At 64.8% G+C, this 230686-nt stretch carries 198 protein-coding genes, 1 tRNA gene, 5 pseudogenes and 1 riboswitch (2 of these 205 only partly in view); of the genes and pseudogenes, 89 read left to right on the top strand and 115 right to left on the bottom strand.

Going from position 1 to position 230686, the window contains the following annotated elements; all coding sequences use genetic code 11:
• From tilS to ACVJ19_RS15800, 5 genes are all read right to left on the bottom strand, one after another.
• Nucleotides 1-166, bottom strand: the 5' portion of a protein-coding gene (gene tilS / locus ACVJ19_RS15820; RefSeq protein ID WP_453949997.1) for a tRNA lysidine(34) synthetase TilS. 899 nt of this gene lie to the left of the window's left edge; the window shows 166 of its 1065 coding nt (coding positions 1-166); its start codon is at nucleotides 164-166; the stop codon falls past the left edge of the window.
• A gap of 144 nt (nucleotides 167-310) precedes the next feature.
• On the bottom strand, nucleotides 311-1375 hold the full coding sequence (ybgF, locus tag ACVJ19_RS15815) for a tol-pal system protein YbgF (RefSeq protein WP_453949996.1): 1065 nt from the start codon (nucleotides 1373-1375) through the stop codon (nucleotides 311-313).
• A 189-nt stretch (nucleotides 1376-1564) separates the two neighbouring features.
• Nucleotides 1565-2053 (bottom strand): peptidoglycan-associated lipoprotein Pal, encoded by a 489-nt coding sequence (pal, locus tag ACVJ19_RS15810; RefSeq protein WP_024337630.1) that lies wholly within the window; start codon nucleotides 2051-2053, stop codon nucleotides 1565-1567.
• 267 nt (nucleotides 2054-2320) lie between these two features.
• Nucleotides 2321-3046 carry an N-acyl amino acid synthase FeeM domain-containing protein gene (locus ACVJ19_RS15805; protein ID WP_453949995.1) on the bottom strand — a complete coding sequence of 242 codons (726 nt, stop codon included), beginning with the start codon at nucleotides 3044-3046 and terminating at the stop codon, nucleotides 2321-2323.
• A 179-nt stretch (nucleotides 3047-3225) separates the two neighbouring features.
• Complete coding sequence (locus ACVJ19_RS15800) at nucleotides 3226-6084, bottom strand: EAL domain-containing protein (RefSeq protein ID WP_456739394.1); 2859 nt, start codon at nucleotides 6082-6084, stop codon at nucleotides 3226-3228.
• Between the two features lie 59 nt (nucleotides 6085-6143).
• On the opposite strand from ACVJ19_RS15800, the gene ACVJ19_RS15795 reads away from it, so the two are divergent.
• The 5 genes from ACVJ19_RS15795 to ACVJ19_RS15775 all read left to right on the top strand — a co-directional run bounded on the left by ACVJ19_RS15795 (nucleotide 6144) and on the right by ACVJ19_RS15775 (nucleotide 11589).
• A complete protein-coding gene (locus ACVJ19_RS15795; RefSeq protein WP_453955077.1) occupies nucleotides 6144-7181 on the top strand; it encodes a ligase-associated DNA damage response exonuclease in 1038 nt (345 codons plus the stop codon).
• The gene (locus ACVJ19_RS15790; RefSeq protein WP_453948266.1) at nucleotides 7178-8839 is read left to right on the top strand and encodes an ATP-dependent DNA ligase; all 1662 of its coding nucleotides are present in this window, start codon (nucleotides 7178-7180) and stop codon (nucleotides 8837-8839) included. Before ACVJ19_RS15795 ends, ACVJ19_RS15790 begins: the two co-directional genes overlap by 4 nt.
• Nucleotides 8840-9193: 354 nt before the next feature.
• Nucleotides 9194-9499: a DUF6460 domain-containing protein gene (locus ACVJ19_RS15785; RefSeq protein ID WP_018644944.1), complete on the top strand. Its 306-nt coding sequence runs from the start codon at nucleotides 9194-9196 to the stop codon at nucleotides 9497-9499.
• 28 nt (nucleotides 9500-9527) lie between these two features.
• Complete coding sequence (locus tag ACVJ19_RS15780; RefSeq protein WP_453948267.1) at nucleotides 9528-10262, top strand: MBL fold metallo-hydrolase; 735 nt, start codon at nucleotides 9528-9530, stop codon at nucleotides 10260-10262.
• Between the two features lies 1 nt (nucleotide 10263).
• The gene (locus ACVJ19_RS15775; RefSeq protein ID WP_453948268.1) at nucleotides 10264-11589 is read left to right on the top strand and encodes an MATE family efflux transporter; all 1326 of its coding nucleotides are present in this window, start codon (nucleotides 10264-10266) and stop codon (nucleotides 11587-11589) included.
• Between the two features lie 239 nt (nucleotides 11590-11828).
• Here ACVJ19_RS15775 and ACVJ19_RS15770 read toward each other — a convergent pair whose 3' ends face one another.
• Nucleotides 11829-12926, bottom strand: coding sequence for a quinone-dependent dihydroorotate dehydrogenase (locus tag ACVJ19_RS15770; RefSeq protein ID WP_453948269.1), 1098 nt, complete (start codon nucleotides 12924-12926; stop codon nucleotides 11829-11831).
• The gene (locus ACVJ19_RS15765; RefSeq protein ID WP_453948270.1) at nucleotides 12923-13267 is read right to left on the bottom strand and encodes a DUF952 domain-containing protein; all 345 of its coding nucleotides are present in this window, start codon (nucleotides 13265-13267) and stop codon (nucleotides 12923-12925) included. Before ACVJ19_RS15765 ends, ACVJ19_RS15770 begins: the two co-directional genes overlap by 4 nt.
• Nucleotides 13268-13574: 307 nt before the next feature.
• On the opposite strand from ACVJ19_RS15765, the gene ACVJ19_RS15760 reads away from it, so the two are divergent.
• Together ACVJ19_RS15760 and ACVJ19_RS15755 are read left to right on the top strand one after the other, a co-directional pair.
• Entirely contained in the window at nucleotides 13575-14228 is a 654-nt protein-coding gene (locus tag ACVJ19_RS15760; protein ID WP_453948271.1) for a S24 family peptidase, read from the top strand.
• Nucleotides 14229-14319: 91 nt separating this feature from the next.
• On the top strand, nucleotides 14320-15072 hold the full coding sequence (locus ACVJ19_RS15755; protein ID WP_453948272.1) for a carbonic anhydrase: 753 nt from the start codon (nucleotides 14320-14322) through the stop codon (nucleotides 15070-15072).
• 178 nt (nucleotides 15073-15250) lie between these two features.
• Here ACVJ19_RS15755 and ACVJ19_RS15750 read toward each other — a convergent pair whose 3' ends face one another.
• The 5 genes from ACVJ19_RS15750 to ACVJ19_RS15730 all read right to left on the bottom strand — a co-directional run bounded on the left by ACVJ19_RS15750 (nucleotide 15251) and on the right by ACVJ19_RS15730 (nucleotide 19621).
• The gene (locus tag ACVJ19_RS15750) at nucleotides 15251-16894 is read right to left on the bottom strand and encodes a lysine--tRNA ligase (RefSeq protein ID WP_453948273.1); all 1644 of its coding nucleotides are present in this window, start codon (nucleotides 16892-16894) and stop codon (nucleotides 15251-15253) included.
• Between the two features lie 194 nt (nucleotides 16895-17088).
• Nucleotides 17089-18024 carry a transporter substrate-binding domain-containing protein gene (locus tag ACVJ19_RS15745; protein WP_453948274.1) on the bottom strand — a complete coding sequence of 312 codons (936 nt, stop codon included), beginning with the start codon at nucleotides 18022-18024 and terminating at the stop codon, nucleotides 17089-17091.
• A gap of 90 nt (nucleotides 18025-18114) precedes the next feature.
• A complete protein-coding gene (locus ACVJ19_RS15740) occupies nucleotides 18115-18705 on the bottom strand; it encodes an SCO family protein (protein WP_453948275.1) in 591 nt (196 codons plus the stop codon).
• 18 nt (nucleotides 18706-18723) lie between these two features.
• A complete protein-coding gene (locus tag ACVJ19_RS15735) occupies nucleotides 18724-18918 on the bottom strand; it encodes a hypothetical protein (RefSeq protein WP_453948277.1) in 195 nt (64 codons plus the stop codon).
• Nucleotides 18919-19099: 181 nt separating this feature from the next.
• Nucleotides 19100-19621, bottom strand: a complete 522-nt coding sequence (locus ACVJ19_RS15730) for a hypothetical protein (RefSeq protein WP_453948279.1) — start codon at nucleotides 19619-19621, stop codon at nucleotides 19100-19102.
• Nucleotides 19622-19886: 265 nt separating this feature from the next.
• On the opposite strand from ACVJ19_RS15730, the gene ACVJ19_RS15725 reads away from it, so the two are divergent.
• From ACVJ19_RS15725 to ACVJ19_RS15710, 4 genes are all read left to right on the top strand, one after another.
• Nucleotides 19887-21545 carry an FAD-binding dehydrogenase gene (locus ACVJ19_RS15725; RefSeq protein ID WP_453948280.1) on the top strand — a complete coding sequence of 553 codons (1659 nt, stop codon included), beginning with the start codon at nucleotides 19887-19889 and terminating at the stop codon, nucleotides 21543-21545.
• Between the two features lie 3 nt (nucleotides 21546-21548).
• Nucleotides 21549-22466 (top strand): alpha/beta hydrolase family esterase, encoded by a 918-nt coding sequence (locus ACVJ19_RS15720; protein ID WP_453948281.1) that lies wholly within the window; start codon nucleotides 21549-21551, stop codon nucleotides 22464-22466.
• 97 nt (nucleotides 22467-22563) lie between these two features.
• Nucleotides 22564-22914, top strand: coding sequence for a RidA family protein (locus ACVJ19_RS15715; RefSeq protein WP_260386860.1), 351 nt, complete (start codon nucleotides 22564-22566; stop codon nucleotides 22912-22914).
• 109 nt (nucleotides 22915-23023) lie between these two features.
• Nucleotides 23024-23389 (top strand): nuclear transport factor 2 family protein, encoded by a 366-nt coding sequence (locus ACVJ19_RS15710; protein ID WP_453948282.1) that lies wholly within the window; start codon nucleotides 23024-23026, stop codon nucleotides 23387-23389.
• 224 nt (nucleotides 23390-23613) lie between these two features.
• On the opposite strand, the gene ACVJ19_RS15705 is transcribed toward ACVJ19_RS15710, so the two are convergent.
• The 14 genes from ACVJ19_RS15705 to ACVJ19_RS15640 form a co-directional block, all read right to left on the bottom strand.
• Complete coding sequence (locus ACVJ19_RS15705) at nucleotides 23614-24717, bottom strand: IS4 family transposase (RefSeq protein WP_453947895.1); 1104 nt, start codon at nucleotides 24715-24717, stop codon at nucleotides 23614-23616.
• Nucleotides 24718-25051: 334 nt separating this feature from the next.
• Complete coding sequence (locus tag ACVJ19_RS15700) at nucleotides 25052-26092, bottom strand: IS110 family RNA-guided transposase (protein WP_453948226.1); 1041 nt, start codon at nucleotides 26090-26092, stop codon at nucleotides 25052-25054.
• A gap of 203 nt (nucleotides 26093-26295) precedes the next feature.
• Nucleotides 26296-27144: an amidohydrolase family protein gene (locus ACVJ19_RS15695; RefSeq protein WP_453948283.1), complete on the bottom strand. Its 849-nt coding sequence runs from the start codon at nucleotides 27142-27144 to the stop codon at nucleotides 26296-26298.
• Between the two features lie 3 nt (nucleotides 27145-27147).
• A complete protein-coding gene (locus ACVJ19_RS15690; RefSeq protein WP_453948285.1) occupies nucleotides 27148-28125 on the bottom strand; it encodes an aldo/keto reductase in 978 nt (325 codons plus the stop codon).
• A gap of 105 nt (nucleotides 28126-28230) precedes the next feature.
• A complete protein-coding gene (locus ACVJ19_RS15685) occupies nucleotides 28231-29166 on the bottom strand; it encodes a sugar-binding protein (RefSeq protein WP_456739393.1) in 936 nt (311 codons plus the stop codon).
• A gap of 94 nt (nucleotides 29167-29260) precedes the next feature.
• Complete coding sequence (locus tag ACVJ19_RS15680) at nucleotides 29261-30343, bottom strand: ABC transporter permease (protein WP_453948288.1); 1083 nt, start codon at nucleotides 30341-30343, stop codon at nucleotides 29261-29263.
• Nucleotides 30343-31101 carry an ATP-binding cassette domain-containing protein gene (locus ACVJ19_RS15675; RefSeq protein ID WP_453948289.1) on the bottom strand — a complete coding sequence of 253 codons (759 nt, stop codon included), beginning with the start codon at nucleotides 31099-31101 and terminating at the stop codon, nucleotides 30343-30345. Before ACVJ19_RS15675 ends, ACVJ19_RS15680 begins: the two co-directional genes overlap by 1 nt.
• 12 nt (nucleotides 31102-31113) lie before the next feature.
• On the bottom strand, nucleotides 31114-32436 hold the full coding sequence (gene xylA / locus ACVJ19_RS15670) for a xylose isomerase (protein WP_453948290.1): 1323 nt from the start codon (nucleotides 32434-32436) through the stop codon (nucleotides 31114-31116).
• Nucleotides 32437-33891 carry a xylulokinase gene (gene xylB / locus ACVJ19_RS15665; protein ID WP_453955078.1) on the bottom strand — a complete coding sequence of 485 codons (1455 nt, stop codon included), beginning with the start codon at nucleotides 33889-33891 and terminating at the stop codon, nucleotides 32437-32439. It lies immediately after the preceding gene.
• 82 nt (nucleotides 33892-33973) lie between these two features.
• Nucleotides 33974-35014: a LacI family DNA-binding transcriptional regulator gene (locus tag ACVJ19_RS15660; RefSeq protein ID WP_453948291.1), complete on the bottom strand. Its 1041-nt coding sequence runs from the start codon at nucleotides 35012-35014 to the stop codon at nucleotides 33974-33976.
• Nucleotides 35015-35102: 88 nt separating this feature from the next.
• The gene (locus ACVJ19_RS15655) at nucleotides 35103-35567 is read right to left on the bottom strand and encodes a GNAT family N-acetyltransferase (RefSeq protein ID WP_453948292.1); all 465 of its coding nucleotides are present in this window, start codon (nucleotides 35565-35567) and stop codon (nucleotides 35103-35105) included.
• Between the two features lie 41 nt (nucleotides 35568-35608).
• Nucleotides 35609-36190 (bottom strand): helix-turn-helix domain-containing protein, encoded by a 582-nt coding sequence (locus ACVJ19_RS15650; RefSeq protein ID WP_183250497.1) that lies wholly within the window; start codon nucleotides 36188-36190, stop codon nucleotides 35609-35611.
• Between the two features lie 194 nt (nucleotides 36191-36384).
• Complete coding sequence (locus tag ACVJ19_RS15645; RefSeq protein WP_453948293.1) at nucleotides 36385-39543, bottom strand: VCBS domain-containing protein; 3159 nt, start codon at nucleotides 39541-39543, stop codon at nucleotides 36385-36387.
• On the bottom strand, nucleotides 39534-39986 hold the full coding sequence (locus tag ACVJ19_RS15640) for a hypothetical protein (protein WP_453948294.1): 453 nt from the start codon (nucleotides 39984-39986) through the stop codon (nucleotides 39534-39536). The genes ACVJ19_RS15645 and ACVJ19_RS15640 overlap by 10 nt, the downstream gene beginning before the upstream one ends.
• On the opposite strand from ACVJ19_RS15640, the gene ACVJ19_RS15635 reads away from it, so the two are divergent.
• Nucleotides 39978-40829 carry a hypothetical protein gene (locus ACVJ19_RS15635; protein ID WP_453948295.1) on the top strand — a complete coding sequence of 284 codons (852 nt, stop codon included), beginning with the start codon at nucleotides 39978-39980 and terminating at the stop codon, nucleotides 40827-40829. The genes ACVJ19_RS15640 and ACVJ19_RS15635 overlap by 9 nt on opposite strands.
• Nucleotides 40830-40893: 64 nt before the next feature.
• On the opposite strand, the gene ACVJ19_RS15630 is transcribed toward ACVJ19_RS15635, so the two are convergent.
• Nucleotides 40894-41334, bottom strand: a complete 441-nt coding sequence (locus ACVJ19_RS15630) for a hypothetical protein (RefSeq protein WP_453948296.1) — start codon at nucleotides 41332-41334, stop codon at nucleotides 40894-40896.
• Between the two features lie 167 nt (nucleotides 41335-41501).
• Nucleotides 41502-41575: transfer RNA gene (locus ACVJ19_RS15625), tRNA-Gly, on the bottom strand.
• A gap of 171 nt (nucleotides 41576-41746) precedes the next feature.
• Between ACVJ19_RS15625 and ACVJ19_RS15620 the strand changes: the two genes are divergently transcribed.
• The 5 genes from ACVJ19_RS15620 (at nucleotide 41747) to ACVJ19_RS15600 (ending at nucleotide 44782) form a co-directional block, all read left to right on the top strand.
• Nucleotides 41747-42325 (top strand): methylated-DNA--[protein]-cysteine S-methyltransferase, encoded by a 579-nt coding sequence (locus ACVJ19_RS15620; protein ID WP_453948297.1) that lies wholly within the window; start codon nucleotides 41747-41749, stop codon nucleotides 42323-42325.
• 10 nt (nucleotides 42326-42335) lie between these two features.
• Nucleotides 42336-43175, top strand: a complete 840-nt coding sequence (locus ACVJ19_RS15615) for a helix-turn-helix transcriptional regulator (protein WP_453948299.1) — start codon at nucleotides 42336-42338, stop codon at nucleotides 43173-43175.
• Nucleotides 43176-43230: 55 nt separating this feature from the next.
• Nucleotides 43231-43590 carry a VOC family protein gene (locus ACVJ19_RS15610; protein WP_260387013.1) on the top strand — a complete coding sequence of 120 codons (360 nt, stop codon included), beginning with the start codon at nucleotides 43231-43233 and terminating at the stop codon, nucleotides 43588-43590.
• A 147-nt stretch (nucleotides 43591-43737) separates the two neighbouring features.
• Nucleotides 43738-44133, top strand: a complete 396-nt coding sequence (locus tag ACVJ19_RS15605) for an SRPBCC family protein (protein WP_453948300.1) — start codon at nucleotides 43738-43740, stop codon at nucleotides 44131-44133.
• 169 nt (nucleotides 44134-44302) lie between these two features.
• Nucleotides 44303-44782 (top strand): hypothetical protein, encoded by a 480-nt coding sequence (locus tag ACVJ19_RS15600; protein WP_453948302.1) that lies wholly within the window; start codon nucleotides 44303-44305, stop codon nucleotides 44780-44782.
• A gap of 87 nt (nucleotides 44783-44869) precedes the next feature.
• On the opposite strand, the gene ACVJ19_RS15595 is transcribed toward ACVJ19_RS15600, so the two are convergent.
• The 4 genes from ACVJ19_RS15595 to ACVJ19_RS15580 all read right to left on the bottom strand — a co-directional run bounded on the left by ACVJ19_RS15595 (nucleotide 44870) and on the right by ACVJ19_RS15580 (nucleotide 49825).
• Nucleotides 44870-45544: a hypothetical protein gene (locus tag ACVJ19_RS15595; RefSeq protein WP_453948303.1), complete on the bottom strand. Its 675-nt coding sequence runs from the start codon at nucleotides 45542-45544 to the stop codon at nucleotides 44870-44872.
• Between the two features lie 143 nt (nucleotides 45545-45687).
• Nucleotides 45688-47130, bottom strand: coding sequence for an MATE family efflux transporter (locus ACVJ19_RS15590; protein WP_456739392.1), 1443 nt, complete (start codon nucleotides 47128-47130; stop codon nucleotides 45688-45690).
• Nucleotides 47131-47496: 366 nt separating this feature from the next.
• Nucleotides 47497-48549, bottom strand: coding sequence for a hypothetical protein (locus ACVJ19_RS15585; protein WP_453948305.1), 1053 nt, complete (start codon nucleotides 48547-48549; stop codon nucleotides 47497-47499).
• A 139-nt stretch (nucleotides 48550-48688) separates the two neighbouring features.
• On the bottom strand, nucleotides 48689-49825 hold the full coding sequence (locus tag ACVJ19_RS15580) for a 2'-deoxycytidine 5'-triphosphate deaminase (RefSeq protein WP_453948307.1): 1137 nt from the start codon (nucleotides 49823-49825) through the stop codon (nucleotides 48689-48691).
• An 80-nt stretch (nucleotides 49826-49905) separates the two neighbouring features.
• Nucleotides 49906-49985, top strand: a riboswitch (SAM riboswitch).
• 74 nt (nucleotides 49986-50059) lie between these two features.
• On the opposite strand from ACVJ19_RS15580, the gene ACVJ19_RS15575 reads away from it, so the two are divergent.
• Entirely contained in the window at nucleotides 50060-51247 is a 1188-nt protein-coding gene (locus tag ACVJ19_RS15575; RefSeq protein ID WP_453955079.1) for an O-succinylhomoserine sulfhydrylase, read from the top strand.
• Nucleotides 51248-51403: 156 nt separating this feature from the next.
• Here ACVJ19_RS15575 and ACVJ19_RS15570 read toward each other — a convergent pair whose 3' ends face one another.
• Genes ACVJ19_RS15570 through ACVJ19_RS15560 form a run of 3 tightly spaced genes read right to left on the bottom strand, consistent with a single transcriptional unit; the run spans nucleotide 51404 to nucleotide 54432 of the window.
• Entirely contained in the window at nucleotides 51404-52396 is a 993-nt protein-coding gene (locus tag ACVJ19_RS15570) for an SGNH/GDSL hydrolase family protein (RefSeq protein ID WP_453948309.1), read from the bottom strand.
• 12 nt (nucleotides 52397-52408) lie between these two features.
• Nucleotides 52409-53188: an SGNH/GDSL hydrolase family protein gene (locus ACVJ19_RS15565; protein ID WP_453948310.1), complete on the bottom strand. Its 780-nt coding sequence runs from the start codon at nucleotides 53186-53188 to the stop codon at nucleotides 52409-52411.
• A complete protein-coding gene (locus tag ACVJ19_RS15560) occupies nucleotides 53188-54432 on the bottom strand; it encodes an OpgC domain-containing protein (RefSeq protein WP_453948311.1) in 1245 nt (414 codons plus the stop codon). The genes ACVJ19_RS15565 and ACVJ19_RS15560 overlap by 1 nt, the downstream gene beginning before the upstream one ends.
• 226 nt (nucleotides 54433-54658) lie before the next feature.
• Between ACVJ19_RS15560 and apaG the strand changes: the two genes are divergently transcribed.
• Nucleotides 54659-55051, top strand: a complete 393-nt coding sequence (apaG, locus tag ACVJ19_RS15555; protein WP_453948312.1) for a Co2+/Mg2+ efflux protein ApaG — start codon at nucleotides 54659-54661, stop codon at nucleotides 55049-55051.
• Between the two features lie 131 nt (nucleotides 55052-55182).
• Here the strand turns inward: apaG and ACVJ19_RS15550 are convergent, their stop codons facing one another.
• The 3 genes from ACVJ19_RS15550 to ACVJ19_RS15540 all read right to left on the bottom strand — a co-directional run bounded on the left by ACVJ19_RS15550 (nucleotide 55183) and on the right by ACVJ19_RS15540 (nucleotide 58564).
• A complete protein-coding gene (locus tag ACVJ19_RS15550; protein WP_453948314.1) occupies nucleotides 55183-56190 on the bottom strand; it encodes an Hsp33 family molecular chaperone in 1008 nt (335 codons plus the stop codon).
• Nucleotides 56191-56432: 242 nt separating this feature from the next.
• Nucleotides 56433-57356: an ornithine carbamoyltransferase gene (argF, locus tag ACVJ19_RS15545; protein WP_453948316.1), complete on the bottom strand. Its 924-nt coding sequence runs from the start codon at nucleotides 57354-57356 to the stop codon at nucleotides 56433-56435.
• Nucleotides 57356-58564, bottom strand: coding sequence for an acetylornithine transaminase (locus ACVJ19_RS15540; RefSeq protein ID WP_453948317.1), 1209 nt, complete (start codon nucleotides 58562-58564; stop codon nucleotides 57356-57358). The genes argF and ACVJ19_RS15540 overlap by 1 nt, the downstream gene beginning before the upstream one ends.
• Nucleotides 58565-59018: 454 nt before the next feature.
• On the opposite strand from ACVJ19_RS15540, the gene ACVJ19_RS15535 reads away from it, so the two are divergent.
• A complete protein-coding gene (locus tag ACVJ19_RS15535) occupies nucleotides 59019-59531 on the top strand; it encodes a GcrA family cell cycle regulator (protein WP_018644522.1) in 513 nt (170 codons plus the stop codon).
• Nucleotides 59532-59894: 363 nt separating this feature from the next.
• Here ACVJ19_RS15535 and ACVJ19_RS15530 read toward each other — a convergent pair whose 3' ends face one another.
• The 11 genes and pseudogenes from ACVJ19_RS15530 to ACVJ19_RS15480 all read right to left on the bottom strand — a co-directional run.
• Nucleotides 59895-60935 carry an IS110 family RNA-guided transposase gene (locus ACVJ19_RS15530; RefSeq protein WP_453948319.1) on the bottom strand — a complete coding sequence of 347 codons (1041 nt, stop codon included), beginning with the start codon at nucleotides 60933-60935 and terminating at the stop codon, nucleotides 59895-59897.
• Between the two features lie 229 nt (nucleotides 60936-61164).
• Nucleotides 61165-61872, bottom strand: a complete 708-nt coding sequence (phoB, locus tag ACVJ19_RS15525) for a phosphate regulon transcriptional regulator PhoB (RefSeq protein WP_074122952.1) — start codon at nucleotides 61870-61872, stop codon at nucleotides 61165-61167.
• Between the two features lie 22 nt (nucleotides 61873-61894).
• The gene (phoU, locus tag ACVJ19_RS15520) at nucleotides 61895-62611 is read right to left on the bottom strand and encodes a phosphate signaling complex protein PhoU (RefSeq protein ID WP_453948321.1); all 717 of its coding nucleotides are present in this window, start codon (nucleotides 62609-62611) and stop codon (nucleotides 61895-61897) included.
• A gap of 11 nt (nucleotides 62612-62622) precedes the next feature.
• Nucleotides 62623-63444, bottom strand: coding sequence for a phosphate ABC transporter ATP-binding protein PstB (gene pstB / locus ACVJ19_RS15515; RefSeq protein WP_080133537.1), 822 nt, complete (start codon nucleotides 63442-63444; stop codon nucleotides 62623-62625).
• The gene (gene pstA, locus ACVJ19_RS15510) at nucleotides 63441-64286 is read right to left on the bottom strand and encodes a phosphate ABC transporter permease PstA (RefSeq protein WP_453948322.1); all 846 of its coding nucleotides are present in this window, start codon (nucleotides 64284-64286) and stop codon (nucleotides 63441-63443) included. The genes pstB and pstA overlap by 4 nt, the downstream gene beginning before the upstream one ends.
• Before the next feature lies 1 nt (nucleotide 64287).
• Complete coding sequence (gene pstC / locus ACVJ19_RS15505) at nucleotides 64288-65277, bottom strand: phosphate ABC transporter permease subunit PstC (RefSeq protein WP_453955081.1); 990 nt, start codon at nucleotides 65275-65277, stop codon at nucleotides 64288-64290.
• Between the two features lie 136 nt (nucleotides 65278-65413).
• On the bottom strand, nucleotides 65414-66427 hold the full coding sequence (pstS, locus tag ACVJ19_RS15500) for a phosphate ABC transporter substrate-binding protein PstS (RefSeq protein ID WP_211402583.1): 1014 nt from the start codon (nucleotides 66425-66427) through the stop codon (nucleotides 65414-65416).
• A gap of 151 nt (nucleotides 66428-66578) precedes the next feature.
• The gene (locus ACVJ19_RS15495) at nucleotides 66579-67871 is read right to left on the bottom strand and encodes an ATP-binding protein (RefSeq protein WP_453948324.1); all 1293 of its coding nucleotides are present in this window, start codon (nucleotides 67869-67871) and stop codon (nucleotides 66579-66581) included.
• A 59-nt stretch (nucleotides 67872-67930) separates the two neighbouring features.
• Complete coding sequence (locus tag ACVJ19_RS15490) at nucleotides 67931-68983, bottom strand: lysylphosphatidylglycerol synthase domain-containing protein (protein ID WP_453948325.1); 1053 nt, start codon at nucleotides 68981-68983, stop codon at nucleotides 67931-67933.
• Nucleotides 68984-69418: 435 nt separating this feature from the next.
• Nucleotides 69419-69646: a SelT/SelW/SelH family protein gene (locus tag ACVJ19_RS15485; protein ID WP_453948327.1), complete on the bottom strand. Its 228-nt coding sequence runs from the start codon at nucleotides 69644-69646 to the stop codon at nucleotides 69419-69421.
• Between the two features lie 11 nt (nucleotides 69647-69657).
• A pseudogene (locus tag ACVJ19_RS15480) lies at nucleotides 69658-69819 on the bottom strand (haloalkane dehalogenase); the annotation flags it as partial.
• Nucleotides 69820-69863: 44 nt separating this feature from the next.
• Here ACVJ19_RS15480 and ACVJ19_RS15475 point away from each other — a divergent pair.
• Nucleotides 69864-70973 (top strand): IS630 family transposase, encoded by a 1110-nt coding sequence (locus tag ACVJ19_RS15475; protein ID WP_453947831.1) that lies wholly within the window; start codon nucleotides 69864-69866, stop codon nucleotides 70971-70973.
• Nucleotides 70974-70982: 9 nt separating this feature from the next.
• Here ACVJ19_RS15475 and ACVJ19_RS15470 read toward each other — a convergent pair.
• The 4 genes and pseudogenes from ACVJ19_RS15470 to ACVJ19_RS15455 all read right to left on the bottom strand — a co-directional run.
• Nucleotides 70983-71777: pseudogene (locus ACVJ19_RS15470) on the bottom strand (haloalkane dehalogenase); the annotation flags it as partial.
• Complete coding sequence (locus ACVJ19_RS15465) at nucleotides 71774-72364, bottom strand: TetR family transcriptional regulator C-terminal domain-containing protein (protein ID WP_453955082.1); 591 nt, start codon at nucleotides 72362-72364, stop codon at nucleotides 71774-71776. The gene ACVJ19_RS15465 and the pseudogene ACVJ19_RS15470, both read right to left, overlap by 4 nt.
• 120 nt (nucleotides 72365-72484) lie before the next feature.
• On the bottom strand, nucleotides 72485-72781 hold the full coding sequence (locus ACVJ19_RS15460) for a hypothetical protein (protein ID WP_453948329.1): 297 nt from the start codon (nucleotides 72779-72781) through the stop codon (nucleotides 72485-72487).
• Nucleotides 72782-72783: 2 nt separating this feature from the next.
• Nucleotides 72784-74178 carry an OmpA family protein gene (locus tag ACVJ19_RS15455; protein WP_453948331.1) on the bottom strand — a complete coding sequence of 465 codons (1395 nt, stop codon included), beginning with the start codon at nucleotides 74176-74178 and terminating at the stop codon, nucleotides 72784-72786.
• 167 nt (nucleotides 74179-74345) lie between these two features.
• Here ACVJ19_RS15455 and ACVJ19_RS15450 point away from each other — a divergent pair, with 167 nt between their 5' ends.
• The 3 genes from ACVJ19_RS15450 (at nucleotide 74346) to ACVJ19_RS15440 (ending at nucleotide 77766) form a co-directional block, all read left to right on the top strand.
• On the top strand, nucleotides 74346-75404 hold the full coding sequence (locus ACVJ19_RS15450; protein WP_453948333.1) for a polysaccharide deacetylase family protein: 1059 nt from the start codon (nucleotides 74346-74348) through the stop codon (nucleotides 75402-75404).
• Between the two features lie 194 nt (nucleotides 75405-75598).
• Entirely contained in the window at nucleotides 75599-76702 is a 1104-nt protein-coding gene (locus tag ACVJ19_RS15445; RefSeq protein ID WP_453947895.1) for an IS4 family transposase, read from the top strand.
• Between the two features lie 263 nt (nucleotides 76703-76965).
• Nucleotides 76966-77766 (top strand): SDR family NAD(P)-dependent oxidoreductase, encoded by an 801-nt coding sequence (locus ACVJ19_RS15440; protein WP_453948334.1) that lies wholly within the window; start codon nucleotides 76966-76968, stop codon nucleotides 77764-77766.
• 237 nt (nucleotides 77767-78003) lie between these two features.
• Here the strand turns inward: ACVJ19_RS15440 and boxB are convergent, their stop codons facing one another.
• From boxB to ACVJ19_RS15415, 5 genes are all read right to left on the bottom strand, one after another.
• A complete protein-coding gene (gene boxB, locus ACVJ19_RS15435; RefSeq protein WP_453948336.1) occupies nucleotides 78004-79455 on the bottom strand; it encodes a benzoyl-CoA 2,3-epoxidase subunit BoxB in 1452 nt (483 codons plus the stop codon).
• Between the two features lie 149 nt (nucleotides 79456-79604).
• Nucleotides 79605-81293: a 2,3-epoxybenzoyl-CoA dihydrolase gene (gene boxC, locus ACVJ19_RS15430; RefSeq protein ID WP_453948338.1), complete on the bottom strand. Its 1689-nt coding sequence runs from the start codon at nucleotides 81291-81293 to the stop codon at nucleotides 79605-79607.
• A gap of 120 nt (nucleotides 81294-81413) precedes the next feature.
• Nucleotides 81414-81938 carry a DUF309 domain-containing protein gene (locus ACVJ19_RS15425; protein WP_453948340.1) on the bottom strand — a complete coding sequence of 175 codons (525 nt, stop codon included), beginning with the start codon at nucleotides 81936-81938 and terminating at the stop codon, nucleotides 81414-81416.
• Between the two features lie 18 nt (nucleotides 81939-81956).
• Entirely contained in the window at nucleotides 81957-82775 is an 819-nt protein-coding gene (locus tag ACVJ19_RS15420; RefSeq protein WP_453948342.1) for an alpha/beta fold hydrolase, read from the bottom strand.
• Between the two features lie 129 nt (nucleotides 82776-82904).
• On the bottom strand, nucleotides 82905-84446 hold the full coding sequence (locus ACVJ19_RS15415; RefSeq protein WP_453948343.1) for a benzoate-CoA ligase family protein: 1542 nt from the start codon (nucleotides 84444-84446) through the stop codon (nucleotides 82905-82907).
• A gap of 137 nt (nucleotides 84447-84583) precedes the next feature.
• Between ACVJ19_RS15415 and ACVJ19_RS15410 the strand changes: the two genes are divergently transcribed.
• From ACVJ19_RS15410 to ACVJ19_RS15400, 3 genes are all read left to right on the top strand, one after another.
• Nucleotides 84584-85492, top strand: coding sequence for a helix-turn-helix transcriptional regulator (locus tag ACVJ19_RS15410; protein ID WP_453948345.1), 909 nt, complete (start codon nucleotides 84584-84586; stop codon nucleotides 85490-85492).
• Between the two features lie 204 nt (nucleotides 85493-85696).
• Complete coding sequence (locus tag ACVJ19_RS15405; protein WP_453948226.1) at nucleotides 85697-86737, top strand: IS110 family RNA-guided transposase; 1041 nt, start codon at nucleotides 85697-85699, stop codon at nucleotides 86735-86737.
• 376 nt (nucleotides 86738-87113) lie between these two features.
• Nucleotides 87114-87509, top strand: coding sequence for a group II truncated hemoglobin (locus tag ACVJ19_RS15400; RefSeq protein ID WP_453948347.1), 396 nt, complete (start codon nucleotides 87114-87116; stop codon nucleotides 87507-87509).
• A 38-nt stretch (nucleotides 87510-87547) separates the two neighbouring features.
• Here the strand turns inward: ACVJ19_RS15400 and ACVJ19_RS15395 are convergent, their stop codons facing one another.
• Complete coding sequence (locus ACVJ19_RS15395; protein ID WP_456739525.1) at nucleotides 87548-87868, bottom strand: PRC-barrel domain-containing protein; 321 nt, start codon at nucleotides 87866-87868, stop codon at nucleotides 87548-87550.
• A 115-nt stretch (nucleotides 87869-87983) separates the two neighbouring features.
• A pseudogene (locus ACVJ19_RS15390) lies at nucleotides 87984-88770 on the bottom strand (IclR family transcriptional regulator domain-containing protein).
• A 115-nt stretch (nucleotides 88771-88885) separates the two neighbouring features.
• On the opposite strand from ACVJ19_RS15390, the gene ACVJ19_RS15385 reads away from it, so the two are divergent.
• The 3 genes from ACVJ19_RS15385 to ACVJ19_RS15375 all read left to right on the top strand — a co-directional run bounded on the left by ACVJ19_RS15385 (nucleotide 88886) and on the right by ACVJ19_RS15375 (nucleotide 92806).
• A complete protein-coding gene (locus ACVJ19_RS15385) occupies nucleotides 88886-90244 on the top strand; it encodes an aromatic ring-hydroxylating dioxygenase subunit alpha (protein ID WP_453948351.1) in 1359 nt (452 codons plus the stop codon).
• Between the two features lie 130 nt (nucleotides 90245-90374).
• On the top strand, nucleotides 90375-91823 hold the full coding sequence (locus ACVJ19_RS15380) for a glutamine synthetase family protein (protein WP_453948353.1): 1449 nt from the start codon (nucleotides 90375-90377) through the stop codon (nucleotides 91821-91823).
• 575 nt (nucleotides 91824-92398) lie between these two features.
• Nucleotides 92399-92806, top strand: coding sequence for a hypothetical protein (locus ACVJ19_RS15375; protein ID WP_453948355.1), 408 nt, complete (start codon nucleotides 92399-92401; stop codon nucleotides 92804-92806).
• Nucleotides 92807-93119: 313 nt separating this feature from the next.
• On the opposite strand, the gene ACVJ19_RS15370 is transcribed toward ACVJ19_RS15375, so the two are convergent.
• The 8 genes from ACVJ19_RS15370 to ACVJ19_RS15335 form a co-directional block, all read right to left on the bottom strand.
• Nucleotides 93120-94160 (bottom strand): IS110 family RNA-guided transposase, encoded by a 1041-nt coding sequence (locus ACVJ19_RS15370; protein WP_453948065.1) that lies wholly within the window; start codon nucleotides 94158-94160, stop codon nucleotides 93120-93122.
• Between the two features lie 224 nt (nucleotides 94161-94384).
• Nucleotides 94385-95098 (bottom strand): ABC transporter ATP-binding protein, encoded by a 714-nt coding sequence (locus ACVJ19_RS15365; protein ID WP_453948356.1) that lies wholly within the window; start codon nucleotides 95096-95098, stop codon nucleotides 94385-94387.
• On the bottom strand, nucleotides 95091-95858 hold the full coding sequence (locus tag ACVJ19_RS15360; RefSeq protein WP_453948358.1) for an ABC transporter ATP-binding protein: 768 nt from the start codon (nucleotides 95856-95858) through the stop codon (nucleotides 95091-95093). The genes ACVJ19_RS15365 and ACVJ19_RS15360 overlap by 8 nt, the downstream gene beginning before the upstream one ends.
• Nucleotides 95851-96795, bottom strand: coding sequence for a branched-chain amino acid ABC transporter permease (locus ACVJ19_RS15355; RefSeq protein ID WP_453948359.1), 945 nt, complete (start codon nucleotides 96793-96795; stop codon nucleotides 95851-95853). Before ACVJ19_RS15355 ends, ACVJ19_RS15360 begins: the two co-directional genes overlap by 8 nt.
• The gene (locus ACVJ19_RS15350; protein ID WP_453948361.1) at nucleotides 96792-97709 is read right to left on the bottom strand and encodes a branched-chain amino acid ABC transporter permease; all 918 of its coding nucleotides are present in this window, start codon (nucleotides 97707-97709) and stop codon (nucleotides 96792-96794) included. Before ACVJ19_RS15350 ends, ACVJ19_RS15355 begins: the two co-directional genes overlap by 4 nt.
• 309 nt (nucleotides 97710-98018) lie before the next feature.
• Nucleotides 98019-98237 carry a hypothetical protein gene (locus tag ACVJ19_RS15345; protein ID WP_453948363.1) on the bottom strand — a complete coding sequence of 73 codons (219 nt, stop codon included), beginning with the start codon at nucleotides 98235-98237 and terminating at the stop codon, nucleotides 98019-98021.
• A 1-nt stretch (nucleotide 98238) separates the two neighbouring features.
• Nucleotides 98239-98898, bottom strand: coding sequence for an acyl-homoserine-lactone synthase (locus tag ACVJ19_RS15340; RefSeq protein ID WP_453948365.1), 660 nt, complete (start codon nucleotides 98896-98898; stop codon nucleotides 98239-98241).
• 81 nt (nucleotides 98899-98979) lie between these two features.
• Complete coding sequence (locus tag ACVJ19_RS15335; protein WP_453948367.1) at nucleotides 98980-99708, bottom strand: LuxR family transcriptional regulator; 729 nt, start codon at nucleotides 99706-99708, stop codon at nucleotides 98980-98982.
• 166 nt (nucleotides 99709-99874) lie between these two features.
• On the opposite strand from ACVJ19_RS15335, the gene ACVJ19_RS15330 reads away from it, so the two are divergent.
• The 10 genes from ACVJ19_RS15330 (at nucleotide 99875) to ACVJ19_RS15285 (ending at nucleotide 110182) form a co-directional block, all read left to right on the top strand.
• Nucleotides 99875-100051 carry a hypothetical protein gene (locus ACVJ19_RS15330; protein WP_453948369.1) on the top strand — a complete coding sequence of 59 codons (177 nt, stop codon included), beginning with the start codon at nucleotides 99875-99877 and terminating at the stop codon, nucleotides 100049-100051.
• A 394-nt stretch (nucleotides 100052-100445) separates the two neighbouring features.
• Entirely contained in the window at nucleotides 100446-101384 is a 939-nt protein-coding gene (locus ACVJ19_RS15325; RefSeq protein WP_453948371.1) for a LysR family transcriptional regulator, read from the top strand.
• A 143-nt stretch (nucleotides 101385-101527) separates the two neighbouring features.
• The gene (locus tag ACVJ19_RS15320) at nucleotides 101528-102406 is read left to right on the top strand and encodes a shikimate dehydrogenase (RefSeq protein ID WP_453948373.1); all 879 of its coding nucleotides are present in this window, start codon (nucleotides 101528-101530) and stop codon (nucleotides 102404-102406) included.
• A 57-nt stretch (nucleotides 102407-102463) separates the two neighbouring features.
• Complete coding sequence (locus ACVJ19_RS15315) at nucleotides 102464-103594, top strand: ABC transporter substrate-binding protein (protein WP_453948375.1); 1131 nt, start codon at nucleotides 102464-102466, stop codon at nucleotides 103592-103594.
• Between the two features lie 165 nt (nucleotides 103595-103759).
• Complete coding sequence (locus ACVJ19_RS15310; RefSeq protein WP_018644484.1) at nucleotides 103760-104635, top strand: branched-chain amino acid ABC transporter permease; 876 nt, start codon at nucleotides 103760-103762, stop codon at nucleotides 104633-104635.
• The gene (locus tag ACVJ19_RS15305; protein ID WP_453948376.1) at nucleotides 104632-105630 is read left to right on the top strand and encodes a branched-chain amino acid ABC transporter permease; all 999 of its coding nucleotides are present in this window, start codon (nucleotides 104632-104634) and stop codon (nucleotides 105628-105630) included. The genes ACVJ19_RS15310 and ACVJ19_RS15305 overlap by 4 nt, the downstream gene beginning before the upstream one ends.
• Nucleotides 105627-106370: an ABC transporter ATP-binding protein gene (locus ACVJ19_RS15300; RefSeq protein ID WP_453948378.1), complete on the top strand. Its 744-nt coding sequence runs from the start codon at nucleotides 105627-105629 to the stop codon at nucleotides 106368-106370. Before ACVJ19_RS15305 ends, ACVJ19_RS15300 begins: the two co-directional genes overlap by 4 nt.
• A gap of 10 nt (nucleotides 106371-106380) precedes the next feature.
• Nucleotides 106381-107118, top strand: a complete 738-nt coding sequence (locus tag ACVJ19_RS15295; protein WP_453948380.1) for an ABC transporter ATP-binding protein — start codon at nucleotides 106381-106383, stop codon at nucleotides 107116-107118.
• Nucleotides 107115-108173: a Gfo/Idh/MocA family protein gene (locus ACVJ19_RS15290; RefSeq protein WP_453948382.1), complete on the top strand. Its 1059-nt coding sequence runs from the start codon at nucleotides 107115-107117 to the stop codon at nucleotides 108171-108173. The genes ACVJ19_RS15295 and ACVJ19_RS15290 overlap by 4 nt, the downstream gene beginning before the upstream one ends.
• Nucleotides 108170-110182, top strand: a complete 2013-nt coding sequence (locus ACVJ19_RS15285) for a bifunctional sugar phosphate isomerase/epimerase/4-hydroxyphenylpyruvate dioxygenase family protein (RefSeq protein ID WP_456739391.1) — start codon at nucleotides 108170-108172, stop codon at nucleotides 110180-110182. The genes ACVJ19_RS15290 and ACVJ19_RS15285 overlap by 4 nt, the downstream gene beginning before the upstream one ends.
• On the opposite strand, the gene ACVJ19_RS15280 is transcribed toward ACVJ19_RS15285, so the two are convergent.
• On the bottom strand, nucleotides 110088-111260 hold the full coding sequence (locus ACVJ19_RS15280; RefSeq protein WP_453948386.1) for an ABC transporter substrate-binding protein: 1173 nt from the start codon (nucleotides 111258-111260) through the stop codon (nucleotides 110088-110090). The two genes, ACVJ19_RS15285 and ACVJ19_RS15280, sit on opposite strands and share 95 nt — an antisense overlap.
• A gap of 309 nt (nucleotides 111261-111569) precedes the next feature.
• Between ACVJ19_RS15280 and ACVJ19_RS15275 the strand changes: the two genes are divergently transcribed.
• Complete coding sequence (locus ACVJ19_RS15275; RefSeq protein ID WP_453948388.1) at nucleotides 111570-112835, top strand: NAD(P)/FAD-dependent oxidoreductase; 1266 nt, start codon at nucleotides 111570-111572, stop codon at nucleotides 112833-112835.
• Between the two features lie 425 nt (nucleotides 112836-113260).
• Here ACVJ19_RS15275 and ACVJ19_RS15270 read toward each other — a convergent pair whose 3' ends face one another.
• From ACVJ19_RS15270 to ACVJ19_RS15260, 3 genes are read right to left on the bottom strand one after another with little or no spacing between them, the layout of a single operon-like run.
• Nucleotides 113261-114472 carry an ABC transporter substrate-binding protein gene (locus ACVJ19_RS15270; protein ID WP_453955083.1) on the bottom strand — a complete coding sequence of 404 codons (1212 nt, stop codon included), beginning with the start codon at nucleotides 114470-114472 and terminating at the stop codon, nucleotides 113261-113263.
• A 49-nt stretch (nucleotides 114473-114521) separates the two neighbouring features.
• A complete protein-coding gene (locus tag ACVJ19_RS15265; protein ID WP_453948390.1) occupies nucleotides 114522-114845 on the bottom strand; it encodes a 2Fe-2S iron-sulfur cluster-binding protein in 324 nt (107 codons plus the stop codon).
• A 12-nt stretch (nucleotides 114846-114857) separates the two neighbouring features.
• Entirely contained in the window at nucleotides 114858-116066 is a 1209-nt protein-coding gene (locus ACVJ19_RS15260; RefSeq protein ID WP_453948391.1) for a cytochrome P450, read from the bottom strand.
• A gap of 83 nt (nucleotides 116067-116149) precedes the next feature.
• Here ACVJ19_RS15260 and ACVJ19_RS15255 point away from each other — a divergent pair, with 83 nt between their 5' ends.
• Nucleotides 116150-116656, top strand: coding sequence for a MarR family winged helix-turn-helix transcriptional regulator (locus ACVJ19_RS15255; RefSeq protein WP_453948393.1), 507 nt, complete (start codon nucleotides 116150-116152; stop codon nucleotides 116654-116656).
• Between the two features lie 386 nt (nucleotides 116657-117042).
• Here the strand turns inward: ACVJ19_RS15255 and ACVJ19_RS15250 are convergent, their stop codons facing one another.
• Entirely contained in the window at nucleotides 117043-118899 is a 1857-nt protein-coding gene (locus ACVJ19_RS15250; RefSeq protein WP_453948395.1) for a feruloyl-CoA synthase, read from the bottom strand.
• A 150-nt stretch (nucleotides 118900-119049) separates the two neighbouring features.
• Between ACVJ19_RS15250 and ACVJ19_RS15245 the strand changes: the two genes are divergently transcribed.
• Nucleotides 119050-119544 (top strand): MarR family winged helix-turn-helix transcriptional regulator, encoded by a 495-nt coding sequence (locus ACVJ19_RS15245; RefSeq protein WP_453948397.1) that lies wholly within the window; start codon nucleotides 119050-119052, stop codon nucleotides 119542-119544.
• Between the two features lie 183 nt (nucleotides 119545-119727).
• Nucleotides 119728-121536: an allophanate hydrolase gene (atzF, locus tag ACVJ19_RS15240; protein ID WP_453948399.1), complete on the top strand. Its 1809-nt coding sequence runs from the start codon at nucleotides 119728-119730 to the stop codon at nucleotides 121534-121536.
• A gap of 175 nt (nucleotides 121537-121711) precedes the next feature.
• Here the strand turns inward: atzF and ACVJ19_RS15235 are convergent, their stop codons facing one another.
• From ACVJ19_RS15235 to ugpB, 13 genes are all read right to left on the bottom strand, one after another.
• Nucleotides 121712-122434, bottom strand: coding sequence for a GntR family transcriptional regulator (locus ACVJ19_RS15235; protein ID WP_453948400.1), 723 nt, complete (start codon nucleotides 122432-122434; stop codon nucleotides 121712-121714).
• Between the two features lie 4 nt (nucleotides 122435-122438).
• Nucleotides 122439-122831, bottom strand: a complete 393-nt coding sequence (gene hpxZ / locus ACVJ19_RS15230) for an oxalurate catabolism protein HpxZ (protein ID WP_453948402.1) — start codon at nucleotides 122829-122831, stop codon at nucleotides 122439-122441.
• A 1-nt stretch (nucleotide 122832) separates the two neighbouring features.
• On the bottom strand, nucleotides 122833-124227 hold the full coding sequence (locus tag ACVJ19_RS15225) for an AtzE family amidohydrolase (protein ID WP_453948404.1): 1395 nt from the start codon (nucleotides 124225-124227) through the stop codon (nucleotides 122833-122835).
• A 7-nt stretch (nucleotides 124228-124234) separates the two neighbouring features.
• A complete protein-coding gene (locus tag ACVJ19_RS15220; RefSeq protein WP_018644466.1) occupies nucleotides 124235-124414 on the bottom strand; it encodes a DUF4089 domain-containing protein in 180 nt (59 codons plus the stop codon).
• A 26-nt stretch (nucleotides 124415-124440) separates the two neighbouring features.
• A complete protein-coding gene (locus ACVJ19_RS15215) occupies nucleotides 124441-126270 on the bottom strand; it encodes a dipeptide ABC transporter ATP-binding protein (protein ID WP_453948405.1) in 1830 nt (609 codons plus the stop codon).
• Between the two features lie 91 nt (nucleotides 126271-126361).
• Nucleotides 126362-127261, bottom strand: a complete 900-nt coding sequence (locus ACVJ19_RS15210; protein ID WP_130363691.1) for an ABC transporter permease — start codon at nucleotides 127259-127261, stop codon at nucleotides 126362-126364.
• A 3-nt stretch (nucleotides 127262-127264) separates the two neighbouring features.
• A complete protein-coding gene (locus tag ACVJ19_RS15205) occupies nucleotides 127265-128278 on the bottom strand; it encodes an ABC transporter permease (RefSeq protein WP_011083857.1) in 1014 nt (337 codons plus the stop codon).
• A 695-nt stretch (nucleotides 128279-128973) separates the two neighbouring features.
• Nucleotides 128974-130596, bottom strand: a complete 1623-nt coding sequence (locus tag ACVJ19_RS15200) for an ABC transporter substrate-binding protein (protein WP_453948407.1) — start codon at nucleotides 130594-130596, stop codon at nucleotides 128974-128976.
• A gap of 243 nt (nucleotides 130597-130839) precedes the next feature.
• Nucleotides 130840-131796: an IS481 family transposase gene (locus ACVJ19_RS15195; RefSeq protein ID WP_453948408.1), complete on the bottom strand. Its 957-nt coding sequence runs from the start codon at nucleotides 131794-131796 to the stop codon at nucleotides 130840-130842.
• Between the two features lie 427 nt (nucleotides 131797-132223).
• Complete coding sequence (locus ACVJ19_RS15190) at nucleotides 132224-133159, bottom strand: aminoglycoside phosphotransferase family protein (RefSeq protein ID WP_453948409.1); 936 nt, start codon at nucleotides 133157-133159, stop codon at nucleotides 132224-132226.
• A 60-nt stretch (nucleotides 133160-133219) separates the two neighbouring features.
• Complete coding sequence (locus ACVJ19_RS15185) at nucleotides 133220-133495, bottom strand: protealysin inhibitor emfourin (RefSeq protein ID WP_453948411.1); 276 nt, start codon at nucleotides 133493-133495, stop codon at nucleotides 133220-133222.
• Between the two features lie 56 nt (nucleotides 133496-133551).
• A complete protein-coding gene (locus ACVJ19_RS15180) occupies nucleotides 133552-134583 on the bottom strand; it encodes a M4 family metallopeptidase (protein ID WP_453948413.1) in 1032 nt (343 codons plus the stop codon).
• 412 nt (nucleotides 134584-134995) lie between these two features.
• Nucleotides 134996-136321 carry a sn-glycerol-3-phosphate ABC transporter substrate-binding protein UgpB gene (gene ugpB, locus ACVJ19_RS15175; RefSeq protein ID WP_453948415.1) on the bottom strand — a complete coding sequence of 442 codons (1326 nt, stop codon included), beginning with the start codon at nucleotides 136319-136321 and terminating at the stop codon, nucleotides 134996-134998.
• A 203-nt stretch (nucleotides 136322-136524) separates the two neighbouring features.
• Here ugpB and ACVJ19_RS15170 point away from each other — a divergent pair, with 203 nt between their 5' ends.
• The 10 genes from ACVJ19_RS15170 to ACVJ19_RS15125 all read left to right on the top strand — a co-directional run bounded on the left by ACVJ19_RS15170 (nucleotide 136525) and on the right by ACVJ19_RS15125 (nucleotide 148289).
• Complete coding sequence (locus ACVJ19_RS15170) at nucleotides 136525-137520, top strand: TRAP transporter substrate-binding protein (protein WP_453948416.1); 996 nt, start codon at nucleotides 136525-136527, stop codon at nucleotides 137518-137520.
• Nucleotides 137521-137574: 54 nt separating this feature from the next.
• The gene (locus ACVJ19_RS15165) at nucleotides 137575-139605 is read left to right on the top strand and encodes an ATP-binding protein (protein WP_453955084.1); all 2031 of its coding nucleotides are present in this window, start codon (nucleotides 137575-137577) and stop codon (nucleotides 139603-139605) included.
• Nucleotides 139575-141320 (top strand): ATP-binding response regulator, encoded by a 1746-nt coding sequence (locus ACVJ19_RS15160; protein ID WP_453948418.1) that lies wholly within the window; start codon nucleotides 139575-139577, stop codon nucleotides 141318-141320. Before ACVJ19_RS15165 ends, ACVJ19_RS15160 begins: the two co-directional genes overlap by 31 nt.
• Before the next feature lie 10 nt (nucleotides 141321-141330).
• Nucleotides 141331-142065 (top strand): response regulator, encoded by a 735-nt coding sequence (locus ACVJ19_RS15155; RefSeq protein ID WP_453948419.1) that lies wholly within the window; start codon nucleotides 141331-141333, stop codon nucleotides 142063-142065.
• 394 nt (nucleotides 142066-142459) lie between these two features.
• Complete coding sequence (locus tag ACVJ19_RS15150) at nucleotides 142460-143071, top strand: sigma-70 family RNA polymerase sigma factor (RefSeq protein ID WP_018644455.1); 612 nt, start codon at nucleotides 142460-142462, stop codon at nucleotides 143069-143071.
• A 708-nt stretch (nucleotides 143072-143779) separates the two neighbouring features.
• The gene (locus tag ACVJ19_RS15145; protein WP_453948421.1) at nucleotides 143780-144478 is read left to right on the top strand and encodes a cytochrome c biogenesis CcdA family protein; all 699 of its coding nucleotides are present in this window, start codon (nucleotides 143780-143782) and stop codon (nucleotides 144476-144478) included.
• Nucleotides 144479-144509: 31 nt separating this feature from the next.
• Nucleotides 144510-145073 (top strand): redoxin family protein, encoded by a 564-nt coding sequence (locus ACVJ19_RS15140; protein WP_453948423.1) that lies wholly within the window; start codon nucleotides 144510-144512, stop codon nucleotides 145071-145073.
• Between the two features lie 102 nt (nucleotides 145074-145175).
• On the top strand, nucleotides 145176-146150 hold the full coding sequence (locus ACVJ19_RS15135; protein WP_453948425.1) for a hypothetical protein: 975 nt from the start codon (nucleotides 145176-145178) through the stop codon (nucleotides 146148-146150).
• Between the two features lie 420 nt (nucleotides 146151-146570).
• Nucleotides 146571-147164, top strand: a complete 594-nt coding sequence (locus ACVJ19_RS15130) for a L,D-transpeptidase (RefSeq protein ID WP_453948426.1) — start codon at nucleotides 146571-146573, stop codon at nucleotides 147162-147164.
• 87 nt (nucleotides 147165-147251) lie between these two features.
• On the top strand, nucleotides 147252-148289 hold the full coding sequence (locus ACVJ19_RS15125) for an amino acid ABC transporter substrate-binding protein (RefSeq protein WP_453948428.1): 1038 nt from the start codon (nucleotides 147252-147254) through the stop codon (nucleotides 148287-148289).
• 209 nt (nucleotides 148290-148498) lie between these two features.
• On the opposite strand, the gene ACVJ19_RS15120 is transcribed toward ACVJ19_RS15125, so the two are convergent.
• Both ACVJ19_RS15120 and ACVJ19_RS15115 read right to left on the bottom strand, forming a co-directional pair.
• Nucleotides 148499-149638, bottom strand: a complete 1140-nt coding sequence (locus ACVJ19_RS15120; protein ID WP_453948430.1) for an acyl-CoA dehydrogenase family protein — start codon at nucleotides 149636-149638, stop codon at nucleotides 148499-148501.
• A 143-nt stretch (nucleotides 149639-149781) separates the two neighbouring features.
• Complete coding sequence (locus tag ACVJ19_RS15115; RefSeq protein ID WP_453948431.1) at nucleotides 149782-150996, bottom strand: acyl-CoA dehydrogenase family protein; 1215 nt, start codon at nucleotides 150994-150996, stop codon at nucleotides 149782-149784.
• 138 nt (nucleotides 150997-151134) lie between these two features.
• Between ACVJ19_RS15115 and ACVJ19_RS15110 the strand changes: the two genes are divergently transcribed.
• Together ACVJ19_RS15110 and ACVJ19_RS15105 are read left to right on the top strand one after the other, a co-directional pair.
• Entirely contained in the window at nucleotides 151135-151680 is a 546-nt protein-coding gene (locus ACVJ19_RS15110; RefSeq protein ID WP_453948434.1) for a carboxymuconolactone decarboxylase family protein, read from the top strand.
• A gap of 90 nt (nucleotides 151681-151770) precedes the next feature.
• Nucleotides 151771-152265: a VOC family protein gene (locus tag ACVJ19_RS15105; protein ID WP_453948436.1), complete on the top strand. Its 495-nt coding sequence runs from the start codon at nucleotides 151771-151773 to the stop codon at nucleotides 152263-152265.
• Nucleotides 152266-152370: 105 nt separating this feature from the next.
• Here ACVJ19_RS15105 and ACVJ19_RS15100 read toward each other — a convergent pair whose 3' ends face one another.
• Together ACVJ19_RS15100 and ACVJ19_RS15095 are read right to left on the bottom strand one after the other, a co-directional pair.
• A complete protein-coding gene (locus ACVJ19_RS15100) occupies nucleotides 152371-153609 on the bottom strand; it encodes an MFS transporter (protein WP_453948438.1) in 1239 nt (412 codons plus the stop codon).
• Nucleotides 153610-153850: 241 nt separating this feature from the next.
• Entirely contained in the window at nucleotides 153851-155098 is a 1248-nt protein-coding gene (locus tag ACVJ19_RS15095) for an MFS transporter (RefSeq protein WP_453948439.1), read from the bottom strand.
• 215 nt (nucleotides 155099-155313) lie between these two features.
• Here ACVJ19_RS15095 and ACVJ19_RS15090 point away from each other — a divergent pair, with 215 nt between their 5' ends.
• Nucleotides 155314-157383, top strand: a complete 2070-nt coding sequence (locus tag ACVJ19_RS15090) for a prolyl oligopeptidase family serine peptidase (RefSeq protein ID WP_453948441.1) — start codon at nucleotides 155314-155316, stop codon at nucleotides 157381-157383.
• Nucleotides 157384-157567: 184 nt separating this feature from the next.
• Here ACVJ19_RS15090 and ACVJ19_RS15085 read toward each other — a convergent pair.
• Nucleotides 157568-157734: pseudogene (locus ACVJ19_RS15085) on the bottom strand (DUF938 domain-containing protein); the annotation flags it as partial.
• Between the two features lie 118 nt (nucleotides 157735-157852).
• Between ACVJ19_RS15085 and ACVJ19_RS15080 the strand changes: the two are divergent.
• The gene (locus tag ACVJ19_RS15080; protein ID WP_453948442.1) at nucleotides 157853-158659 is read left to right on the top strand and encodes an alpha/beta fold hydrolase; all 807 of its coding nucleotides are present in this window, start codon (nucleotides 157853-157855) and stop codon (nucleotides 158657-158659) included.
• A 175-nt stretch (nucleotides 158660-158834) separates the two neighbouring features.
• Here the strand turns inward: ACVJ19_RS15080 and ACVJ19_RS15075 are convergent, their stop codons facing one another.
• A complete protein-coding gene (locus ACVJ19_RS15075) occupies nucleotides 158835-159509 on the bottom strand; it encodes a DUF938 domain-containing protein (protein ID WP_453948444.1) in 675 nt (224 codons plus the stop codon).
• 291 nt (nucleotides 159510-159800) lie between these two features.
• Here ACVJ19_RS15075 and soxX point away from each other — a divergent pair, with 291 nt between their 5' ends.
• The 11 genes from soxX (at nucleotide 159801) to ACVJ19_RS15020 (ending at nucleotide 169335) form a co-directional block, all read left to right on the top strand.
• On the top strand, nucleotides 159801-160154 hold the full coding sequence (gene soxX / locus ACVJ19_RS15070) for a sulfur oxidation c-type cytochrome SoxX (RefSeq protein WP_453948446.1): 354 nt from the start codon (nucleotides 159801-159803) through the stop codon (nucleotides 160152-160154).
• Nucleotides 160155-160179: 25 nt separating this feature from the next.
• A complete protein-coding gene (soxY, locus tag ACVJ19_RS15065; protein WP_453948448.1) occupies nucleotides 160180-160671 on the top strand; it encodes a thiosulfate oxidation carrier protein SoxY in 492 nt (163 codons plus the stop codon).
• Nucleotides 160672-160686: 15 nt separating this feature from the next.
• Nucleotides 160687-160998 carry a thiosulfate oxidation carrier complex protein SoxZ gene (soxZ, locus tag ACVJ19_RS15060; RefSeq protein WP_453948450.1) on the top strand — a complete coding sequence of 104 codons (312 nt, stop codon included), beginning with the start codon at nucleotides 160687-160689 and terminating at the stop codon, nucleotides 160996-160998.
• Nucleotides 160998-161861, top strand: a complete 864-nt coding sequence (gene soxA, locus ACVJ19_RS15055; RefSeq protein ID WP_453948451.1) for a sulfur oxidation c-type cytochrome SoxA — start codon at nucleotides 160998-161000, stop codon at nucleotides 161859-161861. The genes soxZ and soxA overlap by 1 nt, the downstream gene beginning before the upstream one ends.
• Entirely contained in the window at nucleotides 161858-162163 is a 306-nt protein-coding gene (locus ACVJ19_RS15050) for a hypothetical protein (protein WP_453948452.1), read from the top strand. The genes soxA and ACVJ19_RS15050 overlap by 4 nt, the downstream gene beginning before the upstream one ends.
• A gap of 61 nt (nucleotides 162164-162224) precedes the next feature.
• On the top strand, nucleotides 162225-163970 hold the full coding sequence (soxB, locus tag ACVJ19_RS15045; protein ID WP_453948454.1) for a thiosulfohydrolase SoxB: 1746 nt from the start codon (nucleotides 162225-162227) through the stop codon (nucleotides 163968-163970).
• A 2-nt stretch (nucleotides 163971-163972) separates the two neighbouring features.
• Complete coding sequence (locus ACVJ19_RS15040; RefSeq protein ID WP_453948455.1) at nucleotides 163973-164431, top strand: DsrE family protein; 459 nt, start codon at nucleotides 163973-163975, stop codon at nucleotides 164429-164431.
• A 203-nt stretch (nucleotides 164432-164634) separates the two neighbouring features.
• Nucleotides 164635-165672, top strand: coding sequence for an MBL fold metallo-hydrolase (locus tag ACVJ19_RS15035; protein WP_453948457.1), 1038 nt, complete (start codon nucleotides 164635-164637; stop codon nucleotides 165670-165672).
• A 74-nt stretch (nucleotides 165673-165746) separates the two neighbouring features.
• Entirely contained in the window at nucleotides 165747-165914 is a 168-nt protein-coding gene (locus tag ACVJ19_RS15030) for a hypothetical protein (RefSeq protein WP_453948459.1), read from the top strand.
• A gap of 296 nt (nucleotides 165915-166210) precedes the next feature.
• Nucleotides 166211-167419, top strand: coding sequence for an MFS transporter (locus tag ACVJ19_RS15025; RefSeq protein WP_453948461.1), 1209 nt, complete (start codon nucleotides 166211-166213; stop codon nucleotides 167417-167419).
• A gap of 200 nt (nucleotides 167420-167619) precedes the next feature.
• Nucleotides 167620-169335, top strand: a complete 1716-nt coding sequence (locus tag ACVJ19_RS15020) for an N-acyl-D-amino-acid deacylase family protein (protein ID WP_453948463.1) — start codon at nucleotides 167620-167622, stop codon at nucleotides 169333-169335.
• Between the two features lie 196 nt (nucleotides 169336-169531).
• Here ACVJ19_RS15020 and ACVJ19_RS15015 read toward each other — a convergent pair whose 3' ends face one another.
• Entirely contained in the window at nucleotides 169532-170878 is a 1347-nt protein-coding gene (locus tag ACVJ19_RS15015) for an MFS transporter (RefSeq protein ID WP_453948465.1), read from the bottom strand.
• Nucleotides 170879-171025: 147 nt separating this feature from the next.
• Between ACVJ19_RS15015 and ACVJ19_RS15010 the strand changes: the two genes are divergently transcribed.
• The 5 genes from ACVJ19_RS15010 (at nucleotide 171026) to ACVJ19_RS14990 (ending at nucleotide 176932) form a co-directional block, all read left to right on the top strand.
• Complete coding sequence (locus ACVJ19_RS15010; protein WP_453948466.1) at nucleotides 171026-171679, top strand: ABC transporter ATP-binding protein; 654 nt, start codon at nucleotides 171026-171028, stop codon at nucleotides 171677-171679.
• Nucleotides 171676-174138 (top strand): ABC transporter permease, encoded by a 2463-nt coding sequence (locus tag ACVJ19_RS15005; protein WP_453948467.1) that lies wholly within the window; start codon nucleotides 171676-171678, stop codon nucleotides 174136-174138. The genes ACVJ19_RS15010 and ACVJ19_RS15005 overlap by 4 nt, the downstream gene beginning before the upstream one ends.
• Nucleotides 174128-175210 (top strand): lipocalin-like domain-containing protein, encoded by a 1083-nt coding sequence (locus ACVJ19_RS15000; RefSeq protein WP_453948468.1) that lies wholly within the window; start codon nucleotides 174128-174130, stop codon nucleotides 175208-175210. The genes ACVJ19_RS15005 and ACVJ19_RS15000 overlap by 11 nt, the downstream gene beginning before the upstream one ends.
• A 90-nt stretch (nucleotides 175211-175300) precedes the next feature.
• Entirely contained in the window at nucleotides 175301-175687 is a 387-nt protein-coding gene (locus ACVJ19_RS14995) for an MAPEG family protein (protein WP_453948469.1), read from the top strand.
• Between the two features lie 204 nt (nucleotides 175688-175891).
• Nucleotides 175892-176932, top strand: coding sequence for an IS110 family RNA-guided transposase (locus ACVJ19_RS14990; RefSeq protein WP_453948065.1), 1041 nt, complete (start codon nucleotides 175892-175894; stop codon nucleotides 176930-176932).
• Between the two features lie 365 nt (nucleotides 176933-177297).
• Here the strand turns inward: ACVJ19_RS14990 and ACVJ19_RS14985 are convergent, their stop codons facing one another.
• From ACVJ19_RS14985 to ACVJ19_RS14975, 3 genes are all read right to left on the bottom strand, one after another.
• Nucleotides 177298-178488 carry an ABC transporter substrate-binding protein gene (locus ACVJ19_RS14985; protein WP_453948470.1) on the bottom strand — a complete coding sequence of 397 codons (1191 nt, stop codon included), beginning with the start codon at nucleotides 178486-178488 and terminating at the stop codon, nucleotides 177298-177300.
• Between the two features lie 302 nt (nucleotides 178489-178790).
• The gene (locus tag ACVJ19_RS14980; RefSeq protein ID WP_453948471.1) at nucleotides 178791-181955 is read right to left on the bottom strand and encodes an efflux RND transporter permease subunit; all 3165 of its coding nucleotides are present in this window, start codon (nucleotides 181953-181955) and stop codon (nucleotides 178791-178793) included.
• The gene (locus ACVJ19_RS14975) at nucleotides 181952-183157 is read right to left on the bottom strand and encodes an efflux RND transporter periplasmic adaptor subunit (protein ID WP_453948472.1); all 1206 of its coding nucleotides are present in this window, start codon (nucleotides 183155-183157) and stop codon (nucleotides 181952-181954) included. Before ACVJ19_RS14975 ends, ACVJ19_RS14980 begins: the two co-directional genes overlap by 4 nt.
• Before the next feature lie 482 nt (nucleotides 183158-183639).
• Between ACVJ19_RS14975 and ACVJ19_RS14970 the strand changes: the two genes are divergently transcribed.
• The 8 genes from ACVJ19_RS14970 (at nucleotide 183640) to ACVJ19_RS14935 (ending at nucleotide 193829) form a co-directional block, all read left to right on the top strand.
• Entirely contained in the window at nucleotides 183640-184794 is a 1155-nt protein-coding gene (locus tag ACVJ19_RS14970) for an iron-containing alcohol dehydrogenase (RefSeq protein ID WP_453948473.1), read from the top strand.
• 17 nt (nucleotides 184795-184811) lie between these two features.
• Entirely contained in the window at nucleotides 184812-186362 is a 1551-nt protein-coding gene (locus ACVJ19_RS14965) for an AMP-binding protein (RefSeq protein ID WP_453948474.1), read from the top strand.
• A 228-nt stretch (nucleotides 186363-186590) separates the two neighbouring features.
• Nucleotides 186591-187631 carry an IS110 family RNA-guided transposase gene (locus ACVJ19_RS14960; RefSeq protein WP_453948475.1) on the top strand — a complete coding sequence of 347 codons (1041 nt, stop codon included), beginning with the start codon at nucleotides 186591-186593 and terminating at the stop codon, nucleotides 187629-187631.
• Nucleotides 187632-188165: 534 nt separating this feature from the next.
• On the top strand, nucleotides 188166-189764 hold the full coding sequence (locus ACVJ19_RS14955) for an ABC transporter substrate-binding protein (RefSeq protein ID WP_453948476.1): 1599 nt from the start codon (nucleotides 188166-188168) through the stop codon (nucleotides 189762-189764).
• Nucleotides 189765-189794: 30 nt separating this feature from the next.
• Entirely contained in the window at nucleotides 189795-190742 is a 948-nt protein-coding gene (locus tag ACVJ19_RS14950) for an ABC transporter permease (protein WP_453948477.1), read from the top strand.
• A 194-nt stretch (nucleotides 190743-190936) separates the two neighbouring features.
• Nucleotides 190937-191830 (top strand): ABC transporter permease, encoded by an 894-nt coding sequence (locus ACVJ19_RS14945; protein ID WP_453948478.1) that lies wholly within the window; start codon nucleotides 190937-190939, stop codon nucleotides 191828-191830.
• Nucleotides 191830-192837: an ABC transporter ATP-binding protein gene (locus ACVJ19_RS14940; RefSeq protein WP_453948479.1), complete on the top strand. Its 1008-nt coding sequence runs from the start codon at nucleotides 191830-191832 to the stop codon at nucleotides 192835-192837. The genes ACVJ19_RS14945 and ACVJ19_RS14940 overlap by 1 nt, the downstream gene beginning before the upstream one ends.
• Nucleotides 192834-193829 carry an ABC transporter ATP-binding protein gene (locus ACVJ19_RS14935; RefSeq protein WP_453948480.1) on the top strand — a complete coding sequence of 332 codons (996 nt, stop codon included), beginning with the start codon at nucleotides 192834-192836 and terminating at the stop codon, nucleotides 193827-193829. The genes ACVJ19_RS14940 and ACVJ19_RS14935 overlap by 4 nt, the downstream gene beginning before the upstream one ends.
• A 121-nt stretch (nucleotides 193830-193950) precedes the next feature.
• On the opposite strand, the gene ACVJ19_RS14930 is transcribed toward ACVJ19_RS14935, so the two are convergent.
• From ACVJ19_RS14930 to ACVJ19_RS14890, 9 genes are all read right to left on the bottom strand, one after another.
• Nucleotides 193951-194748, bottom strand: a complete 798-nt coding sequence (locus ACVJ19_RS14930; protein WP_453948481.1) for a hypothetical protein — start codon at nucleotides 194746-194748, stop codon at nucleotides 193951-193953.
• A gap of 349 nt (nucleotides 194749-195097) precedes the next feature.
• A complete protein-coding gene (locus tag ACVJ19_RS14925; protein ID WP_453948482.1) occupies nucleotides 195098-196348 on the bottom strand; it encodes an IS110 family RNA-guided transposase in 1251 nt (416 codons plus the stop codon).
• Between the two features lie 308 nt (nucleotides 196349-196656).
• Nucleotides 196657-198654: an acetyl/propionyl/methylcrotonyl-CoA carboxylase subunit alpha gene (locus ACVJ19_RS14920; protein WP_453948483.1), complete on the bottom strand. Its 1998-nt coding sequence runs from the start codon at nucleotides 198652-198654 to the stop codon at nucleotides 196657-196659.
• Entirely contained in the window at nucleotides 198651-200267 is a 1617-nt protein-coding gene (locus ACVJ19_RS14915; protein ID WP_453948484.1) for an acyl-CoA carboxylase subunit beta, read from the bottom strand. The genes ACVJ19_RS14920 and ACVJ19_RS14915 overlap by 4 nt, the downstream gene beginning before the upstream one ends.
• A gap of 100 nt (nucleotides 200268-200367) precedes the next feature.
• Nucleotides 200368-201234 (bottom strand): 3-keto-5-aminohexanoate cleavage protein, encoded by an 867-nt coding sequence (locus ACVJ19_RS14910; RefSeq protein WP_453948485.1) that lies wholly within the window; start codon nucleotides 201232-201234, stop codon nucleotides 200368-200370.
• Between the two features lie 199 nt (nucleotides 201235-201433).
• Nucleotides 201434-202234 carry a helix-turn-helix domain-containing protein gene (locus ACVJ19_RS14905; protein ID WP_453948486.1) on the bottom strand — a complete coding sequence of 267 codons (801 nt, stop codon included), beginning with the start codon at nucleotides 202232-202234 and terminating at the stop codon, nucleotides 201434-201436.
• Nucleotides 202235-202561: 327 nt separating this feature from the next.
• Complete coding sequence (locus ACVJ19_RS14900) at nucleotides 202562-203218, bottom strand: glutathione S-transferase family protein (protein ID WP_453948487.1); 657 nt, start codon at nucleotides 203216-203218, stop codon at nucleotides 202562-202564.
• Nucleotides 203218-204375: an acyl-CoA dehydrogenase family protein gene (locus ACVJ19_RS14895; RefSeq protein ID WP_453948488.1), complete on the bottom strand. Its 1158-nt coding sequence runs from the start codon at nucleotides 204373-204375 to the stop codon at nucleotides 203218-203220. Before ACVJ19_RS14895 ends, ACVJ19_RS14900 begins: the two co-directional genes overlap by 1 nt.
• 139 nt (nucleotides 204376-204514) lie before the next feature.
• On the bottom strand, nucleotides 204515-205651 hold the full coding sequence (locus ACVJ19_RS14890; RefSeq protein ID WP_453948489.1) for an acyl-CoA dehydrogenase family protein: 1137 nt from the start codon (nucleotides 205649-205651) through the stop codon (nucleotides 204515-204517).
• 266 nt (nucleotides 205652-205917) lie between these two features.
• Here ACVJ19_RS14890 and ACVJ19_RS14885 point away from each other — a divergent pair, with 266 nt between their 5' ends.
• Together ACVJ19_RS14885 and ACVJ19_RS14880 are read left to right on the top strand one after the other, a co-directional pair.
• A complete protein-coding gene (locus ACVJ19_RS14885; RefSeq protein ID WP_453948490.1) occupies nucleotides 205918-207468 on the top strand; it encodes an acyl-CoA synthetase in 1551 nt (516 codons plus the stop codon).
• 74 nt (nucleotides 207469-207542) lie between these two features.
• The gene (locus ACVJ19_RS14880; protein WP_453948491.1) at nucleotides 207543-208766 is read left to right on the top strand and encodes an ABC transporter substrate-binding protein; all 1224 of its coding nucleotides are present in this window, start codon (nucleotides 207543-207545) and stop codon (nucleotides 208764-208766) included.
• Between the two features lie 78 nt (nucleotides 208767-208844).
• On the opposite strand, the gene ACVJ19_RS14875 is transcribed toward ACVJ19_RS14880, so the two are convergent.
• Nucleotides 208845-209606 (bottom strand): helix-turn-helix transcriptional regulator, encoded by a 762-nt coding sequence (locus ACVJ19_RS14875; protein ID WP_453948492.1) that lies wholly within the window; start codon nucleotides 209604-209606, stop codon nucleotides 208845-208847.
• Between the two features lie 187 nt (nucleotides 209607-209793).
• Here ACVJ19_RS14875 and ACVJ19_RS14870 point away from each other — a divergent pair, with 187 nt between their 5' ends.
• The 4 genes and pseudogenes from ACVJ19_RS14870 to ACVJ19_RS14855 all read left to right on the top strand — a co-directional run bounded on the left by ACVJ19_RS14870 (nucleotide 209794) and on the right by ACVJ19_RS14855 (nucleotide 216076).
• Nucleotides 209794-212058: a marine proteobacterial sortase target protein gene (locus ACVJ19_RS14870; protein ID WP_453948493.1), complete on the top strand. Its 2265-nt coding sequence runs from the start codon at nucleotides 209794-209796 to the stop codon at nucleotides 212056-212058.
• Nucleotides 212059-212150: 92 nt separating this feature from the next.
• Complete coding sequence (locus ACVJ19_RS14865) at nucleotides 212151-212720, top strand: class GN sortase (RefSeq protein WP_453948494.1); 570 nt, start codon at nucleotides 212151-212153, stop codon at nucleotides 212718-212720.
• 144 nt (nucleotides 212721-212864) lie between these two features.
• Nucleotides 212865-215082 (top strand): annotated as a pseudogene (locus tag ACVJ19_RS14860) (acetate--CoA ligase family protein).
• 172 nt (nucleotides 215083-215254) lie between these two features.
• Entirely contained in the window at nucleotides 215255-216076 is an 822-nt protein-coding gene (locus ACVJ19_RS14855; RefSeq protein ID WP_453948496.1) for an MlaD family protein, read from the top strand.
• 260 nt (nucleotides 216077-216336) lie between these two features.
• Here ACVJ19_RS14855 and ACVJ19_RS14850 read toward each other — a convergent pair whose 3' ends face one another.
• From ACVJ19_RS14850 to urtA, 9 genes are all read right to left on the bottom strand, one after another.
• Nucleotides 216337-219471 (bottom strand): autotransporter outer membrane beta-barrel domain-containing protein, encoded by a 3135-nt coding sequence (locus tag ACVJ19_RS14850; protein ID WP_453948497.1) that lies wholly within the window; start codon nucleotides 219469-219471, stop codon nucleotides 216337-216339.
• Between the two features lie 216 nt (nucleotides 219472-219687).
• The gene (locus ACVJ19_RS14845; protein ID WP_453948498.1) at nucleotides 219688-220728 is read right to left on the bottom strand and encodes an aliphatic amidase; all 1041 of its coding nucleotides are present in this window, start codon (nucleotides 220726-220728) and stop codon (nucleotides 219688-219690) included.
• Between the two features lie 44 nt (nucleotides 220729-220772).
• The gene (locus tag ACVJ19_RS14840; protein WP_453948499.1) at nucleotides 220773-221150 is read right to left on the bottom strand and encodes an FmdB family zinc ribbon protein; all 378 of its coding nucleotides are present in this window, start codon (nucleotides 221148-221150) and stop codon (nucleotides 220773-220775) included.
• Between the two features lie 114 nt (nucleotides 221151-221264).
• Nucleotides 221265-222494 (bottom strand): formamidase, encoded by a 1230-nt coding sequence (fmdA, locus tag ACVJ19_RS14835; protein ID WP_453948500.1) that lies wholly within the window; start codon nucleotides 222492-222494, stop codon nucleotides 221265-221267.
• 28 nt (nucleotides 222495-222522) lie between these two features.
• Nucleotides 222523-223212 carry an urea ABC transporter ATP-binding subunit UrtE gene (urtE, locus tag ACVJ19_RS14830; RefSeq protein WP_453948501.1) on the bottom strand — a complete coding sequence of 230 codons (690 nt, stop codon included), beginning with the start codon at nucleotides 223210-223212 and terminating at the stop codon, nucleotides 222523-222525.
• An 11-nt stretch (nucleotides 223213-223223) separates the two neighbouring features.
• Nucleotides 223224-223979 carry an urea ABC transporter ATP-binding protein UrtD gene (gene urtD / locus ACVJ19_RS14825; RefSeq protein WP_018644391.1) on the bottom strand — a complete coding sequence of 252 codons (756 nt, stop codon included), beginning with the start codon at nucleotides 223977-223979 and terminating at the stop codon, nucleotides 223224-223226.
• A 10-nt stretch (nucleotides 223980-223989) separates the two neighbouring features.
• The gene (gene urtC / locus ACVJ19_RS14820) at nucleotides 223990-225132 is read right to left on the bottom strand and encodes an urea ABC transporter permease subunit UrtC (protein ID WP_453948502.1); all 1143 of its coding nucleotides are present in this window, start codon (nucleotides 225130-225132) and stop codon (nucleotides 223990-223992) included.
• A 17-nt stretch (nucleotides 225133-225149) separates the two neighbouring features.
• Nucleotides 225150-226076 carry an urea ABC transporter permease subunit UrtB gene (urtB, locus tag ACVJ19_RS14815; protein WP_453948503.1) on the bottom strand — a complete coding sequence of 309 codons (927 nt, stop codon included), beginning with the start codon at nucleotides 226074-226076 and terminating at the stop codon, nucleotides 225150-225152.
• A gap of 128 nt (nucleotides 226077-226204) precedes the next feature.
• On the bottom strand, nucleotides 226205-227464 hold the full coding sequence (gene urtA, locus ACVJ19_RS14810; RefSeq protein ID WP_283022320.1) for an urea ABC transporter substrate-binding protein: 1260 nt from the start codon (nucleotides 227462-227464) through the stop codon (nucleotides 226205-226207).
• 170 nt (nucleotides 227465-227634) lie between these two features.
• On the opposite strand from urtA, the gene ACVJ19_RS14805 reads away from it, so the two are divergent.
• Nucleotides 227635-230686, top strand: partial view of a hybrid sensor histidine kinase/response regulator gene (locus ACVJ19_RS14805; protein WP_456739390.1) — the 5' portion only. 320 nt of this gene lie beyond the right edge of the window; 3052 of the gene's 3372 nt are visible here — the first part of the coding sequence; the start codon lies at nucleotides 227635-227637; its stop codon lies beyond the right edge, outside the window.

Raw genomic sequence — 230686 nt, 5'->3', positions numbered from 1 at the left:
GCGGGCCGCGCGAGAGGCTGCGCTGCCAGCGTGCCGCGAGCCACATCAGCGCGACGGAGTCGGGCCCGCCGGAGACCGCGAGCACCAGGGCCGGCGCGGCCTTGAGGTCGGCGAAGAGCCGCTTCGCCGCACGCGCCGAGATCGGTGAATCGTCGTCGTCTGACATGACGCTGCAATCGTCCGCGGATGGATCGACTGTTTAGCGCAACGCCATCCGCTTTGTCAGCGATCGCTCTTGTTTGAGCATGATCTTTTCGGAAAACCGCTGCACACCTTGCGCTAACGCGGCCCTTCGGGTCCGGATCATGCTCTAGCACTTCACCCGCTTCTGCTCGCGGTCGACCGCGGCTTTGACGCCGGCGGAGGCGCGCGGATATTTGCGGCCGATCTCGCCGAAGGCGGCGCAGGCGGCCTCCTTCTCCTTCAGCGCGGCGAGCGACTGGCCGAGCCGCAGCAGCGCATCCGGCGCCTTGGCCGATTTGTCGTATTTGGTGGTGACCGCGAGGAAGGCTTCGGCGGAATCGCGATATTGCTGGCGCTGGAAATAGCTCTCGCCGAGCCAGTATTGCGCGTCGCCGAGCAGCGGGTCGTTCGGATATTTCTGCGCGAAATTCTTCATCGTCTGCTCGGCCAGCGCATAGTCCTTGCGCTGCATGTAGCCGATGCCGAGGTCGAACTCGTCGCGCGGCGTCGCCGAGGGCGGCAGCGTTGCAAGACCAGTCCCGCCACCCTGCGCCGGATAGCCCTGCTGGGCCGGCGGATAGCCGGGCTGTGCCGCAGGCGGCACGCCTTGCTGGTAGCGCGGGGCGGTGTTGGCGAGATCGAGCGGGTCGCCGGCGTTGCGTCCGCCGGGCACGCCGGCTCCCGCCGGCATCGGCTGCTGTCCGCCGCCAAGCGCGCGTGGCGCGCCGGGCGCGCTCGGATTCTGGTTCGGATCGAAGGCATCGCCGCGGCGGCGCGTGCCGGGGGCGCCGGGCGCCGGCTGCTCCTGGACGATCGGTGCGGGAGCTGCGATCTGCGGCTGCTCGTAATTCGGCTGCACGGCCTGCTGCTGCTGGCGATAGGGCGGCGCGGCTTGCGCCGGCGGCACGGCCGCGACGCCGGGCTGGACCGGCTGCTGTCCTGGCTGCTGTCCTGGCGCGGCCTGGGCGCCGCCCTCGAGTGCGCGCAGGCGCTCCTCGAGCTGCCGGTTGCGGTATTGCAGTTCCTCGTTCTGGCCGGTGAGCTGGCGCAGCTGGTTCTCCAGCCGCTCGATCCGCATCTCGGGATCATCGTCGGTCTGAGCCAAGATCGATTGAGCCAGGACGGGCGAGCACAACGAGAGCAGCGCGGCGGTCGCCACGGAGCCGGTAAGAACCTTAAATCTGGATGACATCTTGCCCTGACGACGAAAGCGAAATGGCCTGCGACGGAACATACGACGCGCCACACATCGAAGCGGAGTACGCCAAAAATGTGACTGGCGCCACGAGGATTCTGTCACAGATAGCTGAAACGAAACCGGCGCCCATGAGGGCGCCGGCATGATCGTTTTCTGAAGATGAACGGAGCCTGACTGAAAGCGTCAGGAGCTCGCATTCAGCACGGTGACGGCGCGGCGGTTCTGCGACCAGCAGGAGATGTCGTTACAGACGGCCACCGGCCGCTCCTTGCCGTAGGAGATCGTGCGCATGCGGTTCGGATCGATGCCGCGCGAGGCGAGGAACGAACGCACCGACTGGGCACGGCGGGCGCCGAGCGCGATGTTGTATTCGCGGGTGCCGCGCTCGTCGGCATGACCTTCGATGGTGAAGGAGTAGCGCGGATAGCTCTGGAGCCACTGCGCCTGCTTCTCGAGCGTCACGATCGCCTGCGGGGTCAGATCGGTCTGGTCGCTTTCGAAGAACACGCGGTCGCCCACGTTCACGACGAAGTCCTGCTGGCTGCCCGGCGTCGCCGCATTGGCCATCGCATCCGTCGCAGCATTCTTGTTGGCGCAGGCGCCCATCGACAGCGCGACGGCAAGCACCGCGGCCAGCTTCAATCCCTGGAGGATACGCATAGGATGTTTCATTCCGGAGCCTCCACGCTCACGTTAGTCCACTGCTGTCCGGTCTACAGGGGGTTGGTTAAGCGAACGTTCCGTCAACCTTGACGGAACCTTGCGTCAGCCGGTCAAATGCCCCCAACCAGCGAAAAGCAACCGTCATGGTTAATGGGTTGTAAATGTGGCGCGAGGGTGAAGGCAAGCCGCGTTAGCCGGCAAAATCGCTGGCTTTGCTTGAATTTTGGGCCTGAGGCCCGGCGTTGCCGACAGTCTTCAGTCAGGCGTGCGGCGCTGTCAGGCGTGAACGGCGTCCGCCACCAGCACCCGCCGTTGCGGCATCTGGCGCTGGCCGCCGCGGCCGAACAGCATGCGCCGCTCGAAGGCGGTGGAGCGCATGATCGGATAGCGCTCGAACACCTTCCTGCGGAAGGTCGGGAAGTCCGCCGCCATCAGTCCGAACGGCTTGGTGAGACCGGGGACCAGCCTCGGCTCGGCAATGGTCTCGTGCAGGAACACCCGCCGGTAGAAGGCCTGATGCTCCGGACGCACGATCGCAAGGCCGAGATCGGCGTGGAAATGCTCGCACGCCATGTAGGCGAGCCGGGTCGTCAGATAGGGCAATTCGGGGACGCGCTTGACCTGGTCGGGATCGGCGACGAAGCGGGTCGGGTCGATCATGATCTCGCCGCGGTCGAGCCGTGGCAGCAGGATATCGGGAAAGACGTCGGCCGAGGTGGACTGGCGCCATTCCGAGGTCAGCACGCTGATGCGCACCGAGCTGCAGAGCTTGCCCTTGAGGTAGACGCCGAAGGTCCACGCGTTCGGCAGTTCGTCATACTGGTCGGTGACGCGCGCGTCCGGAGATTCCCTGACGGCGCCCTCGCGCAGATAGGCGCGATAGCGGAGATTGTAGATCTCCTCTTTCTCCGCGGCCGTTTCCGCAAGGTGATAATCGACGTCGGTCAGGAGCTCGGCACCCCGTCCAACAGCCGAAATGATCGCTCTGGCTGAGGACTGCATTCCAACTCCTTACCCACCGCCGCAAACCGAACCCGCGCGGGACAACTTGCACGCGCGTGATGATTTATTAACAGCTTCTTAACAATGAAGCAAAGCAATCGAAGTGTTAGGGTTAACCCCCCGTAGCACTACGGTACCCGGCAACAGTCTGAAACGACGGGAGATTTCGGGAAGCGGAATCAGGCGAAGGAGCGCGAGCCCACGACCTGGAGCAGGCTCTCGCCGCGCCGTCCATGCGAGGCGTTGAGGAGCTGGCGCATCCGCACGGCGGGCACCGGACGGCTGAACAGATAGCCTTGCGCCTCGGACACGGTGCCGTCGGCGCTGATCAACTCGAGCTGCTCGTTGGTCTCGATGCCCTCGACCACGACCGCCATGCCGAGGTCGGCCGACAGCCGCGCCACGCCGCGCAGCAGCGTCAAAGGCCGGTCGGTGTCGATGCCCTCGAGGAACGAACGGTCGATCTTCACCTTCTGCATCGGGAAATTGTGCAGGTAGCTGAGGCTCGAATAGCCGGTACCGAAATCGTCGAGCGAGATGCGCACGCCGAGCGCATGCAGCTGCGACAGGATATCGTGGGTGAGCTGGGTATTGCGCAGCAACGAGGACTCGGTGATCTCGATCTCGAGGCGATGCGCCGGAAGCCCTGAGACCTCCAGCGCGTAGCGAATCTCGCTCAGCACGTCGCGCTGGTGGAATTGCTGCGGCGAGAAGTTGACGGCGACGCTGACGCCCTCCGGCCACTTCATGCATTCCATGCAGGCCCGGCGCAGGATCCAGCGGCCGAGATCGACGATCAGGCCCATGTCCTCGGCGACCGGGATGATGTCGACCGGCGAAACCGTGCCGCGCACCGGATGATTCCAGCGCAGCAGCGCCTCGCAGGTCGTGATCTTGCCGGACTTCAGATTGACCAGCGGCTGGTAGAACAGCTCGAACTCCTCGTTGGCGAGCGCCTTGCGCAGGTCGAGCTCGAGGATGCGGCGCGCCTCGACGGTCGCCGCCATCTCGTCGCGGAAGAAGCAGAAGGTGCCGCGGCCGTCGGCCTTGGCGCGGTACAGCGCCATGTCGGCGTTCTTGAGCAGGGTGTCGGCGCTGACCTTGCCGTCCGGCGAGGTCAGCGCGATGCCGACGCTGGCGCCGATCTCGACCAGGTGATTGTCGATGCGGTAGCGCTCGCTCAGGCGCTCGACGATGCGGCGGGCGAGGCTCGCGGCGTCCTCGGCCGAAGAGATGTTCTGCTGGAACACGACGAACTCGTCGCCGCCGAAGCGGGCGACGAAATCTTCGGGACGCAGCATCTCGCGCAGGCGGTTGGCGACCGCGCACAGGAGCTGGTCGCCGCAGGGATGACCGAGCGTGTCGTTGACCTGCTTGAACTGGTCGAGGTCGACGAACAGCAACGCCGAGAGCCGTTCGGCGTGGTGGGCAAAGGCCAGCAGCCGCTCGATCTCGTCGCGGAACGAGACCCGGTTCGGCAGCGCCGTGAGCTCGTCATAGCGCGCGAGATGGCTGATGCGGGCTTCCGCGTTGGTGCGTTCGGTGATGTCTTCGAGCAGCAGCACGGTGCCGCCGCCGGTCATCGGCTGGAACGTCCAGGCCAGCGTGCGGCCGCGCGCCGGATCCGGATCGGCGGTGACGATCTCGCAGATCCGCGCATGCGCGATCTCGGCCAGGATCTGGTTGCCGCTCTCCGCCGAGATGGAGCCCGCGGCGATGCAGGCCGACACGATGTCCGCCGCGGTGGCGCCGCGCTTGACCAGATCCTCGGGCAGGCCCATCAGCTCACCGAAGCGATGGTTCATCACCGCAAGGCGCCTGTCGGCGCGGAACATGCACAGGCCATGCGGCATGTTGTTGAGCGCGGTGTCGAACTGGCTCGCCAGCGCGGATTCGCGGAAGCTCGAGGTCAGAGCCTTGACGAAGATCGCATGCAGGCTGAGGTTGATGTTCTTCAAGCCGATGAAGAAGAACATCAGCAGGATCGCAAGACCGACGTGGTAGGGGCCGCCGTGCAGCAGCAGCGCGAGCGACATCGGACCGCAGGCGAGCGCGACGTGCCACTGAATCACCCGGGGCTGGCCGTAATTGCGGGCGGCGCCGCCGGCGGTGTAGCCGATGCCGATGGCGACAGCGAGCATGTCGGCCACCGGATCCTCGTTGTTGTAGATGACGACGAAGGCCCACACGCCGAGCACAGCCGCATAGCTGAGCGCGCCGATCCAGTAGCGCGGCTCCAGATACTTGGCTTCTTCGAACGACAGCGGGTGCGCGCGGTTCTCGTATCCGCGCATCTGGAACGCGCGCGCGGTACCGATGGCGATCAGCAGAAATGCGAGCGGCCACAGCCAGACGTCGCCGGTCTTGAGCGCAGTCATGACCGCGGCCACGGCTGCGGAAGCCGAGCCGAGGAAGATCGCCCAGAAATTCTGCACCATAGAGTTGATGAGAGCGGCGTAGAGTATCGGCTCCAGCTCGTCTCGATCGCTCTGCATGCCGGGCGACAGATCGATGCCGATGAAATGATCCACTTGCTTGGCGAAGGCGGCGGCCGCGAGCCCGGTGCCGCAACCGAGATCGATGGTGCGCTTGAAGAAGGCCGGCTTCTTCGCGGCGACGCGCGCCGCCAGCACCGCCTTGAAGATCAGCGCGGGCGCGCGGTAGCCGAGATCGTTGATCAGCGCGTGCTCGAAGCGCGGCGCGTATTGGTCGAACAGCGCCTGCACATAGGCCTTGGGCATTTCCGCAACTTGCGCATCGCCGAGCCGCATCAGATGCAGGCCGGCGCCGTGCTGGTCTTCGGGATCGGAATCGCGGGCTTTGCGAAAGGCCGCAATCGCCTTGTCGCGCTCGCCGAGCTGTAGGCGGATTTCGCCGAGCGTGAACCAGGCCGAGGTGAACTTCGGTGCGAGCTCGATCGCCTGCTCGATGAGGTCGGCGGCAGCGGGCAGGTCGCCCTTGAGCTGGAGGTCGCGCGCGAACTCGAAACGGCGGTCGGCCATGAGATCGCCGGAGGTCAGGAACAGGCGCAGGGGCATTAGGAACCAGGAAGCGTGTGGTGGCTCGAAGACGCGGGGTCGTAACCTATATATCAGGCATGCGTCCGCAAGACATCCTGCTGCCAGTTGCTGCCGGCCTGTGCTGCAAGCCGGGCGGCTTCCATATCGACCCTGTCCGCCCCGTGGAGCGGGCCGTGATCACCCACGGCCATTCCGACCATGCCCGCGCCGGCCATGGCGCGGTGCTGGCGACGCAGGAAACGCTGGACATGATGCGGCTGCGCTACGGCGAGAATTTTGCCGGCTCGACGCAGGCCATCAGCTATGGCGAGGAGATTCGGCTCGGCGATGTCCGCGTCAAGTTTCACCCCGCCGGCCATGTGCTGGGCTCGGCGCAGATCGCGGTGACGTGCAAGGACACCTGCATCGTGGCCTCCGGCGACTACAAGGACGCCCCCGATCCCACCTGCGCGCCGTTCGAGCTGGTGCCATGCGACGTCTTCATCACAGAAGCGACGTTCGGGCTGCCGGTATTCCGGCATGGCGATGCGGCCGACGAGGTGAAGAAGCTGCTGGCCACCGTCGCGCTGTTTCCCGAACGCGCGCATCTCGTCGGCGCCTATTCGCTCGGCAAGGCGCAGCGCGTGATCGCGCTGCTGCGGCAGGCCGGCTATGACGCGCCGATCTACCTGCATGGCGCCATGGAGACGATCACCGAATACTACCAGAGCCGCGGCATCGACCTCGGCGAGCTCAGGCCGGTGAAGGGCGTGAAGAAGGCCGCGCTCGCTGGCACCATCACGCTGGCGCCGCCGTCGGCGACCTCCGATCTCTGGACCCGCCGCTTTCCCGATCCCGTCACCGCATTCGCCTCGGGCTGGATGCGCGTGCGCGCCCGGGCGCGGCAACGCGGCGTCGAGCTGCCGCTGGTGATATCAGATCACGCCGACTGGGACGGCCTCACCGCCACCATCGCGGCGACCGGCGCCGGCGAGATCTGGGTCACGCACGGCCAGGAAGATGCGCTGGTGCATTGGTGCCGGAGCAAGGGCCTCAAAGCGCAGCCGCTCGATCTCGTCGGCTATGGCGACGAGGAGGAGAGCGAGACGCCGCTTCAAGACGAGGCCGAAGCATGAACCGCTTCGCCGAGCTTCTGGACCGCCTCGCCTACGAGCCCGGCCGCAACAACAAGCTGCGGCTGATCACCGGCTATTTCCGCGAGGTCGGCGATCCCGACCGCGGCTATGCGCTGGCCGCGCTGACCGGCGCGCTCAGCTTCAAGCACGCCAAGCCGGCGCTGATCCGGGATTTGATTGCGTCGCGGACCGATGAGGTGCTGTTCGGATTGAGTTACGACTATGTCGGCGATCTCTCGGAAACGGTGGCGCTGATGTGGCCCAGGGCCGAGCTCGCCGCCCACAACAACCCGCCGCCCCCGACCCTCACCGAGGTCGTCACCACGCTGCGCACGCTCGGCAAGACCGAGTTGCCGAAGCAGCTCGAACGCTGGCTTGACGAACTCGACGAGACCGGCCGCTGGGCCCTCTTGAAACTCGTCACTGGCGCGCTGCGGATCGGTATTTCCGCGCGCCTCGCCAAGACTGCGGCCGCCGCGCTCGGTGACAAGGACCCGCACGAGATCGAGCTGATCTGGCCGGGGCTCGCGCCACCTTATCTCGATCTGTTCGCCTGGCTGGAAGGCCGCGGCGAAAAGCCTGTCAATCGCGATCCCGCGCCATTCCGTCCGGTGATGTTGGCGCATGCGATCGAGGATGCGGATTTCGCCGCGCTCGATCCCGCCGACTACATCGCCGAATGGAAATGGGATGGCATCCGCGTGCAGGCGGCCGCCGGCCGCGACGACCGCGGCCACATCACCGCGCGGCTCTATTCGCGCACCGGCGAGGACATCACGGGGAGCTTTCCTGATCTCGTACCGTCGCTGCGTCTGCCCGGCGCCATCGACGGCGAGCTTCTGATCCTGCGCGAGGGCCGCGTGCAGAGCTTCAACGTCCTGCAACAGCGCCTTAACCGCAAGGTCGTCTCGCCGAAGCTGATCAAGGAGTTTCCGATTCACCTGCGCGCGTACGATCTGCTCGGCGACGACGAGAACGATCTACGCGAGCTGCCTTTTGCCGAGCGTCGCGAACGGCTGGAGACATTCGTCAGGAAGCTCGACGATCCCCGCATCGATCTGTCGCCCACCGTCCCCTTCACTAGCTGGGAGGCGCTGACCGCCGCGCGCGCTGATCCCGCGAGTGCGGGCGCCGGCGAAGATGCGGACGCGGTCGAGGGCGTGATGCTGAAGCGGCGCGATGCGCCTTATCTGCCGGGCCGGCCGAAGGGCCAGTGGTGGAAGTGGAAGCGCGACCCGCACATCATCGATGCCGTGCTGATGTATGCGCAGCGCGGCCACGGCAAGCGTTCGTCCTACTACTCCGACTACACCTTTGGCGTCTGGACCGCAGGCGATGCCGGCGACGAGCTGGTGCCGGTTGGAAAAGCCTATTTCGGCTTCACCGACGAGGAGCTGCTCCAGATCGACCGTTTCGTTCGCCGCAACACCACGGAAAAATTCGGTCCCGTGCGCCATGTCGTGCACGAGGGCAACAAGGGGCTGGTGCTGGAGGTCGCCTTCGAGGGCCTGCAGCGCTCGCCGCGGCACAAATCCGGCATCGCCATGCGCTTTCCCCGCATCAGCCGCCTGCGCTGGGACAAGCCGCCGCGGGAGGCCGATCGGCTGGAGACGCTGGAGAGGATGTTGAAGGCGGAGCCGGCGGAGATCGAGGTGTGAAAGTGTGCGAGGCTCGATCGTTGCCAGGGTAAAGGTGTGCTCCCTCTCCCGCTTGCGGGAGAGGGTTGGGGAGAGGGTATCTCCGCATTGGGACACTCCCCCAGAGGAGAGAACCCTCACCCGGCGCGCGGGACGATGCTTCGCATCGCCCGGGACGCGCCGACCTCTCCCGCATCCGCCTTCGCCAAGGCTTCGGCGGACAAGCGCGGGAGAGGTTAAGGAGCCCGCGGGCAGCAGCGCGCCACAATCGAAGCCCGAATTAAACTCCCGTAACCCGATTGACGCCTCGTTGCGGGTTCCCCATGTCCCCCGCCGTGCCCTATAATAGGGTCGAATCCGCCCGAGGAGTTTGCGATGGTCCAAGACGTCAGAGATTTGCCGGCCGGCCGCAGCGACGGCCTGAACCGCTTTCTCGGCGGCTCGCCGCTGGCGGTCGCGTTTCGCCTGGTCCTGCTCTCGATCCTGGTCGGCGTCGTGCTTGCCGCGATCGGCTTCGATCCCTGGAACATCATCTACAGCATCCGCCTGTTGTTCCAGCGGCTCTGGGATCTCGGCTTCGATACCATCAACTGGCTGTGGCGCTACTTCCTGCTCGGCGCGGTCATCGTGATCCCGATCTGGCTGCTCTCGCGCGTGTTCGGCGCACCGCGCGGCCGGTAAAGGATGTGATTCAGGGAGTGCGCAGCCGATGCAACTGCGTTTCGTCGGCTGCGGTGACGCCTTCGGCTCCGGCGGCAGGCTCAATACCTGCTTCCACGTCTCGGGGCGGGAGGCGAACTTCCTGATCGATTGCGGCGCGTCGGCCCTGCCGGCGCTGAAGCGCCTCGAGATCGAGCGCAACGACATCGACCTGATCCTGATCACGCATTTCCACGGCGACCATTTTGCCGGCCTGCCGTTCTTTCTGCTCGACGCGCAATTCTCGCGGCGGACGCGGCCGCTGACGATCGCGGGCCCGCAAGGCATCGAGACGCGGCTGACGCAGGTGATGGAGACGCTGTTCGAGCATTCCTCGAAGACAAAACAGCGCTTCGAAGTCAACGTTGTCGAGCTCGCGCCCGAGCAACGCCAAGTCTTTGGTGCCGTGACCGTGACACCCTACCCGGTCGTTCACGGCGAATCCGGCGGTCCTTTCCTCGCCTACCGCGTCGAGACCGAAGGCCGCACGCTCGCCTATAGCGCCGATACCGAATGGACGGAGACGCTCATTCCGCTGGCGCATGGCGCGGACCTTTTCATCGCCGAGGCCTACATGTACGAGAAGGTGGTCAAGAACCATCTCAGCCTGAAGACCTTGGAACAGCATCTGCCCGACATCGGCGCCAAGAGGCTCGTCCTCACCCATATGAGCGACGACATGCTGTCGCGCCTGGACGACATCGCGCATCTCGCAGCCGAAGACGGCATGGTGCTCGTGTTCTGACATGCACGCGCCTGTTCAGCTCAAAATCGGCTCCCGCCAGGTGTTCGCCATCGCAGGTCCCGCGATGGTCGCGAACCTCACGACGCCGCTGATCGGCGTGGTCTCGACCACCGCGATCGGCCGGCTCGATGATGCCGCACTGCTCGGCGGCGTCGCGATGGCTTCCGTGATCTTCGATTGCCTGTTCTGGCTGTTCGGCTTCCTGCGCATGAGCACGCTGGCCTTCACCGCGCAGGCGCTCGGCGCCGGCGAGACGCGCGAGCAGACCGTGGTCCTGGTGCGCGGCTTCATCGTCGCGGGCCTGATCGGCGCGGCGCTGATCGCGCTGCAATTGCCGCTGGCTGCGGTGCTGTTCGACCTGATGGGCGGCAGCGCGGGTGTGACGCAGGCGGCAAAGACCTATTTCATGATCCGGATCTGGTCCTCGCCCTTCGCCTTTGCCAATTACGTCATCCTCGGCTGGCTGGTGGGACAGGCCCGCGCCAATCCGGCACTGCTGCTGCAGGTCATCATCAACCTCATCAACATGGCGGCGACGATCTTGCTGGTGCTGGTCTACGACACCGGCATTGCGGGCGCCGCGATTGCCGCGCTGGTGTCGGAGACGACGGGCTTCGTCCTCGGCGTCATCGTCTGCCGACGCTACGCCGCCGGCGGTTTTGCCGTGCCCCGCGCAACGCTGTTCGATCGCGCCAAACTGATGCGGCTCCTGGCGGTCAACACCGATATCCTGATCCGCACCGCGGCGCTGATCGCCGTGTTCCTGTTCTTCACCGCCAAGGGCGCGCGTGCCGGCGACGTCACGCTTGCCGCGAACTCCGTGCTCAACAATTTCCTGCTGGTCAGCGCCTTCTTCCTCGATGGCCTTGCGAATGCGGCCCAGCAACTCTGCGGCCGCACCTTTGGCGCGCGCGACGCGAATGGCTTTTCGAATTCGACCCGGCTGGTGCTGCTGTGGGGACTTGGCTTCGCGCTTGTCGTCGCGGTGCTGTTCGCGCTGTTCGGGCCGGCGCTGATCAACTTCATGACGGCGAGCGAGGATGTCCGCCGCGCCGCGCGCGACTTCCTGCCGTTCATCGTGCTCGCGCCGGTCCCCGGCGTGTTCGCGTTCGGCTTCGACGGCATCTATGTCGGCGCCACCTGGGCGCGCGAGATGCGCAACCTGATGCTGCTATCGCTTGCGATCTTCTTCGTCGTCTGGCTGGCGCTGCAGTCGCTCGGCAATGCCGGACTGTGGTGCGCGCTGATCGCGTTCTATGTCGCGCGCGGCGGATTGCAGGGCGCGAGGTATCCTGCGCTGTATCGGGCGACGTTTTCGAAACCATAGAAGAACGTAGCCCGGATGGAGCGCAGCGTAATCCGGGGTTCTCGTGCCCGCGGACAGGCTCCCGGATTACGCTACGCTCCATCCGGGCTACGGGGCCTCCAATGACAGGCGTGTCCCGGACGCGCTGCAGCGTGAAACGCTGCTGCGCAGAGCCGGGACCCAGAGCGTTGCCACATGGGCCCCGGATCAGCAGCGCATCACGCCGAAGGCGGCGCGCTGCGCTGCATCCGGGGCACGCCTCACAGCCCCGGCCAGTCTTCCGCCGTGAGCGTCGCGGCATCCGCGCCCACGATTTCGGACAACGAATCCCGCCCTGTCCGCAGCAATGTCGAGGTGAGGTCGCGCTTGATCTCCTCGACGAGGCCGAGGCCCTTGTAGACCAGCGACGAATAGAGCTGGATCAGGCTGGCGCCGGCGCGGATCTTGGTCAGCGCCGCGCCGCCGGAATCGACGCCGCCGACACCGACCAGGGGGAACGCGCCCTCGACGCGCACATAGGTCTCTGCGACCATCCGCGTCGAGAGGCGGAACAGCGGCCGGCCGGACAGGCCGCCCTGCTCCCTGGCGCGCATCTCCTCGCGCAGCGTGCTCGGCCGCGCGATCGTCGTGTTCGACACGATCATGCCGTCGACCCGGCGCGAGCGCGCGACCTGCACGACATCGTCGAGCTGGGCGAGGCTGAGATCCGGCGCGATCTTGAGCAGCACCGGCGTGTCACCGGCCTCCTGCCGCACCCGCTCCCGCGCATCGATCACCCGCGCGAGGAGATCGTCGAGCAGCGCACCTTCCTGCAAGTTTCGCAAACCCGGCGTATTCGGCGAGGAGACGTTGACGGTGAAATAGCTCGCGACCGGCGCAAAGGTCTCGATCAGCTTGACGTAGTCGCCGACACGATCAGGCGAATCCTTGTTGGCGCCGACATTGACGCCGACGATGCCGCCATGCTGCGCGCGCGCAGCGAGCCGGCGCAGCGCGACTTCCGCACCGTCATTGTTGAAACCCATGCGGTTGATGACGGCTTCGTCGCGCTCGAGCCGGAACAGCCGTGGCCGCGGGTTGCCGGCCTGCGGCTTCGGCGTCACCGAGCCGATCTCGACGAAGCCGAAACCGAGCCGCAGCAGCGCGTCCGGCACCTCGGCGCTCTTGTCGAAGCCCGCGGCCATGCCGACCGGATTGGGAAAATTGAGCCCGAAGGCGCGCACCGCGAGCTTGGCATCGTCAGGGCGCGGCTTGACCGGCGGCAGGAAACGCAGGCCCTGGATCGCCAGGCGATGCGCATCCTCCGGATCGAGCCAGCGCAGCACCGGCAGCGAGAAAGCGTCGAAAGCGCGGATCACGGGGCGAGCTCCGGCACGTCGTGACCGCCGTCCGAGCGCATGTTGAGGTTTATCACCGAAATCACCGCACCGAGATCGAGTTCGCCATAGAGGTGCGGAAACAGCTCGTCATTGCGCGAGCGCTCCCAGCGCAGGTCGCTGCCCAGCGCATCGCCGTCGACCTCGACCAGGAACAGCGCCCGCTGCCCCGCGAAGTGCTTGCGCAAGGTCTCGGGAACCTGGGCGGCCGTCGAGAAATGGATGAAGCCGTCGCGCGAATCGTCCGCGCTGCCCTGGTACACGCCCTGCCGTTCCGCCTCGCGCCAGGCCGAGGCCGGACAGATTTTGTAGATCTTGACCACCGCTTACGCAGCCCTGTTTGCCCTTTTGAGACAGCTCTTTGAGTCTCTTGGGTTTTTTCGTCTGTTGGGGTCCCTGAAACCCCGGCGCGACCGTAAAGGCCGCCCCTTCCGAACTCAAGACTTAGAGCCAATTCCGTCCCGATGAAATCGGAACGGGACTCCAGATTCCTGTTTTGACGCGTTTTCCGTGCCACGCACGGGTATTCCCTGCGCGCGACAACCACTTTCCCGCCACCCCTTGCGTAAAAAACGGAAAACCGGTTGATTTGAGGACAGTTTTCCTGAGTTGCGACGGGCTGGACCTTCCATGGTCAGACAGGCCAAAGCGCAGAGGATACTGACTCACGACCAGATCTGGGTCGCGCTGGATCGGCTGGCGGCGCGTGCCGGCCTGTCACCGTCCGGCCTTGCCAAGCGCGCCGGGCTCGACCCCACCACCTTCAACAGATCCAAGCGCGTCACCTCGGACGGCCGCGAGCGCTGGCCCTCGACCGAATCGATCGCGAAAGCGCTGGCGGCGACCGGCGACTCCATCGACACCTTTGCAAGGCTGATCGGCGACGAGGCAGGCGACGGCCGATCAGTGCCGCTGCTCGGCCTCGCGCTGGCCGGCGCGAGCGGCGCCTTCGACGAATCCGGCCTTCCATCGGGCAATGGCTGGACCGAAGTCGCGCTTCCTATTCCCGAGAACAGCCAGACCTTTGCGCTGGAGATCGCGGGCGATGTGCTTGCGCCCACCTATCGCGACGGCGACGTCATCCTGGTCTCGCCCGGCACAGCGATCCGCAAGGGCGACCGTGTCGTGGTGAAGACCAAAGCGGGCGAGGTGACTGTCGCAACCCTGAAGCGCCGCACGGCAAAGGCGCTGGAATTGCAGCCGCTCGATGCCTCGCTGGCCGAGCGCACGATGGCGACCGGCGAGGTCGCATGGATCGCAAGGATCGTGTGGGCGAGCCAATAGATTCAACGCGCGATGGCCATTGCGACTCACCGTCCCTCTCGCCTAGCTTGCGCGCGAAATTGCCGATCGAATTGATCTGAGGGGGACTACGATGAATCGCCGTCACGCCTTGAAAGCGCTCGCGGGTCTTGCGCTTTGTCCGTTGTGCAAGCCGGCCTTCGCCGCCGAAGGCGTGCATTGGAGCTATGAAGGTGCCGGCGGTCCGGGCAAATGGGGCGAGCTCGATGCGGCCAACAAGGCCTGCGCGGTCGGCCTGCAACAATCGCCGATCGACATCGAGTCGGCCGTGAAATCGCAATTGCCGGCGCTGAAGCTGAACTGGGGCAAGAGCGCCGACACTATCGTCAACAACGGGCACACGATCCAGCTCAACTTCGCCGAGGGCAGCACGCTCACGCTCGGCGACGTCAAATACAAGCTGCTCCAGGTGCACTTCCACCGGCCGAGCGAGCACATGATCGGCGGCAAGAATTTTCCGATGGAGGCGCATTTCGTCCATCGCAACGATGCCGGCGGGCTCGCCGTGGTCGGCGTGCTGATGGCGGAGGGCAAGCCGAACCCGGCCTTCGGCAAGATCGTCAAAACCATGCCGACGACGGAAGGGCCGGCGGTGAAGGCGGATGCGAGCATCGATCCGCTCGCCATGCTGCCAACGAAGCTCAGCTATTACCGCTATCCCGGCTCGCTGACGACGCCGCCCTGCTCGGAAGTGGTCGAATGGCTGCTGCTGACCACGCCGATCCAGGTGTCGGCCACTGATATCGCCGCCTTCGCAAAGCTCTACCCGATGAACGCGCGCCCGGTGCAGAAGGACAACCGGCGCTACGTGCTGCGCTCGATTTGAGGGGGGCAATTCATCGTCGTCCTGGCGAAAGCCAGGACCCATTACCCCAGGGAGAAGTCGTCGTGCGAGTTGGCAACTCCGAGTCCCCGTAACCACATCCGACGGTGGTTATGGGTCCTGGCTTTCGCCAGGACGACGTTGGGGAGATGGGGGTCGCTTACAATTGAGACCCGACGCCTCACGCACTCCTTGCCAGCGCGCCGTCGATCATGTTCACCGCGTTCTGCACGCCGTACACCGCGACGAAGGAGCCGAAGCGCGGGCCCTTCTCCTGGCCGAGCAGGACCTGGTAGAGCATGTTGAACCAGTCGAGCGTGACGCCGGGGCGGCCGTCCTTGCCCTTCTTGAACTGGTCGAGGAACGGCTCGCGGCGGCCGATCTCGTAGACGACGTTCTGGATGTCCTCGGCCGAGGCGTCCTGCGGAAGCTGCGAGAGCGCATCGCGCAGATCCTGCAGCGCCGCGCGCTCGGTGTCGGTCGGCACCCGGAACTGCTTCGTCGGCGCGACGAAATCGCGGTAGTAGTTGATGGCGTAGCCGACCATCGCGTCCAGCTTCGGATGCGTCTGCGGGCTCACGCCGGGACGATAGCGGCCGATGAAACCCCACAGCGTCTCGGCGTTCTCCGCGTTCGACGACGACACCAGCGTCAGCAGCAGCTGGAAGGTGACGGGCATGTCGCCCTGCGGCGGCTTGCCGTTGTGGATGTGCCAGACCGGATTGCCGAGCTGCTGCTTGTCGTCCTGCTTCGGGAAGCCATCGATGAACTGCTGATAGTCGTCGACGTTGCGCGGGATGACGTCGAAATACAGCCGCTTGGCCGCCTTCGGCTCGCGGTACATGAACAGCGACAGCGATTCCGGCGAGGCGTAGCGCAGCCATTCGTCGATGGTGAGGCCGTTGCCCTTCGACTTCGAGATCTTCTGGCCCTTCTCGTCGAGGAAGAGCTCGTAGTTGAAGCCCTCGGGCGGCGTGGCGCCGAGCGCCTTCGCGATCGCGCCGGAGAGCTTCACCGAGTCGATCAGGTCCTTGCCGGCCATCTCGTAGTCGACGCCGAGCGCGACCCAGCGCATCGCCCAGTCGGCCTTCCACTGACACTTGACGTTGCCGCCGGTGACGGGCGTTTCGACTTCCTGGTTCGTATCAGGATCGACATAGGTCACCGTGCCGGCCGCGACGTCGCGGCGGATCATCGGCACCTGCAGCACGACACCCGTGGTCTTGCTGATGGGGAGGAACGGCGAGTAAGTCGCGCGGCGATCGGGGCCGAGCGTCGGTAGGATGATCGCCATCACCTTGTCGTAGGCGGCGAGCATCTTCAGCAGCGTCGCATCGAAGCGGCCTGAGGTGTAGTAGTCGGTCGAGCTCGCGAACTCGTAGTCGAAGCCGAAATGATCCAGAAACGCGCGCAGGCGCGCGTTGTTGTGCGCGCCGAACGACGGGTACTCGTTGGAGAACGGATCCGGCACCCGCGTCAGCGGCTTGCCGAGATGCGCGGCCAGCATCTCCTTGTTGGGGACGTTGTCGGGCACTTTCCGAAACCCGTCCATGTCGTCGGAGAAGGCGAGCAGGCGCGTCTTGATCTTGTCCTCGGTCAGCACGCGGAAGGCATGGCGCACCATCGAGGTGCGCGCGACCTCGCCGAACGTGCCGATATGCGGCAGGCCTGACGGGCCGTAGCCGGTCTCGAACAGCACCTCGTCCTTCGGGCTTTTCTTCAGCCGCGCGACAATGGCCTTTGCCTGCTCGAACGGCCAGGCGTTGGATTGTTCGGCGAGCGCACGCAGGTCGCTCGGATTTGCGGCAAGATCGATAACGGACATCAGGGGCCTCCGGGCCGCGGAAAATAGCGATTTCCAGGCAGAATGCAATTTTGTGGGGCAGTGTCAGACCCTCACCCTGAGGAGCGCGCTCTTCGCGCGCGTCTCGAAGGGCGAGGCCACCGGCGGGGCTTTCATCCTTCGAGACGCTTGCTACGCAAGCTCCTCAGGATGAGGATTGAAAGCAGCATACGAAACTAAAACGGGCTCACCGAGAAATAGCGCAGCCACAGATCGGTGTAGCGGCCTTTTTCCCAGACGCGGAACAGGGCCCAGTTCAGGGCCTGGCGCAGCACGTCGTTGCCCTTGCGGACGGCGATGCCGATGCCTTCGCCGAAGAAGCGGCTCTCGACGAAGGGGCCGCCGGAGAAGGCGCAGCAATCGCCGGAATCCGTGCCGTTGATCCAGAACGCCAGCGAGATGGCATCGCCGAAGATGAAGTCGACCTCACCCTTGCGCAGCGCGGCACGCATCGCGTCGTCGCTCGAATAGGGGTGCAGCTCGGCGTCGGTGAACATCGCCTTCAGATACGCCTCATGTGCGGAGCCCGCGATGACGCCGACCTTCTTGCCTTCGAGATATTCCGGGCGGATCTCCGGCATCACCGCATCCTTGCGCGAGGCGAAGCGCGCCGGCACCCGGTAATAGGGATCGGTGAAGTCGACGCGGGCGCGCAGCTGCGGGCTCACCGCCATCGAGGCGATGATGGCGTCGCCCCGGTTGGAGGTGAGCGCATCGACCAGCGTCTCGAAGCGGCGCATCTGCACCGTGCAGGTGACCTTGATCTCCTCGCACAGCGCGCGGGCGAGGTCGACGTTGAAGCCGGCCGGGTTGCCGTCGGCGCCGGTGTAGTTGAACGGCGGATAGTCGGTCTCGGTCAGGAAGCGGATCACGGTCAGGCGCGACAGGTCCGGTCGCTCCGGGCGCCGGCGCGGGTCCCAGAACCCGGGCACGGCCTGGGGGGCCGCCTGGGGCGCGACCTGCGGAGTGGCCTGTGGGGCTGCAGGCGGCTGCTTCGCCGGAGCCTGGGCGTTGGCGCCGGGTGGGCCTGCGAGCAGGCAGAGGCCGGCTGCCAGCCCTGCCAGCAAGCCACGGACAGATTTGAACGATTTCGCCTGTTGCGATGGAGCCATCGGCCGAAAGTAATGAATTTCGTTGGGATCAGAGGGCCTTATAGACCATCCACCCGGGAACGCGAGCGCCGATTATGGCCAGGGTGAAGCTCAGAGATACCGCTTCAGGTCGGCCGCCGCCTCTTCCGGGGTGCGCTTCAGGTTGAACGGCGAGACGAAGCGGCCGTCGCGGTCCATCAGGTAGATCAGCGCGGTGTGGTCCATGGTGTAGTCGCCGTCCTTGGTCGGGACCTTCTTGGCATAGACCCGGTAGGAGGTGATGACCTTGGCAGTCTCGGCGGGATCGCCGGACAGGCCCGCGAGGTGCGGGTCGAAGCTCGACAAATAGTCCTTCATCGCCGCCGGCGTGTCGCGCTCGGGGTCGACCGAGATGAAGACGGCGTTGACCTTGTCGGCATCCTTGCCCATCGCCCGCAGCACCTCCGAGATCTCGAACAGCGAGGTCGGGCAGACGTCGGGGCAGTGGGTGTAGCCGAAGAAGATCAGGGTCGGCTTGCCCTTCAGGCTCTTGTCGGTGACGGCCTTGCCGTTCTGGTCGGTGAGCTGGAACGGGCCGCCGATCGCGGCGGGCTGCGCCACCTTGCTGACCCCGCCCATGGCCCAGAACATGATCAGGAGCCCGAGGACGAGGCTTGCAGCAAAGGCTGTCGCGATCACCAGCGGACGGGCGGCGGAGCTCATAGAAAACTTCCTGTCGGGTCAGAAGCAGGCGGCGAAGCCGGTCCTGATCATTTCGAAGAACACCTGGCTGCCATAGTGGAACCACAGCGCCAGCGCGCCGATCACGACCAGCCCGCCGACACCGGCGCCTGCCAAGAGCAGCACGGACGGCGCCCGGCCGGCAGTGGACGAATTGTCCTGTAACGGATGTCCCGGATGCAGTGGTTGAGCCATGACAACGATGGGGGCGAAGGCCCCGGTTCCCAGGCTTTCAGATAGGCTTTAGCCCGCCTGCGGGCAAGGCGCCGCCAGCGGGCAAGACGCCGCTGGCAGGCAAGGCGCCGCCAGCAGGCAAGGCGCCGCCAGCAGGCAAGGCGCCGCTGACGGGCCAAATGATCCCGTCATGCCTGTGGTGTCAGTGAAGGAGCTGGCCCCGGGCGCTCTCGACCTGCTCCGGCTGCGGGAGGGACCGGCGTGCCGGCCTGATCGCCGAAGCCTGGGCGTCCATGTAGCAGGGCTTGTACATGGCCTGGAGCTGCTTGCCCCTCAAGAACAGCATGTGCGGGGTCAGGCCGCCGCGCTGCGCGATCCAGCGTTTCACCTGCGACGGATACATCGCATACAGCATCTGGGTTGCTTCGGGATTGGTGATCGCGCGGCCATTGGCGCCGAAATCCCAGGCGGCGTGGAAGCCGAGCGTCGCGCTTGAGGTCACGCAGATGCGGTCGTGTGGGATGGCGCCGAGGACGATGGTGCAGGCCGAGGCGCAGAGGCCGTCGATGATGACGGTCTCGCCCGATTGCCGGAGGTCCTGGTATCTGTCGACATAGGTTCCAATCCGGCCGCCGCGGTCATCCGCGATCCGGACCACCGCGTGAGAAGCCCCCATGCCCGCGATCAAGAGAACCGCCGCAAGCAACCCCGTCAGAAACTTCATTGTCCCCCGCCCCGGTCGAATTCGAATCTGCGTGTCAGGTGGTGATGCAGTGCTAGCGTCCGTCGTAACCAAGGTTTTGTCTAGGCAGGCCGGCTGGATCAAAACAAATTCAAATCCAGTGTTGCGTCCGCGCTGCACCCGGTCGGTCTCTATCCCAAACTGGAACAAGTTAACGAGGTCTTACGCGCCACACCCTTGATCTCAGTTACGACCGCTGGCTTCAATCCGGGCAACTACAGGGGGGAACTCATGAAGGGGGGAAGGCATGGCTGAAGAAACAGACGTCATCGTCGTCGGCGCGGGACTGTCGGGGCTCGTGGCCGCCACCGAGATTGCGGATGCCGGCAAGCGCGTGATCGTGGTCGACCAGGAAGGCGAGCAGTCGATCGGCGGCCAGGCGTTCTGGTCGTTCGGCGGATTGTTCTTGGTCGATTCGCCGGAGCAGCGCCGGCTCGGCATCAAGGACTCCTTCGAACTCGCGATGCAGGACTGGCTCGGCACCGCAGGCTTCGACCGCGACGAGGATTTCTGGCCGCGCAAATGGGCCGAGGCCTATGTGGCCTTCGCCGCCGGCGAGAAGCGCGACTGGCTGCGCGCGATGGGCCATCGCATTTTTCCCGTGGTGGGCTGGGCCGAGCGCGGCGGCTATGACGCGATGGGTCACGGCAATTCGGTGCCGCGCTTCCATGTCACCTGGGGCACCGGCCCCGGCATCGTCGAGCCGTTCGAGCGCCGTGCGCGCGAGGCGATGAAGAGTGGCCGCCTGGTCTTCAAGTTCCGCCATCGTGTCGACGCGCTGTCCGTCACCAACGGCACCGTCGATGGCGTCAGTGGCGCGATCCTCGCGCCTGACACTATCGAGCGCGGCAAGAGCTCCTCGCGCAACGTCGTCGGCGAGTTCGCGCTGAAGGCGCAGGCCGTGATCGTCGCCTCCGGCGGCATCGGCGGCAATCATGACCTGGTGCGGGCGAACTGGCCGAAGCGGCTGGGCGAGCCGCCGAAATTCATGATCTCCGGCGTGCCCGAGCATGTCGACGGCCGCATGATCGGCATCACCGAAAAGACCGGCGCGCGCCTGATCAACCGCGACCGCATGTGGCACTATGTCGAGGGCATCCAGAACTGGTCACCGATCTGGCCGCGCCACGGCATCCGCATCCTGCCCGGGCCTTCGTCGATGTGGTTCGACGCAACCGGCACACGATTGCCGGCGCCGCTGTTCCCCGGTTCCGACACGCTCGGCCAGCTCAAATACATCATGTCGACCGGCTATGATTATTCCTGGTTCATCCTGACCCAGAGCATCATCAAGAAGGAGTTCGCACTGTCGGGCTCGGAGCAAAACCCCGACCTCACCGGCAAGAGCTGGCGCATGACCTTGCGCCGCGCCACCAACAAGGGCGCACCGGCCCCGGTGGAGGCGTTCAAAAGCCATGGTGTCGACTTCATCGTGCGCGACAGGATCGAGGACCTTGTTGCGGAGATGAACAAGCTTGCCGGCAATGACCTGCTCAGGCTCGAGCACATCAAAATGCAGATCGAGGCGCGCGATCGCGAGATCGCCAATCCTTACGTCAAGGATGCGCAGGTCATGAACATCCACAATGCGCGGCGTTATATCGGCGACAGACTAATCCGCACCGCCGCCCCGCACCGCATCCTCGATCCCGCGCACGGGCCGCTGATCGCGGTCAAGCTCAACATCCTCACCCGCAAGACGCTCGGCGGTTTCGAGACCGATCTCGACTCGCGCGTGTTCGGCGAGGAGGGACGGGTCATCCCGGGCCTCTATGCGGTCGGCGAAGCCGCGGGCTTCGGCGGCGGCGGCGTGCACGGCTATCGTTCGCTGGAAGGCACCTTCCTCGGCGGCTGCCTGTTCTCGGGCCGCAATGCCGGACGCGCGGCGGCGAAAGCGGTGGGATAGATCATGCGGCGGTGGGTGCAGATCGGGATGTTTGTTGCGGCATTGACCGCCGCCTCAGCCGCATCCGCCGACGTCATCGACGTCAACGGCGTGAAGCGCTCCTACACCTTGCAGCTTCCAGCGAAGCGACTCGTGCCGCTGGTAGTCGTGCTGCACGGCAAGACCCAGCGCGGCGCCGACATGGTCGCGCGGACCGCGTGGCCGCAGGTCGCGAAACGCGAAGGTTTCGCCGTGGTTTTCCCTGATGGCCTCAACCATGCCTGGGCCGATGCAAGAACGAAAGCGGGCCCCGCGCTCCGTGGCCCGCCCGACGGCACCGACGACGTCGCCTTCATCGCAAAGCTCGTCGAGAAGCTGGTGGCGAACGGGACCGCCGACCCGAAGCGCGTCTATGTCGCCGGCATCTCCAATGGCGGCGCCATGGCGATGACGCTTCTCTGCTCGCGCGCCGATCTGTTCGCGGCCGGCGCCAGCGTGGTCATGAACCTCACCGATGAGGCCGCGGTCACCTGCCATCCGTCGCGGCCGCTGCCGATACTGCTCATGAACGGCACGGCCGACCCGCTGGTCCCCTACGCCGGCGGACGCGGATCGAGCTATTTTGCCGCAGACGGGTTCTGGTCGACCGACGAGACGCTGGCATTCTGGCGCAAGCACAATGGCTGCGAGGCGGACGATGTCGGCGTGACAGATTTGCCCGACAAGGCGCCCGCAGACCAGTCCACGGTCACACGGATCACCTCGCGCTGTCCGAAAGGCCATGACGTCGTGCTCTATCGCATCAACGGTGGCGGCCACCGCATGCCGGGGTTTGCGCCGGATGCTCGCTTCCCGCGGGTCGCAACCAGCCTGCTGGGGCCGCAGAACGGCGACATCGACGGCGCCGAAACAATCTGGACATTCTTCAGTCAATTTCCGTGAATCGGCGCATGCATTGCCGGCGACGCATGCGCCACCGGGGTGGCAGAGCGCAAGGCGCTGCGCTAGACAGGGCCGCCATTCCAGCAGGAGATCCCAAATGAGCATTCAGCGTTTTGAAACCGGCCCTCGCATGAGCCAGGTCGTCGTGCACGGCAACACCGTCTATCTCGCCGGCGTCGTCGCCAGCAATGCCGCCGGCGAAAGCGTGACCAAGCAGACCCAGGACATCCTGAAGACCATCGACGGCCATCTCGCCAAGGCCGGCACCGACAAGTCGAAACTGCTCTCGGCCACGATCTACATCACCGACATGAAGACGTTCGGCGAGATGAACGCGGTGTGGGACGCCTGGGTCTCGTCCGGCAACACCCCGGCCCGCGCCACCGTCGAAGCCAAGCTGGCGGCCCCGCAATACACCGTCGAGATCATGGTGACGGCCGCGAAGTAATTCGCATTAAGAATTCACGCGCGCTGATGACCTCCGAGGTAATCGATCGGCGCGCGTGAACCTTCGATAGTGACGGTCAGCCAAACCGGCGCCATCGAAGGAGAGCACAATGACCGATCCAATCGCCATCGCCCGCCGCTATATCGACCTCTGGAACGAGCGTACAGCCGGCCGCCGGCGCGAACTGCTCAGCGAGAACTGGACGGCGGATGCGAGCTACGTCGATCCCCTGATGAAGGGCGACGGCCGGGACGGCATCGACGCGCTGATCGCGGGCGTGCAACAGCGCTTTCCGGACTTCAAATTCAGCTTGATCGGCGAGCCCAACGGTTACGGCGACCATATCCGCTTTTCGTGGGGGCTTGGTCCTGACGGCGTCGACAGCCCGATCAAGGGCACGGATTTCGCAGTGCTGAAGGACGGCCGGATCAAGAGCATCACGGGATTCCTCGACCAGGTGCCCGCGGGGGCGTGAGAGGCGTATTGCCTCCTCAGTCTCAGCCGTCGTCCCGGCGAAGGCCCATGGGCGCTAAAATAGTTGCATTGCTTGATAGCGACGTTTTCGTCTTGGTGGTTCGTGTAGATGCCGTCCGAGCGTGGAGCGAAGTCTGCGCAGGCAAGCAATCGCGGGTTGGGGCATGATTGCTTGTCGGAGGGAGGCGACGAGTTGGCGGAGCAGACGCCAGGTCCCTGGACGGGTCAGGCGGCCTCGGCCAAGCGGGGAGAGTCCTCGAGTTCGTCGACGAGTGGCTCGAGCAGGAGAATGATCAGCAGATGAGCGAGGATGTGGGGCCTGGCGGACCGCTCGTCAGTTCCGGGAGGGCCCTTCAGGCCAATCAAACTCTTGAGCCGCTTGAAGCCGAGTTCAATGCGCCATCGCAGCCGATAGAGGGCAAGGACATCGCTCGTTGAGAAGTCCTCCGGTGCGAGCGAGGTCACCAGGATCACCCAATCTGCAGCGTCAAGTGTTTGCCTGGAGAGCTGGTGGCCTCCCTTTTGGGCCGTTCGGCGCGCCTTGCGTCGTGCGACCGCGGCCGCTTGCGCCGGCTTCTTGACGGCAACCAGACGCAGAGCGAGCAGCGGTGCGCCAGACTTGCGTTTTATCCAGATCGGTCGATCGATCAGGCCACATGCCGAAGCCTTGCGCAGTTCGGCCGTCAGATCGACCAGACCACCTTTGGCATCAACCCAACGCGCGCTCTTCCAGCCGGACCGGATCACGAAGTCCGCGCCGGCATCGACGAGACGTGCCATGCGCTCCGGTTGCAGATAAGCGCGGTCGCCAAGACGGATTTCGCCGGCAATCACCGGTATCCGGTCCAGCGTCTCGCCCGCTCGCTGATCGGTCAGCTCGAAGTGACCAAAGCGCTCCTGCGGAAGATCGAACGCGCTGTGTATGCGCCACACCGCGTTCTTGTTCCTGCCGCTCGTCCCAGCCTTCGGGACCGTCGTGGCGTCAACAATGCGGATCAGGCGGCCGTGGCTCGCCTTCGGCGCACCGCTCGCCAGTGCTTGGCCTATCAACTTCGCCAGCCAATCTCCGCACTGACGCAACCGATACAACAGAGCCACGTTGGAGATATCGACAAGGCCCACCGACGTGGCCCATGCCGCCGTCAACCGCAGACCTCGCTCGCCAAGGCAATACGCCAGGATCAAGCGCAGCAAATCCACCGCATTGCTGATTTCCCGCGGGCGGACAAACGCCTTCGTCTCGCGCGCGCTAACGTTGAGCGCTTCGGCGCCGCCAAGCCGGGCGACAACACGCGCCCAGTCCTCGTTCACAAGCGATTCGTGTGCCATCCCAATTTGGAATCACAAGCCAATCCAATGCGCAAATCCTATTTTAGCGCCCATGGGCGAAGGCCGGGACCCATATGTGGACGGCCCCCGTGGCACAAGAGGCTTGGCGGTCTGATCGGATCGCTTGCATCCATATGTCCGGCCTGTTGGTGCGGTTGATTTGAACCGCTGGCCAAGATGGTTTCCGCGACGCGAGCTCCAATCAACCACGCGACCTGGGTTCGGCCGATGGGTCCCACGGGATGTCTCGCACCTCGGATCGATCGATCCTACCATCTACTCCTCTTGCAGCTCCGGCTCGGCCGGTCGGGCGAACCCGATCGGCTGATCTCCCTTAGGCGGCAGCCGCGGATGCAGCCCGCATCCGAGCGCCGTCGTATCTCTCCCCCGTCACCATCAGCTTCCAGGCGATGCGGGCATTCTTGTTGGCGAGCGCCACGGCTGCGAGCTTGGGCGGCTTGCGCTTGAGCAGGGCCAACAGCCAAGGTGACGGATGACCGCGGCCGCACATGGCCTGCTTGATCACGGCGGTCGCTCCCGCCACCAGGACACTGCGCAGCCGCTCGTCTCCAGCACGGGTGATCTTGCCGAGACGGGTTTTGCCGGCAGTGGAATGGTCTTTCGGAGTCAGCCCAATCCAGGCCGCATAATGCCTTGCGGAGCTGAACGCGTGCGGATCCGGCGTCTTCATGATCAGCTCAGGCGCACCGATCGGCCCGATCCCTTGAATCTCTGCAAGGCGCCGGCTGTCCGGGTTGGCACGGTGCCAGGCCTTCAGCCTGGCTTCGATTGTCTTCAGTTCCTCCTGTAACTGCGCGTACTGGCGGCCCTGCTGCGCCAACAGATCGCGCGCCAGTTCCGGCACGCTTTCGTCTTGCGCGATCTGCGCCAACAGCGGCTCGACCTGGCTGAGCCCCTTGGCCGCCGTGATCCCGAACTCAGCCGCATAGCCGCGGATCATGTTGCTAAGCTGGGTGCGCCGGGCGATCATCTGCTCGCGCAAGCCCGTCAGCATCAACGCGGCCTGCTGCTCGGCACTCTTCACCAGCACGAACCGCATCGTCGGCCGGCTCATCGCCTCGCACAGGGCCTCAGCGTCGCGCCCGTCGTTCTTGTTGCGCTTGACATAGGGCTTCACGTGCTGTGGCGCCATCAACTTCACTTCGTGGCCCAGCTTGCCCAGCTCCCGCGCCCAGTAATGCGCCGCGCCGCAGGCCTCCATCCCCACTTGCGTCGCCGGCAGCTTGGCAAAAAACTCCAGCATCTGCTTGCGCGTCAGCCGCTTGCGCAGCACTGGCCGCTCCGCCGCGTCCACCCCATGCAGTTGAAAAATATGCTTCGACGTATCGATCCCAATTCGGATAATCTCGCTCACGGACGGCTCCCTTGTCTGAGATTTGCAACAACCTCATTCTGGCACACTGATGCCGTAGGGGGCCGTCCACCCCATCAACCACAGGGAGCAGTTTGGCGAAGATTAGTCGTTCGGTACTCCTACCTCGGGCAACCCGAGAGATCACGCGGTATGGGTCCCGGCCTTCGCCGGGACGACACTGTGATTGGGTGCGCGGGCTTTGCTTATGCAGTTGCCAACCGATACGCAGCCTTCGCATTCACCCCAAACGCCTTCTCGCGCACGCGCGGCCCCAGCTTCACCAGGCACGCCTCCAGCGCGCCCTTGGTCTCGCCGTAGCTGCCGGCGAGCAGGCACACCGGCCAGTCCGAGCCGAAGATCAGGCGATCCTCGCCGAAACATTTTGCGGCGTGCGCGACGAACGGCAGCAGGCGCTCTGCGTCCCAATCATCCCACTTCGCCTCCGTCGCCAGCCCGGAGATCTTGCACCAGACATTGCCGCAGGCGGCGAGCGCTGCGATACGGTCGGTCCATTCGTCGCTTCCGCCGTCGGCGATCGGCGGTTTTGCGGCGTGATCGAGCACGAAGCGCGCCTGCGGGAAGGCCTGCGCGGTTGCGATCGCGGACGGCAGCTCGCGGGTGCGGACGAGGAAATCGTAGGTGAGATCGCGGGCGAACACTGCGGTGAGGCCGCGCTGGACGTCTTCGCGAAGCAGCCAATCCGCATCGATCTCGTCGTGGACCTGGTGGCGGATGCCGACCAGCTTGTCGCCGCCGGGCAAGGCGCGCAGCCGGTCGAGCGTTTCGCCGAGGTCGCCGTCGGTCAGATCGGCCCAGCCGACGACGCCGATCACCGACGGCGTCGCATGCGCGATGTGCAAAAATTCCTCGGTCTCCTCCAGCGCGGAGCGGCACTGCACGACGATGCTGGCGCCGATGCCGTTTTCCTTCAACAGCGGCGCGAGATCGGCGGGGCCGAAGGCGCGGCGGATCGGTGACAGCTCGGGCGCATCCATCCAGGGATAGTCGGCACGCCCGGGGTCCCAGAAGTGCTGATGGGCGTCGATGATCATGCCTTAAGCTCCACCGGGCAGCGGCGCGCGGGCGTCGACGAGGTTTCGCGCGCGCAGCTCCTGCCAGAACGCTGCCGGCACCGCCTTCTCCGACATTGCGATGTTGTCGGCGACCTCGTCGGCATTGCGCGCGCCCGTCACGGCGACCGTCACGGCCGGATGGGCCATGCAGAACTGCAGCGCGGCGGCCTTCAGCTCGGTGCCGTGCTTGCGGCAGAGCTCGTCGAGCGCGAGCGCACGCGCGACGAGCGCGGCGTCGGCATCCTGATAGTTGAACTTCGCGCCCGTGTGCGGATTGGCCAGGATGCCGCTGTTGTAGATGCCGCCGAGCAGGATGCCGATGTTCTTCGTCTGACAGATAGGAAACAGCGCATCCAGCGCGCCCTGGTCGAGCAGCGTGTAGCGCCCGGCGAGCAGGAAGCAGTCGACCGGCGCAGCCTCCGCGAAGCGGACTGGCATTTCCGACTGGTTCATGCCGGCGCCGATCGCCTTGACCGTGCCGTCCTCCCGCAGGCGCTGGAGCGCGCGGAAGGCACCCGTGACAGCTGCGTCATAGTGATCGTCGGGATCGTGCACGAGCAGGACGTCGACGCGGTCGAGCCCGAGGCGAGCAAGGCTCTCCTCCACCGAGCGCATCACGCCGTCATAACTGAAATCGAACACCGGCCGCTCGCGCGGCGTGCCCTTGTAGTGCTCGTCCTCGGCGGCGCCGTCATCGGGGGCGCGCAGCAGGCGGCCGACCTTGGTCGAGATGGCATAGGACTCGCGCTTCTGCTGCCGCAGGAACGCGCCAAGCCGCCGCTCCGCAAGGCCAAAGCCGTAGAGCGGCGCGGTATCGAAGAAGCGGATTCCGGCCGACCAGGCGCGCGCGATCGTTGCTTCCGCGTCCGCGTCGCTGACGGGGCTGAACAATCCGCCGAGCGGTGCGGAACCGAGGCCGATTGAGGTGACGTCGAGAGAGCCGAGCCGTGAGCGTTTCATTCCCATTACCTTACGTCTTCATTCCAGCAGTCCAAAGATCATCTCTCCCGCTTGCGGCAAGCGCAAGCGGGAGAGGCATGCAGGAGCGCGGGGCTGGCGGCGCTCCTACTTCAGCATCTGCGCGACGTTCTCCTTGGTGACGAGATCGAGGCCGGTGTAGACGATCTCCGGCACCTTCTCGCCCTTCTTGATGGCGAGCAGCGTGTCCATCGCCTTCTCGCCCATCTCGAACGGACGCTGGCCGACCAGCGCATTGGCATAGCCGTCACGCAGCAGCTCGAGCTGCATCTTCAGCGTATCGGCGACGACCAGCGTGAACTTGCCGGAATCGATGTCCTTCTTGTTCCTTGAGGCAAAGGCCTTGAAGCCCTCGGGGGCGAACATCGGCCAGCCGAGGCCGATGGGAACGATCGCGGCGAGATCGGGCGTTGCGGTGCGCATGTCCGTCATCTGCTGGACCGCGAGCGCAGGATCGTCGTTGCAGAAGGTCGGGGAACCCGCGACCTCGGTCCATTTCGAGCCCTTCAGCGCCTCGCGAACGCCATCGACGCGCTCGGCGAGGTTCTTGGCGCCGGGGCCTCCCGAGACCATCGCGTACTTTCCGCCGTCGGGCCGCAGCTTCAGCAATTCCTTGCCGAGCGCGACGCCAAACTCCTTGTTGTTGGTGCCGATATAGGCGATGCGCTTGGAGCCCGGCGCATCCGCATCGAAGGTGATGACGGGGATGCCAGCGGCGGTCGCCGCCTCGATCGACTTGGTCATGGCCGCGACGTCGGCGACCGAGATGGCGAGGCCGTCGACCTTCTGGGTGACGAAGTCCTGGATGATCTGCGCCTGCGTCGCCGGCTCGTGCTCGACCGGACCCTTGTAGATGCACTCGATGTTGCCGAGCTCCTTGGCGCGCTTCAGGCAGCCGTCGCGCGCGAAGTCGAAGAACGGATTGTTCATCGCCTTGGGCACGATCACGAAGCGGTAGTTCGCGGCAAGCGCCGGCGTCGCCATCATCGCAACGGCAATACCGGCAAGAAGAAGTTTCCTCATTGTCTCCTCCACCCTTGTTTGGTGCCCATCCTCTCGAAAGCGCCCGGGAAGCGGACAGGCGGCATTTTCGTTACCTTCCCGAGATGACGTCACGTCAGGTCATCCGCGAACGGATGCGATCGACAAGCACGGCCAGAATGATGATCACGCCCACCAGCGTCTGCTGCCAGTAGGAGGAGACCTGCGCCAGAACCAAGCCGTTGCGGATCACCTCGAGCAGCACGCAGCCGACGATGGCTCCGAGCGGTCCGCCGATGCCGCCGGCGAGATTGGCGCCGCCGATGACGGCCGCCGCGATCACGTTGAGCTCGTAGGAGGTCGCCATGTTGGCCGGCGCCGATCCGAGCCAGCCGGAGATGATGATGCCCTGGAGTCCTGCGGCGAGCGCGCAGATCACATAGACCTCGATCTTCACCCGCACCACCGGGATGCCGGTCAGCTCGGCCGCCTTCTCGTTGCCGCCGAGCGCGAAGACGTGGCGGCCGAACGAGGTGTGGTGCAGCACCACCGCCATCGTCAGTGCGAGGATCACGAGATAGATGAAAGGCACGGGCACGCCGAGCACGTCGCCGGAGGTGAGCGCATAGAAATAATCGGCGTCGGGCCCGCCCGGAAAACTGCCGCGGCCATTGGAGACGACATAGCCGAGCCCGCGCACGATCGAGAGCATGCCGAGCGTGGTGACGAAGGGCGACAGCCCGAGCACGGCGATGCAGAAGCCGTTGACGAAACCCGCAATCAGCGCGACGCCGAGCCCGGCGAGGATCGAGACCAGCAGGATCAGCCCGGGCACATTGGCCAGCACGGTCTTGCCGTCGGATGCCATGTGCACGAACAGCGAGCCCGCCGGCGAGCCGGGCGCCGACAGCTCGGTCATCACCATCGAGGTGATCATGGCGGAGAAGCACATCATCGAACCGACCGACAGATCGATGCCGCCGGTGATGATCACGAAGGTCACGCCGAGCGTGGCGATGGCGATGAAGGAAAAGTTCTTCGCCACATTCTGCATGTTGCCTTCGGTGAAGAAGTACGGGCTGGCGAAATGCATGATCACCAGCAGCACCGCCAATGCGAGCAGCACGTAGCCGGTCTGGGAAGCGAAGATGCCGCGCTGCCACCATCTGATCTTGCCGACATTGGAGAAGGTGATCGGGGATTCCATGGGCATGGCCATCACGCCGCCTCCTTCGCGCCGGTGATGAGGGCGGTGACTTCCTCTGGGCTGGTCTCGTGGATCGGCTTGTCGGCCCGTTTCTCGCCGCGGCGCATGACGACGACCCGGTCACACACCGCGAACACGTCGGGCATGCGGTGCGAGATCAGCATCACGGCGACGCCCTGCTCCTTGAGCCGGTGGATCAGGCCGAGCACCTGCTCGACCTGGCGGACCGAGATCGCCGCCGTCGGCTCGTCCATCATCACCAGCCGCGCATTGGAGAGCCGGGTCCGCGCGATCGCGACGGCCTGGCGCTGGCCGCCCGACATCTGCTTGACGAGATCGTCGGGGCGCGTCTCCGAGCGCAGCTCGCCGAACAGCTCCAGCGCGCGCGCCGCCATCGCCTTGTGGTCGAGCAAGGCAATGGGTCCGAATTTGCGCTTCAGCTCGCGGCCGAGGAAGACGTTGGCGGCCGCCGTCAGATTGTCCGATAGCGCAAGGTCCTGGTAGACCACCTCGATGCCGACTGCGCGGGCATCGACGGGCCGGTTGAAATGGACCGCACTGCCGGCAAAGCGCATCTCGCCGTGGGTGGGGCGGAAATTGCCGGCGATGATCTTGACCAGCGTCGACTTGCCCGCGCCGTTGTCGCCCATCAGCCCGACCACCTCGCCCGGATAGACCTGCATGTCGACGTCGTGCAGCGCGCGGATCGCACCGAACTCCTTGCCGATGCCGGTGAGCTCGAGCACCGGAGTCGCGTCAGCGTTTGTCATCAGCGGCGTTCCTCAGACATAGCGGTTGACCAGGGATTCCAGATATTCCTGCCGGCCCGAGCGCGGCTGCGGATCGAAGCCGGCGCTCATCGCACGGTCGGCGAGATCGGCGAGCGAGCGCTGGCCGCCGAGAATGGCCCGGCCCTCGGGGCCGGCCCATCCGTCGTAGCGCGTGGCAATCGGCGTCGTGAGCGCGCCGGCATCGAGCATGTCGGCGGCGGCGAGGAAGGCGCGCGCGCAGGCATCCATCGAGCCCACATGGGCGTGGATGAGATCATCGGGGTCGATCGACTGGCGGCGGATCTTGGCGTCGAAATTGAGCCCGCCCGACGTGAAGCCGCCGCGGTTCAGGATCTCGTGGAAGACCAGCGCCAGCTCGCCCACGTTCATCGCGAACTGATCGGTGTCCCAGCCGAGCAGATCGTCGCCGCGGTTGATGTCGAGCGAGCCGAACACGCCGAGCGCCTCGGCGAGCGCGACCTCGTGATGGAAGGAGTGGCCGGCGAGGATGGCGTGGTTCTGCTCGATGTTGAGCTTGACGTCCTTGAGCAGATCGTAGCGTTCGAGGAAGCCGTAGCAGGTGGCGACGTCGAAATCATATTGGTGCTTGGTCGGCTCCTTCGGCTTGGGCTCGATCAGGATCGGGCCCTTGAAACCGATCTTGTGCTTGTGCTCGACGACGAGCGAGACGAAGCGACCGAGTTGGTCGAGCTCGCGCTTGAGATCGGTGTTGAGCAGCGTCTCATAGCCCTCGCGCCCGCCCCACAGCACGTAGTTCTGGCCGCCGAGCCGGTGCGTCACCTCGAGCGCGGCGCGGACCTGGCCGGCGGCATAGGTGAAAACGTCCGGGTCCGGATTGGTCGCGGCGCCCGCCATGTAGCGGCGATGCGTGAACAGGTTTGCGGTGCCCCAGAGCAGGCGGACCTTGCTTGATGCCATCTTCGCTTCGAAGACATCGGCGATGGCGTTGAGATTGGCGACGGACTCGCTGAGCGAGTTGCCTTCCGGCGCCGCATCGACGTCGTGGAAGGTGAAGAAGGGCACGTCGAGCAGGCGGAACAGCTCGAAGGCGACATCGGCCTTGGCGCGCGCCATGGCCATCGGATCGGTGCCGTGGTGCCACGGCCGCAGGAACGTCTCGCCGCCGAAGGGATCGCCGCCCGGCCAGCACAACGAATGCCAATAGCAGACCGCAAAGCGCAAATGATCCTCGAGCCGGCGGCCGTGCACGAGGCGGTCCTTGTCGTACCAGCGGAAGGCATGCGTGTTCGCCGCATCGTTGCCGGCGAAGGCGACGGGCGTCGTTGCATCGAAGAATTTGGCTGACACGTTCACTTAAAGAGACTCCTTCAATGCGGGATAAAGCGCGCGCCAGCGGCGATAGGCCTCGTTGTAGGCGGCGGTCACGGATGCGCGGGGCGCGAAGCTCGCGAGTCGGCGCGGACGGGTGCAGACTTGCGCCGGATCTTCGCCGGTGGCGGCGAGCCGGCCGAGCCGTGCGGCGCCGAGCGCCGCGCCGACCTCGCCTTCCTCGACGCGGTGGACGGGAATGCCGAGCACGTCGGCGCAGATCTGCGCCCACAGCGGCGAGCGCGAACCGCCGCCGACGAGATCGACTTCGCTGATCGGCCCACTCGCCGCGCTCAGCGCCGCCAGATTGTCGCGCGCGGCGAAGGCGACGCCTTCGAGCACGGCCTGCACGATCTGGGAACGCCCGGTCGCGCCGCGCAGGCCGACGAAGGCGCCGCTCGCGGCCGCATCGTTGTGCGGCGTGCGCTCGCCGTCGAGATAGGGCAGGAATTTGATCGGGCTCGGTCCGTCAACGTGCTCGCCGAGCGGCGCCAGCAGCGCGGCCGCCGGCGTCTCCATGACATCGGACAGCCAGGCGAGCGAGGCCGCGGCCGACAGCATCACGCCCATCTGGTGCCAGAGGCCGGGCAGCGCGTGGCAGAAGGCATGCACGGCGGAAGCCGGCGCCGGCGCAAACCGGTCGGTGACGCGGAACACCACGCCCGATGTGCCGAGCGACAGGAAGGCATCGCCCGGTGCGATGGCGCCGAGCCCGATCGCACTCGCCGCGTTGTCGCCGGCGCCGCCCGCGACCACGACGTCTTTCGCCATGCCCCAACGCTGCGCGTATTCCGGCGCGAGTGTTGCGCTCACCGCGCTGCCCTCGACGAGGCGCGGCATGTGGTGGAGATCGAGGCCGGTCGCGTGCAGCAGCAGGGCCGACCAGCGGCGCTCGCCGACATCGAGCCACAGCGTGCCGGCCGCGTCCGACATGTCCTCGATCATCTCGCCGGTCAGCCGGTAGCGGACATAGGCCTTGGGCAGCAGCGCCTTGGCGACGCGCTTGAAGATCTCCGGCTCATGCCGCGCCACCCAGAGCAGTTTTGGCGCGGTGAAGCCGGGCATCGCCAGATTGCCGGCGATGGCGTGCAGCGACGGACAGCGCCGCTCCAGCATGGCGCATTCGGCCTGCGAGCGGCCGTCGTTCCAGAGGATGGCGGGACGCAGCGGCCGGCCATCTTCGCCGAGCAGCGTCGCGCCATGCATCTGGCCTGACAGCCCGATGCCAGCAACCTGCGCGACCTCACGCGGATGGCGCGCGGCGAGATCGTCGACCGCGCCGATCGCGCCCTCGACCCAGGCATCGGGATCCTGCTCGGACCACAGCGGCGCCGGATGCGACAGCGCGAGCTCGCGCGCCGCCGTCGAGACCACCGCGCCGGCTTCGTTCACGAGAACCGCCTTCACACCGGACGTGCCGATGTCCAGTCCGAGATACACGCCATCCTCCCCTTCTTCCGTCGCGGTGGCGAGCTTGATGTCGCCTTCGCCGTAACGGGCCGTTTCCAAATCGACCTACCGCTTAAGGCAGGTTGTCCCGCATCACGATGTCGATCCTGATCTTCTCCTGCTCACGCAGGATCGGCTCACCGCGTGCAAGCGCGAGCAGCACGCGCACGGCGGCGCGCGCCTCATGTCCCGGATTCTGCGAGATCGCGGCATCCATCACACCCTGCAGCAGCAGCCGGCGCGTCAAAGCGGTAACGTCGTGCCCGACAAACACGACCTTGTCGCGGCCGGCCTCGCTCAACGCTTTCGCAACGCCCTGCGTGCCGGCGCCGACGTTGTAAAGGCCGACAATGTCAGCATGCCTGCCTAACAGCCGTGCCAGCACTTGCTCCGAGCGCTCGTCCTCGTCGCGCCCTTCCAGCACCGGCAGCACGCTGAGGTCGGGGAATTCGCTAGCCATCACCTGGTTGAAGCCGAAAATGCGCTCGGCATGGTCGCGCAGGCCCTGCGATCCCGCGACGACGGCAACCTTGCCGGTCCGACCGCCGGCCAGCCGTCCTACCAGCGCGCCGGCGGTGCGGCCCGCGGCGATGTTGTCGATGCCGACATAATGGTGGCGGCGCGAGGACGGTACATCCGAGACCAGCGTCACGACCTTGCTGCCGGCATCGACGAGGTCGTTGATCGCGGCGCGGACGGTGGGATGGTCCAGCGCCACCACGGCGACGCCGTCGTATTCGCCGGACAGCGCCTCCAGCGAGGCGGCCAGCACGGAGGCGTCGAACACGTCGGTTGCGACCATCTCGACATTGAGGCGGCGGGCCGAGAGCCAGCCCGACATCTCGCCGAGATAGGCCTCGATCTGCTGCATGAACGGATTCGGACCCGACGGCATCACGAAGGCGAAGCGGCGGGCGCGGCCGCGCGCGAGCTCGGCGGCCGCCACATGCGGCTGGAAGGAATTGCGCTCGATCGCCTCCCTCACGCGCCGGACCGTGTCCGGCCGCACGCCCGGGCGGTTGTGCAGCACGCGATCGACCGTCGCCAGGCTGACGCCCGCCTCGCGGGCGATGTCCTTCAACGTCAGGGCAGTGGCGGCGAGGGTGTCAGCCATGGCTGAAGGCTAGCAGAGGTGTTTTGAGGTACGCAACTCATTTTGAGGGACATGATGGCATTTCGGGCCCGGCAGTTGGCCGGAGTACTCAGCGGCCGCTCAGGTCGAGCGTCAGGAACAGGCTGTTGCGATCCTCGACATAGCCCTCGAACGGGCCGCAGAGCACGAAGCCATGCGCCTGGTAGAGCGCATGGGCCGGCTTGAAATAATCCCACGAGCCGGTCTCGAGGCTGAGCCGCGTCAGGCCGCGCGCGCGGGCTTCCGCGATGATGTGGCGAAGCATCTGGCCGCCAAAGCCGTGCCGCCGCGCGGTCTGAAGCGTGTGCATCGACTTGACCTCGCCATGACCAGGCGAAAGCGCCTTCAGTGCGCCGGTGGCCACCAGCGTCTCGCCGTCCCAGCCGGTCCAGAACGCGACGTCGGTGGCGCGCAAGCCCGCCAGATCGAGCGCATGCGCGCTGCCCGGCGCAGTCTGCGCCCGTGCCGCCGTGACGTGATGATCGAGCAACGCGATGACGCGCGGATCATAGGTGTCGCCGGCGCGGATCTGCATGGTCGGCCTCATTTCAAGCTTTCGTTCGCCGGGCGGCGACATCACATCTTGCCGTAGGAGGTGCCGCGCCGGGTGATGATGACGTAGCGCGCGTCCTGCCTGGTTTCGTTCTCGAAGGTCACCGCGCGCATGACGTCGAAATCGAGACAGTCGCCGTCGCGCAGGCGCACCGTCTTGGCGTCGATATGCACGCAGACCGCGCCCTCCAGCATCAGGAGCTGCTGGGTGAAGGCGTTGCGGCCCCAGGGGCTGTAGGAGACGCGCGCGCCGGCGGGCAGGTCGACGACGATGATCTCGATGCCGCTGGCCGCATCCGGCGGCGAGGCATGACGCCGGCGATAGCCGCTGTCGGGGTCGCGCCAATGCGGCTGGTCGGCGAGCCGCACCAGGCGCTCCGGCGGCTTCTCCGCGAGCGCGACGACATCGCTGAGCGTGACGTCGAGCGCCGCGCAGAGCTTGTTGAGCAGCGCCGCCGTCGCACTGCTCTGCGCCCGCTCCACCCGCCCGATCATGGCCCGGCTGACACCGGAGCGGCCCGCGAGTTCGTTCAACGTCATGCCCGCCTGCGTCCTCAAGGTCTTCAAGCGACGACCGATCGCGCGATCGAGTTTCTGCTGGTCCATGGCTTTCATCCGAATATTGCCCGACAGGAGGACCGCACCCATCAGGGCGGGAGAAAGCTTAAGCCGGGCGAGCCGCGCGTGCCGGGAACAAGGAGCTAATATATTAGAATTTTTGCGCGGCAAATTCTCTGGCGTCTTGCCGCAGCCCGCCTGGTGGAAATGGCGGGCTCGACAAAGTGTCCTTAGGAAATTCGCTAGACAAGAAAATCCGGCGCCGCGCCGTGGACCTGCGGAATCAAGGACCCGGGCGCGAGGTGAAGCGTCATCGCATGATGATCCGCATCGGTCAGCGTCAAAATATTGGTCTGAGTGTCGAAGGCCACGTTCACCTTGGTGTCGAAGCCGTCCAGCACCAGCGTCGTGCCCGGCGTATAGTTCGAGATGACGGCGGCCGTCTGCTTGGCATTGGGCCCGAAGACAAACGTGTCCGTCCCCGTCAGAACGACATTGCTGCTCAGATTACCGGTGACCACCAATGTCCCGTTGTTGACGTTGACGGCTCCAGCCCCGCTCAAATGATCGACCTTGAGCACGCCACTATCCAGGACAGTGCCGTTGTTGACGAAATTGCCCGAGACATCCACCTCGCTGCCGGCATGCACATTGACGATACCGCCATTGGTCAGGCCACTCCCAAAGTCGATCGTGCCGCCCTGATCGGCGGTGATCGTTCCAAAGGTGTTGAAAACGGCGTCGTTGAAATCGAGCGAGGCGTGCACGGCTTCGATCAGGCCGCTGCTGGTGACGGAATTGCCGGTGTTCACGCTGAGCGGCTGGGACCCGTTCGCCTCGAGCGTGCCGGAGACGCCGATATCCAAAGTGAGGCTGTGATCTCCGTTTCCGATGGTGCCGGCACCGTCGATCGTGCCGCCTTCAAGGTCGAGCGTGTGATGCGCACCGCTGTTCAGGATCGAGGAGCCCGGATCGAGCTTGATCTCGCCATTGCCGATGACCGTCGTGTCGCCGGTCAGGATGAATTTCGCGAAATTGAAGAACTCGATCTTGCCGCCGTTGTTCAACGTGCCGCTGGCAAACACACCGCTTGCGGCACTGAAGTCAAACACGGCGCCAGCCTTGAGCGTCACGTTGTTGAAGCTGTTGGCGCTGCCTGCAACGGATTCGATGAGTCCGCCTGATGTCGCATCCAGCAACGTCCCGTCCAGATGTACGTTGTCGAAGGTGATGGTGCCGCCATTGGCGACGATCGCACCGAGAGAGCCGCCGATGATCGTATCGTTCACGAACGCGAGCATCGCCTGGGCTTCGCTCAGTGAACCGAGATTGTTGATCGTGCTGTTGCTGATCACACCGGCGCTGGCGGTCTCGTGCAAATTTCCGGTCACGCTGACATTGATCGTGGCCCAGTCAATCGACGTGAAGCCGGTCGAGCCGGTGACAGTCAGAACACCGGGGCTGGTGTCATGCACGTCCGTGACCGTGATCGCGACGTTCTTTGTCGTGATTATTGTCAGGTCGCTGACCTCGACGGTGATGTCATAGACGTTGTCGTGGTTTGCGTCTTTCGGCGCTTCGAAGTCGGGCGCAGACTTGAACGTCACATCGCCTGTGATCGACAGGTCGAACAGGGCCGCATCAGCGCCGGAGAGCGAGTAGTTCACCGACCAGTTGTCAACGTCGGTCGCCGCGATGTGGTAGGCGAGACCAGTGCCATTCTCCGCGAAGCTTGCCGTCGCGGCCGAGTGGATCACGGGGGCATCATCGATTCCGTTCAGCGTCACCGTGATGCTCTGCGTCGCCGAACCGCCGTGACCATCGTCGAGGGTCAAGGTGAAGGTGTCGGCATGGGTCTGCCCATCCCGGAGCGGAGCGAAGTTGGCATGAGAAACGTCATAGCTCCATGTCACCTTGCCATCGGCATCGTCGACGGTGGCCGTGAGTGTGCCCAGATTGCCGCTTTGCGATGCCACCGAGGCCGTGTGAGTGTCAGTCTTGTCGGCGTCGGTAAAGAACACCGGCCCCGATGTCGAAACATGGGCAGCGCCATTGTCCGTCAGCTTCGCAGCAATGACGGACGGCATACCAAGTTCCTTCACGAAGATATCGGAAGCGCCGTTGGTATCGCCCGGCACCAGAGTGCTGGCTGAAGACTCGAATACCAGCTTGGTGCCATCAGCCGAGAAGCCGGGACGCTCGTTGTAGCCATTTGCCGGCACCCCGCTCGCGTCGGTCGAGATAAGAGTGACGGCCCCGGTGATCAGGTCCTTCACATACACCTGAGGGCCATAATAGCCGTAGAAATCCGACACGAGATTGTTGGCCTCGGAAACAAATGCGATCTTGGTGCCATCAGGCAAGAATACGGGTTTCTGGGCTGCGGCGTTGTTGTTCTGCGGGACTCCGTCGGCATTGGCCGATACCAGCGTGACCACGCCTGTGGTCAGATCTTTAACGACGACGTTGCCGATCCGGATGTTGGAACTACCCGGCACAAGATTGTCGGCGAAGGTATAGAACGCCACCTTGGTGCCATCGGGCGAGAACACCGGATCGTAGCTGCCGCTATTCCCATGAACGCCGCTGGCGCTGACCGACACCAGTGTGGTGGCCCCGGTGGAAAGATCCTTGATGTAGATGTCGCTGATGTCGCCACCTGTGTTCGACGCGGACGCGAACACGATCTTGGTGCCATCGGGCGAGAACGAGGGGGCGTAGGTCCAACCATTCTCCTCGCCGCCGTGGTGTTGATCGTTGTACGGGCTGGGGCCCACGAGCGTTATCGCGCCAGTGGTCAGGTCCTTCACGAAGATGCCGCGCAACTGGTCGGTATCATCAGGCACGAGATTGTCGGCATCGGAATAGAACGCAACCTTGGTGCCATCAGGCGAGAATATCGGGTTGGTGGTCCAGAAGCCGTCCGCCTGTGCCCCGCTGGCACTGGTCGACACGCGCGTGATGGCGCCGGTGGTCAGGTCCTTCACGAAAACGTCGTAAGCCTGATTGGTATCGCCCGGCACCAGATTGTCGGAAGAAGATGAGAACGCCAGCTTGGTACCATCGGACGAAAAAACCGGCTGGTAGCCACCCCCCTGAACTCCGCTGGCATTGGTCGACACGAGCGTGATCGCACCAGTCGTCAGGTCCTTCACGAAGACGTCGGGTGCACCGTTGGTATCGCCGGCCACCAGGTTGTCGGCATAGGATTCGAACGCCACCTTCGTGCCGTCGGGCGACAACACGGACTGGTAACTTTGATCATCCGCCTGCCCCCCGGTTGCACTGGTCGACACACGCGTGACGGAAGGGGTGAAAACAGGTGCCGAGTTTGTCATCAATGCCTCCGTTTGCCCGGCAACAGGCCGGGTCCGAATGTTTTGTTCGATGATCAGAAACAAAAACGCGGCGCCAATAAGTCGCTGCCGACCAGACTGCTGATCAAAGCAAGTCTAGTGCCCCTGGATGACGAACGCTTGATGTCGCGCGATATCAATGAAGCGGCTTCAGCGTAGTCGTACTCCTTCTTTTCTAGATCGATGTACGCAAAACGTTCCACCGCCTTTAGGACCAAGCCATGCGGATGGTAGTGAATAGCCTCGAATTCCTTCCAGCGGGGGCGCTTGTCGAAATCCTTGTAATGGCTCTTAAATGGATAGTGCTCGTCATCGGCGTCGCGCAATAAGACGGATGAGTGCCGCACCTCCTCGCCAAGAACTCGAAAGAGCTTGTTCTTGTTGTTGACCTTAAACCGTATCTCTGTCGAGCGGGATCGGCGACGTGTCACGAGCGAGATGCCAAAGAACGTGAAGAGTATGCGATCGTTTTTCGGGAAATGGAGCATGTCCTCGAGCTCGGCTTTGCCCCAGAGGTAACTTACCTGTGCGAGCGATGGGACGATTGGACGAAGCGCGGTCGTCAGGAGGTTGCGGCCGAGTACAAGCGCCAGATTGCGTTGGTGGCGCGCATGACAACGCAGGCGCTGGAGCTAGAGTTCTCCACCCTTACGAACGAGGTGGGTCGCGTAACCGGCCATTTCGAAAATACGTTGGATGTTATCTTCCCTGATTGGGCAAAGGGTGCCCGAGAAAGGGCAGAGCTTTCGCTGAAGAATGCTGTAGTGGCTAAGGCGCCCGCCGCTGACGTGAACCTGACATTGAGAGGGGCCGATGTGCCAGACACTTTGGCTTGGCTGGAGCGGATAAACTTTTGGAAAGTTCATCTCGGCATTGAGACAATACTCGCCCGCCAATTCAGCAACTCGCGAATAGATAACGTCGCTCTTGCGAAGGAAGTCGAGTCATTGTCGACGACGTTTGAGCATGTGGTCGGCGCCCTGCTGAGCGAAGCGGGCGTCCACCCTACAGGTACGCTGATGAGGAAAGTGCAGCGGTTTTGGAGCGCCGTAGCCGACATCCACTCAATACTAGTTGCCGAGTATGGTTTGGTTTCGACTACTTCGAAGACGCGGGCCGCGCAGATTGCGAGTATCCGCTCATTGTCCGGGACTGGACCGAACATAGAAGTCGCGCGCACGATCTTATTAGCCGTCTTGTATCGAAACGACGGGCAACATAACGGCATGACGACGTGGTCGGAAGAAGAGCTTCAGAGTGCTATTCGAGTCTTTCTAACGGCCATAATGCTCTGCCGCAAAAATCTTCTAACAAGTCCCCCAAAGCCCTGATGCGTGGTCCGCAAGCTGATTAAACAACAGCCGCCTTGCGGCCGGTCCTTGACTAGCCATCCTCTCAAGGAACGAACGTTAGTGTCTGAAACGGGTCCAAGCCGCCCGCGCTGATCGTCCTCCAGTCGAACGAGTATCGATCCTGCAGCGGCCAATCGTCCGGCAATTTGATCTCGAAGTATCCGCCGATCGCCATCTCATATCCTTCAACAGGGCTGCTTTCAGCAAAGTATCCTTCCGGGCCAAAGTCGATAGTGACAAATTGAGATGCAAGGATCGCGACAAGACCGCACATGGCATCAAGCATGTTGCCGAAATTACTGAGATCGAAGTTTTGATGGCGAGAATGTTTCGCGGTATTGTACGCTTGATACCAAGGCAGCGCGCCACCTACCTTCCATGCGGCAAAAGGCGCGCGTGGATTCTCTGAGCCTTTCCAAATTGGAAGTCGCACCTGAAACGAAGACAGGTGGTGAGTTTGATCGAGTTTTCGGTAGTCTAACATGCTCCAATTGCCGTTGCCGACCCGCCCGATCTCAGCGTGCAACTTTACAGTGAGTTGGAATAGCCGGGGATCCCGTACCCAGGGCAGCTCCGGAGAGGGCATGGGCTTTTCGGGACGCCCCCCGAGAATAAAACGAGAATACTTCCTTGGGAAAACCTACTGAGTATTGGAGCGGGCGAAGGGAATCGAACCCTCGTATGCAGCTTGGGAAGCTGCCGTTCTACCATTGAACTACGCCCGCTTGTGCGCTTCGCGCCCATCCTGATTAGCCGAGACGGCGCCTCCCGCCAAGCGGTTTGGCGCGTCCGCCCGGACGGTTGTTAACGTCCTGGCAAGATTCCGGGTGCGCCGGATTGTGGCGGTGTTATGATCGGCCTGTCGGGGAAAAGCGTGCACTGAGTGGGGCGTGTGCATGGTGGGGCGTGGCTACACGATATTCGACACGGCGATAGGCCGTTGCGGCATCATCTGGAGCAGTACCGGCGTGGTGGCCGTGCAATTGCCGGAGGCGCGGGAGATCGACACCCGCCGCCGGATTTTTCAGGCTCATCCCGAGGCGCGCGAGCAGCGGCCTCCGCCCAATACCGAGCTTGCGATCGAGGGCATCGTGGGCCTGCTGCAGGGCAACGATCCCGATTTTTCCGACGTCAGCCTGGATGCCGGCGGCGTGCCCGGCTTCAACCGGCGGGTCTACGAATACACCTGCACGATTCCGCGCGGGGAGACGCGCACCTATCACGAGATCGCCAAGGCACTCGGCGCCTCCGGCGCCGCGCATTCGGTGGCGCAGGCGATCGCGAAAAATCCCTACATGCTGATCGTGCCGTGCCACCGCGTGCTGGAGGCCGGCAATTACACCGGCCGGATCTCGCCCTATGGCGGGGTGATCTCCAAGCGGCGTCTGCTGTCGCTGGAGGGCGCCCATCCGGTCGCCAGCAAGACGCTGTTCGAGGTGCTGCTGCCCGTTGCTCCGCCGAGGCCGTCTACCTAGATAAGGCGGCATGGACGCCACCACGCTGCTGACGACACGATCGATAAGGGTCTCCGAGTTTCGCTGCGATGCGGGACCGGACGACACGCCGTTCGCGGAATGCCGCACGGGTCATTCCATCGCCTATGTGCGCTCCGGCAGTTTTGGCTGCCATTGCCGCGCCGGCTTCTTCGAGCTGGTGGCGGGCTCGATCCTGGTCGGCGCCCCCGGCGAGGAATACACCTGCACGCACGAGCATGTCAGCGGCGACGTTTGCCTCGGCTTCTTCTTCAGCGAGGACCTGGTCGATGCCCTCGGGGGACGGCGCGAGATCTGGCAGGTCGGCGCGACACCGCCGCTGCCCGAGCTGATGGTGCTGGGCGAGCTCGCCCAGACGGCAGCAGATGGCAACAGCGACCTGGGACTCGACGAGATCGGCCAAATTCTTGCCGGCCGTTTCATTGATGTGGTTTCAGGCAAGGCGCGCAAGCCGGCCACGCCGACCGCGCGCGACCGCCGCCGCGCCGTCGAAGCCGCGCTGTGGATCGACGACAACTCGCATGCCGAGCTCGATCTCGAACAGGCAGCAAAGCAGGCCGGCCTCAGCCCGTTCCATTTCCTGCGGTTGTTCTCGGCCGTGCTCGGCGTCACCCCGCATCAATATCTGGTGCGCTCCCGGCTGCGGCACGCCGCGCGCAGGCTTACCGAGGACGACATCGCCGTCACCGACATCGCCTATGACGTCGGCTTCGGCGACCTCTCCAACTTCGTACGCACCTTCCATCGCGCCGCCGGTGTGTCGCCGACGAAGTTCCGGCAGGCCTCGAAGGGGATGCGCAAGATTCTCCAAGAGCGGGTTGCCCTCAACTGACTAGGGTCGTCTCCGGCGCGCGCCAGTTGCGGCGCGCTTTGCAATGGAGACGATCATGTACGACCACATCGGATTGCGCGTTGCCGACCTCGACGCCGCCACGCGCTTCTACACCGCAGTGCTGGCCCCGCTCGGCTATGTCCTCTGCTCGAGCGGCGACGGCTATGCCGGCTTCGGGCCGAAGGGCGAGCCGGGGCTGTGGCTGCATCTGAACAAGGGCCGGAAAGCCGACGGCGCGCATATCGCGTTTCGCGCCGGGGATCATGACGCGGTCAAGGCGTTTCACAGCGAGGGCCTGAAGAGCGGCGGGCGCGACAATGGCGGCGCCGGGCCGCGCAAGGATTATAGCCCGACTTATTACGCGGCGTTTTTGATCGATCCCGACGGCAATAATGTCGAGGCGGTTTGTGTGTGAGGCGCGACCAAGCGCTCCACATACGCCGTCATTCCGGGATGGTGCGTAAGCACCAGACCCGGAATCTCGAGATTCTCAGGTGCGCAATTGCGCACCAGAGTTCGCGCTTCGCGCGCCCCGGAATGACTCCAACAAACGGGAATTCCCATGGCCTCCATCCACAACGACATCCCCCTCCCCGCCCCCGCCCGCGACGTCTGGGACGCGGTGCGCGATTTCGGCGCGCTGCCGCAGCGGCTGGTGCCGGGCTTCGTCACGGCCTGCACGCTCGACGGCGATGCGCGCATCGTCACCTTCGCCAACGGCTCCGTCGCGCGCGAGGTGCTGGTCGATTGTGACGATGCGCGGCAGCGCCTCGTCTATGCGATCAACAACGAACGGCTGAAGCATTACAGCGCCTCGGTGCAGGTGATCGCCGAGGGCGAGGCACGGTGCCGGCTGGTCTGGATCATCGACATGCTGCCGAACGAGCTCGCGGCCTACGTGCAGGGACAAACGAAGGAGGCCGTCGCCGCCATGCACCGGGCATTCCCGGCTGCGTAGCTCTTTGTTGGAGCATGATCTTTTCGGAAAACCGCTGCACACTTTTCCGGATCATGCTCGCTTGCGTGATGTTTTTCACAGAGCCACGCCCTCGCCGGCCGTAACCATGCCCGCGTGCGTCCGGTTGGCTCCGCTCTCCCGGCGGTGCCACGCACGCGAGGAGCATGCCATGAGAGGTGCGGACAAGGTGATCTGTCAGGCGGCCGCCGTGCTGCTGCTGTTTTCGATGTCGGGCGTGCCGGCAAAGGCGCAGTTCCTCGGCGGCGGAGGTGCCGGCGGCGAGGACATGATGACCCAGATGGCGCCGATGCTGGAGATGATGAAGGCGAAGATGGGCAAGCGCCGCTTCGCCATGCTGATGCAGACCATGGGCCCGATGATGAGCCGCATGATGGAGAACGGCGGCGGCGGGCTCGGCGGCATGATGGGGGGCGGCGGCAATCTCGGCGGCGGCTTTGGCGCTCCGAACTACGGCGGCTATGCGCCAATGGGCGGAGGCGTGCCGACTGGGCTCGGCGGCATGGGCGGCGGCGACATCATGGGCATGCTCGGCGGCTCGGGAGGCGGCGACATGATGGCGATGATCCCGCAATTGATGCGGCTCGCCAATGCCGGCGGCGGTGGCCATCGCCGTCACAAGCACCGCTGACGCGGGCATATCCGGCAACGAGGCAACCACCCTTCGGGGGGCACGAAGGATGGTTGCGCCGGGCCGGCGGATGGGGCTTCGCCGGTGTTAGATCCGATCGTTCAGCAGGACGCCGGACAGCGAAGGGTCGCTTGATTGCGTCGCGCTGTAGGTCGAATCCGTAAGCGAGTTCTTCAGCGACTGGAGGAATTGCTGCAGCAGGTCCGTCGCCGACGTACTGCTTGACGAACCATCCGTGCTGCTCGCAGTCGTCGTGTCACTTGATCCCGTCGTGCTGGATGAGGTCGAATCCGTGAGCGAGCTCGTCAGCGATTGGAGGAATTGCTGAAGCAAATCCACCAGCGGATTGCCGCTCGACGAGCTGTCCGTGCCGCTGGCCGAAGCGCCGCCATCCGGCGACGGCCCGGGCGGCGGTCCACCTGCTCCGCCCGGTCCACCCGGACCATGGGAGAACGCCGCCTTGAAGATGCCTTGCAGCTCGGTGGCCTGCTCGTCGGTCAGCTTGCCGTTCGACACTTCCTGCTGGATGAGATCGTCGACCTTCGAGGTGAACTCGTCGGGCGATAATCTGCTGCCGCTGGATATATCGCTCGCGCTGCTCGATTGCAGGGCGGAATCGATGTCGCTGAGTGCGGACGACAGCGCCGTCTGATCGGCCGCGCTGACCGCGCCGGAGCTGACTTCCGCCTGCAGCTCGTCCTGCAGTCGCTGCAACGGCGATGTGTGGCGATGGTGGGAGGAGAGCGCCGAAATCGAGGTCATGATGGCTTTCCGTGCTGATGAACTCGCGGCGAAATTGTCGCCAGGAGCTGGCGCGGAGCCTTCGGCATGGCGCGGCTTCGGTTACCCGGCATTGCCAGGCAACCGATGGAAATATTCAGAAACAAAAATCCGGCGCGCGCGTCCTAATCCGCGCCCGACAGAGCCGGCCTGATCGCGGGCTTGCCCTCGCGCGGTCCCCAGCGGGTCAGCACCACGCTGGAGCATGACAGCAGGCCGAGCACGACCATCGAGCTCGCGGCCAGCCAGAAGAAGCTCTGCGCGGTGGCCTCGTGCGTCAGCAGCCACCAGCCGACCGCGGAGATGTAGATCAACCGCGCGGTCTGCGCCAGCACCGGGCCGATCACCTTCGCCGCACCTTGCGAGGAGAAATACATCGTCGTTGCAAGGCCGAAGAACGCGTAAAACGGCCCGACCGTCGAGAGATATTGGTGGCTCGCCGCGCGCACGGCCGCGCTGTCGGTGAAGATGTTGACCCAGAGATCGGGGAAGATCGCAACGAGGCATGCCGGCGCGCCGACGGCCACGAAGGCCGCAGCACTGGCGATCCAGGCGATGCGCCGCGCCCGCGCGATGCGGCCCGCGCCGATCGCCATTCCGACCATCGGCACGCAGGCAATGCCGAACGAGAACGCGATCGAGGTCAGCAAAAATTCCAGCCGCGCGCCGACGCCGTAGCCGGCGAGGATCGCGGTGCCGAACTTCGCCAGCATGTGGGTGAAGATCGAGATCGTCAGCACCGATTGCAGCGGGGAGAAGCAGGCGATGGCGCCGACCTTGAGGATGTCGAAGAACATCGCCCATTGGATGCGCAGGCCGCGCAGCCTCAGTGCGATCCGCGCGCGGCCGGAGAACAGGTACCAGCCCATGATGCCGATGTTCATGGTGTAGGCGATCAGCGCGCCGGCCGCGACGCCGCGCATGCCGAGCTGCGGCACCGGGCCGAGCCCAAGACCGAGCGTGCCGCCGAGCACGATCTGCCAGGCTGCGGAGTTGAGGATGAGGAACGACGGCAGCTTCATGTTGCCGGTGCCGCGCAACACGCCCGCCATGGTGTTGAGCAGCCAGGGCAGCACGGCACCGCCGAAGAACACCTGGGTGTAGGCGATCGCATGCATCAGCACATCGCCGCGGCCACCGAGCATTTCGAGCACTTTTGGCCCGAAGATCAGCATGCCCAGCATGAACACCAGTCCGAAGGTGATGCCGATCAGCAGCGCATGCATGGCGAGCGTGCCCGCGCGCTCACGATCTCCGGCGCCGAGCGCGCGGGCGATGGCGGAGGCCACCGCGCCGCCCATGGCACCACCCGACATCGTCATGGTCAGGATCACTGTCGGAAACACCAGCGCCATCGCGGCCAGCGCCTCGACGCCGAGCCGGCCGATATAGGACGTCTCCGCGATCACCGTGCAGGTGCCGGCCGACAGCGCGATCACGTTCGGCCAGGCGAGGGAAAGCAGCGTGCGCAGGATCGGACCGTCGGTCAGCGCACTCCGCACGGGACGCGGCGGCGGCAGCAGCGGGCGCTCTTGCTCATCGACCGGGATCTCGGCGATGTCGGACATGTCCTCTCCCGGGCAAGGGCGCCATTTGCGGCGCGGCAATCACTTGGTGTGCCAATGACTTTGTTCGCGCGAAAGGCGCGGCGAGAGGCTTGTTAGCACGGCAATTGCCGGTTCCTCCTGCGCCTGATGCAGGCGTGCCCTGCGGGAGCGCATTTCGATAGGTGGAATTGACTTTCTCCCTCTCCCCGTTCTTACGGGGCCGCGACGAGCTTCGCTCGCGCTGAGAGGGTTGGGGTGAGGGGCTCTATCCGCACAGACGGTGAGAGCTGGACTCGCGGAGACTCCCCCTCACCCGGAATTTGCTGACGCAAATTCCGGCCTCTCCCCGCATGCGGGGAGAGGCGAAGTGCGCGGCGACAGCATCGCCTAACCGATCGTCCACACCAGCGGCGGACGGCCGCCTACCGTCGGACGCAAGTGCACGCCGATGTGCCGTCCACATCCGGCAGCCAGCCCTTCGAACAATCCCTCCAGCACTTTGGCGCAGGCGCGGTGATAGTCGGCGACGTCGTCCATCAGCTTCCAGCTCTGCTGGCGGAGTTCGAACGCGCCTTCGGACAGCGTCGCCTCGGCGGCGTCATCCTGCGCGGCGAACAGCGCGTTCAGGAACGATGCGAATTCACTCGCGCCGCCGCGGGTCATCGACAGCGCCGCTGCAACCTCGTCGAAATATTGCATCCCGATCAGCTTGCCGGTGAGGTGCAGCAGATAGCCGGTGTCTTCGGGGCCGAACAGCTGCACCATCACGGGCGCGGCGGTGCGGACATATTCCATCGCGTAGTTGCGATAGGCTTTCTCCAGCCGCGGCTTCGGCCAGCTCGCGACCGGCAATGCCGGCGCGGTCTTGGCGTCGAACAATGGCGCCTCCAGATGCCGCGCGAAGACGAGGCGCTGGTCGAGCTCGAGCGGATGGTCGTATTGATGGTAGTAGCCTTCGAGCCCGTCCTGGCCGTCGACGCTCTGCTTGGTGCAGACGAAGCCGAGGCGGAGATCACCCAGCGCGACGCCGTTGTTGGCGTGCCAGCCGCGCAGCATCGCGCGTGAGACCTCGCCCGGCACGCCGCAGATCGCGGTGCCCTTCCAGATCCAGCGCGGCGGCGGATAGCGGATCCAGGCTTTGCGGTCGCTCTCGTACATGTATTCGACATGCACGCCGCCGATCCAGTTGGAGAGATAGTGATATTGCGCGGCGGCCACCGCCGGCGGCAGATGGCTGAGCCCGAGCTTCTGCAGGCCCGGCAGGAAGCGCTCCTGCTGCTGGCGACGGAACACGCGAAACACGAACTCCGCCGCATCCGCCGTGCCGCGGCGCGTGACGACAGTGAGGATCAGGCCGGTGAAATAGGCGTGATAGAGGTCCGCGACCGCGCGCCAGCGCTTCCATTGGGCTTCCTGCGCGGCGTCTGATGCGGCGGTCATGTTCGCTCCCGGATTGTTGTTTTACGGGAGTGTGTCATCGCAGATGGAGCGGCGCAATGAAACGCGAGCCGTAATCGGAGCAGAGCCCCATGCAGGAGCCCGGAAGCAAACTTCGGTGTCGTCCCGGCGAAGGCCGGCTCTACACCCGAAAATGCTTGCTCAGCTTCAGGCCCTGCGCCTGGTAGTTGGAGCCGATGCGCTGGCCGTACATGGCGTCGGGGCGCGCCAGCATCTTCTCGTAGACGAGGCGGCCGACGATCTGGCCGTGCTCGAGGATGAACGGCACCTCGCGCGAACGCACTTCGAGCACGGCGCGCGCGCCCTGCCCGCCAGCGCCGGCATAGCCGAAGCCGGGATCGAAGAAGCCGGCATAATGCACGCGGAATTCGCCGACCAGCGGATCGAACGGCACCATCTCCGCGGCGTAATCGGGCGGCACCTGCACCGCCTCTTTCGAGGCGAGGATGTAGAACTCGCCGGGATCGAGGATCAGGCTTCCGTCGGGACGGGCCGAGATCGGCTCCCAGAAATCCTCCACGGCGTAGCCGGCGCGGCGATCGACGTCGACGACGCCGGTGTGGCGCTTGGCGCGGTAGCCGACGAAGCCATTTGCCTTCTCGCCGGACAGATCGACGGAGACGGCGACGCCGCCCGAGAGATCGGCATCGTCGATGTCGACGAGACGCTCAGTGGCGTGCAGCGCATCGAGCTCGTCGGCGTTGAGGATGGCATCGCCGGTGCGGAAGCGCACCTGCGACAGGCGCGAGCCCTCGCGCACCAGCACCGGAAACGTCTTCGGGCTGATCTCGGCATAGAGCGGGCCGTGATAGCCGGCGCCGATCATGTCGAAGCGACGGGTGCCGTCGGCGATCACGCGGGTGAAGACGTCGAGCCGGCCGGTCGAGCTTTTCGGATTTGCGGCTGCGACGATCTCCGGCGGCAGCGCGAGGCTCTCGAGCAGGGGCACGATGTAGACGCAGTTGGTCTCCAGCACCGCGCCGTCGGCAAGGCTGAACTCGTGCAGCTTCAATTCGTCGATGCGCTCGGCGACGGTGGCGCCGGGCCCCGGCAGGAAGCTGGCGCGGACGCGGTAGGCGATGTCGCCGAGGCGCAGATCGAGGCTTGCCGGCTGGATCTGGCTTTCGACGAAGTCGTAGGCGGGCAGGATGAGCCCCGCCTCCGCCATCGCCGCGATCATGCGGTCGGGCAGGATACCATTGGCGTCGGCGGCGATCGTGAAGCTCAACCGGGGGTCCTCGTCAGGGGTCAAACGCATCCGGACATGCAGGAAATACTAGCCTTTTACGGCTATCCGATGGACGCCTTGACGGAAAGGCCATTGCGGAATATGAGCATCACTTATCCCGTGGTGATTTGAGCCGGCCGGCTTGCAGCCACGTTAAATAAGTCGCTAAACAGGCCGGGGACCTCTGTGATCCCGGCCCGTGGTTTTGTCCAGGCCGGTTTTTTTGTGACCGTTTTCGACGAAACGGTCATGTCGGAGGGTCCTATGTCGAAGTCGCCTGCTGCTTACCGTCCCGAAACCCGCCTGGTCCATTCCGGCACCCTGCGCTCGCAATATGGCGAGACGTCGGAGGCGCTGTTTTTGACGCAAGGCTATGTCTATAACAGCGCCGAGGAGTGCGAGGCGCGGTTCAAGGGCGAGGACCCCGGCTTCATCTATTCGCGCTACTCCAACCCGACGATTGCGATGTTCGAGCGCCGCATGATCGAGCTCGAAGGCGCCGAGGCCGCCCGCTCGGCGGCAACCGGCATGGCCGCGGTGACGACCGCGATCCTGGCCCCGCTGAAGGCCGGCGATCACGTGGTCGCCTCGCGCGCCTTGTTCGGCTCGTGCCTCTACGTGATCCAGGACCTCTTGCCGCGCTACGGCATCGAGGCCACGCTGGTGGACGGAGCCGATCTCGACCAGTGGCAGCGCGCACTTCGGCCGAACACCAAGACGTTCTTCCTGGAGAGCCCGACCAACCCGACGCTCGATGTGCTCGACATCCCCGGCATCGCCGAGATCGCGCACAGTGGCGGCGCGCGGCTCGTCGTCGACAACGTGTTCGCAACGCCGATCTGGCAGAGCCCGCTGGCGCTGGGCGCCGACGTCGTCGTCTACTCCGCGACCAAGCACATCGACGGCCAGGGCCGGTGTCTCGGCGGCATCATCCTGTCGTCGGAAGCCTTCATCGCCGAGCACCTGCATAATTTCATGCGCCAGACCGGTCCCTCGATCTCGCCGTTCAACGCCTGGGTCCTGCTCAAGGGCCTGGAGACGCTGGGCGTGCGCGTGCGCGCGCAGACCGACACCGCGGGCCGCGTCGCCGAGGTGTTGGCGAGCCATCCCAAGATCTCGCGGCTGGTCTATCCCGGCCGCGCCGATCATCCGCAGGCAGCGCTGGTGAAGAAGCAGATGCGCGGCGGCTCGACGCTGGTCGGCTTCGAGGTGAAGGGCGGCAAGGCGGCCGCGTTCCGCGTGCTCAACGAGCTCAAGCTTGCGAAGATCTCGAACAATCTCGGCGACGCCAAGAGCCTCGTCACGCATCCGGCCACCACGACGCATCAGCGCCTGAAGCCGGAAGACCGCGCCGCGCTCGGCATCAGCGAGGGCTTCATCCGCTTCTCCGCGGGGCTGGAGCATGCGGACGATCTGATCGAGGATCTCACCGCGGCGCTGGAGAAGGCGTGAGGCGATCAAGGTCCCGTAGGGTGGGCAAAGCGACTTGTCCGCCGTAGCTCGAAGAGCGAAGGCGGAAGCGTGCCCACCATTCAAACCAACGCTGCCGATAGATGGTGGGCACGGCGCGCGAAGAGCGCGCCTTTGCCCACCCTACGGCACCGAGCCTTACATCGGCCGGTACGTCCTCACATCAGCCGGCACGTTCACCCCTAGCTTGATCTGGCCGACGGAGCGGATGATGTCGTCGCCGAGCAGCTGGGCGAAGCAGGCGTAGCCCCAATCGTTCATGTGCAGGCCGTCGGCGATCACGAAGCTCTCGACCGGGATCGACTGGTTCTCGTGCCAGTCGCGCATCACCTCGAAGCGCGGGAAGATGCCGACCTTGCGGAGCTCGGCGACCTTGCCGAGCAGCTTGATCATCTTGCCGGCGCTCTCGGCACGCTGGTTGACGGCCGGCGAATATTGCGGATCGACCAGCACGATGTCGGCTCCGCCGGCAGCCTGGATGTGGGAGATGCCCTCCTCGACCAGTTTTGCGGTATCGGCCGGATCGAGATTGCGCAGCACCGCGTTGGTGCCGACCTGCCAGATCACCATGTCCGGATGCACGTCGATCACCTGCGTCTGAAGGCGCTTCATCATCTCGGGCGCGTCCTCGCCTCCGACGCCGGCATTGACGACGGTGATGTCGGCGGTCGGATAGTGCCGGCGCAGCTGTGCGGCGAGACGGTTCGGATAGTTGAAATCGGGCGAGCTCGCGCCGTATCCGGCGGTCGACGACGAGCCGAATGCGACGATCACGACAGGCTGGCCGGCGACGAGCTTGGCGGCGACATGTGGCAGCGAGCCCATCGCCTTCGAGCCGCCCTTCGGCGGCAGGCAAGGCACGCGGCTGAAAACATCGCCGGCAGACTTGGCGACCTGCTTCACCTTGTCGATGGCGCGCGCGGTGATGCCGCGCTGCTCGGGGGACGTCACGGCGACCGTGGTCTGGGACGGCGATGCGGGAGCGGGATTAGCGGTTTGTGCCGGCGCTTGCGTCGCCTGCGCGGCTTGTGCCTGCGCGCGCGACTGCGACACCGGCGTCAGCAACAGCAGCGCTGCCGCTGCTGATACAGCCAGCCATGCTGTCGGGAAAAAAGGGCGGAGAGAACTCATTAACGCTAGACCTCAATTTTGCTGCTGGGCCGGCCCCAGATGGGCTGCGTCAAACACGAACTGTGCCAACGCCCGGCCAAGGCAATCATGAACCTGCTTCGCCAGTTCGGGGCCGCGGGACGGGCTGAAAAGATCGAACTGCCCCTGGTCATTCCACTGCCGCATGATCGCGAAACGGTCGAACAGCGGAATGTCGTGCTCCTGCGCCACCACCCGCATGTTGTCGAGATAGGGCGGCGCCGAGATCATCGTCTCTGTACGCGGGCTGTACTGCAAGTTCATCAACACGACGTCAGCCCCTGCATTTTGCAGCGCGGCAACCCCCTCGGTCACAGCACCGCGAAAATCATCGGGATCGATGGCTCGGATAGCATCCACGGTCCCGGTCTGCCAGATGACCAAAGTAGGCCTTTTTGCTTCCATCAGCTTAACGAAGGTGGTGGCCGCCTCCTCTGCCGTTTTCTTGCTCTGTATTTCTACGGAGACATGCACGACTTCCGACGGTGGCAGCTTGTCCTTCAGGATGGCCTGCATGCGCGCCGGATAGGACGCATCCTCCGAGGCCGGAATCGTGGTCGAACGGCTGCCGATGACCAGGATTTCCAGCGGTTTGCCTGATCTCACGGCCTCGGCGACCTTGGGAAGCTGGCTTTCGCTGCTGAGCAGATAGGACGGCAATTCGCAGGCCGCGGGTGCCGCCGGAGCGGCAGACGCAGCATCGCCCGCGCGCGCCTGGGGCGCGGCGAGGCCACCGCATAGCAGGATCAGGCTCAGGAGAACCTTCGCCTTCATCAGCCCCCTCCCGCCAGATCGGCGTTGCCGACGGCGTTTTTGGTTTTCGCACCGCTCTTGTCAGCCACGCGCTTGTACCACGAAATCACCCATGCAACGCCCCACATGATCAGGATTCCGGAGAGACTAATCAGCGCATGCATGACTGCGCCGCCGGAGACCTCGGCCAGGATGAAATGGCCGGCGAAGGCGAGGAAGACGCCGAGGCAGAAGATCTCGAGCGAATGCTGGCCGCACAGGATCAGCGGCCGCAGCCACTGCGATTTCAGGCCCGGCCAGTCCCGCGGCAGGAAGCGCACGGTGAGCGCGGCCAGCGCCAGGAAATGCGTGAAGCGCAGAACGTCGAGATCGGTCTTGTCGATCGGATACATCCACTGCTCGAGCCGCTTCGGCATCAGATGGGACAGCTGCGGCAAGTACCAGGTCAGCGTCACGTAGAACGCCGCCACGATATAGGCGATCGAGATCCACATCGTTACCGGCGACGCTAAAATACGCGACATGCGCCGCGCACCTCCGAGCGCACACCATGCACCGAAGACGAAGAGCAATTGCCAGGCCAGCGGATTGAAGGCCCAGAAGCCGTTCGGATAGGCGGAGAAGTAGAGATCGTATTCCCAGGTCACCGCGTAGAGCACGACGGAAAGTCCGAGCGTGACGTCGGGCTTCCATTTCATCGACCACAGGATCACGGGCAGCGCCAGCATCAGGACGATGTACAGCGGCAGCACGTCCATGTTGACGGGACGGAAGCGCAGCAGCAGCGCCTGCACGATGGTGACGTCGGGCTGCTTGAGGAAGTCCATGATCCCCATCTCTTCGGTGTAGAGCGGGTTCTCGAACCGGGTCGCCACATAGGAGATCTCGGCGAGGAAGATCGTGAACAGGAAGACGTGCGCGACGTAGATCTGCCAGACCCGCCGCAGGATGCGCGCGGTAGCGATGACGACGCCGCCCTCCAGCATCGCGCGGCCGTAGACGAAGGCGGCGGTGTAGCCTGAGATGAAGATGAAGATCTCGGTGGCGTCGCTGAAGCCGTAATTGCGGATCGTGAACCAGGTCAACAGGCTCTGCGGCAGATGGTCGATGAAGATCAGCCACAGCGCCAGCCCGCGGAACAGGTCGAGCCGGAGCTCGCGCTCGCCGATGGCGGGCAGCGTGATGGCTGGCGCGGCCGCGCGCAGCTCCGCAGGCTTGGCGGTTCCTGCGATCGTCGATCCCGTCACTTGGTCGGCAATGGTCATCGGGGCCTAAAAACCCTCACCCAAATCGCGACGTTGAAGGAGTGTACCGGTCCGGCCGTCATCTCGCAAAGCGGCCGGATCACATCGGGGTGTATTCCCTTAGGGATGTATTCCGTCGGGGATGTATTCCCTTGGGGGTGTACTTCCTCGCCAATTCTGGCGGCACGATGTCGCCGAAACCGCTCCGGAGTTTGGTTCCGGCGCCGGATTTCGGTATGATGCCGCCATGTACCGCGCCGTGACCCGCCAGATCGAAGTGACCGTCGAGCCGAACTTTGTTCCGGAGCAGTCGTCGGCCGACCGCTCCCGCTATTTCTGGTCGTACACCATCGTCATCACCAATTCGGGCGAGGAGACCGTGCAGCTCAAGACGCGGTACTGGATCATCACCGACGCCACCGGCCGCCAGCAGGAGGTCAGGGGCGAGGGCGTGGTCGGCGAGCAGCCGACGCTCGCCCCCGGCGAGCGCTTCGAATACACCTCCGGCGTGCCGCTCACGACCGCCTCCGGCTTCATGACCGGCCGCTACCAGATGGTCAGCGAAACCGGCGAGCGTTTCGAGATCGACGTGCCGACGTTCTCGCTGGACAGCCCGGATAATAAGCGGGTGTTGAACTAGCGCCACCCGAGCGCAGGTGCCGTAGGCTGGGCAAAGGCGCAAAGCGCCGTGCCCACCATTCCGGTCACATCACGCAACTAGGTGGGCACGCTGCGCTTTGCCCACCCTACGATGTCCGAGACCTTGGCGCGCTACGCGTCCTCGACGCCCGCTTCGTGCGGCGTGAACTGATACACCGAGCTGCAGAACTCGCAGGTGACGACGACCTTGTCGTCCTTGACCATCGCCGCGCGGTCGTCGGACGAGAAGCTCTTCAGCATCGACGCGACTGCGTCGCGCGAGCAGGAGCATTGCGCCTTCAGTGAGAGCGGCTTGAACACGCGCACGCCGCGCTCATGGAAGAGGCGATAGAGCAGCCGCTCGCCGGAGAGCTCCGGATCGATCAGCTCGACATCCTCGACGGTCTCGATCAGCGAGCGCGCCTCGACCCACGCGTCGTCTTCAGCGACGCTGTGAGCCTCGACGCCGTCGGGTGCATCGCCGGGATGCAGATCCGCCTGCCGCGCGCGCTCCGGCGCCTTCGGCAGAAACTGCATCAGCATGCCGCCGGCGCGCCAACGATGCTTGCCGCCGTCGCTCGAGCGCCACTCCTCGCCGACCGCAAGGCGCACCTTGGTCGGAATCTGCTCGGAGCGCAGGAAATATTCGTGGGCGGCATCTTCCAGGCTGCCGCCGTCGAGCGCGACCAGGCCCTGGTAGCGGCTCATGTCGGGGCCCTGGTCGATGGTCATGGCGAGATGGCCGCGGCCGAGCAGCGTGCCGGAATCCTTCGCCGTGCCCAGACGCGAGGCGTCATAGCGGGCATAGGCGCGCAGATGGTCCGGCGCCTTGTAGTCGACGACCAGGAACGACACCGGGCCGTCGGTCTGGGCCTGGAGGATGAAGCGGCCCTCGAATTTCAACGCAGATCCGAGCAGCGTCGCCAGCACGATGGCCTCGCCGAGCAGCTTGCCGACGGGTGCGGGATAATCGTGCTTGGTCAGGATGTCGTCGAGCGCGGGGCCAAGCCGTACCAGGCGACCGCGCACGTCGAGCGCGTCGACCTCGTAGGGCAGCACGGCGTCGTCAACCGGTACCGCTGATGGCGCGCGAACCGGGCCTTCAGGCCCGGTTTTCATGTCAGGGGATTGGAAAACCATGGCGCTTTATCTGGGGTCGGTGGGTGGAGAATGGAAGGGGGTGAGGGGCCCCATCCGGACGCTGAGTTGATCACATACGATACAGCAAATTCAGTGTCGTCCTGGCGAAAGCCAGGACCCATTACCCCAGGAAGAAGTTGTGGCGCGAAGTTGGCAATGACCAACCTTCGCCAAACCAAAGCCGGTGGTAATGGGTCCTGGCTTTCGCCAGGACGACGATCCGAATGTACGCGACTGCCGCGTTACTTCACCGCGTCAAAGCACCAGGCGAGAATGCCTTTCTGCGCATGCAGGCGGTTCTCGGCCTCATCGAACACGACCGATTGCGGGCCGTCGATCACTTCGTCGGTGACCTCCTCGCCGCGATGGGCGGGCAGGCAGTGCATGAACAGCGCATCGGGCTTCGCCAGCGACATCAGCTTCGAATTGACCTGGTAAGGCTTGAGCACGTTGTGACGGTGCTCGCCTTCCTTGTCGCCCATCGACACCCAGGTGTCGGTGACGACGCAATCGGCGCCCTTCACGGCAGCCTCGGGATCGGTGCCGAGCACGATCGGCGCGCCCGTCGCCTTGATCCAGTCGCGCATCGCCTTCTTCGGCGCGAGCTCCGGGGGCGTTGCGACGTTGAGCTGGAATTTGAAGCGCTCGGCAGCATGCGCCCAGGACGCCAGCACGTTGTTGTCGTCGCCGGTCCAGGCCACCGTCCGGCCCTCGATCGGGCCGCGATGCTCCTGATAGGTCAAGAGGTCCGCCATCACCTGGCAGGGATGCGAGCGCCGCGTCAGGCCGTTGATGACGGGCACGGTCGCATTCGCTGCAAGCTCCAGCAGCGCATCATGGTTGAGGATGCGGATCATGATGGCGTCGACATAGCGCGACAGCACGCGCGCGGTGTCGGCGATGGTCTCGCCGCGGCCGAGCTGCATCTCGGCGCCGGTGAGCATGATGGGCTCGCCGCCGAGCTGGCGCATGGCGACGTCGAACGAGACGCGGGTGCGCGTCGAGGGGCGCTCGAAAATCATCGCCAGCGTCTTGCCTTCGAGCGGCTTCACTGGCTGATGCGCCTTCTGCTTCGCCTTCATGGTGGAGGAGGCATCGAGCATGCTCTTGAGCTCCGACAACGGCAGCTCGTTGATATCCAAAAAGTGCTTCGGCGACTTGCTCATCAGCTTGCCGCCCGCTTGGTCTGACTGGACGAGATCGCAGCACAGGCGCGCTCTAACCGCGCAACGCTGTCCTCGATCTCGGCTTCGGTGACGATCAAGGGCGGCAGGAAACGCACGACATTGTCGCCGGCGCCGACCGTGAGCAGTTTTTCATTGCGCAAGGCCGCAACGAGATCGCCCGAGGGCACGACAGCCTTGATGCCGATCAAGAGGCCCTCGCCACGCACTTCGCTGACCACGTCAGAGTGGCGGTCGATCACGGAGGCGAGCTTCTGCTTGAGCAGCAGCGACATCCTCTGCACGTGATCGAAGAAGCCGGGCTTGAGCATGACGTCGAGCACGGCATTCGCAGCGGAAATCGCCAGCGGATTGCCGCCGAAGGTGGAGCCGTGCGAGCCCGGCCCCATGCCGGCTGCCGCATCGGCGGTCGCCAGGATCGCGCCGATCGGGAAGCCGCCGCCGAGCGCCTTGGCCAGCGACATCACGTCAGGTGTGACGCCAGTGCGCCGATGGGCGAACAGATCGCCGGTGCGGCCCATGCCGGTCTGCACCTCGTCGAACGCGAGCAACAGGCCCTTCTCATCGCAGAGCTGGCGCAGCGCCTTGAGGAACGCCGGCGTCGACGAGCGCACGCCGCCCTCGCCCTGGATCGGCTCGATCAGGATGCCGGCGGTCTGCGGACCGATCGCTTTCTTCACGGCATCGATGTCACCGTGCGGGACCTGGTCGAAACCGTCCATCGGCGGACCGAAACCTTCGAGATATTTTGCAGATCCCGTCGCGGCCAGCGTCGCCAGCGTGCGGCCGTGGAAGGCGCCCTCGAAGGTGATGATGCGATAGCGCTCCGGATGGCCCTTGGAGAAGTGATGATGGCGGACCAGCTTGATCACACCTTCCAGCGCTTCGGCGCCGGAATTGCAGAAGAACACGAAGTCCGCGAAGCTTTCCTGGCACAGGCGCGCGGCGAGCTTCTCGCCGTCCGGGCTCTGGAACAGGTTCGACATGTGCCAGAGCTTGGTCGCCTGCTCCTGCAGCGCCTTGACCAGCACGGGATGGGCGTGGCCGAGCGCGTTCACGGCGACGCCCGAGGTGAAATCGAGATAGCGATCGCCATTGGTCGCAATCAGCCAGCAGCCTTCGCCGCGCTCGAAACCGAGGTCGGCCCTGGCGAAAACGGGAAGCAAATGCGGCGCGGCGCTGTTAGTCATGACGATCACTTGATGTTGCGGACGGCCTGAACGCGCTCACGCAGCGCACCATCAACCGGCCCGGAAAACGAAACGTGCCGCCTTTTAAGGGCGGCACGTGACACTATCTTATGCCCGGTAGAACGGGTGTCAATGCCGCCCGAAAGCCCCGCGAAACGCTGAATCCGTAGTCTTGCGGTGCCGGATTTGCGGGGTTTTTGCCACGGAACATGTGGAAGCGAGTCGGCTGACTCTTGCGCGTGAGTCACGCCATATTGTAGCGTTTGGCTTGTCAGATACGACATCTCGTGCAGCAGTTCTGATCCTCTAAGTCCTCATGTACCGGCGTAAACGTTCGGGCGTTCTGGTTACGCCCGGCGAGCCTTAAGGGATTCTGGCGGCACGGGTTTTTCGAGGCTTAGGCATTCGCCGCAAGGCGCCAGGACGGCAGCCGCACGGCGAGGGAAAGGGTGCAATGACGGTTTTGACCTGGTCCGACGATCGCGTCGAGCAGCTGAAAAAGCTCTGGGAGGCCGGATTGTCGGCCAGCCAGATCGCAGCCGAGCTCGGCAACGTGACCCGTAATGCCGTGATCGGCAAGGTGCACAGGCTCGGCCTGTCCGGCCGCGCCAAGAGCCCCTCATCGGCAGCTCCCCGGCCGCGCAAGGCGCGTCCCGCTCAGCACATGATGCGGGTCAGCCGCCCCATTGCACGCGGCAACACCGCGCTGGCGCAGGCCTTCGAGGTCGAGGTCGAGGCTGAACCGGTGACCTACGACAACGTGGTGCCGATGAGCCAGCGGCTGTCGCTGCTCGAGCTGAACGAGGCGACCTGCCACTGGCCGGTCGGCGATCCCTCGAGCCCGGATTTCTTCTTCTGCGGCGGCAAGGCGCTCTCCGGCCTTCCCTACTGCGCGCAGCACTCGCGCGTGGCCTATCAGCCCGCGGCCGATCGCCGCCGCGCGCCCGCGAAGCCGGGCACGCGGTAAGTTTGTTGATCTAGCTGATTGCAGCCGTCACACGATGACGGCTCAACGCTCCGATGTCGTCCCGGACAAGCGCGCCTCAAGCGCGCGCAGATCCGGGACCCATATGTGGACGGCCCCCGTGGCACAAGAGGCTTGGCGGTCTGATCGGATCGCTTGCATCCATATGTCCGGCCTGTTGGTGCGGTTGATTTGAACCGCTGGCCAAGATGGTTTCCGCGACGCGAGCTCCAATCAACCACGCGACCTGGGTTCGGCCGATGGGTCCCACGGGATGTCTCGCACCTCGGATCGATCGATCCTACCATCTACTCCTCTTGCAGCTCCGGCTCGGCCGGTCGGGCGAACCCGATCGGCTGATCTGTCTTAGGCGGCAGCCGCGGATGCAGCCCGCATCCGAGCGCCGTCGTATCTCTCCCCCGTCACCATCAGCTTCCAGGCGATGCGGGCATTCTTGTTGGCGAGCGCCACGGCTGCGAGCTTGGGCGGCTTGCGCTTGAGCAGGGCCAACAGCCAAGGTGACGGATGACCGCGGCCGCACATGGCCTGCTTGATCACGGCGGTCGCTCCCGCCACCAGGACGCTGCGCAGCCGCTCGTCTCCAGCACGGGTGATCTTGCCGAGACGGGTTTTGCCGGCAGTGGAATGGTCTTTCGGAGACAGCCCAATCCAGGCCGCATAATGCCTTGCGGAGCTGAACGCGTGCGGATCCGGCGTCTTCATGATCAGCTCAGGCGCACCGATCGGCCCGATCCCTTGAATCTCTGCAAGGCGCCGGCTGTCCGGGTTGGCACGGTGCCAGGCCTTCAGCCTGGCTTCGATTGTCTTCAGTTCCTCCTGTAACTGCGCGTACTGGCGGCCCTGCTGCGCCAACAGATCGCGCGCCAGTTCCGGCACGCTTTCGTCTTGCGCGATCTGCGCCAACAGCGGCTCGACCTGGCTGAGCCCCTTGGCCGCCGTGATCCCGAACTCAGCCGCATAGCCGCGGATCATGTTGCTAAGCTGGGTGCGCCGGGCGATCATCTGCTCGCGCAAGCCCGTCAGCATCAACGCGGCCTGCTGCTCGGCACTCTTCACCAGCACGAACCGCATCGTCGGCCGGCTCATCGCCTCGCACAGGGCCTCAGCGTCGCGCCCGTCGTTCTTGTTGCGCTTGACATAGGGCTTCACGTGCTGTGGCGCCATCAACTTCACTTCGTGGCCCAGCTTGCCCAGCTCCCGCGCCCAGTAATGCGCCGCCCCGCAGGCCTCCATCCCCACCTGCGTCGCCGGCAGCTTGGCAAAAAACTCCAGCATCTGCTTGCGCGTCAGCCGCTTGCGCAGCACTGGCCGCTCCGCCGCGTCCACCCCATGCAGTTGAAAAATATGCTTCGACGTATCGATCCCAATTCGGATAATCTCGCTCACGGACGGCTCCCTTGTCTGAGATTTGCAACAACCTCATTCTGGCACACTGATGCCGTAGGGGGCCGTCCACCCCATCAGCCACCGCAAGGTGTGTGGTTACGGGGACTCGGAGTTACCTTTTCGCAAAACAATCACGCCCTGTGGTTATGGGTCCCGGATCTGCGCTTACGCTTGTCCGGGACGACACTGAGCGTGTGGCGACAGCTCGCCAAACAAACGCCTGCAAGCCTTACGTCTGCTCGGCCTTCGCAAAGCGATCATCGAGCGCGTAGCCCGCGCCGCGGACGGTGCGGATCGGGTCCTGCTCGCGGCCGAGATTGAGCAGCTTGCGCAGGCGGCCGATATGGACGTCGACGGTGCGTTCGTCGATGTAGATGTCGCGGCCCCAGACGCTGTCGAGCAGCTGCTCGCGCGAGAACACGCGGCCGGGATGCTCCAGGAAGAACTCCAGCAGGCGATATTCGGTCGGGCCAAGATCGATCGGCCGGCCCGAGCGCGCCACGCGGCGCTTCTCGCGATCGAGCTCGATGTCGCCATAGGCGAGCACGGTGGCGAGCCGCTCGGGGCTGGCGCGCCGCAGGAGGCCCTTCACCCGCGCCAGCAGCTCCGGCACCGAGAACGGCTTGACGATGTAGTCGTCGGCGCCGGTCGCAAGCCCGCGCACCCGCTCGCTCTCCTCGCCGCGCGCGGTGAGCATGATGATCGGAAGCTGCTTGGTCTCGGGGCGGGTGCGCAGCCGCCGGCACAGCTCGATGCCGGAGAGGCCCGGCAGCATCCAGTCGAGCACGATCAGGTCCGGGATGTGCTCCTTGAGGCGGGTGTCGGCGTCGTCGCCGCGCATCACCGTCTCGACGTCATAGCCGTCGCCTTCGAGGTTGTAGCGGAGAAGCTCGGTGAGAGCTTCCTCGTCCTCAACCACCATAATGCGTGCGCCCATCGGCTCGTCGCTCCTTGAGTCTTCAGGTATTCGGGACCGTCGTGGCGAAGGTCGTCATGTCGCCCTTCGGCCGCTTGTCGGTGATGGCCTGGCCCTCGATCATGTAGAACACGGTCTCGGCGATGTTGGTGGCGTGGTCGCCGATCCGCTCGATGTTCTTGGCGCAGAACATCAGATGGATGCAGAACGAGATGTTGCGCGGATCCTCCATCATGTAGGTGAGGAGCTCGCGGAACAGCGAGGTGCAGATGGCGTCGACTTCCTCGTCGCCCTTCCACACCGCCATCGCCGCCGGCAGATCGTGCGCGGCATAGGCGTCCAGCACCGACTTGACCTGCTGCTGCACGAGATCGGTCATGTGTTCCAGGCCGCGGAACAGTTTCAGCGGATGGAAATCGGTCTCCAGCGCGGCAACGCGCTTGCCCATGTTCTTGGCGAGGTCGCCGATGCGCTCCAGATCGGTCGCAACGCGCATGGCGCCGACGATCTCGCGCAGATCCACCGCCATCGGCTGACGGCGCGCGATGGTGAGCACGGCGCGCTCCTCGATGCGCTTCTGCAGCGCGTCGAGATCTGCGTCGGTGGTGACCACGCGCTGGCCGAGCGCGACGTCGCGGCGGATCAGCGCGTCGACGGAATCGACGATCATGCGCTCGGCAATCCCGCCCATCTCGGCGACCAGGCGAGTGAGCTCCTGGAGGTCGGTGTCGAAGGCTTTTGCGGTATGTTCAGAACCCATGTCCTGTCTCCTCAGCCGAACCGGCCGGTGATGTAATCCTGCGTGCGCCGATCGCTCGGCGACGTGAAGATCTTGCTGGTGTCGTCGAACTCGATCAGCTCGCCGAGATACATGAAGGCGGTCTTGTCCGAGACACGCGCCGCCTGCTGCATGTTGTGGGTGACGATCGCGATCGTGTAGTTCTCGGACAGCTCCTGGATCAGCTCCTCGACCTTGGCGGTCGAGATCGGGTCGAGCGCCGAGCAGGGCTCGTCGAACAAGATCACCTCGGGGCGCACCGCGACGGTGCGGGCGATGCAGAGGCGCTGCTGCTGGCCGCCGGAGAGCGACAGGCCCGAGGCGTTGAGCTTGTCCTTGACCTCGTTCCACAGCGCGCCGCCGCGCAGCGCCTTCTCGACGCGGTCGTCCATCTCGGACTTCGAGATCTTCTCATAGAGACGGATGCCGAAGGCGATGTTCTCGTAGATCGTCATCGGGAACGGCGTCGGCTTCTGGAACACCATGCCGACGCGGGCGCGCAGCAGGTTGAGGTCCAGCTTGGGGTCGAGGATGTTGGTCTGGTCGAGCATCAGCTGACCGGTGACGCGCTGGCCCGGATAGAGGTCGTACATCCGGTTGAAGATGCGCAGCAGGGTCGACTTGCCGCAGCCCGACGGGCCGATGAACGCCGTGACGCGGTTGGTGCCGAGCGTCAGGTTGATGTTCTTCAGCGCGTGGTGCTCGCCGTAATAGAAGTTGAGGTTGCGCACCGTCACCTTGGCGGGCGCTTCCGGCAGCGGCTGCTGCGAGGCCAGATGGGCGTTGGAACTCACGGATACGGAAAGATCGGTCATTTTGCAGTCCTCTCGGCGCCGAGGATGCGCGCGCCAATGTTCAGGGCAAGCACGGTGATCGTGATCAGCAGCGCGCCGCTCCAGGCGAGCTGCTTCCAGTAGGCGTAGGGGCTCTGCACGAAGTTGTTGATGGTGACCGGCAGGTTCGCCATCGTCTTGTTCAGGCTGAGGCTGAAGAACTGGTTCGACAGCGCGGTGAAGAGCAGTGGCGCGGTCTCACCGGCGACACGGGCGGTGGCGAGCAGCACGCCGGTGATGAGACCCGACCGGGCCGCACGATAGGCGATGCGCTTGATCACCAGCGAGCGCGGCAGGCCGAGCGCGGAGGCCGCCTCGCGCAGCGCATTCGGCACCAGCAGCAGCATGTCCTCGGTGGTGCGCAGCACCACGGGGATCACGATGACGGCGAGCGCGAGCGCGCCCGCAATCGCCGAGAATCCGCGCATCGGCACCACCACCGCGCCGTAGATGAACAGGCCGATGATGATCGAGGGCGCCGACAGCAGGATGTCGTTGATGAAACGGATCACCGAGGTCAGCTTGTCGTTGCGGCCGTACTCGGCGAGATAGGTGCCGGCGAACAGGCCGAGCGGCGCGCCGATGCCGACGCCGAGCACGGTCATGATCAGCGAGCCGACGATGGCGTTGAGCAGGCCGCCTTCGGTCGAACCGGGCGGCGGCGTGTTCTCGGTGAAGATCTGCAGGTTCAGGCCGCTCAGGCCGTTGTAGAGCAGCGTGACCAGGATCAGCGCCAGCCAGGTGACGCCGAAGGCGGCGGCACCGATGCAGAGCCCGCGGATGACGATGTCCTTGCGGCGGCGGCGTACGTAGATCGGGTTCATGTCACTTCCCCGCCTTCTTTTCGAGACGCAGCAGCATCAGCCGCGCGGCCGCGAGCACGAAGAACGTCAGCACGAACAGCAGCAGGCCGAGCAGGATCAGGCCGGACTGATGCAGGCCGTCGCTCTCGGCGAACTCGGATGCGATCGCCGCCGAGATCGTGGTGCCCGGGGCGAAGATCGAGGAGGAGATGCGGAACGAATTGCCGATGATGAAGGTCACCGCCATGGTCTCGCCGAGCGCGCGGCCCAGCGCCAGCATGACGCCGCCGATGATGCCGACGCGGGTGTAGGGGATGACCACGCTGCGGACGACCTCCCAGGTGGTGCAGCCGACGCCGTAGGCGGCTTCCTTCAGCACCGGCGGCACGGTCTTGAACACGTCGACCGAGATCGAGGTGATGAAGGGCAGCACCATGATGGCGAGGATCAGCGCGGCGTTGAACAGGCTGAGATAGGACGGGGGCCCCGCGAAGATCGCGCCCAAGACGGGGACGCCGTCAAAAATCTTGATCATGAAGGGCTGGAAGGTGTTGGCCAGGAACGGGCCCAGCACGAAGAAGCCCCACATGCCGTAGATGATCGAGGGGATGCCGGCGAGCAGCTCGACCGCCATTCCGATCGGGCGGCGCAGCCATTGCGGGCACAGCTCGGTGAGGAAGATCGCAATGCCCAGACCGACCGGAATGGCGATCAGCATCGCGATGAAGGAGGTGACGAGCGTGCCGTACATCGGCCCGAGCGCGCCCAGCACGGGCGGATCGGCCGACGGCGCCCAGCGCTGCGTCCACAGGAAGGAGAGGCCGTATTCCTTCATCGCCGGGAAGGCGCCGACGATCAGCGAGATGATGATGCCGCCGAGGATCAGCAGCACCGAGATCGCGGACAGCCGCGTGATCCAGTAGAAGGTGAGATCGCCGAGCTTGAACGCGCTCAAGGCCTTGGCGCGATCATACGGTCCGGCGGCATCCATTACGTTGCTCTCGACAGCCATCTCAGCCACGCCGATCCCCTGTACCCGTTATTTGTATACGCTTGTTGTTGGTGGCGCGCTCCGGATGCGGCGCGAGGCCGATCCGGAGCGGAGGTCTTGCAGACTGTCCCGGCACTATGTCCGGGACAGGAGCGCCTTAGCTCTTGATCTCGGCAGCCCAGGTCTTCTCGATCAGGGTCACGACGCCCTCGGGCATCGGGATGTAGTCGAGCTCCTCAGCCGCCTTGCCGCCGCTCTTGAAGGCCCAGCGGAAGAACTTGATGGCTTCCTGCGAGGCCGCCTTGTCGGTGGCTTCCTTGTGCATGAGGATGAAGGTCGCCGCGGTGATCGGCCAGGACTTGTCGCCGGGCTGGTCGGTCAGGATGACGTAGTAGCCGGGAGCCTTGGCCCAGTCGGCGTTGGAGGCGGCCGCCTGGAAGGCTTCGACGGTCGGCTGCACCGGCTTGCCGGCCTTGTTGACGAGACCGGTGTAGGTCAGCTTGTTCTGCTTGGCGTAGGCGTACTCGACATAGCCGATCGAGTTCTTGGTCTGGCTGATGTTGCCCGACACGCCTTCGTTGCCCTTGGCGCCGACGCCGACCGGCCACTCGACCGCGGTGCCCTCGCCGACCTTGCTCTTCCAGTCGGCGCTGGCCTTGGCGAGATAGTTGGTGAAGTTGAAGGTGGTGCCCGAACCGTCCGAGCGGCGAACCACGGTGATCGCCTCCGACGGCAGCTTCACGTTCGGATTGAGCTTCTTGATCGCGGCGTCGTCCCACTTGGTGATCTTGCCGAGATAGATGCTGGCCAGAGTCTCGCCGTCGAACACCATCTCGCCGGGCTTCACGCCCTCGATGTTGACGACGGGAACGATGGCGCCCATCACCATCGGCCACTGGACGAGGCCGTCCTTCTCGAGCTGCTCGGCCTTGAGCGGCGCATCGCTGGCGCCGAAGGTCACGGTCTTGGCCTGGATCTGCTTGATGCCGCCGCCCGAGCCGATCGACTGGTAGTTCAGACCGTTGCCGGTCTCCTTCTTGTAGGCGTCAGCCCATTTGGAATAAATCGGGAACGGGAAGGTCGCGCCGGCACCCGTGATATCGGCAGCGAAGGCCGCCGTCGTCGATGCGGCGACCAAGCCAGCAGCGACGATAGTTTTGATGAAATTCATGCTGGTCTCCATACAGGGGAGCGAAGCGCCATCCGCGCCCGATCGCGCTCCCCGCGCCCGCCCCTTTAGGAGCGGTCGGCTGTGCTTTTACGAAGGTTTCGTGACAGTCGGATGACACCATCAAGCGATTGAAATCGCTTGATTTTCAGGCTTACACCGGGGCCTTCGCCTGGGGAAAACAGGCGGTGAAGGTAGCCCCCTGCCGGGGCACGCTTTCGATCAAAAGCCGGCCGCGATGACGGTTAAGAATATGTTTCACCAGCGATAATCCGAGTCCGGTGCCGCCCTGCGAGCGGCTGTCGCCGACGTCGACCCGGTAGAACCGCTCGGTCAGCCGCGGCAGGTGCTCGGGCGCGATGCCGGGGCCGAAATCCCGGACCATGACCCGGATTTCCTGAGTTCCGTCAGCGGCGGCGCTCGAGGTCAGCGACACGATGACGCGTCCGCCCGAGGCGCCGTATTTGAGCGCATTTTCGATCAGGTTCTCGAACAGGCGGAGCAGCTCCTCGCGGTCGCCCGCGATCATCACCGGCGGGTCCGGCAGATGGATCTCGACCTCGACCTGGCGCTCGCGGGCCAGCGGCTCCAGCCCGTCAGCGACCTGGCGGATGATCGGCAGCAGGTCGACCAGGGTATCGGGCCGGACATGGGCCGACAGCTCGACCCGCGACAGCGACAGCAGATCGTCGATCAGGCGCGCCATGCGGGTGGCCTGGTTGTGCATGATGCCGAGGAAGCGTTCCCGCGCCTTGGGGTCGTCCTTGGCTTGGCCCTGCAGCGTATCGATGAAGCCCGACAGCGCGGCGAGCGGGGTACGCAGCTCGTGGCTGGCGTTGGCGACGAAGTCGGCGCGCATCTCCTCGACCCGGCGCAGCGGCGTCTGGTCGTGGAACGTCATCAGCATGCACTTGTCGGCGCCGCCGAACGAAGTCGGCACCGGCACCGGCGTGATGATCAGCTCCATCCAGCGATCGACCGGGACGTGGTCGAGATAGGTCGCCCGCCGCGGCTCCGTGGTCGCGATCGACTCGCGCAGCGCCGTGATGATCTCCGGCGAGCGCAGCGCGAACTGGGCAAGCTCGTTCCGCCGCAGCGCCGGCGCGAGCTGGGCGGCAGCGGCATTGAGGTGGATGACGCGGCCGGCGCGGTCGAGCAGCACGGCCGGATCCGGCATGCCGGCGACGACCGCGGCCACCGCGGCGCTCTCGACCGGGTTGATGCGTCTGACATCGTCGCGCGAGGCGGCGGGATCGTGCAGCCGCCAGGGGATCAGCGCCGCGGCGGCGATGCAGAGGAACACGGCAATGGCATGCAGCGCCGACAGTTCCCCGAGCGAGACCACCACCGACAGCGCCAGCGCCGCGGCGATCAGGATGATGGTCGAGTGCCGCAGCCGGTCAGACCAGGGCTGGGCAGCGGGAGAAGAAGGGGCGTCAATCGCCATCGGGCGGGCTTCTCCTGGAGGACGTGTCCTAACGGCCTGTCTTAAGGGCTTGGCGCCGGTCAGACGCCGTCGCGGCGCTCTCTCACATAGGCGGCTTCAGGCGCCGGGCCGGGGTCGAGCTTGAGCGCCGCCTGCTGCAAGCGCTTCGATCGGGCACCGATTATAACTTCGCGAAACGTCAGCAAGATTACAGATATGACGAAGGGGGACAGATAATAGAGCACGCGGAACAGGAGCATGCCGCCGAGAAGTTCCTCGCGGTCCATCTGCCAGAGGCCGACCAGCATGGCGGCGTCGAACACGCCGAGCCCCCCGGGCGAGTGGCTGGCAAAGCCGAGCAGGGTGGCCGAGACGAAGATCACCGCGACCACGACGAAGCCGAGATTGGGCTCGTCCGGCACCAGCACGTACATCGCCAGCGCGCAGAAGCCGAGGTCGATGATGCCGATCGCGATCTGGAGCAGCGTCAGCGGTCCGCCCGGCAGCACCACGGTCCAGGGCCCGCGGCCGACCACGCGCGGCTGGGTCCAGACCCAGACCACATAGGCGACCAGCGCCATGATGATCATCAGCGCCAGCGTCCGGTTCAGCCAGGCCGGAAGCTGGTCGATCGAGGCCGCCGCCTCCGGATGGTAGGAGATGCCGAGGCCGAGCACGGCGGCATTGCCGAGCCAGAAGGTCAGGCCGGCGAGGAAGCAGATTTTTGCGACGTCGATCGCATTCAGGCCGTAGGCCGAATAGATGCGATACCGCACCGCACCGCCGGTGAAGACGCTGGCGCCGACATTGTGGCCGATCGAATAGCTGGTGAAGGCGGCGAGCGCGTTGATGCGATAGGGCACGTGGGCGTGGCCGATCGCGCGCGTGGCAAACAGGTCGTAGAAGGTCAGGGTGAAATAGCCGGCGGCCACGAACAGCGCGGCCATCGCAATCTGGCTCGGCTCGGTGCTCTTGATCGCTTCGAGGACCTCGTTGAAATCGATACCGCGCAGCATGTGGTAGAGCACATAGCAAGCGATGCCGATGACCGCGACGCTGATCACAACTCCAAGCTTATGCAGGATTTGCTTCTGGCGCAGAAACGTCATCGCCCTGCGTATGGCTTCCAGCATCTAGACCTCGAACAACGCTTCAGCGGCCAGGACGGCCGGCGAACAGGCGAACGACGCACAGGCACTCGACGACCCCTCGCCGCCGGCTCCGGCATCGCGCACGCCCCCCGCCTCTCCACTAGCGCGTTTTGATGCGGAGTGGAATTCGGCAATTCGAACAAAAACACGTGCATTCAATGTTTTAGGCAGGTTGCGAGCTCCGGATGCACGGTTTGGCGCTTTCGGCGGCAAGGCTTGACGCGAATCTCCGTGGCAATCCTGCGCAGTCGCCATGAAGTTTTGATGATTTCGGCCGCACAATGTTCCTTCACGCCTTAAGCCGAAATCAATCTATGGGCCGCGCCGGCCCGTTGAAAGAGGGGACAGGACCGCCGGCGCGCCGAAAGGCCGCGGCGCGGGCAGCGGCCTTTCGGGGCGGTCAGATTGCGTCCCGGATCAGTGCCGCGCTGCGGTAACGGCGGCTACGATTTCATCGGTACCGGGGAAGTGGCCCTTGCGACGGGCGGCAACAATGCTGTCGCCGACCGTGACCTGGAATATCCCACCTTTGCCGGGCACGAGGACCGGCTCGAGCGCCAGCTGCCGGCGGAGCGCCTCAGCAGCATCCCTTGCGCGCTTCTCGTAGCCGCAGGGCCGGCAATAGATGATAGTCACTTCAGGCATTGCGCCCTCCGTCAGGCCGCAAGCTGCGAACGCGCCGCCTCGATGCCGGCGATCCAGCCAGCGACAGAGCGGCCGATCGCCTCGGGGTGATCCTCCTGGAGAAAGTGCAGCCCGGGTCCGAGATGAACATGCGCGCAACGCATCAGCGAGCTAGTCATCCGGAACGCAAGTTCGTCACATTAGTTGATAGCTCGAATCTCGAGAGAGGAGAGCGCTTGTGGCGAATGCAGGTGGGAAAGGCCGGCCGATCGCGCCGTTGGTGCTGAGTCCGCAGGAGCGGGCGTACTTGGAGAGGCAGGTTCGTCGTCATCGTGTGGCCCGGTCGCTATCTGAGCGGTGCCGCGCGATCCTGCGGTGTGCAGATGGCTTGCCAAGCAAGTCTGTGGCTGCCGAACTTGGCCTCCATGAACACACCGTTGGCAAGTGGCGCCGCCGATTTTTGAAGGATCGCTGTGATGGCCTGCTTGACGAAGCCCGCCCTGGCCGCCCTCGCACCATCAACGACGATCAGGTTGCTGAGGTAATCGAGCGGACGTTGCGTACAACGCCGCCCGACGCGACGCACTGGTCGATCCGCTCGATGGCTGCGGAAACTGGCTTTTCTCACACCACGATCCGCCGAATGTGGACGGCGTTCGGCTTGCAGCCGCACCGCAGCCAGACATTCAAGCTGTCGAGCGATCCGCTGTTCGTCGACAAAGTGCGCGATATTGTCGGGCTTTACCTGTCCCCACCGAACCGAGCCGTTGTCCTCAGCATCGATGAGAAGAGCCAGATTCAGGCACTCGATCGCGAGCAACCGGTCTTGCCGATGATGCCTGGCGTGCCGGAACGTCGCACGCACAGCTACGTGCGGCATGGTACGACCACACTTTTTGCCGCGCTCGATATCGCTTCCGGGTTTGTCATTGGCAAATGCTACAAGCGCCATCGGGCGGTCGAGTTCTTGAAGTTCCTCAAAGAGATCGACGCTCAAATCCCTGAGGGGCTCGATGTCCATATCGTCATGGACAACTACGCCACCCACAAGACCCCCCAGATCAAAGCGTGGCTCGCCCGACGGCCGCACTATCATGTCCACTTCACGCCGACTTCCGCCTCATGGATCAATCAGGTCGAGCGCTGGTTCGCTGAACTCACCAGAAAGCAGATCCAGCGAGGTGTTCACACCTCCGTCAGGCAGCTCGAGGCCGACATCCGCACCTTCATCGACCTGCACAACCAAAACCCGAAGCCCTTCAAATGGACCAAGTCCGCAGACCAGATTTTGGCTTCCGTCAAACGCTTCTGCCACAAAGCCCAGCAGACTTTATGTGGCGAACTTTAGATTCACGTGACTAGCGAACCGCTCTGCAAATTCCGGCGCGACGAGTGCACCGGGCGTGCCCGAGAACAGCAGTTTCGGATAGGACGATGCAGCGAGCGCCGCATGCGCGGATTGCAGCGTCTTGTAGACGTCGGCAGGCTCGCCCGCGATCGGCAGCTCGTGGGGAAAGGCGAGAACGGGACGGCGGCTCTCCGGCGTCGGGAACGGCGCGCGATAAGGCGCCATCTCGTCGTCGCTGAGCTTGCGCACGATGCCGCCGGGCAGCACGCGTTCGACGAACGCATTCGCTTCGAGGATCATGGCCTCGCCCTCGCCCGGCGTCCTGAATTTGCGGAACACGGCCCTCGCCGCCTCGGCGTGGTCCTGCTCCTCCGCGACCTCGGTGTGGTGAAAGTCCTGCCAGGTCGGCATCGGCCGGATGAACTCCATGAAAGCAAGACCGCGCACGAAGTCCGGCCGGCGCGCGGCGAGATGAAATGCGAGCGCGGTGCCCCAGTCCTGCGCGACCAGGTAAGCAGAAGTGATGCCGCGCTCCTCGATGAACGCGTCGAGATAGCGGACGTGATCGGCAAAACGATAGGCAATGCCAGGCTTGTCCGATTGGCCGAAGCCAATGAGATCCGGCGCGATACAATGCGCGAGTGGCGACACCAGCGGCAGGATGTTGCGCCAGATATGCGACGAGGTCGGATTGCCGTGCAGGAACAGCGCGACCGGCGCATTTTGCGCGCCCGTCTCGCGATAGGCCATGTTGCTTCCCAGGACTGATGCGTTTCGGATTGCGATCTCGGCCGGCTTGCTCATGTCATCTCCTTGAACACGGTTTTGAAGGCGATGGTCTTGAAGCGTTCGAGCGCGTTGGGATTGCGATCGACTTTCATGCGCAGGATCGCGCCCTGCCAGGACGCGAGCAGGAAGTCGGCAAGCTCCTCGGGCGCGAAATCGGATGCGATCTCGCCGCGCGTCTGTGCTTCGGCGATGCAGGCGGCGAAGGGCACGCGCCACTCCGCAAAGATTTCTGTGAGACGCGCACGCAGCAGTTCGCTGCTGCCTGATGCCTCCAGGCTGAGGTCCCCGATCAAGCAGCCGCGGCCATAGCCGTCGGCTTCCAGACGGCCGGTGATGATGTCGAGGTAGCGCCGCAGCCGCGCCCGCGGCGTCAGCGAGGTGTCATCGAGCGCCTCGGCGACCAGCCCCCGTGTGACGTCGAAATAGCGGTCGAGCACCTCCGAGGCGAACGCCTCCTTGGAGCGGAAATGGTTGGTGAAGGACCCCTGCGGCGCGCCCGCAGCAGCGGTGACGTCGCGCACGCTGGTGCCGTGATAGCCGGTCCGGAACATGACCTTCAGGCCGGCATCGAGGATGGCGTCTTTGAGGGAGGGCTTCGGCATAGCATATATAATACGTACGTACGTATTATTGTCAAGCACTATGTCGCGCCTCGGCAATTGGCTTGCCAATCAGGCTGTCACGCGATGACGATGAGGTCCGCCCCCGGCGCTGCTGGCGCCTCAGGCGGGCGGCGCGGTGCGCGCGACCACCCGGTTGCGCAGCCAGGCACCGATGGTGCAGCCGACCAGGTAGCAGGCGAACATGATCAGGCCGAGGTCGAGCCAGTAGCCGAAGCGGCCGGGGACCACATGCGCGAACGAGGCCGCGACCAGGCCCGCGGCGAGCAAAGCGAGCCAGCGCGCGGTGACCTTCGAGGTGCCGTTGCCGCGCTGGACCACCGAAATCCAGCCCATGCAGAAGCCCAGCAGCACCGAACCGATCAGCCAGCCCATATGGAACGAGACGAGATAGGGCATCGTCACCTCACCAGAAATTCGATGCGGCGGTTCTGGGCCTTGCCGTCGTCGGTGTCGTTGCCGGCGACAGGCTGCGTTGCACCATAGCCGACCGCGCTGAAGCGGCTGGCGGGCAGGCCGGCCTTGACCAGATAGTCGATCACCGCCTGCGCCCGCTTCTCGGAGAGCGCCTGGTTGAAAGAGTCCTCGCCGTCGGCATCAGTGTGGCCCGCGACCTCGATATTGGCGTTAGGGCAGCGCAGCGCCGTCTCGATGAGATGATCGAGGATGCCGGCGGAGTCCGGATCGATGTCGGCGCGCTTGGCCGCGAAGCGGATCTTGCCCTTGCCCAGGAGCTCGGAGAACAATTGCTGGCAGACCGTGCCGTCGACCGGGCCCGCCGCCGGCTTCACCGTGATCTCCGGCTTGTACTGCCAGGCCTTTGGAAAATCCTTGCCGAGGCCTGCGCGAATGTCGTTGGCGGCGCCTTCATAGAGCGCATCGCCCGACAGCTTCACCTCGCGGTCGGACACGACCAGCGTGCCGGTCGACAGCCGCGACAGCGCCCCGAGCGCTGCGACGACGGCGGGGTTGAAGGAGGCAGGCGCGCCGATGCTGGCCTTGAGATTGTCGACGACCTTTTCGCCAAAGAACTTTCGCGACGCGCTGGTGGCGATCGCCGCGTGGACATTGTTGTCGGGGACGTAGCCGGTCAGCGTCACGGTCGCGGCGACCGGATCCTTGTAGGCCTGGAAGATGTAGGGCGGCGCCTTGATCTCGTTGGCGGCGATCGCGAACCCCTCGGGCAGATTCTTCAGCGCGGCCGCGATCGCCTCGCGACCGCCGAGCTCGCGCGCCATGCCCGACAGATTGACCTTGGTATCCGTTATCGTGATCTTGCCGTCCTTGAGCTTGCCGATCTGGTCGAGCAGCAGCATCGCGGCCGCCTCGAAGCGCGGCGGCGCGCCGCGCGCAAGACCCATCTGATCGGCCACCTCGACGCCGCCGACCTCCTTGCGCGCCGCCTCGGTCAGGCGGGCCTTGATCGACGGCAGGGGGGCGGAACCCGACAGCGTCACCCGCACCACGTCGCGCTCGGCATTCCAGACAAAGGGCGTTGCCTCGGGAACGAGGCGGGTCCGGTCGTCGACCAGGCGCACCCCCGGGACGAACTCGACCGCCATCACCGCGTCGCGACGCCCCTCCTCGGAAAACGCGTCCGCGGCCAGGCTGACGTCGCGGCCGTCCACCGCGATCCGGGTCTTGTCCAGAACGGTATCCTTCAGCGCCGCCGAGCTGCGGGCGGACAAATCCGCCTCAACCGGCACGGTATTATTCCAGGCCGCAAATCCCCACATGACGGCCAGGGGGATGAGCCCCGGCCACCATTTGCTGGCCCACCTGAAAAGCTTCTGCATTCGACGACCCGAACTCTGGAACCGGAGACAAAACAAACCCTTGGCGGGCTGTCAAACCGGAAATCGCGCCCTCCCAGGCGACCTGCGTGGACAATTGGAATAACTTTTTCTTCAAGGGTCCTTCCTTAGAGTTGAGGGCGGAATGCCCGGGGGTCCGCCAGCCTGAAATGAAACAACTCCGCAACAACGTCATCCGCGCCGGGCTGGGGGCGCTGTACTTCAGTGGCGCGCATCATCTGCTGCGTCCGCTGCTCTCGGGCGTCGGCGCCATTTTCATGCTGCATCACGTGCGGCCGGCCCGCGAGGATGCGTTCCAGCCGAACCGGCATCTCGAAGTCACCCCCGAGTTCCTGCGCGCGACGCTGAGCCATCTGCGCACGCGCGACATCGACATCGTCAGCATGGACGAGCTGCATGAGCGGCTGGCGCAGGGCCGGTTCGACCGCCGCTTCGCCGCCTTCACGCTCGACGACGGTTATCGCGACAATCTGGACTATGCGCTGCCGGTGCTGCGCGAATTTGACGCGCCTTTGGCGGTCTATGTCGCCAGCGATTTTGCGGAAGGCACCGGGCGGCTGTGGTGGACGGCGCTCGAGGCCGTGATCGCCAGGGCCGAGCAGATCGAGGTGCAAATCGGCAATTCCGCGCTGCGGCTCGACGCGACGACGCCGGCCGCAAAGCAGGCGACGTTCGACCGCCTGCACGACTGGCTGCGCGCGCTGCCCGGCGAGCATGATCTGGCGCGCGAGATCGCAGCGCTCTGCACCCGACATGGCGTCGACATGGAAGCACTGTGCCGCGGCCTCTGCCTGTCCTGGAACGAGATGAAGAGGTTTGCCGCCGATCCGCTGGTCACGATCGGTGCTCATACCGTCAGCCATTGCAATCTCGCCAAGCAGGCGGAACAGGTCGCCGCGCAGGAGATGGCGATGAGCCGCACGCGCATCGAGCAGGCGCTGGAGCGTCCCGTGCTGCACTTCGCCTACCCCTATGGCGATCGCGATGCCGCCGGCGAGCGTGAATTCACCCTGGCCGCCTCGGCCGGATTCAAGACCGCAGTGACGACGCGGCCCGGCATGCTGTTCGCCGAGAACGCCGGCCACATGACCGCGCTGCCGCGCGTCTCGCTCAACGGCAACTACCAGGACACGCGGATTTTGCCGGTGCTGACCTCGGGCGCGGCGACGGCGATGTGGAACGGCTTTCGCCGGATCGCGGCGGCGTAGTCTCTGCTGTCGCTACAAACTGAGGTGTCGTCCTGGCCAAAGCCAGGACCCATTACCACCGCAGTTGGTTATGCGGCACGCTGGAGCCACAGCTCATTCCAACGACTTCTTCCTGGGGTAATGGGTCCTGGCTTTCGCCCATGGGCGCTAAAATAGGATTTGCGCATTGGATTGGCTTGTGATTCCAAATTGGGATGGCACACGAATCGCTTGTGAACGAGGACTGGGCGCGTGTTGTCGCCCGGCTTGGCGGCGCCGAAGCGCTCAACGTTAGCGCGCGCGAGACGAAGGCGTTTGTCCGCCCGCGGGAAATCAGCAATGCGGTGGATTTGCTGCGCTTGATCCTGGCGTATTGCCTTGGCGAGCGAGGTCTGCGGTTGACGGCGGCATGGGCCACGTCGGTGGGCCTTGTCGATATCTCCAACGTGGCTCTGTTGTATCGGTTGCGTCAGTGCGGAGATTGGCTGGCGAAGTTGATAGGCCAAGCACTGGCGAGCGGTGCGCCGAAGGCGAGCCACGGCCGCCTGATCCGCATTGTTGACGCCACGACGGTCCCGAAGGCTGGGACGAGCGGCAGGAACAAGAACGCGGTGTGGCGCATACACAGCGCGTTCGATCTTCCGCAGGAGCGCTTTGGTCACTTCGAGCTGACCGATCAGCGAGCGGGCGAGACGCTGGACCGGATACCGGTGATTGCCGGCGAAATCCGTCTTGGCGACCGCGCTTATCTGCAACCGGAGCGCATGGCACGTCTCGTCGATGCCGGCGCGGACTTCGTGATCCGGTCCGGCTGGAAGAGCGCGCGTTGGGTTGATGCCAAAGGTGGTCTGGTCGATCTGACGGCCGAACTGCGCAAGGCTTCGGCATGTGGCCTGATCGATCGACCGATCTGGATAAAACGCAAGTCTGGCGCACCGCTGCTCGCTCTGCGTCTGGTTGCCGTCAAGAAGCCGGCGCAAGCGGCCGCGGTCGCACGACGCAAGGCGCGCCGAACGGCCCAAAAGGGAGGCCACCAGCTCTCCAGGCAAACACTTGACGCTGCAGATTGGGTGATCCTGGTGACCTCGCTCGCACCGGAGGACTTCTCAACGAGCGATGTCCTTGCCCTCTATCGGCTGCGATGGCGCATTGAACTCGGCTTCAAGCGGCTCAAGAGTTTGATTGGCCTGAAGGGCCCTCCCGGAACTGACGAGCGGTCCGCCAGGCCCCACATCCTCGCTCATCTGCTGATCATTCTCCTGCTCGAGCCACTCGTCGACGAACTCGAGGACTCTCCCCGCTTGGCCGAGGCCGCCTGACCCGTCCAGGGACCTGGCGTCTGCTCCGCCAACTCGTCGCCTCCCTCCGACAAGCAATCATGCCCCAACCCGCGATTGCTTGCCTGCGCAGACTTCGCTCCACGCTCGGACGGCATCTACACGAACCACCAAGACGAAAACGTCGCTATCAAGCAATGCAACTATTTTAGCGCCCATGGGCTTTCGCCAGGACGACGATGGAGGGCCTTCCTTGACTCCCCTCCCCGCCCCGCCCACAACGGGCGCCAACCAAGGGAGGCACCATGTTCAACGATCTTTTCTCGCTCAAAGGCCGCATCGCGCTCGTGACCGGCGGCTCGCGCGGCATCGGCAAGATGATCGCGGCGGGATACCTCAGCGCCGGAGCTACGAAGGTCTACATCACCGCGCGCAAGGCCGGCCCATGCGAGGCGACCGCGCAGGAGCTCAGCGCGCAATATGATGGCGAATGCATCGCGCTGCCGATCGACATCTCCACCGTCGAAGGCTGCAACAAGTTGGCCTCCGAAATCATCAAGCTGGAGCCGAAGCTCGACATCCTCGTCAACAATGCGGGCGCGGCCTGGGGCGCGGAGTTCGACGAATTCCCCGAAAGCGGCTGGGACAAGGTGATGGACCTCAACGTCAAGTCGCTGTTCTTCCTGACCAAGGCGCTGGCAAAGCCGTTGCGTGCCGCAGCCAGCGCGGAACGGCCGGCGAAGGTGATCAACATCGCCTCGGTCGACGGCATCTTCGTCAATCCGAGCGAGACCTATTCCTACGCCGCCAGCAAGGCCGCCGTGATCCATCTGACGCGGCGCATGGCGACGAAGCTGGTCAAGGACAACATCAACGTCACTGCGATCGCGCCGGGCGCGTTCAAGTCCGACATGAACCGTGCCGCGCGCGACCACGCGGACGAGGTCGCAAAGCGCATTCCGGCGCGGCGGATCGGAAGCGACGAGGATATGGCGGGCGTGGCGATCTATCTCGCCTCGCGCGCGGGCGATTACGTGGTCGGCAACACCATCGCCGTCGATGGCGGGGTGGTGTATGCGAATGCCGGGCTGGAGATTGCGGGGTAGGTGGCGGGCAACAGGGCGGCGCTGTCCGCGACACGGGCGGTGCGCTCCCTCGCCCCGCTCTTGCGGGGTCGCGACGAGCTTCGCTCGCGCTGAGAGGGTTGGGGTGAGGGGCCTCTCTCCACACGGGAGATTGCCGCCGCACCTGTACCCCCTCACCCGGATCGCGCCGGACGATGCTTCGCATCGCCGGGGGCGATCCGACCTCTCCCCGCAAGCGGGGAGAGGTGAAGAAGACGCCTACGACTCGATCTTCACATACTCGAAATCGCCGGGCTTGTTGTCGATGCCGACTTTCGGCGGCGAGATCCAGGAGGCGAACTTGCCGGTTTCGGTGACGGGCTGCATCAGGGATGTGATGAAGTCGCCGTCGGCCGTCGAGGGCAGCCAATCGTCCTTGCGCCTGGCCCAGGTGGCATCGTCGATCAGGATCCCGTCGGGCGTGGCGTGCACGTCCTTGAACTCGCCGATATGGCGGTGGAAGGCGACGTTGGGCAGCGTCAGCTTGAAGTCGTAGCCGGAGGTCGAGATCACCTTGTTCCAGCGCAGCATGCCCTTGACGCAATCCTGGCTGTAATCGTCGCGCAGGCGCATGTTGAGCGCGGTCAGTGCCGGCTCGTCGACCAGCTTGACCTCGCCGTTGATCAGCTTGAGCACCGGATAGGTGGAGTTCTTGAGCTGGTGATCGTCCTCGATCTGGGTCTCGTGATAGCGGCCCTTGATGCCGGCGTTGAAGGCGTTGGCCGCGTTGGTCGAGACCTCCGAGCCGAACAGGTCGAGCGACAGCGTATAGTGCAGGTTCAGCTTCTTCTGGATGGTCGGAAGATCGATCACGCCGAGCGCGCGGACTTTCGCGATGTCGGTGGGGTCGGTGATGCCGGCCGCCTTCATCGCATCGCAGGTGCGCTGCACGACGCGGGTGATGCCGGTCTCGCCGACGAACATGTGGTGCGCTTCTTCGGTCAGCATGAAGCGGCAGGTGCGCGAGAGCGGATCGAAGCCCGACTGCGCCAGCGAGTGCAGCTGCATCTTGCCGTCGCGGTCGGTGAAATAGGTGAACATGAAGAAGGACAGCCAGTCCGGCGTCGCCTCGTTGAAGGCGCCCAGCATGCGCGGTGCGTCGGCATCGCCGGAGCGGCGGCGCAGCAAATCATCCGCCTCTTCACGTCCGTCGCGGCCAAAGTATTTTTGCAGCAAATAGACCATCGCCCAGAGATGGCGACCTTCCTCGACATTGACCTGGAACAGATTGCGCATGTCGTAGAGCGAGGGCGCGGTCTTGCCGAGATGGCGCTGCTGCTCGACCGAGGCGGGCTCGGTGTCGCCCTGGATCACGATCAGGCGGCGCAGCATGGCGCGATGCTCGCCCGGGACTTCCTGCCAGGCGGGCTCGCCATAGTGCTTGCCGAACGGCACGACGCGATTTTCTTCCTGGGGAGCAAGGAGAATGCCCCAGCGATATTCGGGCATGCGGACATAGTCGAACTTGGCCCAGCCGCGCGGATCGACGGAGTAGGCGGTGCGCAGGTAAACCAGCGATTCCTGGAATCCTTCCGGCCCCATGTCGCTCCACCAGTCCATATAGCCGGGGTGCCAGCCTTCCAGCGCCTTCAGCACCTGGCGGTCTTCGGCGAGATTCACGTTGTTGGGAATCTTGGTCGAGTAGTCGACGTTCATGATGTTCATGTTCATGGCCGTGCTCCTTGATCGGTCTCGTGTCCCGGACGCAGTGCGGCGCGAAGTGCTGCACTGCTGAGCCGGGACCTATTGTCTGGTCCGTCTGGGTCCCGGTTCTGCGCAGCGTCACTTCGTGCCGCAGCGCGCCCGGGACACGAAAATCGCTACACTCGCGTCATATCGAATTTCGGCTTCTGGCCGCTGCCGTAGCGGCGCAGTGCGCCTTCCTCGCCGACCGCGTTGGGGCGCTGGAAGATCCAGTTCTGCCAGGCGGTGAGGCGCGCGAAGATCTTCGATTCCATCGTCTCGGGACCGACGAAGCGCAGGCTCGCTTCCATGCCGGTGAGGCTGTCGGGCGAGAAGCTGGCGCGCTCCTCGAGGAACACGCGGACCTCGTCGTCCCAGTCGATGTCATCGAGCGCGAAGGTGACGAGGCCGAGCTCCTCGGCCTGCTCGGCATCGAGGCTCGTGCCGAGCGTTGCTTCCGCGCGCTCCACATCGGACGGATCGGCCTGGAAGCGCGATTCCAGCCGTGTCAGCCCGTGGCTCATCGGATACGGGCCGAAATTCATGGCGGACAGCTCGATCGACGGCGGCGGACGGTTGTCGCCCTGGCGCGTGCCGATCAGCATGTAGGAGCGGTCGGCGGCGAAGACGAGCTCGGCCAGCGTGCCGGCAAAGCAGGAGCCGGGCTCGACCAGCGTCACCAGCGTGCGCGAGGTGACGTCGATGCGCTTGAGCACACGCTTCCAGTAATGCCTGACTTCGTTGACCAGCCAGTGCGCCTTGTTGGCTTCGAGGAAGGCGTCGTGCGCGAGCACATGGGCGCGGTCGCCATGGCTCTTGAACACCAGCATCGCGATCTCGAGCTCGTTGATGCGCAAATGCAGGATGGCGTCGTCGAGCTCGCGCGCGACCTCGAGCGGCCAGAAAGCAGCGCCCTGCGCCATCATGCCGTCGATGTCGGCAGTTGGCGCGGCCTCGGGGGCCTTGATCGAGATCGTGGCGATGCGCGCTGTGCGATCGATATCGACCGTGACGAAGCCGTAGCGGATGCTGGTGTCGTCGATCAGGCGCTTGATCGGCGTCAACGCGATGCCCTTGCCGCTGCCCTTGCGCTTCGAGGCCGCGGCGAATTCCTTGGCACGCTCGGCAATCTTGCCCTCGAGCTTGCTGTTCGGCGCGATCTCGTCAACGAGACGCCACTGCACGGCGCGCTTGCCCTTCACACCTTCCTCGATGGTGCAGAAGAAGTCGGCGTGGTCGCGGCGGACCTTGCGCTTGTCGACGACGCGAGTGAGGCCGCCGGTGCCGGGCAGCACCGCAAGCAGCGGCACTTCGGGCAGCGCGACAGCGGACGCACCGTCGTCGGCAAGGATGATGTGGTCGGTCGCGAGCGCCAGCTCATAGCCGCCGCCGGCGGCCGAGCCGTTCACGACGGTGATGAAGCGCTGGCCGGAATTCTCCGACGAATCTTCCATGCCGTTGCGGGTCTCGTTGGTGAACTTGCAGAAGTTCACCTTGTGGGCGTGGGTGGAGCCCGCGAGCATGCGGATGTTGGCGCCGGCGCAGAACACGCGGTTCTTGGCCGAGCGCATCACCACGACCTTCACCTCGGGATGCTCGAAGCGCAGGCGCTGGATCGCGTCGGCGAGCTCGATGTCGACGCCGAGGTCATAGGAATTGAGCTTGAGCTGGTAGCCTTCGAACAGGCCGCCATTCTCGTCGACGTCCATGGTCAACGTCGCGACGTCGCCGTCGACCGCGAGCTTCCAGTGCTTGTAGCGGGACGGTTCGGTCTGGAAATCGATGAATGTCGCGCCGCCTGCGAGGCGCCGATCTTCCCCGGCCATGGGCCACCCTTGAGCTTGATTATGCGTTCTGGCGTTTACCTTTAGATGCACAATAGTGCATCTTTTGGAAGGCGTCTAGCCCTTAACCGCTCTCGCATGCACTTTGTTTCATGCAGGTGGCTAGGACCGCACAATGGCGCCAAGCGCAATCCAATCGGCCTTGGAGAGCTGGGGACGGCCGAGCTTGGCCTGGAGCAGCGCGGTCAGCGCCGGAACCGGAAAGCTCTCGACAAAGCCGTCGCCGCCGGCCACCGCCTTGCGCGCGCTCAACGCCCGCAGTTCGGCCTGCGCATCGCCGAACAGACGCGCGGCCGAGTGCAGCCTCTGCATCCGCAGTCGCAAATTCGCATTGGCGACATGAATGCAGGCGCGCAGCAGAATGCGCTCGCGGCCGCCTTGCGGCGCTGCGGCCCACACGGCCTCCAGCACCTCCTGCGCCTCCCAGAAATAGCCGCGATCGTTCAGCGCGAGCCCGTAGCGCAATGCCGGATGGCGCGCCGGCACATGGCCGCGGAAGGCCGAAGGCACCAGGGCCTTCGCGAGACGAAGCGTCTCGTCATCGGCGTCCACCTGGCCGGTCTCGCCCGGCACATAGGCCCATCGCGGCCACGGCAACGGGCCGGTCGCATGTGAAGGCACATTCATGCATGTGCCTCCGCATGTTCATGCGGCGCGTCCTTGGAGTCCCTGATCGTCGCGCAGGGCCGCGTTTGCAAATTGCTCAATCGCGTCAAGCGTCGCCCCCGGCGCTTCACGATGCGGGGAATGGCCCGCGTCTGAAATGACTTTAAAATCGACCGGACAATAACACTCTTCCTGCGCAATTTCGACCTGGCGCAGTGTCCCATATTGGTCGTCGACACCTTGCAGGACCATGACGGGAACGCGGATGTAGGCGAGATATTCCGAGATGTCCCAGTCGCGGAATTTCGGGTCGAGCCAGGCGCCGTTCCAGCCAAGGAAGGCATTGTCGACGTCCTTGTGCCAGCGCGCGAGCTTTGTCTTGAGGTCCGTGGTCTCGTAAGCCGTCTTGATCGCGGCGATCGATTTGACCGAGATGTCCTCGACGATGAAATGCGGTGCGATCAGCACGAGGCCGTTCAGGCGATGATCCTGATGCGCGCCGGCATAGATCGTCGCGATCGAGGCGCCGTCGGAATGGCCGAGCAACAGGCCGCGCTTGAAGCCGATTGCATCGAACAGTTTCGGCAGCACGTCCAGCGCCTCGCGCTGCATGTAATCGAGCGGCCGCGGCAGCGTGACCGGGCTCGACTGGCCGTAGCCAGCGCGCGAATAGACGAAGATGCCGGCGGACGTCGCCTGCTGCAGCTTCTCGGGGAAGTCGCCCCAGAGGCCGACCGAGCCGAGGCCTTCATGCAGCATGACGATGGTGGGCGCGTCCGCGACTTGCGGCGCCAGCCATTTATATTCGAGACTGGTGCTTCCGATGCTGAGGAAGCCGGTGGGGGTGAGGTTGGTCATGGTCTCGTTTCCATTCATTCCGTCATTCCGGACAACTCGCAAAGCGAGCTGATCCGGAATCTCGAGATTGCAGTCCATGGCTCGAGATTCCGGGTTCGCGCTTCGCGCGCCCCGGAATGACGGAGCCACTCAATTCGTCCCATCCCGCAACTTGAACCGCTGGATCTTTCCCGTCGCGGTCTTCGGCAAGGACTCCACCACATCGATCCAGCGCGGATATTTCCACGGGCCGATCTTCTGCTTGACGTGCTCCTTCAGCATCTCCTGCAGCTCCGTCGTTTTCGCACCAGGGCGCAGCACGACGTAGGCCTTCGGCTTCAAGAGCCCTTCCGGATCGGCCTCGGGCACGACGGCGGCTTCCAGCACCGCCGGATGCGTGATCAGCGCGCTCTCGACCTCGAAGGGCGAGACCCAGATGCCGGAGACCTTGAACATGTCGTCGGCGCGGCCGCAGAAGGTGTAGCGGCCGTCCGCGTCGCGGATGTATTTGTCGCCGGTGCGGGTCCACGGCCCCTCGAAGGTGCGGCGGCTCTTGTGACGCTGGTTCCAGTAGCCCTCGCCGGCCGAGGGCGCATCGACCAGGAGCTCACCGACCTCGCCGTCGGCGACGTCCTGGCCGGCCTCGTTGACCAGCCGCACCGCATAGCCGGGCACCGGCTTGCCGGAGGAGCCGTATTTGATGTCGCCGGGCGCATTCGAGAGGAAGATGTGCAACAGCTCGGTCGAGCCGACGCCGTCGAGAATGTCGACGCCGAAACGCGCCTTCCAGCTGTTGCCGACGGATTCCGGCAGCGCCTCGCCGGCCGAGGTGCAGATGCGCAAACTCTTGCCGCCGCGCTCGCCCTTCATCGCCTCGTCGTTGAGCATCGCCGCGAACAGCGTCGGCACGCCGTAGAAGATCGAGGGATTGTAGCGGTTCATCAGGTCGAACATGCGCGCCGGCGTCGGCCGCTCGCTGTTGAGGATCACGGTGGCGCCGACCGACATCGGGAAGGTCAGCGCGTTGCCGAGGCCATAGGCGAAGAACAATTTTGCCGCGGACAGGCACACGTCGCTCTCGCGGATGCCGAGCACCTGTTTGGCGTAAGTGTCCGCCGTTGCCTGCAGGTTCGAATGCAGATGGCGCACGCCCTTGGGCATGCCGGTCGAGCCTGATGAGTAGAGCCAGAACGCGGGCTCATCCGGGTGCGTCGCTGCAGTGGTGAACTGATCGCTTTCGCCCGCGATCTCTTCAGCAAATTGCTTGTGGCCGTTCTGCTTGGCGCCGGAGACGACGACATGCTCGAGATCCGGCATGCGGCCGACCACGTCCTTGATGACGGGGTAGAGCGCTTCCGACACGAACAGCACGCGCGCGCGGCAGTCGGCGAGGATGTAGGCGTATTGATCTGATGTCAGCAGCGTGTTGAGCGGCACCGGCACGATGCCGCCGCGGATCGCGCCCAGGAACACGATCGGGAAATCGACCGTATCAAGCATGATCATCGCCACGCGCTCTTCGCGGCGGACGCCGAGCCGTCGCAGCATGTTGGCGGCGCGCCGGGTCTCGCGCTGGAGCTCGCCATAGGTGAGCCGCGAGACGGTGTCGTCGAAGACGAGCCTGCCTCCCCTGCCCTCCTCGACGTTGCGGTCGAGCAGCCAGGTCACCGCGTTATAGGATCCCTCGCTCACGGACATCTCTCCCGAATTTAGAATTATAATTCATAGAAAGACACTCCGGCGGCTTGCTGTCAATGCCAGCAGGCACTATGTTTCATTAAAACGCGCCGCAGGACCTTCTTTCAAGAAGGCATCCGTAAAGAAGGCTCATGACCGACAGTCCCGACGCCGAATCCCGCTTTCTCGAACAGCTCGGCCAGCGTGTGCGCACCATGCGCGCGCTGCGCGGCATGTCGCGAAAGGTGCTCGCCAAGGTATCAGGAATTTCGGAGCGCTACATTGCGCAGCTCGAGAGCGGCAAGGGCAACGTCTCCATCGTGCTCCTGCGACGCGTCTCCGACGCGATGGGCGCGCATCTCGAAGACCTGCTGCCCTCGGCAGACCCGACGCCGGACTGGCAGATGTTTCGCGACCTCTTGCGCAAGGCGACGCCGGCGCAGATCGCGCAAGCAAAAGATCTGCTCACTGGGGGCAGCGCATCAGCGCCGCGGCGTGCGCCGTTCTGCGGCATTGCGCTGATCGGCCTGCGCGGCGCCGGCAAATCCACGCTCGGCCGGATGCTGGCGAAGAAGATCGGCTGGAGCTTTGTCGAGCTCAACAAGGAGGTCGAGCAGCAGAACGGGCTCTCGGTCGCCGAGATCATCGCGCTCTACGGCCAGGAAGGCTTTCGCCGCATGGAGCAGGCGGCGCTGCAGCAGCTGCTCGCGCGCAACGAGCTGATGGTGCTGGCGACCGGCGGCGGCATCGTGTCGGAGCCTTTGACCTTCGACCAGATCCTGACCTCGTTCTACACGATCTGGCTTAAGGCCGAGCCGGAAGAGCACATGGCCCGCGTCCGCCGCCAGGGCGACCTGCGTCCAATGGCGGATGATCGCTCGGCGATGACGGAGCTGCGCAACATCCTGCTCAGCCGCGAGCCGCTGTATTCGCGCGCGACCGCGGTGGTGGACACGGCGGGGCTTTCGGTCGACGCCGCAGCCGCACGGCTGATCGACGCGGTCCGGCCTGTGCTGCAGAACGAAGCGCGCAGCTTCGGGCTGCGGAGCGTGGCGTTGTAGCTCTCCGCTGTCGTCCCGGCCTAGTGCGCAATTGCGCACGGGCGCCGGGACCCATACCGCGTGATCCATCGATTGTGGTCGCTGCCAATCCCGAACGACTAGCCTTCGCAAAACTTCTCCCTGTGGTTGATGGGGTGGACGGCCCCCTACGGCATCAGTGTGCCAGAATGAGGTTGTTGCAAATCTCAGACAAGGGAGCCGTCCGTGAGCGAGATTATCCGAATTGGGATCGATACGTCGAAGCATATTTTTCAACTGCATGGGGTGGACGCGGCGGAGCGGCCAGTGCTGCGCAAGCGGCTGACGCGCAAGCAGATGCTGGAGTTTTTTGCCAAGCTGCCGGCGACGCAGGTGGGGATGGAGGCCTGCGGCGCGGCGCATTACTGGGCGCGGGAGCTGGGCAAGCTGGGCCACGAAGTGAAGTTGATGGCGCCACAGCACGTGAAGCCCTATGTCAAGCGCAACAAGAACGACGGGCGCGACGCTGAGGCCCTGTGCGAGGCGATGAGCCGGCCGACGATGCGGTTCGTGCTGGTGAAGAGTGCCGAGCAGCAGGCCGCGTTGATGCTGACGGGCTTGCGCGAGCAGATGATCGCCCGGCGCACCCAGCTTAGCAACATGATCCGCGGCTATGCGGCTGAGTTCGGGATCACGGCGGCCAAGGGGCTCAGCCAGGTCGAGCCGCTGTTGGCGCAGATCGCGCAAGACGAAAGCGTGCCGGAACTGGCGCGCGATCTGTTGGCGCAGCAGGGCCGCCAGTACGCGCAGTTACAGGAGGAACTGAAGACAATCGAAGCCAGGCTGAAGGCCTGGCACCGTGCCAACCCGGACAGCCGGCGCCTTGCAGAGATTCAAGGGATCGGGCCGATCGGTGCGCCTGAGCTGATCATGAAGACGCCGGATCCGCACGCGTTCAGCTCCGCAAGGCATTATGCGGCCTGGATTGGGCTGACTCCGAAAGACCATTCCACTGCCGGCAAAACCCGTCTCGGCAAGATCACCCGTGCTGGAGACGAGCGGCTGCGCAGTGTCTTGGTGGCGGGAGCGACCGCCGTGATCAAGCAGGCCATGTGCGGCCGCGGTCATCCGTCACCTTGGCTGTTGGCCCTGCTCAAGCGCAAGCCGCCCAAGCTCGCAGCCGTGGCGCTCGCCAACAAGAATGCCCGCATCGCCTGGAAGCTGATGGTGACGGGGGAGAGATACGACGGCGCTCGGATGCGGGCTGCATCCGCGGCTGCCGCCTAAGGGAGATCAGCCGATCGGGTTCGCCCGACCGGCCGAGCCGGAGCTGCAAGAGGAGTAGATGGTAGGATCGATCGATCCGAGGTGCGAGACATCCCGTGGGACCCATCGGCCGAACCCAGGTCGCGTGGTTGATTGGAGCTCGCGTCGCGGAAACCATCTTGGCCAGCGGTTCAAATCAACCGCACCAACAGGCCGGACATATGGATGCAAGCGATCCGATCAGACCGCCAAGCCTCTTGTGCCACGGGGGCCGTCCACATATGGGTCCCGGATCTGCGCGCGCTTAAGGCGCGCTTGTCCGGGGCGACGGCGGAGGATTTTGCGCGACCTCCAGCAACACTATATCAACGCCCAACAGAAATCCTTGGGACCAACGATGACCGATAGCGACGTCACCATCTCCATGTTCGAGCGGATCGGCGGCCGTGCCACGATCGATCGTCTCGTCGACCGCTTCTACGAGCGGATGGATACGCTGCCGGAAGCGCAGATCATCCGCACCATGCATGCGGCCGATCTCGGCCTGATCAGGGACGTGCTGAAGCGCTATCTCACCGAATGGACCAGCGGCCCGCGGCTCTATACCCCTGAGAAGGGACATCCGCGGCTGCGGCAGCGGCACATCGGCTTTGCCATTGGGGACGCCGAGCGCGACGCGTGGATGCTCTGCATGCGCGGCGCGATGGAAGAGACGGTGACAGATGGCGCCGCGCGGCGGGATCTCGACAAGGCGCTGTCCGGTCTTGCCGACTGGATGCGCAACCGGCCGTGAGGCTGCTCACCGGGAGGTAGCCCGTACTTCCGACGCGGCTAGATCGACCAGTAATTTGGATGCTGGTAGGGCCGCGAGCGGTCGCCCCAATCGAATTCCTCGCCATCGACTTCGCAGGGGCCGCTGCTCAATTGCTCCGGCGTCAGATCGACCTGGAAGGCCTGACGTCCCGGATCATATTTCAGCGCGCTCCACTGCACGGGATAGTGGTGGTGCGTACCGAGCAGCCTACCGGTCTTGATCACGGCGTAGGCGACCGTTCCACTTACCTTGTCGAGCATCAATCGTTCGACCGTGCCGAGCTTCGTGCCGTCGCACCCGTAGACGGCGACATGCTCGACGCGATCACTGGGAACCATGGTGTGTTGCATGGCGTGCTCCCTGGTGTTGTTCGGAACGCATTATAGCACGGGTGGCGGAAATGGAGGCGGATTAGCGTCGGCGCAGGCCTGTTCTTGCGTTGCACCCACGCAGCTACAGCAATTGCGAACGCACCGCCTCCGCGCCCTCCCCTCAACAGCGGCAGGAAGCGATCGATCAGTTTCTGCGCCGGCACGCGATCGACATGGGCACCCATGTTGATGGCGGCGACGATCACGTCGTCGTAGCGACGGACGGGAACCGAGATCGAGCGGAAATGCGATTCGGCCTCGCGGTCGACCAGCGCATAGCCCTGTGCGCGATCGGCGGCAATGCGCGCGAGCAGCGCCTTCGGGTCGGTCACCGTCTGCGGCGTCAGCGCCTCCCGCTTCATCGCCGTCAGGCGCGCGGCGAGATCGGCATCGTCGAGCCGGCCGAGCATGGCGCGGCCGACCGAGGTGCAGAAGGCCGGCAGTCGGTAGCCGATTTCCAGCCCACCCGAGAACATGCGCGCCGGACTGCTGCGGGCGATGAACACGACGTCGTCGCCATCAAGCACTGCGAGCGAGGAGATCTCATTCGCCGCGGTCGCGACGCGATCGAGCACCGGCTGGAGCACGGCCACGAGCTGATTGGAGCGCAGATAGGACGCCGCCAGCGTCAGCACATGCGGCGTCAGCGAGAACAGTTTGCCGTCGCCACTGACAAAACCGCCACGCTGGAGCGTGAACAGCATGCGCCGCGCGGTCGCGCGCGGAAGATCGGCAGCGCGGGCGAGATCGCTCAGCGTCATCGGGCCTGCGGTCGTGCCAAAGCACTGAAGCAGGCGCAGGCCGCGGTCGAGGGCCTCGACGAAATCCGTCGGGCGCTCGTCACTCTCGCTCCGCTTCAGCTTGGGCATGGCGCCGGGACAATCCTGCAAAATAGTGCTTGCTGCCGATCCAAGGCATGTCATAATTCGCCCATTCGTTCAATAGGCGAACATAACGCCTCTCCAGAAAAAGGACGCGACCGCCATGATGAGCCAGGAGCAGAACGACCTGATCACCCGCACCGGGCCGAAGGACCCCTGCGGCAAGCTGATGCGGAGCTACTGGCAGCCGGCGGCGCTGGTCGACGAACTGGAGGGCGCGCGGCCGATCCGTCCCGTAAAACTGCTCGGCGAGAACCTGGTGCTGTTCCGTGACGAGACCGGGCGCTACGGCCTGATCGACCGCCACTGCGCCCATCGCGGCGCCGACCTCGCCTTCGGACGGCTCGAGCATGGCGGCCTGCGCTGCGCCTTCCATGGCTGGCTGTTCGACGCCACCGGCCAGTGCATCGAGACGCCGGCCGAGCCGAAGGATTCAAAGCTCTGCCAGAACATCCGCCAGCGCTCCTATCCCGTGGTGGAGAAAAGCGGCATCCTCTGGGCTTATCTCGGCGAAGGCGAGCCGCCCGCATTCCCGGAGCTCGACTGTTTTGTTGCGCCCGGCACGCACACGTTCGCCTTCAAAGGCCACATGGCCTGCAACTGGCTGCAGGCGCTGGAGGTCGGCATCGATCCCGCGCACGCCTCCTACCTGCATCGCTTCTTCGAGGACGAAGACACCTCGACCGCCTATGGCAAGCAGTTCCGCGGCGCCTCCGCCGGCAGTGATCTGCCGATGACGAAGATCCTGCGCGAATACGACCGCCCGATCATCAATGTCGAGCACACCGAATACGGCCTGCGGCTGATCGCACTGCGCGAGATCGACGAGGAGCGGACGCATGTGCGCGTCACCAACCAGCTGTTCCCGCACGGCTTCGTCATCCCCATGAGCACGGAGATGACGATCACGCAGTGGCACGTGCCCGTCGACGACGAGAACTGCTACTGGTACGCGATCTTCACCAGCTACACCAACCCGGTCGACAAGCAGAAGATGCGCGACCAGCGGCTCGAGCTCTATGAGCTGCCCGACTACAAGTCGCGCAAGAACAAGACCAACGATTACGGCTTCGATCCGCACGAGCAGGCGACCGAGACCTATACCGGCATGGGCAACGACATCAACGTCCACGACCAGTGGGCGGTGGAATCGATGGGCGCGATCCAGGACCGTACCAAGGAGCATCTCGGCCAGAGCGACAAGGCGATCGTGCAATATCGCCGCCTGCTTCGGCAGGAGATCGAGAAGGTTTCTAGCGGCGAAAGGCCGATGCTGTTCCTGGACGAGACAAACGCACGCAGCATCCAGGGCCCCGCGACCATGGACGGCATCGGGCCGACGCGGGGCTGGGAAACCTACTGGATGGAGGTCGACGTCAAACGCCGCCGCGGCGCACCGTGGACCGCACCGGTGCCAAAGGAGATCGCGGACAACGTGCATCGGCTGACGGCGGCGGAGTGACGTGCGTGCACGGACCCCGTAGGGTGGGCAAAGGCGCAAAGCGCCGTGCCCACCATGTTTCCGTGCGGACGATAGACACGGTGGGCACGCTTCGCTTTGCCCACCCTACGGCAGTTGAGGGAGTGATGAAGTGACTTTCGTCGCGCGCCATGCGCTGTGGTCGGATGAGCAGAAGGACGCGGCGGCGCGCATGCGCCGCATCGTCGAGGACAAGAACCTCGAGGTCATCCGCCTCGCCTTCCCCGACCAGCACGGCATTTTGCGCGGCAAGACCATCGTCGCCTCCGAGGCGATCGCCTCGCTGGAAAGCGGCTGCTCGATCACCACCACCATGCTCGCCAAGGACACCTCGCACCGCACGGTGTTTCCGGTGTTCACGTCGGGCGGCGGGTTCGGCATGAAGGAGATGGAGGGCGCAGCCGACGTGCTGATGGTCGCCGATCCCACCACCTTTCGCGTGCTGCCCTGGGCGCCGACCACGGGCTGGGTGCTCTGCGACCTCTATTTCAACGACGGCCGTCCCGTGCCGTTCGCGACGCGCGGGCTCTACAAGCGCGTGCTCGATGATCTCGGCGCGCGCGGCTACGATTTCGTCGCCGGGCTCGAGGTGGAATTCCACATCTTCCGGCTCGACGACCCGCATATGCGCGCGGAGGACGCGAGCCAGCCCGGCACGCCGCCGTCGGTGAGCCTGCTCAGCCACGGCTATCAATACCTCACCGAGCAGCGTTTCGATCAGATGGAGCCGGTGCTGGAGATTCTGCGGCGCGACATCGTCGCGCTCGGCCTGCCCTTGCGCTCGGTCGAGGTCGAGTTCGGCCCGAGCCAGTGCGAATTCACTTTCGCGCCGAAGAGGGGCCTGGAGCCCGCCGACAACATGGTGCTGTTCCGCAGCGCCGTGAAGCAGATTGCCCGCCGCCACGGCTATCACGCTACCTTCATGTGCCGGCCGAAACTGCCGAACGTGTTTGCAAGCGGCTGGCATCTGCACCAGTCGATCGTCTCGCGCACGAGCGGCGAGAACCAATTCATGGCCAAGGAAACTGCCAAGGACGGTACCGAGCCGCTCAGCGCGTTCGGCAAGTCCTACCTCGCCGGCCTGCTCGACCACGCCCGCGCGTCGACCGTGTTCACCACACCGACCATCAACGGCTACAAGCGCTATCGCTCCTATTCGCTGGCGCCGGACCGCGCGATCTGGGGCCGCGACAACCGCGGCGTGATGATCCGGGTGCTCGGCGGCGCCGATGATGCCGCCACGCGCCTTGAGAACCGCATCGGCGAGCCCGCCGCCAATCCCTATCTCTACATGGCTTCGCAGATTCTCTCAGGCCTCGACGGCGTCGACCGCAAGCTCGATCCCGGCCCATCGGCCGATACGCCCTACGAGACCAAGGCACCGTTGCTGCCGAAGTCGCTGCGCGACGCCGTCACCGCACTGAAGGACGACCCGTTCTTCCGCGAAAAGTTCGGGGCGGAATTCGTCGACTACTACACCCACATCAAGAACGCCGAGATCGACCGATTCCTGTCTGAAGTAACCGACTGGGAGCATCGGGAATATTTCGAGATGTTCTGAACAAGTCCGGTTCAATCCGGCACCGGTGACTTACTTCAGCTGAATCGTGTCGACCCGACCACACGGGACACAAATATAGGCGTGCACCGGAGGCAACGTGACTATTCCCGGTAGTGTCGCCAAGAACTTCATTGGCCTCCCGCATTTTGAGCAGATGAGGATCGGCGGGTTCTCTTCGCGATCGGAGCCCATTCAATAACCAAGCCTGAAAGCGCCGCACGATACTGCCGCGCCGCGCGCACTTCATCTCGGGAGAACTACCGGCCTCTATCGGAATCCGGACGCGCCTCAACCCGATGCATTGCTCACACGCCTGTGAGGCGACTTCATCCGGAATGTTCCGACGACATCGCGCCGTCCCGGACGAAGCCATTTTCTCCATGCCGCGAAAAACGCCGGAAAGGCGCGTGGTCTATGAGTTCACTGCGTGATCAACAACGGAGTTCGGTCATGTGGGGTCGATTGTTCAGCCTGATCTATCGCCTGTCCTGCCGGGCAACCCTGATCGAGATCGGGATGCATCGCTTCACGCGTTAGCCGCCGGTGCACGCGAATGGGTAAGACGGATTGACCAGATGATGAGGGCTATCATGCGCAAGCTGATCCTGATCGCAGCAATGTCGCTGCTCGCAACCGGGGCTCACGCCGGCGGTTCGCGGAGCCTGAGCCTGGCAGCCAGCAGTGCCAGCCAGCAGGCGGAGCAGCCCGCCACCACGGCGGCGCCGCCACAGACCACCCAAGCCTCGCCGGCGCCGCAGACGACGAATGCGCAGACGGCGACGACCGCGCCCACGTCAACAGCGACGGGCGCGCCGGCAGCATCGACAGCGCCGGCCACAGCAGCTCCGGCTGCCGCAACGCCAGCCCGGCCCGCCGCGGCGCCGGCGGCGACGAGGACCGAAACCGCCAAGCCGAAGCGCCGGCAGCCGTCCACCGAGGCGCGGGTGATCCGCGAGCTGCATCGGCATGGGATTTATTGGTAGTTGATTGGCAAAGCTACCTCCCCAACGTCGTCCCGGCGAAGGCCGGGACCCATATGTGGACGGCCCCCGTGGCACAAGAGGCTTGGCGGTCTGATCGGATCGCTTGCATCCATATGTCCGGCCTGTTGGTGCGGTTGATTTGAACCGCTGGCCAAGATGGTTTCCGCGACGCGAGCTCCAATCAACCACGCGACCTGGGTTCGGCCGATGGGTCCCACGGGATGTCTCGCACCTCGGATCGATCGATCCTACCATCTACTCCTCTTGCAGCTCCGGCTCGGCCGGTCGGGCGAACCCGATCGGCTGATCTCCCTTAGGCGGCAGCCGCGGATGCAGCCCGCATCCGAGCGCCGTCGTATCTCTCCCCCGTCACCATCAGCTTCCAGGCGATGCGGGCATTCTTGTTGGCGAGCGCCACGGCTGCGAGCTTGGGCGGCTTGCGCTTGAGCAGGGCCAACAGCCAAGGTGACGGGTGACCGCGGCCGCACATGGCCTGCTTGATCACGGCGGTCGCTCCCGCCACCAGGACGCTGCGCAGCCGCTCGTCTCCAGCACGGGTGATCTTGCCGAGACGGGTTTTGCCGGCAGTGGAATGGTCTTTCGGAGTCAGCCCAATCCAGGCCGCATAATGCCTTGCGGAGCTGAACGCGTGCGGATCCGGCGTCTTCATGATCAGCTCAGGCGCACCGATCGGCCCGATCCCTTGAATCTCTGCAAGGCGCCGGCTGTCCGGGTTGGCACGGTGCCAGGCCTTCAGCCTGGCTTCGATTGTCTTCAGTTCCTCCTGTAACTGCGCGTACTGGCGGCCCTGCTGCGCCAACAGATCGCGCGCCAGGTCCGGCACGCTTTCGTCTTGCGCGATCTGCGCCAACAGCGGCTCGACCTGGCTGAGCCCCTTGGCCGCCGTGATCCCGAACTCAGCCGCATAGCCGCGGATCATGTTGCTAAGCTGGGTGCGCCGGGCGATCATCTGCTCGCGCAAGCCCGTCAGCATCAACGCGGCCTGCTGCTCGGCACTCTTCACCAGCACGAACCGCATCGTCGGCCGGCTCATCGCCTCGCACAGGGCCTCAGCGTCGCGCCCGTCGTTCTTGTTGCGCTTGACATAGGGCTTCACGTGCTGTGGCGCCATCAACTTCACTTCGTGGCCCAGCTTGCCCAGCTCCCGCGCCCAGTAATGCGCCGCCCCGCAGGCCTCCATCCCCACCTGCGTCGCCGGCAGCTTGGCAAAAAACTCCAGCATCTGCTTGCGCGTCAGCCGCTTGCGCAGCACTGGCCGCTCCGCCGCGTCCACCCCATGCAGTTGAAAAATATGCTTCGACGTATCGATCCCAATTCGGATAATCTCGCTCACGGACGGCTCCCTTGTCTGAGATTTGCAACAACCTCATTCTGGCACACTGATGCCGTAGGGGGCCGTCCACCCCATCAACCACAGGGAGAGGTTTGGCGAAGACTGGTCGCCCGGTACTGATACTGACCGCAGCCGATAGATCACGCGGTATGGGTCCCGGCCTTCGCCGGGACGACACCGGAGTGCGAGGCGAGCATCCGCTCCTCACCTCGCCGTCGAGACCGCTAAATCCCCAAATACTTGTGCTGCAGATCCGGCTCGGCCATCAGCTCGTTGGAGGTGCCGCTCCACACCGTCTTGCCGCGCTCGATGATGTAGTGGCGGTCGCAGATGCGGGCGAGGTGGTCGACGTTCTTGTCGACGACCAGGATCGACTGTCCGCGGCTCTTGAGCAGCGACAGGCAGTTCCAGATTTCTTCGCGGATCAGCGGCGCGAGACCCTCGGTCGCTTCATCCAGGATCAGCAGTTTCGGATTGGTCATCAGCGCGCGCCCGATCGCGAGCATCTGCTGCTCGCCGCCGGAGAGCTGGTTGCCCATGTTTGCGGCGCGCTCGGCAAGGCGGGGGAACAGGGAGTAGATCGCGGCCAGCGTCCACGGATTACTGCTGCCGAAACGGTCAGCGGCGGCTGCGACCAGGTTCTCGCGCACGGTGAGATTCGGGAAGATCTGCCGCCCCTCAGGGACCAGGCCGACGCCGAGTTTTGCAATTCTGTAGGACGGCAACTGCCGAACCTCGGCGCCGGCAAAGCGGATCGTGCCGGCGCGTGCGGGCGTCAGGCCCATGATCGAGCGGATGGTCGTGGTCTTGCCCATGCCGTTGCGGCCCATCAGCGAGACCATCTCGCCCGAGCTGATCGACAGCGACAGGCCGAACAGCACCTGGGACAGGCCATAGCAGGTCTCGATGCCGTCGACCTCGAGCAGCGTGTCAGCCATGGTGCGTCACCACATGCTGATCGCCGAGATAGGCGCGCTTGACCTCTTCATTGGCACGGATCGCGGCCGGATCGCCGGAGGCGATGACGCGGCCATAGACCAGAACCGAGATGCGGTCGGCCAGCGCGAACACCGCCGGCATGTCGTGCTCGACCAGCACGATCGAGACCTCCTTGCGCAGTTCCTGGAGCAGTTGCACCATGCGCTGCGATTCAGTCACACCAAGGCCCGCCATGGGCTCGTCGAGCAGCAGGAGCTTCGGCTTGCTTGCGAGCGCAACCGCAAGTTCGATCTGGCGACGCTCGCCATGGCTGAGCCTGTTCACCAGGACATCGGCGCGATGGCCGAGACCGACGCGATCGAGCGCGGCGTGGGCGGCATCGCGCAGGCCCTTCTCCTTGCGCGCGTTGGCGAAGAAGCGGAACGAGGTGCCGGCATGGGCCTGTGCCGCCAGCGCGACATTGTCCGCGGCAGTGAAGTCGAGCAGCAGCGAGGTGATCTGGAACGAACGGGCGAGGCCGAGCGCGCAGCGGCGATAGGCCGGCAAGTATGTGATGTCGCGCCCCGCCAGCGAGACGCTGCCGGAATGCGGTTCGAGATGCCCGGTGAGCTGGCTGATCAGCGTGGTCTTGCCGGCGCCGTTCGGGCCGATGATGGCATGCAGCTCGCCGGCCGCGACGTCGAGCGAGACGTTATCGGTCGCGACGATGCCGCCGAAGCGGCGCACCAGCTTTTCGACGCGGAGCAAGGGTTCAGCCACGGCCAGCCCTCCCGAGCACGCCCATGATGCCGCCGCGGCCGAACAGCACGATCAGCAGCAGCAGCGGTCCCATGATCATCGCCCAGTATTCGGTGATCTGCGACAAAAACTCTTCCAGCAGCAGGAACACCACCGCGCCCATGATCGGGCCAAACAGCGTGCCCATGCCCCCCAAAATCACCATGACCATGAGATCGCCGGAGCGCGTCCAGTACATCACGGCCGGGCTGACGAAGTCGGTGTTGTTGGCGAGCAGCGCGCCGGCAAGGCCGCACATGGTGCCCGAGATGACGAAGCAGACCAGCTGGTAACGCTTGGCCGGGAAGCCGATCGCTTGCATGCGCTGCTCGTTGGAGCGCAGCCCCTGCACGACGAGGCCGAAACGCGAATTGACGATGCGCCAGATCAGGAAGATGACGGCGAACAAGCAGGCGAGGCAGAGATAATAGAACTGCGTGCGGTCCGACAGGTTGATCAGCCCGGAGAAATCGCTGCGCTTGTAGACGGTGAGGCCGTCATCGCCGCCGTAGCGCGCCAGACCCGAGGCAACGTAGTAGGCCATCTGCGCAAAGGCCAGCGTGATCATGATGAAATAGACGCCGCGGGTACGCAAGGAGAGCGCACCAATCACGAGCGCATAGATGGCGGACGCCGCGAGCGCGACTGGGAACTGGATGAAGCCGGAACCGACGCCTTCCTGCGCCAGCATGCCGACGGCATAACCGCCGATGCCGAGATAGGCGGCGTGGCCAAAACTCATCATGCCGCCAAAACCCATGATGAGGTTGAGGCTCGCCGCCGCCAGCGCCAGGATGACGATGCGGGTGAACAGCGTCAGGATGAAGACGTTGCCGGACAGGGACGAATAGAGCGGCAGCAGCACGAGGCTCGCCAGCATCAGGGCCGTGACGGCCTTGCTCACGCTCAAACTCTTCATCGACGGTTGGCCGGAAACAGCCCCTCCGGCCGCACCACCAGCACGATCGCCATCAGGAGGTAGATCAGCATGGAGGACAGCGCGGGCGCGGCGGTGGAGGCAGCGGCGCCGCTCAGCACCTGCCGCAGCAGATTGGGTAGGAAGGCGCGGCCGAGCGTGTCGATCATGCCGACGAAGATCGCGGCCAGGAACGCGCCGCGGATCGAGCCGATGCCGCCGATCACGATGATGACGAAGGCGAGGATCAGGATGTTCTCGCCCATGCCGATCTGCACGGTGAGAATCGGCGCCTGCATCAGGCCGGCAAGGCCGGCAAGCGCGGCCCCTAAGCCGAACACCAGCGTGTAGAGCAGCTTGATGTTGATGCCGAGTGCGCCGATCATCTCGCGGTTGGAGGCGCCGGCGCGGATCAGCATGCCGATGCGGGTGCGCATCACGCCGAGATAGAGCAGCAGCGCGACCAGCATCGCCACGGCGATGATGGCGAGCCGATAGGCGGGATAGTGAATGCCGGGCAGGATCGGCACCGGCACCGTGAGCCAGGCCGGCAGCGGCAGCGCAAGGCCCGCCGGGCCCCAGATCAGCCGCACGGCTTCATTGAAGAACAGGATCAGGCCGAAGGTCGCGAGCACGTGGTCGAGATGGTCGCGGCCGTAGAGATGCCGCAGCGCCGTCACCTCGAGCACGATGCCGAGCACCAGCGTGGCCCCGAGTGCCATCAGCGCACCGAGCAGGAAGCTGCCGGTCCAGGCCGCGAAGGTCGCGGCGAAATAGGCGCCCATCATGTAGAGCGAGCCGTGCGCGAGGTTGACGAGATCCATGATCCCGAACACCAGCGTCAGGCCGGCGGCGAGCAGGAACAGGAGCAGGCCGAACTGCAATCCGTTCAGGAACTGTTCGACGACGAGCAGCATCAAAACTCTTTCAGGCGCACGCAGCGTCGCGCCGATGTTCGAACACAGTCGCCATCAGTGAAAGAGCTCCCCCCGCCTCTTCAAGGCCGAAAAATGGGTAATGGCAGTATCGTTCCGAGGCAAGAGCGATTCGACTCCAAACATGCACTTTGTTGCATCCCGGCACATGCGGCCGAGACGCGCCTCGCAATGCAAAAAGGCTGCCGCGCCGGATGGGGCAACCTGCCGCACCCAAACGGCATCACCCTCCCCCCGACTGTTCAGACCGGGGAGAGGGTGCGAACGCCGTTGAAGCAAGGAAGGATGCGTCTAGTGCGACGTCATCTGTTGGGGGAAATCGTCCGGCTCGGCGAGCATGCTGTTGACCGTCGAAGCCTCCAGTGCCGCCATCCGGAAGAGATAGGCGAGCGTCGTCAGTCCGGAGTCGTCCGCCATCTGCGCCAGCTCCATCGCCATGTCGGACATGTAGCCGAGGTTCTCGTCGTTGGTTTGCGCCATGATCTGGCTATCCCGCATCATGTTCGACATCTCAGGCGCTCTTTCGTTGCGCGGCAGCAAGACCGCAGAGGTTGGCACGGGCGACGGCATCCAGGCGCGGGCCGTCCTGCTGCACGACGGAAGTCGTGCCGATGCGATCATGCAGGGCATCGAGCGTCTCCCGACGAATGTCGATGGCGGCCGCCATGGTCCATGCATTCTCTACCAGGGCCGGCAGACCGAGCGGCGTCACGACGAAGCCGGCCTCGTGGAAGCGCGGCAACCACCAGGTCTCCATGATCGCGCTGACCTGTGCGATTCCCTGATTGAGGCAGAACTCCTGCACCGCCGCCATCAGTTGCAGGTTGAGAGCGCCGTCGCGGCGGTCGCGGACGACGAAGTAGCGCGACCACTCCCAGACCAGCGGATCCACGGGACAGCCGCACACCGCCGCCAAATGCGGGAAGATCTCGCTCATCATCGAAGGCTTGGTCGTCGGGTAGAGCCGGTGGCCGCCGACGACGCGCCGGCCCTCCAGCGCAAGCAGATAGACTGTATCCTCGTCGTCATAGGAATCGATCTCGCGGCCGTCCGGCCGGCGCAGCGTTTCCCACCGCCGCTCCTCGACGAAGATGTCATGGCGCAGCCTGAAATGCTGTTCGAGCACGTCTTCGTATAGGTGGCGATTTACCGCGGAAATTGCGTGAATCATGAAACCCCCATTCATCCTCAATGGGGGCAGAATCTGCGAAAAGACGCAGGTTCGATATTGGGAAATTTCCCAGTACGTCGCTTAGGGATTGATAATCTTGCCGCGAATCGCCAGCGCCACCGCATGCGTACGGTTGACGGCACCGAGCTTGCGCGCGGCGGTTGCAAGATGCTCTTCGGCCGTGCGCTGCGTGATGTGCAGGATCTCGCCGATCTCCCAGGCCGACTTGCCCTGCGAGGCCCACGAGATCACCTCGCGCTCGCGCGGGGTGAGACGGGTCGAGGGATACGGCGCCGGCTCGAGCAGACGGCGGATGTGGTCGAAGCCATACATCGCCATCAGGTGCAGCGCCGGCTTGCTGCGGGGATTGAGGTCGAGATGGACGCCGCCGAGCGACACCGCGGCTTCATAGCCGGTAAGCCCGTGGATCGGCACGATGAAGCCGCGCGACATGCGAAAATCGCCGGCGCGGTTCATCACCTCGGCCGCCTCGGGCTCGAGCTCGGCATCATAGGGGGCTTCGGACCACTCGAACGGGTTGACCGATTGCCGGCACAGCCGCACCACCGGATCGACGCGGTCGTAATTGTTCTGGGTATACAGGTTGAACCAGCCCGCGGGCCAGCGCTTGGCGAGCACCATCTGCGCAAAGCGCTGATCGGGATTTGGCAGCCCCGTCACGATGATGGTTTCGAAACCGAAGCGACCGAAGGCTGATTCAAGCGCATTCATCGCGTCTGGGACGGCGCGATAAGCCCCAAGGCCTTCAATGAAGTCGAGCGCCTCCCGGCCATAGTCTACGGCGGACATCGGTGCAATTCCTGACCCACGCCGTCCCGTATAGCACGTATTCGATGGCTGCCTCAATTCGCTGGTCCGTAGTTTACCGGTGGCGAGCTGCTGCGAGGCCTTAATCTACTTGTGGAAGAAGTGACGTCAAGTTACACCTAAAGGCGTAGAAAGCGGGAAAACCACGATGGACGACGAGAACATCGCCCTCAACAGCGTGCTCGGCCTGGAATTGAACCGCGTGTTTTTCGCCGTGCACGAAACGGCAAACAAGCAGAAAATCATCGAGTTCGCGCGCGAGGTGCTGCAGAGCGAGCGCGAGAAGTTGGCGGACAGCATTTTGCCCGAGGGCCCGGCGAGCTAGAACGCAGTCGCAGCAACGACGCCGATGCAACAGATCGCGCGACGATGACGCCTTTCCATTTGAACGCGCAGATTTTAGTCGAAACACTCTGACCGCGAAGTTAGGCTTCCTTTCTCCCCTTGTGAGAGTTGATGAACCCAGCCGCACTCGCGTGCCCCGGACGCAGCGCAGCGTCTCTTCGACGATGCGCTGCAGAGCCGGGGCCCATCCATTCGCAACTTCCCCTCTGGCCTTCCGGGTCCCGGCCCTGCGCCGCAACGCCAAACGCGTTGCAGCGCGTCCGGGACACGAGAGCGGCGGGCCCTCCCCCTCCACATCGACACACTTGCCGCTGGATGACAGCGCAGCTCTCGTGAGATGATCGCCGCCACGATCGTCTTTCGGATGCCAGACCATGATGACGTTGCGCCAGGTTGAAGTGATCCGTGCCGTGATGGTGACGGGCACCATTGGCGGCGCGGCGAAGCTGCTCAACGTCTCGGCGCCGGGGATCAGCCGCCTCGTCAAATACACCGAGCGCTCGCTCGGCATCCGCTTCTTCCAGCGCCAGAACGGCCGCTACTTCCCGACGCCGGAAGCCGAGAACATCTTCGAGCAGATCAACGGCGTCTACAAGAAGGTCGACGATCTCTCCGAGATCATCTCCAAGATCGGCCGCGGCGGATTGTCGGAGCTGCGCATCGGCTCGGTGCCGAGCATCTCGCAGGTCATGGTGCCGCGCGCGATCGAGCGCGTCCGCCGCCGCTATCCCGATCTCGGCATCGACATCAACATCCTCAAGCTCGAGGAAGCGATCGACTATCTCCTGCTCGGCCGCGGGGAGTGCGTCGCGATGAGCTACCGGCTGGAGCATTCCGGGCTCGACTTCATGCCTCTTGCCTCCGGCGAGCTCTATTGCATCGTGCCGCCGGGGCACGAACTCGCCGGCCGCAAGCAGGTCTCGGCCGCCGAGATCACCCGCTATCCGCTGATCGGCATCGATCCCAACGACCCTTACGGCCGGATCATGGCCGAGATGTTTGCGCGCCACCGCCTCGACTACAACATCACCATCCGCGCGCGCTTCGGCACCACGGTCTGCGCGCTGGTGAAGGCGGGCCTCGGCATCGCCATCATCGACCAGTTCACGGTGGCCCACGGCGGCTATCCCGGGATCGAGCTCTTGAAGATCACCGAGCCGACGCGGTTCGACACCTATATCGCGGTCAAGCGCGGTGCGCCGCTGTCGCTTCACGTCGAATACTTCATCGAATCCCTGCGCGCCGAGATGCGTGCGGTCGAGCCGGCCCGCGGCAACGGCAAGGCCGCCCCGGCACGCGGACGCAAGAAATAACATGATGTTAGGTTTGCAGGACAAAAGGGTAATTGTGTTAGGCAGGGGAAAGACTATCGTCGCCCCTGGAAGCCCCTTGGAATTGGGCGGATTTCCCCGCTAATGGCCGGGACCGAACGCTCCCAACGAGACGATTGCGAACCATGTCGAAGCGCGGATATGCCGCCAGCAAGAAACTCCTCACCGGCCTGATCGGCGCGCCGATCGCGCATTCCGCATCCCCTGCCATGCATGAGCGCGCCGCCGAGGCGCTCGGCCTGCGCGGCCATTACCAGCTCATCGAGGTCGCCGGCGCCGATGCCGCCGGCCTTGCCATGATGCTTGAAGGCGTGCGGCGGCTCGGCTTTGCCGGCGTCAACGTTACCTTCCCCTACAAGGAGGCTGTGGTGCCGCTGCTCGACGAGCTGGCACCGGCTGCGGCGACCATGGCGGCGGTCAACACCGTCGTCGTCAGGGACGGCCGCCTGATCGGCCACAACACCGATACGACGGGCTTTGCGCGCGCCGTCGCGCCGCTGCTGGCTTCTTCCGGAAATGCGGTGGCCGTGATCGGCACCGGCGGCGTCGGCAAGGCGATCGCCTTTGCGCTGGCGAGCCTTGAGGTGGCTGACCTCCGGATCTTCGACAGCGAGCCGGCACGCGCCGAAAAACTCGCCGCGCTGCTGGCGAAGCATGGTGGCGCACGGGTGGCTAGAAGCGTCGAGGACGCACTTCATGGCGCAACCGGCCTCATCAACGGCACGCCGGTCGGCATGCTGCCGAACCGGGACACCCCGGTCGCAGCCTCGCTGCTGCGCGAAAACCTGTGGGTCGCCGACGCCGTCTATTCGCCGCTGATCACGCCGCTGCTGGCGGCAGCCAAGGCCAAGGGCGCGAAGATCATGACCGGGCGGGAGCTTGCGATCTACCAGGCCGCCGACGCGTTCGAACTGTTCACGGGTCTTGCCCCATCGACCGAGGTCATGGGAGAGGCATTCGACGAGGTGATGGCGGCCCGAAGTTCGGCCTATCACGCAGCGTAACGGAAGCGGCCGGACACAAGGCCGCGGACAACATCAACGAAAATGGGAGGAGAGACCATGAAATCGACCCTGCTGGCAGGCGCCCTGCTTGCCTTCGCGACTGCAACCAGCGTCCACGCCCAGGCGATCAAGCTCGCCGACGTCGCCGAGCTCTCGGGCGGCGGCGCCACCGTCGGCACCAACTGGAAGAATGGCATCGACCTCGCGATCGAGGAGATCAACGCCAAGGGCGGCGTGCTCGGCCGCAAGCTCGAGGTGACCCACGCCGACTCGCAATCCAACCCCGGCGTGGCGCGCGCCCAGGTGCAGAAGGCGCTCGACGCCGAGCCCTATGTGCTGCTCGGGCCCGGCTATTCCGGCTCGGTCAAGGTGACGGCGCCGCTCGCGGCCGAAGCCGGCATCGCGCAGATCATGGGCGGTGAAGCTGCCGAGCTGACGCAAGCCGGCAACAAGTTCCTGTTCCGCACCTCGTTCGGCCAGCAGTCGTCGATGCCGAAGGTCGCAAAGTACATCCACGACGAGATGAAGGCGAAGACCGTCGCGGTGGTCTGGGTCAACAATGACTTCGGCCGCGGCGGCCGCGATGTCGTGGTCAAGGAGCTCGACCGGCTCGGCTCCAAGGTGGTTGCCGACCTCTCGACCGAAGCGGGCCAGGCCGATTTCGCCGCCGACGTCGGCAAGATCAAGGCTGCCAACCCCGATGCGGTGTTCGTCTACCTGAATGAAGAAGAGAGCGCGCGCATCCTGAAGGAGCTGAAGCGCCAGGGCGTCACCGCGCCGCTGATGGGCGAGACCACGCTGATCGGCCAGAAGGTGATCGAGCTCGCCGGCGAAGCCGCCAACGGCGCGCGCGGCCATGTCGGCCTCACCACCGACGCGCCGGTCGATTTGATCAAGGCGTTCCGCGAGAAGTTTTCCAAGAAGTACAATTACGTGCCTGACCATAACGGCCTGAAGGGCTATCTCGCCGTCTACATGGTGAAGGCCACCACCGAGAAGATGGGCAAAGTCGACCCGAAGAAGTTCGCCGATACGCTGCACGGCCTGACCATCAAGGCCGCGGACGAGCCGGGCGTCCTGATGGACGTCACCTTCAGCGACACCGGCGACATCGACCGCCAGAGCTTTCTGGTCGAGGTGGTCGAAGGCAAGCAGGTGGTGAAGCAGGTGCTGCCGAAGGTGAAGTGATCTTCGCCTCTCCCCGCGCCTGTCTCGCCGAAGCTTTAGCGAAGGCGGATGCGGGGAGAGATCTTTCGTCTCCCTCTCCCCGCCCTTCGCGGGGAGAGGGAGAAGAAAGAGAGACGGGGAGAGGGAGACGACAGAGCGGGCCCGAGGGATAGGCGAGAGGGGAACATGTCCAACCTATTCGATCTTCTGGTCGCAGGACTTGCCACCGGCGCGATCTACGCGCTGGTCGCGGTCGGCTTCACGCTGCTGTGGCAGACCTCGCAGACCATCAATTTCGCCCAGGGCGAGTTCGTGATGCTGCCGGCCTTCCTGATGCTGGCGGCGATGCATGCCGGCGCGCCGTTCTGGCTCGCCATCATCCTCGGCATCCTGCTGTCGATGATCCTGCTGGGCCTTGCCTTCAAGATGCTGCTGGTCGACCCGATGATGCGCCATGGCGTGCTGCCGCTGGCGATTGCGACCATGGCGCTCGCGATCGGCATCAAGGAGGCCGTAAAACAGTTCTTCAGCGCGGAAGCTTCGCCCTTCCCTTCGATCGTGCCGACCGGCGACATCTCCATTCTCGGTCACGCCGTGTCGCTGCAAAGCATCGGCGTCCTCGCCGTCGCAATTCTCGCCGTCCTTGGACTGACGACACTGCTGAACCGCACCTCGCTCGGCCACCAGATGCAAGCGGCGGCGCAGAACCCGACGGTGGCGCGCATCATCGGCGTGCCCGTCGAGCGCATGATCCTCTTGACCTTCCTGATCAACGCCTTCCTGGTCGCGCTGGCTTCGCTGCTGATCACGCCGATCTACCTCGCAAAATTCTCGTCCGGCGAGGTGCTGGGCCAGGCCGCCTTCATCGCCGCGATCGTCGGCGGCTTCAACCAGGTGCGCGGCGCGATCGCCGGCGGCCTCCTGATCGGCGTGCTCGACAATCTCGCGGCCGCCTATGTCTCGACGCAGTACCGCGCCGCCGTGCCGATGATCTTCCTGATCGCCGTCATCCTGTTCCGGCCGCAGGGCTTGCTCGGCCGCGCCGAGGAGCGCACCGTATGAGCGGCTTCGCCAAACCGTTGAAGATCGCGCTCGGCCTTGCCGTCATCACCGGCCTGATCTTCATCCCCATGAACTTCAACCGCTACGGCCTGTTCATCCTGAGCCAGTGGGCGGTAATGAGCATCGCCGCGATGGGTCTCAACCTCACGCTCGGCTATGCCGGCCAGGTCTCGCTGGCGCAGGGCGCCTTCGTCGGCATCGGCGCCTATGCCGCGGCGATCATGACTACCCATGGCTGGCCGCTGCCGGCGGCGATCCTTGTCGCAATCGCCCTCAGCTTCGCAGTCGGCTGGGTGCTCGGCTATCCCGCGCTGCGCGTGCAGCACCACTACCTCGCCTTCGTCACGCTCGCTTTCTCCACCCTCGCCTTCCTGGTGTTCCGCAACGAGAGCTGGCTCACCGGCGGCATTTACGGCATCTCGAATATCCCGCGTCCGCACATCTTCGGCATCGCGACCAACAAGCCGCTGCCGTTCTACTATGTCTGCCTCGGCTCGCTGGCGATCGTGTCGCTCGCGGTCTGGTGGCTGATCCGCTCGCCCTGGGGCCGCGCCTTCATGGCGCTGCGCGAAAATCCCTTGCGCGCGCAGTCGCTCGGCATCGACACGCGGCGCTACACGCTGATGGCGTTTGCGATCGGCTCGGCGCTCGGCGGCGTCGCCGGCGCGCTCTATGCGCCGCTGACGCAATATATCGACCCTGTTCCCTTCAACCTGTCGCTCTCGCTCGATCTGTTGATGATGGTGATCGTCGGCGGCGCCGGTTTCTATTTCGGCCCGTTCCTCGGCGCGATGATCGCGGTGCTGCTGCCGGAATGGCTGCGCTTCACCGAAGGCTATTATCTGATGCTCTACGCGGTCGCGGTGATGCTGCTGCTGATCTGGTCGCCGACCGGCATTTTGGGAATCCTCGATCGCTACATGGCGGCGCGGCGCACCAAGGCGGCCTCCGCGCTCCGCGCCGTCGCCAAGTCGCGCCTGGAGACGGTGCAATGAGCGCGGTCCTCGAAGTCACTGACATCAAGAAGAGCTTTGGCGGCATCCACGCCGTCAATGGCGTCAGCTTCGACGTGCGCGAGGGCGAGATCCTCGGCCTGATCGGCCCGAACGGCTGCGGCAAGTCCACGCTGTTCAACTGCATCCTCGGCCAGCTCACGCCATCAGGCGGCGAAGTGAAGCTCGACGGGCAGGTCGTCACCGGCCTGCGCCCCTCCGAGCTCAACAAGCTCGGGGTCAGCCGCACCTTCCAGCTTCTGCAGGTGTTCCCAAAACTCTCGGTGCGCGAGAACCTGATCCTCGCCGGACAGGAGCACCAGGGCAACATGGCCTCGCGCCTCGTCGGCCGCTCCGATGCCGGGCTGACGGACGCTGCGAACCAGATGATCGGCTTTTTCAAGCTCGACCATCTCGCCGACGAGCCTGCCGGCGGCCTCTCCTATGGCCAGCAAAAACTGCTCGATGCCGCCATGGCCTTCATGGGTGGCCCACGCCTGGTGCTGCTCGACGAGCCCGCCGGCGGTGTCAACCCGTCGATGCTGACGGACCTGAAGGAGCGTCTGGTCGCGATCAACCGCGAGAAGAACGCCACCTTCGTCGTGATCGAGCACAACATGGAGTTCGTGATGTCGCTTTGCTCGCGCGTCATGGTGATGGCGGAAGGCAAGGTGCTGGCGATGGGGCGGCCGGACGAGGTCCGCAAGAACCCCGCCGTGATCGAAGCCTATCTCGGGCATTGAGGAGGTCACCATGAGCGATCCGATCCTCTCGGTTCACAACCTCGTCGGCGGTTACGGCAAGATGACCATCCTGAACGGCACCACGTTTTCGGTGCCGCCGGCGACCATCACCACCATCATCGGGCCCAACGGCGCCGGAAAATCCACCGTGTTCAAGGCGATCTTCGGTCTCCTGAAGCTGCGCGAGGGCAAGATCACTTTCGCGAACCGCGACGTCACCAATCTGAGCCAGCGCGCGCTGCTCAATGCCGGCATCTGCTATGTGCCGCAGGGCCGCAACATTTTTCCGGAGCTCTCGGTCCGCAGCAACATCGAGCTTGGCGGGGTCTCGGCGGGGAAAGGCATCGACCTGCCCAAGCGGATCGAGGCAGCCCTCGACCTGTTTCCGGCGTTGCGCCACAAATCGGCGCAGCAGGCCTCGACGCTTTCGGGCGGCGAGCAGAAGCAGCTCGAGATCGCCCGCTCGCTGCTGCTCGAACCGAAGCTCGTGCTGATCGACGAGCCCTCGATTGGCCTGTCGCCGCTGATGGTGCAGCAGACCTTCGACATCCTCAAGAGCCTGCGTGACCGCGGCGTCACCATCCTGATGATCGAGCAGAACGCGCGCTCGGCGCTGGAGATCTCCGACATCGGCATCGTGCTCGAGCTCGGCCAGACCCGCATGCTCGACAAGGCAGAGCGCATCCTGAACGATCCCCGCATCGGGCAACTCTTCCTTGGGGGCGCCATGGAGGAGAGTGCGGCATGAGCGCGCGAATGCGCATTGCGGTCGCCGGCGCCGGCCTGATCGGCCGCCGCCATATCGCGCTGATCGAGGCCTCGAAGGACTGCGTGCTGTCGGGCATCGCCGACCCCTCGCCTGCCGGGAAGGATTTTGCAGAGGCCCACAATGTGCCCTGGTATGCGGATCATCGCGCACTGCTGGCGCAGGACAAGCCCGACGGCCTCGTCATCGCTTCGCCCAACACGCTGCACCTGCCGATGGCGCTCGATTGCGCGGCCGCGGACGTGCCGGCGCTGATCGAAAAGCCGGTGACGGAGACGGTTGCCGCCGCGCAGCGCCTTTGCGCGGCGGTCAAGCGAACCGGCGTGCCGATGCTGGTCGGCCATCACCGCCGGCACAATCGGATCATCAAGGCCGCACGCGAGGCCGTCACGACCGGCAGGCTCGGCCAGCTCACCGCCGTAGTCGGACTGTGGCTGCTGAAGAAGCCCGACGATTATTTCGAGGTGACGTGGCGGCGCGAGCAGGGCGGCGGACCGCTGCTCATCAATCTCATCCATGACATCGACAATCTCCGCTTCATCTGCGGCGAGATCACCGAGGTGCAGGCGCTGACCTCGAACAAGGTGCGCGGCTTCGCCGTCGAAGATACCGCGGCGCTGCTGCTGCGTTTTGCGAGTGGCGCGCTGGGAACAGTGACCGTGTCGGACGCGACGCCGGCGCCGTGGAGCTGGGAGCTCTCTTCGGGCGAGAATCCCGCTTATCCCAGGCAGGACCAGCCCTGCTACATCTTCTCCGGCACCGGCGGTTCGCTGTCCGTGCCGAACATGGAGCTGTGGTCCTATACGCAGCAGCCCGGCTGGTACGCGCCGCTGTCGCGCGAGACCGTCGCACCACCCGCATTCGATCCGCTGGTCGAGCAGCTCCGGCACTTCTGCGCGGTCATCAGGGGCCAGGAACAGCCGTTGATCACGGCCGAGGACGCGATGGGAACGCTTGCGGTCGTCGAAGCCGTCAGCGAGGCCGCGCGCACAGGCCAGACAATCTCACCGGGGCGGATCATGGAGCAGGCAGCATGAACAAGCGCTCGATCGCGACCGTCTCTCTCTCAGGGGCGCTGGACGAAAAGCTCCGCGCCATCGCCGCCGCCGGCTTTAACGCTGTCGAGATTTTCGAGAACGACCTGCTGTCGTTCGGCGCAGGCCCGCGCGATATCGCAAAGCTCTGCCGCGACCTCAATCTCGAGATCTGCGCGTTCCAGCCGTTCCGCGATTTCGAGGGCATGCCGGAGCCGCAGCGCACGCGCAACTTTGCCCGCGCGATGCGCAAGTTCGATCTGATGCAGGAGCTCGGCACCGATCTCTTGCTGATCTGCTCCAACGTGTCGCCCGCCTCGCTCGGCGGCATCGACCGCGCCGCGGACGATTTTCGCGAGCTCGGCGAGCACGCCGCGAAACGTGGCCTGCGCGTCGGCTACGAGGCGCTGGCCTGGGGCCGCCATGTCAACGACTATCGCGATGCCTGGGAGATCGTGCGCCGCGCCGATCACCCCGCCATCGGCGTCATCCTCGACAGCTTTCATGCGCTGGCCCCGGGCTTTCCCACGCGCGCGATGGCTTCGATCCCCGGCGACAAGATTTTTCTGGTGCAGCTTGCCGACGCGCCAAAACTCGAGCTCGACATCCTGTCGTGGAGCCGGCACTTCCGCTCCTTCCCCGGCCAGGGCGACCTGCCGGTCGGCGAGTTCATGCAAGCGATCGCGGCGACCGGCTATGCCGGACCGCTGTCGCTGGAGATCTTCAACGACCAGTTCCGCGCCGGCTCGGCCGCGCAGACCGCTGTCGACGGCCTGCGTTCGCTGATCCTGCTGGAGGACCAGCTTGCACCGGACTGGCCGAAATTTGCCGGCGAGCCGCTGGCCCCGAAGGCGAAGAGCGGCGGCACCGGGTTCATCGAGTTTGCCGTCAACGAGACCAAGGCCGGCGAGCTTGCCCGCCTGTTCTCGCAGCTTGGCTTCCGAAAGTCCGGCAAGCATCGCAGCAAGGCGGTGGAGCGCTGGTCGCAGGGCAAGGTCGAGCTCGTCATCAATTGCGAGACCGACGGTTTTGCGCATTCGCATTACGTCACGCATGGCCCCGGCGTCTGCGCCATCGCGCTCGACGTCGACAATGCCGGCCGTGCCATGCAGCGCGCCGAGACGCTGAAGGCGCGCACCTTCTACCAGCCGGTCGGGCCGGGCGAACTGGAGATCCCCGCCATCCACGGCGTCGGCGGCAGCCTGCTCTATTTCCTGGATCAGGCCGGCAAGAACTGGGACACCGATTTCGAACCTGTGCCGAGCGATGCAAGCGCCGACGCCCTGCTCGCCGTCGATCACATCGCGCAGTCGATGCCCTACGACGAGATGCTGTCCTGGCTGCTGTTCTACACCGGCATCCTCGACCTGAAGCGCCTGCCGCAGATGGAGATCGCCGATCCCAGGGGCCTCGTGCAGAGCCAGGCCATCATCAACGCCGACCAGAGCCTGCGCTTCGTCCTCAACGGCTCCTCCGCCAACCGCACACTGCCGGCGCGCTTCATCTCGGAATTTTTTGGCTCAGGCGTGCAGCATGTCGCGTTCTCCTGCCGGGACATCTTCGCGACGGTCGCAGAGATGCGCAAGCGCGGCGCAGACTTCCTGGACATCCCCGACAACTATTACGACGATATCGAAGCCAAATACGATCTCGCACCCGAGCTGATGGCGCAGCTGCGCGCCAACCACATCCTCTACGACCGCGAGGGCGACAGCGAGTTCTTCCAGGTCTACACCCACATCTTCGACGAGCGCTTCTTCTTCGAGATCGTCGAGCGGCGGAATTATCAGGGCTTTGGAGCAGCGAATGCCGGCATCAGGCTGGCGGCGCAAGCCCGCGAGGTGCGCCCCGCCCAGCATGCCGCGGGTGTAGGTCTTCGCCTCTCCCCGCAAGCGGGGAGAGGGGAAGAGTATCACCTCACTTCATCTTGCACTTGTCGTGGAACCGATCCTGGTCGTTCTCCACGATGGTCGCGACGGTCTTCAGCGCGAGCTGGCCTTCGGCGTCCTTGACCACGTCCTGCAGGTAGAAATTCTGGATCGGGATGTGATTGTTGCCGTACTTGAACGGACCGCGCACCGATTTGAAGTTCACCTTCTCCATCTCGGCCTTCATTTCGTCCTTCTTGGAGGTGTCGCCCTTCACGGCGACGACGGCGCTGTTGATCAGGTTCGCGGCGTCATAGGACTGCGCGCCGTAGAAGGTCGGGCGCAGGCCGGTATGCTTCTTGCGGTAGTCGGCGACGAACTTCTTGTTCTCGTCATTGGGCAGGTCGTTGACCCATTGCTGCGCGCCGGGCACGCCGAGCGCGTTGTCCTTCTGCAGCGGCAGCGACAATTCGTCGATCGTGAAGGCAGTGTAGAGCGGGATCTGCTGCTTGATGCCGGCCTGCGCATATTGGTTCAGGAACTGGACGCCGGCGGCGCCCGGATAGAACACGAAGATCGACTCGGCCTTGGAGTTCTTGGCCTTGGTGAGCTCGGCGGAGAAGTCCAGCTGGCTCGGCCACACCGTATATTCCTCGCCGACCACCTCGCCCTTGAAGGTGCTCTTGACACCGGCCAGCATGTCCTTGCCGGCCGCGTAGTTCGGGCCGATCAGGAATACGGACTTGACGCCCTTCTGGTTCATGTAGGTGCCGACCGCCTGCGGCGTCTGGTCGTTCTGCCAGGAGGTGGAGAACACGTAAGGAGAGCAGAGCTCGCCGGCGAGCTGCGACGGGCCGGCATTGGCCGAGATCAGAAAGGTCTTCGAATCCACCGCGGTCTTGAGCGAGGCCAGGAGCACGTTCGACCAGATGTAGCCGACGATGAAATCGACCTTGTCGGACTGCACCAGCTTCTCGGTCTTCTGCTTGCCGACGTCGGGCTTCTGGCCGTCGTCCTCGTAGATCACCTCGACCGGCTTGCCGCCCATCTTGCGGCCGAGATGGTCGAGCGCGAGCTCGAACGAATTGCGCATGTCATTGCCGATCACGGCGGTCGGGCCGCTGAAGGTCGAGACGAAACCGATCTTGATGGTGTCGCCGGCGAATGCCGGGCTCGCCAGCACCAGCGCCGCTGCGCCCGCCAGCCAGAATGCCGTCCTCATAACCACTCCCCTCCTTATTATTGATCCCGGAAACGGGGTGATCGCCGCCCCGGGTCTGTCTCTATTGAACGCAAAATCTGTCGAGCCGCCAATGGCTCAGCGTCTGCCCCTGCACCATATTTCGCCCCAATCGGCGATGGCAAGAAATATAATGCTACTTACTTCGGCCAAGGCCGGGTCAAGCCTGCGGCGCTTTTTCGCGGGCCGTTGATACAGCAAGCCTATGCCGCGATTGATGACGGCTATTGGACCGCGACGCCCGATCCGCACTTAAATGAAGGAGAGCAGCAGCGAGATTCGAGGTGCATCATGGCCGCAAATCCCCATCGCGTCGTCATCGTCGGCGCCGGCTTCGGCGGGCTGGAGGCGACATACAGGCTGGCGGGCGCGCCGGTCGAGATCACGCTGATCGACCGCCGCAACCACCACCTGTTTCAGCCGCTGCTCTACCAGGTCGCGACCGCCTCGCTCGCGACCAGCGAGATCGCCTGGCCGATCCGGCATTTGATGCGCGACCGGCGCGAGGTGACGACGCTGTTCGCGACCGTCAGCGGTGTCGATGCCGAGCGGCGCTGCGTGCTGATCGACGACGGCAGCGAGGTGCCCTACGACACGCTGGTGCTCGCGACCGGGGCGCGCCACGCCTATTTCGGCCATGACGAGTGGGAAGCATGGGCGCCGGGTCTGAAGACGCTGGAGGATGCGACGACCTTGCGCCGGCACATCCTGGTGGCATTCGAGCGCGCCGAGCGCGAGACCGATCCGAACAGGCGCGCCGCACGGCTGACCTTCGTCATCGTCGGCGCGGGCCCCACCGGCGTCGAGCTCGCCGGCACCATCGCCGAGATGGCGCATCACACCCTGCCCGCCGATTTCCGCAACATCGACACGACCAAAGCGCGCGTCGTGCTGATCGAGGCGGGTCCGCGCGTGCTGGCCGGCTTTCCCGACGAGCTCTCGGCTTATGCGCAGGCCTCGCTGGAAAAGATCGGCGTCGAGGTCGTGCTGGGACAGGCCGTCACCGAGATCAACCGCGAGGGCGTCGTGTTCGGCGGCAAGCTGCTCGAGGCCAAGACAAGAATCTGGGCCGCCGGCGTGCGCGCCTCGCCCGCCGCCGAATGGCTCGGTGCGCCGGCCGATCGTGCCGGGCGCGTGCAGGTCGAGGATGATCTAACGATTCCCGGCCATCCCGAGATCTTCGCGATCGGCGACACCGTCAGCATCAACGCCTGGGACGGCAAGCCGGTGCCCGGCATCGCGCCGGCGGCCAAGCAGCAGGGACGTCATGTTGCCGAAACGATCAAAGCCCGCCTGCGCGGCGAGAACAAGGGCGCGTTCCGCTACAAGCATTCCGGCAACCTCGCACAGATCGGCAAGCGGCTCGCGATCATCGATTTCGGCAAGGTCAAGCTGCGCGGCACCATCGCGTGGTGGATCTGGGGCATCGCCCACATCTACTTCCTGATCGGCCTGCGCCACCGCCTCAGCGTCGCGCTCAGCTGGCTCTGGATCTACGCGCGAGATCAGCGGGCGGCGCGGTTGATCACGCAGGGAAGCAGTAAGGTGGTGGGGTGAGGCTAACGCGGAGCGCTCCTCTTACCCTCCCCTGGAGGGCAGGGCTATCGCAGATGGCTTCTTGGTGACGGCCAGAGCAAGCGCCTCGTCCTTCGAGACGACCGCTCCGCGGTCTCCTCAGGATGAGGCTAAGCAGCATTGCCCCCGTTGAAATTGCTGCCGCGCACTCCGCCCTCATCCTGAGGGCCCGCCATCGGCGGGCGTCTCGAAGGATGCGCTGCGGGCGAGCTATCGGCCACGCATCTTCATATGCGATAGCCCTGCCTGGAGGGGGAGGGTCGGCTCACATGGAGCGCAGCGAAATGTGAGACGGGGTGGGGTGACAGTCCCTCCACCGATGCGGTGCCCGAGTGGAGAGCTCACCCCACCCCGCTCGCGCTGCGCGCGATCGACCCTCCCCCTCCAGGGGAGGGTGAAAGCACCGCCTACTTCACCAGCTCGCACCCGCCCTCCGCCAGCGGACGGAACGCCTGGTCCGCGGGAATCGTCGAGACCAGCTTGTAATAGTCATACGGATATTTCGACTCTTCCGGCTTCTTCACCTCGAACAGGTACATCGGATGCACGACGCGGCCGTCCTGGCGGATCGTGGTGTCGCCGAACAGCTTGTCCTTGCCCTTGAACTTCTTCATCTCGGGCACGGCGTCCCTGGCATTGTCGCTGCCGGTGGCCGCGACCGCATTGAGATAAGCGAGCGTCGAGGCATAGACACCGGCCTGGTTGCCGCTCGGCATCTTGCCGTTCATGCCGGGCCGGGCGGCAAAGCGTTTTGCGAACGCGCGGGTATCGTCGTTCATGTCCCAGTAGAAGGCTTCCATCAGTTGGAGGCCCTGCGCGACCTTGATGCCCATGCCATGGACATCGTTGATGAAGAGCAGGAAGGCGACGAGCTTCTGCCCGCTCTGCTGGATGCCGAACTCGGCGGCCTGCTTCACCGCGTTGATGGTGTCGCCGCCGGCGTTGGCAAGACCGATCACCTGCGCCTTCGAGCTCTGCGCCTGCAACAGGAAGGACGCGAAATCGGACGTGCCGAGCGGATGCTTGGACGAGCCGATCACCTTACCGCCATGCCCCTCGATGTATTTCTGCGCTTCCGACTCGATGCCCTTGCCGAGCGCGAAGTCGACCGTGAGGAAATACCAGTCCTTGCCGCCGCGCGACACCATCGCGGCTGCCGTGGTGTTGCCGGTCGCCCAGGTGTCGTTGACCCACTGGATGGTGTTGGGCGAGCAGGCCTTGCCGGTGAGATCGGAACTCGCGGTCGAAGACGCCAGGAAGGTCATTCGGCTATCGCGCAAGAGCGTGTTGATGGAAAGACCGACGGCCGAATTCGGCACGTCGACGATGGCATCGACGCCTTCGACGTCGAGCCATTTGCGCGCGATGGCATTGCCGACATCTGCCTTGTTCTGGTGATCGGCATAGACGATCTCCACCTTGATGCCCTTGCCGCCGCCGTTGAAATCCTCCGCCGCCATCCGCGCGGCCTCGACCGAGCCCATGCCGTTGGTGTCCTGGAAGATGCCCGAGATGTCGTTGAGCACGCCGATGCGTACGACGTTGTCCGAGATCTCGGCATTCGCCGCGCCGGTGACCAGGCTCGCAGCCAGCGCGAGTGTCCACTTCAGATGCTTCATCATTCCCTCCCCTTGTGTTGGTTGCCGGTCGTTGCCGGCACATCGAGATTCAGACCTGCCGATCCGGCAGACGCAGCACGAGCCCGTCGAGTTCGGGCGTGATGTTGATCTGGCAGGACAGCCGGCTGTTCGGCAGCCGCTCGGCGGCGGTGCCGTCGAGCAGCGCGTCCTCGTCATCGGCGACCGCAAGCAGGCGCGCGAGCCAGCTCTCGTCGACATAGACGTGGCAGGTCGCGCACATCGCGTTGCCGCCGCACTCGGCCAAAATACCGTCGAGGCCGTGACGGGTCGCGGCCTGCATGGCGCTCTCGCCGCCTGAAGTCTCGATGCGGATGGACTTGCCGTCGGGATGAATGAAGGTGATGGCGGGCATCAAGACTCCTCGTCAGGCCGGGGTGATGGTGACAGGCAGGCTGTCGAGCCCGCGCAGCGTGTTGTTGAAGCGGCGTTTCGGCTCGCCCGTGATCTCGATCTTGGCGATACGGCGCGCCAGCGCCGTCAGCATCACCTCGCCTTCAAGGCGGGCGACGAGCTGGCCGACACACATGTGGATGCCGGAGCCGAAGCCGACATGGCCGGAGGTGCGGCGGGTGATGTCGTAGCTGTCAGGACTATCCCAGCGCCGCGGATCGCGATTGGCGGCGGCGAGGAACATCAGAATCTTCTCGCCCTCGCCGATCCTGGCACCCGACAGCTCGACCTCGCGCGTCGTGGTGCGGAAGAACGTCTGCACCGGGCTCTCGAATCGCACGGCCTCCTCGAAGGCACCGCGCGCCAGCGAGAGATCGCTGCGCAGGCGCCGCCATTGATCAGCGAAGCGTGCGAGGCAATAGACCGCCGCACCGATGCCGTTGACGGTGGTATCGAGGCCGGCCGACAGCAGCGAGCGCACCAATAGCGGAGCCTCGGTGGCCGTGATAGCGCCCTCGTCGACCTGCGCATGAATGCAGGCGCCAAAGCCGCCGGGCGCAAGGTTTCCGCGCTGGCATTGCTCGGCGACATAAGCCTGGTGCGGCATCGAACGTTCGATCGCTTCCTGGCGCAGCTGGTTTGGCGGGCCGAAGGCGTTGAACACGACGCTCGCATAGGGGATCAGGTGTTCGCGGCCCTCGGGCTTCAGCCCGAGCGCATCGGGAAAGATCGACAGCGGGTACGCCTCGGCGAGGTCGGTGATCGCATCAAAACTGCGCTTTTCGATCAGCGCATCCACCCGCTCCTCCGCCGCCGCAGCAAAGCGGTCGCGCACCTGCTTCATCACCGTTGGCGACAGCACTTTTGACAGCACGGCGCGGGTGCGGGTGTGCGCAGGGGGATCGGCCTCCAGGATCAGGCTCGGCGGCCGCCACGGCGTCTCCTTCTTGAAATCGGACAGGCCGACGCCGCGGCTGGAGCAGAAGGTGGCGGGATCGTTCAGCACGGCATGGACCTCGGCATAGCGCGCCACGCCATAGACCTTCCACTTGTCGAGATAGACCACCGGGCCTGCCTCCCGCAGCAGCTCATGCGTGGGATAGGGGTCGGCAAAAAAAGTCATGTCGAAGGGATCGACGTCGAGATGCGGGACGCCAGATGCGGCGGAGCCGGGTGCGCTCATTGAAGTCCTCCCTCATTTTGATCTTGTGAAAGGGCGGCGCATGCCCTTAGGTCTTTCGGCACGCCGCGAGTCAGAATCCCGATATGCCGCCGTCTTCGACCAGAGCCCGCCAAAAGCCCGCGCCCACGGATGCGGGACCGACGCTCGACCTCGAGCGTTACGTGCCGGCGTTCATCACCTTCATCGCCAACAAGCTCTCCAACAGCGCGACCGCGTTCTACCAGAAGCAGTTCGGCGTCAACGTCACGGAATGGCGGATCATGTCGCTGCTGGCGATCGAGCCCGGCATTCCGGCCTCGCGCATCTGCCACGTCATCGGCTTCGACAAGGGCCCGGTGAGCCGGACGCTGGCGGGCCTCGAGAAGCGCGGGCTGATCTCGATCCGCACCGACCCCAATGACGGCCGCACCCATTCGATCTCGCTGACGGCGAGGGGCCGCGCAACCCATGACAAGGTGATCGTCGCTGCCTTCGAGCGCGAGCGGCGCCTGCTGTCCTGCCTGAGCAAGGACGAACGCGAGGTGCTGATCGATCTGCTTCGCCGGCTGCACGAGAATCTCGGCGCCGTGACGGACAGCAGCTATACCTGACGCGCCGCGCCGCGGCTGCGTCGTGCCGACGTTTTCGGGCATGCGCCAGCGTTTGCCCGCGGCACCATTCCTGCCGAGCATCGTTTCCTCCGAGATCGGACGCGACGGTTCGCCCGCCGTCGTCCTAGTCTGGAACGGTTCGCACAAATTAGTTGCTTAGGCAACAAAAGAATCAGCAGGATATTGCGACAGGATGGCTGGCTTATTTGGGTGGACTTCGCGCTCGCCCTCGTGTCCCGGACGCGCTGCAGCGTGAAACGCTGCTGCGCAGAGCCGGGACCCAGATTTAACTACGTCCGCGAAGAATGGGCCCCGGCTCAGCAGCGCATCACTTATGTGCTGCGCTGCGTCCGGGGCATGAGAGGAGTATGTGCGGCAACGGCACGTTAGCCGGCGCAGCCGACCCACGCACCCGACGCATCATCGTTCAGCCGCCTCACCGCCTCCGCACGCCGTGTCAGCACGGCGCGCTGGTTGATGTAGCCCTTGTCGGTGATCTCGCCGCCGTCGACCGATGGCGGCTCGGCGAGCAGCAGTGCGCGCGTGGCATGGCCGGAGGAGTTTGCGCTCTGCTGTTTCAGCTTTGCGAGACCCTGTGCGATGGCAGCGCGGACCTCGGCATGCGCCAGCACATCGCTCACAACCGCCGTCTCGGGCAAGCCGGCATGAGCGCGGCAGGCCGCGATGTTCGGGAACACCAGGAAGCGGACCTCGTCGCCGCCATGACCCGCCACGACGATATCCTGGGCGAGCGGTGCCAGTGCGGCGATGCCGGCGACCCGCAGCGTGCCGACACTGACCCAGGTGCCGGAATTGAGCTTGAAGTCTTCCGCGACGCGGCCGTCGAAGAACAGGCCGCGCTCCGGCCGTTCGCTATCGGCAAGCTTCACCGCGTCGCCGATGAGATAGAACCCCTCCTCGTCGAACGCCTGCTTCGTCAGCTCCGGCGCCTTCCAATAGCCCGGCGTGACATTGGGGCCGCGCACGCGCACCTCCAGCTTGTCGCCTGACGGGACGAGCTTCAGCTCGGTGCCGGGAATCGGCACGCCGATATTGCCGGAGCGTTCGGCAAGGAAATGGCAGTCGGCCGCGAGCGGCGAGGTCTCGGTCGATCCCCAGGCCGAGACCATCGGCAGCGCACGGCCGACGGTCGCGATCGAAAGCTCTTCGAGCGCATCCCAGAGATTCTGTGGGAGCGCCGCGCCCGCATAGAAGGCGAATTTCACCTCGCTGAAGAAGCGGCGACGCAGCTCCTCATCACCGCGCAGCGCCGCGATCAGCATGTCGAAGCCGCGCGGCACGTTGAAATAGACCGTCGGCATCACGCTTTTCAGATTGGCGAGCGACGTCGCAAACAGGCCGGGCGCGGGCTTGCCGCCGTCGATGTAGAGCGAGCCGCCGTTGCGCAGCACGAGGTTGAAATTGTGGTTGGCGCCGAACGTATGGCTCCAGGGCAGCCAGTCGAGGATGACGAGTTCGCCGCGCTGCTGCTCGAGGAAGGTCCAGGTCTGCGCCTTGGCCTGCTGGCTCGAGGTCAGCATGCGCTGGGTGTTGATGACGGCTTTCGGCGTACCGGTCGAGCCTGACGTGAACAGGAATTTTGCGATCGTATCCGGCGTGAGCGCAGCGAAGGCTTTTGCGACCTCCGGACTTTCCGGCGTTGCCGCAACGGTGCGGAAGGCGAGCGCATTGGCGTCATCGGCATTGCCGCTGATGATCCGTGCGTTGTGCAGCGGCTTGATCGCCGTCAGCGCCGCGGCAAACGGCTTCGCGGCGGACACGTAGATCGCGCCCGGCTCGAGCAAAGCGATCATGCTCTTGAGCTTGTCAAAATCCTTCGACATCAGCGAATAAGCCGGCGAGATCGCCGCCGAGGGCACGCCGACGTGTTGGGCGGCAAGCGCGAGCAGCGCGTGGTCGATGCTGTTGTCGGAGAGGATCGCGAGCGGGCGCTCCGCGCTGAGGTCTTGCGCGAGAATCCACGACGCCGCCCCGCGCACCTGCCGCAGCGCCTGCGCGTAGGTGACCGTGGTCCACGGCGCTTCAGGATTGCCGCGCTCGGCGAGGAACACCTTATCCGGCGATTGTCGCGCCCATTGCTCCAGCCAGTCGCCGATGCAGCGCGCGCTCTCGCGCAGGGGTTCCGGCGATCGCAACACGATGCTGCCGTCGGCGCGATGCTCCGCGACGGTTTTCGGCACAGCGAACAGATTTGACGCGTCACCGCGTGGGGTGGCTGCCATGTGTTTCCTCCTCGCCCGCAAGGTCGGGTCGGCCGCAGCCTCGTTCCGGACTGCTTTGGCCATAATGTCGGGCACGACAATTGTTGTCGTCAACAACAATCTTTTCTTCGACGGCGGCGGGCGTTAGGATTGCACGGCAGGAGACACAACGTGACAGCCAGCGCAGCCCAGACGTCCCCGCGTAAACGATCCGGCAACGGCGCAGTGCGACGCAATGACGCCGACGAGATCGGCCTCGATGCCCTGGTCGGTCACGCCGGCTATGCAGTGCGGCGCTTCCAGATCTGGATTTTCCAGGACTTCATCAGGACGCTCGGCGACGTCGACATTCGGCCGACGCAATATTCGGTGCTGACGGTGATCGGCGCCAATCCCGGCCTGTCGCAGATGGCAGTGGCAAAACGCCTCGGCATCGAGCGCGCCCGCCTGGTGCACCTGCTCGACAGCCTCGAGCAGCGCAAGCTCGTGAAGCGAGTCAAGTCGAAAGAGGACCGGCGCTCGCACGCGCTGCATCTCACCGCGCAGGGCGCCACCGCGCTGGCGAAGTTCAAGCGTCTCGCCGCCGAGCACGAGCGGCATGTCGAAGAAAAGCTAGGCAAGGAGAACCGGGAGCAGCTGCTTCGGATCCTCGCAGGCTTCACCTGATCCAACCGCCTAGAATTTGGGCAGATGCCCGCAAGCGGGCGTAACCCGCCCGGTCACCGAAACATCCCCCAAGCCACTGATCCCTCGATAATATCCGGAGCGACCGCCCTGCCCGGATTCTGTACACAATGGCACATCGCTTGCTTCAATCCGGGTGAGACCTGTTGCCGGAGTTTGGACGCCATGGGGGCTGAGCAGCCTGAAACGATCGCCGCGATTGTGGCCGCGCATCGCGCGGGCACGCTCACGCCGGCGGAGACAGTCGCGCGGACCTATCAGCGCATCCGCGATTACAACGACCCGGCCGTCTTCATCAGCCTGCGCGACGAGAAGGACGCGATCGCGGAGGCCGAGAAGCTCGCCGCCCGCGCGAATGTGGCGAGCCTGCCGCTCTACGGCGTGCCGGTCGCGGTGAAGGACAATATCGACGCGCTGGGCTTTCCGACCACCGCGGCCTGCCCCGCTTTCTCCTATACGCCGACGCATGACTCGACCGCGGTGGAGCGCCTGCGCGCGGCCGGTGCCATCATCATCGGCAAGACCAATCTCGACCAGTTCGCGACCGGCCTCGTCGGCGTGCGCTCGCCTTATGGCATCCCCCGCAACTCGCTCCGGGAGGATCTCATTCCGGGCGGGTCAAGTTCGGGCTCGGCGACGGCTGTCGGCGCCGGCCTCGTCCCGCTATCACTGGGCACCGACACTGCCGGCTCAGGCCGCGTGCCGGCGATGCTCAACAACATCGTCGGAGTGAAGCCGAGCCTCGGCATGATCTCGACCGCGGGCCTGGTGCCGGCCTGCCGCACGCTCGACTGCATCTCTGTGTTCGCCCTGACGGTGGACGATGCCGCGCTCGCGCTGTCGGTGATGGCCGGACCCGACCAGGCCGATCCGTTTTCGCGCGACCGGCCGCTCGGCCCGCTCACGCAATTCCCTGCGAATTTGCGCCTCGGCGTGCCCCGCAACGGGCAGCTGATTTTCTTCGGCGACAGGAAGGCGGAAGCCGCTTACGCCGATGCGCTGAAGCGCTGGACTGCGCTTGGGGCCAATCTGGTCGAGTTCGATCTCGAGCCGTTCTACGAAACGGCGCGGCTGCTCTATGAGGGGCCCTGGGTCGCCGAGCGCTATCTCGTGATCAAGAATCTGCTGGCGTCAGCGCCTGACGCAATCCATTCGGTCACGCGCGAGATCACTGCGGCCGGCGCGCGGCTCAGCGCGGCCGAAACCTTCTCGGCGCTCTACCGCCTGCAGGGCCTGCGCAAGATCGCCGAGCGCACGTTTGCGAATATTGACGCGCTGGTGCTGCCGACGGCACCGACGGCCTATACCACCGCGCAGGTGCTCGCCAATCCGATCGAGCTCAACAGCCGGCTCGGCACCTACACCAACTTTGTGAACCTGCTCGACCTCTGCGGCCTCGCCGTGCCGGCTTCGATGCGCAGCGACGGCGTACCGTTCGGCATCACGCTGCTTGCACCCGCAGGACGAGACGCGCTGCTTGCGAGCATCGGCCGCGTGTTCCATGCGGATACGAAGCTGACAGTTGGAGCCAAGGGCGCGCCGCAACCACCGCTCGCGGCGCTGCCTGCGGAAGGCATCGACGAGATTCCGATCGCGGTGGTCGGGGCACATCTCTCCGGCATGGCGCTGAACGGCGAGTTGAAAGCGTTGAGCGGAAAGCTGATCGAGGCGACAAGGACTGCGCCAGACTACAAGCTCTACGCGCTTGCAACCACGCCGCCGAAGCCGGGCATGCTGCGCGTGGAAGCCGGCAAGGGCGCGTCGATCGAGCTGGAGATCTGGTCACTGTCTGCGGCGGCGTTCGGCAAGTTCGTCAACGCGATTCCGGCGCCGATGGCGATCGGCACGATCCGGCTTGCCGATGGCCGCAGCGTGAAGGGCTTTCTCGTCGAGCCCGAGGTGCTGGGCGAGGCGCGCGATATCACCGCGTATGGCGGCTGGCGCGCTTACATGAAGGAAGCCGCGACGGCTTAGGGCAACTCTGCGAATCAAACAAAGACTGTCGTCCCGGCGAAGGCCGGGACCCATAGCCACAGAACCAGATTTGACGAAGACTTGGAGTTACCTGCTTCGCGCCACAACTACTCCCTGTGGTAATGGGTCCCGGCCTTCGCCGGGACGACAGCGGAATATGTAGCGGCTGTCCTGCCTACACCGACACCGCGTAGATCTCGTACTCCCCGCGCACCAGCTCGATATGCGCGCGCATGGCGGCGGCGGCGCCCTGCTTGTCGCCGCGCATGATGGCGACGACGACGCGGTCGTGCTCGGCCTGCGATTTGGCGAGACGCCCGAGATTGCGGAACTGGGCGCGGCGGAACGGCTGCACGCGGACGCGCGTCGCCAGCGTGATCTCGGCAATGTAGCCGTTCTGCGAGCCCGCATAGATCGTGTTGTGGAAGCGCTCGTTAACCTCGTGGAAGCGCTCGGGATTGCCGGCATAGCTCAGCAGCCGCAGCTCTTCATGGACGGCCTCGAGCGCATGACGCTCGGCGGGGGACATGCGCTCGGCGGCAAGGCCGGCGCACAGCGCCTCGAGCTCGGCCATCGCCTCGAACATGCTTTTCAAACGGTCGATCGAGGGCTGCGCCACCACCGCGCCGCGATGCGGCCGCGCCTCGACAAGGCCGCTCGCCACCAGCTGGCGCAGCGCCTCTCGCACCGGCGTGCGTGAAACACTGAAGCGCCGCGCAATGTCGGTCTCGTCCAGCGGCGCGCCCGGCGCCAGGGTTCCGCGCACGATCTCGTCGGCGAGCTGAAGACGCAGCTCCTCGGCGCGCGTGACCTTGTGCACCGACGGCAGCGCCCGGTCGACACGGGGCACCACCGGCTCAGCCGGCAGTGTCCCGGGCGGAAGATCGTCAAGCGTCATTCGATCAGGTCTCTTTCGGCTCGTCGATGATGCTGACATGGGCCGCGACGACGCGCCAGCCCTCCGGGAAACGAATCCACGTCTGCATCTGCCGGCCGACCTTGCCGGGCGCCGTGTCGCGATAGAACAAGGTGGAGGCCACGGCCGTGTCGCGCCCGTAGCTGCTGATGACGGTTTTGGCGGTGCGGCGGTTCAGCCCGACCGGCGAGCGGCCGGCGCGGAAGCCGGAGATCGCTTCATAGCCGTAGAGGTTCTCGCCGATGCCGTAGCGCAGCGTGCGGGGATCGTTGCGGAACAGCTCGCCGAGCACAGCGACGTCGTTGCTGACGAGCGCCTGCTCATAGCGCTCGAACGCGGCTTTGACTTCCGCGATCACCTCGGGGAGATCGATCTCCATTTCAGAATCCTCTTGGAGCGGGCGCCGATACCACGCCCATCTGTTCCAGCGCGTATGCGACACGCAACGCGACGTCCTCGCGCCAGGGCGCAGCGATGATCTGCACGCCGATCGGCAGCGGCTCCAGCGGCACCGGAACGGCAACCACCGGCAGGCCGATGAAGGAGATCGGCTGGGTGTGGATGCCGATATTGGCACGCACCGGCAACTCGACGCCGTCGAGATTGAAATTGACCTGGCCGAGCTTTGGCGCGGTGCAGGGCGTTGCGGGTGCGATCAGCACGTCGACCGACCTGAAGATCTCGGCGAGCTGGGCACGATACCAGCGGCGGAATTTCTGCGCGCGGTCGACCAGTGCTGCCGGTACCATGGCGCCCGCGATCAGCCGGTCGCGCACGGCGGGATCAAAATCGTTCGGGCGCTTGCGCAGGCGGTCGAGATGCAGCGAAGCACCTTCGGTGGTGGTGATGACATAAGCCGCCGCGCGGGCGCGCGAGGCTTCGGGCACGTCGACGATTTGCGTTGCGCCAAGCGCCTTGGCAACGCGGCCGACGGCTTCGACCGCTTCCGGAAACACGTTCTTCTGGAAATGCCCGCCGGCGATCGCAATGCGCAGCCCTGCGATGGACTCAGCTAGCTTCGGCATCGCCGGCTCAACGCCGCGCGTCGTGCAGGCGCCGTCATCCGCATCCGGCCCCTGCATCACGTCATAGGCGAGCGCGAGATCGGTGACGGAGCGCGCGAACGGGCCGAGATGATCGAGGCTCGCCACGAACGGAAACGAGCGCGCACGAGAGAGCCGGCCATAGGTCGGCTTCAGGCCGAAGATGCCGCAGAAGGACGACGGCACGCGGATCGAGCCGTTGGTGTCGGAGCCGAGCGCGATCGGCACCAGCGCGCCCCCGACGGCGGAGCCGGAGCCACCGGAGGAGCCGCCGCTCATCCGCGTGGTGTCATGCGGATTGCGCGAGGGGCCGTCATGGATGTTTTCGCCGGTGAAGTCGTAGGCGTATTCGCCCATATTGAGCGCGCCGACGAGGACGGCGCCGGCCGCCTCCATCCGCTCGATCAAGGTCGCGTCGCGCCTGGCGGGCGGGAGGTCGCGGTTGATCTTCGAGCCGGCGCGCGTCGGTAGCCCAGCGACGTCGAACAGATTCTTGACCGCGAAGGGCACGCCGGCGAGCGGGCCGACTTTCTTGCCCGCGGCGATATCCGCATCGATCGCGCGCGCTTTTGCGCGGGCGCGCTCGGCGGTGACGTCGGTGAAGGCATTGACGATGCCGTCGTGCTGCTCGATCCGCGCGAGCGCGGCTTCGGTTGCGGCGAGCGCGGACAATTGGCCGCCGGCCACCGCTTTCGCGATGTCGGCCGCGTTCATCTCTGGCTTGGCGGTCATGGCAGCATCAGGCGGTGAAGATCGGCGCCGGCTCGGTCTCGTCCGGCAGCGCGAATTCATCGACGAGACGGGCGAGCCGCAGCGAGACTTCGAGGTTGGCGCGGACCGCGGGCCTGAAGGCCTCCTCGACCGGCAGCGCCAGCGCTTTCGATACAGCGTCGATATAATCGTCCAGCGGCTCGGCCATCACGCTCCCAAACAATCAATGCACTCTCAGTGTACCTGCAACGGCGGATGCGGGATCGCCGTCAGCAGCTCCTTGGTGTAGTCGTCCTTGGGATCGCTGAGGACCTGCTCGGAAGAGCCTTCCTCGACGATCCGCCCCGTCCGCATCACAATGACACGATCGCACAACAAGCGCACCACATTCAAATCATGCGAGACGAACAAATAGCTCATACCTAGTGAGGCCTTGAGATCCTGGAGCAGGTTCAGCACCACGGCCTGCACCGAGACGTCGAGCGCCGCCGTCGGCTCGTCCAGGATGACCAGCTTCGGATGCAGGGCAATGGCGCGGGCGATGCCGACGCGGGCCTTCTGGCCGCCGGATAATTGATGCGGGAAGCGGTCGAGCAGATTGTGCGGCAGGCCCACCATGGTCGCCAGTTCCTCGCAGCGCGCGCGGAGCGCATCGCGCCCCTTGATGTCGCCCAGTTGCATGATCGGATCGGCAATGGCGCGCGCGGCGGTGAAGCGCGGGTTGAGGCTGTCGGTCGGGTCCTGGAACACCATCTGGATGCGGCTGCGCTGCGGCAGCCGGGCAAACGACGCCGGTGCGATTCCGCCGATATCCTCGCCGTCGAACTGGATCAGGCCGGAGGTCTGATCCAGGAGACGCATCACCATCATCGACGTGGTCGATTTGCCGCAGCCGGACTCGCCGACGAGGCCGACGCTCTCGCCATGGCCGATCGCGAAGCTGATGCCGTCGACGGCGCGGAACACGTCCGGCTCAACCGGCGGCTTGCGGCCGAACAGCTTTCCGAGCACGGCGGTGGCGCCCTGGCGGGGGTATTCCTTGACGAGCTTGTCGATGAGGAGGAGGGGCTTTCCACTCTCACGGCTTGCACCGGCTTGCTCCCTCTCCCCGTCCTTCACGGGGAGAGGGGCTGCTTCCGAGAGCACGGTGCTCGGGGAGTCCCCCTCACCCGCCGCGCTCTGCGCGTCGGCCTCTCCCCGCACGCGGGGAGAGGCGAAGGAAGCCGCCGCACTCGCATCTTCTTCCGGCAGCAAGTCTCGCAAGCTCACCCCAAGCCGCGGCGTCGCGCGCATCAGCTTCTTGGTGTAGGGGTGCTGCGGATTGGCGAAGATGTCGGCGGCCTTCGCGGTCTCGACCACGCGGCCCTTCTCCATCACCACGACGCGGTCGCAATAGGCCGCCGCGAGGCCGAGATCGTGCGTGATCAGGATGGTCGACATCGCGCGGCGTTTCGTCAGCTCGACGATCAGGTCCATCACCGCCTTCTGCGTGGTGACGTCGAGGCCGGTGGTCGGCTCGTCCGCGATCAGCAACTGCGGATTGCAGGCGAGCGCGAGTGCGATGACGACGCGCTGGCACATGCCGCCGGAGAGCTCGAACGGATAGGCGTGATAGCGCTCGCGCGGGCGCGCGATCTTGACCTGCTCCAGCGCCTCGATCGCCTTCTCGCCGTGATCGGCGACCTGGGCCTGCTGCACATGGGTGCGCAAGACATCCTCGATCTGGTCGCCCACTTTGCGGATCGGATTGAGGGCCGCACGCGGGTTCTGAAAAATCATCGAGACTTCGCGGCCGCGCAAATCGCGCATCTGGTCTTCGGTCGCGGCCTTCACGTCGATGCCCGAAAACATCACCGAGCCTTCGGCGATCTTGCCGGCGCGATCGAGGATGCGCATCACCGCGTAGGAGGTCACCGACTTGCCGGAGCCGGACTCGCCGACGATGGCCAGCGTCTCGCCCTTGGCGACGGAGATGTTGACGTGCTGCACCGCCTTCACGATGCCGCGGCGGGTGGTGAATTCGACCGTAAGGTCCTGGACGTCGAGCAGGGGCTGGGCGGTCATGGGCGGCTGCCACTCAAAAAGGGCGAAAACAACCCCATGCACAGTAGAACGGGGTTGATTTCATTGACGAATTTCGACCGGAGATTTGCCATCACGTCCTCCGCTGGGGGTCGACGATGTCGCGCAGGCCGTCGCCGAGGAGGTTGAAGCAGAACACGGCGATCATCAGGGCAAGGCCCGGGAACAACGCGATCCACCATTCCCCCGACACCATGAAGCCCGCGCCTTCCGCGACCATGATGCCCCATTCGGCGGTCGGCGGACGGACGCCGAGGCCGATGAAGGAGAGGCCCGCGGCATTGAGGATGGCGTAGCCCATGGTCAGCGACATCTGCACGATCATGATCGGCATGATGTTCGGCAGGATATGCACCAGCAGGATGCGGAATTCGCCGTTGCCCGAGAGACGCGCGGCCTGCACGAAGCCGGCATTGCGGCGGACATTGGCCTCGGCGCGCGCGACGCGGGCATAGAGCGGGAAGTTCACGATGGCGGTGGCGAGGATGATGTTCTGCACGGTGTTGCCGAGCGCTGCGACGATGCCCATGGCAAGCACGAACAGCGGGAAAGCCATGATGGTGTCAGCAATGCGGCCGACGATGCGGTCGGTCCAGCCGCCGAAATAGCCCGCCGCGATGCCGGCAAGGCCGCCCATCAGGAACACCAGCACGACCGAGGCAATCGCGATGAACGTATCGAGCCGTGTCGCCACCACGACGCGGCTGAAGATGTCGCGGCCGAGCTGGTCGGTGCCGAACCAGTGCGCGGCCGAGGGCGGCTTCAGTGCCGCAGCCGTGTCGGAGGCGAGCGGATCATACGGCACTACATAGGGGCCGAAGATCGCAGCGATCAGGATCACGATCAGCAGCGCGAAAGCAAAGCCGGTGACCTTGTTCTCACTGAGAACATAGCGGGTCTGTTCGAGGATCGCAGTGAGGCCCGACGTTCGCGCGGGACCGACGGGTTCAACAGCAGGCGCAACGGAGCTCATGATTTAGCCCTCCAACCTGACACGCGGATCGATCACGCCGTACAAGATGTCGATCACGAGATTGAGCAGCACGTACATCACCGCCATGGTCAGCACGAAACCCTGCACCGGCGCGAAGTCCGACGAGATCAGCGCTTCCACCGCGTAGGAGCCGATGCCGGGCCAGGCGAACACTTTCTCGACCAGCACGTTGGCCCCTAACAGGAACGAGAACACCATGCTGAGCGTGGTGATCACCGGAAGCATCGCGTTGCGGAAGGCGTAGGTGACGATCACGGTCGCCGGCGACAGGCCGCTGGCGCGCGCGGTGCGGACGAATTCGCTCGCGAGCACCGCCAGCATCGAGGCGCGCGTCATGCGCGCGATCGGCGCCAGCGAGAAGATCGCCAGCGTCGTTGCGGGCAGGATCAGCTGGCTCAGCGCCGAGCGGAATGCCTCGAGATCGCGCGCGATCAGGGTGTCGATCAGATAGAAGCCCGTCACCGTCGGCGGCGCGCTGTAGAACACGTCGAGGCGGCCGAGCGGCGCCGGCGACCAGCCAAGCCGGAAATAGAAGACATAGACCAGCACGAGGCCGGTGAAGAACACCGGCAGCGAGACGCCGGCTGTCGTCGTGACCCGACAGAGATGGTCGACCCAGGACCCTGGTCGTGTGGCCGCCAGCACGCCGAGCGGAATGGCGATGACGATCGAGACGATCAGGCCGAGCAGCGTCAGCTCGGCGGAAGCCGGCAGGCGGTTACGGATTTCGGCTGCGACCGGCTGGCCAGTCGTCAGCGAATTGCCGAAATCGCCATGGGCGAGATCGTTGGTGTAGCGGAAGAACTGCTCGATCAGCGGCCTGTCGAGGCCGAGTTTTTTCCGGATCTGCTCGACGGCTTCTTTCGTCGCCGCAGGGCCGGCGAAGTAGGCAGCGGGATCGCCTGGCAGCGCGCGCGTCAGCAGGAAGGTGACGATGACGACGCCGATCAGCGAGGGAATCGCGAACATCAGGCGCTTGCCGATCATGGTCAGCATGAGAGCGCTCTCCTTCTGCTTGGCAATTGGGAGCAACCTCGCGCGGCTTGCTCCGCGGCGTTCCCTCCCCCCTTGCGGGGGAGGGCTAGGGAGAGGGGTGGCCGCAAGCGAGGTCCGAGTTCGTGGCTACCCCTCTCCCCGACCCTCCCCCGCAAGGGGGGAGGGAGCGAGAGGCCAGTGCCCACCTCACTCAAATCGATTGAGCCAACAGGTCCTGATCTTTCGTGGAGAGGACCGTCGATCGCAGGCAAGAACGTCGCCGCACGCTCCGCTGCGTTCCCTCCCCCCTTGCGGGGGAGGGCTAGGCAGGGGGGTGGCTCCGGGAGAGATTTGAGTTCGTGGCTACCCCTCTCCCCGACCCTCCCCCGCAAGGGGGGAGGGAGCGAGAGGCCAGTGCCCACCTCACTCAAATCGATTGAGCCAACAGGTCCTGATCTTTCGTGGAGATGACCGTCGATCGCAGGCAAGAACGTCGCCGCACGCTCCGCTGCGTTCCCTCCCCCCTTGCGGGGGAGGGCTAGGGAGGGGGGTGGCTCCGGGAGAGATTTGAGTTCGTGGCTACCCCTCTCCCCGACCTCGAGAGCGAGCTTCGCTCGCCTCGGACCCCGCAAGGGGGGAGGGAACGAGAGGGCGGTGGCCGCCTTACTCCACAGACCAACACATGCCGATGCGTCGCCGACGATCAGCATGTCGCCTCACCCCTTCGCCATCGCGCGATAGTCGAGCCTCCGGTGGAACCAGTATTGGTAGCCGCTGATGTTCTTCTGCATCGCGACGTTGACGAAGGGCTGGTAGAGCGGGATGCGCGGCACGTCGGCGAAGGCGAGATCGACGAAACCCTTCACGTCGGTGTCGTAGGTTGCGGTGTCGCCGGTGGCGGCCGCGGTACGCGCGCCGTCGATGAACTTGTCCATCTCCGCCGACTTGTAGCTCATGGTGTTGAAGACGGAATTGTTGCCGTGATAGCACCAATAGAAGAAGTACTCGGGGTAATCGAGCCAGCCCGAGAACACGTTGGTGAAGAGCGGCATCTCCTTCTTGTTGAGCTCGGTACGCCAGTTGGCGCCGGGCACCTTGTTGATGGTGGTCTTGATGCCGAGCTGGGCGAGGCTCTCCTGCACCAGCACGCAGAGCGGCTCGTTGACGCCGGCGAAATTGAGGTCGAACGAGATCGTGGTCTCGAAGCCGTTGGCGTAGCCGGCTTCAGTGAGCAGCGCCTTCGCCTTCTCCATGTCGGTGTTGTATTTGTGCGGCTGCGGCCACGCGACTTCGGTGGCCTTGTCCTTCGGCGCGCCAAACATGGGATTGCCGAGGCCGAACAGCACCGCGTCCATGATCTTCTGGTACGGCAGCGCATAGGCGATGGCCTGCCGCACCTTGACATTGTCGAACGGCGGCTTGGTCACGTTCATGCCGATATACTGGATGCCGTTGGAGAACGGCAGCGACACCACGTTGAGCTTGCCGTTCGCCTTCATCTCCTGGAAATCCTTGAACGGCAGCTCGTACGAGATGTCGGCGTCACCGCGCTCCAGCAGCGCACGGCGGTTGCCGGCCTGCGGCACCATGCGCCAGATCACGCGCTTGATCTTCGGCAAGGGACCGCCGACCCAATCCTCGTTGCGCTCCATGATCACTTCGGTGCCGGCCGTCCACTTCGTCACCTTGTAGGCGCCGGAGCCCGCAGTCTGCTGTTTCGTGAACTCGAGGCCCCAGGGGTCCTTCTCGCTGGCGTTCTTCTTCACCAGCTCGGAATTGACGATGCAGGGCACGATGACCGCAAGATCGGGAATCGTCAGGCGATCCTTCTTGGCGAAATCGACGCGCACGGTGGCATCGTCGACCACGACGAACTGCTCGGGTTTCGTGAGCGAGCCCGCGCTCATCTGGAAGGTCGGGAAGCCGCCGACGCTGACGGCGCGGTCGAGCGACCATTTCACGTCCTTGGCGGTAACAGGCGCGCCGTCGTGGAATTTGGCGTTCTTCTTCAGCTTGAAGGTGACCGACATGTCGTCGATCTTGAAGTCGTCGGCGAGCTCGCCCTTGAACTTGTCGCGGTCGTAATAGGGCACGCCGCCGGGACCGCTCTTCATCTCGTGGCTGATCAGCCGGTCGTAGCAATTCCAGGACACCTCATAGCCGGGCACGTTGGTGCCGACGCCGTGGATGTCGAGATTGTTGGGGCCGCCTTCCGAGACGATCAGCAGCGTCTCCGACCGCGCATCGGCCTTGGCCGAGGAGATCACGGACGGCATGGCCGGAAGCGCCGCGCCAGCGGCCAATCCGGAAACGGACTTGAGGAAATCGCGGCGCTTCATGAAATCGCTCCAACACAAAGTTTCTGGTTGGAACTGGATTCGCAAGGTTCGTGCCAAGGCTTAAGGGGCGGTTACGATCGCGGTAAGCGGCTGGAATACTTTTATAAATTGGATTTCCGGGCACGGGCGACCTTCACGCCCAAGCCATTCCATTGCATACAAAGATCGTCATTTGCACATAAAATAGACTGTCACTGGCGCCGGCTCATTTGGTGAGCGCACCCTCTCCGCCGTCGTCCCGGCCTAGTTGTGGAGCCTCAAGAGGTTGTCCTCGGTCAAACCGAGCCTGCTGATCGGCGTTTGAGATTTTATACCACCGTGGGGCCGGTGCCAGTTGTATTGGTGCAGCCAGAACGGCAGCTCTTGGGCGCGCCGATCTGATGTTGGATAGGCTTTGGCATAAGCCCATTCGCGAAGCGCGGTTTGGATGAAGCGCTCGGCCTTGCCGTTTGTTCTGGGTGTATAGGGCTTGGTGCGAATATGCTTGATGCCGAGGTCCCGGCAAGCGTCGCGGAAGGCGAAGGACTGGTAGCAACTGCCATTGTCGGTCATGACGCGCGTGACGGTGACGCCGAGGCTTTTGTAATAAGCCACAGCCGCCTTGAGAAAAGGAACAGCACTGTCCGCGGTCTCGTCGGGCTTGATCTCGGAGAACGCGACGCGGGAATGGTCGTCAATGCAGACGTGGACGAAATCCCAACCAGCGCCACGGCTCTTGTTCGGACCACTCGGATCGCCGGTGATGCGGTGGCCCACACGCTCGAAACGCCCGAGCTTTTTGATGTCGATGTGGAGCATCTCGCCGGGCGTCTCGCGCTCATAGCGGCGCTCCGGTTCGGCCGGCTCCAGGTCGCGTATCCGGTTTAATCCCAAACGGCGCAGGATGCGGCTGACGGTGGCCGGTGACACCTCGACCTCGGCAGCGATCTGTTTGCCGGTGTGGCGCTGCCGGCGCAACGCCTCCACAGCGGTGCACGTGGCGACCGGGGTTTGGCTTGGCGATGAAAGGGGCCTGGAGGAGCGATCACGCAATCCCTCCACACCTTCCGCGCGGAACCGCTTGACCCATTTGGCGACCGTCTTCGGCGTCGTATTGAACAGGTCGGCCGCGCCAGCTTGGCTCAGCCCGCCTTGCACCACGCTTCGGACCATCGCCTCTCGACCTTTGGGCGTCAAAGGCGCATTCTTGTGCACGTTCATCTGGTCTCTCCTTGGAACACTGAAGCTTCGCAACCTCAGCTTCCTCGGTTCAGACCAGATGGACAACCTCCTGAGAGACCACACCTAGTGCGCAATTGCGCACAGGGGCCGGGACCCATACCGCGTGATCCGCCAGTTCAGGGAGGTGGCCGTACCACGGAAAGGACGGGCCACTGCTCGTCTCCGCCAAACTTCTTCTGAGGAGTATGGGTCCCGGCCCCCGTGCGCAATTGCGCACTAGGCCGGGACGACACTTTTGTTGGATGAGCGGCGCCCGCCCCTCGTCGTCGTCCTGGCGAAAGCCAGGACCCATTACCCCAGGGGGTGGTTTGGCGAAGACTCGCGGTTATCAGCCCGCACAAAACTGCTCCCTGGGGTAATGGGTCCTGGATCGGCGCTCCGCTTGTCCAGGACGACAGCGGAGCGGTCACTCCGCCCAGATCAGCTCCTGCAACTCAATCAGATCATCCGCCCTCTCCTGCCAGCCCTCGATGCAGATGTGGCTGTTGAGGTCGCTGGCCTGGTGCAGCAGCATCAGGGCCATCAGGCGGCGCTTGAGCGTGGCGTCCGGCTTCGCATAGCCAAAACCTTCGAGCAGGCTCTTCACCCTCCCCGGCCGTCCCGCCGCCATGAAGGCGCTGGGGCCGAGCAGGTCGTAGTCGCGCCAGCCGGCGCGGACGTCGCCGAAGTCGAACAGGCCTTTGAGCGACCATGTACCGTCATCGCAGGCGAGCAGGAAATTCTCAGGGATATATTCGCCGGTCAGGATCACCGGCGGCGCGTCCATCGGAATCAGCGCGGCCGCATCGCACAGGAGATCGTCGAGGCCTTCGAGGAATTTTGGCGCAAGGCCGAGACGCTCGTGCCGGCTACGGCAGCCCTGCATCTGGGCGCGCATGAAGTCGTCCCAGCGCGGCTCGACGTGTGCGAGCGGCCCGAGCGGGGCGCGCTGCACCGACGCGATGGTCTCGCCGATCTGGCGCAGCACGCGCTCCTTCTGGTCTTCGGCCAGGTGCGGCCAGGCCTCCGAGCCGAGCGTGCCGGCAAGGCGCGTGATGACGAGATAGGGCCAGCCGTCGCGCGCGCCTTCCGCGACGATCTCGGGGATCGGTAAGGACAGCCGGCCGGCGAGCTGCGTCAGCGAGCCGCGTTCGGAGACGAATTGTGCACGGAGCAGCGGCGGGAAGATTTTTAGGATCAGGCGCTCACCGAGCCCGACCACGAGATTGGTGCCTGTTACGAAGACGTGCGGCGCGCTGACATCGAGACCGTGGCCGCGCGCGATGTCGAGCGCGACCGGCAGCCATCGCGCCCGGTCGGCGCGCAAGGCGCGGTAGGCTTCAAGGCTCGTCGACGCCGACATGCCCCAAACGCCCGCGGAATCCGGCGGCAGCGTCCCCTCCATCACAGCGCCAACCCGCCCCTATTCCAAGACATCCTTGACGCTGCTCTTGATGGCCGGGGGGACCGCATGCTCGGGGACTTCGATCGTCTGCGCGCCGCGCGTGATCCGGTAGCTGAACGCGTCGGCCTGGCCCCGACGCGCGGCGGGGACCTTACCCGGATCGGCAAACAGCTGCTCCACCGTCTTCTGATCGGCAGCCGACAGATCCGATAGTGCCACCTCACCGCGACTCTTGAGGTGAGGGCCGCCGAAGCCGGCGAACCCTCCGACGCGCTCGATCTTCAAGCGATCCACGCTTGCTTCCTTTCGTAACGCGCTCTGCGTAACGCGCGCTCCGCGACGCGCTGCAACTAGAGCCCGACCTTCTTCCATCCCGCGTCGACGGCCGCGAAGACCGCGGCATCGCCGGGATACAACGTGTGGGCACCCTGCCGGGTCCGCGCCGCGAACGCCTTCATCGTCATGTGCGGCGTCGGCCCGAAACCGGTGAGGGAATGATACCACACCTGGCCGATCTTGGCCCAACTGTATCCGCCGAGCGTGGTGCAGGCCGTGTAGAAGGCGAGGTTCGGCGGGCCGCTGGAATAATGCGGGTCCATGCCCGGCGTGATTTGCGAATATTTGGTCGGTTGCGGCGCCAGGCAGTGCTTGGCTGCGGGATTGGCCATGTCGCGCAGGCACGTAAACCCTTTCTTCTTGGCGCCCCGCCCCATGATGTCTTTGCCGATCAGCCAGTCGGCTTTCTTGACGTCCTGCTTGGCCTCCCACTGCCGGAACATCGAGCCGAAACAGTCGGAGATGCTCTCGTTGAGGCCGCCGGCATCGCCGCTATAGGCGAGCTGCAGGCTGTGCTGGGTGACGCCATGGGTGAGTTCGTGGCCGATGACGTCATTGCCTTTGGTGAAGTCGACGAAGATGCTGCCGTCGCCGTCGCCATAGATCATCTGCGAACCGTTCCACATCGCGTTGTTGTACTTCTCGCCGAAGTGGACCGACGACATCATGGTCATGCCGTGGTCGTCGATCGAATTGCGGTTGAAGACCTGCTGGTAGAATTTTGCGACCTTGGCGGTCTGGTTGAAGGTGCGCTTGACCGACGCATCCGAAGACGTCTTCGGCTTCGGCACCGGCGTTCCCGGCAGCGTCTCGGTGTGCTTGCAGTCGTAGACCGTGACGGACGGCGCCGCCGCCAGCGTGACCAGACCTCTGGTGCGCGCGGCGGTTACGCTGGTCAATTTCGCGGCCTGGTTCCGCAATTCGCGCAGTTCATGGCTGATCTGGACCGTGTCGACGAGCTGCTTGCGAAGCGGGGCAGACAGCTTCTTGTCCTGGGACAGCCAGGTCAGAACGTCATTCGGGATGATGCAACACGTGCAGGGCATAGACGATCTCCATTGCACTTTTTTCGAAAATGGATGGATGAAACGATCTTGAAGATGATTGCTGCCGGCGACCGGCAGGCGTCGGCGCCGGCCCGGCGTCACGCATGCGGGATTATCGCAGGCGCAGGCGCCGTTGCGTGTGAGCTTGCACACACTTCGGGGTTGCGTAATGTCGGATGGGGTTCGCCGGCGACGTGAACATGGTGGGCGGCTTGCCGGCGGCCCATCCTTCGAGACGCCCGCCTACGGCGGGCCCTCAGGATGAGGTCGCGTTTTGCGGCGAGATACTAGACCCTCATGGTGAGGAGCCCGCCAAAGCGGGCGTCTCGAACCATGCAGGCCGAGCTCATCCGGCAGCCTCCCACTGTCATATGCGATAGCCCTAGGGGCGGTCCGGCGATCCGCGCTGCGGCTACCGCTCCGGGCTGGCGCGCTCGAACTGGCGGAGCAGCTTGTTGCCGCGCTCGACCGCGGAATCGAGCGCCTTTTGCGCGCTCTTCTGGCCGGCAAAGGCCTGCTCCAGCTCGTCCTCGATCACGCCGCGAATCAGGACGAAGGAGCCGAGCCGAATGCCCTTCGAGTTCTCCGTCGGCGGACGCAGCGTGATCTCCTCGAACGAGATCGCCGAGCCCGGATTGCGCTCGTAAAAGCCTTGCGCCCGCGTCAGCTCGAAGGCGGCGCGGGTGACCGGCAGATATCCGGTGTTCTGGTGCCAGGCGGCCTGCACGCCAGGCTGCGACAGATAGGCGAAGAACCGCGCCACGCCCTTGTATTCCTCGCGCGGCCGGTCGCGCAGCACCCACAGCGTGGCGCCGCCGATGATCGAGTTCTGCGGCGCATCCTTCATATCCGGCCAGTACGGCATCATGCCGTAGCCGATCTCGAATTTCGAATTCGCCTTGATGTCCGCGCGCGTGGCCGAGGAGCCGATGAAGATGCCGCATTCGCCGTTCTGGAAACGCGGCTCGGCCGCCTGTCCGCGGCCGCCATAGTCGAACAGCTTGGTCTTCTGCCACTCGCTGAGCGCTGCGATGTGATGCACGAGAGACGGATTGTTGATGGTCAATTCCGCATCCAGCCCGGCAAAGCCGTTCGTCCGCGTCGCCACGGGCAGATTGTGGAAGGCGGAGAAATTCTCGACGTGAATCCACGACGGCCAGGACGTGGTGAAGCCGCAAGGCGCACCGCGGTCGCGCAGACGCTTGGCAGCGAGCCCGAGCTCCGGCCAGGTCTTCGGCGGCGTCTCCGGATCAAGGCCAGCGTCGCGAAACATGGTCTTGTTGTAGTAGAGGATCGGCGTCGAGGAATTGAACGGGAACGACAGCAGGTTGCCGGCCGCGTCGGTGTAGTAGCCGGAGACCGCGGGAAGGTAATCGTTGAGCGAGAACGGCTCGCCCTGGTCCCGCATCAGGCTGAACACCGGATAGATCGCGCCCTTGGCCGCGGTCATGGTGGCGGTGGCGACCTCGTTGACCTGGACGATCGCGGGCTGGCTGCGCGAACGGAAGGCGAAGATCGCCGCCGTCACCGTCTCGGTGTAGCTGCCCTTGTAAGCCGGGACGATGCGGTAATCCGGCTGCGAGGCGTTGAAGTCGGCGGCGAGCTTGTCCAGTTGCCGGCCGAGCTCGCCGGACATGGCGTGCCACAGCGCGATGTCGGTGGCGGCGCGCACTGGGGTGGCCAGCGAGAGAGCCGCAAGGGCGGCGACGAGCTGAAAAAGGCGCGATGCTGACGTCACGATGGCTCTTCCCGTGTCGCACGACGAAAGGCGGCTGCCCCTGCTTAAGGCGGGGCATCTGCGGTTTCAACCGGGAATAAGGTCCAGCCGCGCCGCACAATCGGCCCGCGGGCCGGGCGCGGGATGGCCTTCCCTTAACCATCTGCTAGATTGCGTTGAACCTTTTGCTCCCCGCCATAGACTCCACCACTAAGGGGCTGAGTGTGCCAGTGTTGAGCCGTGCCGAACTCTCGCGGACCGGGGTGGTTTTCGTCGTGCTTTTGCTCGCGCTCTGCGCGACGGACGCCGTTGCGCGCGAATTCCGCGCCGCCGACACCCAGACCGAGGATTACCCGACCGTGCAGGCGCTGCGCTACATGGGCGCCCTGATCGCCGAGCGCACCGGCGGCCGACACGAGGTCAAGGTGTTCCACTCCCGCCAGCTCGGCGAGGAGAAGGAGACCATCGAGCAGACCCGCGCCGGCGCAATCGACCTCAACCGGACCAATGTCGCCCTGATCGGTAATTTCGTTCCGGCGATGAACGTGCTCGCCATGCCGTTCCTGTTCCGATCCATCGAGCACATGCAGAAGGTGCTGGACGGGCCGATCGGCGGCGAGATCCTGAACAGTTTCGAGCCCTATGGCTTCGTCGGGCTCTGCTTCTATGATTCCGGCGCGCGGTCGATCTACAACGGTGTCCGCCCTATCAGGAGCATCGAAGACCTCCGGGGCCTGCGGATCCGGGTGCAGCAGTCGGAGTTGATGAGCCAGATGATCCGCTCGCTCGGCGCCGAACCGGTCGAGATGCCCTACGGGCAGGTGCTGACCGGGCTTGCCAACCACCTGATCGACGGCGCCGAAAACAACTGGCCATCCTTCGTGACGACCGACCATTACAAACATGCCGGGCACTACACGCTGACCGAGCACACGATGAGCCCCGAAGTGCTGGTGATCTCGCTGAAGGCCTGGCGGAGCCTCTCGGCGGAGGACCAGACCGTCTTCAGGGAGGCCGCGCGGCGCTCCAGCCGGTTCATGCGCGAGAAGTGGCGCGACCTCGAGGAGCAGTCGCAGCGCAAAGCGGAAGCGGCCGGCGTCGGCATCGTCAGGGAAATCGACCGCAAGCCGTTCGAAGACGCCATGGCCGCGATCTACACCAAGGCCGCCCAGGATTCCGCCGCGGCCGCACTGATCGAACGCATTCGCAAGGTGGAGTGAGCCCAGTTGGCTGCGCTTGGACATAGCGAGCACGCAGACAGGCCACCCGGCCCGATCGGGCGGGTGCGCGCGCGGCTCGTCGGCGCGCTCCGGGCCGTGCCGATCCGCTGGCGCATCCTGTCGATCGCGGCGCTGAACTCCGCCGTCGTGGTGGTGCTGGTGGCGCTGATCTGGAACGGCTCGCAGGTGCTGAGCTCGGCCTGGGACGACGTGCGCCAGGTGCGCGAATCCGACCGCATCCTGGCGCTGCTCGAAAGCGAGACCGGACGCCTGCACAATCTGATCCACCGCTACATCAACCAGCCGAGCCCGGACCTGTTCGCCGAGATCCTCCTGCTGCGCGAGGCGGTGCTGGGCACGCTCAGCCACCGCGCCGCCAAGGACCCGATGCTGTCGGGCTCGGTCGAGGAGCTGGAGCGCACGACGGAACGCTTCCTCAACGGCTTCGGCGAGCTGCGCAGCGTGCAGGCCACCATCGCGAAGACCTATGAGGACCAGGTGCAGGGCCCGGCCAGGGACATGGCGGGGCTCTATTCCATCATCGAGGGCGCCACCGGCCATCGCGACGCGCTGATCTGGCCCTCGCTGGGAAAATCCCGCGAGGCCTTCACCGCGATGCTGGTCGCGGCCAATTCCTACTATCTGTCGCAGTCATCGGGCGCCGCCGACGATGCGCGCCGCCACACCGAGACGATCGAGAAGACCATTCCCGTCATGATCGATCTCGCCGACAACGATCTCCAGCGCATGGCATTGCAACGGCTCGGAGCCCGCACCGCGTCCTTACGCGAAGGCTTTGCCAAACTCTCGGAGCAACTGACGAGCCGCACCGAGCTCCTGCGCAACAGCATCGACGCCAGCCAGGCCGAGGCGATCGGTGCCATCGACGATCTCTCCACCAAGATGCGCCAGCGCGAGCAGAAGGCGCAGGAGACCTTCGACCGGACGCTGGCGGATATTTCTCGTCGTGTTCTTTCCATTGCGGTGATCTTCCTCGGCATCATCCTCACCGCCGGCGTGCTGATCGCGGTGTCGATCCGCCTGCCGCTGCAGCAGATCATGGCCGCGATGCGCGCGATCACGCTCGGCAATCTCGACCGCGAGGTGCAGGGCACCAAGGCACGTGACGAGGTCGGCGCCATGGCGCGCGCGGTGGAAGTGTTCCGCGAGAACGCCATCGCCAAGCGCGAGACCGAGGACGAGCTGCGCGCGGCGAAGGAGAAGGCCGAAAGCGCGCTGCTCGAGCTCAATACCGCCCAGCAGAACCTGATCGATGCCGAGCGGCTCGCCGCGCTCGGCGGCCTCGTCGCCGGCGTTGCCCACGAAGTCAACAACCCCATCGGCATCAGCCTCACCGTCGCCTCCAGCTTTGCCCGGCGTACCGAGATCTTCGAGGCCCAGCTCAAGGGCGACGGCGGCTTGCGCCGCTCGCAGCTGGAGGAGTTCGTGCAGTCCTCGCGCGATGCCTCGCAGCAGCTCGTCGCCAACCTCACCCGCGCCGGCGAGCTGATCCAGTCGTTCAAGCAGGTCGCGGTCGACCGCTCGCATGCCGAGCGGCGGCAGTTCTCACTCAGCGAAGCCACCGACCAGATCATCGCGAGCCTGCGGCCGGTGTTGAAGCGCTCGCCGATCACGCTCGAGGTCGACGTGCCCGAGGGGCTGCTGCTCGACGGCTATCCCGGCTCCTACGGCCAGATCCTGACCAATCTGTTCCTCAACGCCGCCAACCATGCCTTCGCCGACGGACGCGCCGGCACCATCACGATCTCGGCGCGGCCGCGCGGGGCCGACGACATCGAGATCATCTTCACCGACGACGGGGCCGGCATGACCCCGGACGTGCAGCGCCAGGCCTTTGACCCATTCTTTACCACCCGGCGCAATGAAGGTGGTACGGGACTCGGGCTGCATATCGTCTATAACCTTGTCACCCAGCAGCTCGGCGGTCGCATGATGCTGGAATCCAAGCTGGGACAAGGCACCACTTTTCGCATTATCATGCCCCGGGTCGCCAAGGGCGGCGCGCAAAGCACAGAGACTGACGGGACTTCTCAATGGCCGAACAGGACGATGTCCTCCACCTGATCGACGACACCGGTACCGCGTCGGAGGACCAGAACGCACGGAAGTGGAAGATCGCCGTCATCGACGACGATCCGGCCGTGCATGACGGCACCCGTTTCGCGTTGTCCGACTACAGCCTCAACGGCCAGAGCCTGGAGATCCTCTCCGCCTATTCCGCCGCCGAAGGCCGCAAGCTGATGGCCGCGCACAGCGACATCGCCGCCGTGCTGCTCGACGTCATCATGGAGACGGATGTGGCCGGCCTCGAGCTGGTCGAGTTCATCCGCAACGAGATCAAGAACGAGACCGTGCGCATCATCCTGCGCACCGGCCAGCCCGGCCAGGCGCCCGAGCGGCGCGTGATCGTGCAGTACGACATCAACGACTACAAAGCCAAGACCGAGCTCACCGCCGACAAGCTGTTCACCTCGCTGACCGCGGCATTGCGCTCCTATCAGCAGCTCGAGCGCATGGTGCAGACGCGGCGCGGGCTCGAGATCATCATCGATGCAGCTTCCACGCTGTACGACTTCAAGTCGATGCAGCGGCTCGCCGAGGGCGTGCTGACCCAGCTCGCCTCGCTGCTCAACGTCGACTGCGCCGGTATACTGGTGCTGCGCGACAATGGCGGCGTCGATCCCGAGCTTTCGGTGCTCGCCGGCAGCGGCTGCTACAGCCGCTTCATCGGCACCACGTCGTCGAAGGCGCTCGACCCCGAGCTGCGCGAGATGGTGGAGGCCGCGTTCCAGCGCCGCAAGAACGAGTTCGCCGACCACCGCAGCGTGATCTATCTGCGCACCGGCTCGGGCCGCGAGGTGGTGGTGCTGCTGCAGGCCGAGCGCGAGCTGTCCGAGACCGACCGCTCGCTGGTCGAGATCTTCTCCAGCCGGCTCTCGATCGCCTTCGACAACGTCATCCTCTACCAGCAGCTCCAGGACGCCAACACCCAGCTGGAAGACCGCGTCGCCCAGCGCACCCGCGCCCTGATGCAGGCCAACCGCCGCCTGTCGGCGCAATGGCTGCGGCTGCAGCGCGCCAACGGCTTCAAGAACGAGATTCTGGGGACCGTCGCACACGATCTGAAGAATCCGCTCGGCGTCATCCTCGGCCGCACCGAGATGCTGAAGGAGCTGATCTCGACCGGGGCGTCGGCAAGCGGCGTCGTCTCTCAGGTCGATCACATCCGTGATGCGACGAAGCGCCTGACCACGATGGTCGACCATCTGATCTCGGACGCGATGGCGGATGCCTTCGACATCACCATCCGCCGCGAGCCGGTCGACGTCGCGGCGCTGGTCAAGGAGGTCGCCGAGGCCAACCAGCCGCTCGCCGTCAACAAGCAGCAGGCGATCGGCGTCACCGCGCCGCCCAACATCGTCACCATGTGCGACACCGACCGCATCCGCGAGGCGATCGACAACCTCATCAGCAACGCCATCAAATACTCGCCGATCGGCGGCAAGATCGGCGTCGCCGTCGTCCACGAGGGCGGCGAAACCATCGTCCGCGTCAGCGACGAGGGCGCCGGCCTGTCGCCGGAGGATCTCGGCCGCCTGTTCGGCCGGTTCCAGCGGCTGTCCGCCAAGCCGACCGCCGGCGAGAGCTCGACGGGGCTTGGTCTGTCCATCGTGAAGCGTATTATCGACATGCACGGCGGCGAGGTGACTGCCGACAGCGACGGCCCCGGCAAGGGCTCGACCTTCACCATCACCCTCCCCGCGACCGATATGCCGTGATCTGAAGACCATGACCCAAAGCCAGCACATCATGATCGTCGACGACGAGGCCCCGGCCCGGGAGATGGTCGGCGATTACCTCAAGATGCACGGCTTCACCGTGACGCTGTGCGACGGCGGCAAGAGCTTGCGCGCCGCGATCCAGGGCAGCATGCCCGATCTCGTCGTGCTCGACCTCAACATGCCCGAGGAAGACGGGCTCTCGATCATCCGCGACCTCAAAAGCCGCATCAACGTGCCCGTGATCATGCTGACGGCGACCGCGAGCCCGATCGATCGCGTCGTCGGCCTCGAGCTCGGCGCCGACGATTACGTGGCAAAGCCCTGCGAGCTGCGCGAGCTGATGGCGCGCATCCGCTCGGTGCTGCGGCGGAGCACGCCGGTGAGGGCGGCAGCGGACACCGCGGCGGCGAAATCGGACAAGGACCAATTGGTGCGCTTCGGCACCAAATGGCTCGATCTCGAAGCGCAGGCGCTGCGCGACGACGAAGGCAACGAGCATCCGTTGACCGCATCCGAATTCGGGCTGCTCAAGGTGTTCGCGGCCAATCCCAAGCGCGTGCTGTCGCGCGAGCGTTTGCTCGAGCTCGCCAATGCGCGCGACGCCGAAGCCTTCGACCGCGCAGTCGACCTGCGCATCATGCGCATCCGCCGCAAGATCGAGCCCGATCCGGCCAAGCCTGCCGTGATTCGCACCATCCGCGGCGGCGGCTATCTGTTCTCGCCGGGGGGCGAGAAGGCGTAGCTCTCCGTTGTCGTCCTGGCGAAAGCCAGGACCCATTACCACCGAACAGGATTTGCCGAAGGCTGGTGGTTGCCAGCTCGCGCCATAACCGCTGCTTGGGGTAATGGGTCCTGGCTTTCGCCAGGACGACATCGGCGGCGCGACCGAACGCAAAACCCCGAAATACGTTCCCGGCGCCTGCGTCCGCGTCAAAATGCTCACCCCGTATTTTCCGTACATTGAAATTCCACGACTTTTTGCCCCGAATGTTTCGTCGCTCCCTGTCCGACGAAACAATTTGGCGGCGCACGAAACCATTTTCCGCTTTTCGCGCAGACGTCCCGAAACGGTGGCTGATTAACACTTTGGTCCAAGGAAACGCCGCTCGGTTGCGGCGCTACGGGGAGCCAAGTCCATGCCGAACGTCATCGCCATCAACGCCCAGGCCAGCCAGAGCATCATCGCCGCTCAGGCGACTTCGGACGACATGCTTCTCGAAAGCATTGCCGACGGCAACCGGACCGCCATGCACATCCTCTATTGCCGGCACAATGTGCGGGTCTACCGTTTCATCCTGCGCATCGTGCGCGACGCCACCACGGCGGAAGATCTGGTCAGCCAGGTGTTCCTCGACGTGTGGCGCACCGCCGGCCAGTTCCAGGGCCGCTCGCAGGTCTCGACCTGGCTGCTCTCGATCGCCCGCTTCAAGGCGCTGACCGCGATGCGCCAGCGCCGCTTCGAGGATATCGATCAGGAAGATGTGCGCCAGATTCCCGATGATTGCGACACGCCGGAGACCTCGCTCGATCGCAGCGACACCAGCGCCATCCTGCGCGCCTGCGTCGCAAAACTGTCGCCCGCCCATCGCGAGATCATCAACCTCGTCTACTACCACGAGAAGTCGGTGGAGGAGGTCGGGCAGATCATCGGCATCCCCCAGAGCACGGTGAAGACCCGGATGTTCTATGCCCGCAAACAGCTGGCCGATTTGCTTAAGGGCGCCGGCGTCGACCGTTTCGCCGCGTAAGGACAATGATTTCAAGGGGATAGGACTGAATTTTCGGCCCTATCCCCGGACACGGAAGCGTTACCACCGACGAAACAATTGAAACAAACGACAACATCAGGCGGAAAAACTTCCCTTCTATAAAGTTCGCATGCGGTTTCGTTAAACCTCCCAAGACCTCCAACGACCCGGACGATGCCCCCGTCCGGGTCGTTTTGTATTTTGGGGATGCGGTGTAGCCGCCGGCTCCCGCCTCTCCCGCTTGCGGGAGAGGCCGACGCACTCGCAGAGTGCGGCGGGTGAGGGTTTTTTCCTCTGGGGGATTGTCCCAATGCGGAGACACCCTCTCCCCAGCCCTCCCCCGCAAGCGCAGGGCCATCGCATATGAGCTGGTGGGGCCTGAGCAAGCGCCTCGTCCTTCGAGACGACCGCTCCGCGGTCTCCTCAGGATGAGGCTGACCGGCAGCTTTGGCTGCCGAATTGCCGCCACGTACTCTGTCCTCATCCTGAGGGCCCGCCGGAGGCGGGCGTCTCGAAGGATGGCCGCAGGCGAGCTTCCCGCCACGCTCTCCTCATATGCGATAGCCCTCCCCCGCAAGCGGGGGAGGGAGCAGACCGCCGTTCCGACCGGCACTGGCGCTCTCAACGCCCCGTCACGAAGCCGTGACGCCACGTAACGACCGCCCCATCACACACGAACTGCCTCGTGACCTCCATCACGAGTGCGCCATGCTCGAACTTGTCTTCGCTGTCCTTGCCGGCCTCCTCACCATCGCCGCGCCCTGCACGTTGCCGATGCTGCCGATCCTGCTTGGCGCCTCGATCGGGCGCGCGGGGCACTTGCGGCCCGCGATGATCGCGCTCGGCTTCGTCGTCTCCTTCTCCGCCGTCGCGCTGCTGCTCGGCGCGCTCACGCAGCTGTTCGATTTCGATCCGAACGTGCTGCGCGAGGCGGCGTCGATCCTGCTGCTCGGCTTCGGCCTGTTGATGTTGTGGCCGGCGCCGTTCGAGTGGCTGTCGATCCGGCTCAATGGCTGGCTCGATCTCGGCAACTCGAACGCCCCTCAGCGCGAGGGCGCGCTCGGCGGGCTCGTGCTGGGGACCACGCTGGGCCTGGTCTGGACGCCCTGCGCAGGGCCGGTGCTCGGCTCAATCCTGACGCTGGTGGCGACCTCGAAGAACCCCGCCTGGGCCGGCACGCTGCTGGTCGCCTACGCCATCGGTGCTGCGATCCCCATGCTCGCGATCGCCTATGGCGGACAAGCCGCGACCACGCGCGTGCGCAGCCTCGCGCGGATCTCGCCGCGCCTGCAGCAGGGCTTTGGCGTGGTCGTGATCGCCTTCGCCGTCGCCGCCTATTTCCAATACGACACGCTGATCGTGGCGTGGCTTACCGGGTTCTATCCCACCGGCCAGATCGGCCTGTGATCACCCCTCGTCTTCACCGGAGGAAGTTTCCATGACTCTCAAACTGCTCGCCGTGTCTGCTGCACTGATCGGCATCACCGTCACCGGCGCCGTCATCCCCGGCATCTGCGACGAGGCCGCGCGCGCCACGCCTGTCGTCACCGCTGCCGCGAGCCAGCAGACCGAGCCCGACTTCACCGGCATCACCAACTGGTTCAACTCGAAGCCGCTCAGCCTCGCCGATCTCCGCGGCAAGGTCGTGCTGGTCGACTTCTGGACCTATGGCTGCGTCAACTGCGTCAACACGCTGCCGCATGTCACCAACCTCTATGCCAAGTACAAGGATCGGGGTCTCGTCGTGGTCGGCGTACACACGCCGGAATTCCCGTTCGAGCGCTCGGCTTCCAATGTGCAGGCCGCGCTGAAGCGCCATGGCATCACCTATCCGGTGGCGCAGGACAATGATTCCAGGACCTGGAACGCCTACAGCAACCAGTATTGGCCGGCGCAATACATCATCGACCAGAGCGGCAAGATCGTGTTCCAGCACGCCGGCGAAGGCCGCTACGACGAGATCGACCGGATCGTGGCAAAGCTGCTGAACGTCAGCAGCTGAAGCCGGGCGAGCATCACGCGGCTGGTTTCGCCTAACACCCTTGTTGCTTGACTCCACGGACCTGTCCGTGGAGTTTCGCGCCATCGGAATCAGCCGCCCGCAATGGACGACGCGAACACCAGCACCGACATTCGCCTTCGCGAAGGCTCCTCGATCGCGCAGCGGCTGGTCATGTCCGGCTTCGCGGCCGCTGTTGCGCTGTGCTTCACGCCGGGCCTGTTCACGCACGACACCCTGGAGATCGTCATCTCTGTGGTGGCACTGCTGGTGGGAGCCGGGTTCGTCGTCGGCATCATGATGGCGCCGGCGGTGGTGTGGATCATCACGCCTGACGAGATCCTGATCGGACACCAGCGGCCGTTCGGGAAACTCCAGACGCGGATGGTCGCGAAGGACGACATCACGGGACTGCAAGTTCCCGGCAGCAAGAGGGTGAAGGCCCGCTTTCAACTCGTCTTCACGCTTGTCTCGGGGGAGCGCCTGACGTCGCCGCCGATCTCCGACGTCACGCATGTTCATGACACCGTGGCGCGAATCGCCAAGCAGTTCGACGTTCCCAATGTCGAGGCCCCCAGCAATCCGCTCGACGCCAGCAATCCCGAGATGCATCTGGGCGAGCCGCTCGAGGCGTTTTCCGCGCGGGACATTCGCATCGTCGCGTTGATTGCCGTCGCGTTGTCCGCCGTGCCATACGCCTACAAGCTCTGGCGCGGATGGCCGCCCAGCCACGTCGATATCCTGCTGCTGCCGCTCGGCGCGCTCGCGGCGTTCGCGGTCTACAGATACGCCAACCTCGTGACCGGCGCGTTCTGGATTATCCGGCAGGGCGATATCCGCGTCGAGCGGCTGTGGGGCGACGGCACGCCGCGCACGGACAGCATCAGGGGATACGAGGTGAAGACGATCACCGTCGACCGCCGCGGCCGTTCCGAGGACGAGCACTGCATCGTCACGATCCGCCTTCGCTCGGGGCGGCGGTTTCGCAGCCCCCGGATCGGCTCGCGGCCCGAGGCCCGCGCCGTCGGGACCGAAATCGTGCGGCGGCTCGGGATCGCGCCGGAGAGCAACAAGATTTAGCTCTCGCCGCTTGCAGCGCTGCGATTACATTTGAAGGGGAGCTGGCAGCTCGCCCGTGGCCATCCTTCGAGACGCCCGCCTACGGCGGGCCCTCAGGATGAGGACGGAGTGCGTGGCAGCCGGCACCTGTGCGTCTTAGCCTCATCCTGAGGAGCCCGCGCAGCGGGCGTCTCGAAGGATGGGGCGCGCGCTCAGGCCGCGACCAAGAAGTCCTGTTCGCCCTAGGGAGCGCACCACCACCGCGGCAGCAATCTAAGCTTTTCGCGCCATCCCCTGTTTGTGGCATTGCCCCGGTCCCGTCAAAAAACCAAAGCATTCTCGTGACATATCAGCCGCGCGCGCCATCAACTTGCCATGAACATGCCCCTGAGATTTGATGGTTCCGAATGTTTTGCGCTGTGGCAGCGGGGAGAGCTTGAAATGACGGATTATCGTCGCCTGACCGGGGCGTTCATCACGGCGCTCAGCCTGGTTCTGACCACGTCATACACCTCCGCCCAGCAGCCGGACCGCGGCGACGAGCCGGGCCTGATCGCCGACGACGGCTACCAGCTCGAACCGGAATGGCAGAAGCAGGTCGTCTACTTCCGCACCACGGAAGCGCCGGGCACCATCATCGTCTCGACCGCCGAACGGCACCTCTATCTGGTGCAGCCCGGCGGGCGCGCGATCCGCTATGGCATCGGCGTCGGCCGTGACGGCTTCCAGTGGCAGGGGCTGGTGACCATCACCAACAAGAAGGAATGGCCGGACTGGACGCCGCCGCCGGAGATGATCCAGCGCCAGCCCTACCTGCCGCGATTCATGGCCGGCGGCCCCGGCAATCCGCTGGGCGCCCGCGCGATGTATCTCGGCACCACGGTCTACCGCATCCACGGCACCAACCGTCCTGACACGATCGGCACCAAGGTGTCCTCGGGCTGCTTCCGTCTCGTCAACAACGACGTCGCCGATCTCTACGATCGCGTCCCTGTCGGCACCAAGGTCGTGATCCGGCAGAAGCCCGAACTCTAAGGGCTATGGTTCGAGCATGATCGCACCGGTCATGCTCTGCCCCCTCCGCCAATTTCCTTTTCCCGATTATTTCGAGAGAGAGACATCATGCGCACTTTTCGAGGCGGCCTGCTGATCGGGCTCGCGGTCGCCGTGCTGGTCGGCGCCCTCGCCGTCATCTACGAATTCTACGACACCCGCACGCTGAAGCGCACGGTTCGCCGCGGCGAGGTGCTGTGCGGCGTCAACAAGGGCCTGCCGGGCTTCTCGATCCCCGACGACAAGGGCAACTGGACCGGCTTCGACGTCGATTTCTGCCGCGCGGTGGCGGCTGCGATCTTCAACGACCCGAACAAGGCGAAGTTCGTGCCGCTCGACGCCAGCGAGCGCTTCAAGGAACTGCAGAGCCGAAAGGTCGACATCCTCTCGCGCAACTCGACCTGGAGCATGGCGCGCGAACTCGACTACGACCTCTATTTCCCGGCGGTCGCCTATTACGACGGCGCAGGCTTCATGCTGCCGCGTTCGCGCAACAAGGAAACCTCGCTGGACCTGACCGGCAGCAAGGTCTGCGTGCAGGCCGGCACCACCACGGCGCTCAACGTCTCCGACTACTTCCGTGCCAACAACATGAAGTATGAAGAGGTCAAGTTCGACAAGCTGGACGACGTGGTGAAGGCCTACGACACCGGCAAGTGCGACACGCTCTCCGCCGACGTCTCGCAGCTCTATGCGCTCAGGCTGAACCTGTCGAAGCCCGGCGACCACATGATCCTGCCGGACATGATCTCCAAGGAGCCGCTCGCCCCCGTCGTGCGCCAGCGCGACGACGACTGGATGATGATCGTGAAGTGGACGCTCTACGCCATGATCAACGCCGAAGAGCTCGGCGTGAGCTCCGAGAACATCGACGAAGCCCTGAAGTCGAAGAAGCCGGACGTGATGCGCCTCGTCGGCAACGAGGGCAATTATGGCGAGCAACTCGGCCTCAGCAAGGACTGGGTCGTTCGCATCATCCGCAGCGTCGGCAATTACGGCGAGATGTACGAGCGCAACATCGGCGAGAAGTCCAAGCTGAAGATCCCGCGCGGCATGAACCAGCTGTGGAATGCCGGCGGCGTGCAGTACGCACCGCCGATGCGGTAAGGGGAGCGTCTCACTGGTGTCGTCCCGGCCTAGCGCGCAATTGCGCGCGGGGGGCCGGGACCCATACCGCGTGACCTATCGATAAGCGCAGGTGACAGTACCGCGGGAAGACTCTTCAACTGAGAGCCTCCGCCAAACTGCTTCCTGGGGTTATGGGTCCCGGCCTTCGCCGGGACGACACTTGTTATTGAGGCGCCACCTTGTCCGCCTCAATACCCCCGCGCCAGCGCCAGCTGCTCGGTGTGGTAGTTCGCATCGCCGAACAGCTCTTCGCAGACCCGGGCGCGCTTCATGAAGAAGCCGATGTCGAACTGGTCGGTCATGCCCATGCCGCCATGCATCTGCACGCCTTCCTGCACCGCGCGCGTGGCGGTGGTGCCGGCGCGGGCTTTTGCGACGGCGACGGCTGAAGCGGCCTTGGCGACGTCGGCATCCAGCGCCTGCAGCGCCTTCATGGTGGCGGCGCGGGTGATCTCGATGTCGACATAGAGCTCGGCGGCGCGGTGCTGCAGCGCCTGGAATTCGCCGATCAGCTTGCCGAACTGCTTTCTGTTCTTGAGGTACTCGACCGTGCGGCCAAACACCTCGTCGCTGAGGCCGACCATTTCGGCGGCGACCGCGCCGCGGCCGATGTCGAGCACACCAGCGAGCAGCGCGGCACCCTGATCGACCTCGCCGAGCACGCTGTCGGCGGTGACCTCGACACTGGCGAACTCGATCCGCGCCGCATTATGTGAATCGACCATGATGGTGCGCTCGATCGCGACGCCCTTGGCCTTGGGGTTGACCAGGAACAGCGTCAGGCCCTCGCGCTCGCCGGCGGCGCCACCGGTACGCGCGGCGACGATGAAGAGATCGGCGACATGACCGTCCACGACCAGTGCCTTGGCGCCGGAAAGTTTAAAACCGTTGCCGGCACGCACGGCCTGCAGGCTGGTCTGCAGGGGACGATGTTTGGCGCCCTCGTCGATCGCCAGTGTCGCGAGCAGCGAGCCGCTCGCAATCTTCGGCAGATATTCCGACTTCTGCGCGGCATTGCCGCCGCGATTCAGCGCGGAGGCCGCCACCACGCTGGTGGCAAGGAAGGGCGACGGCATCAGGGTGCGGCCGATCTCCTCCATGATGACGCCGGCCTCCATGAATCCGAGGCCGCTGCCGCCGAACTCTTCCGGCACGAGCAGGCCGGCAAAGCCCATCTCGGCGAAGGAGTGCCAAAACTCCTTGGAGAAGCCGGTGGGATCCTTGCTGTCGCGCAAGTGGCGCAGGTGCGCCACCGGCGCCTTGTCGCTGATCAGCCCGCGCGCGCTGTCGCGGAGCATTGATTGTTCTTCGGTGAGGACGAGGGCCATGGTGCAAAGTCTCTAACGTCTGGAAATCTGTTGGTGTCATTCCGGGGCGATGCGCAGCATCGAACCCGGAATCTCGAGGTTCTCAGGTGCGCAACTGCGCACCGTAGTTCGCGCTATCGCGCGCCCCGGAACGACGGAAAGCCTCACGCCCCCGGCAAGTCCAGGATGCGCTTGGCAACGATGCCGAGCATCACCTCCGTTGTGCCGCCCTCGATCGAGTTGGCCTTGGTGCGCAGCCAGGCGCGCGGGCGGGCGCCCTGCTTGGAGCGCTCGCTCTCCCACTCCAGCGCATCGACGCCGCCGGCCGACATCAGGATCTCGTAGCGGCGCTTGTTGAGCTCGGTGCCGTAATATTTCATCGCCGAGGAGAACGCCGGATGCGCTTGCCCCGCCTTGGCGAGATCGACCGCGCGCTCGGCGCAGGCCGCAAGCGCGGCCTCGTCGACGTCGAAGCTCGCGATCTGGCCGCGCAGCATGGAGTCATCGAGCCGCCCCCGCGCATCGGTGCCGACGGAATCCGCCGCGATCTGCCCGAGCGGACGGCCGACGCCGCGCTCGCCCATCCCTGAGATCATCGCGCGCTCGTGCTGGAGCAGATATTTTGCGACGTCCCAGCCGCGGTTGACGGTGCCGACCACATGCGACTTCGGCACGCGGACGCCGTCGAAGAACGTTTCGCAGAACGGCGAATAGCCGGAGATCAGAAGGATCGGCTTGGTCGAGACGCCCTTCGAGGTCATGTCGAACAGGATGAAGCTGATGCCGTCGTGCTTCTTGGCGGCGGGATCGGTGCGGACGAGGCAGAAGATCCAGTCGGCATAGTTGGCGTAGGACGTCCAGATCTTCGAACCCGTGATGACGTAATCATCGCCGTCGCTCTCGGCGCGGGTCTGGAGTGAGGCGAGATCGGAGCCGGCGTTGGGCTCGGAATAGCCCTGGCACCAGCGAATCTCGCCCGCGGCGATCTTCGGCAGATGCTCCTTCTTCTGGGCGTCGTTGCCGTATTTCAAAAGCGCCGGCCCGAGCATCCAGATGCCGAAGCTCGACAGCGGCGGCCGCGCGCCCATCTTGGCCATCTCCGCGCGCAGCACCTTGTGCTCGGCGGCGCTGAGGCCTCCGCCGCCATACTCCTTCGGCCAGTCCGGCACGGTCCAGCCCTTGTCGCGCATGCGCTCGAACCAGATGCGCTGCGGCTCGGACGAGAATTTTGCGTTGCGCCCACCCCAGAACACGTCGGTATCAGACGTCGCGGGCTTGCGCATCTCCGGCGGGCAGTTGGCTTCCAGCCAGGCGCGCGTCTCGTTGCGGAATGTTTCGAGATCGGCGGCTTCAAGATCGCTGGTTTTAGAGTCAGTCATTGGTCGTTTCCATCAATCAAAATCGACTTGTTGCGGACGACTCTGGGCCAAGCTCCTGCGGAATTCAACCACTTCCGCGAGCCGCATTCGGCTATAGTCGCCGCCATGGCGGTGCTTGAAAACAAAGAGGAAACGACAATGCGCCTGAAACTTCTTTCGCCTGGCGAAATGAACGAGAGCCAGCGGCAGACCTATGACGAGTCGATCGCCGGCAAGCGCGGCAAGCCGCCGGCACCGATGATGGCCTGGCTGAGCAGCCCGGAGATGGCGCGCCATGCGACGCGGCTCGGCGAGGTGCTGCGCTTTGACACGATATTCCCCGCGAAGCTGTCGGAGATCGCGATCCTGGTGACGGCGCGGCACTGGACCGCGCATTACGAATGGTATGCGCATAAGCGCCTCGCGCTCGCCGGAGGCATGGATCCTGAGATCATCGAGGCGATCCGCGACCGCCGCACGCCTGAGTTCGACGATCCCAAGGGGAAGATGATCTACGACGTCGCGAAGTCGCTGCATGAGGGCCACGGCGTCGCGAAGGGCCTCTATGATGAGGCCGTGAAGCTGCTCAGCGAGCGGGGCGTCGTCGAGGTGATCGGGCTGTGCGGCTACTACACGCTGGTGTCGATGACGCTGAACACATTTGAATTTGGCCTGCCCGAGGGCGAGGTGTCGGAGCTTAGCTAGTTTCCCATTCGGAAACGATGGGTTTCGGGATCGGCCCGTAGCACTGTCCCGGCACCCTCTCTATGTGCACGTTTTCAACGGAGCATTCCCATGTCGCAAAACCAGGCCGTCGCCGCCGGCACCAGGATCGGCCACGTCCATCTCAAGGTCGCCGATCTCGATCGCGCACTCGGCTTCTATTGCGGCGTGCTCGGCTTCGAGCTGATGCAGCGGATGGGCTCGGGCGCGGCCTTCATCTCGGCCGGCGGCTATCATCATCACATCGGGCTCAACACCTGGGAGAGCAAGGGCGGCTCGCCGCCGCCGCCGGGAACGACCGGCCTCTTCCACACCGCGATCCTCTATCCGACGCGCCCCGCTCTGGCGGATGCGCTGCACCGCGTGCTCTCGGCCGGCATTGCGCTGGACGGCGCGAGCGACCATGGCGTCAGCGAGGCGCTTTACTTGCGTGACCCGGATCAGAACGGCGTGGAGCTGTATTGGGACAAGCCGCGGGAGCAATGGCCGTTCGGGCCGGACGGGAAGCTCGCGATGTTCACGAAGCGGCTGGATGTGGAGGGGTTGTTGAGGCAGCGCGAGGCGTGACGCCGTAGGGGCACGATCTCGTAGGGTGGGCAAAGGCGCACAGCGCCGTGCCCACCATCCTTCCGTGATGGATACAGATCGTGGGCACGCTTCGCTTTGCCCACCCTACGGGAGCTTCGCTCTTGGCTTCCCCCGCACCATGATCAGCGCCGCCGCCATCACCTCCAGCGCGATGCAGAGATAGAACGGCAGCACATAACCGCCGGACCAATCGCGCAAGGCCCCGACGACGCCGGGGCCGAACGCATAGGTCACCTGGTTGATCGCGGTGTTGAGGCTGATCAGCACGCCGAACGAAGCGCTGTCGAACTCCTGCTGCACGATCAGCGACGGCAGCGTGATGAGATTGCCGACCGAGAAGCCGAACACCGCGCAGGCCGCGATCAACGCATAATCGTTGTGCAGGTTGATGACGACGAGGAGCGCCGCGGCCTGGCTCAGGAACGAGATTGCGGAGGCCAGCCGCTGGTTGAGGCGGTCGATCACCAGCGAGAACATCACGCGGCCGACCACCGCCATCGCGGTCAGCACCGCGACGGCGACCGCCGCGCGCTCGCGGCCGATCACGGGATCGAGGAACGAGATCAGGTGCACGATGAAGCCGACCTGGGCGAACAGCACCAGCGCAAACGCAATGGTCACCGTGAGGAAGCCGACGTCGCGCAGCGCCCAGGCGCGGATCTCTGTCGACGATTGCGGTTTTGCCTTCGCCGCCGCCGTCCAGCCGTGAAGATCGGGCGGACGGCCGACGAGAAGCAGGATCACAGGCACGAGCAGCACCAGCATGGCACCAGCGGCGGCGTACATCGCGCTGGCGAAGCCGACATGGCCGATCAGCGTCACCAGCAACGGCACGCCGACGATGCCGCCGAAGCTCGCACCATTGAGCGCAAGGCTGATCGCCATGCCGCGCTTTTCGTCGAACCACAGGCTGATCGTGTTGGTGATCATGGCAAGACTGGTGCCGGCCCAGCCGAAGGCGAGCACGGCGTCCGCAAGATAAAGCTGCCAGGGCTCGCGCACCGCGCCGATCGCGACCGCGGCGGCCGACATCGCCAGCGTGCCGGCGATCAGGCTGAGCCGCGGGCCGTATTTTCGCACGGCTTCGCCGACGAAGACGACGAGCAGCGCGCCGAACAAATAGAAGAACGTCGTGCCGGATGAGATCAGCGAGGCCGGCCAGCCCCGCGCGCGCTGCAACTCGGCGACATAGACGCTCTGACCGTAGAAACCGAGCCCCCAGCCGAAGGTCGCGAGCAGGAAGCAGACCGCGACGATGCGCCAGCCTTCGTAGCGGAGTGAGGATTCGTCGACCGATGCGACGTGACGTGGCTTGTTGAGCATTTCTTTGCTCCTCACCGTCATTCCGGGGCGATGCGAAGCATCGAACCCGGAATCTCGAGATTCTCAGGTGCGCAACTGCGCACCATAGTTCACCCTTCGGGTGCCCCGGAATGACGGCAGAAATTGAAGGACGTTGATAGCCTGACGAGGCTGTCCATGATGAGCATCATGTAACAACCCGGCCGGCGAAAATCACTTCGATCTGGATCGAACTATCAACGCTGCTGACAGCCTCCCGCCATCATACCGCATCCGGGAACTCGCCCATGGCCGCCTCCAGCCGCGCCTTGCGGCGCCTCGCCCAGGAGACCAGCGAAAGCGCGGCAAGGCCGAGCACGACCGGCGGGAACACCACCATGTTCACCGCGGACCAGCCGTAATTGGCGAGCAATTGTCCGGAGGAGAATGAGCCGATCGCCATCATGCCGAACACCAGGAAATCGTTGAAGGCCTGCACCTTGTTGCGCTCCTGCGGCCGGTGCGTCTCCAGCACCAGCGCAGAGGCGCCGATGAAGGAGAAATTCCACCCCACACCCAGCACGATCAGCGTGGCCCAGAAGTGCATCGCAGTGAGGCCGGAGAGGCCGATGGTGGCGGCGCCCGCTTCCAGCAGCAATCCGGCGGCCACGATCTTCGGCGCCCCGAAGCGCGCGATCAGCGCGCCCGTAAAGAAGCTCGGCCCATACATGGCGACGATGTGCCATTGCAGGCCGAAATTGGAATCGGAGACGCTGAGGCCGCACAGCTTCATGGCGAGCGGCGCCGAGGTCATCACCAGGTTCATCATGGGATAGGCAATGACGCCGCACAATGCCGCCGCGATGAAACGCGGCTGGCTGACGATGGTCAGCAGCGGCCGGCCGCCGTGCAGATCGGCCGGGGCGGGCCTGGGCATGTCGACGCCGGCGACGATGCCCATCGCGATCAGCGCCACCGCGGCCTGCACCAGGAAGCTGAAGGCGAACAGATAGGGCTGCCAGACATCCATGGTCCATTGCACGAGCTGCGGACCGAGCACGCCGGCGAACACGCCGCCCGCCATCACCCAGGATACAGCTTTAGGCCGATACGCCGCGCTGGCGCCATCGGCGGCGGCGAAGCGATAGGACTGCGCCACCGCGCCGTAGAGGCCGCCGAGGAAGGTGGCCAGACAAAACAGCGCGAACGAGCCGTGCAGGATCGCGAACGAGCCGAGCAAGCCGGTGAGCGCACCGAGACCCGTGCCAATGATGAAGGCGGCGCGGCGCCCGAAGCGGCGCGAGATCGCGCCGGTCGGCAGCGTGCCGGCGGCGAGCCCCACCACATACATCGAGATCGGCACGGTCGCGAACGACATGTCGGGTGCGAGCGTGGCGCCGACGATCGCGCCGGTGGCGAAAATGACGGCCGAGTTGGCGCCGGTCAGCGCCTGCGCGGCGGCGAGGCGCACCACATTGGCACGCACGCGAGCATCGGCGGCGATCTCATTGACAGCAGTTACGTCCAGCATCGGCACTTCCGCCCCAAGGGGCTTTTGAGGCGTTTGAGGCTCTCGAGGGCCTTGTTGATTCCCGGCACTATGGAGGGGCGCGGAAGGGCGGGCAACCGGCGCAAACGGGCGCGGGCCATGCCTCTGACGCAATCGCTTGAATGATAGCGGAGCGCGCCCTTGACGGCTTGCGCTCGATCAAATCCTATCCGCCGCGATCTTACGGAGTTTCGTTCATGACCGTCGACGACAGGCCCACGCTCAGCGCTCCCGACGACGATCCCTGGCTGTGGCTGGAGGAGATCGAAGGCAGGCAGGCGCTCGATTTCGTGGAGCGGCAGAACAGCCTGACGCTGCAGGCGTTCGGCGGAGCGGCCTTCGAACGCGACCGCGACATTCTCGCAGGAATCTACGATCGTCCCGACAACATTCCCTATGTCAGCCGGCGCGGCACCGACCTGCACAATCTCTGGAAGGACGCCAGCAATCCGCGCGGCCTGTGGCGGCGAACGACGCTGGCGGAATTTCGCAAAGCCGATCCGGCGTGGGAGACCATGCTGGATATCGACCAGCTCGCGGCAAAGGAAGGCGAGGATTGGCTGCTGAGCGGGATCGCTACGATGCCCGGAGGCTCGCGCGCGATCCTGAGCCTGTCGCGCGGCGGCAGCGACGCCGTCACCCTGCGGGAGTTCGACCTCGACACCAGGAGCTTCGTTGCCGACGGCTTTACGCTGCCGGAGGCCAAGGGCGGCGTCGACTGGCTCGATGCCGACACGCTGCTGCTGTCGAGCGCTCATGGCGAGGGCATGGCGACGAGCTCGGGCTATGCGCGAACCGTACGGCTTTGGCGGCGCGGCCAACCGGTCGATCAGGCAGAGGCGATCATCGAGACCACCGCCGATCACATGATGATCTACGGCATGAGCGATGACACGGGATCTGCGCCGCGGGTCTGGATCGTCGACCAGATCGACTTCTTCAACCACGCGATCTGGCTGCGCGATGCGGCGGGCACCACGACGAAGCTCGATCTGCCGACCGGCATCTGGATGCAGGCACATGGCGACTGGTTTGCGATGAAGCTGCGCCGGGACTGGCAGGTCGAAGGCCGCACCTATGCCACCGACACCGTGCTCGGCATGTCGCTCTCCGCATTCCTGAGCGGACACCGCGATTTTGCGGTGCTGTTCGAGCCGGCACCGCGGCGCGCCCTGCAAGGTCTGTTCTGGGCCGCAGGAAAGCTGGTGCTATCGATCCTCGACGAGCTCAAACCGCAGTTCGAGATCTGCACGCCATCCGCCGCGGGCTGGGGTCGCGAGACACTCGGCGGCCTGCCGCAGATCGGCGTCGTCGACGTCTGGCCGCTCGATCGACATCCGTCCGAAAGCAACGGCGATCTGCTCGCCAACGTGCAGGACCCGCTCACGCCGCCCTCGCTGCTGCTGCTCGCGCGCGGCATCGCAAGTCCGACCGTGCTGAAGCAGGCGCCGAAGACGTTCGCCGCCGACGGCCTCGTGGTGACGCAGCACGAGGCGATCTCCGTTGACGGCGAGCGCATTCCCTATGTGCAGACCGGCCCCGCAAAGGAGACCGGCGATGCGCCGGTCCATATGAGCGCCTATGGCGGCTTCGCCCATGCGGTGAAGCCGTATTACAACGCCTCGCTCGGCAAGCTCTGGCTGGAGCGCGGCGGCACCACGGTGCAGGCGAATTTGCGCGGCGGCGGCGAGTTCGGCACGCGCTGGCACGATGCCGGCCGCCTCGCCGGCAAGAAGCTCTCGCATGACGATTTCGCGGCCGTGGCCGCCGACCTCGTCCGCCGTGGCGTGACGACCGCAAAACGCATCGCGGCGCAGGGCGGATCGAACGGCGGCATCCTCATCACCAACATGCTGGTGCGCTATCCCGAGCGCTTCGGCGCGCTGTTCTGCACCATCCCGCTGATCGACATGCGCCGTTACACAAAACTGCTCGCAGGCGCGAGCTGGATCGCGGAATATGGCGATCCTGACAAGGCGGAGGAATGGGAATGGCTGAAGTCCTACTCCGCCTATCACAACGTCAGGGCCGGCCAGCCCTATCCGCCGATCCTGATCGCGACGACGCGGCGTGACGACCGCGTCCACCCCGGCCATGCCCGCAAGATGGCGGCAAAGCTCCAGGCGATGGGCTATGAGGCCTGGTTCTACGAGCCGGCCGCAGGTGGCCACGGCTACGGCAAGGACAACTGGGAGCGCGCCGGTTTTGAGGTGCTCGGCTTCCGGTTCTTGAAGGACAAGATCGGGTGGAAGGACGGCGAGGGCTGACGGGCTCTTGAGTGAACGAGTACAAGCCCAGCAGGTGGTGCACCTCTCCCGCTTGCGGGAGAGGTCGACGCGCTCCAAGAGCGCGACGGGTGAGGGCTTTCTCCTCTAGGGGATGTCCCGTTGTTGAGACACCCTCTCCCCAACCCTCCCCCGCAGGCGGGAGGGAGCGCACTGCCATCGTGGCTTAGCGCTCAAACACCAGCGTAAGATTGTTGGCGGGCATCTCGATCGTATCGACGAGGCCAAGGCCTACCGCCTTTGCGAGCTTCTCGACGTCGCCGACATCCCGCACGCCCCAATCGGGTTGCCTTCGCGCAAGGAGGTGTCGAACACGGCGATACTTCGCTTGGTGCTGCCTCACTTTGAAGCGTGGCATTCACATGCCGCCCATGCAGACGATCGGGGTGCTTGGCGCGATCAATCCCTTCTACGCTGATCGGCAACGTCATCCGTTCTGGACATGCCATCAATGCAGTTCGTTTCGTCCGGTCGCGCCAGGCTCGCGACCGAAGTCGTGGGCGACGGCACCGCAATTGTCTTTCTCCATGCCAATGTGTGCGACCGGCGCATGTGGCGCGCCCAATTGGATGCAATCGGCGCCACCCACAAGGCGGTCGCCTATGACCGGCGCGGCTTCGGCGAAACGCGCGCCGAGCCGGAGGATTTTTCCGCCCTGTCGGACCTGATGGCGGTGCTGGAGGCGACCTCAGACGGCAAGCCCGCAATTCTCGTTGGCTGCTCCCTCGGCGGGCGCATCGCGCTCGACGCCGCCATCCGACACAAGTCGCGTGTTCGTGCCCTCGTTCTGATCGCTCCCAATGTCGCCGGTGCGCCCGATCCGACCTACACACCCGACATCGAGAAACTGATGGCGCAGTCGAAAGAGGCCGAGACGTCCGGCGACCTCGATCGCTTGAACGCGTTGAAGGCGCGCCTCCTGCTGGATGGAGCGCTGGCGGCAGAGGGGCGCGTCGCAGGGCCGGCGCGCGATCTATTCCTCGACATGAACGGCATCGCGCTTCGCTCGCCGCCGTTCGGATCGGATGTCGACATTCGACCCTTCTTCGACCGGCTCAGCGATGTCGCGGTGCCGACTCTCGTGGCTTGGGGCGACCTCGATTTCCCCTACGTTCAGGAACGCTGCCGACACGTCGCGGCGGTCGTGCCCGGCGCAGAGAAGCGTGAAATCTCGGGCGTGGCGCATCTCCCGAGCCTGGAGCGTCCGGCGGAAACGACGGCTCTCATTTCCGAATTCGTCGCCCGGCATGCGGGATGAGTTACCTCTCCCGCTTGCGGGAGAGGTCGACGCGCCCGAAGAGCGCGGCGGGTGAGGGCTCTATCCTCTTGGGGGGTCTCGCTTGCGGAAGCACCCTCTCCCCAACCCTCCCCCGCAGGCGGGGGAGGGCGCGCACCGCCGTTGCGGCGTGCACCTGGACTCAAGTCGGCAACGCTCAGCTTCGCGAAAACACCAGCGTCAGATTGTTCGCGGGCATCTCGATCGTCTCGACCAGGCGAAGGGCCGCGGCCTTCGCCAGCTTCTCGACATCAACGACGTCGCGGACGCCCCAGTCGGGATTGCCTTCGCGCAACGACGTGTCGAACACGGCGTTGCTGAGCGCAGTGTGCTTGCCGTCGCGCTTGAACGGGCCATAGAGGAACAGCTTGCCGTCGGCGCGCAAGTAGCGGCCGGCGCCGGCGAACAGGCCTTCGGCCACGGTCCACGGCGCGATGTGGATGACATTGGCGCAGAACACGGCGGCAAGGCTGGTCGGCCCCTGGCCGCTTTTCATCTCCGGGCACCAGTCGGGATCGGTGAGATCGATCCGCAGGGGCGAGCGGATGTTCTGCAGGCCCGAATGGATGCGCCAGGCCTCGATGCTCTTCACGTGCCGCTGGTTGAGGTCGCTCGGCCACCAGATCAGGCCGGGCGTATGCCGGGCGAAATGGACCACGTGCTGGCCGGTTCCGCTGCCGACCTCGACCACGTTGCCGGTCAGCCCAGTGAGATGCTTCTCCAGCGCCGCCCAGATCGGCTCGTGATTGCGATGAAAGGCGGGCGCATCGAGCCGGCCGTCGGGCTCGACCCGTCCGCCGTCCCTGCCAAATTCGACGACATAGTCAGCCAAGTGAGGTCCCCTTGAAAAAACGAGAACGCGTTGAAAACAGGATGAGCGTCCAAACGCCCCGGTAACAGCCGGCCCCCGCCCATTGCCCTTAAGTCTTGAGGACTCTTGAAGTCTCGAGGACTCTTGGGGGCCAAATCGACCGAACAAATAATCTCTTCAGTTGCAATGCGGAAGATATTAACTCCATTTTGCCGCGTGCATAGTCTTGATTGTCAGGGGCAGCCCTTTGTGCTTTTGAACGCTCCTATTTCCGCGATCGAGACCATCGCCATAACGCCTCGGAATGACACCTTGACCGCCCTTTTCCGGACGCCCGTCCTGTTCCTCCTGCTGGCCATCGCTGCCGGCCTCGCCAGCCCGGCGCGGGCACAATCCGCCGTGACCGAGGGCCAGAAGCTCGCCTTCGACCGCGGCAAGGGCAATTGCCTGACCTGCCATGTCATCAAGGGCGGCGACCTGCCGGGAACGATCGGACCGGAACTGAAGGACATCAAGTCAAAATACCCTGATCGCAACGAGCTGGTGGCGATCATCTTCGACGAGACCAAGCGCAATCCCCAGACCATGATGCCGCCCTTCGGCCGGAACCGGATTTTGACCGAACAGGAGATCAGCGCGATCGTTGATTTCCTGCAGACCCTGTAACGGCGAGCGGCCGAGGAGACCCGAGATGACCACGACCACCGGCCCTCATCCGACGCGGCGCCTGATCCTTCAGGGTGCGGCCTCCGTCGCGCTGCTCGGCCTCGGCAATCTGCCGTTCGCAGCCGCGCCCGCGCATGCGGCGGCGAACGACAAATATCCGGACGAGGCGTTCAAGCTGAAGAACGAGGCGGACGCGATCAAGGCGCTCTACGGCAAGACGGCCGAGCCGTCCGACAAGGTCAAGCTCGATGCGCCGGAGATCGCCGAGAACGGCGGCGTGGTGCCGATCTCGGTGACGACGACGCTCGACAAGGTGACCTCGATCTCGTTTTTCGTGGCCGAGAACCCGTTCGCGCTCGCAGCAAGCTACAGGATTCCGGACGGCACGCTGCCTGTTGTCGCCAACCGGCTGAAGATGGCGAAGACCACCAACGTGACCGCGCTCGTGGAAGCCGACGGCAAGCTCTACAGCGCGACCAAAGAGGTCAAGGTTACCGTCGGCGGTTGCGGCGGTTAAGCGAGGCAGTTCGACATGGCATCCAGCATTCGCGTGCGCGCAACATCCAACGGCGACATCACCGAGGTGCAGGCGCTGATCCAGCACCCCATGGACACCGGCCTCGTCAAGGATTCCAAGGGCGAGCTGATCCCCGCGCATTTCATCCAGCAGCTGAAGTTCGAATGTAACGGCAAGGACGTGTTCGTCGCCGATTGGGGCACCGCCGTCTCCAAGGACCCCTACGTCAAATTCAGCTTCAAGGGCGCCAAGAAGGGCGACGAGCTCAAGATCTCCTGGACCGACAACAAGGGTGGCTCGGACACGACCACCGCGAAGATCGCGTGATGAAGGCCCGCATCCACCTCCTGCTTGGTTCGCTCGGCGCCGCGCTGGTCGCGTTCGCTCTGACCTCTCCGCGCGTGATCGCGGCCGACAAGGTCGATCCCGTTGCCGATGCCAAGGCGTTCCAGAATTTCTTCTTCCAGAAGTTTCCGAACGTGAAGCACGAGGATTTCGTCAACGGTCCTTATTCCATGAACGAGGACATGAAGCGGCAGTGGCAGGAGAAGGAGGAATTCCCGCCTTACGAGTTTGCGCTCGACGCCGGCAAGGAGATGTTCTCGACCCCGTTCAAGAACGGCAAGACCTATGCCGACTGTTTCCCGAACGGCGGCATCGGCATCCGCCAGAACTATCCCTATTTCGACGAGAAGGAAGGCAAGGTCGTCACGCTGGAGCTCGCGCTCAACCGCTGCCGCGAGGCCAATGGCGAAGCGCCCTATTCCTACGTCAAGGACGAGATGGCCTCGCTCACCGCCTATATGGCGTTCACCTCGCGCGGCAAGCCGATGGACATCAAGATTCCCGATGATCCGCGCGCGCTCGCGGCGTTCGAGAACGGCAAGCGCTATTTCTACACGCGGCGCGGCCAGATGAACTTCTCCTGCGCGAGCTGCCACGTGCAGAGCCCAGGCGAGCGCATCCGCGCCGAGATCCTGGCGCCGGCGCTCGGGATTTTGAACGCGATGCCGATCTACCGCTCCGAATGGAGCGGCATGGGCACGACCAGCCGCCGCTTCGTCACCTGCAACAGCCAGACCCGCGCGGTTCCGCTGGAGCCGCAGGCGGATGAATATCGCGACGTCGAATATTTCCTCTCCTATGTCGCCAACGGCCTGCCGATCTCGGGCCCGGGAGCGCGGCCATGAAGCGGTCACTTGCTCTGGCCATACTGCTCGCCCTGAGCCTCGCGCCATCCGCGCGCGCGGCAAATGAGGCGGACTACAAGGCGGCCTATGCCGCCGCCGAGGCCGCCTCCAAGGAGGCAGCCGGCATGCGCAACCAGTGGACCGTGACCGTATCTGCGCTGGCGGCTGCCAAGAGGGCCGCAGACGGCGGCGATTTCGACCGCGCGCTGGCCGCAGCCAAGGAAGCCGAAGCCCTGGCGAAGGCGTCGATCTTCCAGGCGACGTCCGAAAAAGAAGCCTGGAAGGCGATGGAAATCCGCTAGACTGGGCCTATTGGAACTGTCGGACCGTCGTTGAAGGGGCGCGGAGAATTCGAGATTCGAGATGGCCATCCGCCGCCGCGATTTCCTGAAGGCTGCAGGCCTTGCCGCCGTATCGCTCAGCCTGCCCCGGCTTGCACGCGGCACCGAGACCGCGAGCATCTACGAGCTCGAACGGTTCGGCAATGCGCGGATCCTGCACATCACTGACGCGCATGCACAGCTCAATCCGGTCTATTTCCGCGAGCCGAGCGTCAATATCGGCATCGGCGAGATGGCGGGACGGCCGCCGCACCTGGTCGGGCGCGCCTTCCTCGAGCGATTTGGAATCCGCCCCGACAGCGCCGATGCCTATGCCTTCACCTGCTTCGAGTTCGAGAAGTCCGCGGGCCGCTTCGGCAAGCTCGGCGGCTTCGCCCATCTGAAGACCCTGGTCGACCGCCTGCGCGGCGATGTCGGCGACAAAGACTCCCTGCTCGTGGACGGCGGCGACCTCTGGCAGGGCACCGGGCTTGCCAACGTCATGCAGGGCCGCGACATGGTCGAGGTCGCCAATCTGCTCGGCATCGAAGCGATGACCGGGCATTGGGAATTCACCTATGGCGAGCAGGCGCTGCGCGACAATCTCGAACGCTTCAAGGGCGAGTTCCTGGCGCAGAACGTGTTCCTGACCGAGGAAGCCGCGTTCAACGACGCCCGCGCCTTCGACCCCGCGACCGGGCGCGTGTTCAAGCCCTCCGTCATCAAGGAGCTCGGCGGTCATCGCGTCGCGATCGTCGGTCAGGCCTTTCCGTACGTTCCGATCGCGCATCCAAAACGCTTCACGCCGGACTGGACCTTCGGCATCCGCGAGGAGGAGCTGCAGAAGCATGTCGACGCCTTGCGCGGCACCGACAAGGTCGATGCCGTCATCCTGCTGTCGCACAACGGCATGGACGTCGATCTCAAGCTCGCCAGCCGCGTCACCGGCATCGACGTCATCCTCGGCGGCCATACCCATGATGCCGTGCCGCAGCCGATTGCCGTGAAGAACGCTGGCGGTACGACGCTCGTCACCAATGCCGGCTCCAACGGGAAATTCCTGGGCGTGCTCGATCTCGCGCTCGACAAGGGCAAGGTGGGCGACGTCAGATATCGCCTGTTGCCGGTCTATTCGGAGCTTCTGAAACCCGATCCGGCGATGGCCGAGCTGATCGGGCGGGTCCGTGCGCCGCACGTCTCCGACTGGTCGGAGAAGATCGCCACACCCGACCGCCTGCTCTATCGCCGCGGCAATTTCACCGGCCCCATGGATGAACTGATCTGCGCCGCGCTGCGCACCGAGCTCGATGCCGAGATCGCGTTGTCGCCGGGCTTCCGCTGGGGCGTCACCGCGCTGTCGGGCCAGGCGTTGACCATGGAGGATCTGCTGGCGGAAACCGCGATCACCTATCCCGAGACCTATGTGCAGGAGATGACCGGCGCAGAGATCAAGACCGTGCTGGAAGACGTCTGCGACAATCTCTTCAACGCCGATCCCTATTACCAGCAGGGCGGCGACATGGTGCGCGCCGGCGGGCTCAGCTACACCTGCACGCCGGCGGATGCGATCGGCAGCCGCATCTCGGAGCTGAAGCTCAATGGCGGCAAGGCGATCAGCGCCAGCCATCGCTACAAGGTCGCGGGCTGGGCCTCGGTCAACGGCCGGCAGGGCGCACCGGTGTGGGAGGTCGTCGGCAAATATCTGCGCTCGGGCCGAATGCTTCAGGAGCGGCTCAGCACCGGCATCGCGCTGAAGGGCGTCGACGGCAATCCGGGCATAGCGGGATAGGGATGATGCGGTTGCAGGCGTTTCGCGCGATGCTGCTGGCGCTGCTAGGCTGGGCCGCGATGCTGCCGGCGTTGGCGCAGCAGGTGCCGCTTCAGGACAAGCCATTCGCCGAGCACAAGATCGTGCTGCAGCTCTCCGACGGCGATGCGAAGAAGCAGGCGCTGGTGCTGAGCGTCGCCAACAATCTGCTGAAGGCCTACGATCCCGACAAGGTCGCGATCGAGGTGGTGGCGTTCGGTCCCGGCATCGACTTGTTGCTGTCAGGCAGCGAGCGCCGCAAGCAGGTCGAAAGCCTGATCGCCCAGGGCGTACGCTTCGACATCTGCCTCAACACGGTCGACACGCTCGAGCGCGAGACGGGCAAGCGGCCGGAGTTCATCCCGGGGGCGACGCCGGTGCAGGTGGGGGTCGGGCAGATCCTGTTCCTGGCGGAGAACGGGTACACGGTAGTGCGGCCGTAGGCTCCGCCGTCATTCCGGGGCGGCTCGCAGAGCCGAACCCGGAATCTCGAGATTCCGGGTTCGATGCTGCGCATCGCCCCGGAATGACAGCTGGCACCGCAATAAAAATCTTCCAAATATTACCATCCACACAGTGAATTGCTTCTCTTTCCGACCCGGAACATAGTAGAATCTTGGAAGCCAGTTCCAAGCCGGGTCCTGCCATGATCTTTCGCCAGCTCTTCGACAGCGTTTCGGGCACCTACAGCTACGTCCTCGCCAGCCGCCCCGGCGGCGAGGCGCTGATCCTCGATCCCGTGCTGGAGAAGGTCGACCGCTATTGCCAGCTGCTGCGCGAGCTCGACCTCAAGCTGGTGAAAGCGGTCGACACCCATCTGCATGCCGACCACGTCACCGGGCTCGGCGAGCTGCGCGACCGCACTCATTGCATGACCGTGATGGGCGACCAGACCAAGGCCGACGTGGTGGCGATGCGGGTCGCCGACGGCGACAAGGTGACGATCGAGGGCCTGTCGCTCGACGTGATGTACACGCCGGGCCATACCGACGATTCCTATTCCTACCTGATGGGCGACCGCGTCTTCACCGGCGACACGCTGCTGATCCGCGGCACCGGCCGCACCGATTTCCAGAACGGCTCGGCGCGCGCGCAATACGAATCGATCTTCAACCGCCTCTTGAAGCTGCCGGACGAGACGATGGTGTTTCCGGCCCACGACTACAAAGGCGACACCGTCTCCACCATCGGCGAGGAGAAGCGCTACAATCCGCGGCTCCAGGTGCGCTCGGTCGACGAATATATCGAGCTGATGGGCAATTTGAAGCTGCCCAATCCGAAGATGATGGACGTGGCGATCCCCGCCAACATGCATGTCGGACTGCATCAGGAGGAGCTGGAGAAAGAGGGCCGCGTGCTCAGCGCGGTCGAGGCGATCCGCACGCTCGGACGGCCCGACATCCTGCTGGTGGATCTGCGCGAGACCAATGAGCGGATGAAGCACGGCATGCTCGAAGGCGCGCTGCACACGCCCTATCCCTCGGTCGAGGAGAGCCTGAAGCCCGGCGGCATGCTGCGCGAGGTCGCGGCCGCGACGGGGCGCCGCGTGGTGTTCTTCTGCGCCTTCGGCGAGCGCTCGGCGATGGCGGTTGCGGCTGCAAAGGAAGCTGGCCTTCTCAACACCGCCCATATCGCCGGCGGCATCGATGCCTGGAAGAAGGCGGGCGGGCCGGTCGTGCACTGACGGTCGCTTTGCCCCCTTGAGATAAGTCAGGCGGCGGATAGATTCGGATGCAGCATCACCATCCGGGACCAGCTATGGCCAAAACCGGGAATACGACCACCAAGCCGAGCGGGCCGCCGAAGACGGCCGACGACAAGGCAAAGAAGCCGCCACCGCGCGACATCGACGACGACGATTACGAGGACGGCGACATCGCAACGCCGAAGCGTGATCGGTATGGCCCGGATGACGAGCCGTTGTGAGGGGCTCGGCTCTGGCCATGCTCTCAGCCGTCGTCCTGGCGAAAGCCAGGACCCATACCGCGTGATCTCTCGATTGTGACCGGTCGCAGTACCGGACGACGATCCTCCGCCAAACGGTTCCCTGGGGTAATGGGTCCTGGCTTTCGCCAGGACGACGATGTGGAGGCACCGCGCCCGCCATTATCATGCCCCCCTCACGCCCCCGCCCGCACTACCTGCCATGCGCCTGCGTTCATGGACAAATAACCGCCCTCCCCGATAGTTTGCGCGTCCATCGGGAGTGAAACGGAACTGCAATGGTCGACGTTCTCGCCGCACCGCAGCAAGGCAAGGCGGACAGTGCGCTGCGCACGCTGACGGGAATCTCGATCGCGCATTGGGTCAGTCATTTCCATCTGCTGGTCCTGCCGATGCTGTTCCCGTTCCTGAAGGACAAGCTCGGCGTCGGCTATGTCGAGCTCGGCTTCTCGCTGACCACGCTCGCCGTCGTCTCGGGCCTGACGCAGGCGCCGACCGGCTATCTCGTCGACCATTTTGGCGCGCGCAAGATCCTGCTGGCCGGGCTGACGCTCGGCGGCTTTGCGCTGATCCTGCTCGGCCTGCACCTCAGCTACGCCTCGCTGATCGCCTGCGCCGTGCTGCTCGGCCTCGCCAACAGCGTCTATCACCCCGCCGATTACGCAATCCTGGCCGAGCACATGGACGAGGCGCGGATGGGCCGCGCCTTCTCGGTCCACACATTTGCGGGTTTTCTCGGCGGCGCGGTGGCACCGGCGATCGTCGCCGCACTCGTCACGATGTCCGGCGGCACCGGCGCGTTGATCGCGTCGGGGGCGATCGCCGTGCTGGTGGCGTTACTGCTGATCGCCATGAACATTCCCGATGCCGGCGCGCACAAGACAAAGCCGGGCGCGGAGAACGCACCGAAGCAGGCCGTCATCACGCCGGCCCTGATGATGCTGACCGTGCTGTTCATGCTGCTCAGCCTGTCGGTCGCCGGCATCAACAATTTCGGCGTGGTCGCGCTGATGAGCGGCTATGGCGCTTCCTATTCCGCGGCCAACGTCATGCTGACCGCGTTCCTCGGCTGCAGCGCCGCGGGCGTGCTCGCCGGCGGTTTCCTCGCCGATCATACCGAGCGCCACGGCTATGTCGCCGCGGCCTGCTTTGCCGCGAATGCGGCCATCGTGCTGCTGATCGCGCTGGTGACGCTGCCGGGCTGGGCGCTGACCGCCACGATGGCGACCGCAGGCTTCCTCTCCGGCGTGATCGCGCCCTCGCGCGACATGCTGGTGCGCAATGCCGCGCCTGCGGGAGCCGCGGGGCGCGCCTTCGGCATCGTCTCCACCGGCTTCAATCTCGGCGGCATCGTCTCACCGCTGCTGTTCGGCTGGATCATGGACCAGAGCGCGCCGCATTGGGTGTTCGGCGCGTCGGTGATCTTCATGCTGGCGACTGTGGTGCTGTCGCCGTTCACGGAACGGCGGGCGCAAGCCAAGGCGTAGCGGCGAATTCAGCTGTCGTCCCGGCGAAGGCCGGGACCCAACCACAGGGAGCGGTTTTAGGGCGAGCTGATAACTCCGAGTCTTCGCCAAACTCCTCCCTGTGGTTATGGATCCCGGATCTGCGCGCGCTTGGGGCGCGCTTGTCCGGGACGACGGGCAAAATAAAACGCGTAAGCAACAACAAAAACGGGAAGAAACACATGAGCACCCCTGATCTCGTGATCCGCGGCGGCACCGTTGCGGACGGCGGCGGCGGCGAGCTGTTCGAGGCTGATGTCGCCATCACGGGCGGCAGGATCAGCGAGGTCGGCAAGATCTCCGCGCAGGGACACGAAGAGATCGACGCGCGCGGAAAACTGGTGACGCCGGGCTTCGTCGACGTGCACACCCATTACGACGGGCAGGTGACCTGGAGCCAGGACATCACGCCGTCCTCGCAGAACGGCGTCACCACAGCGATCATGGGCAATTGCGGCGTCGGCTTTGCGCCGTGCAAACCTTCCGACCACACCCGCCTGATCCAGCTGATGGAAGGCGTCGAGGACATTCCCGAGCCGGTGCTGAGCGCCGGCATTCCCTGGGCCTGGGAGAGCTTTCCGGACTACATGGACTGGCTCAGCAAGCGCGATTTCGACATCGACGTCGGCGCGCAGCTGCCGCATGCGGCCTTGCGCGTCTACGTGATGGGCGAGCGCGGCGCGCGCCGCGATCCCTCGACCGCCGAGGACAACGCGGCGATGGCAAGGCTCGCGGGCGAGGCCGTGCGCGCCGGCGCACTCGGCTTCTCGACCTCGCGCACGCTCAACCACCGCACCTCGACGGGCGACTTCACGCCGACCCTGAAGGCCGGCGAGGACGAGCTCACCGCGATTGCCGGCGCCATGCATCGGCAGGGGCGCAGCGTGCTGCAATTCGTGCTCGACCTCTCCACCATCCATGAAGATTTGCCGATGATGCTGCGGGTGGCGGATAGCACGAAGTGTCCGATCTCGTTCTCGATCACGCAGAACGACAAGTCGCCAAACCGCTGGCGCCAGACGCTGGACGAGATCAATGCGGCCGCACAGCGCGGCCTCTCCATCACTGCGCAGATCGCGGCGCGCCCGGTCGGCCTGCTGCTCGGCCTCGAGCTATCGCGCAATCCGTTCCAGACCCATCCGAGCTACACGAAGATCGCGCATCTGCCGCTGCAGGAGCGGCTGGCCCGGCTGCATCAAGCCGACGTGCGCAAGGCGATTCTCAGCGAGACGGCAACCGCGACCGACGATCCGCTGTTCTTCCGGCCCAACTACGACAAGATGTTTTTGCTCGGCGATCCCCCCGATTACGAGCAGCCGCCGGAGAACGCGCTGGGACCGCAGGCGCGCAAGCAAGGAAGGCAGCCGGAAGAGCTCGCCTATGACGCGATGCTGTCCAACGACGGGCGCGGCATGCTCTACGTGCCGTTCCTCAACTATGCCGACGGCAATCTCGATGCGACGCGCGAGATGCTGCTCGATCCGCAATCGGTGCCGGGCCTCTCCGACGGCGGCGCGCATTGCGGCATCATCTGCGATGCGAGCTTTCCGACCTATCTGCTGACGCACTGGACGCGCGACCGCAAACGCGGCGAGAAGCTCACCATCCCGTTCGTGGTCGCCGCGCAGTCGCGCAAGACCGCGCTCTCGGTCGGCCTCACCGACCGCGGGCTGATCGCGCCCGGCTACAAGGCCGATGTCAACGTGATCGACTACGACCGGCTGCATCTGCATCCGCCGAAGGTGCATTACGACCTGCCGGTCGGCGGGCGGCGGTTGCTGCAGGATGTCGACGGCTATGACGCGACGATCGTGTCGGGCGTGGTGACGCGGCGACAGGGTGAGGCCACCGGGCGGCGGCCGGGGAAGCTGATTCGTGGGGCGCAGGGGGTGGCGTAGCGGGGACTGCGCTTGAGGCGCGAAGACCGCGCCTCACCTTCAGTGTCGTCCCGGCGAAGGCCGGGACCCATAACCACAGGAAGTGGTTTGGGGCGAAGCTGGTAACTCCGAGTCTTCGCAAAACGATTGCTGCGGCGTATGGGTCCCGGCCTTCGCCGGGACGACGATTGTGTTTGTGGTGGGCTTTTGGAGCCCCTTACGTCGGCGACACCGCGCCCTTCAGCGCCGCGGGCTGCGCCGCCGCGCCGCGGGTCAACCTCGCCTTTTCCGTGTTCGGCCACAGCAGCAGCAGGCCGATGACGCCGGAGCCGACCATGACCACCGCGTTGATGGTGAAGCCGGTCAAGTAGCCGTCGAGCATGCTGCCGGCGCGCTGGATCACGGTGCCCATCACGCTCGGGGCGATGATGCCCGAGAGCGTGTAGAGCGCGCCGTAGATCGCGATCACCGCGCCGCGCTGCGAGGCCGGGGTGAACTCGCCGAGCATCGGCGGGCAGACCACGTAGATCGCGCCGCACAGTCCGGAGCCGACGACGAGCAGCGCGATCTGCAGGCCGGCGCCCTCGACATGCGCCATCGCGGCGAGGATCAGGCCGCCGATGATCAGCGGCACCGAGCCGAGCACGCCGCGCGAGATGCGCGTGGTGTAGCCGCGCGCCATCATCACCTGCGAGATCCAGCCGGTAAGGATGACGATGGTGGCACCGAACACCCAGGGCAGGATCGAGATGAAGCCGGCCTGGCTCTGCGAGAAGCCGAGCCCCTTGACGATGAAGGGCGTGAACCAGGTGAGGCCGAGCGACAGCGCCCAATAGGCGCCGAAGGTCGCGATCACGCAGCCGAGGAAGGTGCGCGAGGTCAGAAGCTGCACATACGGAATCTTCGGCTCCGTGACGGCGAGGACCTGGGTGTCCTCCAGCGGGCCTTCCTTGCCGAGCGCGAGCCAGGCCGCGACCCAGATCAGGCCGACGACGCCGAGCGCGCCGAAGGCGTAGTGCCAGGAGTGATTGACGATGACCCAGTTCAGCGCCGGCACCGCCAGGATGACGCCGAAGGCCGAGCCCTGCGACAGGATCGCGGTCGGCAGCGTCCGCTTCTCGTCGGGGAACCATTTGTAGATGGCGTGTGCGGCGACCGAGAAGGCCGGGCCTTCGCCGGCGCCCAGCACGATGCGGCAGATCAGAAGCGTGGTGAAGGAGACGGTGCCGACCATCGGGAACTGCGCCAGCGCCCAGATCACCGCCAGCGTCAGCAGCACCCAGCGCGTCGGCACCTTGTTGACGATGAAGCCGACCACGATGGCCGAGATCGAGAACAGGAAGAAGAACGAGGACCCGAGCAGGCCGAATTGCTCGGCGCTGAGCTTCATGTCGGTCATGATCGGCACGCCGGCCAGACCGACGACGATCTTGTCCGCGAAGTTGACCACCATGAAGAGAAAGAGGAGAAATGTAACGGTCCAGGCGCCCTTTGGCGTTGGCTTTGCCAAACCCTTGGAGTCCCCTGCCGTCCTGCCCATTTCGGGCGTTCCCTGAGCGCTCATCATTCTCCCCATATGTCTTTATTGTCGGCACTTTTTGATTTGGCCGTCTTGGGAGCTAACAACGGCTTCAAAGCCAACGCAACCCCGGCATTTCCACGGCAGGTGTGCTACGCAACATTGAGTTAAATTCCGTCCGGCGCATCAATCTTGCTGAGTATCCGAAACCTCTCAAAGACCTTCTCCTCGGCCGGCGAGCCGGTCCACGTGCTGCGCGGCGTCGACCTTGACCTCAGAGCCGGCGAGCGCGTCGCGCTGACCGGAGAATCCGGCAGCGGCAAGAGCACGCTGCTGCACCTGATCGCCGGGCTCGATGCCGCCGATGCCGGCTCGATCCGGCTGGAGGACACCGAGGTCACCAAGCTCTCGGACGCCGGGCGTGCAGAACTCCGGCGCGACCGGATCGGCCTGGTGTTCCAGCAGTACAACCTGATCCCGAGCCTGTCGGTCGCGGACAATCTGGCCTTCCAGGCGCGGATCGCCGGCCGGCACGATGCGGCCTGGACCAAGGAGCTGGTCGAGCGGCTCGGGCTCGACGGCCTGCTCAAGCGCTATCCAGAGCAATTGTCAGGCGGCCAGCAGCAGCGGGTCGCGATCGGCCGGGCGCTGGCGACAAAGCCTTCACTGCTGCTCGCGGACGAGCCAACCGGCAATCTCGATGAGGACACCGCCGAGGACGTGCTGGCGCTGACGCGTGACCTCGTGGCGCGCACCGGCTGCGGCTTCCTGATGGTGACGCACAGCCTGCATCTGGCCGCAACGCTCGACCGGCACCTCACCTTGCACGCAGGACGAATCGCATGAGGCGCGCGCTGTGGGTGCTCGCGGTGCTCCTGAGCCATTGGCGGCGACACGGGATGCAGTTCGCGACGCTGCTGATCGGGCTGATCGCGGCGACCGCGCTGTGGAGCGGCGTGCAGGCGATCAACCAGCAGGCCCGCAATGCCTATGATCGTGCCGCAGCGACCTTTGGCGGCGTGCGTACCGCCATGCTGGTGGCGCCGAATGCCGCGACGTTCCCGCAGGAGCTGTTCGTAAAACTCCGTCGCGCCGGCTGGCCGGTGTCGCCGGTGCTGGAAGGCCGCGTCCAGGTCAACGGACGCTCGGTGCGGCTGCTGGGCATCGAGCCGGTGACGCTGCCGGTCGATGTCGGCAATGCGCCGCGCCTAGGTGCCTCGGATCTGAGCAGCTTTGTCGCTCCGCCCGGCCAGACCTTGGTGGCACGGGAGACGCTGGGCGATCTGCAGGAAACCGAAGGCGCAGCACCTCCGATCAGCAGCGGCGCAAAGCTGCCGCCGCTGCGCGTGCTGCCGCAGCTCGCACCCGACGTGCTGGTGGTCGACATCGGCGTGGCACAGCGACTCCTCAACAAGCCGGATCAGGTCTCGCGGCTGCTGATCGGCAAGCCGAAGGGCAAGCCGGCGCCGCTCGCGAGCGTCGTCGGCGAACAGCTGCAGCGGGTCGAGCCGACCGCGGAGACGGAGCTGGAGCGTCTCACCGACAGCTTCCATCTCAACCTCACCGCCTTCGGCCTGCTGTCGTTCTTCGTCGGCCTGTTCATCGTCAATTCGGCCGTCGGCCTCGCCTTCGAGCAGCGGCTGCCGATGCTGCGCACGTTGCGAGCCTGCGGTGCCTCGGCGCGCCTCGTCAATACGGTGCTGGTGATCGAGCTGGTGGCACTGGCGCTGGTCGCAGGGCTGATCGGGCTCGTCTGCGGCTATTTCATCGCGGCCGCTTTATTGCCTGATGTCGCGGCCTCGCTGCGCGGGCTCTACGGCGCGCAAATCCCGGGGCAGCTCAGCTTGCAACCTGAATGGTGGCTCGCGGGCATCGGCATCAGCGTTGCGGGCGCGCTTGTTGCGGCGGCGACCAGCCTGATCAAGGCGATCCGGATGCCGGTGCTGGCCACCGCCCAGCCGCGCGCCTGGCAGCAGCGACAGCGCCGCTGGCTGATCCTGCAGAGCCTCGCCGCCTGCGCCGTATTCGCCATCGCGCTGCTGCTGCTTCACTACGGCCAGTCGCTGATCGCGGGTTTCGGCGTGCTCGCGGCACTGATGCTGGGCGCGGCGCTGATGCTGCCGGCGTTCCTCGACATCATCCTGCTCATCGGCCAGCGTAGCGCGCGCGGACCCATCGCGCTGTGGTTCTGGGCTGACAGCCGGCAGCAACTTTCGGGACTGTCGCTCGCACTGATGGCGCTGCTGCTCGCACTCGCCGTCAATGTCGGGGTGTCCACCATGGTGGAAACCTTCAGCCGCACCTTCATCGGCTGGCTCAACGGGCGGCTCGCGGCCGACGTCTACATCAGCGCCTCCGACAATGCGCAAGGTGTCGCGATCCGCAACTGGCTGAAGGAGCGCCGCGAGGTTCAGGCGATCCTGTCGGGCGGACGCGCGGAGGCACAGATTCTGGGCCAGCCGGTCGAATTGTTCGGCCTGCCCGATCACGCGCTCTATCGCGAGCGCTGGCCGCTGCTGGAGACCGCGCCGCGCGCATGGACGCAGCTCGTACCGGGCAACGCCGCCTTCATCAGCGAGCAGCTGAGCCGCCGTCTCAACGTCCGCGTCGGCGACGTGATCGAGGTGCCGGCGCCGGGCGGGACCTGGGAGCTCGACATCGTCGGCATCTATGCCGATTACGGCAATCCAAAGGGCCAGCTCGCCGTCAACGTCGCGGCGCTGATCCGGCATTTTCCGCAGACGCCGCAGACGCGGATCGGGCTGATCGTCGCGCACGACAAGATCCCGGGTTTGATCGCAGCGTTGCAGAAGCAGTTCGCGCTCGACGACCGCAGTGTCGCGGACCAAGCGACGGTGAAGGCGGAATCGATCCGCATCTTCAACCGCACCTTTGCGGTCACCTCGGCCCTGAATACGTTCACGCTCGGCGTCGCCGGCATCGCGCTGCTCACCAGCCTGCTGACGCTCGCGAATTCCCGGCTGCCGCAGCTCGCCCCGCTGTGGGCGATCGGCCTGACGCGGCCGCGCCTCGCCGCGATCGAATTGACCAAGACGCTGTCGGTCGCGCTGTTCACGGCGCTGCTGGCCGTGCCGCTCGGACTGGTGGTGGCGTGGTGCCTGATTGCCATTGTGAACGTGAAAGCGTTCGGCTGGCGGCTGCCGTTTCATGTGTTTCCGCTGCAGCTGATCGAGCTGGTCGCGGTCGCGCTGCTGGCCTCGCTGCTTGCGGCGCTGCTGCCGATGCTGCGGCTGGCGCGGATGCAGCCGGCGAACCTCGTCAAGGTGTTTGCCAATGAGCGCTGACAGGATATCGCGGCGTGCGTTCGCCGGCGGCATCGCCGCACTCGCTGTTGCACGCCGCGCTGGCGCGCAAGGCTACGCCGGCCTCGGCGAGACCGCCGACGGTTTTGCCAGGGTCACCCCGGGAAAGACATTCGACTTCCCCGGAGATCACGGGCCGCATCCGGAGTTTCGCATCGAGTGGTGGTATCTCACGGCGAATCTCGTCGATGCCAGCGGCGCGGCCTGCGGCCTGCAATGGACGTTGTTCCGCCAGGCGGCGCAGCCGGGTCCGCAAGGCGAGGGCTGGGCCAATCAGCAGATCTGGATGGCGCATGCCGCGGTGACGCGCGCCGGAACGCATCGCTTTAGCGAAGTGTTTTCACGCGGCGGCATCGGGCAGGCCGGTGTCACGGCAAAGCCGTTTGCGGCCTGGATCGACGATTGGGAGATGAAGGGTCTTGAAAGCACCGACGATCGCACGCTGGCACCATTGACACTGAAGGCCTCCGGCACCGACTTCAGCTACGCGCTGACGCTTGAGGCCGATCGTCCGGTGGTGCTGCAGGGCGATCGCGGCTTCAGCCGCAAGTCCGAACGCGGCCAGGCGTCCTACTATTATAGCCAGCCATTCTACCGTGCGCGCGGTACGCTCAGCATCGACGACAAGCCCGCCGATGTCACAGGCCAGGCCTGGATGGACCGCGAATGGAGCAGCCAGCCGCTCGACGCCGACCAGACCGGCTGGGACTGGCTGTCGTTGCATCTGTCGTCCGGCGACAAGCTGATGCTGTACCGGCTGCGGCAGAAGGACGGCCAGGACTATCCGTTCGGCAACTGGATCAGCGCCACCGGCGAGACGCAGATGATTGCGGGTGGCGACATCCAGATGGCACCAAAGGCGACGGCCGAGGTTGCGGGGCGCAAGCTGCCGGTGGAATGGCAGATCGCGATCCCCTCGCGCTCGTTCTCGATTCAGTGCAAGCCGCTCAATCCAAACGCCTGGATGGGGACCGGCTTCTCCTACTGGGAAGGGCCGATCAGCTTTGCCGGCACGCATGACGGCGTTGGCTATCTCGAGCTGACCGGGTATTGAAGCGCGGTCTGCCTGGATTCTAGTTTTGACGCGTTTTCCTTACGCGAACCGGTATCCACTTCGCTGGAAAACGCTCTGGGGAAATTCGCGATGTATCATCTCACCGCCCTCGTCACGCTGCTGGCGATCGCATTTTATTTCTTCCTCACCATCAACGTCTCGCGCGCGCGGTCGAGGACGGGGATCAAGGTGCCGGCGACATCGGGGCATCCGGATTTCGAGCGCGCCTTCCGCATCCAGGCGAACACGCTGGAATGGATGCCGATCTTCCTGCCGGCGCTCTGGCTGTTCGCGATCTATATCGGCGATGCGATCGCGGCGGGACTTGGCGCGGTGTGGATCATCGGCCGCATCGTCTATTTCATCGGCTATTCGCAGGCCGCCGCAAAACGCGGCCCGGGTTTCGCGATCCAGGCGCTGGCCGCGATTGCGCTGTGGGCGGGGGCGCTGGGCGCGGTGGTGTTGCGGTTGGTGTAGCCCAACCACGGCCGTCGTCCCGGACAAGCGCGCCACAAGCGCGCGCAGATCCGGGACCCATAACCACAGGATTGCGTTTGGCGAAGACTCGGAGTCAGCAGTTCGCCCCATAACCTCTCCCTGTGGTTGATGGGGTGGACGGCCCCCTACGGCATCAGTGTGCCAGAATGAGGTTGTTGCAAATCTCAGACAAGGGAGCCGTCCGTGAGCGAGATTATCCGAATTGGGATCGATACGTCGAAGCATATTTTTCAACTGCATGGGGTGGACGCGGCGGAGCGGCCAGTGCTGCGCAAGCGGCTGACGCGCAAGCAGATGCTGGAGTTTTTTGCCAAGCTGCCGGCGACGCAGGTGGGGATGGAGGCCTGCGGCGCGGCGCATTACTGGGCGCGGGAGCTGGGCAAGCTGGGCCACGAAGTGAAGTTGATGGCGCCACAGCACGTGAAGCCCTATGTCAAGCGCAACAAGAACGACGGGCGCGACGCTGAGGCCCTGTGCGAGGCGATGAGCCGGCCGACGATGCGGTTCGTGCTGGTGAAGAGTGCCGAGCAGCAGGCCGCGTTGATGCTGACGGGCTTGCGCGAGCAGATGATCGCCCGGCGCACCCAGCTTAGCAACATGATCCGCGGCTATGCGGCTGAGTTCGGGATCACGGCGGCCAAGGGGCTCAGCCAGGTCGAGCCGCTGTTGGCGCAGATCGCGCAAGACGAAAGCGTGCCGGACCTGGCGCGCGATCTGTTGGCGCAGCAGGGCCGCCAGTACGCGCAGTTACAGGAGGAACTGAAGACAATCGAAGCCAGGCTGAAGGCCTGGCACCGTGCCAACCCGGACAGCCGGCGCCTTGCAGAGATTCAAGGGATCGGGCCGATCGGTGCGCCTGAGCTGATCATGAAGACGCCGGATCCGCACGCGTTCAGCTCCGCAAGGCATTATGCGGCCTGGATTGGGCTGACTCCGAAAGACCATTCCACTGCCGGCAAAACCCGTCTCGGCAAGATCACCCGTGCTGGAGACGAGCGGCTGCGCAGTGTCTTGGTGGCGGGAGCGACCGCCGTGATCAAGCAGGCCATGTGCGGCCGCGGTCATCCGTCACCTTGGCTGTTGGCCCTGCTCAAGCGCAAGCCGCCCAAGCTCGCAGCCGTGGCGCTCGCCAACAAGAATGCCCGCATCGCCTGGAAGCTGATGGTGACGGGGGAGAGATACGACGGCGCTCGGATGCGGGCTGCATCCGCGGCTGCCGCCTAAGGGAGATCAGCCGATCGGGTTCGCCCGACCGGCCGAGCCGGAGCTGCAAGAGGAGTAGATGGTAGGATCGATCGATCCGAGGTGCGAGACATCCCGTGGGACCCATCGGCCGAACCCAGGTCGCGTGGTTGATTGGAGCTCGCGTCGCGGAAACCATCTTGGCCAGCGGTTCAAATCAACCGCACCAACAGGCCGGACATATGGATGCAAGCGATCCGATCAGACCGCCAAGCCTCTTGTGCCACGGGGGCCGTCCACATATGGGTCCCGGATCGGCGCTCCGCCCCCGACAACGCTGGCGCGTTGCCGGGCTCCGCTTGTCCGGGACGACAGCGAGGGTGTGATGCTCGCTATGCCTCTTCCCACTACTTCGTCAGCGGGCACCCGCTTTCCTTGGCGGTGAAGAAGGCCTTGTCGCCGGGGACGGTGGCGAGCAGCTTGTAATAATCCCAGGGCTTCTTTGACTCCGAGGGCTTCTTGACCTCGAACAGATACATGTCGTGGACCATGCGGCCGTTCTCGAGCACCTTGCCGCCCTGCGCGAAATCGTCGTTGACCGGCAGCTCCTTCAGCTTCTTGGCGACCGCATCCGGATCCTTGGTGCCGGCGGCCTTGACCGCCTTCAGATAGCTCAGCGTCGCCGAATAGGTGCCGGCATGGATCATGCTCGGCATCCGGCCGGTGCGCTTGAGGAAGCGTTCGCCGAGATTTCGCGTCTTGTCGTTGAGATCCCAGTAATAGCCCTCGGTCAGCACCAGGCCTTGCGCGGCCTGCAGGCCGAGGCCGTTCACCTCGGCGAGCGTCATCAGGAGGCCGGCGAGCTTCTGACCGCTGGCGACGATGCCGAATTCGGATGCCTGCTTGATCGAGTTGGTGGTGTCGAGGCCGGCATTGGCGAGGCCGACGATCTTCGCCTTCGAGCTCTGCGACTGCAGCAGGAAGGAGGAGAAGTCCGAGGAGTTGAGCGGCACGCGCACCGAGCCGAGCACCTTGCCGCCATTGGCGGTGACGATCTCGCTGGTGTCCTTCTCCAGCGCGTAGCCGAAGGCGTAATCGGCGGTGAGGAAGAACCAGGTGTCGCCGCCGGCCTTGGTCAGCGCACCGCCGGTGCCGACGCCGAGCGCGCGGGTGTCATAGGCCCAGTGGAAGCCGTAGGGCTGGCAGGCATCGCCGGTGAGGCGCGATGTCGCGGCGCCGACGACGATGTCGATCTTCTTCTTTTCCTTGGAGAGCTCGTGGATCGCGAGCGCAACCGATGAGGTCGTCAGCTCCGTGATCATGTCGACGTTCTCGACGTCGTACCAGCGCCGCGCGATCGAGGACGCCAGATCCGGCTTGTTCTGGTGGTCGGCAGTGACGAGCTCGATCTTCTGGCCGAGCACCTCGCCACCAAAATCCTCGATCGCCATCCTGGCCGCTTCGACCGACCATTTGCCGCCGTAATCGGCGTAGACGCCGGACTGGTCATTGAGAATGCCAATCTTGACGCCTTGCGCGGAGGCCGGCGCGGCCAGCAATGCGATCGAGGCCGCAGCGGCCAAAAATGCTGATTTCATATGTTAACTCCCAGCAGTCTTCTGTCGTGAAATCGCGCGGATACTAGTGAAGAACCCCGCGCGTGCCCATCCATTTCAAGTTGATCGTTAGTATGGAGGGCGTGCAACACGATCGGTGTCGTCCCGGACAAGCGCGCCTCAAGCGCGCGTAGATCCGGGACCCAACCACAGGATTGTGTTTGGGGTTAGCTGGCAATTGCCAATCGTCGCCAAACCACTCCCTGGGGGTATGGGTCCCGGATCTGCGCTTACGCTTGTCCGGGACGACATAGGGGATGTGGATACGCCGGCGGCAACAATGATCAGGCCGCGACCTCCGGCTTCTTGTCCCGCCGCCCTTCCGCCAGGTTCCGCACCACCACATAGAAGATCGGCGTGAACAGAAGCCCGAACAGGGTGACGCCGATCATGCCGAAGAAGACGGCGACGCCGACGGCCTGTCGCATCTCAGAGCCGGAGCCGGTCGAGATCACCAGCGGCAGCACGCCGAGGATGAAGGCGAAGGAGGTCATCAGGATCGGCCGCAGGCGCAGGCGGCAGGCGTCGATCACCGCCTCCAGCCGCGGCTTGCCTTCGTTCTCGATGTCGCGCGCGAACTCGACGATCAGGATCGCGTTCTTCGCCGCCAGCCCCACCAGCACGACGAAGCCGATTTGGGTCAGGATGTTGACGTCCTGCCCCATGATGCGCACGCCGACGGTGGCGGCCAGCAGGCACATCGGCACGATCAGGATGACCGCAAATGGAAGCGTCCAGCTGCCATATTGTGCGGCGAGCACGAGATAGACGAACAGCACGCAAATCGGGAACACGAGCAGGCCCGCACTGCCGCCGGTGACCTGCTGATACGACAGATCCGTCCATTCGAAGGTGAAGCCGCTCGGCAGCGTATCGTCGGCGAGCTTCTTGATGGTGTTGAGCGCGGTGGTTGAGCTGGTGCCCGGCGCCGGCTCGCCCTGCAGCTCGGATGCCGCATAGAGATTGTAGCGCGCAACGCGGTCCGGGCCCGAGACGTCCTTGAACTCGACAACGCTGCCGAGCATCACCATGTCGCCGGAGGCGTTGCGCGTGCGCAGGCGCGAGAGGTCGCTGGATTCTTTGCGGAACGGGAAATCGGCCTGCGCGGTGACGTGGTAGGTGCGGCCGAACAGGTTGAAGTCGTTGACATAGGTCGATCCGAAATAGGTCTGGATCGTGTCGTTGATGTTGGCGATGGGCACGCCGAGCTTCTGCGCCTTGGTGCGGTCGATGTCGACGAAGAGCTGCGGCGTGTTGGCCGAGAACGGAGAGAACACCGTGGGGCCGAGCAGCAAGGGCGATTTGCGCGCCGCGGCGACAAGCTCGTCGGTGGCCGCGGCGAGCAGCTCAGGCCCGCGGCCCTGGCGGTCCTGGATGCGGATGGTGAAGCCGCCGCCGGTGCCGATGCCAGGCACGGCCGGCGGCGGAATCACGATAATGAAGGCGCCCTGGATCGCGGACAGGCGCTTGCGCAGCTCGACCGTGATGGCGTTCGCGGACAATCCCTTCTTCATCCGTACCTCCGGCTCGTCGAACACCGGGAACAGCGCCGCGGCATTGCCGGCCTGCGTGCGTGTGGCGCCGGAGAAGCCGGCAAAGGCCGCGACGCGGACGATGCCGGGCGTATCGAGCGAGATCCGCTCGATCTCGCGCACGACCTCGGTGGTGCGCGCCAGCGAAGCCGCGCCCGGCAATTGCACTGATATGATGACGTAGCCGCGATCCTGCGCGGGGATAAAGCCCTGCGGCGTGGTCACGATCAGCCAGCCGGCGCTGCCGATCAGCACGACATAGATCAGGAGCATCACCACCGAATGGCGGATCACGAAATTGGCAAGGCCGGCATAACCGTGCGCCAGCCGGTCGAACACGCGGTTGAACACGCCGGTGAAGGCATTCCAGCCGCGCGCGATGACATTCCAGCTCGCCGGCGGCCGCTTCTCTTCGTGCGGCGTGAGGATCTGCGAGGCCAGCGCCGGCGACAGCGTCAGCGAGCAGAAGCAGGAGATCGCGGTCGCGACCGCAATGGTGACGGCGAATTGCTGGAAGAACTGCCCGGAGATGCCGCCCAAAAATGCGGTCGGCACGAACACCGCGCACAGCACCAGCGCAATCGACACCAGCGCGCCGCCTACCTCCTCCATGGTCTTGAGCGCGGCATCACGCCGGCTCAGACCGTGCTCGAGATGGCGTTCGACATTCTCGACCACCACGATGGCGTCGTCGACCACGATACCGACCGCGAGCACGAGGCCGAACAGAGTGAGATTGTTGATGGAGAAGCCGAGCGCCGCCATCACCGCGAAGGTGCCGACCAGCGAGACCGGGATCGCGATGATCGGAATGATCGCGGGCCGCCATCCCTGCAGGAACACCAGCACCACGATGACCACGAGCAGCATCGCCTCGTAGATCGTCTTGATCAGCTCATGGACCGACTGTGCGATGAACTCGGTCGGGTTGTAGCCGATATTGTAGTCGAGGCCCTTGGGGAAGCTCTCCTTCAGCTTCGTCATGGTGTCGGAGATGTTCTTGGCGGTCGCGAGCGCGTTCGACCCGGGCCGCTGCGTCACCAGCATGGCGACCGCCGATTTGCGCAGCAGGAAGCTGTTGGTGGAATAGGCGAGCGCGCCGAGCTCGATGCGGGCGACGTCGCGCAGGCGCACGGTGCGGCCGTCTGAGCCGGCCTTGATCAGGATGTCCTCGAACTGCTTCTGGTCCTTGAGCCGCCCCGTGAACGTCAGGTTCGGCTGGAAGGCGCGGTCGCCGATCGGCGGCTCGGCGATCTGGCCGCCCGCGATCTGCACGTTCTGGGCACGGATCGCGGCGAGCACCTCAGTCGAAGTCAGGCCGAGATTGGCGATGCGGTCGGGATCGAGCCACAGCCGCATCGAATAGTCGCGCGCGCCGAAGATCTGAATGTCGCCGACGCCGTCGATGCGCAAGAGCTGGTCGCGGACCTGGAGCAACGCGTAGTTGGAGATGTAGAGCTGGTCGAACGTGTCGTCGGGCGACAGCATGAACACGACCATGAGGATGTCGGGCGAGTTCTTGCGGGTGGTGACGCCGTTGCGCTGGACTTCCTCGGGCAGGCGCGGCTGCGCGATCGCGACGCGGTTCTGTACCAGCACCTGCGCCTTGTCGAGGTCTGTGCCGAGCTTGAAGGTGACGGTGATGGTGAGCTGACCGTTCGAGGTCGCCTGGCTGTAGAGATACAGCATGTCCTCGACGCCGTTGATCTCCTGCTCGATGGGAGCGGCGACCGTGTCGGACACGGTCTGCGCGGAGGCGCCGGGATACTGCGTGGTGACCACCACGGTGGGCGGCACCACCTGCGGATATTCGGAGACCGGCAAGGTGGTGTAGGCGAGCGCGCCGACGATCAGCAGCACGATCGACAGCACCATCGCCAGGATGGGCTGGTTGATGGAGAGACGGCCAAGATTCATGACTTGCCACCGGCCGGGGCTTGCGCGGTCTGCGGAGCGACCTTGGCGCCGACGCGGGCGCGCTGGATGCCGTTGACGATGACGCGATCGTCAGCCTTCAGGCCTTCGCGGATCACGCGCAGGCCCTCGTCGAGCGGCCCGAGCACGACGGGGCGCGCTTCGACGGTGTCGTCCGGTTTGACCACGAACACGATCTTGCGGGACTGGTCGGTCGCAACAGCGACATCCGGGATCAGCAGCGCCTCGTAGGGTGCGCTGCCGATCAGTCGGACGCGGCCGAACTGGCCGGGCAGGATCGACAGATCGGTGTTCTTGATGACGGCGCGGCTGCGCAGCGTGCCGGTGGAGACGTCGAGGCGGTTGTCGAGGAAGTTGATGGTGCCTTCATGCGACGGCTTGGTCTCGCCGGCGAGAGACACCTGCACCGGGTTCGCCGTATCGCGCGAGCTCGGGCGCTTACCTTCGAACCACAGCTTGCTGTATTTGATGAAGGTCGCCTCATCCATGTCGAAATAGACGTAGATCGGATCAAGCGCGACGATCGAGGTCAGCAGCGTCGAGGTGCCGGTATCGCTGCCCTGCACGAGATTGCCGGGGCTGACGAGATGGCGGCTGACGCGCCCCGTGAGCGGCGCGGCGACGTGGGTGAATTCGATGTTGAGTCGTGCAGCCTTCAGCGCGCCTGCGGCCTGCACTTCCGCGGCGTGCGCGGCCTGCAAGGCCTGCCGGCGCTGGTCGACGACCTGCTCGGAGACGGCACTGGTCTGCACCAGGTTCAGGCCGCGGTCGAGCTCGCGCTTGGCAAGCTCGACCCTGGCGCGGGCGTCGGAGAGCTGGCCGTCGGCCTGCTCGGCCACCGCCTCGAACGGGCGCGGGTCGATGACATAGAGCAGATCGCCCTGACGCACGATGGCGCCGTCCTGGAATTCGACCGAGTTGACGAAACCGCCGACGCGCGGGCGCACCTGCACCTCCTCGACCGCCTCAAAGCGGCCGGTGAATTCGTCCCAATCGGTGACGGTGCGCTTGACCGGCTGGGCGACCGTCACCGGCGGAGGCGGCGGGGCCGCGGCCTGCGAGGCCGGCTTGTCGCAGCCGGCGAGGGCGAAGGCTGCAGTGAGAAGCCCGGCGAGGGCGCCGTGCCGCAACTGAACGAAATCGTGCTTTTTGACAAATCGCTCGCTTCCGTCCGGTCCAGTCATCCCAAGCCCTCGCATCAAAAGCCGCGGAAAATGCAGGGTACGCGCCTGCTCGCGGGGGACACAAGATGGGCGGCAATGATGAACTCTTCAAGACCAATGCGCGCGCAATGCCCGGCCGCATCCCCTGACCGGATGGCGGGTTGACAGGCAGATAGCCGGCCTCGCACGCACCGATTAGTGGGCGAGACGCGAATGGACTTATTCGCGGGGCTCATGAATGGAGACGACCTGCCTTCGCCTCTCCCCGCTTGCGGGGAGAGGCCGGATCGCATCGCAAGATGCGATCCGGGTGAGGGGGACTCTCCGCGAGTCCAATTCTCACCGAGAATGCGGACAGAGCCCCTCACCCCGACCCTCTCCCCGTAAGAACGGGGAGAGGGAGAAGAGAGAGCCGCGCCCAGCGTCTTCGCACATGACGGGCTGCGGGCGCTCGGCTAGACTTCTCCATACAAAACAAGACGAATTGTCCGGGGAGGACAGGCGTGCACCAGGGACGTGTCGTTTACGGCGCGATCGAGGAGGTCGTGTTCGGCCATCCTGCGGCCGGCGCGATCGTCGCGCAGATGGACCGGCTGGGAACCCGCCGCGCCTTCCTGATGGTCTCAGGGACGCTGAACCGGCAGACCGACGAAATCGAAAAGATCAAAGATGCTCTCGGCCCGCGCTGCGCCGGCCTGTTCGACGCCATGCCTGCACACACGCCGCGCGAGGCGGTGATCGCAGCTACTCGCGCGGCGCGCGAGGTGGGCGCCGATCTGATCGTCACCGTCGGCGGCGGCTCGATCACTGACGGCGCCAAGGCGGTGCAGCTTTGCCTTGCCAACGGCATCGACACGATCGACGGCATCGAGCGCATCCGCGTGCACAAGGGCGTCGCGCCCGAGATGACTGCGCCGACCGTGCGCCAGGTCAGCGTGCCGACCACGATCGCCGGCGGCGAATTCAGTTCGATCGCCGGCGTCACCGACCGCAGCACCAACGTGAAGCAGATGCTGCGGCATCCGCTCGCGGTGCCGCGCGCAACCATCCTCGATCCAGGCATCACCGTGCACACGCCGGAATGGCTGTTCCTGTCGACCGGCATCCGCGCCGTCGACCATTGCGTCGAGGCGATCTGCTCGCGCGAGACGCATCCTTATGCCGATGCGCAATCGGTCAAGGGTCTTGCCATGCTTGCCGACGCGCTGCCGCGGGTGAAGGCCGACCCGTCCGATCTCGATGCGCGCATGGATGCGCAGATCGGGACCTGGCTGTCGATGGGCGCGCTCGCCGCCGGCGTGCCGATGGGCGCCAGCCACGGCATCGGCTACGTGCTGGGCGCGGCCTGCGGCGTGCCGCACGGCCACACCTCCTGCGTCATGCTGCCGGCGGTGATGCGCTGGAATGCGCGCGACAATGCCGAGCGCCAGGTGATCGTCGCCGCCGCGATGGGCTTTCCCGGCCATGACGCCGCCGACGTGCTCGATGCCTTCATCCGCTCGCTCGGCATGCCGCGCAGCCTCTCGGACGTGCACGTCTCGCCGGAGCATTTCGACGCGATCGCCGAACAGGCGATGCGAACGAACTGGATCCCGCGCAACCCGCGCAGGATCGCCGGTCCCGCCGATATCAGAGAAATCCTGCTTCTCGCCGCATGATCCAAGCCGGAGGATAGATGTACACTGGTCACCATGCCCGCCTGCGCCCGCTGCAGCCCGCCTTCATCATGGCGGCGACCGGCGAGGCCGTCACCTATCGCGAGCTGGAGGCACGCAGCAATCGCATAGCGCATCTGTTCCGCAAGCACGGCCTCAGGCGGCTCGACCACTACTCCATCTTCATGGAGAACAATTCGCGCTATCTCGAAGCCTGCGGCGCGGGCGAGCGGTCCGGGCTGTACTACACCTGCATCAACTCCTTCCTGACGCCAGGCGAGCTCGCCTATCTGCTCGTCAACAGCCAGTCCAAGATACTGATCACATCAGTCGCGAAGCTCGACATCGCGCGCGAGGCGATCAAGGCCTGCCCCGAGGTCAAGCTCTGCATCGTCGCCGATGGTCCCGGCGAGAGCGAGCGCATCGTCGGCCTTGCGGAGGTGACCGCTGACTTGCCGAAGACGCCGATTCCCGATGAGTGGCTCGGCACGGCGATGCTTTATTCATCGGGCACGACGGGACGGCCGAAGGGCATTTTGCGGCCGCTGCCGGAGGAGCCGCCGAAGCACAATCTGCCGCTGTTCGATTTCCTGACGAAACTTTGGCACTACCGCGAGGGCATGATCTACCTCTCGCCGGCCCCGCTCTATCACTCGGCGCCGCAGGCTGCCGTCAACCTCACGATCCGCATGGGCGGCACCGTGATCATCATGGAGAGCTTCGATCCGGAGCGCTATCTCCAGCTCGTCGAGCAATGGGGCATTACCCACACCCAGCTGGTGCCGACGATGTTCTCGCGCATGCTGAAGTTGCCGGAAGAGATACGGAAGCGCTACGACCTGTCCTCGCTGGAGATCGCGATCCATGCCGCGGCGCCCTGCCCGGCCCTGGTCAAGGACAACATCATCAAATGGTGGGGGCCGATCATCCACGAATATTACGGCGCGACCGAAGGCCTCGGCTTCACGGCCTGCAACAGCGAGGAATGGCTCGCGCATCGCGGCACCGTCGGCAAGGTGCTGCTGGGTGACCTTCATATCCTCGACGAGAACATGAATCCCTGCCCGACCGGCATGCCCGGACAAGTGTGGTTCAAGACGGGATCGCCGTTCGAATATTTCAACGATCCGGAGAAGACCAAGGAGGCGCGCTCGGCCGACGGCAGCATGAGCACGGTCGGCGACGTCGGCTATGTCGACGCCGATCGCTTCCTCTATCTCACCGACCGCGCGACCTTCATGATCATCTCGGGCGGGGTGAACATCTATCCGCAGGAATGCGAGAATCTGCTCATCACCCATCCGAAGGTCGCCGATGCCGCGGTGTTCGGCGTACCCAATCCCGATCTCGGCGAAGAGGTGAAGGCGGTGGTGCAGCCGATGCCCGGCATCGTGCCGGGCCCTGCGCTCGCCGAAGAGCTGATCGCATTCTGCGGCCAATCGCTGTCGCGGCAGAAGGTGCCGCGCTCGGTGGACTTCGAGAAGGAACTGCCGCGGCTGCCGACCGGCAAGCTGTACAAGCGGCTGCTGCGGGACCGGTACTGGGGGAACAAGACGTCGCGGATTGTGTGAGGGTTGCGCTGGATAGCGCGCACAGGCAAGTGCCACAAATTCTGCTGTCGTCCCGGGCAAGCGCAAGCGCAGACCCGGGACCCATACTCCCAGGGAGGAGTTGCGACACGACCTAGCAACTCCGAGTCCTCGCCAAACATCTTCCTGTGGCTGATGGGGTGGACGGCCCCCTACGGCATCAGTGTGCCAGAATGAGGTTGTTGCAAATCTCAGACAAGGGAGCCGTCCGTGAGCGAGATTATCCGAATTGGGATCGATACGTCGAAGCATATTTTTCAACTGCATGGGGTGGACGCGGCGGAGCGGCCAGTGCTGCGCAAGCGGCTGACGCGCAAGCAGATGCTGGAGTTTTTTGCCAAGCTGCCGGCGACGCAGGTGGGGATGGAGGCCTGCGGGGCGGCGCATTACTGGGCGCGGGAGCTGGGCAAGCTGGGCCACGAAGTGAAGTTGATGGCGCCACAGCACGTGAAGCCCTATGTCAAGCGCAACAAGAACGACGGGCGCGACGCTGAGGCCCTGTGCGAGGCGATGAGCCGGCCGACGATGCGGTTCGTGCTGGTGAAGAGTGCCGAGCAGCAGGCCGCGTTGATGCTGACGGGCTTGCGCGAGCAGATGATCGCCCGGCGCACCCAGCTTAGCAACATGATCCGCGGCTATGCGGCTGAGTTCGGGATCACGGCGGCCAAGGGGCTCAGCCAGGTCGAGCCGCTGTTGGCGCAGATCGCGCAAGACGAAAGCGTGCCGGACCTGGCGCGCGATCTGTTGGCGCAGCAGGGCCGCCAGTACGCGCAGTTACAGGAGGAACTGAAGACAATCGAAGCCAGGCTGAAGGCCTGGCACCGTGCCAACCCGGACAGCCGGCGCCTTGCAGAGATTCAAGGGATCGGGCCGATCGGTGCGCCTGAGCTGATCATGAAGACGCCGGATCCGCACGCGTTCAGCTCCGCAAGGCATTATGCGGCCTGGATTGGGCTGTCTCCGAAAGACCATTCCACTGCCGGCAAAACCCGTCTCGGCAAGATCACCCGTGCTGGAGACGAGCGGCTGCGCAGCGTCCTGGTGGCGGGAGCGACCGCCGTGATCAAGCAGGCCATGTGCGGCCGCGGTCATCCGTCACCTTGGCTGTTGGCCCTGCTCAAGCGCAAGCCGCCCAAGCTCGCAGCCGTGGCGCTCGCCAACAAGAATGCCCGCATCGCCTGGAAGCTGATGGTGACGGGGGAGAGATACGACGGCGCTCGGATGCGGGCTGCATCCGCGGCTGCCGCCTAAGACAGATCAGCCGATCGGGTTCGCCCGACCGGCCGAGCCGGAGCTGCAAGAGGAGTAGATGGTAGGATCGATCGATCCGAGGTGCGAGACATCCCGTGGGACCCATCGGCCGAACCCAGGTCGCGTGGTTGATTGGAGCTCGCGTCGCGGAAACCATCTTGGCCAGCGGTTCAAATCAACCGCACCAACAGGCCGGACATATGGATGCAAGCGATCCGATCAGACCGCCAAGCCTCTTGTGCCACGGGGGCCGTCCACATATGGGTCCCGGATCTGCACGCGCTTAAGGCGCGCTTGTCCGGGACGACGGTTGAGTGTGTTGCGGCAGTCGAGACTAACGCCCGCGCGGGAACCACCCCGTTCGCACCTGCACTCTCACATTATGAAAGTGTGAAAGCCCCTGCGGCCTTACGTCATCCGAATTGCCGAGAGCGCGGCTGCCGTTGCCGGTTGCCTCCCTCCACGCGCGTCGGCTATCGTCCTGACAAACAGGCCGGAAAAGGCCCAAAAGACTAAAGTCCAGGGAGGACGAGGATGCGGAGCGTGCGGGCGCTCGCCGCGAGGGCGGCGCTATCTTTGCTGGCGTTTTCGACCATTGCATTCGCCGACGCGCCCAAGCAGGGCGGAATCCTGCGGATGTATCATCGCGACAGCCCCGGCAATGCCTCGATCCATGAAGGCGCGACCTACTCGCTCAATGTTCCCTTCATGCCCGTGTTCAACAACCTCGTCATTTACAAGCAGGACGAGGCGCAGAACCGGATGGACAACATCATTCCGGAGCTTGCCGAGAGCTGGGCCTGGGTGAACGACAACAAGACCCTGACCTTCAAGCTGCGCCAGGGCGTGAAATGGCACGACGGCAAGCCGTTCACCTCCGCCGACGTCAAATGCACCTTCGACATGCTGATGGGCAAGTCGCAGCAGAAGTTCCGGCAGAACCCGCGCAAGACCTGGTACGAGCAGGTCAACGACATCTCGACCAATGGCGACTCCGAGGTCTCGTTCAACCTGAAGCGGCCGCAGCCCTCGCTGCTGGCGCTGCTCGCCTCCGGCTATACGCCGGTCTATCCCTGCCACGTCTCGCCGGGCGACATGCGCACGCACCCGATCGGCACCGGGCCGTTCAAATTCGTCGAGTTCAAGGCCAATGAATCGATCAAGCTGACGCGCAACACGGATTACTGGCGCAAGGGCCGGCCCTTTCTCGACGGCATCGAGTTCACCATCATCCCGAACCGCTCGACCGCGATCCTCGCCTTCGTCGCCGGCAAGTTCGACATGGCGTTCCCGACCGAGGTGAGCATTCCCTTGCTGAAGGACGTGAAATCGCAGGCGCCGAACGCGGTCTGCGTGGTCGAGCCCAACAACGTCGCGACCAACATCATCGTCAATTCGAGCGCGCCGCCGTTCGACAATATCGACATCCGCCGCGCCATGGCGCTGGCGCTGGATCGCAAGGCGTTCATCTCGATCATGTTCGAGGGCCAGGGCGATGTCGGCGGCACGCTGCTGCCGCCGCCGAACGGGCTGTGGGGCATGCCGAAGGAGATGCTGGAAACCATTCCGGGCTACGGCCCCAATGTGAACGCCAACCGCGAGGAAGCGAAGAAGCTGATGCAGAAGGCCGGGTACGGGCCGGACAAGCATCTCGCCGTCAAGGTCTCCACGCGCAACATCCCGATCTATCGCGATCCCGCGGTGATCCTGATCGACCAGCTCAAGAGCATCTATATCGACGGCGAGCTCGACGTGGTCGAGACCGCGAACTGGTTCCCGAAGGTCGCGCGCAAGGATTACATGATCGGGCTCAATCTCACCGGCAATGCGGTGGACGACCCCGACCAGTCCTTCTACGAGAACTATTCCTGCGGCTCCGAGCGCAACTATACCAACTATTGCAACAAGGAGATCGAGAAGCTGTTCGACGTGCAGTCGCAGGAGACCGATATCGCCAAACGCAAGAAACTGGTGTGGGACATCGACAAGAAGTTGCAGGAGGACGTGGCCCGCCCGATCATCTTCCACGCGCGCACCGGCACCTGCTGGCAGCCCTACGTCAAGGGCGTGACTGTGATGTCGAACAGCTCGTATAATGGGTACCGGTACGAAGACGTTTGGATGGACAAGTAGCGCGCTAACGGCTCGACGGGAGGGCGCGGGATGTTTGCCTATCTGGTGCGGCGCCTGTTCCTGATGCTCGTGACCCTGTTCGGGATCTCGGTCGTCATATTCTTCCTGCTGCGCATCGTGCCCGGCAACATCGTCGACATCCTGTTCGCCGCGGCCGGCTACGTCGATCCCGCCGACAAGGCCAATCTGGAGAAAGAGCTCGGGATCGACCGTCCGCTGATCGTGCAATATTGGCACTGGATCAGCGGTTTTCTGCGCGGTGATTTCGGATACTCCTATGTCTCCGAGAAGCCGGCGCTGCAGGAGATCCTGCCGCGGATTCCGATCACGGCGCGGCTCGCCGGCCTCGCGCTGCTGTTCTCAACATCCATCGGCATTCCCTTAGGGGTCATCAGCGCGGTCAAGCAGGGCACACGGCTCGACTACGCGCTGCGCGTCGTCAGCCTCAGCGGCTTGTCGCTGCCCTCGTTCTGGCTCGGCCTTCTGATCCTCACCGCGTCGGTCGCGATGTTCGGCCAGATGCCGATCTTCAATCTCAATCCGGCTACGTGGCTCGAAGCGTTCGCGACCTACGCCGTGCCGGCCGCGGCCGTCGGCTTCCGCAGCGCGGCGCTGACCATGCGCATCACGCGATCCTCGATGCTGGAGGTGCTGCGGCAGGACTATATCCGCACCGCCCGCGCCAAGGGCGCCTCCGATGCGGCCGTGAACTATCACCACGCGCTGAAGAACGCGATCCTGCCCGTCATCACCGTGATCGGCATCGAAGCGGCGTTCCTGATCGGCGGTCTGATCGTCACCGAGACCGTGTTCAACATCCCCGGCGTCGCGCGCTTTCTGGTCGAGGCGATCCGCTGGCGCGACTATCCGATCGTGCAGAACCTCGTGATGTTCATCGCGGTGGTGGTGGTGTTCGCGAATTTCACCGTCGACATGCTCTACGCGGTGTTTGATCCGCGGATCAGGTACACGGATTAGGCTCATGATTGTCTCTCACACAGCGTGTGCACTCTCCTTCACCTCTCCCCGCTTGCGGGGAGAGGTCGAATTTGCGCAGAGCGCAAATTCGGGTGAGGGGGAGTCTCCGCGAGTCCAACTCTCACCTCCCTCGTGGAGAGCCCCCCTCACCCCGACCCTCTCCCCGCAGGCGGGGAGAGGGGGAAGGTAGACCTATGGCTGCGATCGACTTCGACGTTGAACTGAGACGCGCCGGCGCACACGCCACCGGCGGGTGGCGGCGCGTGCTGTTCATGGCGCAGCGGCATGTGCTGGGCGCGGCCGGGCTCATCATCATGACGGTGTTCGTGCTCACCGCGATCTTTGCCGATTTCATCGCGCGCTATGATCCCCTCACGGTCGATTCCGCCCGCGCGCTGGCGCGCCCGAGTCTCGCGCACTGGATGGGGACGGATTCCTTCGGCCGCGACGTGTTCAGCCGCATCATCCACGGCGCGCGCATTTCCCTGGCCGTCGGCATCGGCTCGACCGCGCTCGGCGGCACGATCGGCGTCATCGTCGGCCTCACCTCAGGTTATCTCTCCGGCTGGGTCGACCTGGTGTTCCAGCGCGTCTCCGATGTGCTCCAGGCGCTGCCGCTGCTGGTCCTGGCCCTGATCATGACGGCGGCGCTCGGCCCGTCCTTGCCGAACGTCATCATCGCCATCGCCATTCCGCTGATCCCGACCGTGTCGCGCGTCATCCGCGCCAACACGCTGGCGCTGCGCGAGCAACCCTTCGTCGAAGCCGCCAAGTCGATCGGCATGAGCGAAATGCGCATCGCGCTCCGCCACGTGCTGCCGAACACGCTGGCGCCGCTGATCGTGCTCGCCACCGCCCAGCTCGGCTCGACCATCCTGACCGAAGCCTCGCTCTCCTTCCTCGGCCTCGGCATTCCCGAACCTTATCCGTCGTGGGGCCGCATGCTCTCCGAATCCGCCGCCGAATATGTCCGCACGGCGCCGTGGCTGGTGATCTTCCCTGGCATCGCGATCAGCCTCGCCGTGTTCGGCGCAAACCTGTTCGGCGACGCCCTGCGCGACATCCTCGATCCCCGGCAGCGCGGCTGATGGCACAAAAATCCGATCTCGTGCTCGAGGTGAAGAATCTGAAGACGGTGTTCTTCACGAACTCCGGTCTGTTCAAAGCGGTGGACGACGTCTCCTTCACCGTGAAGCGCGGCGAAACGCTGGCGATCGTCGGCGAATCCGGCTGCGGCAAGAGCGTCACCGCGCTATCCCTGATGCGGCTGGTGCCCGATCCGCCCGGCCGCATCGTCGGCGGCTCCGTTACGCTCGAAGGCACCGACCTGCTGGCGCTGGATGAAACAGAGATGCGCGCCGTCAGGGGCAACCGCATCTCCATGATCTTCCAGGAGCCGATGACCTCGCTCAATCCGGTGATGCGGATCGGCGACCAGATCGTCGAGGCCGTGCGGCTGCACCGGAACATCTCGTCGAAGGAAGCGCAGGCCATCGCGGTCGAGATGCTGCGGCTGGTGCGCATCCCCGAGCCGGCCCGGCGCGCGCGCGAATATCCGCACCAGCTCTCAGGTGGCATGCGCCAGCGCGCCATGATCGCGATGGCGCTGGCGTGCCGGCCGGCGCTGCTGATCGCGGACGAGCCGACCACCGCGCTGGATGTCACCATCCAGGCGCAAATTCTGGCGCTGATCCTCGATCTGCAGAAGGAGCTCGGCACGGGCCTCGTCCTCATCACGCACGATCTCGGCGTGGTCGCGCAGACCGCGCAGCGGGTGATCGTGATGTATGCGGGGCGCAAGGTCGAGGAGGCCAGCGTCGAGGCGCTGTTCGCCGCACCGAAACATCCCTACACGCGCGGACTGATGGGCTCGATCCCGGCCGTCCCGGCCTCCGGCGCACCGGCACAGGCGCGGCTGAACGAAATTCCGGGCACCGTGCCATCGCTGGTGCGGTTGCCGAAGGGCTGCGCCTTCGCGCCGCGCTGCAAGCTCGCGATCAAGCGCTGTGAGGACGAATATCCTCCGCTCGCGGATTGGGGCGGCGGCCATCTCGCGGCGTGCTGGCGCGCGGAAGAAGTGGCGGAGGTGGCATGACCGGGGCGCTGCTCGAAGTCACCGACCTCAAAAAGCACTACCCGGTGCGCGCCGGCGTACTGCGCCGCCAGGTCGGCACCGTGCATGCGGTGGATGGCGTCTCGTTCTCGCTTGGCACCGGCGAGACGCTCGGTCTCGTCGGTGAATCCGGTTGCGGCAAGTCGACGGTGGCGCGCAGCGTGCTGCGGCTGGTGGAGCCGACCTCCGGAGAAATTCGTCTCGACGGCGAGGACATCACCCACCTCTCGAAGACGGCACTGCGCCCGCATCGCCGCTCGATGCAGATCGTGTTCCAGGACCCGTTCGCCTCGCTCAACCCGCGCATGACCGCGGGCGACATCGTCGGCGAGCCGCTGGCCGTGCATGGGCTTGCGAGCGGCAAGGAGCTGGAGGCTCGGGTCGCCAAGCTGTTTGAACAGGTTGGCCTGCGGCCCGACCAGATGGGTAACTTCCCGCACCAATTCTCCGGCGGCCAGCGCCAGCGTATCTGCATCGCACGCGCGCTCGCGCTCGGGCCGCGCCTGATCGTCTGCGACGAGCCGGTGTCCGCGCTCGACGTCTCGATCCAGGCGCAGGTCATCAACCTCCTGATCGACCTGCAACGCCGGCACGGCTTCTCCTATCTCTTCATCGCGCATGACCTCGCCGTGGTCGCCCATATCAGCCACCGCGTCGCCGTGATGTATCTCGGCCGCATCGTCGAGATCGCCGACAAGGACGAGCTGTTCCGCAATCCCAGGCATCCCTATACGCAGGCCCTGCTCGCCTCGGTGCCGATCGCCAATCCGCTCGCCAAGAAGCTGGCGCCGCTGGTCGACGGCGATGTGCCGAGCCCGGTCAATCCGCCCTCAGGCTGCGCGTTTCACACCCGCTGCCGGTTTGCGATGGAGCGGTGCAAGACGGAGCGGCCGGCCTTGGCGGATGCGGGCGAGGGGCATCAGGTGGCGTGTCTGCTGAATGACGGAACGGGGCGGAGCAACGCGACTCCGTAGGGTGGGTTAGCTCTGCGGGCTGCGCGAAGCGCAGTCCGCAGGGCGTAACCCACCTCTTTGGCCTCCGCGGTGACAGAAGCGGTGGGTTACGCCAGCGGACCGCGCTTCGCGCGGCCGCGGGCTAACCCACCCTACGATCGCGGAGCTTACTGATCACCGGCCAGGCTGCCAGCGCGGCAGCCAGATGCTTGAGCGTGTGACCCGAGACGATGTGTCCCGTCGCTTCGAAGATGACCGCATCGCCGAGCTCGAACAGCTTGGCCAGCACGTAGAAGACAATCACAGCGCCGAGCGGCACGCCGAGCGCACCAAGCCGGGGGCGCGTCAATGCCAGTCCCACGGCGAGTGCCATGCCGCCGAACTGCACGACCACCCACGGCGTGAGATTTTCTCGGGCCACCCAGGCCGCGAGCAGGCCGGCAACCATCATCAGCACCAGCACTGCTTCGCCTGCGCGCGCGCTGATGCGCTCGCTGGCCGCGATGCCAAGAAAGCCCGCGAACGCCACTGCCATGCCGAGACGATCGGCCACGAGCCGTTGCGGCATGTCGGGGTCCAGATGATAGAAGCCTGAGCCCAGGCAAGTGAGGATCAGTCCGACGAAAAACCAGCTTGCACCCACGGGCGCATCATTGCGGCCGCGCAGCCGCTCCGAGCCCCAGACGCCCATCGCGAGGAAGGCGAGATTGCTCAGCACGTCGCCGGCGTTGGGCACGCCCAGCCAGGGGCGGGTGTCGACGAAATGCGGGATGTGCCAGGCGGCGGCAGGCAGCGCGGGCGCGAGGAGCGCCGCCAGGGCGAGGACGAAGAGCGCCGCTGTCAGATATTTTTCGCGGGCTTGCGGCAGCGCGAACGAGAATCGGCGGGGCACTGCTGGGAGTATGGGGTCGGTCGCCCCGGCGGGGTGATCGGCGCGCACTTGGAGCCTCCATATGATATGAACATTGTTCAATATCTATAGCCGGAAAATGAACTATGTTCAATGAGATTCGCACACAGCACACCGCGACAAATATCTTATTGAAAACGTTTATATTTTTTAGGATACGGCGACCGGAATACAGGTGCCGTAGGACCTCCTACCCGTGGTCAAGAGGTAGACGTCCTTGATGGGCTGAGCATAGCGCCGTGCTCGCCGCCGTCCAGGACGCTTCGCGCCGGCGTTGCCGGTGCCGACGGCCTCCTGGACAGCGTCTGCGCGCGGCGCTGTGGCGATCGGCAGGTCGGGACGAAGGAATGGTCACACCGGCCGAACAAAGGAATGAGGCTCAGGCTTTAGTGGAGGTCCTTGCGCTATAGTCCGCCTCGTATGGGGTGTGTCGCTTGAGCGTCGTGCACAAGGCAAAGAGCAAGCGATCCCCTACAGTGCGCAGAGCACGCGCGTGGCCATGTCCTCGCTGTCGCAAGGCATCATAGCGTCGCCTGCTGGCCTCATCGTGTTGGATGGCGACCCGCGACCAGTGATGGACGGCGCTCTGTAGCCGCCTGTTGCAGGCGAGGCGACGGATCACGAAGCGTTGCTTGCCGCTTTGCCGCGTCACCGGCGCGGCCCCTGCCAAGGCGCGCAGAGCATGATAATCTCGCCTGCGCAGAGGCTCTGCGGCCTCGGCGAGCAGTGTGGCGAGATGGATCCTGCCGATTCCTGGCCAGGAGCGAAGGATCGTCACGTCGCACTGCTCCGAGCTCTGCCCCGAGGCCTTCTCCTCGCCTTCGATTGCGACGCACAGACGGTCCAGGTTCTGATGCGCCTCCTTGATCTGCTGATTGACCAGGTGCAGTCGTGCCGCCAAGCTGCGGATGTGTGCGCAGGCGGCCTCGGTGGTGCCGGGTGCCACGAACAGCGGGGCCTCGCGTAAAGTTTCAAGCACCCCCGCCGCATCAAGGCGGCGGATGCGATGGGCTTTCAGAACGCGTGCAATTGCCTTCTCGCTGGCCTTGGCCGCACGGGCCGGCGTCGGCACCATCTGCCAAAGCGCCAGGAACCATTCGTCAGCGACATCGTCGGTCAGCTTGGTGGCCTGCGGATAATATCGCCACAACTGCTTGCGCAGCCGGTTGGCAAGACGTGTGCGCTCCTGCTGCAGTTCGTCGGCCAAGCGCGACCACTCGCGCAGCTCGATCATCGTGGGATCGTCGACCACAAGCCGACGGAACGCCGCGCGATCCGTGCGGAGCGAAGCTCCGAGCACATGGGCATCGCGGCGGTCATCCTTGGCACCAGCCACCGTGAAGCGATCACGGAAGCGGTCAAGCTGCTTGGGATTGATCGCGAACACCGCAAACCCGTGTTCGAGCAACACCTCCACCACCGGGCCGTGCGGCATCTCGATCGCCACGGCGATCTGCCCCGGTGCGGCGTTGGTCTTCTGCAGCAGCCAGTCGCGCAACTCCGTCAGGCCCGCACCCTCATGGGCGAACTCGCAGTGAGCAACCTGTCTTCCTTCGGTATCCAGCAGGCAAACGCTATGGCTCTGCGTTGCCCAATCGATCCCGACGAACCAGCGTACATCTTCGAGCATTGTTGGGACCTCCTTGCTCTCAAAAAGCGGGCCACCGCGATCCTGATCGATCCCTGTACTGGCGCTCTCGGCGCGAACCTCCTACTGGATCTCGACCGCGGCCGCTCTGCCGGGGCGCGGCTCCTACGTCGGTGTTCAAGACACAGGTGGGCAAGGCTGCTCCCGGCGGATCGGCCCGTGTTCCAGTCTACACCTTCGACTGGATGCGAACCCCAAAAGGGTACAGGGTGGGCAAAGCGAAGCGTGCCCACCCCCTCTATGCCAATCGAAACGAATGGTGGGCACGGCGCTTTGCGCCTTTGCCCACCCTACGATAGCGAGCTCGCCGCACTACCCGCCCCGATCTCCGCGACGATCCTGCCCGTCGTCACCTGCTCGCCCTCGACAACGTCGATCGCGGCGATCACGCCATCGATCCCGGCCTTGTGGACGTGCTCCATCTTCATCGCTTCCAGCGTCAGCACGGGCTGGCCGGCGGTGACGCGGTCACCCGGCTTGACGAGGATAGCGACGACGCGGCCGTTCATGGCGGCGCGAACCTTACCGTCGCCGCCGTTGCTTGCGGCGGCCTTTGGTGCGGCGAGGGTCAGATCAGTGACGGCGAGCGGAATGCCGCGGTGCTGGAGGTAGAGGCGGTCACCGTCGCGCAGGAATTTGGCGCTGTCCATCACGCCATCATGACGGAAGCGGATCGCGTCGGGATCGAGTTGATCAATTTCGAACTTGTCTTGCCGTCCGTCGGTAGCGACTGTGTAGCTGCCGTCGCGCTCGCGCGTAACTTCGAGTTCGTGCGCGTGACCGGCGATTTCGATCTTCGCCGGCAGCGGAAATGTCGCCGCCAAGCTCCGCCCGCCCTGCCAGGACGGCGCACGCGGGTTGGTGACGTAGAGCAGGAGCCCGGCCAGCGCCATGTCGAATGCCGCGTTCGCGCGCGGTGCCAGCAATTCGTCGCGATGCGCGCCGATGAACGCCGTCGTGGCCTCGCCCCTGGCAAAGCCGGGATGGCGTAGGCACGACATCAGGAACGCCTGGTTGGTGGTCACACCGAACGCGGTGAGTTGCTCGAGACCGACGATCAGACGCCCCCTCGCCTCCTCGCGCGTGGTGCCGTGGCTGATCACCTTGGCGATCATGGAATCGTAGAACGTCGGAATCTCCGAGCCCGATTGCAGCGCGTGCTCGACGCGGATGCTGTCAGGCACCTGCCAGCGCGCCATGCGGCCGGACTGCGGCATGAAGTCGTGCGCGGCGTCTTCCGAGCAGAGGCGCACCTCGATGGCATGACCCGTGAAACGGATGTCCTGCTGCTTCACCGGCAATTGCTCGCCACGCGCCACGCGCAGCTGCAGCTCGACCAGATCGAGCCCAGTGATCGCCTCGGTCACGGGATGCTCGACCTGGAGGCGCGTGTTCATCTCCATGAAGTAGAACTCGCCACGTTCGTCGAGCAGGAACTCCAGCGTGCCCGCCCCCTCGTAGCGCAGCGCCTTCACCGCAGCGACCGCGACCTCCCCCATCCTCGCGCGTAACTCGGGCGTGACCGCAGGCGATGGCGCCTCCTCGATCAGCTTCTGGTGCCGCCGCTGCACCGAGCAGTCGCGCTCGCCGAGATGGATGGCATTGCCGTGGCTGTCGCCGAACACCTGGATCTCGATATGGCGCGGATTCTGGATGGCGCGCTCGAGGATGACCGTGGGATCGCCGAACGCCGCCTTCGCCTCCGACCGCGCACTGCGCAGCGCATCGGGAAAAGACGCCGCATCGGTGACGAGCCGCATGCCGCGCCCGCCACCGCCGGCGACCGCCTTGATCATCACGGGAAAGCCGATCTTCCTGGCTTCCGCGAGCATGACCTCGTCGCCTTGGTCGACGCCTTGATAGCCGGGCACGATAGGCACGCCGGCCTTCCTCATGATCTCCTTGGCGCCGGCCTTGTTGCCCATCGCCTCGATCGCCTGCGGCGACGGGCCGATGAAGACGAGGCCGGCATCCTTGCAGCCTCTCGCAAACTCCTCGTTCTCGGCGAGGAAGCCATAGCCGGGATGCACTGCATCCGCACCGCTGGCTTTCGCTGCAGCAATGATCGCGGGGATGTTGAGATAGGATTGCGCGGGCAGCGCCTCACCGATGTGTACGGCCTGATCCGCGTGCTTCACGTGAATGGCATCGCGATCGGCGTCCGAATAGACCGCGACGACACCGAGACCGAGCCGCCGCGCGCTGCGCATCACGCGCAGCGCGATCTCGCCGCGATTGGCGACCAGAATCTTGAAGAACGGCCGGTGCTGCACTGATCCGTTCCTCATGGGCGGGCCACCGAAAACTGCATGCGCTGAGGCGAGCGCGCGTCACCCTCGCGGCAGATCGCGAGCACCTCCGACAGCACCGCGCGGGTATCGCGCGGATCGATCACGCCGTCGTCGAGCACGCGCGCGCTGGTCGAGAACACGTCCATCTGGCCGTCGAACACGCCGATGATCTGCGCTTTCATGGCGTCCAGCTTGTCCTTCTCGATCGGCTTGCCGCGGCGGGCGGCGGCGGCCTCGGTCACGATCGCCATGGTCTCGGCGGCCTGCTCGCCGCCCATCACCGCGGTCTTGGCGTTGGGCCAGGAGAAGCAGAAGCGCGGATGGAAACCGCGCCCGCACATGCCGTAATTGCCGGCGCCGAACGAGGCGCCGCAATAGATGGTGATCTGCGGCACCGTCGCCGACGTCACCGCCTGGATCATCTTCGAGCCGTGCTTGATCATGCCGGCCTCTTCATAGGCCTTGCCGACCATGTAGCCGGTGGTGTTGTTCAGGTAGAGGATCGGCGTGCGGGTCTGGCAGCAGGCCTGGATGAAATGCGTCGCCTTGTTGGCGCCGGCGGGATCGAGCGGGCCATTGTTGGCGATGATGCCGATGGCCTGGCCCTCGATGCGGGCATGGCCGCAAACGGTGGCCGGGCCGTAATTCGGCGCCATCTCGGTGAAATCGGAATCGTCGATGATGCGGGCGATCACCTGCTTCATGTCGACCGGACGCTTGTGGTCCATCGGCATGATGCCGAGCAGCTCGTCCTGGTCGTAGCGCGGCGGCTTGAACTCTGGAGCCGTCCTGCCCGGCCGTTCCCATTCCATCGCCGCCATGATCTCGCGCGCGATGCGCAAGCCGTCGCGGTCGTCCTCGGCGAGATAATCGCCGAGGCCGGAGATTTGCGTATGCATCTCGGCGCCGCCTAGCTCCTCCTCGGTCGCGATCTCGCCGGTTGCGGCCTTCAGCAGCGGCGGCCCGGCAAGGAAGGCGCGGGTGCGGCCGCGCACCATGACGATGTAGTCGGACAGGCCCGTTTGATAGGCACCGCCCGCGGTGGAGGAGCCGTGCGTGACCGTGACGACCGGAAGGCCCGCCGCGGACAACCGCGCCAGATTGCGAAAGATGTTGCCGCCGCGGACGAAATCCTCGACCCGGTAGCGGAGCAGGTTGGCACCGGCGCTTTCGACGAGCTGGACATAAGGCAGCTTGTTCTCCAGCGCGAGCTCCTGCACCCGCAGCGTCTTGTCGAGGCCGTAAGGCTGCAGCGCACCGGCGTCGATGCCGGAATCACTGGCGCTGACCATGCAGCGGATACCCGAGACGAAGCCGATGCCGGCGATGACGCCGCCGCCGGGCACGCTCTTGTTCGGATCAGGCACGTCGAACATGTAGCCGGCGAGCGTCGACAGCTCGATGAAGGGCGCGCCGGGATCGAGCACCAGCGCGACGCGCTCGCGCGGCAGCAGCTGGCCGCGCTTGTGGAAGCGATCCTTTGCCGCCGCCGACGCCGCACGCGTGCGCTCTTCCAGCGCGCGCATGCGGTCGATCAGAGCGAGCATGCCGTCGCGGTTGGCGTGGTAGGCGGCGCTGCCGGGGGAAATGGTGTTTTCGAGAATGGACATAACAGACCTTGATCGTCATTCCGGGGCACGCGAAGCGTGAACCCGGAATCTCGAGGTTCCGGGTTCGATGCTGCGCATCGCCCCGGAACGACGGGGATGTTCAGCGATTCGTCCCAAAGATCTTCCGCGCCTCGGCCGGCGATGCGATCTCGCGACCGGCGCGCCTTGCGCAGGCGGCGACCGCTTCGATCAGCTGGCCGTTCGAGGTCACCTTTGTGCCGTCGGCGAGATAGAAGGTGTCCTCCAGCCCGGTGCGTAAGTGGCCGCCGAGCTCGGCGCAGCGCTGATGCAGCGGCCAGATCTCTTCGCGGCCGATGGCGGTGACCTGAAAATGCGCTTCGGGCCGCTTCAGCTTGATCAGGATCGGCAGCAGCTCGGGATCAGCAGGCATGCCGGAAGCGACGCCCATGACAAAATTGTATTCGAGCGGGCCCTTGTACATGCCGACCTGGCGATACATGCCGACGCAGCGGACGATGCCGACGTCGAAGCATTCGAACTCGGGGATGGTGCCGACCGCGTTCATGACGTCGAGATAGTCCTTCACCTTCTCGACCGCGTTGTCGAACATCATCGGCGGCCAGGCCCAATTGTTGTCGGCCTTCACCTTCAGGTAATTCAGCGAGCCGGCGTTGCAGGCGGCGATCTCCGGCCTGGTCTCGCGGATGCAGTCCAGCGCGCCAGAGTAGTTCGGCCCCGACACGCCCGAGGTGTGGTTGATGATGACGCCGGGACAGGCCTCGCGGATCGCCTGCTGGATCTCCTTGCTGACCGCAACGTCCCAGGACGGCAGGTGCCCCTTGCCCGGCGCCTGCTGGCGCAGGTGGATGTGCATGATGGACGCGCCGGCATCGAACGCAGCCCTGGCCTCGCGCGCCATCTGCTCGGGCGTGACGGGCACGTTGTGCTGCTTCGGGTCGGTAAGCACGCCGTTCAGCGCGCAGGTGATGACGGCCTTGTCGCTCATGCCAAAAATGTCTCGCACGTTGAGAATTCAACGCTTGCGATCATGTGCCGCGCGACATGCGGCTTCTTGCGCGGAGAAGCTAGCTAAAGACGAGCTCTCGTAGGGTGGGCAAAGCGAAGCGTGCCCACCATCTTTGCCAGTTGCTGAGAGGTGGTGGGCACGGCGCAAGAGCGCCTTTGCCCACCCTACGGGAGCGGTGCTAGCCCGCTTCCGCCATCCGCACCGTCTCCGTGCTGCGGTAGATCGCAAGATCCCGCGAGCCGACGAAGATCGCGCGTGGCTTGAGGCCATAGAAGCGACGGATCGAGTGGCTGAAATGCGTGGAATCGGGATAACCGATGTCCTGCGCGAGATGGGCGAGGTTGAGGTCCTGGTTGGCGAAGTGCAGCAGATGCCGCGCGCGCTTCCAGGCGCGGAAGGAGCGGAACGAGATGCCGGTCTCTTCCTTGAACAGATGCAGGAAGCGCGAGGCGGAGAGGCCCGCCTCAGTAGCGCACGTATCCGCCGTCACCGGCTCGCCGGAGAAGCGCTCGATGCGGGCGACCGCGCGCATCACGCGCGGGTCGAGCACGCGGCGCGGCAGCGCCTCGCCAAAGCACATCTCGTCGAACTCGGCGGTGGTGATGTCGCCATAGCGGCGCTGGCGCAGCAGCGCGTAGGCTGCGAGGATTTTTCGGACATAGACGGCCCGATCGGGTCCGGTCAGCCGCTCGGCCAGGGCCTCGATCACGCCATCCGGCATGCTCTCGGGCTCGAGCGTCACGCTGATCGCGGTGCGATAATCGCTGGCAATGGAATGCCGCTGGTTCGGCAGCGTGACGAACAGCTCGCCGGAGGCGAGGACGTCGTCGATGGTCAGGTGCAAATTGCCCTTCACCGCCACATAGACATGGCAGCAGCCCGGGGTCCGCTTTCGGGGGCGACCGAGCAGGCCGGCATAAAACACCCGCTCCGGCGTGATCAGCATCAGATGGTCGGATTCGCGACCGTTATATTCCATTGGGCTCCTCCTCGCGCGGCTCTCTGGCCGCTGCGGACGGAGGTCACCTTAGCGGAAATTTGGGCGCTGTCACGACGGGATAGCGCTGTCAGGGCGCGCAAAAGATTACTGTTCCGGGAAGGCCGTTGGACGACCTCGGAACCCTCGCCAGCATCGTCGTCCTGGACAAGCGCAGCTCTTGGCAACGCGTAGCGTTGTCCAGGGCGAAGCGCAGATCCAGGACCCATTCCCACCGGAAGGAATTTGACGAAGATTGGTGGTTACACCTCCCGCTCCAAACGATGACCGGGGTAATGGGTCCTGGCTTTCGCCAGGACGACGGCTCGGTTACGCCCTCACCCTCGGCGCAACATTCTGCTCCTTTCCGGCCTTTTGATCCGCAGCAACGGCGCGCTTGAAGCCGTCGCGCTGCTGCAAGCGGGCCCAATAGGCTGCGACATTTGGCCCAAAGTCCTTGGCGAGGCCGATATTATCGGCGAGGCGCAGCGCATAACCAATGACAATGTCAGCGGCGGTGAAGCGGCCGGCGCACAAGGTTTCGGCATTCGCGGTCGCTGCCTCAACGGCGCGCAGCCGTCCCAGGAACCACTTTGCATAATCGGTGGCGACCTGCGGATTGCGGCGCTCCTCCGGCTCGAGCTGGGTGTACCGGAGCACCAGCGTCTGCGGGAAGGTTAACGTGGCGTCGGAAAAATACATCCAGTTCAGGAACGCGCCATAGGCGGGATCCTCCGGGCCGACCATCAAGGGCGTCGGGCCGTATTCGATGCCGAGATAATGGCAGATGCCGGAGGATTCCGTCATCCTGGTCTCGCCGTCGACCATGAAGGGGATCGTGCCGAGCGGATTGAGCGCGAGGTACTCCTTGGCGAACACGCGCGGCGGGAACGGCAGCATCTTCAACTCATAGGGCAGCCCCATCTCCTCCAGCATCCAGAGCGGACGGAACGAGCGCGCGGCGTCGCAGTGATAGAGCGTGATCATCAGGCGTTACTCCCCGGCAGCGTGCCCATCATCTTGCACAAAACCATCAGCATGACTTCGTCGGCGCCGCCGCCGATCGAGGTCAGGCGGCTGTCGCGATAGGCGCGGCTAACCGGCGTTTCGTTGGTAAAGCCCATTCCGCCCCAATATTGCAAGCAGGCGTCGGTGAGCTCGCGGCCGAGCCGGCCGGCCTTGAGCTTGGCCATGGTAGCAAGCTTCGTCACGTCCTCGCCCGCGACCAGCTGCTCACCGGCGCGGTAGATCAGCGCGCGCAGCAGCTCGACCTCGGTCTGCATCTCCGCAAGCTTGAAGTGCACGACCTGGTTGTCGAGGATCGACTTCCCGAAGGCCTTGCGGTTGCGGGTGTACTCGATGGTCTGATCGATGATGTATTCGTGCGCCTTCAGGCAGGCGGCCGCGCCCCAGAGCCGCTCCTCCTGGAACTGGATCATCTGGTAGGTAAAGCCCTTGCCCTCTTCGCCGATCCGGTTGCGCTTGGGCACGCGGACATTGTCGAAGAATATCTGCGCGGTGTCGGACGAGCGCATGCCCATCTTGTCGAGCTTGCGCGCGACCGTGACGCCCTTGCTCTTCATGGGCACGCAGATCAGCGACTTGTTGCGGTGAACCGGCCCATCGCCGGTGTTGGCAAGCAGGCAGATCCAGTCGGCCTGGGTGCCATTGGTGATCCACATCTTGCCGCCGTTGATGACGTAGTCGTCGCCGTCGGAGCGTGCATTGGTCTTGATCGAGGCGACGTCGGAGCCCGCGCCGGGCTCGGAGACGCCGATGCAGGCGACGTAATCGCCGGAGATCGAGGGGCTGAGAAACTCGCGCCGCACCTCGTCCGAGCCGAACCGTGCCAGTGCCGGTGTCGCCATGTCGGTCTGCACCCCGATCGCCATCGGCACGCCGCCGCAGGTGATGGCGCCCAGCTCCTCCGCCATCATCAGCGCGTAGGAGTAATCGAGGCCGGAGCCGCCGAACTCGACCGGCTTGTTCAGGCCGAGGAAGCCGAGACTGCCCATCTTCTTGAACAGCTCATGCGCCGGGAAGATGTCGGCCTTCTCCCATTCATCGACATGAGGATTGATCTCGTTGGCGATGAATTTTTGCAAGGAACGGCGGATGTCGTCGTGGTCGGCGGTGAATAGCATTTTGCTTCCTGTCATTCCGGGGCGGCGCGAAGCGTCGAACTACGATGCGCAATTGCGCATCGGAGAATCTCGATATGTTGGGACTCGGCTCTAGGTCCCGGGTTCGCGCTACGCGCGCCCCGGGACGACGCATATACTTTCACAATCCCATCTGCCGCGACGCCAGATCCTTCATGATCTCCTCGGTGCCGCCGCCGATGGCGTTGACCTTGACCTCGCGATAGATGCGCTCGGCCTTGATGCCGCGCATGAAGCCCGCGCCGCCGAAAATCTGCACGGCTTCCGAGGCGCAGAACGCCATGGTCTGCGTCGCCTGGTTCTTCATCATGCAGATCTCGGCGACCGGGCTCTCGCCCTGCTCCAGCCGCCAGGCCAGCATTTCCAGCATCGCTTGGCTTGCCGCGACCTTCTGCGCCATGTCGACGATCTTGTGCCTGATGACCTGATGCTGGGCGAGCAGCTTGCCGAAGGTCTTGCGTTCCTTGGCATAGGCAATGGCCTCGTCGAGGCAGACCCTCGCGAAGGCGGTGCAGCTCGCCGCCATGCCCATGCGCTCGCTGTTGAAATTCTGCATGATGATCTTGAAGCCCTGACCTTCCTCGCCGATCAGGTTCTCGGCCGGCACGCGGCAGTCGTCGAAATGCAGAGTCGCCGTGTCGGAGGCCCACCAGCCCATCTTCTTCAACTTCGTTCGCGACAGGCCGGGTGTATCGCCCTCGATCAGGAGCAGGCTGACACCGCCGGCACCCTCGCCGCCCGTGCGCACCGCAACGGTCAGGTAATCGGCGCGCACGCCCGAGGTGATGAACGTCTTCTCGCCGCTCACGACGTAGTGATCGCCGTCGCGCCGCGCCCTGGTGCGGAGGTTCGCGACATCGGAGCCGCCGCCCGGCTCGGTGATCGCGAGCGCTGAGATTTTCTCGCCCGACAGCACCTGCGGCAGCACACGCGACTTCACCTCGGGTCGCGCCGCACGGGCGATCGGCGGCGAGCCGATGGTGTGGCTCATCAGACTGGCACTGATGCCGCCAGCGCCGGCGCTCGCCAATTCCTGGCTGGCGACGATCTTCATGAACTGGTCGGCGGCGATGCCGCCATATTCCTCGGGGAATCCGAGCCCCAGCAGGCCGATTTCGGCCGCCTTGCGATAGAGCGCGCGCGGGAATTCGCCGGCCTCGTCCCATTCATGGGCGAACGGGGCGATCTCCTTCTCGACAAAGCGTCGCATGACGTCGCGGAATGCGTCGTGCTCGGCGGTATAAAAGGGGCTCTTCATCGCAGTCTCGCCCTGTTGGCGGATTCGTCTCGCCCACCATGGCTGGAACATTTGCCGTTCACTTGCGCAGAGTGGCTGACCGGAGGAACCGCTCCACGGCTGGCCAAGACCCAGCAACTCAACGCAAGACGATTTTCATCTCTCGCAGGCCAACTCCAAATCAAAAAAGACGTGGTGCACAAACTCCGGCTGGCCCTCGCGGCCACGCCGGGCATGGTGCCCGGCAAGAGGATATAGGCGGACAAGACCGCCGAGGGAGGGATTTTTTGGCCGTTCGTTACTACGACTGGATCGCCCACCATGGCCGCCGCACGCCCGGCAAGGTCGCGCTCATCGACCTCGCGAGCGAACGCCGCTTCAGCTATTCGCAGCTCGACGCCCGCGTCTCGCGCCTCGCCTCGTTCCTGCGTCACACGCTGAAAGTCTCGCGCGGCGACCGGGTCGCCGTGCTGGCACTGAACACGACCGATACGCTGGAGGTGCAGTTCGCCTGCGGCCGGTTAGGTGCGATCTTCGTGCCGCTGAACACCCGCCTCACGGTCCCCGAGCTCCAGTTCATCACCGCCGACTGCGCGCCGAAGGTGATGATCCACGACACCGATCTGGCCGAGACGGCGCTCAGCGTCGCAAAGCTCTGCAACGTTGCGACCAGCCTGCTGCTTGGCCCGGGCGGCACCTATGAGGCCGGCATCGCCGCCGCAAAACCGCTCGACCCGATCGAGGAGGTCACGCTCGATGACGTCTCGACCATCATGTACACGTCGGGCACCACGGGACATCCGAAGGGCGCGACCATCACCCACGGCATGACCTTCTGGAATTGCGTCAATCTCGGCGGCCCCGCCTGCATCGGGCCGTCATCCGTGCTGCTCACCGTGCTGCCGCTGTTCCATACCGGTGGGCTGAATTGCTACACCAATCCGGTGCTGCATGCCGGCGGCACGGTGATGATCATGCGCGCCTTCGATCCCGGCACGGCGCTCGGCCTGATCAACGATCCCGCGCAGGGCATCAACGTGTTCTTCGGCGTGCCTGCGATCTACCAGTTCATGGCGCAGCATCCCGCCTTCGCGACGACCGATCTCAGCCGGCTGATCGTGGGCGGCGTCGGCGGCGCACCGATGCCGGTGCCGCTGCTGAAGGTGTGGGAGGCGCGCGGCGTCGCGCTGCAGCAGGGCTACGGCATGACCGAGACCTCGCCGGCCGTGCTGGTGCTCGACCGCGAGGATGCGGCACGAAAGGCAGGCTCCGCCGGCAAGCCCGTGCTGCACACGGAGGTGCGCATCGTGCGGCCCGACGGCAGCGAGGCCGATATCGGTGAGCTCGGCGAGCTCTGGGTCAGGGGGCCGAACATTACGCCGGGCTACTGGAACAGGCCGGAGGCAAACAAGACCTCCTTCACCGACGGCTGGCTGCACACGGGCGACGCCACGCGCGTCGACGAGGAGGGCTTCTACTACATCGTCGATCGCTGGAAGGACATGTACATCTCCGGCGGCGAGAACGTCTATCCGGCCGAGGTCGAGAACGTCCTGCACCAGCTCAGCGCGATCGCGGAGGCCGCCGTGATCGGCATTCCCGATCCGCAATGGGGCGAGGTCGGCCTTGCCATCGTCGCGGTCAAACAGGGTGAGCGGCTGAGCGAGGCGGATGTATTCGCGCATTGCGCGGCCAATCTGGCGCGCTTCAAATGTCCACGCCAGATCCACTTCGTCGATGCGTTACCGCGCAACGCCACCGGCAAGATCCACAAGCCGACCTTGCGCAAGGAATTCTCCGTCGCCTCGGAGGTCGACAGGAAAGTCGCCAACGCCTGATCGAAGCGCCCCTTGCAGGGCGCTTTTGTTTTGAAGTGCCTGCCCCAACCAACAAGAAACCCCAAGGAATTTCCATGAAGAACAAGAAACTCTCCCTGCTCGCCGCGGCGGCGGCCCTGACACTGCTCTCGACCCAGGGCGCCCAGGCGCAAAAGAAATACGACACCGGCGTCACCGACACCGAGATCAAGATCGGCAATGTCGAGGCCTATTCGGGTCCTGCCTCCGCCTACGGGATCATCGGCAAGACCGAGGAAGCCTACTTCAAGATGATCAACGACCAGGGCGGCATCAACGGCCGCAAGATCAACTGGATTTCCTATGACGACGGCTATTCGCCGCCCAAGACCGTGGAGCAGGTCCGCAAGCTGATCGAGAGCGACGAGGTGTTCCTGGTGTTCAACGCGCTGGGCACGCCGACCCAGACCGCCGTGCAGAAATATCACAACACCAAGAAGGTGCCGCAACTGTTCCTCGCCACCGGCGCCAGCAAGTGGAATGACCCGAAGAATTTTCCATGGACCATGGGCTTCCAGCCCAGCTACCGGGTCGAGGCACAGATCTTCGCAAAATACATCCTGAAGGAGAAGCCGGACGCCAAGGTTGCGATCTTCTATGCCAACGACGATTTCGGCAAGGATTACGTCGCCGGCATCAAGGACGTGTTCGGCGACAAGGCCTCGAAGCTGATCGTCGCCGAAGAGAGCTACGAGACGTCGGAGCCGTCGATCGACGCCCATATCGTCAAGCTCAAGGGCACCGGCGCCGATGTCTTCGTCAACATCGCGACGCCGAAATTCGCGGCCCAGGCCATCAAGAAGATCGCGGAGCTGGAATGGAGGCCGATGCACCTGATGACTGACGTTTCGGTGTCGATCGGCGCGGTGATGAAGCCGGCCGGCCTCGAGGCGTCCGAGGGCGTGCTGTCGGCCGGCTACCTGAAGGATGCATCGGATCCGCAGTGGAAGGACGACGAGGGCATGAAGAAGTTCATGACCTTCATCGACAAGTACATGCCCGGCGCAAACATCTCCGACGCCAATCTGGTTTACGCCTATGCCGCGGCCCAGACGATGGTTCAGGTGCTGAAACAGGCCGGCGACAATCTGACCCGCGACAACGTGATGAAGCAGGCTGCCAGCCTGAAGGACTTCGTCCCCGACACGCTGATCCCGGGCATCAAGATCAACACCTCCGCCACCGACTTCGCGCCGATCGAGCAGCTCAAGATGTGGCGGTTCAAGAAGGGCCAGTGGGAGCTGTTCGGCGACATCATCAGCGCAGAGCCGAGCGGCTAGCTCGCGACGAAAGGTCCGCGCACGGGAGATGGCGGCCGAGTGGCCGCCATCTCTTTATCCATGCCCCTCGAGATGAACCTATGCCGGCAGAAAGAGCGCGAACGGCTCTTCCACCGTGCGGCGCAGGTGCTTTCGGTACAGCTCATAATTGGCGTCGTCGGGCGCAACCCGTCCCAACGACGGCTTCGGAATGTTCCTGATCGGCACATAGGCGATTGGTGCCGCAATCGGCGTCAGCTGCGAGCCGGGGCCGGCGCGGAGCGTCGAGATGATGCCGTACATCTCGCCGGCGACCGTCGGCCGCGACACCGTGATCACGCGATGCTGGCCGTGCTTGATGATGACGAGGTAGATGAAGCCGGACTGATGCGGAACGGCGACCTCGCCGGTGTGCTCATAGGCGGTATCCGTCCGCTCGCCCTCACGGAAGACCAGCGATGAGACCTTGGGCTCCCAGACGATCTCGGTGCGGTAGGCGAAGATCGCGTCCTTGTCGCCGAAGGACGGCCGCAACGTGATGTAGACGTCCTCGAGCCAGGTCACCGCACGATGCGCATAGGAGCCGAGGCTGTCGGGCGCGACGTCGTTTGCGGCCGGAGGCGCCACCACGACGGCGCTCTTGCGCAAGGACACGCCCAGCGCCTGCTCCAGCCGGACCGTCGTTGCCAGCGTGAACGGCCGGCGGCCGCCTAAGACCTTCTCCAGCGTCGACAGACTGAGCTTGGCCTGCTCGGCCAGCGCCTGCCGGGAGATTCGGCGTCTGGCCAGTTCCTCGCGAATGGTCTCCGCGATCTCGCGGCTCTGCTCGTCTGAAAGCTGCTTGTCGGCCTGCGTCTGCATCGTCAACCCTGCCCTGGGAGTGCCATCCTAGCAGGGCGGACAAACCAGCACAAAACCGCACATGGCCGCCCCGGCGGCCGCCTGCCCGGGCCGGCGGCGGCGGAACATTGCCGATCATTCTGCTCGCGAAATCGGCCCCTCCCGACGGATGCTGAAGGCCAGCAAACATGCTTCGGGAGCAGGCCAAATGGACACCTACGACGCAGCCGACAGCGACGAACACCCCCTGCTGGGGCGGCTGATCAAGGTCGGATTATTCCTTCTCGCGCAGAGCATCGCGGTGATGCTGGTCGCCTTTGTGGCCCTGCTGGTGAGCTTCGGGACGGGTTGGTCGGCAACGACCGAACAGGCCAGCCTGCTCCAGCCCGGCGACGCCAAGTCGGGCAGCCTGCTGCTGAAAGAGGACGGCGCCTATACCGAGGCGATCCGCCTCGGCACCGATGTCGACATCACGGTATCGGGCCCGACGCTGCGCGCCCGCATCACCCAGGTGTTCCGCAATCCGACCAAAGACTGGGTCGAAGCCACCTATGTCTATCCGCTCGCAGCCAATGGTGCCGTCGATACGCTGAAGATGGTGGTCGGCGACCGCGTCATCGTCGGCGACATCAAGGAGCGGCAGCAGGCCCGCATAATCTACGAGCAGGCGCGCAGCGCCGGCCACAAGGCCGCGCTGACCGAGCAGGAGCGGCCCAACATCTTCACCAACTCGGTCGCCAATATCGGCCCCGGCGAGACCCTGCTGGTGCAGATCGAATATCAGGAGCCGGTGCATCAATCCGGCAATGAATATTCGCTGCGCCTGCCGCTGGTGGTCGCCCCGCGCTACAATCCGGCGCCGATCGTGCAGAGCGTGGACTTTCGCAAGGACGGCTCCGGCTGGGGCACGACGACGTCAGAGCCGGTGCCGGATCGCGACCGCATCTCGCCGCCGGTGCTGGATCCCGCCAAGAATGCGCCGGTCAATCCGACCAGCATCACGGTGCGCCTGAAGGCAGGCTTTGCGCTCGGCGAGGTCAGGAGTCACCACCATAACGTCAAGACGGAAAGCCCTGACAACGCGACACGCATCATCACGCTCGCCGACGGCGCTGTCCCCGCCGACCGCGATTTCGAGCTGACCTGGAAACCGGCTGCCGAGAAGGCGCCGTCGGTCGGCCTGTTCCGCGAGCATGTCGGCGATGCCGATTACCTGCTCGCCTTCGTCACCCCGCCGAGCGCCGAGCAGGCGACGCAGAAGCCACTGCCGCGCGAGGTCGTGTTCGTGATCGACAATTCCGGTTCGATGGGTGGCATCTCCATCGTTCAGGCCAAGGCGAGCCTGCTCTACGCCCTCGGCCGTCTGCAGCCGAATGACCGCTTCAACGTGATCCGTTTCGACGACACCATGGACGTGCTGTTTCCGGCCCCGGTGCCGGCGGACGCCGCCCATGTCGGTGAAGCGACATCGTTCGTCGGCGCGTTGCAGGCGCGCGGCGGCACCGAGATGGTGCCGGCGATGCGCGCCGCGCTGACCGACAAGCTCGCCGACAGCAACATGGTCCGCCAGGTCGTGTTCCTGACCGACGGCGCGATCGGCAACGAGCAGCAATTGTTCGAGACCATCACGGCGATGCGCGGCCGCTCGCGCGTGTTCATGGTCGGCATCGGGTCCGCGCCCAATACCTACCTGATGACCCGCGCCGCCGAGCTCGGCCGCGGCGCCTTCACCCATATCGGCTCCGTCGAACAGGTCGAGGAGCGCATGCGCGGCCTGTTCGCCAAGCTGGAGAACCCGGCCGTGACCGGCCTCAGCGCAAAATTCTCGGACGCCCGGGCCGACATCACCCCGGCGATCATTCCCGACGTCTATCGCGACGAGCCGCTGGTGCTGGCGGCCAGGCTCGACAAGCTCGCCGGCTCGCTCGAGATCAAGGGCCGCGTCGGCGACCGTCCGTGGTCGGTGACGCTGCTGCTGCAAAATGCCGCCGAAGGCAACGGCCTGTCAAAGCTCTGGGCCCAGCGCAAGATCGGCGATGCGGAGGTGGCGCGCACCCTGCGCGAGATGACGCCGGATGACTCCGACAAGGCGATCCTGACACTGGCGCTCGACCATCAGATCGTCACGCGACTCACCAGCCTCGTCGCGGTCGACAAGACGCCGAGCCGGCCCGAGGGCGAACCGCTCAAGCTCAGCGACCTGCCGATCAACCTGCCGGCCGGCTGGGATTTCGAGAAAGTGTTCGGCGAACGGCCGCATCTGACGCCGACAGAGCTGCGCGAACGTCATGCCGATGCGCGCAATCAGCCGGCGACGCGACGGCCGACACCCGCCGCTCCCGATGCGATCCGCCTGCCCAAGACTGCAACCTCGGCCGAGCTGAAGATGATCGCAGGCTTCATCCTGATCGTTCTCGCCCTGGTCCTGTTCGTGTTCAACCGGCGTCGGCCCTTGCTCACCGACGCCGCTTGAGAGAGGAGCTCCCCGAACTCCTCTGTTAGCGCGCGCGGCTGCCCGTCCCGAACAAACGGCCGCGCGCGCCTTTTTTGACGAGCATGGAAACAATGCCCCGCCTCATCTCTCCCCTGGTATTGGCGCTGATCGGCCTCATCCTGTTCGGTGACGGCGCCTACATCCACGCCAAGGCATGGCTGGCGCAGGTCCTGCTGGAGCGGGCGTTCGACCGAAGCATTGCGACGGGACAGGCGGTGAAGCCGTGGTCGTGGGCCGACACCTGGCCGGTCGCGCGGATCGAGGTCAAGCGGATAGGCGCCAGCGCCATCGTGCTGGAAGGCGCGAGCGGACAGGCGCTCGCTTTCGGACCCGGCCATATCCAGCACACGGCCGATGCGGGCGAACGCGGGATTGCTGTCTACGCCGCGCATCGCGACACTCATTTCCGCTTCCTGCGGAACGTTGCCATGGGTGACGTCATCGATGTCACACGCAGCGACGGTCGACATTTTCGCTATCGCGCGGATTCCTCGGCCGTGGTCCGTTTCGATGCATCCGGCATCGACGCCACGGCACGGGGATTCGAGCTCATTCTCGCGACCTGCTGGCCATTCGACGCCGTCACCTCCGGCCCCGAGCGCTACGTCCTGCATGCAACATTGATTGAAGCCGATAGATAAATCGCGCACCGGGCCGGCGAGACGCGCCGACGCGACACTCATTCCACCACACGGCATGAAACTCACATGGTTGCCACTCCGAAGAACTCGCCATAGAACAGAGTGACGCGCCACCAAATAAGAACAACAGGTGAGGTCAACGCCATGGAAGCCCATGTGTCTGCAGCGTCCGCGTCCCGTCCATGGTCTCCGCCGCCCGATGCCAGCGACATCGTCAAGCGTATCCACGCCATGCTGCACCCGCGCAACATCGTGCTGGTGGGCGCGACCGACAAGCCCGGAAATTATGCCGAGCGCATCTGGAACAATCTGGTCAAATACGATTTCGAGGGCGGGCTCTATCCAGTCAACGCCAAGCGCGAGAGCATCTGGGGCGTCACCTGCTACAAGGATTTTACGAGCCTTCCCGAAAAGCCCGACCACGTGCTGGTGCTGGTACCGGCACGCTTCGCCGTGCAGGTGATCCGCGACGCCGCTGCGGCCGGCGCGCGCTCGGCCACCATCGTCACCTCCGGCTTCAGCGAATTGCAAGATGACGAGAGCCAGAGGCTCGCCGCCGAATTGCAGGCGGCGGTGCGCGAGACGGGACTTGCGGTCACCGGGCCCAATTGTCTCGGTAATTTGAGCGCCGGCGAAAAGCTCTTCACCAATATCGACGACCGCGTCGTCACCATGGAACAGGGCGCGGTGGCGATCGCCGGGCAATCCGGCGCCATCGTCATGGCGATCCGCCAGGCGCTGGAGGATCGCGGCGTCGGTGTCGGCTATATGGTGACGACAGGCAACGAGGCCGGGCTCGAGACGCCGGATTTGATGCGCTATTTCGCCGAAGATCCGAGCATCAGGGTGATCGTCGTCTATCTCGAAGGTGTGCGCAACACCAAGGCGTTCCGCGATGCCTGCAAGGCGGCGCGCGCCGCCAGCAAGCCCGTGATCGCGCTCAAGCTCGGCGCATCCGAGGGCGGCCGCGCCGCGGCGATGGCACACACCGGCGCGCTGGCAGGATCGATCGAGACGTTCGACGCCGTCGCCACGCGTGAAGGCGTGATCCGGGTCGGCGGCCTCGACGAGCTGATCGAGACCACCGAATGCTTCGTTCACGCAGCGGTGCCCAAAGGCGACCGGCTCGCCGCGGTCACGCTGTCCGGCGGCAAGCGCGGCATGCTGATCGACGCGTTCTATGCGGAAGGCCTGAACTTCGCGCCGCTGAGCCCGCATGTCAGCGCGGAACTGGCAAAGATGCTCGGGCCGGGCTCGATCGTCGGCAATCCGCTCGACGCCGGCTTTGCCGCGGTGGTCGATCCCTCCGTCTACATGAAGTCGATCAAGCTGATGATCGACGACCCTGACATCGACATCGTCATCGTCGATGCCGAGCTGCCCAAGGCGCCGCACGAGGTGCGCGAGCGCAATTTGCGCATCGTCAACGAGATGGCGAGCCGGGCCTCAAAGCCCGTGATCTACATCAGCGCGATGTCCATCGGCTTCACTGAGTTCACCAAGACCTTGCGCAAATCGCTCCCACATCTCGCGGTGATGCAGGGCATGGACCGCGCGGTGACCGCGATCAAGTCGCTGCTCGCCTATGCGAAGCTGCGGAAAGAAGTGCCCGACATCGTCTCGAGCTCGAAGCCGGCCGCGCGGGCCGTGCTGGAAAAGGCGCTGAAGTCGGCGAACGGTGCCGCACTCGACGAGGTCACCTCGAAGAAGCTGCTGAAGGCCTATGGCATTCCGATCTCGAAGGAAGCGATCGCGCAGACGGCGGCGGACGCGGTGAACATCGCCCAGCAGATCGGTTTTCGCGGTCGTCGCGAAAGTGGTCAGCGCCGAGATCCTGCACAAGTCCGACATCGGCGGCGTGGTGCTGAACCTCAACAGCGCGGCTGACGTGAGGAAGGCATTCACCGACATCACTGCGCGGGTGAGGAAGCTTAGGGGCAAACCGAAGCTCGACGGCATCCTGATCGCGCAGCAGGTCAAGGCCGATCTCGAGCTCGTGGTCGGCGCCTCGCTCGACGCGGAGATGGGTCCGGTCGTGCTGTTTGGCACCGGGGGCATCGACATCGAGCTGATGAAGGACGTGGCCCTCGCCGGCGCGCCGCTGGACGAAGCCGAGGCGCGGCTCCTGATCGGCCGCACCAAGGCCGGCATCAAGATGCGCGGCTATCGCGGCAAGCCGGCCTTGCACGAGGCCTCCGCGGTGAAGGCGCTGGCCGGCCTCTCCAATCTGATCGCGGATGCCGGGGACCGGATCGCGTCGATCGACATCAACCCGTTCCTGATCAACACCAGGACGGGCGTGGCCGTCGATGCCCTGATCGTGCTGAACAATGCTGCGGCAAAGCGCGCGGCGGGACATTGAGACGTGTAGGGCGGATTAGCGTAATCCGCCAATCCACGCGGCGGGCGAACAGAAACGGTGGGTTACGCTTCCGCCTTCGCTCTGCGAGCTTCGGCGGACAAGTCGTTAACCCGCCCGATGTACCATCGCGGCCTGCTTCCAACTTCCCCGCTTTGGCCGTAGACTCAGCCTCATGGCACGCGCGAGCAATCTTGTGATCGGAACGGCGACGCTGACGGTGATCGCCGTGGCGTTCGGCGGCGTGCTCGGCGTACAGAAATGGCGCACCAACCAGAGCCGCAGCCAGTTGCGCGTGGCGTTCGAGGGCGGTTCCGCCAGCGGCCTGCGTCGCGGCGGCCCGGTCAATTTCGACGGCGTGCCCGCCGGCCAGATCCTGTCGATCAAGCTGGACAGTCCGCGCAGGATCGTGGCGCTGGTGATGCTCGACAACGCCGCACCGATCCGCAAGGACACCGTGGCGGGCATCGAGTTCCAGGGGCTCACCGGCGTTGCCGCGATCTCGTTGATCGGAGGCGCGCCCTCCGCGCCGCCGGTGCCGCTGGATGCGGACGGCATCCCGGTGCTGACCGCCGACCTCAGCGACGCCGAATCCATCGTCGACACCCTGCACAGTGTCGACCGCTCCATCGTGAGCAACGCCCCTGCGATCAAGGAGGGCCTCCGCACATTCGAGGCCACCACCGCCGATCTCAGGAGCAAGGGCGGCGAGATCGATTCTGTGATGGTCAAGGTCGACAGCGCTTTTGCGGGATTCGACAAGGCCGTCACCAAGATCGAAAACGTGGTGCCCGGCTTCGTCGACGGCAAGGCCGACGAGCTGTTCGAGAAGGTGCAGGGACTGCACGAGCTCGCCGACATGATGCGGAAGAAATCGGCGACCTATATCGAGGACATCCGCCGCTCGCTGCTCGATGTCAGCGAGACCGCGAACAAGATGGCCGGCACGCCCGTGCCGCCGCGCCCACCGCGCCAGCCGGCGCCGCAGAAGCGGTGACGCTCCTTCTTACCCTCGCCTCGAGAGGAAGGGTAATCGCATATGACTCATGGCAGCGTCTGACCGCGCGCCTCGTCCTTCGAGACGACCGCGGAGCCTGTCATCGGGCCGCGCTTTGCGCGGACCCGGTGGCGGTCTCCTCAGGATGAGGCTAAGCTGCACCGTACGCGTTGAAACTGCTGCCACACATTCTGTCCTCATCCTGAGGAGCCCGCCTAAAGCGGGCGTCTCGAAGGATGGCCGCAGGAACAGCAACGCGCCTACCACGCGTAACGCACGACGCCCTTGCCGGCATAGGACCGCGTGACGTTCGAGAACTCGCCCTCGAAGGTCGCCGATGCGGACCAGCCGTTCATCCAGTTCATCTGCACCGACGCCGTGGTCAACGCTGAATCGCCCGCCTGCGCGGCGCCGTTCACGACAAAGGCCGCGCCCGGCAGCGTCTGGAACACCGCGCCGACAGTGCGATCCGGATTGAAGTCATGCGCCCAGGCGAGCCGGCCACGCAGGGTCATCAGGCCGCCGGCCGCCGCAAATGACTTGTCCGCGCGCAGGCCGAGCTCGGTGCGGGTGCTGGTGACGTCCTTGGCGGCATAGTTGAGCGCAAAGGCGTTGTTGCCGACCACCGCGAACTCCGAATAGTTCGGCAGGCTGAACAGGGTGGCCTGGGCCGCAGCATAGGGCGTCAGGCCAATCCACTGCGTGGCGTAGCGGTAACCACCCTCGACGCGGCCAGAGAAGGCATTGGCATTGAACTGCGCACGCAACTGATCGGTGCCGGCAACGGTGATGCGGTTCGTCGTGACGTCCTGCCAGCCATAGGCGAGCGCCGCGGTGATATAGGCAGGTCCCGCCGTGTGCCGCACGAAGGCGCCGGCCTGGAACAGGTCGGAGCGGCCCCAGCCGAGCCCGTTGACGTTGAAGCCGGTGCCGCCGCCGGCCAGCGCGAAACCGGCGATCGTCGACGGCGAGAAGCGATAATCGAGGCCGACGGCCGTGCCGTAGATGCTGCTGCTGGTGTTGTTCGAGCCAAGGGCGGCGTTGCCGTCGGTGGTCTGCGAGCCGCCGTAGCCGGCGGCCCACACGTCCCAGCGCTGCTCGAACGTCGCAGCCGGCGCCTTGCGGTAGATCGAGGCGAAGGCGTCGCGCGCGCTCTGATCACGCACGTTCTTGCCGGTTGCGGCATAGGCATTTGCGCTCGCGTCATCCGCATACGGCGTCGCGCCGGGTGCACCGCTGCGCCCCGAACCGAACACGTCGGTCAGCAGATTGATGAACAGATTCATCGCGTTGAAGGTCGTCTGCTGAGAACCCGTCGCCGATTCGCCGGAAGCCTGCGTCAGACCGGCCGGCGAGAGATTGATGAGCGCCACGGGAAGGCTGCCGGTGCTGTTGAAATAATTCGCCAGCGCATTGGCGACGTTCTGCTGGTTGACGTTGAGGCCAGAGCCGTAGTTCAGCGAAAGATCCAGGAAGACGTTGTTCGTATTGTAACTCAGGACGGCCTTCAGGTTCGACGGAAGCCCGGCGACGACCGGATTGAACGTGTCGGGGAGCGTCGTCGCACTCAGGATCGTGTAGTGCTTCGCGACCGAGCCGGTCTGAACCACGACGACCGTTGCCCCCCCGAGCGTCGCCGTTCCCGTCACAACCGCAAGGCTGTTGCTGGCGCCCGAGAGCCGCACCACGTAGCTCGACGCGCTGGTGAACGAGAGGTCGCCGGAGACGGTAAGCGTGCCGGTCGGATTGCCCGGCGCCAGCGTGCCGCCGTTGACGGTGGTCGTGCCGACCGTGCCGACGCCACTGAGCGTGCCGCCGCTCGCGACGTTCACGGTGCCGTTGATGGTGCCGGCGAGCAGAAGCGTGCCGCCGAGCACGTTCCAATCCTGATTGCCGGTGCCGGTCAGGGTCCAGGTCGAGCTGTCGATCTTGTTGAAGGTCGAGAAGCCGTCGTACTGGAGCCCGACGCCGATCAGGTCGAGATTGAACGTATCCTTGCCGGTGCCGCCGAGCTGGAACGTGTCAGTTCCGGATGCAAGCACCTGGCCGTTGATGACGCTGCCGGGGCCAAGGGTGAGCGTGTTGTTGCCGCAGCCGCAGAAGTCGATCGCAACTGCACCGGAGGCGCCGGCGTTGATGGTGCCCGAGTTGAAGAGGCTGGCGCCGCCGCTCAGCATGATGCCCGTGCCGTTGGCGCCGACGGTGATGGTGCCGGTGTTGACGATCTGGTTGGTCGTGCTGAAGGAGCTTACGTCGATGCCGACGCCGAACGCGCCGACAGTGATCGTGCCGCCGTTGGTGATGGTGTTGGAATCGCCGATCACGAACAGGCCTTCGACAGAATCAGCGCCCGTGATCCGCCCGTTGTTGGTAATCGTGGAGGACGAGCCGTTATAGGCGATGCCCACGCCAGCCAGGCCGACATTGATCTCGCCACTTTGGCTGATCGTCGCCCTGTCGCCCTGCATCGAAATGCCGGCTGATCCGCTGCCGCCCACGTTGATGGTGCCGCCGTTGGTGATTTTCGAGTCATCACCCAGCACGGAAATACCGACGCCGAAATCGCCAGCCGTGATCGTGCCGAAATTGCTGGCGGTCTGAACGTCACCTTGCATGAAGATGCCGGCGGCGTTCTGCCCGACCGTGATCGTGCCCGTGGCGGTGTTGGTGACCGTATTGTTGTTGCTGATCACGAGAATGCCGCCGGAGAAACCGGTGGAATCGCCGACGGTGATAGCGCCGGCGTTGGTCACGGTCGCGCCGCCCACCGCGTAGATGCCGATCGAATCATCGACGCCGGTGATCGTGCCCGTCGCGGCGTTGGTGATGGTGTTGTTCTGGCCTGCGAAGACGCCCGCGCCCGATGCGCCGATCGACAGCGCACCGCTGTTCGTCACGGTATTGCTGTCACCGACCGAAATCGCAACGCCGGCGTCACCGGTCGTGATCGTCCCGGCATTGGCGACGACATTGTGATCGATCGCCAGGATGCCAAGGCCGTTGTCGAGCACCGTGATGGTGCCGTTGTTGGTCACCGTGTTCGAATTTCCGGCGCCGATGCCGATCAGGCCCGAGCCAGCCGACAGAGTGCCGTTGTTGGTGACCACGCTGGAATTGTTGACGCCGATCGAGAGCGTCCCGTTGTCGTTCACGGTCGCGCCGGAGAGCACGTTGACATTGAGGCTGTCGACGCCGGCTCCGGCCTGGAAGCCGTCCGCATCCGTACCGCTGCAGGTGACGGTCTGCCCGGTCGTGGCCGGATCAGGTGTGCAAAGGGCGTTGGCGGGCGTCGCGCAAAGGCTGAGCCCAACGCAGATCGCCGATACGCTCACTAGCGACGCAGCAACGGATCGGCGCAGTCGACCCTGCCGCCCCCCTGGCCCCTCGCCTTGCACGCCACACCCCCATTCCCAGCAATTCCGCCGGGAACTTAGGCCATGACGCGGGCCCGCAAAACTGCGGGCCGCCGAAATGCGTCCGTTTGGCACACAACCGAAGCAGAATCCGAGCCCTATGTTGCAACCGCGCAACGGTTTTGCACGGACAAAAGGTTCTCATTCTGCGCATGACCGGGTTCGCGCCAGTCTCACCCCCGCGACATCCGCGACGGCTCAGTAATTGCTGGCCGCTGCCTCGTTCGGGATGCCCTCGATCGGGCACTCGTCGGTGCCTGGCGTCGAGCGGGTCATGGCCTCGACCATGTCGCGCGTGCCTTCGGGGTCTTTGATCCAGTTCTTGTAGAAATCATACGGGCACGCCGCGACGCCGCGTGGGTTGTCGCCGGAGTTGATCATGCCGGTGTAGCCGCGGTGGACCAGCTTGTAGAGATGGTTCTGCGACTGGCCGTTGCGGCGCGCATCGCGGATCAGATGCTTCGACAGCTGGGCATACTGGATGCCGTAGTCCTCCTCGCCGCACTCGCCGAGGGTGCGGCCATCGAAGCCGATGATCGCGGAGTGGCCGAAATAGGAATAGACGCCGTCGAAGCCGGCGGCATTGGCAACCGCGACATAGACGTTGTTGGCCCACGCCATGGCCTTGGAAATCATGACCTGCTGCTCCTTGGCCGGATACATATAGCCCTGGCAACGCACGATCAGCTCGGCGCCCTTCATGGCGCAGTCACGCCAGATCTCCGGATAATTGCCGTCGTCGCAGATAATCAGGCTGACCTTCAGGCCCTTCGGGCCTTCGGAGACATAGGTGCAATTGCCGGGATACCAGCCTTCGATCGGCACCCACGGCATGATCTTGCGGTACTTCTGCACGATCTCGCCCTTGTCGTTCATCAGGATCAGGGTGTTGTAGGGCGCCTTGTGCGGATGCTCCTCGTGGCGCTCGCCGGTGAGGGAGAACACGCCCCACACCTTGGCCTTGCGGCAGGCCTCCGCGAAGATCGCGGTTTCCTCGCCCGGCACCACGGAGGCCGTCTCGTACATCTCCTTGGAGTCGTACATGATCCCTTGCGTGGAATATTCCGGGAAGATCACGAGGTCCATGCCGGGCAGGCCAACCTTCATGCCGACGATCATGTCGGCGATCTTGCGGGCGTTGTCGAGCACCTCGGCCTTGGTGTGCAGGCGAGGCATCTTGTAGTTCACCACCGCGACGCCGACCGTGTCGTTGCTGCTGGAGATATCACCGTGAAGCATGTTGAGCGCTCCTGTCTTTTATTCGTTTGAGGTCATCGCGTGGGTTAGTGGCTGATCATCCAGGGGCGCGCCGTCGGAAAACCTTTGGCGCCGCTCTTACTCTGGGTCATCAGCCGTGCCGGCTTCTTCTTATCGGCCCCGTTCTTGTCCTTCACGGTCTTGCCCGAGGAGCAGCAGCCGCAGCCCGGGCCGTGCGAGGCCTTGTATTGCGCCAGCGTCTGCGGCGCGTGCGTGCTGCGCTCGTTGACCGCGTGCGCCTTGCGCTTCTCCGCCGGCATGCAGAAGAAATTCGGCGCGGTCAGAATCACCCGCGGCGCCATCGTTTCGCAACGCGGGCAGCTTTGCGGATCGTCGCATTCCGCCATCGGGCGGAGGTCCTTGAAGGGACCGCAGTCGTCACAGAGATATTCATAGACCGGCATCGCATCATCCCCACGCTCTTGCCTGTTCAACACACCTCGCTGCCACCGTTCGTGCGGAGACAGCCCCTCACCCCGACCCTCTCCCCGTAAGAACGGGGAGAGGGAGGGCACCGATTATTTGTCCGGCGAGATCGGCATCTGGATATCGCCGGTGATGTGCTTGATGGGCCCTGCCGCCGACGGCATCACGTCGAAGTCGAAGATCTCGGTCGGCAACCATAGCGTGGCGCAGGCGTTGGGCACGTCGACCACGCCGGAGATGTGGCCCTGGCACGGCGCGGTGCCGAGGATCGAATAGGCCTGGGCGCCGGAGTAGCCGAACTTCTTCAGATACTCGATGGCGTTGAGGCAAGCCTGGCGATAGGCGATATGGACGTCGAGATAATGCTGCTTGCCGGCTTCATCCACCGAAATGCCTTCGAAGATCAGATAGTCCTTGTAGTTCGGCGTGATCGGCGACGGCTTGAAGATCGGATTCTTGATGCCGTATTTCGACATGCCGTCCTTGATCACCTCGACCTTCAGATGCAGCCAGCCGGCCATTTCGATGGCGCCGCAGAAGGTGATCTCGCCGTCGCCCTGGCTGAAGTGCAGGTCGCCCATCGAGAGACCCGCGCCCGGAACGTAGACCGGGAAGTAGATCTTCGAGCCGCGCGAGAGATCCTTGATGTCGCAATTGCCGCCATGCTCGCGCGGCGGCACCGTGCGCGCGCCCTCCGCGCCGATCTTGGCTTTCGCGTCACCCTTGGCGCGGCCGCCATGGGCGGTCGGCGCGAACGGTGGATTGGCAAGGCCGGGCACGCGGGTCGGGTTGGTCGAGATCAGCTCCGCCTCGCGCTTGTTCCAGGTGTCCAGCATCTTCGGATCGGGCAGGCAGCCGATCAGGCCGGGATGGATCAGGCCGGCAAAATTGACGCCGGGCACGTGGCGCGACGAGGTGTAGAGACCCTTGATGTCCCAGATCGATTTCTGCGCCAGCGGAAAATGATCGGTGAGAAAGCCGCCGCCATTCTGCTTGGAGAAGAAGCCGTTGAAACCCCACAGGCTCTCCTTGAGCGGGCCGACGTCGAGCAGGTCGACGACCAGGAGGTCGCCGGGCTCCGCGCCCTTGACGCCGATCGGGCCGGACAGGAAGTGCACGATCGACAGGTCGATGTCGCGCACGTCGTCGGCGGAATCGTTGTTCTTGATGAAACCGCCGGTCCAGTCATAGGTCTCGATGATGAAGTCGTCGCCGGGATTGACCCAGGCCACGATCGGGATGTCGGGGTGCCAGCGGTTGTGCACCATGTCATTTTCGTAAGCCGACTTGGTGAGATCGACCTTGATCAGTGTCTCTGGCATCGAGATGCTCCCCTTTTACTACGGTTGGTTAGACGGACAGATATTTCGAGACCTGCGCGGCATCGACGGCGTCGCGCGGATCGTCACGCACGATCTCGCCGTTCTCGATCACCAGCACGCGGTCGGCGATATCGAGCGCGAAGCTCAGCACCTGCTCGGAGACGACGATCGAGAGGCCCTTCTCGTCGCGGATGCGCTTCAAGGTGCGCGCCATCTCCTTGATGATCGACGGCTGGATGCCTTCGGTCGGCTCGTCCAGCAGCAGCACCTTCGGCTTGGTCGCGAGCGCGCGGGCGATCGCGAGCTGCTGCTGCTGGCCGCCGGAGAGGTTGCCGCCGCGGCGGCCCTTCATCTCCAGCAGCACCGGAAACAATTCGTAGATGTCTTCAGGCACTTCCGATCCGCCGGAGACGACGAGACCGGTCTCGATGTTCTCCTTCACGGTCATGGTGGAGAAGATCATGCGGCCCTGCGGTACATAGGCGAGGCCCTTGGCGACGCGCGCGTAGCTCGGCAAGGCTCCAAGCTCCGCGCCGTCCATGGTCACCGAGCCGCTCTTGGTCGGCAGGATGCCCATCAGCGATTTCATCAGCGTGGTCTTGCCCATGCCGTTGCGGCCCATGATCGCGACGATCTCGTTCGGCGCGACCTTGACGTTGAGCCCGTGCAGCACCTCGCTCTGGCCGTAGGCGACGTGAAGATCGGAAATTGCCAGCATCTGCGCGCTCCTTAGTGGCCGAGGTAAACTTCAACGACCTTCGGATCGTTCTTCACTTTCTCCATGGTGCCCTCGGAGAGGATCTGGCCCTGGTGAAGCACGGTGACCTTGTGCGCGATGTCCTCGACGAACTTCATGTCGTGCTCGATCACCAGCACCGAACGGTTCTTGATGATGCGGTTGAGCAGCTCCGCCGTCTTGGCGCGCTCGGACACGCTCATGCCGGCGACAGGCTCGTCCAGCATCAGGAGATCCGGGTCCTGGATCAGCAGCATGCCGATCTCGAGCCACTGCTTCTGGCCGTGGCTGAGCAGATCGGCATTCATGTGCAGCCGGTCCTTGAGGAAGATCATCTCGGCGACCTCGTGCACGCGGTCGCGCACGGCGGCGTCGCGCGTGAAGGTCAGCGCGCCGAACACGGAACGGCCACGCGGATAGGAGATCTCCAGGTTCTCGAACACGGTGAGGTCGTCGTAGATCGACGGGTTCTGGAACTTGCGCCCCACCCCGGTCTTGACGATCTCGTTCTCCCTCATCCGCGTCAGCTCCTTGCCGCGGAACTGGATCGAGCCTGACGTTGCTTTGGTCTTGCCGCAGATCAGGTCGAGCACCGTGGTCTTGCCGGCCCCGTTGGGGCCGATGATGACGCGGATCTCGTTCTCGTCGACATAGAAGGAGAGATCGTTGACCGCCTTGAACCCGTCGAACGACACGGTCAGCGCTTCGACGGCGAGCAGGAATTCCTTGGGCTGATGTCCTACGAGCATGATTATCTCCTCATTCCGCCGGCGCGCCGTCGGCGACCGAGCTGTCGGTCCAGCCATCGGGTTTCGATTTGCGCGAGGCGATCAGCCGATCGATGCGCGGCTGCACATAGTCGCCCCAGATCCCGGCAAGACCGTTCGGGAAGGCCAGGACCACGGCGATGAACAGGCCGCCGAGGCCGAACAGCCACAATTCGGGGAAGGTTTCCGACAGGCTGGTCTTGGCGAAGTTGACCAGCAGCGTGCCGTAGATCGCGCCCAGGATCGACAGCCGGCCGCCGACCGCGGTGTAGATCACCATCTCGATCGAGGGCACGATGCCGACGAAGGACGGTGACATGAAGCCGACATTGAGCGCGAACATGGCGCCGCCGATCGCGGCGAACACGGCGGCGATGCAGAAGGCGAAGATCTTGAAGTTCGCGACGCTGTAGCCGGAGAAACGGACGCGGTCTTCCTTCTCCCGCATCGCGACCAGGATGCGCCCGAGCTTGGAGTGCCGGACGAACTGCGCGATCATGATGCAAACGAACAGGCACCCGACCTCGAAGAAGTACAGCACGATCTTGGCGTGGTCGGGCCGGATGTCCCATCCCTTCAGCGTACGCAGGTCGGTCATGCCGTTGATGCCGCCGGTGTAGCCCTGCTGTCCGACGATCAGGATCGTCATGATCGCCGCAACGGCCTGGGTGATGATGGCGAAGTAGGTGCCGCCGACCCGGCGCTTGAACATCGCGGTGCCGATGATGAATGCGAAGATGCCGGGGACGAGGATGATGGCGGCGATGGTGAAGGTGAGGCTGTTGAACGGCTTCCAGAAGAACGGCAGCGCCGTGATCTGATTCCAGTCCATGAAGTCGGGGATGCCGGGGGTCGACTGGATCTTGGTGTTCTCCACGCTCGACGCTTCGAGCTTGAGGAACATCGCCATGCAGTAGCCGCCGAGCCCGAAGAACACGCCCTGCCCGAGGCTCAAGATGCCGCCATAGCCCCAGCAGATCACCAGACCGAGCGCGACGAAGGCATAGGTCAGATATTTTGCGACGAGGTTGAGCCTGAAGACATCCAGCGTGAGCGGCAGCACCACCACCAGAAAGACCGCGAGCACCAGAATTCCGATCAGCTCCGATCGATTGAAGAACCGATTGTCGGTCATAACATCAGCCCCATTTCTTACTTGCGGACCTTGAGGGCGAACAGCCCCTGCGGCCGCAGCATCAGGATTCCGACAACGGCGAGCAGCGTCAGCACCTTGGCCATCGAGCCCGACATGAAGAACTCGAGGGTCGATTGCGTCTGCGAGATCGAGAAGGCCGAGGCGATGGTGCCGAGCAGGCTGGCAGCGCCGCCGAACACGACCACCAGGAACGTATCGACGATGTAGAGCTGTCCGGAGGTCGGCCCGGTCGAGCCGATCATGGTGAAGGCGCTGCCGGCGATCCCGGCGATGCCGCAGCCGAGACCGAAGGTGTAGCGGTCGACCTTCTCGGTGTTGATGCCGACGGCGCCGGCCATGATGCGGTTCTGCACCACGGCGCGCACCTGGCGGCCCCAGCGCGATTTGTACATCACATAGGCAACGGCGATGGTGATCAGGACGGTCAGGCACATGACGAAGACGCCGTTGATCGGCACTTCGATGCTGTCGGTGACGTGCAGCGAGCCGAGCATCCATTGCGGCAGCTCGACACCGACCTCACGCGCGCCGAACACGGAGCGATAGGCCTGCTGCAGCATCAGGCTGAGGCCCCAGGTCGCAAGCAGCGTATCGAGCGGGCGCTTGTAGAGATGCCGTATCAGCACCCATTCCACCAACATGCCCAGCGCACCGGAGGCGACGAAGGCCAGGATCATCGCGAGGAAGAAGTAGCCGCCGAACAGGCTCGGCATGTAGGTCTGGAACAGGTTGGAGGTCATCCAGGTGACGTAGGCCCCGAGGATCATGAACTCGCCATGGGCCATGTTGATGACGCCCATCTGGCCGAAGATGATGGCAAGACCGAGCGCCATCAGGACGTAGACCGAGAACAGGATCAGTCCTGCAAAGCCCTGCATGACGAAGATGGAGCCAAGGTCACCAAGCGAGTAGTCGCCGAACATCGATGTCCTCCGTCGGGGAAAGGGCCCCGCGTCGCGAGCAGGTTCGCGACGCGGGGGTCTTGGGCGCGGACTTGCGATCCACGCCAGGGAGAGGCTTGGTCTTGTGGGAAGGCGCGCCAGAGCGCGACTTACTGATAGCCCTTCGGGAACGGATCCGGCTCGACGAGATCGGCGGTCTCGTAGATCAGCTCGAACTGGCCATCGAGCTTGGCGCGTCCCACCCGGGTCTTCGACCACAGGTGATGGTTCTCGTGGATGCGCACATAGCCTTCCGGCGCGCCCTTGAACTCGACACCGGGCGAGGCCGCGGCGATCTTGTCGACGTCGAAGGAGCCGGCCTTCTCGACCGTCAACTTCCACAGCCAGGGGCCGAGATAGGCAGCCTGGGTGACGTCTCCGATCACGGTCTTCTCGCCCCAAGCCTTCTTGAACGCCGGCACGAAGGCCTTGTTGTTCGGATTGTCGAGCGATTGGAAGTACTTCATGCAGGCATAGGCGCCCGCGATGTTCTCACCGCCGATGCCGTCGATCTCGTCCTCGGTGACCGAGATGGTCAACAGCGGCTGCTTGGCGAGGTCGATGCCGGCGGCCTTGAGCTGCTTGTAGAAGGCGACGTTGGAGCCGCCGACGACGTCGGTGAAGATCACGTCGGGCTTGGTCAGCTTGATCTTGTTGATGACCGAGTTGAACTGGGTCGAGCCGAGCGCGTAGTACTCCTCGCCGACGACCTTGCCCTTCAGCACGTTCTCGACGTGCTTGCGCGCGATCTTGTTCGAGGTGCGCGGCCAGATGTAATCGGAGCCGATGAAGAAGAAGGACTTGGCGCCCTTCTCCTTGGCGATCCAGTTCAGGCCGGCGAGGATCTGCTGGGTCGCCTCCTGGCCGGTGTAGATCACGTTCTTGGACTGCTCGAGGCCTTCATAGAAGGTCGGGTAATAGAGCATGCCGTTGTACTGCTCCATGACCGGCAGCACCGCCTTGCGGGAGGCCGAGGTCCAGCAGCCCATGATCGCCGCGACCTTGTCGTTGACCAGCAGCTTCTTGGCCTTCTCGGCGAAGGTCGGCCAGTCGCTGGCGCCGTCTTCCTGGATGAACTTGATCTTGCGCCCGAGCACACCGCCCATGGCGTTGATCTGCTCGATGGCGAGCTTTTCGGCCTCGATCGAGCCGGTCTCGGAGATCGCCATGGTGCCGGTGGCCGAATGCAGGATGCCGACCGTGACCTCGGTGTCGGTGACAGCTAAACCCGTGGTATTGACCGCCGAGGTCGCCGGAGCCTGCGCAAAGGACGCCCGCGGCAGCATCGTGATGGCCGGCACGGCGGCCATTCCCATCAATAATTTGCGCCGGAGCGGCGACAACAGGCCCTTGTTTGCTTCGTCTGACATGAGCACCCCACTTTTGTTCGAGGACACGCGATTGGTGCCGTGAGGATGGCTCGAATTTGTGCAGCGCAAGCATACGCAAGATCGCGTATACTGCACCGCAAAATACCGACGTAGGCTTTTGGTACGGGATTTGCGAGGGCTCCGGGTCCGTATCGGGAGTGGGGTAAAGAGTGGCAGGGCGGCAGCGAATAGACCGCGTCAGGCGCCAGTACAACCAATGGGTTGCCAACCAGACGCTGGAAGACTACGCGCTGCGCTTCACCGCCAAGAGCGCGCGGCGATGGTCCGCCGCCCGCGTCGCCAACACCGCGATCGGCGCGATCTCCTTCCTGGTGCTCGAGGCGATTGGCGGCACCATCACCCTCAATTACGGCGTCACCAACGCCGCCGCCGCGATCCTCGTCGTCTCCGCCATCATCTTCTGCTGCGGCGTTCCGATTGCCTATCATGCCGCCAAATGCGGCATCGACATCGACCTCCTGACCCGCGGTGCCGGCTTCGGCTATATCGGCTCGACCGTGACGTCGCTGATCTACGCCTCCTTCACCTTCATCTTCTTCGCGGTCGAGGCGGTGATCCTGGCGACCGCACTGGAGATGTGCCTCGGCATCCCGCGCCCGATCGGCTACCTCATCAGCGCGGTCGCGATCATCCCGCTCGTGACCTACGGCATCACGCTGATCAGCCGCTTCCAGCTCTGGACGCAGCCGCTCTGGATCATCCTGCACATCCTGCCCTTTGTCGCGATCGCCTGGGCGAGCCCCCACTCCTTCACGGAATGGCGCAAGTTCTCCGGCGAGCACGGCGATCTCAACGGACATTTCGACCTGCTGCTGTTCGGCGTCGCATCATCCGTGGTGTTCTCGCTGGTGGCGCAGATCGGCGAGCAGGTCGACTTCCTCAGGTTTCTGCCGCGCGACCGCCGCGCCTCCAAGGCATCGTGGTGGATCGCGCTGATGAGCGCGGGGCCGGGCTGGATCGTGCTCGGTGCGCTGAAGCTGCTGGCCGGCTCGTTCCTGGCCTTCTTCGCACTGAGCCACGGCGTGCCGCCCGAAGAGGCCGCCGAGCCCGCGCATATGTATCTCGTGGCCTTTCGATACGTGCTGTCGGAGCCAGACCTCGCACTCGCCCTGACCGGCATCTTCGTGGTGCTGTCGCAGATCAAGATCAACGTCACCAACGCCTATGCCGGCTCGATCGCCTGGTCGAACTTCTTCTCGCGCCTGACCCATAGCCATCCCGGCCGCGTGGTCTGGCTGGTGTTCAACGTGATGGTGGCGCTGCTGTTGATGGAGATTGGCGTCTACAAGGCGCTGGAGCAGACGCTCGCGCTGTACTCCAACGTCGCGATTGCCTGGGTTGGTGCGCTGGTGTCGGACCTCGTCGTCAACAAGCCGCTCGGGCTGCGCCCGCCACAGATGGAGTTCAAGCGCGCGCATCTCTACGACATCAACCCGGTCGGCGTCGGCGCGATGACGCTCGCGATCATCGTCTCGATCGCGGCGTTCTACGGCCTGTTCGGCCCGACCATGAAGGCGCTGGCCGCCTTCGTCGCGCTGACGGTCGCCTTCGTCACAGCGCCCGTGATCGCGTGGCTCACCGACGGAAAATACTATATCGCGCGCAAGCCGAAACGGAGCTGGGCCAATATCGAGGCGATCCAGTGCTGCATCTGCGAGCACAGTTTCGAGCCGGAGGACATGACGTCCTGCCCCGCTTATGCCGGCCCGATCTGCTCGCTGTGCTGCTCGCTCGATGCCCGCTGCCACGATCTCTGCAAGCCGCATGCGCGCGCGCAGGTGCAGTTCTCCGACGCGCTCAGCAGGATTTTGCCGCAGCCGATCTATCAGCGGATCAACTCGCAGTTCGGCCACTATATCGGCGTGTTCGTGGTTTCCGCCGGTCTCGTTGCGCTGGTGCTCGGGCTGATCTACCTCCAGACCTCCGCGAGCGTGCATGGCGAGAACATGCTGGTCTCCAACGTGCTGTGGAAGGTGTTCTTCTCGCTCAGCATCATCATCGGCGTTGTGGCCTGGCTGTTCGTGCTGGCGCAGCAGAGCCGCCGCGCGGCAGAGGCGGAGACGCGGCGGCAGACCACGCTGCTGATCCAGGAGATCGACGCGCACAAGCGCACGGACGCCGAGCTCCAGCGCGCCAAGGAGGTCGCCGAATCCGCCAACCTCGCCAAGAGCCGCTACGTGGTGGGCCTGAGCCACGAGCTGCGCTCGCCGCTGAACGCGATCAGCGGCTATGCCCAGCTGCTCGAGCAGGATGCGACGCTGAACACCAAGCCGCGCGACCAGGTCCGCGTCGTCCGCCGCAGTGCCGATCACCTCTCCGGCCTGATCGACGGCATTCTGGACATCTCCAAGATCGAGGCGGGGCGGCTATATCTGTCGCGCGACGAGGTTCGCCTGAGCGAGTTCCTCGACCAGCTCGTCGGCATGTTCCGTCTTCAGGCCGCCGCCAAGGGCATCGACTTCGTGTTCAGACGTCCCGCGCATTTGCCGCTCGTGGTCTATGCCGACGAGAAGCGGCTGCGCCAGGTGCTGATCAACCTGCTCTCCAACGCCATAAAATTCACCCAGACCGGCAGCGTGCAGTTCGTCGTGCACTACCGCAGCCCGGTTGCCGAGTTCGAGGTGATCGACACCGGCCCGGGTATCCAGGGCGACGATCTGGAGCGCATCTTCGCGCCCTTCGAGCGCGGCGCGCTTGGCGTCTCGCAGCCCCAGACCGGAACGGGGCTGGGGCTGACCATCAGCCGGCTGCTCGCCGGCGTGATGGGCGGCGACATCAAGGTCGTGAGCACGGTGGGCACCGGCAGCACGTTCAAGGTCAAGATCCTGCTGTCGGAGGTCACCAATCCCCAGCGCATCGCGCCGGTGGAGGCCCCTGTCTCCGGCTATCACGGCCCGCGCAAGACGATCCTGATCACCGATGACGACCCCGTGCATCGCGACCTCCTGCGCGAGGTGCTGACGCCGCTCGGCTTCATCCTGCTCAGCGCGCCCGACGGCGCGGGATGCCTGGCGCTGGCGCAACATTGCCGGCCCGATCTGTTCCTGCTCGACATCTCCATGCCGGCCATGGACGGCTGGGCGGTGGCGGAGGCCCTGCGCGCCAGCGGCCATCACCAGGCGCGCATCCTGATGGTGTCGGCGAGTGCGCTGGAGGCTCACGGCACGCCGCTGGCGCAACCTTTCCACGACGGCTATCTGA

The organism is Bradyrhizobium sp. USDA 376 (genome assembly GCF_054063675.1).
This window is presented reverse-complemented; position numbering and strand designations above follow the sequence as displayed.

Coding starts and splice junctions, on each gene's coding strand:
- ACVJ19_RS15420 (WP_453948342.1), bottom strand. CDS start 82,775: ATGACCAACCTCACCCCCACCGGCTTCCTCAGCATCGGAAGCACCAGT.
- ACVJ19_RS15260 (WP_453948391.1), bottom strand. CDS start 116,066: ATGAGCGCACCCGGCTCCGCCGCATCTGGCGTCCCGCATCTCGACGTC.
- ACVJ19_RS15235 (WP_453948400.1), bottom strand. CDS start 122,434: ATGACGCTTGACGATCTTCCGCCCGGGACACTGCCGGCTGAGCCGGTG.
- ACVJ19_RS15300 (WP_453948378.1), top strand. CDS start 105,627: ATGAGCGCGGTCCTCGAAGTCACTGACATCAAGAAGAGCTTTGGCGGC.
- ACVJ19_RS15005 (WP_453948467.1), top strand. CDS start 171,676: ATGAGGCGCGCGCTGTGGGTGCTCGCGGTGCTCCTGAGCCATTGGCGG.
- ACVJ19_RS15080 (WP_453948442.1), top strand. CDS start 157,853: ATGCAGTTCGTTTCGTCCGGTCGCGCCAGGCTCGCGACCGAAGTCGTG.
- ybgF (WP_453949996.1), bottom strand. CDS start 1,375: ATGTCATCCAGATTTAAGGTTCTTACCGGCTCCGTGGCGACCGCCGCG.
- ACVJ19_RS15095 (WP_453948439.1), bottom strand. CDS start 155,098: ATGCTGGACGTAACTGCTGTCAATGAGATCGCCGCCGATGCTCGCGTG.
- boxC (WP_453948338.1), bottom strand. CDS start 81,293: ATGGCCGGGGAAGATCGGCGCCTCGCAGGCGGCGCGACATTCATCGAT.
- ACVJ19_RS15655 (WP_453948292.1), bottom strand. CDS start 35,567: ATGCAGATCCGCGCCGGCGACACCTATGATCCGCGCGTCATCGCGTTG.
- ACVJ19_RS15365 (WP_453948356.1), bottom strand. CDS start 95,098: ATGGCTGACACGCTGCTCGAGGTCGACGGCATCGAGACCTGCTATGGC.
- ACVJ19_RS15790 (WP_453948266.1), top strand. CDS start 7,178: ATGAACCGCTTCGCCGAGCTTCTGGACCGCCTCGCCTACGAGCCCGGC.
- ACVJ19_RS15340 (WP_453948365.1), bottom strand. CDS start 98,898: ATGATTCACGCAATTTCCGCGGTAAATCGCCACCTATACGAAGACGTG.
- urtC (WP_453948502.1), bottom strand. CDS start 225,132: ATGACCGACAATCGGTTCTTCAATCGATCGGAGCTGATCGGAATTCTG.
- ACVJ19_RS15120 (WP_453948430.1), bottom strand. CDS start 149,638: ATGGCCCTCGTCCTCACCGAAGAACAATCAATGCTCCGCGACAGCGCG.
- ACVJ19_RS15485 (WP_453948327.1), bottom strand. CDS start 69,646: ATGCCTGAAGTGACTATCATCTATTGCCGGCCCTGCGGCTACGAGAAG.
- ACVJ19_RS15350 (WP_453948361.1), bottom strand. CDS start 97,709: ATGCTGCTCGTCGTCGAACAGTTCCTGAACGGATTGCAGTTCGGCCTG.
- ACVJ19_RS15330 (WP_453948369.1), top strand. CDS start 99,875: ATGGACGACGAGAACATCGCCCTCAACAGCGTGCTCGGCCTGGAATTG.
- ACVJ19_RS15650 (WP_183250497.1), bottom strand. CDS start 36,190: ATGGACCAGCAGAAACTCGATCGCGCGATCGGTCGTCGCTTGAAGACC.
- ACVJ19_RS14840 (WP_453948499.1), bottom strand. CDS start 221,150: ATGCCGGTCTATGAATATCTCTGTGACGACTGCGGTCCCTTCAAGGAC.
- ACVJ19_RS15780 (WP_453948267.1), top strand. CDS start 9,528: ATGCAACTGCGTTTCGTCGGCTGCGGTGACGCCTTCGGCTCCGGCGGC.
- ACVJ19_RS15680 (WP_453948288.1), bottom strand. CDS start 30,343: ATGGCCATGCCCATGGAATCCCCGATCACCTTCTCCAATGTCGGCAAG.
- ACVJ19_RS15620 (WP_453948297.1), top strand. CDS start 41,747: ATGGTGGGGCGTGGCTACACGATATTCGACACGGCGATAGGCCGTTGC.
- ACVJ19_RS15265 (WP_453948390.1), bottom strand. CDS start 114,845: ATGCCCGCCATCACCTTCATTCATCCCGACGGCAAGTCCATCCGCATC.
- atzF (WP_453948399.1), top strand. CDS start 119,728: ATGGGGGCTGAGCAGCCTGAAACGATCGCCGCGATTGTGGCCGCGCAT.
- ACVJ19_RS15325 (WP_453948371.1), top strand. CDS start 100,446: ATGATGACGTTGCGCCAGGTTGAAGTGATCCGTGCCGTGATGGTGACG.
- ACVJ19_RS15410 (WP_453948345.1), top strand. CDS start 84,584: ATGACCGACAGTCCCGACGCCGAATCCCGCTTTCTCGAACAGCTCGGC.
- ACVJ19_RS15550 (WP_453948314.1), bottom strand. CDS start 56,190: ATGGTTTTCCAATCCCCTGACATGAAAACCGGGCCTGAAGGCCCGGTT.
- ACVJ19_RS15445 (WP_453947895.1), top strand. CDS start 75,599: ATGGCACACGAATCGCTTGTGAACGAGGACTGGGCGCGTGTTGTCGCC.
- ACVJ19_RS15035 (WP_453948457.1), top strand. CDS start 164,635: ATGATCTTTCGCCAGCTCTTCGACAGCGTTTCGGGCACCTACAGCTAC.
- ACVJ19_RS15690 (WP_453948285.1), bottom strand. CDS start 28,125: ATGAAACGCTCACGGCTCGGCTCTCTCGACGTCACCTCAATCGGCCTC.
- ACVJ19_RS14935 (WP_453948480.1), top strand. CDS start 192,834: ATGACCGGGGCGCTGCTCGAAGTCACCGACCTCAAAAAGCACTACCCG.
- ACVJ19_RS15215 (WP_453948405.1), bottom strand. CDS start 126,270: ATGACCGCCCAGCCCCTGCTCGACGTCCAGGACCTTACGGTCGAATTC.
- ACVJ19_RS15685 (WP_456739393.1), bottom strand. CDS start 29,166: ATGAGGAAACTTCTTCTTGCCGGTATTGCCGTTGCGATGATGGCGACG.
- ACVJ19_RS15270 (WP_453955083.1), bottom strand. CDS start 114,472: ATGAAGCATCTGAAGTGGACACTCGCGCTGGCTGCGAGCCTGGTCACC.
- ACVJ19_RS15760 (WP_453948271.1), top strand. CDS start 13,575: ATGGTCAGACAGGCCAAAGCGCAGAGGATACTGACTCACGACCAGATC.
- ACVJ19_RS15155 (WP_453948419.1), top strand. CDS start 141,331: ATGACCCAAAGCCAGCACATCATGATCGTCGACGACGAGGCCCCGGCC.
- ACVJ19_RS15195 (WP_453948408.1), bottom strand. CDS start 131,796: ATGAACGTGCACAAGAATGCGCCTTTGACGCCCAAAGGTCGAGAGGCG.
- ACVJ19_RS15560 (WP_453948311.1), bottom strand. CDS start 54,432: ATGACCATTGCCGACCAAGTGACGGGATCGACGATCGCAGGAACCGCC.
- ACVJ19_RS15720 (WP_453948281.1), top strand. CDS start 21,549: ATGCGGCGGTGGGTGCAGATCGGGATGTTTGTTGCGGCATTGACCGCC.
- ACVJ19_RS15145 (WP_453948421.1), top strand. CDS start 143,780: ATGCTCGAACTTGTCTTCGCTGTCCTTGCCGGCCTCCTCACCATCGCC.
- ACVJ19_RS15210 (WP_130363691.1), bottom strand. CDS start 127,261: ATGAGCTCCGTTGCGCCTGCTGTTGAACCCGTCGGTCCCGCGCGAACG.
- ACVJ19_RS14855 (WP_453948496.1), top strand. CDS start 215,255: ATGGCACGCGCGAGCAATCTTGTGATCGGAACGGCGACGCTGACGGTG.
- ACVJ19_RS15115 (WP_453948431.1), bottom strand. CDS start 150,996: ATGACTGACTCTAAAACCAGCGATCTTGAAGCCGCCGATCTCGAAACA.
- ACVJ19_RS15580 (WP_453948307.1), bottom strand. CDS start 49,825: ATGCGTTTGACCCCTGACGAGGACCCCCGGTTGAGCTTCACGATCGCC.
- ACVJ19_RS14895 (WP_453948488.1), bottom strand. CDS start 204,375: ATGCTATTCACCGCCGACCACGACGACATCCGCCGTTCCTTGCAAAAA.
- ACVJ19_RS15290 (WP_453948382.1), top strand. CDS start 107,115: ATGAGCGCGCGAATGCGCATTGCGGTCGCCGGCGCCGGCCTGATCGGC.
- ACVJ19_RS15585 (WP_453948305.1), bottom strand. CDS start 48,549: ATGACCGCCGCATCAGACGCCGCGCAGGAAGCCCAATGGAAGCGCTGG.
- ACVJ19_RS15535 (WP_018644522.1), top strand. CDS start 59,019: ATGACGGTTTTGACCTGGTCCGACGATCGCGTCGAGCAGCTGAAAAAG.
- ACVJ19_RS14950 (WP_453948477.1), top strand. CDS start 189,795: ATGTTTGCCTATCTGGTGCGGCGCCTGTTCCTGATGCTCGTGACCCTG.
- ACVJ19_RS15750 (WP_453948273.1), bottom strand. CDS start 16,894: ATGTCCGTTATCGATCTTGCCGCAAATCCGAGCGACCTGCGTGCGCTC.
- ACVJ19_RS15805 (WP_453949995.1), bottom strand. CDS start 3,046: ATGCAGTCCTCAGCCAGAGCGATCATTTCGGCTGTTGGACGGGGTGCC.
- ACVJ19_RS15345 (WP_453948363.1), bottom strand. CDS start 98,237: ATGTCGAACATGATGCGGGATAGCCAGATCATGGCGCAAACCAACGAC.
- ACVJ19_RS14975 (WP_453948472.1), bottom strand. CDS start 183,157: ATGACTGGACCGGACGGAAGCGAGCGATTTGTCAAAAAGCACGATTTC.
- ACVJ19_RS15025 (WP_453948461.1), top strand. CDS start 166,211: ATGGTCGACGTTCTCGCCGCACCGCAGCAAGGCAAGGCGGACAGTGCG.
- ACVJ19_RS15110 (WP_453948434.1), top strand. CDS start 151,135: ATGCGCCTGAAACTTCTTTCGCCTGGCGAAATGAACGAGAGCCAGCGG.
- ACVJ19_RS14985 (WP_453948470.1), bottom strand. CDS start 178,488: ATGAAATCAGCATTTTTGGCCGCTGCGGCCTCGATCGCATTGCTGGCC.
- ACVJ19_RS15595 (WP_453948303.1), bottom strand. CDS start 45,544: ATGACCTCGATTTCGGCGCTCTCCTCCCACCATCGCCACACATCGCCG.
- pal (WP_024337630.1), bottom strand. CDS start 2,053: ATGAAACATCCTATGCGTATCCTCCAGGGATTGAAGCTGGCCGCGGTG.
- ACVJ19_RS15630 (WP_453948296.1), bottom strand. CDS start 41,334: ATGTTAGACTACCGAAAACTCGATCAAACTCACCACCTGTCTTCGTTT.
- ACVJ19_RS15030 (WP_453948459.1), top strand. CDS start 165,747: ATGGCCAAAACCGGGAATACGACCACCAAGCCGAGCGGGCCGCCGAAG.
- ACVJ19_RS15275 (WP_453948388.1), top strand. CDS start 111,570: ATGGCCGCAAATCCCCATCGCGTCGTCATCGTCGGCGCCGGCTTCGGC.
- urtA (WP_283022320.1), bottom strand. CDS start 227,464: ATGTCAGACGAAGCAAACAAGGGCCTGTTGTCGCCGCTCCGGCGCAAA.
- ACVJ19_RS15635 (WP_453948295.1), top strand. CDS start 39,978: ATGGAGCATGTCCTCGAGCTCGGCTTTGCCCCAGAGGTAACTTACCTG.
- ACVJ19_RS15725 (WP_453948280.1), top strand. CDS start 19,887: ATGGCTGAAGAAACAGACGTCATCGTCGTCGGCGCGGGACTGTCGGGG.
- ACVJ19_RS14955 (WP_453948476.1), top strand. CDS start 188,166: ATGCGGAGCGTGCGGGCGCTCGCCGCGAGGGCGGCGCTATCTTTGCTG.
- ACVJ19_RS15295 (WP_453948380.1), top strand. CDS start 106,381: ATGAGCGATCCGATCCTCTCGGTTCACAACCTCGTCGGCGGTTACGGC.
- ACVJ19_RS15395 (WP_456739525.1), bottom strand. CDS start 87,868: ATGGTTCCCAGTGATCGCGTCGAGCATGTCGCCGTCTACGGGTGCGAC.
- ACVJ19_RS15440 (WP_453948334.1), top strand. CDS start 76,966: ATGTTCAACGATCTTTTCTCGCTCAAAGGCCGCATCGCGCTCGTGACC.
- ACVJ19_RS15575 (WP_453955079.1), top strand. CDS start 50,060: ATGTCGAAGTCGCCTGCTGCTTACCGTCCCGAAACCCGCCTGGTCCAT.
- ACVJ19_RS14940 (WP_453948479.1), top strand. CDS start 191,830: ATGGCACAAAAATCCGATCTCGTGCTCGAGGTGAAGAATCTGAAGACG.
- ACVJ19_RS15495 (WP_453948324.1), bottom strand. CDS start 67,871: ATGGCGATTGACGCCCCTTCTTCTCCCGCTGCCCAGCCCTGGTCTGAC.
- ACVJ19_RS15730 (WP_453948279.1), bottom strand. CDS start 19,621: ATGAAGTTTCTGACGGGGTTGCTTGCGGCGGTTCTCTTGATCGCGGGC.
- ACVJ19_RS14910 (WP_453948485.1), bottom strand. CDS start 201,234: ATGAGCGACAAGGCCGTCATCACCTGCGCGCTGAACGGCGTGCTTACC.
- ACVJ19_RS15000 (WP_453948468.1), top strand. CDS start 174,128: ATGAGCGCTGACAGGATATCGCGGCGTGCGTTCGCCGGCGGCATCGCC.
- ACVJ19_RS15565 (WP_453948310.1), bottom strand. CDS start 53,188: ATGAAGGCGAAGGTTCTCCTGAGCCTGATCCTGCTATGCGGTGGCCTC.
- ACVJ19_RS15715 (WP_260386860.1), top strand. CDS start 22,564: ATGAGCATTCAGCGTTTTGAAACCGGCCCTCGCATGAGCCAGGTCGTC.
- argF (WP_453948316.1), bottom strand. CDS start 57,356: ATGAGCAAGTCGCCGAAGCACTTTTTGGATATCAACGAGCTGCCGTTG.
- soxZ (WP_453948450.1), top strand. CDS start 160,687: ATGGCATCCAGCATTCGCGTGCGCGCAACATCCAACGGCGACATCACC.
- pstB (WP_080133537.1), bottom strand. CDS start 63,444: ATGACCGATCTTTCCGTATCCGTGAGTTCCAACGCCCATCTGGCCTCG.
- ACVJ19_RS14865 (WP_453948494.1), top strand. CDS start 212,151: ATGCCCCGCCTCATCTCTCCCCTGGTATTGGCGCTGATCGGCCTCATC.
- ACVJ19_RS15200 (WP_453948407.1), bottom strand. CDS start 130,596: ATGAAGCGCCGCGATTTCCTCAAGTCCGTTTCCGGATTGGCCGCTGGC.
- ACVJ19_RS15795 (WP_453955077.1), top strand. CDS start 6,144: ATGCGTCCGCAAGACATCCTGCTGCCAGTTGCTGCCGGCCTGTGCTGC.
- ACVJ19_RS15710 (WP_453948282.1), top strand. CDS start 23,024: ATGACCGATCCAATCGCCATCGCCCGCCGCTATATCGACCTCTGGAAC.
- ACVJ19_RS15590 (WP_456739392.1), bottom strand. CDS start 47,130: ATGTCCGACATCGCCGAGATCCCGGTCGATGAGCAAGAGCGCCCGCTG.
- ACVJ19_RS15610 (WP_260387013.1), top strand. CDS start 43,231: ATGTACGACCACATCGGATTGCGCGTTGCCGACCTCGACGCCGCCACG.
- ACVJ19_RS15755 (WP_453948272.1), top strand. CDS start 14,320: ATGAATCGCCGTCACGCCTTGAAAGCGCTCGCGGGTCTTGCGCTTTGT.
- boxB (WP_453948336.1), bottom strand. CDS start 79,455: ATGAACATGAACATCATGAACGTCGACTACTCGACCAAGATTCCCAAC.
- ACVJ19_RS15150 (WP_018644455.1), top strand. CDS start 142,460: ATGCCGAACGTCATCGCCATCAACGCCCAGGCCAGCCAGAGCATCATC.
- ACVJ19_RS15615 (WP_453948299.1), top strand. CDS start 42,336: ATGGACGCCACCACGCTGCTGACGACACGATCGATAAGGGTCTCCGAG.
- hpxZ (WP_453948402.1), bottom strand. CDS start 122,831: ATGGAGATCGATCTCCCCGAGGTGATCGCGGAAGTCAAAGCCGCGTTC.
- ACVJ19_RS15225 (WP_453948404.1), bottom strand. CDS start 124,227: ATGACCGCCAAGCCAGAGATGAACGCGGCCGACATCGCGAAAGCGGTG.
- ACVJ19_RS14965 (WP_453948474.1), top strand. CDS start 184,812: ATGTACACTGGTCACCATGCCCGCCTGCGCCCGCTGCAGCCCGCCTTC.
- ACVJ19_RS15335 (WP_453948367.1), bottom strand. CDS start 99,708: ATGTCCGCCGTAGACTATGGCCGGGAGGCGCTCGACTTCATTGAAGGC.
- urtE (WP_453948501.1), bottom strand. CDS start 223,212: ATGCTGGCAATTTCCGATCTTCACGTCGCCTACGGCCAGAGCGAGGTG.
- ACVJ19_RS14995 (WP_453948469.1), top strand. CDS start 175,301: ATGTATCATCTCACCGCCCTCGTCACGCTGCTGGCGATCGCATTTTAT.
- ACVJ19_RS14920 (WP_453948483.1), bottom strand. CDS start 198,654: ATGAGGAACGGATCAGTGCAGCACCGGCCGTTCTTCAAGATTCTGGTC.
- ACVJ19_RS14845 (WP_453948498.1), bottom strand. CDS start 220,728: ATGCTTCACGGTGATATCTCCAGCAGCAACGACACGGTCGGCGTCGCG.
- ACVJ19_RS15190 (WP_453948409.1), bottom strand. CDS start 133,159: ATGTCGGCGTCGACGAGCCTTGAAGCCTACCGCGCCTTGCGCGCCGAC.
- ACVJ19_RS15740 (WP_453948275.1), bottom strand. CDS start 18,705: ATGAGCTCCGCCGCCCGTCCGCTGGTGATCGCGACAGCCTTTGCTGCA.
- ACVJ19_RS15695 (WP_453948283.1), bottom strand. CDS start 27,144: ATGATCATCGACGCCCATCAGCACTTCTGGGACCCCGGGCGTGCCGAC.
- pstA (WP_453948322.1), bottom strand. CDS start 64,286: ATGAACCCGATCTACGTACGCCGCCGCCGCAAGGACATCGTCATCCGC.
- ACVJ19_RS15570 (WP_453948309.1), bottom strand. CDS start 52,396: ATGAGTTCTCTCCGCCCTTTTTTCCCGACAGCATGGCTGGCTGTATCA.
- ACVJ19_RS15385 (WP_453948351.1), top strand. CDS start 88,886: ATGATGAGCCAGGAGCAGAACGACCTGATCACCCGCACCGGGCCGAAG.
- ACVJ19_RS15675 (WP_453948289.1), bottom strand. CDS start 31,101: ATGACAAACGCTGACGCGACTCCGGTGCTCGAGCTCACCGGCATCGGC.
- soxB (WP_453948454.1), top strand. CDS start 162,225: ATGGCCATCCGCCGCCGCGATTTCCTGAAGGCTGCAGGCCTTGCCGCC.
- ACVJ19_RS15090 (WP_453948441.1), top strand. CDS start 155,314: ATGACCGTCGACGACAGGCCCACGCTCAGCGCTCCCGACGACGATCCC.
- soxY (WP_453948448.1), top strand. CDS start 160,180: ATGACCACGACCACCGGCCCTCATCCGACGCGGCGCCTGATCCTTCAG.
- ACVJ19_RS15310 (WP_018644484.1), top strand. CDS start 103,760: ATGTCCAACCTATTCGATCTTCTGGTCGCAGGACTTGCCACCGGCGCG.
- ACVJ19_RS14900 (WP_453948487.1), bottom strand. CDS start 203,218: ATGATCACGCTCTATCACTGCGACGCCGCGCGCTCGTTCCGTCCGCTC.
- ACVJ19_RS15135 (WP_453948425.1), top strand. CDS start 145,176: ATGGACGACGCGAACACCAGCACCGACATTCGCCTTCGCGAAGGCTCC.
- apaG (WP_453948312.1), top strand. CDS start 54,659: ATGTACCGCGCCGTGACCCGCCAGATCGAAGTGACCGTCGAGCCGAAC.
- ACVJ19_RS15775 (WP_453948268.1), top strand. CDS start 10,264: ATGCACGCGCCTGTTCAGCTCAAAATCGGCTCCCGCCAGGTGTTCGCC.
- ACVJ19_RS15450 (WP_453948333.1), top strand. CDS start 74,346: ATGAAACAACTCCGCAACAACGTCATCCGCGCCGGGCTGGGGGCGCTG.
- ACVJ19_RS15425 (WP_453948340.1), bottom strand. CDS start 81,938: ATGAATGTGCCTTCACATGCGACCGGCCCGTTGCCGTGGCCGCGATGG.
- soxA (WP_453948451.1), top strand. CDS start 160,998: ATGAAGGCCCGCATCCACCTCCTGCTTGGTTCGCTCGGCGCCGCGCTG.
- ACVJ19_RS14945 (WP_453948478.1), top strand. CDS start 190,937: ATGGCTGCGATCGACTTCGACGTTGAACTGAGACGCGCCGGCGCACAC.
- phoB (WP_074122952.1), bottom strand. CDS start 61,872: ATGGGCGCACGCATTATGGTGGTTGAGGACGAGGAAGCTCTCACCGAG.
- ACVJ19_RS15455 (WP_453948331.1), bottom strand. CDS start 74,178: ATGCAGAAGCTTTTCAGGTGGGCCAGCAAATGGTGGCCGGGGCTCATC.
- ACVJ19_RS14980 (WP_453948471.1), bottom strand. CDS start 181,955: ATGAATCTTGGCCGTCTCTCCATCAACCAGCCCATCCTGGCGATGGTG.
- ACVJ19_RS14890 (WP_453948489.1), bottom strand. CDS start 205,651: ATGAAGAGCCCCTTTTATACCGCCGAGCACGACGCATTCCGCGACGTC.
- pstC (WP_453955081.1), bottom strand. CDS start 65,277: ATGGCTGTCGAGAGCAACGTAATGGATGCCGCCGGACCGTATGATCGC.
- ACVJ19_RS15285 (WP_456739391.1), top strand. CDS start 108,170: ATGAACAAGCGCTCGATCGCGACCGTCTCTCTCTCAGGGGCGCTGGAC.
- ACVJ19_RS15180 (WP_453948413.1), bottom strand. CDS start 134,583: ATGCCCTGCACGTGTTGCATCATCCCGAATGACGTTCTGACCTGGCTG.
- ACVJ19_RS15250 (WP_453948395.1), bottom strand. CDS start 118,899: ATGGCAGCCACCCCACGCGGTGACGCGTCAAATCTGTTCGCTGTGCCG.
- ACVJ19_RS15600 (WP_453948302.1), top strand. CDS start 44,303: ATGAGAGGTGCGGACAAGGTGATCTGTCAGGCGGCCGCCGTGCTGCTG.
- ACVJ19_RS15745 (WP_453948274.1), bottom strand. CDS start 18,024: ATGGCTCCATCGCAACAGGCGAAATCGTTCAAATCTGTCCGTGGCTTG.
- ACVJ19_RS15800 (WP_456739394.1), bottom strand. CDS start 6,084: ATGCCCCTGCGCCTGTTCCTGACCTCCGGCGATCTCATGGCCGACCGC.
- ACVJ19_RS15305 (WP_453948376.1), top strand. CDS start 104,632: ATGAGCGGCTTCGCCAAACCGTTGAAGATCGCGCTCGGCCTTGCCGTC.
- ACVJ19_RS14905 (WP_453948486.1), bottom strand. CDS start 202,234: ATGGAATATAACGGTCGCGAATCCGACCATCTGATGCTGATCACGCCG.
- fmdA (WP_453948500.1), bottom strand. CDS start 222,494: ATGCCAGAGACACTGATCAAGGTCGATCTCACCAAGTCGGCTTACGAA.
- ACVJ19_RS14875 (WP_453948492.1), bottom strand. CDS start 209,606: ATGCAGACGCAGGCCGACAAGCAGCTTTCAGACGAGCAGAGCCGCGAG.
- ACVJ19_RS15540 (WP_453948317.1), bottom strand. CDS start 58,564: ATGACTAACAGCGCCGCGCCGCATTTGCTTCCCGTTTTCGCCAGGGCC.
- ACVJ19_RS15785 (WP_018644944.1), top strand. CDS start 9,194: ATGGTCCAAGACGTCAGAGATTTGCCGGCCGGCCGCAGCGACGGCCTG.
- ACVJ19_RS15460 (WP_453948329.1), bottom strand. CDS start 72,781: ATGCCCTATCTCGTCTCGTTCCATATGGGCTGGCTGATCGGTTCGGTG.
- ACVJ19_RS15160 (WP_453948418.1), top strand. CDS start 139,575: ATGGCCGAACAGGACGATGTCCTCCACCTGATCGACGACACCGGTACC.
- ACVJ19_RS15040 (WP_453948455.1), top strand. CDS start 163,973: ATGATGCGGTTGCAGGCGTTTCGCGCGATGCTGCTGGCGCTGCTAGGC.
- ACVJ19_RS15130 (WP_453948426.1), top strand. CDS start 146,571: ATGACGGATTATCGTCGCCTGACCGGGGCGTTCATCACGGCGCTCAGC.
- ACVJ19_RS15205 (WP_011083857.1), bottom strand. CDS start 128,278: ATGCTGACCATGATCGGCAAGCGCCTGATGTTCGCGATTCCCTCGCTG.
- ACVJ19_RS15735 (WP_453948277.1), bottom strand. CDS start 18,918: ATGGCTCAACCACTGCATCCGGGACATCCGTTACAGGACAATTCGTCC.
- ACVJ19_RS15375 (WP_453948355.1), top strand. CDS start 92,399: ATGATGAGGGCTATCATGCGCAAGCTGATCCTGATCGCAGCAATGTCG.
- ACVJ19_RS15355 (WP_453948359.1), bottom strand. CDS start 96,795: ATGAAGAGTTTGAGCGTGAGCAAGGCCGTCACGGCCCTGATGCTGGCG.
- ACVJ19_RS15105 (WP_453948436.1), top strand. CDS start 151,771: ATGTCGCAAAACCAGGCCGTCGCCGCCGGCACCAGGATCGGCCACGTC.
- ACVJ19_RS15280 (WP_453948386.1), bottom strand. CDS start 111,260: ATGAGGACGGCATTCTGGCTGGCGGGCGCAGCGGCGCTGGTGCTGGCG.
- ACVJ19_RS15140 (WP_453948423.1), top strand. CDS start 144,510: ATGACTCTCAAACTGCTCGCCGTGTCTGCTGCACTGATCGGCATCACC.
- ACVJ19_RS14870 (WP_453948493.1), top strand. CDS start 209,794: ATGGACACCTACGACGCAGCCGACAGCGACGAACACCCCCTGCTGGGG.
- pstS (WP_211402583.1), bottom strand. CDS start 66,427: ATGAATTTCATCAAAACTATCGTCGCTGCTGGCTTGGTCGCCGCATCG.
- ACVJ19_RS14925 (WP_453948482.1), bottom strand. CDS start 196,348: ATGCTCGAAGATGTACGCTGGTTCGTCGGGATCGATTGGGCAACGCAG.
- ACVJ19_RS15705 (WP_453947895.1), bottom strand. CDS start 24,717: ATGGCACACGAATCGCTTGTGAACGAGGACTGGGCGCGTGTTGTCGCC.
- ACVJ19_RS15020 (WP_453948463.1), top strand. CDS start 167,620: ATGAGCACCCCTGATCTCGTGATCCGCGGCGGCACCGTTGCGGACGGC.
- ACVJ19_RS15605 (WP_453948300.1), top strand. CDS start 43,738: ATGGCCTCCATCCACAACGACATCCCCCTCCCCGCCCCCGCCCGCGAC.
- ACVJ19_RS15490 (WP_453948325.1), bottom strand. CDS start 68,983: ATGCTGGAAGCCATACGCAGGGCGATGACGTTTCTGCGCCAGAAGCAA.
- ACVJ19_RS15255 (WP_453948393.1), top strand. CDS start 116,150: ATGCCGCCGTCTTCGACCAGAGCCCGCCAAAAGCCCGCGCCCACGGAT.
- urtB (WP_453948503.1), bottom strand. CDS start 226,076: ATGTTCGGCGACTACTCGCTTGGTGACCTTGGCTCCATCTTCGTCATG.
- ACVJ19_RS15660 (WP_453948291.1), bottom strand. CDS start 35,014: ATGGCTGACACCCTCGCCGCCACTGCCCTGACGTTGAAGGACATCGCC.
- ACVJ19_RS15100 (WP_453948438.1), bottom strand. CDS start 153,609: ATGCTCAACAAGCCACGTCACGTCGCATCGGTCGACGAATCCTCACTC.
- ACVJ19_RS15465 (WP_453955082.1), bottom strand. CDS start 72,364: ATGCCGAAGCCCTCCCTCAAAGACGCCATCCTCGATGCCGGCCTGAAG.
- ACVJ19_RS15050 (WP_453948452.1), top strand. CDS start 161,858: ATGAAGCGGTCACTTGCTCTGGCCATACTGCTCGCCCTGAGCCTCGCG.
- ACVJ19_RS15400 (WP_453948347.1), top strand. CDS start 87,114: ATGACCGATAGCGACGTCACCATCTCCATGTTCGAGCGGATCGGCGGC.
- ACVJ19_RS14915 (WP_453948484.1), bottom strand. CDS start 200,267: ATGTCCATTCTCGAAAACACCATTTCCCCCGGCAGCGCCGCCTACCAC.
- ACVJ19_RS15640 (WP_453948294.1), bottom strand. CDS start 39,986: ATGCTCCATTTCCCGAAAAACGATCGCATACTCTTCACGTTCTTTGGC.
- ACVJ19_RS15125 (WP_453948428.1), top strand. CDS start 147,252: ATGCGCACTTTTCGAGGCGGCCTGCTGATCGGGCTCGCGGTCGCCGTG.
- ACVJ19_RS15320 (WP_453948373.1), top strand. CDS start 101,528: ATGTCGAAGCGCGGATATGCCGCCAGCAAGAAACTCCTCACCGGCCTG.
- ACVJ19_RS15315 (WP_453948375.1), top strand. CDS start 102,464: ATGAAATCGACCCTGCTGGCAGGCGCCCTGCTTGCCTTCGCGACTGCA.
- ACVJ19_RS15220 (WP_018644466.1), bottom strand. CDS start 124,414: ATGGCCGAGCCGCTGGACGATTATATCGACGCTGTATCGAAAGCGCTG.
- ACVJ19_RS15015 (WP_453948465.1), bottom strand. CDS start 170,878: ATGAGCGCTCAGGGAACGCCCGAAATGGGCAGGACGGCAGGGGACTCC.
- ACVJ19_RS14880 (WP_453948491.1), top strand. CDS start 207,543: ATGAAGAACAAGAAACTCTCCCTGCTCGCCGCGGCGGCGGCCCTGACA.
- phoU (WP_453948321.1), bottom strand. CDS start 62,611: ATGGGTTCTGAACATACCGCAAAAGCCTTCGACACCGACCTCCAGGAG.
- urtD (WP_018644391.1), bottom strand. CDS start 223,979: ATGCTCGTAGGACATCAGCCCAAGGAATTCCTGCTCGCCGTCGAAGCG.